We start from the raw sequence: 230,686 nt of genomic DNA, 5'->3' as shown, positions 1-230,686 counted from the left end.
CTCATTCAAAGCAAACCAGGTTATTGTGAGCAAAATCCTGAAGACTGGGTAGAGCAGACGATGGCCGCGATGACAGAACTTATGGAGAGAAAGCCTGTTCAGTCAAGGCAAGTAGAAGGCATCAGTTTTTCTGGACAAATGCACGGACTTGTTTTATTGGATGAATCCCTTCAAGTGCTCAGGCCTGCCATCTTGTGGAATGACACAAGAACAACACCGCAATGCGTGCGCATGACAGAAAAGCTAGGAGGCAGGCTGCAAGCGATCACAAAAAACCAGGCGTTAGAAGGATTTACACTGCCAAAGTTGTTATGGGTAAAGGAACACGAACCAGAAATTGATCAACGAATCCATTTGTTTTTACTTCCAAAAGATTATGTCAGATATCGATTAACCGGCGCTATTCATATGGACTATTCTGATGCGGCTGGTACGTTACTGTTGGATATTGGAGAACAAACATGGAGTGAGGAGATTTGCAAAACCTTTGATATTCCGCTTCGTATTTGCCCGCCGCTCGTTTCGTCGGAGGCGGAGGTTGGAACACTCTTGCCACAGATCGCAAAGGCAACCGGGATGACAGAAGATGTGAAGGTTTTTGCGGGTGGAGCGGATAATGCTTGCGGTGCCATTGGTGCCGGCATTTTATCATCAGGTCACACACTATGCAGCATTGGCACATCAGGTGTCATTCTTTCCTATGAAGAAAATCATAACAGAGAGCTGAATGGAAACTTGCATTTGTTCCATCATGCAAAAAAAGACGCTTTTTATACAATGGGAGTCACTTTGTCAGCAGGTTATAGCCTCGATTGGATTAAATCTTTACTTGCTCCAAATGATTCGTTTAAAGACCTTTTAGCCGGAGCAAAGGATATAGCGCCTGGCGCAAATGGATTGCTATTTACGCCATATTTAGTTGGGGAAAGAACGCCTCATGCAGATTCAGTCATTCGTGGAAGCTTCATTGGATTAGACAGCCGGCATGAAAAAGCGCATATGGTTAGAGCTGTGCTTGAAGGAATCACTTTTTCATTAAATGAATCGATCGCTTTATTCAGGCACGCGGGAAAAAGCATTGATTCCATCGTGTCTATTGGTGGAGGTGCGAGAAGTCATACATGGCTTCAAATGCAGGCAGACATTTTTCAAGCTGAGGTGATACAGCTTGAAAATGAGCAAGGGCCCGCGTTAGGTGCAGCGATGCTTGCAGCAGTTGGATGCGGCTGGTACGAGTCACTTGAGGCGTGCGCGGATCAGTTTATCCATCAAGCAGCCGTATTTACACCAAATCAACAGCATGTCGATGTATATGATCATCTCTTTCGTTTGTATCAAAGCATTTATACAAACACAAGAGACATTCATGCGGGTCTAGAACAGTATCGATAATCTAGTAGTGAGTAGGGGCATGAAAGGAGGTGATGAATTCATTTCATCTTAGAGATGACAGAATTAAAAGGATGAAAAAGGAGAGGAATGGACGATGAATTTGAGAAAATTAAGACTGTTGTTTGTGATGTGTATTGGACTGACGCTTATACTGACGGCTGTACCAGCCCATGCGAGAACCATTACGAATAATGAAATGGGTAACCATAGCGGGTACGATTATGAATTATGGAAGGATTATGGAAACACCTCGATGACACTCAATAACGGCGGGGCATTTAGTGCAGGCTGGAACAATATCGGAAATGCTTTATTTAGAAAAGGGAAAAAGTTTGATTCCACTAGAACTCACCATCAGCTTGGCAACATCTCCATCAATTACAACGCAAGTTTTAACCCAGGCGGGAATTCCTATCTATGTGTCTATGGCTGGACACAATCTCCATTAGCAGAATACTACATTGTTGATTCATGGGGCACATATCGTCCAACAGGAGCGTATAAAGGATCATTTTATGCTGATGGAGGCACATATGACATTTATGAAACAACCCGTGTCAATCAGCCTTCCATTATCGGGATCGCAACCTTCAAGCAATATTGGAGTGTACGTCAAACGAAACGTACAAGCGGAACGGTCTCCGTCAGTGCGCATTTTAGAAAATGGGAAAGCTTAGGGATGCCAATGGGGAAAATGTATGAAACGGCATTTACTGTAGAAGGCTACCAAAGCAGCGGAAGTGCAAATGTGATGACCAATCAGCTGTTTATTGGCAACTAAAAAAGTCAAAGAAAAGAGCCGGGAGCAAAACTCCTGGCTTTTTCTATCATAATTTTTCAACTTCGACTCTGCCGGAAAAGAACGTCGCACCGCCGCCCATATCTGCCAAGCGATCAGGTGTGAGGCCATTCACCAAATGTTTTTTGCCTTTTTGGTCTGCCCATAATCCCTGGCTGACAACAACACCAGATAACACATTTTGTCCGACTGACACGATCAGCTCGCATTCTCCTCGATGATTCAGCACACGAACCATGTCCCCATCTTCAATCTGTCTTTCTTTTGCATCTTGTTCATTCATATGAAGCTTCGGAAATTTCTCTAGCTTTTGATGCTTCTCATGAAGAGAGAAGGTGGAATTAAGAAAATTATGGTTTGGTCCCGGTATAAACGTTAGTGGATAATCACTTTCCTTGAATAAAGGTACATAGGTTGGAAGGGCTGGATATCCATCTTTTTTCATTTGTTCAGAGTAAAGCTCAATTTTCCCGCTTGGGGTAGGGAGCTTTAAATCTTTGAAAGGCCCTCGTTTTGCTTTGATCCACTTTTTCTCTTTTAACGCTTGATATGAGATGTTTTCATAGTGCGGATTTTCAGGATGATGAAGAGCTTGTTCCATTAGTTCCGCATCTGTGTCTTTAAAGGCTTCATCTTCAAAGCCCATCGCATGAGCCAAAAGACGAAACACTTCTGTGTTTGATTTGCTTTCTCCATAACGTTCAATAACAGGTTCTTGAATTTGAATGTAATGATGCCAGTAAGAAGTATAAAAATCCTCGTTTTCAAAGGCAGATGTCGCTGGCAGAACAATATCTGCATAAGTGGCTGTCTCTGTCATGAACAAGTCATGGACAACCGTAAATAAGTCTTGCCGCATTAAACCGTCTCTTACTTTATTTGCTTCAGGTGTCACAACAGCCGGGTTGCAAGAGTAGACAAAAAGAGAATCAATAGAAGGTTCTGCGTTCGTTAGCACGCTGCCCAGCTGATTCATATTAAATGTTCTAGGTTCGCGTTCCTTTAATAATTCCGGTCGCTGAAGAGCGGTTTCATTATAACTAAGAAAAGAAGAGTTCGATTTCATCGCACCGCCGCCTTTGTGCAGCCATTGACCGGTGAGGGCAGGGAGACAGGAGATGGTTCGAATACTCATGCCGCCATTATCGTGATGCTGTAGCCCGTTGCCAATACGAATGAGAGACGGCGTTGTCTCTGCGTACATTCTCGCAAGTGTGATGATGTCTTCTTTCGGGACACCCGTGATTTGTTCAACTGTTTCTGGATCATACTGCTTCACATGCTCGCGAAGTTCATTGTGACCGACCGTGTAAGTCTCTAAAAATGACGCATCTGTGCGGTCTTCTTTAAAAAGGACATGCATGATCCCAAGAGCTAGCGCACTGTCAGTGCCAGGGCGAAGCGGAATGAACCAATCTGCCATCCGGCCCGTTTGGTTTTTGTGCACATCAATGACGACAATTTTAGCCCCTTGCTTTCGAGCTTTTTGTGCCAACGTGATTTGATGCATATTGGTTGAAACCGCATTGATGCCCCAAAAGATAAATAGTTTCGTGTGAATGGTCTCTTCTGGGTCTGTCCCGATGCTTGCGCCCATTGTATATTTATAGCCTGTTGTTCCGGCTGACTGACAAATGGTTCGGTCTAGCTGACTTGAGCCAAGTCGATAGAAAAAGCGGCGGTCCATTCCTTCTGCATTGAGATTCCCCATATTCCCATAGAAGCTGTAAGGCAAAATGCTTTCTGGTCCTTTTTCTTCGATCAGCTTTGTCCATTTTTGACGAATGGTTTCAATCGCTTCTTCCCACGTAATTGGAGCAAACTGCCGGTCACCTTTTTGACCTACACGTTTTAATGGTGTTGTCAGACGTTTTTCATCATATAAACGAGCTGTGACATTCCGCACTTTATTGCAAATGTTTCCTTGAGTGACTGGATGATCTGGATCTCCTTGAACTTTAACGATCTTTCCGTTCTCTTTATGGATTAAAAGACCGCACTGATCAGGGCAATCTAACGAACAAACTGATTTGAATATTCCGTCTTTCATTGTTGTGTAATCGGTCATACGTTTAGCTTCCTTTCCGAATTCCGTGATCACTGTACATATGGATTTTATTTTAGCATGTTCAGACGAGGAAGGTAAGGATAAGCATATGAAAAAAAGCCCCTAATGAAAGGGACTTTTAAAAACGGGTGACCTGCACAGGGAATTCTTTGACCCCAAACACAAACGTGCTTTGAATCGGTTTCAGCTGATCTGCCGCACAGGTGATTTCCCGAAACGTACGGAGTAAAATCTCAAGTGCTAGATGAGCCTCAAGCCGGGCGAGAGGGGCACCAAGACAAAAATGGATGCCGAAGCCAAAGCTCAAATGTGGATTTGATTTTCTGTCAAGACGAAACGTATCTGGATCGTCAAACTTCCGTTCATCACGATTTGCAGATGCCACCCAGCTGATAAGATAGTCTCCTTTTTCAATGTGAGAACCGGCAATCTGAACATCCTCTGCTGCAACTCGCCCAATCGCTTGAACAGGCGGATAATAGCGTAGCGTTTCTTCTGTCAATTGAGGAATGAGAGACAGGTCTTGCCGCACTGATTCGGCGATATGCTGCTGCTCTGTTAAAAGACGTACGGCATTTGTGATTAAATTCGTTGTTGTTTCATTACCAGCAACGAGTAAGAGTATACAAAAGCCAAGTAGTTCATTTTCTGATAAACGCTCACCGTCAATTTCCGCTTGGATGAGTAGGGAGATTAAATCATCGGCTGGCGTTTCTTTTCGTTTTTGGATCAAATGAGCAAAGTACGCTGACAGCTCTTTTTCTGCTTGTTTTTGCATGTCGACAACGGCTTGAATAGCTTCTTTTGAATCATCTTTGGCTCCTGCAACTAGAGCATCTGAATGCTTTTTGATCAGCTCTCTGTCTTTCACTTCTGCACCGAGAAGCTCGGCGATGATCATGACAGGTAGGGGAGCGGCCAGATCTTGCACAATATCGAAGGTCCGTTGATCCTTTACTTGATTTAATAGATCATGGGTCAAGTCTTTGATCTTTTCTTCTATTTGTTTGATCGCTTTTGGCGTGAAGGCTTTATTGACGAGTGCTCTCATTTTGGTATGTTTTGGAGGGTCCATTGTTAAAATACTCGTTTTAGATGTACTTCTTCCTCGCTGTGATGAAAACACTTTTGGCTGCTTCAGAACGGACTGAATATCAGCATATCGAAAGAGATCCCAGCACTTTCTCGTTTCATCGTATCGAATATCACCCTGCGATCGTAATTCATTGTAGATAGGGAATGGGAAAAGAAGGTCATCAGTAGATCGGATTTCTTTCATTGGGATGACATTGACGTAATTTTCTTTTACTTTCATTATGAACGCTCCTTTTTCTCTTGTTTCCCTTTCACGGTATCACCACGAAAAACGCATTTCAACGGACATGTTTTCTAAAATATGTCAATAGTCTAATCGAAAGATTCAAACACATTCATCCTATAGGAAAATAGAAAGTCATCAAAAATGATAGCGCTTTCTAAAAACTAGAATTGAAGTCACCGAAACCAAAAATAAAATGGTGAATTCAGTCGAACGAAAGGGTACTATGATTCAAATCTATATAGTTCTTTTGATCTAAATTGATGATTTAAAAAAACACGGCTAACATACATACCGCAAGCTGTTCAGCGTGTATTCGGGACTTTTGAAAAGCGCTGGCTCTTTCTTGACACGATTTCTCATCATGTTACGATAACTAACGTGCGAAAAACACGAACAAAAAGCGAACAAGGGAGAGGATCAATATCATTGATCAAAAGAAAGTTGCTTTCATTGGAGCAGGTTCTATGGCGGAAGGAATGATTGCAGGTATTGTGCGATCAGGTCAGATGCCGCTAAACCAAATTTACGCAACAAACAAGCAAAATAAGCAGCGATTAAACGAACTAACGAAACGCTACGGAATCCAAACAGCCACAATGGATTCATTTCCTTTTGAAGAAATGGATATGTTGATCCTGGCGATGAAGCCAAAGGATGCTGAAACAGCACTTGAATCATTAAAACCTCATATTCAGAAAGATCAGCTCATCCTGTCTGTACTTGCAGGTGTGAAATCATCGTATATTGAAGACATGCTGCATGAAGGGCAGCCTGTTATGCGAGTAATGCCAAATACGTCAAGTACGATTGGGGCGTCGGCGACCGCTTTATCTGCTGGACGTTATGTGAAAAATGAACATGTAAGCACGAGTCGGGCTCTTTTATCTGAAATGGGAGAAGTGTATACCATTCAGGAAGAGCAAATGGATATTTTCACAGGAATTGCCGGAAGCGGTCCAGCTTATTTTTATTTCTTAATGGAAAGAATCGAAGAAGCTGGAGAAGAAGCTGGCTTATCAAAAGAAATGTCCCGTCAAATCGGTACACAGACACTTCTCGGTGCAGCGAAGATGCTGCAAGAAACAGCTGAAAACCCTTCTGTCCTCAGAGAAAAAATTACGTCACCTAATGGAACAACTGCTGCAGGACTAGATGCATTAGATGATTTTGGCGGAGGAGAAGCCATCAAGCAGGCCGTCAAACATGCCGCCAATCGATCAAAAGAAATAAGTGAACAGCAAAAACAAAAAGTAACGATATAAATAGAGCCTCAATACAGGAGTGATAAGGTGTACGCAGATAAAGAGAGAAAACGAATTGTTGTGAAAATCGGAAGCAGCTCTCTTACTAGCTTTCAAGGTGAGATTAGTTTAAAAAAACTAGAAAACCTCGTCAATCAAATTGTAAAACTCAAAGATGAAGGACACGAAGTCATTTTGGTCTCATCTGGTGCGGTTGCAGCTGGTTACCGAAAATTAGGATTTATTGATAGACCGAAAACACTGCCAGAAAAACAGGCGTCTGCCTCAATAGGGCAAGGGCTTTTAATGGAGTCATATTCTACTTTATTTTTATCGCACGGTTATATTGCTTCACAGCTATTAATTACAAGAAGCGATTTTTCAGATGAAACGCGCTATCAAAATGTGCGAAATACAATGAATGTGTTATTAGATCGAGGGATCATCCCGATTATTAATGAAAATGATACAGTGACGATCAATCGGTTGAAGTTTGGAGATAATGATACATTGTCTGCAAAAGTAGCTGGACTGATTGATGCGGATTTCCTCGCTATTTTATCTGATATTGATGGCTTGTATGAAGATAACCCTCATACAAACCCGAATGCGAAGAGAATTCTAGAAGTCACAGAAATCACAGAAGACATCGAAGCAGCCGCTGGAGATGCGGGAAGCAGCGTTGGCACAGGCGGAATGAAATCAAAACTCGATGCCTTTAAAATTTCAATGGCCGCAGGCATCAATGGCTTTTTGGGAAAAGCCGATACGCCTCACATTTTAGACAAAGCCATTAATGGGACAGAGGACGGCACTTATTTTACAGCTGACGAAAATTTAGCGCCGCTGAATTATAAAAAACAGTGGATTGCTTTTCATTCTGGCCCAAAAGGCGAAATCGTTGTTCAAGAAAAAACACAGGAGCTTCTCATGCATCGTGAGAAAAGTCTGGATTCTGACGGCATAGTCGATGTAAATGGTTCGTTTAAAAAAGGCGATGTAGTCCGTATTTTAGATCAAGATGAAAGAGAAATAGGGCTTGGCATTGTCAATTATGCGTCCGACGAACTCGCACTCAACGGTGACTTGCTACAGGATGAAGTGGTGCATGTCGTAGATCTTGAAGCATTTGTTTGTCATTTAGATTTATCAATACCAGTTTGCTAATCATAAGGGAGGAATTTCATGACACTGACAGCTGAAGTTGTCACATCGGTCAAAGAAAAAGCGAAAAAAGCAAAGCACGTATCAAAAAAACTAGGTTTACTTCAAACAGAGGAAAAAAATGAGGCGCTACTGAAAATAGCAGAAACGCTCGAACAGCAAAGTGATTTTATTTTACAGGAAAATCAAAAGGATTTAGAGGCAGGAAAAGAAAAGGGCTTCTCTGAAGCATTAATGGATCGATTAATGTTAAATGAAGAGAGAATTCATGAGTTTGCGGAAAGTTTGCGGCTTGTGACGAGATTAACAGATCCTGTTGGAGAAATATTGGATGAATGGACTCTTGAGAACGGCTTACATGTGAAAAGCCGAAGAGTACCGCTCGGCGTGATCGGGATGATCTATGAAGCGAGACCGAATGTCACTGTCGATGCAGCAGGGCTTGCCCTCAAGGCAGGCAACTCAGTGATTTTAAAAGGCGGTTCCTCCGCTATTTCTTCCAACAAAGCCATCGTCCGCGTCATTCATGAGGCATTGGATCAAACAAAGATCCCTCGTGATGCGGTACAGTTTATTGAACAAACAGACCGTTCATCGGTTCAAGCGATGTTTCATCTAAAAGAATGGATCGATGTTTTAATTCCGAGAGGCGGGGCTTCTTTAATCAAAACCGTTGTAGAAGAATCGACCATTCCAGTTCTTGAAACAGGGACAGGGAACTGCCATATCTTTATTGATCAAACAGCGAATGTAGAAAAAGCCATTCAGATTGTCATCAATGCGAAAACAAATCGTCCGGCCGTTTGTAATGCGCTTGAGACTCTGATCGTTCATCGCGATTGGCTGAAAGAAAATGGTGCAGCATTGAATGAAGCACTGCTTCAGCACCAAGTCACTGTGCACGGGGATCAAGACGCTCAATCCTTCTTTTCCGAAGCGGTTCCTGCGGAGGAAGTGGATTGGACAGATGAGTATTTAAGTCTTGATCTTGCGGTGAAAGTCGTTGACTCAATTGAGGGCGCCATTCACCACATTGATCAGTACGGAACCAAACATTCAGAAGCCATCGTAACAGAGGATGAAAAAAACGCACAAATCTTTCTAAACGAAGTCGATGCGGCTGCTGTTTATCATAACGCATCTACACGTTTTACAGATGGCGGTGCACTAGGATATGGCGCTGAAATTGGCATTTCTACTCAAAAGCTGCACGCAAGAGGGCCAATGGGACTTCCTGCACTGACAACAACAAAGCTGCTTCTATCTGGTGATGGTCAGATTAGAAGCTAGAATGAATGTAACGAACACTACCTTTCTAACTTGGGGTAGTGTTTTTTTAGTGTATGAGAAAAGAAGAGAGAAAAAAGGGGAACGACATGGAAACGATGCTGAAGCACTGACAACTCTTGAAAAAGAAGACAAAGGGCTAAAATGAAGTCCATTTTAGCCCTTTGTCAACAATCTAGTTTTTTTATGAACTTGAACGGTCTTTTTTCATGACTTTCTCAAATTTGAAAAATTCAAATGTCTCAGGCGCTAAAGGGTCATTTTCTTGATTCTTCTCATGAGGGAAGCTCGGATCTGGATGGTGTAAGTGATAAAACTCAACAATCTGAAACCCGCATTTGTTCACATAAAAATGAATGTTGCGCTTTTCAAAATAAGGAGTGACAACTTCCCACACCTTCGTTTCTGGATATTGCGCCTCAATGGCTTTCCATGCTGCCTGACCAATGCCGCGGCTATGAGATGATGAAGAGATATATAATAGGTCCACCGAATTGCGGTGTGTATGCGGGTTGATTTTTAAGACAACCCCTCCTGCCTTTTGACCATTTAGTAAAATATGATAGACAAGGTTCTCTGTCGAATAAAAAGATTCATCAATCGACTCATCAGGAGGAATTGGTCCACCTTCTGCATCGCCAAATGCATCAATGATGCCAGCTGTGAAAGCATCTTGCAGTTCCTTTTTCATCAAAGGGAAGTCTTCTTGATTTGCAAGTGATAATGTGACTTGATCTTGTGCGATTTTGTTCATGTGTAAATCCTTTCTCCACATACGTGGTGTTTATGCATGTTATCATAAAGGATGGAGTAACTCCATAGTCAAGAAAGGAGCCCTAAAAATGATGAGCGATGGTCAAAAAACATTTTTAACTGGAGAATTTGCGTCATTATTTGAAGTGAAAAAAGATACACTGCTCTATTATGATAAAATCGATTTGTTTAAGCCGGCAGGTGTTCAGGAAAATGGGTACCGTTATTATACATTTGAACAGTTTGATCATTTCATGGCCATTCAATCCCTTCGTGCTGTTCAATTTCCGATCAAACAATTAAAACAATACTTTACTGAGCCTTCTCAGGAGAAATTGCAAAGCCTTGCGGTTGAGCAAGCAGAAAAGGTCGGGGAGGAGATCCAAAAACTACAGGATATTCAATCTTTTCTTTTTCGTGTGATCGAGACAACGAATGAATTATCATCAGTGAAAACAGGGGAGGTCTTGTTTCAAGAACTGCCAGAAGAACCGATCGTCCTCAGTACATCAAACCCAATTGATTCAAACACACCTATAGAAGAAATTTCTCGAATTGTAGGAGAATTTCTGAAAGGGATTGGTATTAAAGGTGCGGCGGCAAATGGTTCTATTTTAAACAAGGAGCAGTTTTTGCAGCGTCATTATCATCAATCTGATCGGCTGTTCTGCCGAATGGAAGGACCGGATGCAGTCAAAAAGCCAGCGGGTCTATATGCAGTCATGTATCAACAAGGAACATATGAAGAAATGGAGACTGCCTATTCACGTTTATTAGATCACATCGAAGCAGAGGATATGATACTGGATGGGGATGTCTTTGAGGAGTATTTACTTCATTCTCTGATGTCTAAAAATGAAGCGGATTACATGACGAAACTTAGTGTGAAAGTCAGAAAACGGGAAGCTTAAGGCATCACAAAAAGGATAGACAGGCATTTTTACATGCTGTCTATCCTTTTTGGTGCTGTTTAACCGACTTGGTTTTCGGCAAATTGACTCATATAGAGGTCTGCATAAAAGCCTTTTTCTTTCAAAAGCTCACGATGAGTTCCTTTTTCAATGATCGTGCCATCTTTCATAACTAAAATGAGATCGGCATCTTTAATCGTTGAAAGTCGATGTGCAATGACGAAGCTTGTTCTGCCGTTCATTAATTCATTCATCGCTTTTTGAATATGCATCTCTGTCCGTGTATCGACACTGCTTGTTGCTTCATCTAAGATTAATATCTTCGGATCAGATAAGATGGCACGGGCGATGGTTAACAGTTGACGTTGACCTTGTGAGAGGTTGCCGGCATCTTCTGTTAAGAGTGTGTCATATCCATCTGGAAGGGTGCGGATGAAATCGTCTGCATAGGCATGTTTAGCGGCCTTCAACACATCCTCTTTTGAAACATGCGGTCTACCATATGCGATGTTGTCATAAATTGTGCCTTCAAAGAGCCATGTATCCTGAAGAACCATCGCAAATAAGTCACGTACTTGCTCTCGGCTGAGGTCGGTTGTTTTTACGCCGCCAATGCGAATGGAGCCTTGATCTAGCTCGTAAAAGCGCATTAACAGATTAATAATCGTTGTTTTTCCAGCGCCTGTTGGCCCAACAATGGCAACCGTTTGTCCTTCTCGGACTTGTAAATTCAAATCTTTAATAATGGGTTGATCTTTCTCATAACCGAAGTGAACGTGCTCAAAGGCCACATCTCCAGAAAGGGATTTAAGATCAATCGCTGCATCTTCTTCCGCATGTTCTTCTTCCTCATCCAGAATTTCAAACACCCGTTCAGCTGAAGCGATAGCAGATTGAACTAAGTTTGCAACACTGGATGCTTGCACAAGCGGCTGCGACATTTGCTGTGTGTATTGGATAAATGCTTGCACATCCCCAACACGAATATTCCCGTTAATGACAAGAATTCCGCCAGCAACACTTACCGCCACATAGCCAAGATTCCCAATAAAGGTCATCATCGGCATCATTAAGCCGGAGATAAATTGTGCTTTTCTTGAAGATTCATATAGTTGTTCGTTTAATTGATCAAATGTATCAATGGCTTTCTTTTCATAGCCATACGCACGAACCGTCTGATGTCCTGTGAACATTTCATTAATATGTCCATTGATCATCCCTAGTTCTTTTTGCTGTGCTTTAAAATGCTTTTGCGAAAATGATGTAATGCCTCGAATCGCAAACAAACTGAGAGGCAGCGTCAAACAAACAAGCAGTGTCAGCAGCGGACTGATGAAAAGCATCATGACGACAATACCAATGACTGTAATAACAGATGTGATCACTTGCGTGAGTGCCTGCTGTAAAGAAGTATTAATATTATCAATGTCGTTCATCACCCGGCTCAGCGTGTCTCCGTGTGTTGTTTTATCAAAATAACGAAGAGGGAGACGTGTAAGTTTGTCACTCGCTTCTTGTCTTAGTTCAGCAATGGTCTGCTGCGAGACACCCGCCATTACATATTGCTGCACGAATGAGAAGAGAGATGCCACGACATATAATAGAACAAGCAACAATAAAATGCGTGAAATGACATCGAATTGAACACCAGTTCCTTGTGTAAAACTTTCAAATAGGGAAGAGGTGGCATCCCCAAGTAATTTTGGACTGACAACATTAAAAACGGTTGAACCGATCGCTGCAATCAGGACAATGATCAGCTGAAATTTTCTCGGTTTTAAATAGCCCGTTAAACGAAGAAGTGTTTTTTTAAATTCCTTCGGTTTTTGTACTGGGCCCCTTGGGTGACCGCCTTTATGTCCCATTCCAGAAGACATTTTTTTACTCATCCTTGCTCCACCTCCTGACCTTCCTGTGATGCGACTATTTCTTGATAGACAAGGTTATCTTTCAGTAACTGTTCATGTGTACCGATACCTGCTATTTTTCCATCATCTAACACAATGATTTTATCGCTATGCTTCACTGTGCTGATTCTTTGAGCCACAATAATCAAAGCAGCATGCTCTTTTTCAGCTTCTAGCGCTGACCGAAGTTTTGCATCCGTTTTGTAATCAAGGGCAGAGAAGCTATCGTCAAACAGGTAGAATGCAGGTTTTCTTACGAGTGCTCTTGCAATCGAAAGACGTTGTTTTTGACCGCCAGAGAGATTCGAACCCCCTTGGTCTATCTCTGCGTGAATTCCGCCATCTTTTTGCAAAACAAATTCTTCGGCCTGTGCTGTCCGCAGTGCCTGCCAAATCTCGTCATCTGTTGCATCGCGTTTGCCAAAGCGCACATTATCAGCAATGGTTCCGCTAAATAAAATGGCTTTTTGAGAAACATAACCCATCTGACTTCTCAGTTTCTCTTGAGGCAATTCTCTAATATCGACACCATCTAATGTAATTTTTCCTTCTGTGGCTTCATAAAAACGTGTCATCAGCTGAAGAAGGGTCGTTTTCCCGGAACCTGTACTGCCGATGATCGCCGTCGTTTCACCCTTTTTGGCTTCAAACGTCATGTCTTGAACGGCTGGTTTTTCAGCATTTGAATAATAAAATGACACATTCTCAAAGCGAATGGACTGGGCTGGCTGATCAAATTTAGTGACAGTCTCTTTTTTGTCTTTAATTTTTGGTTCTAGATTTAACACTTCATTCATCCGTTTAGCTGATGCCTGAGCTCTAGGCACCATAATAAAACTCATAGACAGCATAATGAGTGCCATTAAAATCATCATCGCATATTGAATGAAGGCGATCAGATTCCCGACTTCCATCTGTCCGGCATCAATCCGATTAGCGCCAATCCAGACAATGCCGATATTCGTGAAGTTCATGATAATGAGCATAAAAGGGAACAAGTACGCCATTAATCGATTGACCTTAAGACCAGTATCCTTATACGATGTATTGGCTTCTTGAAAACGTTCCTTTTCGTCATCTACTCGGTTAAACGCACGAATGACCCGAATGCCTGAAAGCGACTCTCTCATAATCAAGTTCAGCCGGTCCGTTTTTTTCTGAAGCTGGCCAAAGAGGGGGATCGCTTTTCTTGATACCAAATAAATGAACCCACCAAGAAGGGGAAGAGCTGCTAAAAAGATGAGAGATAACACAGCATCTCTAGATACAGCCAAAATAATTCCACCAACGAGCATTAGAGGCGCCCGTGTCATCATTTGTAAGATCATGATCGTGACATCTTGAACTTGTTTCACATCATTTGTTGATCTTGTAATAAAGGAAGATGTCCCGATTTTTTGAAATTCTTCTAATGAGAATTGTTCGACATGCACAAACAGCTGTCTTCTCATATCACGCCCGAAGCCTAGAGCTGTCTTAGATGACAAGTAGGACTTCCAAATCGTGAGCAAGATGGCAAGTAAAGAACAAGCCACCATCCAGCCCCCAACCTTCCATATATAAGCGACATCTCCTTGGACGATCCCGACATCAACGATATCTGCTGTAAGCGTCGGTAAATACAGCTGGAGCATACTGCTTAAAAAGGTGAGAACCACAATGGACACAACGGATAGCCGATAGGGCTTTAAAAACGATAAAATTGATTTCATACGATTACCTTTCTTCCATATAGTCTGTTGTTCTGTAACTCATCATATACAAAGAGGGATTATTTCTACAAATGAAATGTCTTGTTTTAGTGAATTATTTATATTGTTCAATTTTTGAAAAGAAGTCTTTTACAAACATATAAAAATCATGGGCAGAAGGAGACATCTCTCTTGATTTAGACGCAATAATTCCGACCGTTCTTCTCACTTGAGGGAAATCAATGGGAATTTTCACTGTAAATCGCGGTGTTGTTTCATAAAAAGCACTTTCGGGTAATAAGGTAACGCCCATACCCGCTGACACAAGACCTTTAATGGCATCCAAATCTTCTCCTTCAGATGAGATAGTAGGCTCATAGCCAGCCTGCTTACAGGCATCAACCGCAATTTGTCTCAGCACATACCCTTCAGGAAATAAAACGAAATGGTCTTTTCTCAAATCACTTAAATGAATACTTCTTTGCCCGCTAAAGGGGTGACTAATAGGCAAAAGGGCATAAATGCTTTCGGAAAACAAGATATTTCCTTCTATTTGAGGATCGTTTGTCGGGACGGGTCCTAAAAAGGCAAGATCAATGTCTCGATTTTTGACAGCTTCAATCAGAAACTTATAGGAACCTTGACGAAGTAAAAAATCGACCTCTGGATATTCCAGCTTAAATGCGGAAATGACAGAAGGGAGCACTTGGCTTGCTAGACTTGTAGGAAATCCAATGTTCACTGTCCCTTTGTGGGGGTCTAAGTATTCATCAATTTGTTCTTTGGCGTAATCTATCGCTTTTAGGGCAGTTCTCACATGGTCCAAAAATTGTCTGCCGATTTTCGTTAATTTGATATTTCGTCCTTCTCGTTCGAATAAAGCCACTCCAAGTTCTTCTTCTAAATTGGCAATCTGCCGGCTGATGGCAGATTGGGCAACGTGTAAGTTTTCAGCCGCTTCTGACACGTGTTCACGGTCAGCAACTTCTACAAAATAACGTAATTGACGAAGCTCCATTTTTGCACTTCACACCCATCTATCTCAAAAAGAGATTGTTTTGATCTAAATTATATATTGTTTATATTAATTTGAAAACTTAAAATAAGTTACAGAGTTTGTGAGATTTTATTACTGTGAAAAAACGGATCTTTTAAACGGGGGAGAGAAACGATGACTTATAATCAACTACCACAACCACAAGGTCTCTACCGTCCTGAATTTGAACATGATGCATGTGGAATCGGACTGTACGCCCATTTAAAAGGGGAGGCGACACATAGCATCGTCAAAAAGGGATTGCAAATGCTGTGCCAGCTTGATCACCGCGGCGGGCAAGGCAGTGATCCGTATACAGGTGATGGTGCCGGATTAATGGTACAACTGCCAGACGCTTTTTTTAGAAAGAACTGCCAAGACTTTGCACTTCCTGAAAAGGGCCGTTACGGGGTAGGAATGGTGTTCTTTTCAAAAGATGATGATGCCAAAACGCGTCAAGCGATCGAACAAAAGATCAACGGCTTCATTAAACAAGAAGGGCAAACATTAATTGGCTGGAGAACGGTCCCTGTTGATGCTGGGAAAATTGGAACGGTTGCAGCGAAGAGCTGTCCGGTTGTCCGGCAAGTGTTCATCGGAGCAAACGACAACGTAACAGACCGTTTGTCATTTGAACGAAAATTATACGTCATCCGCAAGCAGGCTGAAAACTGGGGAACAGCAGAGGAAAAACAATTTTACTTTGTCAGTCTGTCTAGTCAAACCATTGTATATAAGGGGCTTTTAACATCAGATCAAGTTGATGCTTTTTATCTTGATCTACAGGATGAAACATTTGTTTCTGCATTTTCACTCGTTCATTCAAGATTTAGTACAAATACATTCCCGACATGGGAACGAGCGCATCCAAACCGTTACTTAATTCATAACGGAGAAATCAACACATTAAGAGGAAACATCAATTGGATGAGAGCAAGAGAACAACAATTCGTATCTGAAGCCTTCGGAGACGATTTAGACAAGATTTTGCCAGTGCTGAATGCAGACGGAAGTGATTCATCCATTTTAGACAATGCCTTTGAATTTTTCGTGCTTGCAGGGCGTACTCCTGCTCATACAGCGATGATGCTGATTCCTGAGCCGTGGACGGAGAATACGCACATGTCAAAAGAGAAACGGGCATTTTATGAATACCATAGTTCGTTAATGGAGCCATGGGATGGCCCAACAGCGATTTCGTTTACGGATGGTAAACAAATCGGCGCCATCTTAGATCGTAACGGATTAAGACCCGCGAGATACTACGTGACAAATGACGATCATATCATTTTCTCATCTGAAGTTGGCGTCATCGACACGAATGAAGAAGATGTGAAGTATAAAGACCGTCTTGAACCAGGTAAAATGCTGTTAATCGATTTAGAAGAAGGACGCATTATTTCTGATGAAGAAGTGAAATCTTCGATTGCGAATGAACTTCCTTATCAAAAATGGCTCGATGAAGAAATGGTTCACGTCAATCGCTCGGAAGAAAATTCAGAAAATTCTAGTATAATGAGTGATTTGTTAACGCGTCAGCGTGCTTTCCATTATACGTACGAAGACATTCAAAAGTATTTAATTCCTTTACTAGAAGAAGGCAAGGACCCAATAGGCTCGATGGGAAGTGATACACCGCTTGCTGTGTTATCAGATCGTGCGCAGTCGCTGTTTTCTTATTTCAAACAGCTGTTTGCTCAAGTGACGAATCCGCCGATTGATGCCATTCGTGAACAGCTTGTCACATCGACCATGACTTGGTTAGGTGCTGAGGGAGATATTTTACATCCAAATGAATATTCATGCCGAAGAATTAAACTTTATACACCCGTTTTAACAAGCGGGCAGTTTAACGGCTTGAAAACGATTGTTCATAATGCCTTTAAAAGCAAAACGATTCATACACTTTTCACTGATGACCTAAAACGTGGTCTTGATGCGATGTTTGAAGAGGCAGAAAAAGCCATTCGTGAAGGGGTATCTTTATTAATTCTTTCCGATCGTGATATGACGGAAGAAAAAGTGCCGATTCCACCACTTCTTGCATTGAGTGCACTTCATCAGCATCTTGTGCGTCAAGGCTTACGAACAAAGGTGAGCTTAATCGTCGAATCTGGAGAAGTAAGAGAGGTTCATCATTTTGCCGCACTGATTGGCTACGGCGCAGATGCGATCCATCCGTACCTCGTTTACGAAACATACAAACAGCTTATTGCTGAAGAAGCGATTGCGATTAGCTTTGATGAAGCTGTCACAAAGTTTGGGAAAAGTGTGACTGAGGGCGTAGTTAAAGTAATGTCTAAAGTGGGAATTTCCACTGTCCAAAGCTATCGAGGCGCACAAATTTTTGAAGCAGTCGGTATTAGTGAAGATGTCATCCAGGCGTATTTCACAGGAACAGCTTCGCAGTTAGGCGGTATTGATCTTGACACCATTGCAAGTGAAGCAAAGCTTCGTCATGAGGCTGGGTATCAGGCATCAACTGATCAAACGCTAGAATCAGGCAGTGAATTCCAGTGGAGAAAAAATGGAGAGCATCATGCCTTTAACCCAAAAACCATTCATACCCTTCAGTGGGCATGCCGCAACGAAGATTATGATTTATTTAAGCAATATACGAAGGCAGCGGATGAAGAACGAATTGGTTTCCTTAGAAATCTATTTGCTTTTCGTTCAAAACAAAAGCCAGTTCGTCTGGAAGAAGTTGAATCTGCTGAATCCATTGTACGCCGCTTTAAGACAGGTGCGATGTCATTTGGTTCATTAAGTAAAGAAGCGCATGAAGCACTAGCGATTGCGATGAACCGAATTGGCGGCAAAAGCAACAGCGGAGAAGGCGGGGAAGACCCTGCACGCTTCACAGTAGATGAGCACGGGGATGATCGCAGAAGTGCAATTAAACAGATTGCTTCTGGCCGCTTTGGTGTGAAAAGTCATTATTTAGTCAATGCAGATGAACTGCAAATTAAAATGGCGCAAGGTGCAAAGCCTGGAGAAGGCGGACAACTGCCAGGGAATAAAGTATATCCTTGGGTCGCAGACGTACGTGGTTCTACGCCAGGTGTTGGCCTAATCTCACCACCGCCTCACCATGATATTTATTCAATCGAGGATTTGGCTCAATTGATCCATGATTTGAAAAACGCAAACCGTGACGCACGCATCAGTGTCAAGCTAGTTTCTAAAGCTGGCGTTGGAACGATTGCAGCAGGTGTTGCAAAAGGGACAGCTGATGTCATCGTAATTAGTGGATATGATGGCGGTACTGGAGCTTCTCCGAAAACTAGTATTAAACATACAGGACTTCCTTGGGAGCTTGGATTGGCAGAAGCGCATCAAACCCTTGTCTTAAACGGCCTTCGAGAGCGAGTCGTTCTTGAAACGGATGGCAAATTAATGACAGGACGCGACGTTGTCATGGCTGCGATTTTAGGAGCAGAAGAATACGGCTTTGCGACAGCTCCACTTGTCGTATTAGGATGCGTCATGATGAGAGCATGTCATTTAGATACTTGCCCAGTCGGAGTCGCTACTCAAAACCCAGAACTTCGCAAAAAATTCATGGGTGACCCTGATCACATTGTCAACTTCATGATGTTTATTGCAGAGGAAGTAAGAGAAATTTTAGCTGAACTTGGCTTTACATCAATGGATGAATTGATTGGGCGTACGGATGTCTTATCAGTAAGTGAAAGAGCAAAAGCACACTGGAAAGCAGGACAGCTGAACCTTGAAACCCTGCTATATCAGCCAGAGGGACCACGCACATTCAGAACGCCGCAAAATCATAAAATTGATGAATCACTGGATATGAATGAGATTCTCCCTTATGTACAGGAAGCGCTCGATCATCAAACACCGGTTGATCTGTCACTAAACATTCGCAACATTCACCGTGTAGCTGGAACGATTACGGGCAGTGAAGTGTCTAAGCGCTACGGAGAAGAAGGTCTGCCAGAGGATACGATCACACTTCGGTTCACTGGTTCAGCTGGACAAAGCTTCGGCGCATTTGTTCCAAAGGGGATGTCTTTATATTTAACAGGTGACTCAAATGACTATATCGGCAAAGGACTCTCTGGAGGCAAAATTGCTGTCAAAACATCTGATCACTTTGTACAAAATGGACATGAGAACGTGATTGTCGGTAACGTTGCATTTTACGGCGCGACAAGCGGAAAAGCGTATATTAACGGTCGTGCAGGTGAACGATTTGCCGTTCGTAATTCAGGTGTCAATGTGGTCGTTGAAGGAATCGGTGATCACGGCTGTGAATACATGACTGGCGGACGTGTTGTCATTTTAGGTGACGTTGGGAAGAACTTTGGCGCAGGGATGTCTGGCGGTATCGCTTATGTGCATACATCCGATGCAAAACAGTTCAAAAGAATGTGTAACATGGAAATGATCATGTTTGAAAAACTCACAGATCACGAAGAAGAACAAGAAGTGAAGCAAATGATTCAGGAACACCTTGATTATACAAACAGCTCAAAAGCAGCAGCGCTTCTAGAGAACTGGGCACAAGAAAAGAATCAATTCATTAAGATCATTCCGAGAAATTACAAAATGATGCTTCAAAGCATTGAGGAACAAAAACAAGCAGGCCTCAGCCACGAGGAAGCTGTTATGTTCGCATTTGAAGCAAACACAAAACCGAAAAATAAAGAAACGGCAAACGGGCAAAAAGCAGCCGTCGCTCATTAAGAAAGGGGAGAGGACAATGGGCAAAGCAACAGGTTTTATGGATTATAAAAGAGAAAAGCCAAATGAACGTGACCCTCTCACTCGTCAAAATGACTGGAAAGAATATTCAGCTCCTTATACAGATGAGGTATTGAAACAGCAGGGTGCTAGATGTATGGATTGCGGAACACCGTTTTGTCAAATTGGGATGGAGATCAGGGGCGGCGTTTCTGGCTGCCCGATCTACAATTTAATTCCAGAATGGAATGACCTTGTCTACCGGGGCAGATGGAAAGAAGCGCTTGAAAGACTACAAAAAACGAACAATTTCCCTGAATTTACTGGAAGAGTATGTCCAGCACCTTGTGAAGGCTCATGTACCGTCGCGATCAATGATCCAGCAGTATCGATTAAAAATATCGAACGGACGATCATTGATAAAGGTTTTGAAAATGGCTGGATTACACCAAGAATTCCTTCAAGCCGTACAGGGAAAAAGGTTGCCATTGTCGGATCAGGACCAGCAGGACTGGCAAGTGCAGACCAACTAAACCAAGCAGGGCACGCTGTAACCGTGTTTGAACGATCTGATCGTCTTGGTGGACTGCTCACTTATGGTATTCCGAATATGAAGCTCGACAAAGAAGTCGTTGAGCGCAGAGTTAAACTGCTAAGACAAGAAGGCATTGACTTTGTGACCAATACAGAAATTGGTGTGGATATCACGGCTGATGAACTGAAAGAGCAATTTGATGCGGTCATCCTTTGTACAGGTGCACAAAAGCAGCGTGACCTGTTAATTGAAGGCAGGGAAGCAAAAGGGATTCACCTGGCAATGGATTATTTAACACTCGCAACAAAAAGCATGCTTGATTCAGGATTCAAAGATAAAAACTTTATTGACGCAAAAGGGAAAGACGTCATTGTGATTGGCGGAGGAGATACAGGCGCTGACTGCGTCGCAACTGCACTTCGCCAAAAAGCAAAAAGTGTTGTTCAATTCGGAAAGCATCCAAAGCTTCCAGATACACGTGTAGGGGATAACATGTGGCCAGAACAGCCTTATGTCTTCTCTCTAGATTATGCTTACGAAGAAGCACAAGCAAAATTTGGAGAAGATCCGCGGCAATATTCGATTCAAACCACAAAGATTGTGGCTGATAAAAATGGGAAGTTAAAAGAGCTTCATACCATTCAAATGGAAAAGGTGAAAAACGAGCAAGGGAAGTTTGAATTTCATGAGATTCCAGGAACAGAGAAGGTATGGCCAGCTCAGCTAGTCTTTATTGCGATTGGTTTTGAGGGAACTGAACAGCCGCTAGTGAAACACTTTGGCGTGGACAGCAAAAACAATCGGATTGACGCAAAATATGGGGAATATACGACGAATGTAGAAGGCGTATTTGCAGCGGGAGATGCAAGACGCGGTCAAAGCTTGATTGTCTGGGCAATTAACGAAGGCAGACAAGTGGCGCATGAGGTAGACCGTTATTTAATGGGGAGTTCGGTTCTGCCAAAATAGGTCAAACAAAGGGTGTTTACCATATATAGAGAAAAGCCATGACCAAAGAGTGGTCATGGCTTTTTATGATTCAGATATGGTTGGCTGGATAATGACTTTTTTACGTTTGAACTGGGAGACAACCAAACAGAGGAAGACAGCAAGAACAAAAAGAGAAATGGTCAAAAAGCCAAACGTATAGGAGCCCGTCATTTCTTTTAAACTGCCAAGAACGTTTGGTAAAAAGAATCCCCCAATGCCTCCTGCAGCCCCTACAATTCCAGTCACAATCCCAATTTCCTTATGAAACACTTGCGGCACAAGCTGGAACACCGCCCCATTCCCCATACCAAGACACATCATTCCGACAAATAAAAGCGCAATGACCACTGGTAAAGCAGGTAGACTACTCACTGCCCCTAAACAGATACCAATCAAAGCAAATAAACCGAGCAGTACTTTCATCCCGCCAATTTTATCGGCAATCAAACCGCCAACTGGCCGAAAGAAGCTGCCTGCCGCCACACAAAGCGTCACAAAATCACCGGCATGAATTTTTGAAATAGCATATTGGTCCACAAAGAAAATACTCAAGAAACTTGAAAGTCCGACAAAACCACCGAATGTAATTGCATAAAGAAGACAGAAAAACCACGTTGTCTTTACTTTAAAGACTGAAAAATAGGACCGAAGCGGCTGAGGGGCCGGCTGGTTTGGTGCATCTTTTGCTGTGAAAATAAAAAACAAAAAGACGAAACTTAAAGGAATAAGAGCGAGCCCCATCACTGTATGCCAGCCATACATCTCCGCAAGCCTTGGTCCAAAGAGTGTCGAGATCAGTGTTCCGCTGTTTCCGGCGCCGGCAATTCCCATCGCTACCCCTTGTAAATGAGGAGGGTACCAGCGGCTTGCCATCGGTAAAGCGACCGCAAAACTCGCACCTGCAACCCCTAATAAAATCCCGATCAGTACTAGCTCTGAAAGGGTTGTACCACCGAAAAATCCCCATATAAGCGGAATGGTGGTCAAAATCATGCCCATCATCGCTGTTTTTTTAGGTCCCATTCGGTCTGTTAATAGGCCTAGCACAATTCGAAAAAAAGATCCGGATAAAATCGGAATGGCTACAATCATGCCTTTTTCTATTGTCGATAAGGCAAAATCTTGTGCAATAAAAGCACCGAGTGCCCCCAGCAAAACCCAAATCATGAAACTCACGTCAAAATATAAAAATGAACCAAACAATGTCTTAGGATGACCACTAGAAGTCAATTCTGAGAGTTTCACAAAACCCCTCCTTTATTTTGAATTTTCTGACTTAAAGATAGCGAGTTGATAGAAGGAATGGAAGTGTTGTGTTAGAAAAAATGACATGGATAAACACTTTTTTACAAATGTGTGCCATAATCTATGGCAAACATTGCTTTGGCGCAAAAAGCTAGAAAGGTTGATCTCACATGGCAAAACGTAAACTCGTGTTTATCGGAAACGGCATGGCGAGTATGAAATGTATCGAACATATCGTAAAGAAACAGCCAGAACGCTATTCCATCACGATCATTGGAAAAGAGAAGCACCCGGCCTACAACCGAATAAAACTTTCGTCAGTTTTACAAAAAAGTGAATCGTTGTCTCAAATTGAACTAAAGCCAAAAGAATGGTACACCAAACATGACATCACCATCCAAACAGGCGAAGCAGTTGTCCACATCGATACAAAGCGTCAATTGCTCATGACAGAAGCACGCCGGAATATCCCGTATGACAAACTGGTTATCGCCACAGGCTCATCGCCTCATTTTCTGCCTATACAAGGCGTATCCAAAAAAGGGGTCTATGCTTTTCGTACGATTGACGATTATGAGGCCATTTACGCTGATTCTTTACGCTATGAGCGTGCAGCAGTCATTGGAGGTGGTGTACTTGGTGTGGAAGTGGCCGCTGGTTTACAGATCGCTGGACTGAAGACAACCTTGATTCATCACACGGATTGGCTTATGCAACGCCAATTAGATGAAACAGCTGCAGGGCTTTTGTCTCAACAATTAAGTCGCAAGGGGATTCAGGTAAAAACAAATGCTCATACGATTGCATGTTTAGGAAACGAGAGAGTAGAAGGCGTTCTGTTAAAAAGTGGAGACATCGTGGATGCTGATCTCGTGGTTTTCACAACAGGGGTCCGTCCGAATATAGAGCTTGCAAAACAGCACGGCATTCATACAAGAAAAGCCATTGTTGTAAATGATGTCATGCAGACAAACGTTGAGAATATTTATGCTATTGGAGAATGTGCAGAGCATAAGGGGATGGTGCACGGTCTTGTGCAGCCTATTTATGAACAAGCAAACGTGCTTGCGAATCATTTATTAGATGAACTGGTCACGAATTTACCTCCTGCCATTTATTCAACAAAATTGAAAGCAAATGACATATCTATTTATTCTGCTGGCAGTATTGTAAACCGATCCCCCTCCGCTTCAGTGGTGACTTACTTAGATGAAGAACAAGAAGTATATAAAAAACTAGTGTTTGAACATGATGTGCTCACAGGCGTTGTATTAGTTGGTCAACTTGAGAGAGCTGAGCAGCTTTTGCAGGATGTAAAAGTGGGGCGTGATAAAAGCGTAGTCATGAAATCGCTGAATGAAGAGCAGATATCCCCTTTAGATTCATTAAAAGCAGAGGATCTCATCTGCCAATGCCACACGGTGACGAAGGGAGCGATATTCAAAAGCATATCGGTCCATCACCTGACAAATTTAGAAGAGATAAAAAAACAGACAGGGGCCGCAACGGGCTGCGGAGGCTGTCAAGAGCTTGTTCGTGCCTGCTGCTATGTCTCATCAAATCAGCTAACGGAAGCACTGGACACGTTTTGCTCGTGCACAAATGTAGAGAAACAGACCATTTTTTCGTATATAAAAAATCAGCATCCGCTGAATGAAGAGCAAGTAAGAAGACAATTTAATTGGATGACAGATAACGGCTGTGACAAGTGCCGAGCAGGCATTCCATACTATCTTGAGCAGTTTCAAGATCTTTTCGTAAAAGACAGCCCATCAGATCATGAGCACATACTAATGCCTCAGTTATATGGTGGCCGTCTTGATCTGACATTTTTACAGATGATAACCGGATTATTAGAGCAAAAGCAAATTCAGCACGTAGAACTAACGGAGAATAAACGAATTCGGCTGATCGGTATTTCACAAGAGGCCGACCATATTGTAAAAGAACATGGACACATCATGCCACAAGAAAGCAAGAGACTTTCTCATGTTCTATCATGTGATTGTCGTCACGATCCATCTGTCACAACACTTGTCATGGAGATCGAAAGACAACTAGAAAACACGCTTTTACCTGCAGTCACATCGATTCATATCGCTGGTCCTTCCTGCGTATGTCATTTCAGCCCCATCTATGACATCTGCATCAAGAAGCAGCTGGATGAATGGGACATTTATATAGGAGGCAGCATACGTCAACCTAAGGCAGGTCAGCTTTTTTATTCTGTGAGCCGAACGGATGAGCTGATTCCTTTTTTAAAAGCACTGCTTGAAGACTATAGAAAACGTGCATATTTTCAAGAATCTATTGGAGACTGGATCCAAAAAAACGGCAGCATTTCCATCCGAGAAAAATTGCTCGATGAGGAAATGAGAGAAGAGCTCTGCGAGCAATTTGAGCAAAGTAGACAAAAGGGTGTGAATGTATGAATCAATCTTTTTTACAATATGTGCAGCAAACATCAGAGCAGCAAGAGCGAAAAAGGGTGTTCCCATCTCAATGTCCGTTTTGCAGTATGCAGTGCAAAATGCAATTAGTCGAGCAGCACGCAGAAGGGCGAACACGCTACCAGACGATAGGTATTCATAATCCAACCACGTTCGGCAGGATCTGTATGAAAGGGCAGCATGCCCACCAGCACGCACTGCACAAGGAACGATTGAATCACCCCCTCATCAAAAGAAACGGTCAATTTGTCAAAGTGACTTGGCAAGAGGCACTTGACGAAATCAAAGCACGCACTCAAACCCTTCAGACGGAACATGGGAACGATGCTATCAGTGTGTATGGTAGTGCATCGATTACAAATGAAGAAGCTTATTTACTCGGAAAATTTGCAAGGGTCGCCCTTAAAACGAAATACATTGATTACAATGGAAGACTGTGTATGTCTTCAGCAGCAACAGCAGCTAACCAAACATTTGGACTTGATCGGGGTCTAACCTTTCCGCTTCGTGACATCAAGCATGCCCGGGTTTTACTATTGGTTGGAACCAATATAGCGGAATGTCAGCCGACCCTCATACCGTATTTGGAAGAAGCTAAAAAGAACGGGGCATTTCTCATCGTGATCGATCCGCGAAAAACAGCAACAGCCAAACTAGCTGACTTACATGTCAGCTTAAGGCCTGGGTCAGATGCTGCACTCGCAAATGGAATCTTACACGTCATGCTTCATGAACAGTTACTAGACGAAGAATTTATTAAAAAACGAACATCAGGTTTTCAAGAAATGAAACAGCATATTTCACACATGTCCCTGCAAGACATTACGCAGCAAACCGGTGTATCGATGAAAGTCATTCAAAAAATAGCGAGAAAATTCGCCCGCGAAAAAACAGGCATGATTCTGACTGCAAGAGGCATTGAGCAGCAAATAGACGGGACAGCATCCGTTCGTAATTTCCTGAATATTCTGCTTGTTACTGGGAAGATTGGCCGGATTGGGTGTGGCTATGGTGCCATTACTGGGCAAGGAAATGGACAGGGTGCAAGAGAGCATGGACAAAAAGCAGATCAGCTTCCTGGTTACCGTGATATCACAAACCCAGTACATAGAAAAGAAATGGCCGAAATATGGAAGATCGATGAAAAAGAACTGCCTGGAAAAGGTGTATCTGCTTTTGAAATGTTTGAAAAAATGCAGAAAGGAGAGATAAAAGCGCTCTTTTTAATGTGTTCTAATCCTGTTCAATCAGGTCCGCATGCAAGCTTTATCAAAAAAGCCATCGAGCAGCTGTCCTTTTTTGTCGCAATTGATTTATTTATCTCTGAGACGGCTGCACTCGCAGATGTTATTTTACCAGCTTCGTCATATTTAGAGGACGAAGGGACCATGACGAACATAGAAGGACGCGTTACGCTGAGAGAAGCAACCTATCCACTCAAACACCAAAGAAAGCACGATTGGCAAATCATTTGTGATATAGCAGCAGTATTAGGCAAAGGCGGCTCTTTTTCTTTTTCATCTGCAGAAGACATCTTTGAGGAATTGAGAACAGCAACGAAAGGAGCCAAAGCCGATTATTCCGGTATGACCTATGACAGGTTAAGGAAGACGCAAGGCATATTATGGCCCTGCTCTCATTTGGAAGACCGAGGAACAGAAAGACTATTTGAGCATCAATTCTCACATCCTGATAAATTAGCAAAATTTGCAGTCGTTGCACATGGACAACAGGGTGCAAAAGAACCAGTCAGTCCAGAATATCCACTCTATTTAACGACCGGCAGGGTGATGGCTCATTACCAAACGGGCGTTCAAACAAGAAAAAGCACCTCTCTTGTTGCCCGGCAGTTTGAAGCTTATGTAGAGCTTCATCCTGATACAGCCGAAGCTTACGGGATTCAGCACGGGGAACTCGTCACCATCCAGTCAAAACGAGGTAGTGTCATCATGAGGTGCCACATAACAGATACCACCCGAAAAGATACTGTGTTTGTTCCATTTCACTGGAATAAACATCAATCAATTAACCTATTAATTGGTAAACAGTTAGATCCACACAGTAAAATGCCAGGTTTTAAATATTGTCCTGTACAGCTGTCAGCCTACAAGAATTGAAAACTATGTGAGAAATTTTAACATGTATTTTCCATCTTTGTTTAGATTATGGTACTTTCTAAAAAACGATCACATGAGGGGTGTTTTTCATGAAAGAAAAACTCGTATTAGTAGGGAATGGTATGGCTGGTATCCGAACGCTCGAAAACATTTTAAAAACAGACAATGAACGATTCGACATGACTGTATTTGGAACTGAGCCGTATCCTAACTATAATCGGATTCTTTTATCGAAAGTTCTCCAAGGGGATACAAAGACAGAGGATATTACGTTAAACGATTGGAATTGGTACAAAGAACATCATATTCAGCTGTTTACAAATGAGACCATTGTGAAGATCGATCCAGACAATCAAACCGTTATGAGTGATCAAGGACGGACCGTGCATTATGACCGTTTAATTTTAGCGACAGGGTCCCTCCCGTTCATCCCGCCCATTCCAGGGAGCGATAAAAAAGGGGTAACAGCTTTTCGTACATTACAAGACACAGAGGAAATGGTCAAAGCATCTATGATGTACAAAAAAGCAGCCGTCATTGGAGGCGGGCTCCTTGGACTTGAAGCCGCGCGTGGTCTACTAAACTTAGGAATGGAAGTGACCGTCATTCATCTTGGCTCTCATCTAATGGACCGGCAGCTCGATCCGGTGGCAGGTCAGCTTCTGCAAGCAGCTTTAGAAAAACAAGGCATGAGCTTTCTATTAGGAAAACAGACAAATGAGATTTTAGGAGATACAAGGGTAGAAGGGCTAACATTTTCAGATGGTTCTACATTAGAGACAGATATGGTGGTCATGGCAGCAGGAATTAAACCGAATCACAAGCTTGCCGAAACGAGCGGCATTGAAGTGAACCGGGGGATTATCGTCAATGATTTCATGGAAACAAGTGTCCCGCGGATTTACGCAGTCGGAGAATGTGTTGAACATAGAGGACAAACGTACGGTCTTGTTGCGCCATTATACGATCAAGCAAACGTGCTTGCGAAGCATGTTTGTGATATGGCCCCGACGCCTTATGAAGGATCTGTACTATCGACACAGCTAAAAGTATCAGGGGTTGATGTATTTTCAGCTGGAGATTTTATCGAAAACGATGAGAAAAAAGCGATTAAAATTTTTGATGAACAGCAAGGTATTTATCAAAAACTAGTCTTCCAGCAAAACCGATTAGTCGGCGCCGTCATGTTTGGAGAAACAAGCGATGGACCACGTTTATTCTCGTACATTAGAGAAGGTGTTGATATGTCAGATATGGAAAAAGTATCTGTCTTAACATCAAATGAGCTGGCGCAAGAAAACACGATTGAACAAATGGCAAACGACCATATCGTTTGTGGCTGTAATGGTGTCTCAAAAGGTCAAATAGTGGCAGCTATTCAAAAAGAAGGCCTAACGACTATACAAGAGGTCAAGCAATGTACAAGTGCTTCTCGGTCATGCGGAGGCTGCCAACCTGTTGTGGAAGAGATTTTATGGCACACTTTAGGCGATGATGCAAACCGCACTGCGCAAAAAGAAACCATCTGCGCCTGCACCACCTTATCAAGAGATGAAGTGATTCATGAAATAAAAGAGAAAGGTTTGCAGCATGTCAAAGAAGTGATGAATGTACTTGACTGGGAAACAGAAGAAGGCTGTTCAAAGTGCCGGCCTGCACTGAATTACTATTTAGGGATGATGTATCCGCTTGACTACAAAGATGAAAAAAGCTCGCGATTTGTGAATGAACGAATGCATGCCAACATCCAAAACGATGGTACCTATTCGGTCGTTCCACGTATGTACGGAGGCGTGACAAATGCTAATGACCTGAGAAAAATAGCGGATGTCGTTGACAAATATGAGATACCGCTTGTGAAAATGACTGGAGGGCAGCGAATCGACCTTTTAGGTGTCAAAAAAGAAGATTTACCAAAAGTATGGGCTGATTTAGATATGCCGTCTGGTTATGCTTACGGAAAATCATTAAGAACCGTCAAAACTTGTGTTGGAGAACAATTTTGCAGATTCGGAACGCAGGATTCCATTTCTCTTGGGATCGCACTTGAAAAGAAATTTGAAGGACTTGCCACACCGCACAAAGTCAAAATGGCCGTATCAGCCTGTCCAAGAAACTGTGCTGAATCTGGGATTAAAGATCTTGGCATCGTAGGTATCGATGGGGGATTTGAATTGTATGCTGGCGGGAATGGAGGGACACATTTACGAGCTGGAGACTTATTAATGAAAGTAAGTACAGCAGAAGAAGTAGAACAAATGGCCGCAGCCTACCTTCAATATTACAGAGAAACCGCAAATTATTTAGAGAGAACATCCGCTTGGGTTGAACGGCTTGGATTGAATCATATCCAAACGGTCCTGCTAGATGACAAGAAACGTGCAGCACTCATCGAAAGAATGGACATCGCACTTTCAACTTATGAAGAACCGTGGCAAGAGATTCGAGAGAACGAAACAGAAACAAGACAATTATTTCAAAAGGCAACTGCTTCCGTCTAAATCAATTGAAGGGATGAGATCAGATGACAGTTTCAATTGTAAAAGTTCATATTGGTACAATATCAGATTTTCCATTGCAGCTAGGGAAAACAGTCGCAGCCGGTCCACTTGAATTAGCTGTTTTTCAAACCTCTAACAAGCAGTTCAAAGCCATTGAAAATCGCTGTCCTCATAAAGGCGGTGTACTAGCTGAAGGAATGGTGAGCGGAGATCATGTCTTCTGTCCAATGCATGATTGGAAAATCAACCTTTCATCAGGAAATGTTCAAGAACCAGATCATGGATGCGTGAAAACATATGAAGCATTGGTTGAGGGAGACGACGTCTTTATTTTACTGCCTTCATAAATGGTTTAGAACCTTCCTTTCCTGTACATGCTGTAAGTACATGCAGTGAGAAAGGAAGGTATATGTGTGCCATTTTTTAATATTTTGATTGAACTCTTTATCGGATTTTTCGCTTTATTTTCCATTACAAAGCTATTAGGGAAAACACAATTTGCACAAATCACGCCGTTTGATTTTATTTCTGCACTGATTTTAGGGGAGATGGTTGGTAACGCCATTTTTGATCCAGAAGTCAGCGTGCTACATATCCTTTTTGCAGTTGCAGTCTGGGGCGTTTTAATCTACACAGTTGAATGGCTTTCACAAAAATTCAAATCCATTCGCGCTTTTTTAGAGGGAAGACCGACTCTTGTGATTGATAAAGGAAAGATTCACTACAATCGATTAAAGAAAAATATGCTTGATTTAAATCAGCTGCAGACGCTGATTCGAGCGAAAGGGCATTTTGCTCTTAATGAAATTGAATTTGCCATTTTGGAAACGGATGGGTCTGTGAGTGTGCTTCCGAAAATGAAATATGCACCAGCTACAGCCGAAGATGTGAACGTGAAAGGAAAAGAAGTCACATTGCCTAGAACGTTTATTATCGACGGAGAGATTTTAAAAAAAGATTTAAAGGAAGCTGGATTTGATGAAGCGTGGCTGAGAGAGCAATTGAAAAAACAGCACATATCCTCCTATAAAGACGTCCTATTTTGTGAATGGATTGAAAATGAAGGAATTTATGCGATGAAATATGAAAAAACATCCACAACCTAACACAGTGGATGTTTTTTTGTGTTTTTTTGTTTTATAACTGAATAGGATCAAAAAGAATACGTCAATGAAAACGTTCACAATATAAGGGGGAGATGTGTGATGAAGTATGGAAAACGACTGCTGATGATGGTATTGGCCTTACTGCTTTTTGACTCAGCTTATGCGCAAGCAGCTGGACACAACCATCAAACAAACCGCGTGCTTATTGTCGACCAAAAAGGAAATGGGACATTTCGAACGGTTCAATCTGCCATTGATGCGATACCAGTGAACAATCAACAGCAAACGACGATATATATTAAAAATGGTGTGTATAAAGAAAAGATTCTCCTTCCGCAAAATAAGCCGTATGTGTCCTTTATTGGAGAAAATCAGTATCAGACGATTCTGACGTATGATGATACAAATGCAAGCAGCGGGAGCACAACCAATAGCTCTAGTACAATGATTCGGGCAAATCATTTTTACGCAGAAAATATCACGTTTCAAAATACAGCTGGCCGAAACGCAGGGCAGGCGGTTGCCCTTTATGTATCCGGGGACCGGGCTGTGTTTAAACACGTACGTGTTCTCGGTTATCAAGATACACTTTATGCCACAGGCACAGGGAGACAATATTATGAAGATTGCTATATCGAGGGCACGGTTGACTTCATCTTTGGTTCAGCAACGGCTGTATTTAAAAGAGCTGAAATAAAAAGTCTTGGAAATGGATATATTACAGCGGCATCCACAACAGAAGCGCAAAAGTATGGCTACGTTTTTATTGATTCCACGTTAAATAAAGGAACGTCTGCGTCTCAATCTGTGTACTTAGGCCGTCCGTGGAGACCTCATTCGGCTGTCACGTTCCTCCAAACAAAAATGGATGAACATATTAAAGCTGAGGGATGGCATAACTGGGAGAACAAAGACAACGAAAGAACGGCTAGATATCAAGAATATGGATCAACGGGCGCAGGGAGTCATGTGGCAAACCGGGTGAAGTGGTCAACGATATTAACAAAAAACGAAGCAAGTCAAATCACCGTTCAAGCCGTGCTTAGCGGAAGCGATGGCTGGAATCCTGAAAAAAGGTAAAAGAGGCTTGTCAGTTTTCGTCAAAGAAAGCTGACTTTTCTGTTTAAAAAACCTTTGAGAACAAACGTTCTTTTGTGTATAATGAACATAATCTGCTAAATTTGGCTGCTTTTCTAAAAAGGAGGGATTGCGTGAAACGTTTCTCACAGGTCATGTTTTTACAACTATGTATTTTGTCGATGTTATTTCTCCCTTTTTCAGTGAAAGATGAACAACTAACAGCTCATGATGATCAATCAAAATGGATCACTTCTTTAGACGAATTCATTCGAACAGCACCTGATTTAGAGGGCGCAATTGCTGGCATCAGCGTACGCGATACTTCTGACACTTCTCTTCTTTATGAACATCAAGCGGACATCCGTCTGACTCCTGCTTCTAATATGAAATTACTCACATCTGCTATCGCACTCGATCTACTGGGTGAAACACACACTTTTCCAACAGACGTTTGGATAGATGGTTCAATTCACAAAAAAACATTGCACGGCAATCTTTATCTCCGAGGCTCTGGAGACCCGACATTGTTAGAAAGCGATTTTGCCGCATTAGCCAAACAAGTCAAAAAGGCCGGAATACATACGATTCGTGGACAGCTTGCAGCTGATGATACTTGGTTTGATGACACAAGGTATTCCATCGATCTGCCGTGGAGTGATGAAGATCAATATTACGGCGCTCAAATATCTGCTCTTACTGCTTCACCGAATGAGGATTATGATGCAGGGACGATCATTCTCGAAGTTAAGCCGGGAAAGAAAGCAGGGCAGAAGGCCAGCTATGAGATGATCCCGAAGACTGACGTCGCTCAAGTTGTCAATCAAGTGAAAACTGTGCCAGAAGGCGGAAAGAAGAAAATATCTTTTAAACGCTCTCACGGTACAAACAAAATTACACTGACTGGAACGATTCCGCTAAAAGCATCCTCGTCTAAACAATGGGTCGCATTATGGGAACCGACAACGTATGCTTTAGACTTAATGAAACGAGCATTAAAGGCTGAGGGGATTCAGCTGAAAGGACCACTCAAAACAAAACAAGTTCCTAAAAAAGCGAAAAAAATCGCTTCCCATACATCAATGCCTTTATCCGATCTTCTTGTTCCGATGATGAAATTAAGCAACAATACACATGCAGAAATTCTGTTAAAAGAACTTGGGAAGCGGGTAAAGAACAAAGGGAGTTTTGACAAAGGGCTTGACGTGCTGAATGAACGTCTTCCTGCCTATGGCATAGATGCATCTATGACTGTGTTGAGAGACGGATCAGGCATATCACCGATTAACCTTGTTTCTGCAAATCAATTCACGTTATTTTTGACAAACATTCAAAAGGAAAAATGGTTTAACACCTATGTCCATGCACTTCCGTTAGCTGGGGCAAGTGAGCGTATGGTGGGAGGTACATTAAGAAATAGATTGAAAGAACCAGCTACACTAGAAAAAGTGCGTGCAAAAACAGGTACACTATCAACGGTCAGCACACTATCTGGATATATTGAAACGCAGAGTGGAAAAACGCTTGCTTTTTCCATCTTATTGAATCATCTCGTTGATGACGAAAAAGGAAAAGAGATAGAAGACCGAATTGTCAGCATGTTAGCTGAGGATCTTTAGACAGAGAAGGAGAACCATCATGACGTTAGATAATAATCAATCTTTAGTAAAAACCATGTCGATCTTTCTAATTCCACTTTTATTAAGCAATATTTTGCAATCAATTGGACAGCTTGTTTCCATTGTGCTTGTCGGTAGATGGATTGGAGAGGATGCAGTAGCTGCGATTTCGGCATTCTTTCCACTTTTCTTTTTACTTGTTTCTTTTTCCATTGGGATTGGATCAGGGAGCTCGATCCTGATTGGACAAGCATACGGAGCAAAAAATGAGCAGAGGTTAAAGGAAATTATCGGTACAACGCTTTCGTTCACCTTTTTAATCGGACTTTCTTTAGCTGTCATTGGAGGTTTTTTTGCCACAGATATTTTACATTTGATGGGGACACCTGCAAATATTGTGGAGGAAAGTGCGGCATATGCCAGAATCCTATTCATCTCCATGCCCATCTTATTTCTTTATTTTGTCTATACAACTTTTTTACGAGGAACAGGAGATTCGAAAACTCCATTTTATTTCTTAATGATTAGTACAGGAACAAATATTTTACTGCTACCGATCTTATTATTCGGCTGGCTTGGTTTACCGGCATTTGGTTTATATGGTGCTGCGTATTCTTCTGTGATTTCTACAATCGTTACGTTTATCATTCTTCATATCTACCTTTATAAAACAAAGCACCCGCTGCGCATTGATGCGTCGGTTAGAAAGCATCTATTGATGAAAGGGGATTTATTAAAAACGCTATTAAAGTTAAGTATCCCTTCTAGTATTAATATGATTCTCATTTCTTTATCAGAAATTGCTGTCATTTCTTTTGTCAACGATTATGGATCACAGGCGACCGCAGCTTATGGCGTTGTTAACCAAGTCGTAAGTTATGTACAGATGCCCGCAGTGAGCCTTGGTATTGCTGTTTCTATCTTCGCCGCACAATTCATTGGCGCAGGAAACATGAATCGTTTGAAAGATGTCATTAAAATTGGGCTGGGGCTAAACTTTGCGATAGGCGGATTGATTATTATTTTCGTCTATATTTTCGCACCACAAATTTTATCTATCTTTTTAACAGATCCTGCAACAATTGATGTTGCATATAGTTTGGTCGTGATCACCCTATGGAGCTATCTCATTTTTGGAACAGCACAAATCGTTGCAGCCACAATGAGAGCAAGTGGCACAGTTCTATGGCCGACCATCTTTAGTATTTGTTCCATTTGGCTTGTTGAAGTACCAGTGGCTTATGTGCTATCACACCATACATCGCTTGGGATCAAAGGAATATGGATAGGATATCCTGCAGCCTTTTTTGTAAACTTATTGCTCCAATACGGCTATTATCGACTGGTATGGAAGAAAAAGCAGATCGTTGCACTTGTCCAATCATAATGTGAGCCTATCATCTGGCATATACATACGAAGATCGATTACTTTGTAGGGGGTCTGATCTTCTATGTTTTTAAATCAAAGAAGTGAGCTCAGTTCGTATGATATCGGTGACTTCACTTATGCCGGACCAGATTTTCAAGTCTTGACGTGGGGAGAAGGAACAACGCTGAATGTAGGGAAGTTTTGTTCCATCGCAAACGAAGTAAAAGTTTTTCTTGGTGGTGAACACCGAACAGATTGGGTCACCACATATCCCTTCAATCAAATTTTCACAGATGCTGCCCATATTAAAGGACATCCACGATCAAAAGGGGATGTGTGTATAGGGCACGATGTTTGGATTGGATATGGAGCAACAATCATGTCAGGAGTACAGATAGGAAACGGGGCAGTCATTGGAGCAAATAGTCTGATTACAAAAGATGTGCCTCCATATGCGATTGTCGCAGGGAACCCGCAGCGGCTCATGAAATATCGGTTTTCTTCGGATATCATTGAAAAACTTCAGTTATTAGAATGGTGGAATTTAGAGTTTTCTTTCATACAGTCTATTTTTCACCTTTTGCAATCTCCTGATATTGACCATTGTATAAGCGTAATTGAAGATAGAAAAAAGAAAGGCTGACAGAGCCTTTCTTTTTTTATCTTCGTCTCACTTAGCTGAGTCTAATGATGGTAAGCGATGCACCGGTTGCACCACCACCTATTAGAATGGCTGTTACAACCGCTCCGAAAAATTGTAATGAAATTGTATTTCCTGCTGTTAAATTGACAATAACTGTATTGCTCATAAAAGTTGTGGATACGGCAGAGGACTGAATTGAACCTGGAATAGCAGTTGATCCATTCAACCATAGCCTTGTGCTCACTAAAAGTGCAGTAGTGGTATTTACTTGATATGTGATATAGTATTTACCTGTTTGCTGGACTGTGAATGTATCATTTGAACCATTCGGCGTAAATCCATTAATATTTTGATTACTTGGTAAAGCAATGTTCGTACCACCAGCAATAGTAATGATTGTAGGACCTGTTGTATTTCCAGCATAAAGTGCCGTATCAGTTGGACCGCTAGCTCCAGTGGCACCAGTGATTCCGGTGCCTCCAGTGGCACCAGTGATTCCGGTAGCTCCAGTTGGACCGGTGCCTCCAGTGGCACCAGTGATTCCGGTAGCTCCAGTTGGACCGGTGCCTCCAGTGGCACCAGTGATTCCGGTAGCTCCAGTTGGACCGGTGCCTCCAGTGGCACCAGTGATTCCGGTAGCTCCAGTTGGACCGGTGCCTCCAGTGGCACCAGTGATTCCGGTAGCTCCAGTTGGACCGGTGCCTCCAGTGGCACCAGTGATTCCGGTAGCTCCAGTTGGACCGGTGCCTCCAGTGGCACCAGTGATTCCGGTAGCTCCAGTTGGACCGGTGCCTCCAGTGGCACCAGTGATTCCAGTAGCTCCAGTTGGACCGGTGCCTCCAGTGGCACCTGTTGGACCAGTAGGCCCGGTAGGCCCGGTATCACCAGTAGGTCCGGTATCACCAGTTACACCAGTCGCACCGGTAGGCCCAGTATCTCCAGTTACACCAGTGGCACCTGTAGGTCCGGTATCACCAGTTACACCAGTCGCACCGGTAGGCCCAGTATCTCCAGTTACACCAGTCGCACCAGTAGGACCGGTATCTCCAGTAGCTCCAGTAACTCCGGTGGCACCAGTAGGCCCGGTAGGTCCGGTATCACCAGTTACACCAGTAGGCCCGGTAGGCCCGGTATCACCAGTTACACCAGTGGCACCAGTAGGCCCGGTATCTCCAGTAGCTCCAGTAACTCCGGTGGCACCAGTAGGCCCGGTATCACCAGGCTCCAGTATCACCAGTAGGCCCACCAGTAGCACCAGTGGCTCCGGTCACCGGTTGGACCAGTAGGTCCGGTATTTCCAGTGGATCACCAGTTACACCAGTGGCACCAGTAGGCCCGGTATCTCCAGTTACACCAGTCGCACCGGTAGGCGGTATTCCAGTTGCACCCGTATCACTGTTGGACCAGTAGGTGGCACCAGTAGGCCCGGTATCACCAGTAGCTCCAGTAACAGTTACACCAGTGGCTCCGGTGGCCCACCAGTAGTGGCCCGGTATCTCCAGTAGCACCAGTGGCTCCAGTAGGCCCGGTATCTCCAGTTACACCAGTGGCACCAGTATCCAGTATCACCCGGTTGGACCAGTAGGTCCGGTATTTCCAGTGGAGTAGGCTCCAGTAGTTACACCAGTGGCACCAGTAGGCGGTATCTCCAGTTACACCAGTGGCACCAGTAGGCCCGGTATCTCCAGTATCACCGGTTGGACCAGGTCCGGTATTTCCAGTGGATCCAGTAACTCCGGTGGCACCGGTTGGCCCAGTATCACCAGTAACTCCAGTCGCACCAGTAGGCCCGGTATCACCAGTTACACCAGTGGCACCTGTAGGTCCGGTATTACCAGTTGCACCAGTCGCACCGGTTGGACCAGTAGGTCCGGTATCACCAGTTACACCAGTTGCACCAGTCGCACCCGTATCTCCGGTAGGCCCGGTATCACCAGTGGCTCCAGTAGGTCCGGTATCACCAGTTACACCAGTGGCACCAGTTGCACCCGTATCTCCGGTAGGCCCGGTATCACCAGTTACACCAGTAGCACCGGTAGGTCCGGTATCTCCAGTTACACCAGTGGCTCCGGTAGGCCCAGTATCTCCAGTTACTCCAGTGGCTCCGGTAGGTCCAGTATCACCAGTTACACCAGTCGCACCGGTAGGTCCGGTATCTCCAGTTACTCCAGTATCTCCAGTTGATCCTGCTGCAGCCAGTAATGTGTAGTCTGGGGAAGTATCTGGTGTACCTGTCGGTGGTGCAGTATTTACTACATACGTACTGCCATTAAAGGTCACTACTTGCCCTACCGGGTAAGTAGGACTTACTACCGGATCAAACGCTTCAATTCCTGTTAATCCTACACCGGTAGGCCCGGTATCTCCAGTTACTCCAGTGGCTCCCGTAGGGCCAGTAACTCCAGTAGCACCAGTAGGTCCGGTATCACCAGTTACACCAGTGGCTCCGGTAGGCCCAGTAGCTCCAGTAACTCCAGTAGCACCTGTTGGACCAGTAGGTCCGGTATCACCAGTTACACCAGTGGCACCCGTAGGGCCAGTATCACCAGTTACACCAGTGGCTCCGGTAGGCCCAGTAGCTCCAGTAACTCCAGTAGCACCTGTTGGACCAGTAGGTCCGGTATCACCAGTTACACCAGTGGCACCAGTTGCACCCGTATCTCCGGTAGGCCCGGTATCACCAGTTACACCAGTAGCACCGGTAGGTCCGGTATCTCCAGTTACACCAGTGGCTCCGGTAGGCCCAGTATCTCCAGTTACTCCAGTGGCTCCGGTAGGTCCAGTATCACCAGTTACACCAGTCGCACCGGTAGGTCCGGTATCTCCAGTTACTCCAGTATCTCCAGTTGATCCTGCTGCAGCCAGTAATGTGTAGTCTGGGGAAGTATCTGGTGTACCTGTCGGTGGTGCAGTATTTACTACATACGTACTGCCATTAAAGGTCACTACTTGCCCTACCGGGTAAGTAGGACTTACTACCGGATCAAACGCTTCAATTCCTGTTAATCCTACACCGGTAGGCCCGGTATCTCCAGTTACTCCAGTGGCTCCCGTAGGGCCAGTAACTCCAGTAGCACCAGTAGGTCCGGTATCACCAGTTACACCAGTGGCTCCGGTAGGCCCAGTAGCTCCAGTAACTCCAGTAGCACCTGTTGGACCAGTAGGTCCGGTATCACCAGTTACACCAGGCACCCGTAGGGCCAGTATCACCAGTTACACCAGTGGCTCCGGTAGGCCCAGTAGCTCCAGTAACTCCAGTGGCACCCGTAGGGCCAGTATCACCAGTTACACCAGTGGCTCCGGTAGGGCCAGTAGCTCCAGTAACTCCGGTGGCACCGGTTGGACCAGTATCACCAGTTACACCAGTTACACCAGTGGCACCAGTAGGCCCGGTATCACCAGTAGGTCCGGTATCTCCAGTGGATCCAGTAACTCCGGTGGCACCGGTTGGACCAGTATCACCAGTTACACCAGTCGCACCAGTAGGCCCGGTATCTCCAGTTACTCCAGTGGCTCCCGTAGGGCCAGTAACTCCAGTGGCTCCCGTAGGGCCAGTAACTCCAGTAGCACCTGTTGGACCAGTAGGTCCGGTATCACCAGTTACACCAGTCGCACCGGTAGGCCCAGTATCTCCAGTGGATCCATTGGCACCCGTAGGTCCAGTATCACCAGTAACTCCAGTCGCACCAGTAGGCCCGGTATCACCAGTTACACCAGTCGCACCGGTAGGTCCGGTATCTCCAGTAGCTCCAGTAACTCCGGTGGCACCAGTGGCACCCGTAGGTCCAGTATCACCAGTTACACCAGTGGCTCCGGTAGGCCCAGTATCTCCAGTAACTCCAGTGGCACCCGTAGGTCCAGTATCACCAGTTACACCAGTGGCTCCGGTAGGCCCAGTATCACCAGTTACACCAGTGGCTCCGGTAGGGCCAGTATCACCAGTAACTCCAGTAGCACCTGTTGGACCAGTAGGTCCGGTATCACCAGTTACACCAGTGGCACCAGTAGGCCCGGTATCTCCAGTAGCTCCAGTAGGCCCGGTATCTCCAGTAGCTCCAGTAACTCCGGTGGCACCCGTAGGTCCAGTATCACCAGTTACACCAGTCGCACCGGTAGGCCCGGTATCACCAGTTACACCAGTAGCACCAGTCGCACCGGTTGGACCAGTATCACCAGTCGCACCAGTGGCACCCGTAGGGCCAGTAGCTCCAGTTACACCAGTAGCACCGGTTGGACCAGTATCACCAGTAACTCCAGTCACACCAGTAGGCCCGGTATCACCAGTCGCACCGGTTGGACCAGTATCTCCAGTGGCTCCAGTATCACCGATTGGACCAGTAGCTCCAGTAACTCCGGTAGGCCCAGTAACACCAGTAGAACCTCTTTTTACAATCTTATTATTTGTTTTTTTTCGTCCTTTTGCTTTAGCACAAGTGCTGTGATGTTTAACAATTTTTTTCTTTTTACATTCTCGTTTAAGAAGAGGGCAATCATCAAATGTAGGTCTATCGTGACGAGATTTTCTGTAATGAGGTTGCCAATCATGATTTTTTCCGCAAAAGGGACATTTGTTATCGTACTGGTTATACAAATTCCCCATCTCCTAAAAGTTAATATTTTATTCTATGTGGAAATTTAAAAAGCGGAATTGAGCTTAATGATATTTTTTAGTTCGAAGTTCATCGAATCAAATCATTTAAAAGTTAAATCGTTTTATGTTATGGTGTTGAAAGAATGAAACTAGTATGATTTTTGAAAGAAATGGGGCATCATGTATGAGTCAATCAGTTTTACAACGTGCAGCATATTCCGTGTTAAATTTATCCTCTGTAACAGAAGGTGGCACAATCAAAGAGTCATTTGAACATAGTATGGATTTAGCAAAAAAAGCTGAGAAGTGGGGCTACCATAGATATTGGCTTGCGGAGCATCATAATATGGAAGGGGTTGCGAGTTCAGCAACATCCGTCTTAATTGGATATATTGCCGGAGGGACTGAAAAGATCCGGGTTGGTTCTGGGGGGATTATGCTTCCAAACCATTCTTCACTCGTTATTGCAGAACAATTTGGAACACTGGAGACTTTGTATCCAGGGAGAATTGATTTAGGTCTTGGCAGGGCACCAGGAACAGATCAGTTAACGGCAAGGGCACTTAGACGTAATCTTCATAATGGGGAGGATTTCCCTGAGCAGCTTGAAGAACTTCGGCAATATTTCAAACCGACTGGTCAGGTCAAAAAACATGTAAGAGCCGTTCCGGGAGAAGGATTGGATATACCAATTTGGCTTCTTGGTTCAAGTGGTTTTAGTGCAAGGCTTGCAGGAGAACTGGGACTGCCATTTGCCTTTGCGGCACATTTCTCCCCTAAAAATACCATTCCTGCTTTAGAATTATACAGACAGTCATTTCAACCTTCAGATGTGTTAAAAGAACCTTATGCGATGGTTGGTGTGACGGTTTTTGCTGCTGATCAAACAGAGCGGGCTGAATATTTGGCGACGTCTCATTATCAGCGCTTCTTGAGCCTCATTCGCAATACACCAGGAAAACTCAAAGCCCCTGTTGAAAGTATGGATGGGCTATGGAGTCCATATGAGAAGGCGATGGTGGACGAACAATTAAGTTCGACGATGATCGGGGATAAACAAAAGGTGAAAAAAGAGTTAGAAGCCTTTATTGAGGCGACTCAAGCAGATGAAGTCATGATTAATTCTGATATGTTTGACCATCAAGAAAGAATGCGTTCTTATGAAATCATTGCAGAGATATTTCAAGAGGAACAAGAAAAATAAGAATAAAAAAAGAACTGCCAAGAGCAGTTCTTTTTTATTTATGCTTTAGTAAACACGCGAAATGGTTGTCCAACTGGCAGTACTGTACGACCAAAATGTGTATTCAGCACAACAGCTGCAGAACCATAAAATGAAAGAAGAGAAATAATCAATTCTGCAATACCAGCCATCGTATGAGTCACATCGTACATCACACCAAACGAGCTTAGGGACAGGCCAATGAATAAGAAATCAATAAAGACGAAAATCAAAAACAATACTTTATGTGTTTCCATTGCACCGATCGTCATAAATAAGCTGAAAATCAAATAACCAATAAAAGCAAAACCTAGTTGTTTTGGGTCCGCAGCTCCCGCAAGCGTTTTCCCAAAAACGCCCGCTTGAATGAGCCAAGTGGTTCCAACGCCCATCCAAAAAAGACCGAATGCGCCGAAGGCAGTGGCTCCAAAAATATTATGATGCTTTGAATCTTGTATGGACGCAATCAGCTGCGCGATTCCTCCAAGGAAGATAGCCCAAGGTAAAATAAGGGATGTGCCATCTGTGATTCCTAGTTTTTGTGAAGACGCAACAAGCGTCACCATTGCTAAACCAAACAAACCAAGTGGTGTTGGGTCTGCGATTGATAATCGAATTGCTTGAACATTCTGTTTTTCCATAATGACCTCCTACAATTTGCACTTACAAAAGATACTCGAATTCGATAGAAACGTCAAGCTCTTTTTTAGTAGACACTTGCAACGTCTTCCAAATAAATCTATATTTAATACAATACATCATACATGTGATAGAAAAAGAGGGATGAGAATGAGTAAAGGCTTAGCTGGAAAGACCATTGCCATATGCGGAACAAGAAAAACAGAAGAAATGCGTACACTTGTTGAAAAGCAAGGAGGACAAGCTGTTATTCGTTCTCTTCAGGGCACTGTATTTTTAGCCAAAGAGGAATTGAAGCCAGGCATAGAAACCTTTGTAAAGAAGGGAGCTGACTGGGTCATTTTAACAACGGGTATCGGCACAGACACATTAATTGAAAGTGCAGAAGAGCTGCAGCTTGGAGAAGCTTTTATGAACATTTTATCAAGTGCCCATATCGCTTCAAGAGGATACAAAACGTTTGCGGCTCTAAAAAAACACGGCATTCAGCCAGATGTTTCTGATGAAGATGGAACCGTTCGTGACCTCATTTCAAAGTTAGAAGACAAAGAACTTCAAGGTAAACGGGTCATGGTGCAGCTTCACGGCGAAAATGCACCAGCTCTCATTGATTTTTTACATCACAAGGGAGCAGACGTTTTGCAGCTCATGCCATATCAGCACACGCCCCCTGAACCAGAGGCGGCGGACACTTTGCTTCAAGAAATGAAAGAAGGGAAGGTCCATGCCGTTTGTTTTACAACCGCTGTTCAGGTTCATGCCTTTTTCAAACTAGCAGAAGAATGGGACAAAAAAGAAGAACTGCAACATCTATTCGAGCAGAATGTATTAGCTGTAGCTGTTGGAAAAGTCACAGCTGAAGCTTTAAAAGAAGAGGGGATAAGCCGCATTCTAGCCCCTTCACTTGAAAGAATGGGTGCAATGATTATGGAATTATCTCAATATATGAAAAAACAATCGACGCACGCATAGAAAAAACGCCTTTCACATGACGAGTGAAAGGCGTTTTCGTTAGATTGTCCGTTTTCGATTTGTGCGAATTTTTTTCAAAACGAAATACAGTACGATGAGAACGATGGCAATGACCATAATTGGTGTTGTATACGTGTGAGCGACACTTTGAATGTGGTCCCATTTTGTCCCAAGCTGCATTCCAAGATAAATAAATAGGATGGACCAAGGGATGGCGGCTAATCCGGTCAAAAGAACAAATTTGAGAAATGGCATCTTTGCAATACCAGCTGGAATTGAGATCGCGTGGCGCACGACTGGGATAAAACGAGCTGTAAATACGACACCAGTTCCATATCGGTCAAACCAGCGTTCTGCCGTGGCAATATGATGCTCATGGATGAATAAATACTTCCCATACTTTGTTAAAAAAGGTCTTCCGCCGTAAAGGCCGATCCAGTAAATAAAGCACTGGGCAAGTGTTCCTCCAATAACCCCAGCGATGACGGCTCCAACAAATCCTATGCTTCCTGTTGACACCATATATCCGCCGTAGGCAAGTACAATTTCACTCGGGATAATTTCAATCATCAGTCCAAGTGCAACACCTGCGTAACCAAGGCTTGTCAGCCAGGTTAAAATTTCATTAAACAAGGTTCCCATTCATTTCACTCTGCCTTTAAATACGAATTTTCTTCAAGCATCCTTATAAGAGCCTATGCTTGTTTTGCTTCTCTCATGAGTATGCTTTGCATATATGCTAGCATGGCTGTCCGCATATCATGACGCATCAATCCAATTTCAGCCGCTGCCTTAAATGAGCCCAGCTTATCACCAACGTCAAATCTCATCCCATCTAATTGTTTTGCATAAATGGGTGATTCATGTGCAATGATTTTCAGCGCATCTGTCAGTTGGATTTCGTTCCCGGCACCTCTCTCAATTCCTTGTAGAATAGGAAAAATCGATGGTGTTAACAGATACCTGCCCATCACGGCTAAATCGGAAGGAGCTTCATGAATAGCTGGCTTTTCCACTAAGTCTGTGACTTCAAACACTTGACCGTCTACTCTAGCTGGTCTTATCATACCATACTTACTGACATCTAGACGATCCACTTGCTGGACGCCAATGACCTCTCTTTGTTTGTCTTCAAAGACTTCCATGAGCTGAGAGAGTGCAGGTCTTTCTGACACCATGACATCATCACCTAAAAGGACCGCAAAAGGATCATTGCCAGTAAAATGACGTGCACATAATACCGCATGTCCAAGACCTAAGGGCTCCTTTTGACGAATATAATGAATATTGGCCATATCCGCAATATGTTTGATTTCAGCTAACTGTTCATTTTTCCCTTTTTCAAGCAACGTGTGTTCTAGCTCAATCGAACGGTCAAAGTGATCTTCAATCGATTTTTTATTTCTTCCTGTGATAATTAGTATATCTTCAATGCCTGATTGAACAGCCTCCTCAACTATGTATTGAATGGCGGGTTTGTCGATAATCGGCAGCATTTCCTTTGGCTGTGCTTTCGTTGCGGGTAAAAAACGTGTGCCTAATCCGGCTGCTGGTATAACGGCTTTTTTGATATTCATTGAATCATCGCTCCATTTCTGATGGTTTATTTTCTGATGGAAACACCCATAGGCGGCTTCCGGTAAAAGTGATCATCATGCCAAGAAGGGTACCAATCGCTTTACTAATGAATAATGAGAAACCTGCTTGCTGCATGACATATAAGACAACATAGGTGAGGAGGCACGCTGCGCCGTTGACTGTGGCCCACTTGATCCATTCCCACTTGTCAGCTTTCTTTTTCACTTGGAACGTCCATTTTCGATTCCAAACATAACTGTTCAGCATTCCTGCGGTATAGGACAGGCACTGTGCAAGAAAAGAGGGAACAAAGCAAGCAGTTAAAAAAAAGAAGAACAGAAAGTCAATCATTGTATTGCTAGCGCCTACAGTTAGAAATGCGGCATAGGTCCGAATATTTTTCTTTGTCATGCGAAGGATCATCACCTCCTAGTGTTTGAGTGGGTGTATGAATACTGTACAAAAGCGAGTTGACGAATCAGTGAAGAAAAGATGAAAAAAACATGAACAAGCGATATCTGTTTTTTCACCAGCTCGTGATATAATTTGTAAGATGAAACGAACGGTGGTGCACATGCATGTATTTAACAATTGGAGAAACAGCTGAATACTTAGAAGTATCTGAAGCATATGTTGAAAAATTAATTCAGCAAAAAAAGATTCGTTACGTATTTGACGGGGAATCGTATCTCATTTATCAAGGGCAGTTTCAAACCCATATGAAACAGCTAGAACAATATAAAGAGCTCATTCAAGACATCTTAAATGAACCAATCCCTGAGGACCCGGACGTAAAAGATGAAGATTAAAAAAGACTGTACGAGAAGGGAGAACCTTTTCATACAGTCTTTTTTATTGGCTGACACCCGTTTGGACAATGTTCATATGACAATTCACTTGGACATCTGTATCAGGGTAGATTTTTTGCCATTTCTCCGGTGTCATGGCTTTATCTTTAGAACGATATCTCAAACCAAGTCCAAGCGGATCAATTTTTTGCTTTTTAAAGGATTGAACAAGGTCTTTTCCTTGCTGGGCCACACGCTTCTCCACTTCTTTTTCAACATGCTGCAAGATAGAAGGCGTATCGATTTTTTTTGATTTCATAAATTCTTTCAACTCACCTTTCAGCTTGATATCAATGGTGATATGAGGCTTTTTTGAAAGGTTTTCAGTTGGTTTAATGTGATAAGACACATGTGATTTGATATTTTCAATGACAACATGGGTTTTCTTTGTGTCATTAAATCGAAACTCATAAATCCCATTTTTATGATTTTCAATCATCGCTTTAAACGTAAATGTATCTTCCCCTGGAATATGCCCAACCATTTTTTCTTGATCAAAAAGAGCGACACCCGACACTTTAATAGAGTTGCTTGTATTTTTAATGTAAGGGAGGTAGGCATCCACGCCTTTTGCCATCATCTGATTCATAAAAATATGCTGATTGGTCACAGGTTGATTGCCATTTCGCATGTTTTGGGCCAGCAAATCTGAAAGATATACACCGATATTTAAGTTGGTTTGATTCATCTTTGTATACAACAAATCTTCAACTTCTCCGCCTACTATGGCAAATACTTGACGGGACCCAATGATCGGATCACGATAAATGTAATTCATCAAATCAATCATACCCACTTCTTTCGCCAGCTTTTCACTTATTAAAATCACGAGTACTTGTCCCATGACAACGGGGAAAGGCGATTTTTCCGACACAAGAAACTGAATATTACTAATGGTATTTGACTTAGCACTTACAATTTGGTAACTGCCTTGTTCTTCGCTTTTAAAAACAGGGAAAACAAAGAAGCCCTTCATTTCTCCATCATCCAATAAGTCAAATCCCGCTGCCTGCGAGATACTTAATTCATCTAAGAGACGAGGCTGTGCACAGCTCGTTAAGAAAAGGCTCAATAACATGAGACACACGAGAATATAATGTTTCATGCGCGTTTTTTCACCCACCTTTTTTTCAGCAGCAGCCCAATGATCATACATCCAGTCAATCCATATATGAGGATATATCCGCTATATTCCACCCATTTATTAAACGTCTCAAAAGAGGTGGCCTCGATCAAAAATGAAAACATGACGAGAATGAGAAGGCTGAGAACAATTAACGTCATGCGTTGGCTCGTGTGAAACACTTGTTTTGCCATTCTACTGGCTGCCCATAATGGAATGGCGATATTTGGAACGATAAGCAAAAGCCATAGGGACACTTCAATAAATTCAAAGCGCTGGATAAACGGAAGTTTGACAATGCTGGTTAATGTCAATGTTGGCCATTTCGTTAGTTCGAGCTGAGCACTTGAGTAGTACGCTATAGAGACGAGAAATACAAGCAAATTCAGGCATGTAGTCAGCAACACTCCCATATGTGCAAATTTTTGCGACGTTTGTGCTTTTTTAATAAAGGGATAATAGACAAGCAATGTTCCAAAACCAAACATGGATAAAGAGGCATCTTTGACCCCCATCATGAGTTGTGAAAATGAATGATCAAACATGGGGAACATAAAGCGGATGTGACTATATTTCATGACATAAAAGCAGATAAAGGTCATCCAGTACGTTAGGACAATGCTAAAGAATGCCCAGCCAGCGATTGTTCTAAATCCGCCTGTGTGAATGTAATAGACGAGGATGAGCAGCACTGATGCAAATAGAAGACCGGGAATTTCTTTAAACAGCCAAACATGGATTACATCCATATAATGAACAAGCACAATCAAAGATAATGAAGAAAAATACAAAATGTAGAGAATGTTGATGAATTGTCCAAGCCATTTACCAAACACAGATTGCGTAATGTCACTAAATTCGTCAGTAGGTGCTTTTTTAAACAAAAAGTAAATGAGGAAGATCATCAAATTGACGCTTGCACCAGCAATTAAAATGGCGATCCACCCATCATTATTAATCGTCCGGACCAGATTCGTCTGGAAATTTAAAATACCAACACCAACTTGATTGGCATTGATCAGAAAAAACACAAAAAAAGGGGATACTTGAAATTTTTCTTTCACAGAAGAAGAGCTCATGCCTTCACTTCCTTATTCATAAAAATCATTTTTCCCCTTACGGCCTTGCTTTGGCTTTTGGCGGTGTATCGTTTCATTTTGCGGGCGTAAATTTTCTGGACGTTTTTTCAAAAAGCGGAGTTGGGGCCGAATCAAACTACCTTTTAAATCGGCCAATCGAAGTGGAAAGATTGGCTCTAAGTAAGGCTGGCCTATAGACGTTAATTTCATTAAATGTGTAAGAAGAAAAGCCCCCATTAGCGAAATCCCTAGCGCTCCCCACACTTGTGCAGCAAAAAGGAATGGGAAACGTAAGAGACGAATGGTTGTCCCCATTTTATATATAGGGGTGACAAAAGAGGCAAGAGCTGATAATGCGACAATAATGAGCAGGATATTACTTGTTAATCCCGCTGCAACCGCAGCCTGTCCGATCACAATACCTCCAACTATCCCGAGCGTCTGTCCGACTTTTGCAGGAAGGCGAGACCCGGCTTCCCTAAGTAGCTCAATCGATATCTCTAAAAATAATGCTTCAATAATAGGCGGAAAGGGCACGAGATAACGTGATGCTACGATCGTTTCTAATAAATCCTTGGGAATCAGTTCATAGTGAAACGTTAAAACAGCTACATACAAAGGGGTTGCAAAAATAGAAAATATCACTGCAAAAATGCGTAACAGCCGAAAGGAGGATGCTGCGATCCAAGACATGTTATAGTCTTCCATTGTAGAAAAATACTCGAGTAAAATTGTAGGTGCAAGCAGGGTATGAGGCGAACCGTCAACCATAATGGCTATTTTTCCTTCCGTTAAACCTGAGGAAACCCTGTCTGGCCGTTCTGTATTTAAAAACAATGGAAAGATTGTATTGGACACATCATAAAGCATTTGCGCAAGATAATTAGAATCTAGAATTTGGTCATAGTCAACATCTTGAATCCGCTGAAGAACGGTTTCAATGTTCTGCGGGTTGGCGATATTCTCTATGTATACAACGGCTACTTTCGTTTGAGAAAGGGTACCAACTGTGTGTTCAACTACTTTAAGGTCAGGAGTGGGCAGCCTGCGCCTAATCAAGTTTAAGTTTGTGTCCAGCCCTTCCACAAATGCTTCCTGCGCACTAATGATTCCGAATTCAATCTCAGGCGGGCCCACTTGTCTGCCTTTCTTTTCTTCAATCGGCAAGAGAAGCGTATTGCCCCAATCTGTCTCAATCCGAACAGCAATACTGCCTCGATGAAGAGCTTCTTCCACTTTTTGAAGGTCCTTCGTAATCACAGCTTGTTCAATTGGGATGTGTTCTTTCAACTCTTCAAGGGTGGGTGTTAGATGCAATTGTTGAATAAAAGGCAAGATTTGTTCATGAAGGAGATTGCCATTAATTAAAGATCGAAAAAAAGAAATTCTGTAAAGAAAACCTCCGGAACTTGATAATTCATTGATAAAATCAGAAGAGCGCGATAATGCTTCAAATACTGAATTCGGGTCTTTCTGTTTTGATTTGTTTTTCTTCAGCACTTGAACCATCTCCTTCCGCGATTTGCCTCTATTATCCAACCGATCTTCTGAAGATATGCATAAAAAAAGCGTTCAGCTTCATGAACTGGACGCTTTTTTTCCATATTGAACGGCTTCTAATAAAAAGTCAGCCAGATGAATCGCTCTCATGCTAGGCATATGTCCTGCCTTTTTGACGCCTGCTGCCATTTGTAGTTGACAGCCTGGATTCGACGTCACAATGGCAGCTGCAGCTGTGTTGTTCGCTTCCGTCATTTTATGATCTAAAATTTGCATCGACATGTCTGGCTGCAAGATATTGTAGATTCCTGCAGATCCGCAGCAGCGGCCAGCATCTTTCATTTCTTTAAACGTTACCCCTTGAATGGCTTTCATGAGCACCCTCGGCGCCTGTTGTACATTCATCCCATTTCGTAAATGACAGGAGTCTTGATAGGTGATCACTTGCGCTGGCAAAGCCAGTGGCAAGTGGCGGTGAAATTCCAGCTCTACAAGGATGCTTGAAATATCGGTTATTTTCTGTGAGAAGGCTTTACTTCGTTTTTGAAAATCTGGGTCATCCTGAAGCAAATGACCGTAATCACTTAAAAAGGCGCCGCAGCCGCCCGCGTTCATGACAATCGCATCGGCATCTGTTTCCTCGAATGCTTCAATATTCCGCTTGGCTAACTGTTTTGCTTGGTCTTTTTCTCCGCTATGACCATGTAGCGCGCCGCAGCACGTTTGTATAGGAGGAACGATCACATCGCAGCCTGCCAGCTGTAAGAGATGAATGGTCGCTTTGTTTGTGTTTGAGAAAACTGTATCCATTAAACAGCCAGTAAAAAACGCCACCCGTTTTTTTGCCTGACCAATGGCTTTATATTCATTCAAACGTTTTTTCTTTTTCTTTTGAGGCGGCACCTTTGGAAGTGCCTGTTCCATCAACTGTAAATGGGAGGGAAGCACCTTCAGTATGCGCGTCTTTCTGGCGGCTGTTTGCAGACCAGATGTTTGATAAAATCGAAGAAAACTAGCAGCTTGTCGCATACGACTTTGTGACGGAAAGAGACCTTTAAACACAACACGTCTCATCAATTTGACGGGAAACGATTGTTTTTTATGTTGTTGAATAATGTCTCTTGCATCTTCTAGCAGCTGTCCATACTTGACGCCAGAAGGGCAGACTGGTTCACATGCACGGCAGCCAAGACAAAGATTAAGGGAATGTTCAACATCTTCATCTGGTTCAATGACGCCATCTCTTACAGCTTTCATTAACGCAATTCGGCCCCGAGGGGAGTGCGTTTCTTGTTGTCCAGATTCAATATAAGTAGGGCAGGAAGGGAGGCAGAATCCGCAGCGCATGCAATTAAGCAGCTCCTTTTCATCCATTTGCTCCTGAAACTGCTGCTGGATCTCTTTTTGCTTAGAAGAAGAACTCATGAGACCACCACTCGCTTTCTTGAGGCTTTTCCAAACACTTTATCTGGGTTCATGATATGTGCAGGGTCAAGTGCCTGTTTAATCGCCTTCATGGCAGCGATTCCTTCTTTTTTGACCTTCAGCTCCAAATAGGGCGCTTTCATAAGACCCACGCCATGTTCGCCTGTAATCGTGCCGCCAAGTGCAACGGCTTTTTCAAAAATGGCCTGAAAGGCAGCTTCTACCCGTTTCATTTCTTCTTCATTTCTTGCATCTGTCGCACAAGTGGGGTGTAAGTTGCCATCACCTGCATGACCAAACGTACAAATGTTCACCTTATACTTTCGTGCAATGTCTTCAATTGCACGAACCATATTGGCAATTTCAGACCGGGGAACGGTAGCATCTTCTAAAATCGTTGTAGGACTTAATCGAGCGAGGGCAGATAAAGCAGAGCGTCTCGCTGTTAAGAGAGCACTTGCCTCTTCTTCTGAATGTGCAATCTTGACGCTTGTAGCCCCGTGTTGCTCACAGACTTCTGCGATTTTTTGGATATCACGAGAAACAGCTTCAGGGTTGCCGTCCTGTTCAATTAATAACACAGCTTGAACGTCAGTAGGCAGGCCGATGTTCGCAAAATCTTCAACGACTTCAAGGGTCGGCTGATCCATAAATTCTAATGTAGCAGGAATGATACGCTCAGCAATGATGGCCGATACAGAAGTCGCAGCTTCTTCAAGGCTTTCGTATAAACAAAGCATTGTTTGTTTCGTTTCTGGGAGCGGTAGGAGCTTTAGCACCGCTTCTGTGACAATCCCGAGTGTTCCTTCTGAACCAACGAACAATCGAGTCATATCATATCCAGCGACATCTTTTGCAAGCTTTCCGCCTGTTTTGATGATGTCACCGTTTGGCAAAACCACTTCAAGCCCAAGGACATAATCCCTTGTCACTCCATACTTTAATCCCCGCAGTCCCCCTGAATTTTCGTTAATATTGCCGCCTAATGTGGAAATTTTCATAGAGCTTGGGTCTGGCGGGTAGAAAAGACCTTTTTCCTCTACTTGATGAATCAATTCCTGCGTAATTAAACCAGGCTGCACCGTTGCGGTTAAATTTTCTTCGTCTATTTCTAATAATTGATTCATTCTAGTAAAGAGAATTACCAATCCGCCCTGAGTAGGGCATGTTCCTGCGCAAAGATTCGTCCCTGAGCCTCTTGGGACGATCGGCACCTTGTATGAGGCGCACAGTTTCACAATTTGCTGCACTTCTTCAGCCGTGTGAGGCCGCACGATCGCATCTGGCATCTGTTGAAAATTTGGTGTCGCATCATAAGAGTAGGCAAGACGATCCGCCTTGCTGTCTTGGACATTGGGCGCACCGACAATCTCTTTTAATTGATTTGAAAATTCTGAATCTAGCATATGCAATCACTCCCGCTCATTTAACGTCTCGTTTCTACCAGTATAAAAAAAGAACCGTCACATGACTATAGACGATTCTACAAAATATCAGGCTGTTTTATCGTATTTTTTGTATCATGATCTAAAAGCAGCAAGGCCAAATAAAAAAGCATCGCATCTTGCATGCGCTTTGGATCAAGTGTCGTTAAATCCTGAATCCGTTTTAATCTGTAATGAAGTGTATTAATATGGACATGCATAGCTTCTGCTGTATGTTTCAATGAGTAATCCGAAGCGATGAGTACCCGCAATGTTTTCACTAGTTCAGGATAGGGGAAAAGGGACGCAATCGTTCGATCAAGAAACGCATCTTTTGTTTCCTGACTGATTTCCTCCATAAAAAGTTCAAGCGTCAAATCTTCATCAAACACAATGGGTGTATCAGCATGTGCCAATTTTAAAGCGCGAAAAGCTTGATGAAAGGACTGCTTCATGACATGAGAAGCTGCTGGTTTTCCTGCCCCCATTAAAATCCTCGATGGTGACAGCGCTGTGAGCGCAGCATGAATATGGAACAAGCGCTTGTGCCATGTTTCTCGACCATCTGGTGTGGCTTGTAGCATGAGCAAAAAACGTGCATGCCCCCAGCGCACAATGATCTCCTGATTGGTGAGTTGCAATTTGTCCTTCATCAGTTTGTATTGATCCTGCTTCATAAACGTTTCGTCTTGACAATCAATGAGAATAGCGACACGCTGCTTGTTGACATCAAAGCCAAGCCGCTGCGCCTTCTCGGTCATTCCAACCGCTGTCTCTGGCAGATGAAGCCAGTCGAATACAAAGGCTTCAAGCTGCCGTTCATCTGTTTCCGTTTCTTGAAAGCATTCATGCTCTTGAATGAGCAGCTCCGTCATTTTACGTAAAATGTCGCCAAAAGGGGAGACATGCCTTGGGTCACCTGTCATTCCAATGACCCCAATGACTTCTTGTTTAAAATAAATAGGCAGATTGATACCGGCTTTGACGCCTTTCATCTGCAGCACATCATCCTTTGTGAGAATTCGTTTCTGCCCTTCTAAGGATGTGACATATGCTCCTTCATGAAATTGACCAATGCGTGCTGGATCTGTTGCAGCAATAATGGTACCGTTTGTTTGTGTGATGATGATTTCTTCCGTCAGTACCTTTTTGACCTCATCTACGATTTTTTCTGCCAGTGTCATTGTGAGCAAAACGGTCCCCTCCGAGATGTTTCTTTTTACACTATCATACCATCATATGCTCAGGCATATCTTTCTTTTCATGTGTTATGCTAAAATAAAAAACGCATATGAAGTAGATGAAAGGAGATACAGTCATGTCACTGCAAAATCGCTTACAAGATTTATTGAAAGAAGGGCAGGCGCTCACCGACTTTGAATATAACAAAGCCGCAAGTCAAAATTGGCCGCTAGAAGGGGCAAAAATGACAGAAGAAGCACGCTTTGCAGATGTTTATATAGAACGTGTAGACAAGGAATCGGAGGAAATAATTCAAACAGAAAATGCTTCCTTTTTAAATACACCTCTTACATACGTAAAAAAACAACAAAAAGAATTCATTTATATCGAGTCGAAGTGGTTTGATGTGGTGAGAGCCGACGGACTTGCCATAGAATGGGATGAAGTATTTCAGACGTATACCGTGTTATTCGGATTGAAGCGTCCTAAAAAAGATACTGGATTACTAAAAGAGATGCTCTCAACATTAAATGGTGCTCAGCTTCAATTTAATGGGCAAGACGGGTTATTTGATGTCAACATTCCGCTTCTTGAACTAGAGGACATCAAAGAAGATACACCTTTGATTGGTGTGATCTCAGCAGTGTACCGCTATTTATTCAACTTGCTCATGCAGCTTGAAAATGAATGAATCAAAAAACGGCTCACATTCCTGAGCCGTTTTTTAGAGCCATCCTCTTATGAATTGAGCCTCACCCATCCCGAAGCTCCAATCGGCGTCTCCATTTTCCACGATGGAGATCATCACATCCGTCTTGGCAACCCCGCATTCTTTTTCTACACGTTCTGCGATTTGTGCATAAAGCTGTTCCTTTTGCTCTTTCGTCCGCTGTTTACTGACAACACTAATGACAACAAGATCTTTTGTTCTCGGATAACCAAGCCCAGTGTCTTCAATCATCATCTCTTCAGGGCGGTGCTGATGAACAATTTGATAGCGATCTCGTTCAGGTACCCCAAAGGCATCAACCATTGCTTCATGGCAAGTGTCCAGCAGTTTTTTTAATTCCTCTTTTGAACGGCCTTCTATCACGTCAAATCGTAACAACGGCATCAGGTCAACCTCCAAATATGTGTTAAATGTACAATCATAATGTAACCAACACTTCGCCGTTTCACTCTTTTGCGCATAAGAAAAAAGCCAACACATTGGCGCTTGGCTTTTTCGCTCTGGACTAAGGCGTGACAAACTTCACATCATGCTCTTTTCCATATTGAAGGTAATCTTCATTTGGTTGTTCATTCGTCACGACGATGTCTATGTCTTTTAAGTCACAAAACGTGGTTAAGGCATAATGGTCAAACTTACTATCATCGACTAATAAAAAGGTTTTGGCGTTTTTTTCAACGAGCGTTTTTTTAATATCTGTCTCAAGCGGGGAGGAATTCGTGACGCCATGATCAATGGATAAACCAGTTGATGCAATAAATGCTTTATTGACATTGTATGCTTTTAGACGCTCAACACTTTGATAACCAACGAAAGAATTTGTCTTTCGCTCTAGCATACCCCCGGTTGAAAAGATGGTGAGGTGTTCATAAGGCATAGCCTGTGTAATGAAATCCACGTTATTTGTCACAACGGTAATCTGTTTCTCCTTCAAATAGGGAAGCATCTCCAGTGTCGTTGTACCAGAATCAACAAAAATCATATCACCATGTTCAACAAAAGCGGCGGCAGCCTGTCCGATCATTTGTTTTTTACTCAGCTGACGAGTCTTTCGCTCCTGATACACCACCAACGTTGAGTGGTTCACAGCGACGCCGCCGTACACTTTCTTTAGCACGCCGGATTCTACCAATGCTTGTACATCTCGGCGTATGGTGTTTTTTGAGACGCCAAAATGCGTCACAAGCTCATCAAGAGAGGCAGATTCCCGGTCAAATACATACTCTTTTATTTGCTGAATACGTTTTGTTTTTATCATGCTACAATCTCCAATCAATACGAATATGCTGATTCTATTATAACAATAATTCCACGTAAAAGATGTCACTGATCAACATGGGAGAATTGAATGATCTTTTTCTCTTATCTTTTCTCATTTTTCATAAAAGCGTATGATAGAGAAAAGAGGATAGAAAGGATTTTCACTTCTATGAATGAGCACAACATACAATTTTCAAAGCTAGCAAATTTTAGAGAGGTAGGGGGACTCCAAACAACGGATCAGATGGTCATCAAACAAGGAATGATTTATCGATCTGCCGATTTATCACGTCTCACGAAGCAAGACATATTGACGTTCTCAACACTTGGAATTCAAACGATTTGTGACCTGCGTACAAGCTCAGAACGAAAATCACACCCGCCAAAGATCATGGAACATGACAAAATTGTTCATATCCCTATGCAGCCTGACAGCATGATGCCTAGCAAATGGACCATGTTTCGTATGCTGATAGCAGAAGGAAAATCTCTATCCTTTACACCGATCATGAAAGATGTATATCAAAGCATGCTCTATGAGCGAAAAAAAGAGATTCAGCAATTGTTTACATTACTGTCCGATGAAAAAAATTATCCGCTTATGCTTCACTGTACAAGCGGAAAAGACCGTACAGGCTTTTTATCTGCTCTTATTCAATTAGCAGCGGGTGTGCCGGTGCATACCGTTTTAAGTGAATACATGCGTTCCAATGAAGGCGTGAAAATGCTAGTGAAAAGACAAGAACGATTTGTTCGCATGATGAGTTTATATCGGGTGTCAAAAGAACAAATTCAGCCCCTGCTCGGTGTGCAGCAAGATTATCTTGAAGATGTACTGAATGAGATGATGGATACATACGGAAATGCAGAGCGGTATTTAGTAGAAGCCTGCGACGTCCCTAAAGCTCAGCTGCTTAAAGTAAAAAACATCTTGCTTACACCATCTGCTGGCATTCCATCACAAAACGCAGAATAAACTTAATATGAGGTGATGCAAACCATGCTGAAAAAGATCAGTATGACGGTTCTGACACTAGTTTTCATGGGTGTCTTCTTATTGATTCCGTCTAGCAGTCTAGCTCGTTCGATGCCAAAAGGGAAGCTTGAGAGCACAAGAGAGATGCGTGCAGTGTGGGTCGCATCAGTTTATAACTTAGATTGGCCTTCAAAGAAAGGACTGCCCGCAGATGAGCAGAAACAAGAGTTCATTCAACTGTTAGACGATATCAAAGCGATGAATATGAACGCCGTCATCATGCAAATTAAACCAACAGCAGATGCCTTTTATCCATCGAAATTCGGGCCATGGTCTGAATATTTGACTGGTACACAAGGGAAAGACCCTGGATATGACCCGCTTGAATTTATGATAGAAGAAGCACATAAACGCGGTCTTGAATTTCATGCTTGGTTTAACCCTTATCGAATCACTATGAATCATACCGATCTCAACCGGTTATCAGCCGATCATCCTGCAAAAGCACACCCTGAGTGGACCATCGCCTACGGAAATCAGCTTTACTTTAATCCAGGCATTCCTGATGCTCAGGACTTCATTGTTGACGGGATAGAGGAAGTAGTGAAAAACTACAATATTGATGCGGTGCATATGGATGATTATTTTTACCCGAATAAAATCGCTGGTGTGCCATTTCCAGATCAAGAAACGTATGAAACTTACGGGAAGAAGTTCACTCATATAGAAGATTGGCGAAGGGATAATGTGAACGAGCTAGTGAAGCAGATCAATGACACCATTAAGAAAGAAAAACCGTATGTGAAATTTGGCATTAGCCCATTTGGTGTATGGCGCAACATAAAAGATGACCCAACCGGTTCAAACACAACTGCAGGGATGACCAATTATGATGATTTGTATGCTGATACAAGAGAGTGGATACAGCAGCACCATATTGATTATATCACCCCGCAAATTTATTGGAGTATCGGCTTTCAGCCCGCTGCCTATGATGTGCTGACGAAATGGTGGTCAAATGAAGTGAAGGGGCAGCCTGTTCACTTGTACATTGGTCAAGCGACGTATAAAATCAATCAAAACAGTGATCCTGCTTGGTCTGATCCTGAGGAGTATTTTCGCCAGATCGAGCTGAACAGGCAGTCACAGCTCGTACAAGGAAGCATGCATTTTAGTCTGAAAGATATCAATCGGAATCCCTTGAATGTAAAGAAACGATTAATAGAAGAAACCTATAGCAAACCAGCTCTCATACCAGAGATGCCATGGCTTCATCAAAAAGCGCCAAAAAAACCAATCATCCAATCTGTGAAAAAGACAGAGGATGGCGCAGTTTTACAGATACAAAATGATCCGCGCTCTAGTGCATCCTATTATGCAGTCTATCGATTGTCGAATAAAGGGACATACGAATTTGTGCAAACGGTCAGAAAAGAAACAGGTTCCTTCACACAAACGAAAGACATTTTAGCCAATCAAAAGAAGAGCTATACCTATAAAGTGACGGCACTCAATCGCCTTCATCATGAAAGCAAACCTTCTACAAAAACAGTAAAATAACAAAGACAGCATAAATGAGGGTTTTCCTCCATTTATGCTTTTTTGCTTTCTCTATTTTTCTACTATTTTTATTTTAATTTTCTGAATTCAATCAAGCTTGGCATGAAGCAGCTATTTCAATAATAAATATGATAGAAAAGCGCCAAAGGGGGAAGCAAAATGGATTTTGAATTAACGAAAGAGCAGCAAATGATCCGTCAGATGGTCAAAGAATTTGCAAAAACAGAAATTGCACCGCACGCTCAAACTGTTGATGAACAGGCAGCATTTCCCGTAAAAACATTTCAAAAAATGGGGGAGCTCGGTTTTATGGGTATACCCTTTCCAGAGAAATATGGAGGATCTGGAGGAGATACGATCTCGTATGCACTGGCAGTCGAGGAAATTGGAAAACAGTGTGCGAGTACAGGTTTAAGTTATGCCGCAGCGGTTTCCTTAGGCGCAAGTCCACTTTATTACTTCGGGACGGAGGAGCAAAAGATGGACCATCTTGTTCCATTAGCCTCTGGAACAGCGCTTGGCTCCTTCGGATTAACAGAACCAAACGCCGGATCAGATGCAAAAGGAACAAAAACAAAAGCCATTCAAGACGGACAAGAATATGTCATCAGTGGGGAAAAGTGCTGGATCACAAATGCCAATTATGCCAGAACGATTATTGTCACCGCTGTAACAGATCATGATGAAAACGGACGTCCAATCATCTCTGCCTTTATTGTGGAGAAAGGGCAAAAGGGACTGTCGATTACAAATCCATATGACAAAATGGGGGTTCGCGGTTCAGATACGGCTGAAATCATTTTAGATGAAGTGCGTGTACCAGCGCATCATATATTAGGAGACAAATCGAAAGGATTCAAGCAATTTTTATATACATTAGACGGCGGACGAATTTCCATTGCAGCCTTATCTGTCGGAATTGCGCAAGCGGCACTTGATGCTTCACTTTCCTATGCAAAAGAAAGAAAGCAATTTGGAAAGACGCTCTCATCCTTCCAGGCCATTCAGTTTAAGCTGGCGGATATGGCGATGCAAATAGAGCTTGCAAGACAAATGGTCTGGAAAGCCGCTTGGCTGAAAGATCAAGGCAAACCATTTACAAAAGAAGCGGCCTATGCCAAACTGTTTGCTTCAGAAATGGCCACAAAAGCAAGTCTTGATGCGGTCCAAATTCATGGCGGAACAGGCTATATGAAAGAATGCGGTGTTGAACGGCTTGTGAGAGATGCCAAGCTGATGGAAATCGGAGAAGGAACCTCTGAAATTCAGCGGCTCGTGATCGCAAGACAGCTGTTAGCGTAATACCTTAATGAAAACGCTTACTAAACATAAGGGAGGAAAGCAATGATGTCGATTCACCCGCAAACGATTGGCTCCCTATTAAGAGAAAAAAAAGAACAGCACCCAGCACATAAAGCCATTGTTTACCCAGAACGTTCTTTACGTTATTCGTACGAAGCGTTTTATCAAGAGGTCAAGGCAACAGGTAAAGGTCTCATGGCATTAGGGGTTCAAAAGGGAGATCACATCGCCATTATGGCACCAAATATACCTGAATGGCTCATTCTTCAATTTGCCTGCGCCTCCATTGGTGCTGTTCTTGTCACTGTGAATACCAATTTTCAATCACAGGAACTCGCCTATTTACTCAAGCATTCTGACAGCAAAATGTTGTTTATTGTAGACGGCTTTAAAGAAACGTCCTATGTCAACATGCTTGAAGAGCTGATTCCAGAACTTCAAACCGCTCATCAAGAGGAAATCACTTCCACACAATTTCCTTATTTAAAAAGATGTATCTATATCGGTCAGCATGTACCAAACGGCATGCTCAGCTGGGATCGTCTTCAAGTGGCAGCCAAAAGAACCGAAGATCATGAATGGGAGAAGCGAATGAATGAGCTCACGCCTGATGACGTTATTAATATGCAGTACACTTCAGGCACAACTGGCTATCCAAAAGGCGTCATGCTCAGCCACACAAACATCGTCTGTAATGCGAGTCAGATCGCAGATTGTATGAAATTAACAGAGCAGGACCGTATGTGTATCCCAGTACCGTTTTTTCATTGCTTCGGCTCTGTTCTTGGTGTACTTGCTTGTCTCACAAAAGGGGGAACGATCATTCCACTTGAATCATTCCATCCAGAACGAGTCCTTCAAACAGTAGAAAAAGAAAAATGCACGGTTCTTCACGGTGTACCAACCATGTTCATCGCAGAGCTCGATCATCCAAATTTCCACTCTTATGACCTGTCCACATTACGAACGGGGATTATGGCCGGTTCACTCTGCCCATCCCACGTCATGAAAGCAGTCATTGAAAAAATGGGACTGAGAGAGCTCACGATTGCCTATGGTCAAACCGAAAGTTCACCCGTCATTACCCAAACAAGAACGGATGATTCGTTTGAAAGACGCGTTCAAACGGTCGGGCGTGCGCTTCCTCAAGTTGAAGTCAAAATTGCTTTACCAGGGACATCAGAAGAAGTGCCAAGAGGACAGCAAGGAGAGCTTTGTACAAGAGGTTACCATGTCATGAAGGGCTATTATAAAAACGAAGAAGCAACAAATGAAGTCATTGATGAGGACGGATGGCTCCACACAGGGGATTTAGCTGAGATGGATCATGACGGATATGTGAAAATCACAGGCCGGCTCAAAGATATGATCATCAGAGGCGGAGAGAATGTGTACCCAAAAGAGATTGAGGATGTCCTATACACTCATCCTGCCATTCTTGACGCACAAGTCGTTGGTATTCCTGACGAGACATACGGCGAGGAAGCAGCCGCATTCATTCGGCTGAAACAAGGGAAGTCGGTCTCAATTGAGACATTAACGAGCTATTGTCAGTCACAAATGGCACGCTACAAAATCCCGAAATACTTTTTCATTACAGATGAGTACCCAATGACCGCTTCAGGCAAAATTCAGAAATTCCGCTTGAAAAAGCAGGCGCTTGATCTAATAAAGGAGTGAAGGCAGCGATGTTTGAACAAGTATTGATCGCCAATCGAGGCGAAATTGCCCGTAGAGTGATTCGGACATGTAAACGGCTCGGAATCAAAACCGTTGCCGTTTATTCAGAGGCTGATCAGCATGCACTCCATGTGCAAGAAGCAGACAGCGCCTATTATATCGGTGGTGCTAAAGTTTCTGAAAGCTATTTAAACATGGAAGCAATCATTAAAGTTGCCAAACAAACAAATGCTGATGCTATCCACCCAGGGTATGGTCTTTTATCAGAAAATGCGGCATTTGCTGAACGCTGCCGGAGCGAAGGCATTGCCTTTATTGGCCCATCTGCACAAGTCATTCAGCAGATGGGAAATAAAATTGAAGCGAGAAAAACGATGGAACAAGCGGGCATTCCAATCGTTCCTGGTGTTTCAGCCCCGCTCCATGATGCAGACGAAGGTGTTCATAAAGCACAGACACTCGGCTATCCCATTATGCTAAAAGCATCGAGTGGTGGCGGTGGGATTGGTATGCAGCTCGTCCGCAATGACGAAGAACTGCATCGAGCGTTTGAAGGAAATCAAAAAAGAGCACAAAGTTTCTTTCAAGACGGTACGTTGTACATGGAAAAGGTGATTGAACACGCACGGCACATCGAAATTCAAGTTCTTTTTGATTCGTTCGGTCACGGCGTTCACTTATTTGAAAGAGATTGTTCACTCCAAAGAAGACATCAGAAAATTGTTGAAGAGGCACCAGCCGTCTGTCTTGAAGAAACTGTGAGACAGCAAATGGGACAGATGGCCGTCAAAGCTGCCAAAGCGATTGGGTATGAAAATGCGGGCACGATTGAATGTTTAGTCGATCAAAACCAGCAATTTTATTTCTTAGAAATGAATACGAGATTGCAAGTAGAACACCCTGTCACTGAAGAAATTACCGGGATTGACCTTGTCGAGGAGCAGCTAAAAATTGCAGCATTAGAGCCCCTGTCCTTCAGCCAAGAGGATATTCATCAAATTGGGCACGCGATTGAAGTTAGAATATACGCTGAAGACCCTGTGACATTTTACCCTTCGCCAGGCACGATCACTCGGCTTTCTACACCTGATGCCCCATATATCCGTCATGAGTCAAGCGTAACGAGCGGAAGTGTCATTACCCCATTTTACGATCCAATGATTGCGAAAATGATTGTGTACGGTGATACTCGAAAACTCGCCATAGAACGATTAAAAGCAGCATTACAAGCATATGAAATAGAAGGGATCAAAACCAATGTACCGCTTTTAAAGGAAATGGCCGAATCAACTGCCTTTTTACATGGCAGCATCACAACCGATTATCTGATGAAAAAAAGGGAGGAAAACCGTTCATGAAAACTGTCACGATACAAATGGCCGGAAACTTATGGAAGCTTCTTGTGAAACAGGGTGATGATGTGCAAAAAGGACAGGAAGTCGCCATCTTAGAATCGATGAAAATGGAGATTCCCATTGTTGCAGAAGAAGCAGGTGTGATCAGTAAAGTGTATAAGGCGGAGGGGGACTTTGTTGACGAGGGAGAGGTACTTTTAGAGCTGACAGAATAGGGGGAAAGCCGCATGGCATTACCAAAAAACGTGCTCATTAGAGAGGTCGGCCCGCGCGATGGCCTGCAAAATGAATCCGTTTGGCTGGACACAATGGAGAAGCGAACATGGATCCATTTACTCGAAGAAGCCCATCTTCCTTATATTGAAGTCACCTCATTTGTTCATCCGAAATGGGTTCCAGCCTTAAAAGACGCCAAAGAATTAGCCCAATCATTAAACAAAAAAGAGGATATTACCTATGCCGCACTCATCCCAAATGAAAAGGGGTTAGCTCATTTTTTTGAAGCAAACCTTGAGCTAGGGGCTATGTTTATCTCAGCGAGTGAGACACATAACAAAAAGAATATGAATCGATCTATACAGGAAACATTGCCTGTGATCAAACAAATGACAGCCGATTTAAAAGCAGAAGGACGGCAAACGCGGGCCTATATTTCAACCGTGTTTGGATGTCCTTATGAAAGACAAGTACCGATGGACCAAGTGCTGCGATTAACGGAACAGTTGCTGTCCTTCGGCATTGATGAAATATCACTTGGGGATACCATTGGGGAAGCCCATCCGCTGCAAGTAGAAAGACGGTTAGACCTTTTACTTGAACGCTTTCCTGCTGATAAAATCGCGCTTCATTTTCATGATACGAAAGGAATGGGGCTTGCCAATATTTATACAGCATTAAAAGCCGGCATCACCATGTTTGATGCCTCTAGCGGGGGGCTTGGCGGCTGTCCTTATGCACCTGGCTCCAGCGGAAACGTGGCGACAGAAGACGTGGTACACATGCTTCACAAACTCGGGATCGAAACAAATGTCGACCTCCCTCGCTTGATCAAAGCGGCTGAATGGATTGAAGCAAAAGTGGATCGAACCCTGCCAAGTCACTGTTTACGCGCTTTTCAGTCTCACACTACTTGATAAAGGGTGAATCACATGACATCATTGGTCCATTTTTCAATACAAGATGATCATATTGGCATCATGACATTAAATAGACCAGCACAAGCCAATGCTCTATCAGCTGCTATGCTAGAGGAAATTAACCAAACGATTCAAGAAATCAAACATGATGAAAACATCCGCTGTTTGCTCATGACAGGAGCTGGCGCTAAAGTTTTTTGCGCAGGAGCAGACTTAAAAGAACGGCGATTGATGACAGAACAAGAAGCCAAAGAAGCTGTTCTGACCATTCAGCAAACCTTTACAGACATTGAATCTTTGCCCGTTCCTGTCATTGCCGTGATAAACGGACACGCACTTGGCGGAGGTCTTGAGCTCGCGCTCGCCTGTGATCTCCGCATCGCAAGAGCGGGTGCAGCGCTCGGCCTGCCGGAAACAGGACTAGCTATCCTGCCGGGAGCAGGGGGCACACAAAGACTTCCGCGCCTGATCGGACCCGGGAAAGCGAAAGAAATGATCTTCACAGGCACTTCTTTACGAGCAGAAGAAGCCGTTCAAATCGGACTGATTGAACGTATCTCTACAGTCGATTCACTGATGAATGATGCTATCACATTCGCAAAACAAATCACCAAGAATGGACCGATTGCTTTAAAAGAAGCAAAACAAGCCATTCAATCCAGCCTTGATCACGATTTGCAAACAGGGCTGACGAAAGAATACGAAGCTTATCTGCGGCTAATTCATACAGAAGATCGACTAGAAGGTCTCAAGGCTTTTCAAGAAAAACGAACGCCTCATTACATTGGCAAATAGTAAGAAAGGGGAATGTTTATGATCGAAGAATATGAATTAAATAAACAACGAATTGAAAAGGGCGGGGCAGAACGCTACCATCAAAAAAACAAAGAAAAAGGAAAATTATTTGTCCGTGATCGGCTTCATTTGTTATTAGATGAGGATTCTTTCATTGAAGATGCCATGTTTGCAGAGTGCAAAGATGAACATTTACCAGCAGATGGTGTCGTCACAGGAACCGGGCGTATGAATGGGCAGACTGTTTGTGTCATGGCAAACGACTCTACGGTTAAAGCAGGATCGTGGGGCGTCAAAACAGTAGAAAAAATCATTCGAATTCAAGAAACGGCCGAGAAGCTCAATTGTCCTATGCTGTATTTAGTCGATTCTGCGGGTGCAAGGATCACCGATCAAATCGCCATGTTCCCAGGCAGAAGAGGAGCAGGGCGCATTTTTTATAACCAAGTCAAGCTGTCTGGGCGCATTCCTCAAATTTGTTTACTATTCGGTCCTTCTGCAGCCGGTGGTGCCTATATCCCTGCTTTTTGTGACATTGTCGTGATGGTCGAAGGAAATGCCTCTATGTATTTAGGCTCGCCGCGAATGGCTGAAATGGTGATCGGTGAAAAAGTATCACTTGAGGAAATGGGCGGTGCGAAAATGCATTGCAGCATTTCTGGATGCGGAGATATATTAGCCAAAACAGAGGAAGAGGCCATTCAAATTGCACGTGATTATTTAACCTATATGCCTGCCAACTATACAGAAAAACCAAAAACGACAGCAGCAAAAGCACCTAAACCATCTAACATCACCATCCAAGACTTAATTCCTAAAGGCCAGAATACCCCATTTGATATGTATCAACTCATCGATTTACTGATTGATGAAGGGTCATTTTTTGAAATCAAAAAGCTGTTTGCCGCAGAGTTAATTACCGGCTTTGGCAGAATGAACGGTCAGCCTATCGGTCTCATTGCCAATCAGCCAAGAGTAAAAGGCGGCGTATTATTCCACGACTCAGCTGATAAAGCCGCCAAGTTTATTCAGCTCTGTGATGCCTTTCATATCCCGCTGCTCTTTCTTGCGGACATACCAGGATTTATGATTGGAACAAAAGTGGAACAAGCCGGCATTATTCGTCATGGGGCAAAAATGATCTCCGCTATGTCAGAGGCGACCGTTCCGAAAATATCCGTCATCGTCCGTAAAGCATACGGAGCAGGACTATATGCAATGGCAGGCCCTGCTTTTGAGCCAGACTGCTGTCTCGCTCTTCCATCGGCGCAAATCGCTGTGATGGGTCCAGAAGCCGCTGTAAATGCCGTCTATGCAAATAAAATTGCAGAACTACCGCCCGAAGAGAGGGCTTCATTTATACAAGAGAAACGGAAGGAATACCAGGAAGATATGAATATCTATGAGCTTGCCTCTGAAATGATTGTCGATGGCGTCATCCCATTTGACCGTCTAAGAACGGAACTTTGTCATAGATTACTAGCCTATTCATCGAAAGACATGACATTTACGAAACGAAAACATCCGGTCTATCCGGTCTAAAGGGGGCAGTCCTCATGATCAACCTGAAACCAGAATGGATACCGGAAGAAAAGCAGAGCCAAAAAACACGTTTGCATCAGTGGATGAAATCTCTTGGTTTTTCTACGTATGACTCATTCTATCAAGCCAGTATTGCACGCACAGACTGGTTTTGGAGAGAAGCGGAAAAGGCGGTCGGCATTCAGTGGAAAAAACCATATGAAGCGGCATTAGGTCACCACTCATTGATGTGGCCGAAATGGTATCAGGGCGGCACACTTAACATCACCGAAACGGCTGTGGACAAATGGGCAGAAAAAGAAGAGACGAAGCATCAGCCCGCCATCATTTGGAGCAATGAAGCCGGTGAAGAAAAGAAATGGTCATTTCTCGAACTTCAAGAGAAAGTGAGCCGTCTTGCAGCTGGCTTTTTGAAAGAAGGACTTCAAAAAGGGGATGTAGCCATCATCTATATGCCAATGCTTCCAGAAACGGTCGCCGTCATGCTTGCCTTTACAAAGATTGGTGTTATTTTCAGCCCAGTCTTCTCAGGCTATGGAAGCGAGCCACTCGCTGTACGCATTCGTGCGTCAGGCGCATCCATTGTCGTCACAGCGAATGAAATGATGCGGCGAGGGAAAACGATCAACATGCGGGAATGTGTGGCGGATGCCATCAACAAAACAGCAACTGTGCAAAAAGTGATTGTGCACACTTCCTCTCATACCGGATATCAGGGCGATGTCCTGCTAAATGATTTGTTACAAGAACAGCCGATCACCGGCGCGACCTATGTCACAAATGAAGATCCGCTGATGATCTTGTATACGTCAGGCACAACCGGCACACCAAAGGGAGCCGTTCATACACACGCAGGCTTTCCGATAAAGGCAGCTTTTGATGCCGGGCTATGTATGGATGTGGCAAAAGGAGACCGGTTGTTTTGGCTGACTGATATGGGCTGGATGATGGGGCCATTCCTCGTCTTTGGCGGCTTGATCAATGGAGCTGCCATCGTTTTATATGACGGCGCTCCCGATTATCCAGATGAGCAGCAGCTCTGGTCATTCATCCATCAGAAGAAAGTCACTCATTTTGGGCTTTCCCCTACATTTGTTCGTTCTGCGATGCAGCAAACGATTGATGGGGTCGAGCTATCGCATGTCAAAGCCATTATTTCTACAGGGGAACCATGGAATGAAGCTCCGTGGCAATGGTTATTTCACACCATTGGTCAAAAGAACATCCCCATCTTAAATTATTCAGGAGGAACCGAGGTTTCTGGTGGCATTGTAGGCAGTACGCTGCTTCGTCCCATCAAACCGATTCTCTTTAATGCGGCGATCTTAGGAATGGCGGCAGATGTATACAATGAAGCTGGGCAAAGCGTGATGAATGAAGTAGGGGAGCTTGTGGTGAAAAAGCCATGGGTCGGCATGACATGTGGTTTTTGGAACGAACCGGAGCGTTATGAAGATACGTATTTCAAACGATTTGATGGTGTATGGACACACGGAGATTGGGTCATGCAAACAGAGGACGGAGAATTCCACATCACCGGCAGATCGGATGATGTCATTAATACAGCAGGGAAACGTATCGGGCCAGCTGAAATTGAATCCATCCTTACATGGCATCCTGCCGTGCATGAAGCCGCTGTGATTGGGGTAAAGGATGAGGTGAAAGGGGAGGCGCTCGTCTGTTTCATCGTGACCAGTCCTCATGCTTTTGAAGAAGCAACCCTTATCCAAGAGCTTTCAGCCCATGTTGGTTCACATGCTGGTAAAGCGCTCACACCAAAAGAAGTTCATCTCATTTCAGCTTTACCGAAAACAAGGAATGGAAAAATTGTACGACGTTTACTGAAAGGGGCGTATGAAGAGCAGCCTTCACCCGATCTATCTTCATTAGACAATCCAGATGTATATAAGAGTCTGACCGAATACTTGAATAAGAGACAGAAAAAATAAAAAAGACAGGATGGTTCCTGTCTCAGCGTGTAGACAAACCCTCGCATTCGGTGTCAGTCCTGCGCTTCGGTGCTCACGAATGTCAAATTCGTTCCGCGCCGATGCTCGTCCTTCCTAGACTGCAAAGGTTTTCTATCACGCTGAAAAGAAGACAAAGGGCTAAAATCAAGTTCATTTTAGCCCTTTGTCAACAATCTGAGACAGGATGGTTCCTGTCTCTTTTTATTGCACATGAAAATTTGTTCCATCTGTTGTCTCTTTCACAATCCCTGCACGAATGACATAATCGCCGAAATGTTCATTTTCTTCTCGTTCTTTTGCGTAGCGGGGGAGAATAGAGCCAAGTTCTTTTAGAATGTCTTCCTCACCCACATTTTCACGGTATAATTTACTTAATCTGCTGCCATCAAATGCGGCACCAAGATACATATTATACTTACCAGGTGATTTTCCGATAAATCCAATTTCTCCAAGCGCATGACGAGCACAACCATTTGGACAACCAGTCATTCGAATGGTGATTTCTTTATCACTTAATCCGTTTTCTTCAACGATGTCTTCGATTTTATCAATCAATCGTGGAAGGTAGCGCTCTGCTTCAGCCATCGCTAAACCGCAAGTTGGCAAAGAGACACAAGCCATTGAGCTGCGGCGCAGGGCAGAATGCTGCTGGCCGTCTGATAAACCAAACTTCTGAATGAGCTGTTCGATTTGTTTCTTTTTATGAGTTGTCACATTCCCAATGATTAAATTCTGATTGGCGGTTAGACGGAAGTCACCCGTATGCACCTTGGCAATTTCACGGATGCCTGTCATCAGCGGATAATCATCATAATCTGTGATGCGTCCGCCTTCTACAAACATCGTATAATGCCATCTGCCATTAATGCCTTTTACCCAGCCATAACGGTCACCGTTATGATCAAAGTGATAATCTTTTGCCTCTAAAAGAGTAAACCCAAGACGGCGCTCAAGTTCTTCTTTTACATTCTCAAGACCAAGGCGGTCCACCGTATATTTAAAGCGGGCATTTTTTCGCACGGAACGGTTTCCGTAGTCACGTTGAATGGTGATGACTTGTTTGGCAATTTCTACGACTTGTTCAGGTGTACAAAAGCCGATGACCTTTGCAAGCTGCGGATAAGTCGCTGTATCACCATGCGTCATACCCATTCCGCCGCCAATTGCGACATTAAAGCCGACCAGTTGATCGTTTTCGATAATGGCAATAAAGCCTAGATCCTGCGAAAAGACATCAATGTCATTAGCAGGAGGGACGGCCACGCCAATTTTGAATTTCCTTGGCAAATAAAGCGGACCATACATCGGTTCAACTTCCTTATCTGGCGTTGCCGCAACCTTTTCCTCATCAAGCCAAATTTCGTGATAAGCTCTTGTTTGCGGGAGCAGGTCATCACTTAATTTTTTCGCCAGCTCGTATACATCATGGTGCACTTCTGATTGATAGGGGTTTGAAGTACACATGACATTCCGGTTTACGTCGCCGCAAGCTGCGATCGTATCAAGCATAGTAGAATGAATGTCTTGAATGGTCTTTTTCATGTTCCATTTTAAAATACCGTGAAGCTGAAAGGTTTCACGAGTAGTCAGCTTTAACGTACCGTTTCCGTATTTGTGAGCAAGCTCATCCATCACAAGCCACTGCTTAGATGTGGCGATTCCGCCAGGCAGACGGACACGCAGCATAAATTGATAGGCAGGCTCAAGCTTTTGTTTTTGTCGTTCATTTCTCAGATCACGATCATCTTGTAAGTAGCTGCCGTGATGCTTCATCAGACGGTTGTCATCATCCGGAATTCCCGCTGAAATCGGATCAAGCATCACTTCTTTTAACGTACCCCGTAAATAATCACTTTTTTCTTTGATTTCCTCTACGTCGCTCGGAGGTCCATCCGGCGCTGTTAATGCTGTCTTCACCATGTAAGTAAAAGCTCCTTTCTTTCAAGCATCAAATCAATAAACGTCACGCTGATAGCGTTTTTGTTGCTGTAAGTTGGCAAGATAGCTTTCTGCTTTTTCTTTGCTCATCGCACCTTCTTCTTGAATGATGGATAGAAGGGTATTGTGGACATCATGCGCCATATGCTTTTCATCTCCGCAAATATACACGTAAGCACCTTGCTCAAGCCATTCAAATAATTCTTTGCTTTGTTTCTTCATTTGGTGCTGGACATATACTTTTTCCTCAGTATCTCTTGAAAAAGCCACGTCCATTTTCGTTAAGACGCCATCCTTTAACCACTTTTGCCATTCCGTTTGGTATAAGAAATCCGTCACAAAATGCTGATCACCGAAGAATAACCATGACTTTCCGTTTGCACCCATTTCCTCACGTTCCTGCATAAATGAACGGAAAGGAGCGATGCCTGTGCCTGGTCCTACCATAATGATCGGTGCATCTGGATCTTGAGGAAGCTTAAAGTTTTGGTTGTGCTGAATATAAACAGGTAACGTATCACCTGGCTGCAGGCGCTCTGCACATAAAATCGAACAAACACCTTGGCGTTCTCTGCCGTGCGCATCATATCTGACAGCCCCTATCGTCAAATGAACCTCTTCATCATTTGCTTTGAGACTGCTTGCAATGGAATAAAGGCGTGCAGGGATTTTTCTTAAAATGGACGTGAAATCTGCGGCGGTTCCTTCAAAAGGACCGAAATCACGAGCCGCATCTACTAGGTCCCGGCCTGCGATATATTCTTTCAGTTTTTCTTCGTTTCCTTCTTCTAAAAGGGCATGCAAGGATTCACTTTTTGTCAGTTCAGCGATCTTTTGAAGAAGTGGTTTTGTTAAAACCGTGATCTCAAAATGAGAGGTGAGTGCTTCTTTTAAAGGAAGAGTGTCTCCGTTTTTATGAACGGTGACGGCTTCTTCTGCATTCCATCCGCATGTTTGAATCAGTTCATCGACAAGTGCAGGATCATTTGTCGGGTAAATGCCAAGGCTGTCACCTGGCTCATACACGAGGCCTGAACCTTCAAGCGAAAGCTCTAAGTGACGTGTTTCTTTATTAGATCCACGCCCATTTAGGTTGATATTTTCAAGAACTTCAGCATAAAAAGGATTCGTTCTTGAATATTCAGAAACGGCTTGATTGTTGACTCCCGCTGATTCTTGCGGAATTGATACAGCTTCACCTTCACTCAAAGAAGAGGCAACACCTTGAAGCCATTCTGAAAATGGCTCATCATAATCAAGGTCACAGTCCACCCGGTCAAACAGGCGTGTACCGCCAAGCTCTTGGAAGCGTTCATCAAATTCTTTTCCTGTCTGACAGAAGAATTCGTACGAGCTGTCACCTAATGAAAGAACAGAAAAGCTTAAGTGATCGAGCTTTGGCGCTCGTCTGCCGTGAACATATTCATGGAACGAAAGGGCATTATCCGGCGGATCTCCTTCGCCATGTGTGCTGACAATGACCAGTAAATTGTTTATTTTTTTCAGATTATTCGGTTTAAAATCGGACATAGAAGAGAGCGTCACTTGAAAGCCTTTCTCTTCAAGATGCTGGGCTGTCTTTTTTGCTAACCCTTCGGAATTGCCTGTTTGCGACCCATAAAGCACGGTCACATCTTTGCTCACAGGCTGGACAGGTGCTGCGGCAGAAGGCGCCGAAGTGACAGCTTCTGAGCCGGCAAGCGCTGCCTGCGCTGATAAATAACCAGTAAGCCAAATTTTTTGCTGTTCTGTTAAAGTCGGAAGCAGCTGATTGAGTAACTCTGCCTGCTCCTGGCTAAACGGACTGTTCAATACATGAAGTTGCAACAATATCCACCTCACAAGGAATATAAACATAGATTAATTCGATAGGAATTATATATATAGGTTCAATTTGAACTTTACCGAAAGTTTGCCATTAAGTAAAATATATAATATTGATTGTCATGATTAAGATTTCTAATAGCTGTGCAAGGTGAAATGAACATGTTTAGTCAAGGAGGTAATATGAGTATTATTAGAGATTTAGAAGATCCAAAAGTTAAGTTTAAGTTAGCAAAGAATGTGTCAATCCATAGAAAGGAATTAGAAAAATTAAATCTGAGTCAAATTTCTGATTTACGAATTTATGCGAAAGATAAATACGAAAGAGCTGCCAATTTTTCTACAAAAGCTTCAATTATTACAATAACAATTGTGCCAATATTTTTATTTTTGAATTCTTACTTTAATTCATATTTTAACTTTGGATTAAATTTTATTTCTAGAAAATACAATTCTAACGATCCGAAATTACTTGATAGCTCACATGAGCAGCAGAATGATTTTGATAAACTTTCATTCAGTATATTTGATACTTATTTATATTTTGCTTCAAGTATTTTAATAATTGTTTTTATTGTTCTTCTCATTAGAAGATTTGATGTTTCCAAAACAAATAAACTTTTCAATTTAATTGATGAAATATATTTAATGAAATTAAAACGAGAGGAAAAATTCCAAGAGGATTATAAACAATTGCAAAAGATAAGAGCTGTGAATTGGAGAACAATCTCTTTTGGTTATTATTCTGATCGTTTAGAGATTTTGATGAAATCTCCAAATCTAAAAGAAGCTGAATTTTTTATGTTCTATGAATTAGATCATATTAAAGAAGTTGAAGTAATTTTGGGAATTAGTTAAAAATTAAATTCTCGATTATTCATCAAATAATACTCTTCTTTTTGATAAGTATTATCATTATAGATAAGAATAAATAGGAGAGTATGAGATGTTCTTAAAATTCGAACTGGGTTCTTATTGTTAAATAAAGAAAGGAGAAAAACCTTAAGGTTTTTCTCCTTTCTTTATTTACGCCGTTGGAAGTCCCATCACAGCTTTCACTTCTAAATATTCTTCGATACCGAAGTCTCCCCATTCTCTTCCGATACCAGACTGCTTAAAACCGCCAAATGGGGCAAAGTAATCTGTTTCAGCATTGTTAATGGTGATTTGACCGGCACGAATATGTTCAGCGACAAATTTTAATGTTTTTTCATCTTGACCAACAACATACCCGGCAAGACCATACACTGTATCGTTGGCGATCTCAAGGGCATGATCGAGGTCTTGATACGTGATCACACTCATGACTGGCCCAAAGATTTCTTCTTGCGCAATGGTCATATCATTTTTCACATTGGTGAAAATGGTATGCTTGGCGAAATATCCTTTATCGATTCCGTCTGGCTTTCCAGTTCCCCCAGCAAGAAGGGTAGCACCTTCTTCGATTCCTTTTTCAATATAAGATTGCACCGTATCCCACTGCTTTTTAGAAACAAGCGGGCCAGTAGCGTGATCTTCTCTCGGATCACCAACTGTAAACTTCGGCAGGGCGTTCAGCAGCGCTTTTTCAAACTTGTCTTTCATTGATTCTGGAATCAGCACACGTGTAGCTGCAGAACACACTTGACCTGTATTCATTGCAATATGATGAATGGCTGTTTCTGCTGCTTCGTCCACATCTGCATCGTCTAAGACGATAAGAGGGGATTTTCCGCCAAGCTCAAGTGCTACTTTCTTCACATTGTCCGCTGCGTTTTCCATAATTTTAGAGCCGACGGCACCTGATCCTGTAAATGAAACGAAGTCAATATCAGGGTGTGAGCTAATGCCGTCGCCAATCACGTCACCCGTTCCGTTTACTAAGTTGAAGACTCCTTTCGGTACACCTGCTTCATCAATAATTTCTGCAAGAATCATCGCAGCAAAAGGGGTAATTTCCGCTGGCTTTAAGACAACTGGTGAACCTGCCGCAATGGCACCCGCAATTTTAAGAGATGTCTGATTCGTCGGGAAGTTCCACGGTGTAATTAATCCACTGACACCAATCGCCTCTTTTATAATCGTATGTCCACCACGATCTTCGGTAAATGTATAAGATTTCAGTGCTTCCGCTGCTTTAGAAAAATGTTCATAACCCATTTTGTAATGAACTTCTTCGGACACTTTCAGCGGTGCACCAAGCTCTTTTGTCATCACTTCTACAAGTTCATCCTTGCGTTTTTCGTACCCGCGCACAATGTTTTCCAGCATTTCTACTCGTTCATTTCGAGATGTTTTTGAGAAAGAAGGGAAGGCGGCTCGGGCTGCTTTGACTGCCTTATCTAAATCTTCTTTCGTTCCTAAACTAATGGTGCCAATGACTTCCTCTGTCGCAGGGTTAATGACCTCCGTCGTTTCGTTTCCTGTTGATGCGACCCATTCTCCATTAATAAAGTGTTTCTCTTGATTTCTCATTCTGACATGTCTCCTTTTTATATGTGATTCAATCCAATATTCTGTTTTCAGCTCATATAAAACTGTACCCACTGTGAAAAATCTAAAACGGAGAAACTGCATGAGAAAAAGTTTCTGATATAATACGCAAAGTGGGACATATGTCCTTTTCAACATGAGGGCATCTATCATTTAATGGAACTAGACTGAAAAAAGAAGGAGCTTTTGAACGAATGAAAGGTGTTATTTTCGCATTATTAGGAGGCGCTTGTATTACACTGCAAGGCGTAGCCAACGCCAGAATTAGTCAAGATATCGGGACGTGGCAGGCGGCAACGATCACGCAGCTGACAGGGTTTATCATCTCTCTCGTCATTTTACTCATCGTACGGGATGGCCACTTTAAGGAATACAAAAAAGTGCAGCCTCTTTATTTAATTGGAGGTGCATTTGCAGCCATTATTATCTTTAATGAGGTCACTGCCATTCAAATCATTGGTGTGACACTCACCATCGCTGCTTTACTTATCGCACAGCTTGCGTTTACCTTTGCCATCGATGCAAAAGGATGGTTTGGTGTTCAGAAGAAAAAAATGAAATGGCCCCATTATGCAGGCATCTTTTTAATGATTGCAGGCGTCATCATCTTAAAACTATAAAGGAGGGCATCAGATGGAGGAGCTGCATGATGAATCTCTTTTTTCCTCTTATATGAAGACGCATCAGTTACAGAATGTCTTTCATCAAAAACTCATCTCACATGTGAGCTTGTGGCGCTATCAGCAAGGTGAGCTGGTTTGTTCAAAAGGGGATAAAAGGGAGTATATGTACTTGCTGGTGAAAGGAAAATTAAAGATTTTCACCACCACAAAGGAAGGAAAAACATTTATTCTTTGCTTTAAAAACCCACTTGAGGCGATTGGAGATATTGAATACGTTCAGCAGACAGATATGGTCAATACAGTTGAAGCCGTTACAGAAGTACATATGCTCAGGATTTCTCATCAAGCCCTCATGCGGCATGCAAAGGACGATCCACGAGTTTTAGCCTTTTTGCTCAAGGGCATCACAAACAAATTTTATACAAAATCAAATGATTTAAGCTTCCACCTTTTATACCCTGTAGAGGTCAGGCTTGCAAGCTATTTATTGTCTGTTTTAACAGGTGATGATGACGCGCGTGCACGGCCGCTTCGCCTCACGGATGCAGCGAGCTTAATTGGAACAAGCTACCGCCATATTAATCGGGTCATTCAGCAGTTCCAAGAAAAAGGGCTGATTGAAAGGCGAAGAGGAAAGATTACGATTTGTGATCAAAAAGGGCTTTTAGAAATAGCAGAACACAATATTTATGAATAGAAGAAACGAAGGGACTTATATATGATCATAGGAATAATATTAGCTGTCACTGCTGGGGCACTTGTCAGCTTACAAACCATTTTTAATAGTAAAGTTAATGAGCATACAGGCTCTTGGTCAACAACGACGCTAGTTCTAGGAATGGGCTCTATTGCTTCACTTTTGATGGGTCTTTTGTTAGAAGGAACCGGCATGTTTCAATTAAGGCATATGGAGGCCTGGTACTGGATAAGCGGAGCCATCGGGGTAGGCGTTGTCATCTGTCTTGTTCAGAGCATCAAACGTCTCGGTCCCACTTATGGAATCTCGATTGTTCTCACCTCCCAGCTAGGTTGTGCGCTTCTATTTGATTCGCTTGGCTGGCTTGGGTTAGAAAAAGTAACATTTTCTTTTACAAAATTATTAGGTGTACTTGTCATTGTGGCAGGAATCCTCGTATTTAAGTTAACCAAGCTTGAACCAGTAGAAGAGGAGCAGTCAAAAGAAAAAGGGCTGCCACAAAAGTAGCTGCCCTTTTATTTAAATCAACCGCCGCCATAAAACCGTTATGGTAGATAAACCAGTTAAAAGGAGCCTTTTCATGAAAGGCTTTTTTTTCTGTCCATAGTCGCTTGCTTTATATTCTGTTCGATCTTTCGCTACGAGAACACTATAAGCGATTTTTCGTTCGATTGCTTCCGTAAGAGATAACGCAAATGGTGCACTATCAATCACCAAAATCGATTCAGTATTTAAAAAGCTGGATCTTGCATCTAGATTATATGTTCCAATAATACTTAAGTTATCATCAATGACCATTGATTTCGCGTGAATTGAATACGGCCCTTGATATTCATACAAATGAACACCCGTTTTCATGAGTTCCTTTTTCGTGCTTAAATATCCTGCAAATGCTAAAGGGTTTGGTGTCGCTGTAAGAGAATTTGTCACGACCGTCGTTTGAATATCACTTGGTAATGGCGTGAGTCCGTCTTTCATTGGCCGTGTCGGTATGACATAAGGCGTCTGGATCAGAACCGAACGCTTTGACCGCTGTGCGAGATCGTTTAACTTTTTCAAGACGAGCGGACGTTTATTTAAGCGTTCCACTGGATTTGTGAAAAATGCAATCTGCTTTGCACGAATGGCGTCTTTTGCCCAATCATATGTGGACGTGACAAAGGGTTCTTTTGTACGAATGGCTTCCTGATAAGATCGAAGTAGCTGTTTTCTTAGCTTTTTTCCTTTTTTCGCTTTTGCCTTGGAAAATACATCTTTTGTTCTTTTCGTAAAATCATGATTCCACAAATAAACGAAATACTGCTCCATTTCATCTAATACTTTTCCTTTTTTGGCGTTGTACAGCAGCACATCTCGGTCATACGCAAAGTCTTTCGGCGGCTGATCTGCAAAGTATTTATCACCAATATTTCTGCCGCCCATGACAGCGACCCTGCCATCTGCCAAAAGAAGCTTATCGTGAAGGCGGTTATGCCACGTCCATGGCTTGAACAAACGAAAAGGCTCATAAAAACGAATGGCCATATTCGGATGATTCGCCACAGCATAACGCAAATGCTTCAGCGGTCCACGCAGGCTATGGCAAATGCCATCTAACAACAGCTGAACTTTTACTCCTCGATCAGCCGCTTCAATTAAAGCACCAAGCACCCATTCGGCGGTTTTTCCTTTTTGAATGGAATAATAACTCAAACGAATGTTCTTTTTAGCCTCGCGAATCATTTGAACTCTCACTTGACCCGATTCAAACCCGTCATCAAGCAGCATGACTTGATTTATGCCTTGGTCGTCTCCTGAGATGGAAGAAGCTTTATAGATGCAATGTTCTTTACATGTTTTTTGAAACGGTAAATAAAACAAGACAAATGCGGTCAAAAATACATACACCACATATAAAAGGATCAGAAAAAACAAGAATTGAAGCACAGTGATCAACTCCTTTCACACAAACCGTTCTTTTTCTTAGCTTATGTTAAAAACAAAATTTCACTCATTCAGCTTTCTAATGAAAAATACAGGATAAAAGAATCACCTTGTTTTCATAGGGCATTTAATTATAGTATGAAATGAGTAAGGGGGAATCGCATTGAATGAACCATTATTTAACATACCAAGTGATGTGTATCAAACGTTAAGTGAAACAGAACGTTATTTACTGCATTATATTCACCAGCATTTAGAGGATATCTCCACCTTATCCATCGTCACATTAAGTGAAAGAGCCAACGTGTCGACAGCGACCATTGTCAGACTGATGAAGAAAATCGGATACAATGGCTATACATCCTTTAAATATCGATTGAAACAAGAAAAGAAAATGACAGATGATAGTGATCAACTAAAAAATATTGACGAAGACATCAAACTAGCCATTCGAAAAAATGAAGAAGAGGTCTTAAAGACGATTCAACTGCAAAGTATTGGGCAAATTGAGGATGCAGTTCAAAAAATCCACGATGCGGACAAAATTTATATTTTTGGCAGAGGCTTCTCAGAGATGATCGCCAAAGAGATGACCATCAAATTGCAGCTCATCGGAAAAACATGTGAAGTTCATGACGACCCGAATATCATTCGGCTCAAATCGCGTGACATTGATAAAAACGAACTTGCCATCTTTGTTTCATTAAATGGAGAAACGTCGGAACTAGTAGAAGCCTGCCAAAACCTCAGTATGAAGCAAGTCACGACCATTACGGTCACAACTAGAATTGATTCTACATTAAGTAAAATATCAGATATGACACTCGTCGGATATAAAGGGGAACAATCATTCTTCCCAGATTACGAAGTCAGGTCCCGCCTGTCGCTTCATGTCATTGCCCGCATTTTACTAGACGCCTATGTGATTCGGATGAAATAAACACTCAAAAAGCCTTCCACACTTTATGATGGGAGGCTTTTTACCGTGAAAACCTTTACACAATCTGAAAACATTTTCACTGAATCGTATGAGATACTTTCTTTAGAGAAAAGAAAGAAGGTGAAACCAATTGATTTATACCTGCACCTTAAATCCTGCTATTGACCTATATATTGCATTAAAAGAAATGCGGGCAGATACAGTCAACCGCACGGAAGATGAGGATTATCAGCCGAATGGAAAAGGTGTTAATGTGTCCATTATGCTAAAGAAATATGGCTTCACCAGCACTGCATTAGGATTTATTGCTGGGTTTTCAGGTTCATATATTGAACAATCGTTAAACGATCTCTCCATTCAAACTGATTTTATCCCAGTGGATGGGATTACACGCATTAATGTATTTATTAACACAACGGAAGAATACAAGCTTGTGAATCAAGGACCTGCTATTGAGGCAAAAGCGCTTGATGCCTTTCGCGAAAAAATCTCGACCATTCCAAAAGGCAGCATCTTCATTATGTCAGGCAGTCTGCCTAAAGGCGTTCCTGCTAGCATTTTCTCAGAGATAGCCGCTATTTGTCATCAAAACAACGTGAAATTTATTTTAGACACAAGCTCTAAAGCGGTTTTAGAAACACTTCAATACAAACCATATTTACTAAAACCAAATGAAGAAGAGATGGCCGCATTTTTTGGAAAAACCTACCGTTTATCAGAAACAGAACTCGTTGAATCAGGGCGAAAGCTGATCGAGATGGGTGCAGAGCAAGTACTCATTTCCCGAGGAGGGGAAGGAGCACTATTCCTTACAAATGAAGCCGTATTAAAAGGAAATGCACCAATAGGAACGGTCGTAAATACGGCTTGTTCTGGTGATGCCATGCTCGCTGCATTCCTAAGTAAACAGCTGGAAGGACAACCTTCGGAAGAATGCTTACGCTACGGCATTGCAACAGGGGCATCTACCGCCTTTTCAAAAGGGTTAAGTGATTTACATGACATTGATTCATTAATTGAGCAAATACACATTCAGAACATATAAGGGGGAGTTCACATGAGCCGTAAGAAAATTGTCGCTGCCACTGGCTGTCCAACAGGCATTGCGCACACATTTATGGCAGCTGAGGCATTAAAAATCGCAGCTGAGCAATTAGGGGTCGACATCAAAGTTGAAACGCATGGTCAAGTAGGAATTGAAAACGCTTTAACTGATCAAGACATTTTGGAAGCAGATGGCGTTATTGTTGCAGCGGACAAAGATGTGAATACAGATCGTTTTCACGGCAAACCACTGATTGAAGTGCCTGTAGCGAAGGGTATCCGCACGCCAAATGAACTGATTCAAGGCATTATCAATGGAGAAGCACCCGTTCATCAAGTGAAAGGAAGAGCTTCTGGAACAGAAAAACCATCTACGTCTTCATCCGCTCAACAAAAGTCAGCGAATAAGTGGATACACACCATCTATAAGCATTTAATGAACGGTGTATCACACATGCTTCCATTTGTTGTTGGGGGCGGTGTCTTAATCGCTTTATCTTTTCTATTCGGTATTTACTCAGCTGATCCTCAGCATGAAACGTATCATCCGTTCGCTGCCTACTTGAAAAACATTGGCGGGCTCGGCTTTAGCTTAATGGTGCCTATTTTAGCAGCGTTTATCGCTGATTCAATCGCCAAACGCCCAGGGATGGTTGTCGGATTTATCGGTGGCCTGCTTGCAAACGATGGAGGCGCTGGATTCTTAGGTGGTATTATCGCAGGTTTTGCAGCAGGGTATATCATCGTACTTCTTCAATTCCTGCTTCAAAAATTACCAGCATCACTTGACGGATTAAAATCAATTTTCATCTATCCTGTTATCGGTATTTTCTTAATTGGGGCTGTCATGACCCCGCTATTAGTTCCAATTACAGCGCTAAATCATTCATTAATGGATTTTCTCTCATCAGTTCAATCCACAAATCCATTGCTTTTAGGCTTAATTGTTGGAGCCATGTGTGGATTTGATATGGGAGGACCTTTTAACAAAGCAGCCTATGTCACAGGAACGGCTTTACTCGCAGAAGGTAACCTTTACTTCATGGCAGGGGTGTCAGCAGCATGTATTACACCACCGCTTATCATTGCGATTGCCACAACGATTTTCCGAAAACATTTCACACCACAAGAACGAAATGCTGGGATGATCAACTATATTCTCGGAGCGACTCATATTACCGAAGGAGCCATTCCATTTGCAGCCAAAAACCCAGTCGTTGTCCTGCCAATTATCATGTTTGGCTCGGCCATCTCTGCCATTTTGACCTATCTGTTTGGCGTACAGGTTCCTGCTCCGCATGGTGGATTCCTTGTCTTACCAGTCGTCACAGGGGCATTTCAGTGGGTGCTTTCCATACTCATCGGCTCACTTGTAGGTGCGATTCTATACGGACTTTACCGCAAGAAAATAGACAAACCCGCAGTTTAATAGGGAGGAAGAGAAATGATGGAACATATTTATATGAATCTACATGAAACGGCTTCTTCACAGGCTGGCGTTTTCGCAGCCATAGCTGACATTGCCTCTGAAGCAGGGATTTGTACATCTCCTGAGGCAGTCAAAAAAGGACTAGCTGAAAGAGAAGCTCTTAGTACAACCGGCTTTCAAGATGGATTTGCCATTCCGCATACACAGTCAGACGCCATTCAAGTACCGGCACTCGTCATCGTCCGTACAGAAACCGGAATCGAATGGGACGCTTTTGATGGGAAGCCTTGCTTTTTCTTCTTATCCTTACTCATCCCAAAAAGTGAAGCAGGAACCACTCATTTACAAGCACTTTCTGCTCTTTCACGCGGCTTAATGGATGAAACGAAACGGCAAAAACTGCTCGAAACAAGAACAAATGAAGAAATGCTCACTTTATTAAAAACAGAGATTCTGACGAGAGAGGATGTTTGACTATGCCTTTACTTTCCACAACACCTATGCTTGAAGCAGCAAAAAAAGAAAAATACGGAATTGTCGCATTCAATGTACATTCCTTTGATAGTATTTACTGGGTACTCGAAACGGCAGCTGAATTAAAATCACCTGTCATTTTGCAAACAACGGTTGGCACGGTCCAATCGCTTGGTGCAAAAGCCATTGCAGATACAGTAAAGGCGGCAGCTGATCAATACCAAATCCCAATCGGCCTTCATCTCGATCATTGCACTGATTTTGATGTAATTCTTACTTGTATACGAGCAGGATATACATCCGTGATGATCGATGCTTCCATGCATTCATATGAAGAAAATGTACGTCGCACAAAAGAAGTGGTGGACCTTGCCTTAAAAGTAGGTGTAAATGTAGAAGCCGAGTTAGGCAAGGTAGGCGGGGTAGAAGATGATATTGTCGTGGATGAAAAGGATGCTCAAAAAGCCATTCCATCTGAATGCCGTCAATTTGTAGAAGAAACTAGTGTACCTACTTTAGCACCTGCGATCGGCACGGCCCACGGCATCTATAAAGGGGTGCCGGATATCGACTTTGACCGCATTGAACAAATTGCAGCGCTTGTCGATGTACCACTTGTCCTTCATGGTGGTTCAGCTGTACCAGATGAGGATGTCAAAAGATGTGTCGCACTCGGTATGGCAAAGGTCAATGTGTCCACTGAACTGAAAAATGCATACTCTGAAGCGATTCGTGATCATTTCTCAAACGAACCTGAAAGTTTAGATCCGCGTATGTATTTACAAAAAGCAAAACAAGCAGCCAAAGACATGGTCACATCTAAAATAAAGATCGTTGGCAGTGAAGGAAAAGCCCAACTTTTATATCAATAAAATGAAAAAAGCAGAGCGATGCGGCTCTGCTTTTTTTCATTATTCGCTTTCTTTCATTTCATTTGATGTACGTACTCGTGCATTTCCCATAAATACGACCGTAATCGCCGCAAGTGCAATCGGGAATAAAGCAATCATAAATACATATGTAATACTTTGTGACATCGCATCAATCACTTTATTTAAAATATCAGGCGGAATTTGTGAGCGTGCCCCCTCTTGGAAAATGGCTTGTGGGTCACCAACTTGAGAAGAAGCTCCTTTCATTCCGCTAAAAGCATCTGCTAAACGATTTGTCAGGACATTGGTTTGTATCGTTCCAAAAATCGTCACGCCTAAAGTCATCCCAAGTGATCTCATGAACGAATTGGTAGAATTAGCACTGCCGCGGTAGCGCGGAGAGAGATCATTCATTGAAGCAGATGGCAGAAGGGAGAAGCTAAATCCAACACCAAAACCTGAAATCATCATAAAGAGCGTAAGCCACAATCTTGCTGTATCTGGCGACATATTGGCAAGCAGTAGCATCCCAGCAAAAAATGAAATCACAGAGATAGTCATTAATCGTCTAAAAGGTACTTTCGTCTGCATCGTTCCACCAATCATACTGCCAATCACAGACCCAATCATCATCGGTGTTAAAATGAACCCGGCACTTGTTGCAGATTCACCGTACACCGCCTGGACGAAAATAGGAATAAAGACAGCTAGAATAATAAACGTCCCGCCATATAAAAACGCCAAAATTTGAGATGTCGCAAACAAACGATTTTTAAACATCCAAAATGAAATAATCGGTTCTTCGGCCTTTCGTTCAACAATGAAGAAGATGGTGCCGAAGACTACAAACACAGCAAATAGTGTCAAGATTTGAACAGAATCCCATGCATACGATTTACCGCCAAGCTCAAGGGCGAACATTAAACTGACAACCGCAACGACAAGTGTAATGGCACCTGACCAGTCAATTTTCTGCTTACGATGCTCGAGCGATTCTTGATAAAATTTGGCGATTAAGAACACACTGACGATACCAATTGGTACGTTAATATAAAACACCCAATGCCAGCCGATCGAATCCGTAATAATTGCTCCTAACAGCGGTCCTAATACACTGGATAGACCAAAAACTGCACCAAACATACCGGACATTTTCCCGCGTTTTTCTGGCGGGAAGATATCAAAGATAATCGTGAAAGCGATCGGAAGAAGAGCACCGCCTCCAAGTCCTTGAATCGCACGGTAAATAATGAGCTGATCCATTGTTTGTGCGATGCCGCACAGCGCAGATCCAATTAAAAAGAAAATAAGTCCAAACAGAAAAAAACGCTTTCGACCATACATATCTGAAAGCTTTCCATAAATCGGCATACCGGCCATCACTGCCACCATATAAGAAGCAGTCACCCAAGCAAATTTATCAAAACTGCCCAAATCGGCGACGATGCTTCCCATTGCTGTTGCGACAATGGTGTTGTCCATCGCTGCCATAAAAATCCCTAACAGCAACCCGACGACAACAAAGCGAGTGGATGCCTTGCCTTTATCCACGTGATTCATTTCATTTACCTCCTGCTTACGTTCTCTCATTATTTTTGCTATGATCAACTTAACCATAAAGTAAGAGAACATTTATCTTGATGATCAAGATAAATTGATTTTAAAGGGAGGAGAACAAGTTGTCAATAAAGAACGAGGCTGAAGACAGAGCGGACCAGATCATACATACGATGAGACGCCTTGCTACACGAACAGTCCTATTTCACCAAGCAGCCGCTCAATCGCTCGGCCTTTTCCCAACAGATCTCAAATCAGCAGATTTGTTAAACGAACTTGGACCACTCACAGCGGGGGAATTAAGTGAAAAAACAGGCCTTAGCTCCGGTGCAGTCACAGCACTCATTGACCGGTTAGAAAAAGCAGGCTACGTCAAAAGGGAGAAGGACCCAAAAGACAAGCGAAGAGTCATCATTGTTCCATTAACGGCTGGGAAATCACAGGTGAAACAACTCTTTCTATCTTTATCGGCATCCACCAAAAAACTCACAAATGAATACAAGCCAGAAGAATTGGATTTAATCATTCAATTTATTTCAGAAGCAGCTGAAATCATGGATCAAGAGCTGCAATTGCTTAAGTCTAAATCGTAAGAAAGCACACTGATGCGTTAACTACACCGAAATAAGTAAAGCGAGAAATGAACGAAAACAACAAAGATGCTCTCATTGCATCTCTAAAAAGAAAAAACAAAAAGTTGGAAGAGGAAAATAGGCAATTAAGAGAGCAACTGAAAGTAGCATATGCAGATGTCTATAAAAATTTATAAGAGAGAATAACGTTCACCCTCCTTCAACTAACGGAGCAGTATAGCGCAAGAAGAAGTTGCTGAAATAATGATAAGTATATTAGGATGCTTATCCTAAAAAGGGGAGGTATAACAGAAAGTGGAGATTATAAAGTTTAAGGAAACTGATACAAAAGAGATTATTTCATTGTTTTATGAAACAGTTCATTCCGTAAATTCAAAAGATTATTCCCAAGTACAATTGGATGCTTGGGCACCAAGAGATGAAAAAGAATCTAAAATGAATTCTTGGAAGGAATCATTGGAACAAAATATAACATTTGTTGCTAAAGTGAATGATAAAGTTGTTGGTTTTAGCGATTTAACGCATAACGGGTACTTAGATAGACTATTCGTTCATAAAGATTATCAAGGACAAGGTATAGCCACAGCTTTAGTTGATATGCTCGAATCTGAGGCAAAGAAACTAAAGCTTTTAGAAATTGATACCGAAGCAAGTATCACAGCTAAGCCATTTTTTGAACATCTAGGTTACAAAATTGTTTGTTCACAAACTGTGGAAAAAAAGGGGGTTAAGTTGGCTAATTTTAAAATGCTAAAAAAAATAAAATAATCATTTTTTTGTTATGCTAACAGGTGCGTTAGTTTAAGAAGAAAGGGTATAACATATTCGTTATATAAAATATGTTATACCCTTTTATTTATTTAACTTTTTTCAATAGTAGAAAAGATATAATACATTGCAGAGGTGATTCAATGAATGAGAGCTCTAGTTATTTAAAGAAGTTAGAAGATTTTTTAGGTGGGACATTTCATCAGGATATTGATTCACCAGAGGAAGTGTTAGATGAGTATATCCATCTAAGTTACAAAAAACCTCCAATGAACCACCAATCTTATTCCCATGCTTCTTTTAATAAACAAATACCTCTTTCGATTTGTTCAAGAGAAAGGTTTGCGAAACCGAGCAGTATGTGCGGTTGTACAGGTGGATTTCCGATAAATAAATGACTTGTAGGATACACTTTAACATGCTGTTGAAGAGCTTTTTCAATTAATTCTTTTTCGGAATAGGGAGTGTATATACGTAACATGATATATAACCCTGCATTGTCACCAATGATCTCAATCTGCTCTCCAAATAGATGGTGAACTTGTTGAACCAATAAATTCATTTTCCTTTTATAAGTATTGCGCATACGCTTAATATGCTTTGTCCATTCCCCACTTTTCATAAATTCAGTCATGGTCAGTTGGTGCAATAAAGAAGCATTATGTTCGAAATGTTCAAATTTACTCATATAGATATTGATTAATGAATCAGGTAACACCATATATGCTAATCGTATAGCTGGTAGAAATGCTTTCGAAAACGTACCAAAATAAATGACATGTGCAGCATCTAAAGAGGCTAAAGCAGGAAATGGTTTTTGTCCATATCGAAATTCTCCATCGTAATCGTCCTCTAATAAGAAACCGTTTTTTGATCGTACCCATTGAATCAATTCAATTCTTTGTTGAATCGATAGTGCAGTACCAGTAGGATATTGATGTGAAGGTGTGATATACAATAATTTCCCCTTTTTATGTACAAGTGGGTCCAATAATACACCCTGTTTTAATGCAGGAATACTCTCCATTTCAAATCCATGTAAATGAAAGACCTCCCGTACACCGCTATAACCAGGGTTTTCAACAATCATACTAGAAAAACGTTCTTTTAATAGAAATCCCAAATACAACAGTAGTTGCTGTGTATTACTTCCAACGATAATATTTTTGGGGTTAATGATCATACCTCTCGCTTGAAATAAATAATCAGCCAGTTCTTGTTTAAACCCCGGTTCTCCAAAAGGTTCTCCATATTGAAAGCTAATGGATTGCTGCAGCACTTTGTTGGAAATTTGCCGCCAAACTTTTAAAGGGAATTGTTCCTCATCAACAGTACTTGCTTTGAAATCAATGAAATCGATCAATTGTATTGGTTCATTTCTAGGTACTTCTGAAATAGAGGTTTGAAGAAATATCGGTTCAAATTCATTGACACTATAGCTTTTACGCTCATTGGCTTGAATATATCCTTCAGCTAATAATTGATCATATGCTTGTAGTGTAGTGTGGCGACTAACACCTAGGTCATTGGCTAGTGAACGAATGGAAGGAAGATTTTCTCCTGTTTTTAACTTTCCCTCCTCGATTAATTTTTTAAATTGCTCATAAATTTGTTTATATTTTGGTTGATTGGCACTGAAAGGGAAAATATAATGTTTCATTTCTTCATTCCTCCCTTCTGACATTTAATAAAGTATAAATCTGTACATTTTTACATGTCAGAATATCGATTATTATACTACTAATTGATATGAAAAGGGGATAGAAGAGTGGATATAGTAAGAGCTAATGAAAATGATTTAAAACAAGTTTCGGTTCTATTTGATCAATATCGCCAATTTTATAAACAGACTTCTAATATAGAAGGTGCTTATCATTTTCTAGTGGAACGATACCGTAAACAAGAGTCTATTTTGTTTGTTGCAAAGCAAGGTGAACAATATGTAGGATTTGTACAACTGTATCCCACATTTTCATCTGTTGCGATGAAAGATGCGTTCATTTTAAATGATTTGTTTGTTATAAACGATTTTCGTCAAAAGGGAGTAGGTAAGGAATTGATGAAAAAAGCATTTTCATTTGCAAACGATAAAGGAACCCGATTTATCTGTTTAGAAACAGCGACTTCTAATATAAAAGCACAACAATTGTATGAAAAAATGGGGATGACAAGCGATTCTTCAACTCAGCACTATATTTATTATTGGGATTGAACACAGAAGAATGAAGTTTTGGTATGGCAGAAAATTCAATATAACTCGGTCAAAAAAAGATGAATATGCTTTGTCAGAGACGGATCAGCAAGCTACAATGGCATTGTACACTGAATTGTTTGCAACAAAATGACGAAACAGCGATTCCTATGGATTTTGTCAAGAAAGACTTTAAAAAACACAAAGGGGGGTAATTTTATTGAATTCTTATGATGAAGATCTAATAAAGGATTTGGAATTAAAAGACCTTCTTAAATATGTCAAAGTACATAAAAATCCAAAAATTTATTTAGACTTAATAGAACAAAAATTTGATTTTGCTGGTTCAAAAATAGATTGGTTACAAACCAATAAACATTATAGTAAGAGCTCAAATCATGAATCGTTACTTTCTGATGCTCTTCTCTTTATAACTGAATTAAAAGAAAAATATTTAGATAATAACTTACAAGTAATTTACATAGGGGATAACCTTACAGAGTTTGGGTACCAGTTTGAATTAAAACATCTAGAAGAGTTACTAGTCTATTTTTTAGATATCCCACAGCACCACTACTTTATATCATTAGAAGGTGATTGGAGTATTTGTATTTCATTTGAAAACGATTTGGATTTCGGATTTAGTTTAAACAAAAAATAATTTTAAGCGTCACATATAGGAAAAATAAAAGATGAATAAGAAGTGAAAAAACCTTGACTGGCTTTATACCATTCTAGGTTTTTTGCGTTTATTCGTCCTCAAACACGTAAAAGAAGACAAAGAGCTCTTTGTATACAAGTCTCAAAGCACACTCAAACGAGTGTGCTTTTTCTTATAACAAAAGAACACCCAAAAACCTGCACAACATTTACTGAAAACATTTGGACTTCTTTGACTCATGCGAGTTGATTAGACTTATAACCAAAGGGAAGAGGGGAGGGATTCCAACTGCACTTAACCAAAAGGGGCACGACTTTATTATCGATGCTGCTTCACACGACCACTTATCTATCAATTGAAGATTTACAGAATCGACTGAATGTCTCTACTCGAACGGTCTACGCTGAAATCAAACGAATGAATAGTTGGCTGGAAACCCATCAGCTTAGTGGCGTCCAGCGAAAAGATCAACGAGGCTACTATTTACATCCACACGAGAAAGAAGTCATTATCGAAAAAGCTGACACTGTTCTTGTCGGTCATGACTATGAACCATGTGTAAAAGAAAGACGTGCCATCTTGCTCCTATCCATTGCATGCAGTGAAAAGCATCTAAAAATTGATGATTTTATGGAGATGACGAAGGTAAGCCGCAATACACTGCTTGAAGATATGAAACAACTAAAAGAAGCACTTTCAAAACAGCAGCTTACACTTCATTATCAGGCGGCCAGTGGCTATTTAATTTCAGGAGAAGAAAGAACAATTCGGTTGGCGCTGAAACCTTATATTCATTTCATTCGCACCATGATAAAAAATGAAAAAACGTTTCCATCGGTTTGGTTAAAGGGTCCTATCTCATATAAGAGAATACATGATCTCCTTCAACAATCCGAACAAGATCTGAAGCTTGAATTTGCAGATGACATGCTGGATCAGCTGTCTATGGATCTCTTTTTCTACTTTAAACGGATGAAGCTAGGACGTGCTGTACACATTTCAACAGAAGAAAAACGGACACTGCAGGAAACAGATGAATGCTTGGCTGCTATTCGTTTCATGGCGCAAATTCAAAAAGAAACCAGTCTTTTGGTTCATGATGATGAAATCTATTTTCTTAGCACCTTATGGCTCAGTGCCAAAAAACAAAAACTTCCAACAAGTCAAAAACCAGAAGAACATCTCATTCGAACCATTGCGAGACAAATGATCATGGACTTTCAGCGTTATGCGTGTATTTCCTTCCAGGAAGTAGAAGTCTTGGAACAAAACTTAACCATGCATTTAATTCCGGCCTATTATAGGCTCATCTATCACATTGAGATCATCAATGAATTAACAGATTCCATGAAACATGCACAGCCAGAGGTGTTTGACATCACGCAAAAGGTTGCTTGCCATTTAGAGAAGGCAGCCTGTTCAAAGATGAGCGATCATGAAATTGCCTATGTGGCGATGCATTTTGGCGGCTGGATGAGAAGAGAAGGGATTTCATCGATTGCGAAACGTTCTGTTTACATTGTCTGCGGAGAAGGAATTGGCACCAGTCACATGCTGAAAACGCAGCTTCTTGAATTAATCGGCTACATCGACATACGCGGACTGTTATCAAAACGTTCATATGAAGAATTAACATCCATTGATGCCGACTTTGTTGTGTCAACGACACCTATATCGTTTAAAGGAAAACCTGTTCATCTCGTGCACCCGATTCTCACTGCTTATGAGAAAAAAACATTGCTTCAATATGGAGAAGGCTCAGAACCTAAGCTTGATGAGCACCATGTGAATGCTTTATTCAATATCATTCAGCAGCATACCATCGTTCAAAATGAAAAAGCATTGCTTCATGACTTGAAGGAGCTGCTTCATTCCACATATGTATCACACCAGAAAGGGTGGAAACCAGTGTTAAACGATTTATTAACAGAAGAAACCATTCAGCTCCAGCAAACAGCAGACACATGGCAGGAGGCCATTACAAAAGCAGCGCAGCCTTTGCTTGATCAACAAGCGATTCAGGAAAGTTATGTGAAAGCGATGATCCAGTCTGTTCATCAAAATGGCCCTTATATTGTGATTGCGCCACAAGTGGCAATTCCGCATGCCAGACCAGAGGATGGCGTGAACAAATTAAGCATGTCACTTATGTCATGTCATCAACCCGTTTCCTTTTCAAAGGATGGAAAAAAGCAAGTTCGTCTCATCATTGTATTAGCTGCCATTGACAGTATGACCCACCTGAAAGCACTCAAACAGCTGACGATGCTGTTAAGTGAAGAAAAACGGGTGAGACAATTGATTGAAGCAGAGGAATTAGCAGCCATTCAACAACTAATCAATCGATTTTCACAAGTATAAAGGAGGAAAAAGAAAATGAAAAAAATTCTTGTTGTATGCGGAAACGGTTTAGGAAGCAGCTTTATTGTTGAAATGAATGTCAAAAAGGCATTAGAAGAATTAGGACTTTTAGCGGAAGTGGATCACACCGATCTCAGTACAAGCAAAAATGAACAAGCAGACCTCTATATTGGCGCAACAGACATTATCGATCAGCTGGATGACGGCACAAGAAAGGTCGCTGGATTAAATAACTTGTTAGACCAGGAAGCCATTAAAGACGTCCTTCGTAAACACATATAATCGACGGAAAAAGGGGGATTCACATCATGATAGAACTGATCATGAACGATATATTGGGCACACCCGCAATTCTCATCGGTTTGTTTGCACTCGCTGGTTTACTTTTGCAGAAAAAGTCAGCTGCCGATACTGTATCAGGCACCTTAAAAACAACAATGGGTTTTTTAATATTAGGAGCGGGCGCCACAGTCGTATCTGATTCACTTGGGGTTTTCAGGAAGATGTTTGAAGCAGCCTTTCACATTCAAGGGGTTGTCCCAAATACAGATGCCATGGCGGCCATTGCCCAAAAGGAATTCGGTACACAGACAGCGCTCATTATGATTTTTGGCATGTTGGTCAATTTGCTTTTGGCAAAATTCACACCCTTTAAATACGTCTTTTTAACTGGGCATCATACGCTATATATGGCGGCTATGCTTGCAGTCGTTCTGTCAACAGCCGGCATGCAAGGAACACTGCTGATCACCACTGGTTCAATCGTATTAGGTGCGGCAATGGTCATTGCTCCCGCAATCCTTCAGCCGTTTACAAGGAAAGTCACTGGAAGCGATGATCTGGCACTCGGTCATTTCAGTACGTTCGGCTATTTTACAGCGGGAATGATCGGCAAATGGGTCGGGCGCCCAGAGAAATCAACGGAAACCATTCAAGTGCCTAAATCACTCGGTTTTCTCAGAGATACATCGGTGGCTATCTCCATTACGATGGCTTTGCTTTTCTTTGCGATTGCACCGTTTGCGGGAATTTCATATATAGAAAACATTAGTGGTGGTACGAACTTTGCTGTCTTCATTCTCATTCAGGCCATTACCTTTGCTGCTGGGGTGTACATTATTTTAGCAGGTGTACGGATGGCCATCGGGGAAATTGTGCCTGCTTTCAAAGGGATTGCCGATCGTTTCGTTAAAGGGGCAAAGCCGGCACTTGATGCGCCAACTGTTTTCCCATTTGCTCCAAATGCAGTGATCATCGGTTTTTTATGCAGTTTTGCAGGAGGCATCGTGTCTATTTTCCTTCTTCCTTTGTTTGGTTTAACTGTCATTGTTCCTGGACTTGTGCCGCACTTTTTCTGCGGTGCGACAGCGGGCGTATATGGCAATGCAACGGGGGGAGTGAGAGGTGCAGTCGCCGGTTCCTTTGTGAATGGAATACTCCTTTCATTTTTGCCAGCTTGTTTACTTCCTGTGTTAGGCACTCTTGGCTTTGAAGGGACAACATTTGGAGATACAGACTTCGGTATCATCGGAATCTTGATTGGATTGATCAAATTTTTATTTCATCTTTAAAAAGGAGGCATTTCAGGATGACAGCTATTTTCTCACCTTCATTGATGTGCATGGATTTAACACACTTCCGTGAACAAATTCAGCTTCTGAACACAAGGGCAGACCGTTATCATGTCGACGTCATGGATGGTCATTATGTAAAAAATATGACCTTATCACCCTTTTTCATTGAACAACTTCGGAAACTGACAGACGTTCCGATTGATGTTCATCTAATGGCCGAACAGCCTCAGGAATTTTTAATTGATGCATGTATTGATGCAGGCGCAACGATGATTTGTTTACATCCAGAAGTGGTGCAAAAAGACGTTTTTCGAATCATTCGGCATATCCAAGAAAGAAAGTGTGAGGTCGGCTTTGTTCTCAATCCCGCCACACCAGTTGCAGCATTAGATGCTTTTATTCATTTAATAGACCGGGTGACGATCATGACAATTGACCCAGGGTTTGCGGGTCAGCCTTTTATCAAAGAAATGCTTCCGAAAATGAAAGAGGTGAAAGAAATCAAAGAGAAGCGGGGATACTCATTTTCAATTGAGGTAGACGGCTCTTGTAATGAAAGCACGTTCCGGTTGCTTGCTGAGGCAGGAAATGAAATTTACATCATCGGCACCTCAGGTTTATTTGGACTTCACGAAGAATTAGATAAAGCATGGGAAATAATGAAGCAATTGTTCGCAAAAGAAACAGCCACAATGAAATCACTTTAGTAAAAAAGAGGATGAAACCCATCCTCTTTTTTACGCAATTTTACTAAATGAGCTATCCCCTTATCAAAACATACTCAAAAACTTCAAAAAAGCACAAATTTATAATTGAAAGCGCTTTATTTATGTGTTATTCTTCAAATATCTTTAGTAAACATTTAGTCAAAAATGATGAGGAGTTTGCCTATGACTACACTCAAAGATATTGCTCATGATGCAAAAGTATCCGTCTCTACTGTATCCCGTGTGTTAAATGGCGACCAAACGCTTGCCGTTTCACACGCAACAAGACAAAACATCCTCGACATAGCCAAGAAATTAAACTATACCCCAGTCAGAGCAAGAAAAGCCGATCAAGCAGAAGTAAAAAGCCCACCCGCATCCCCAGTCATCGGTGTCGTTGTCGCCCAATCCATTGACGAAGAATTAAATGATCCTTTTTTTTCATCGATTCGAAAAGGAATTGAAAAAGAATATGCCAAACAAGGTCTGTCCACTCTCCATACCTTTCGCCTAAGAAACATGGATAAAGGGGCGATACTAAAGGATATTGACGGTTTGATCGTCATTGGACGAATCAGCCCTGATACGGTTGAAAAGATGACAAACCGAATGGAACATATCGTTTTCATCAATCATTATGCGGATGAAGATTTGTATGATTGTGTACATGTGGATTTTGTCAGAGCGGCAGATCGTGCCATTCGTCATCTGCAATCTCTCGGCTATACACATCTAGGATATATTGGCGGGAAAGAGAGGGAGCATTATTTTGAAGGAAATGCTGTGATTGAGGATGAAAGACAAACAACGTTTATCAAAAGAATGCAAGAAGCGGGAACTCTTCATATGAATGACATCCACATAGGCGAATATTCGATGCAAGAAGGCTACTCACTTATGCAAAAAGCCATTCAGAAAGGAAATCTTCCAGAAGCCTTTTTTATCGGAAGTGATTCTATGGCAATAGGCGCTATGCGTGCGCTACATGAAGCCGGTCTTCGTGTACCTCAAGATGTCTCAATCGTGGGGTTTAATGATATCGAAGCCGCTTCCTTTTCAAGCCCGCCGCTCACAACGGTTAAAGTATATACAGAACAAATGGGGGAAGTAGGTCTAAAGCTTTTGCTTGAGCGGATAGAGGGAAGAAAGCTTCCCCTAAAAGTCGTCGTGCCAACAAAGCTCATGCAAAGAGGCAGCACATGCCCAATTCATGAAAGGGGGTGAACGAGCATTTCAGCAAACAAAAAAGAGACAAAAAAGCAGGAAGGGAGCTGCTGAGCATGATGGCCAGATCATGCTGAAAACAACGCAGTTCACCCAATTGCTCTCTTATCTCTTTGAAAAGAATAGAATTCCAGTATAATGGACTTCTTTTGTTTCCGCAACCGCATGAATTCTACCGATAATCGTCTGAATTTTCAGTAATCAAAAGGAGGAAACGATGAGTAAAAAAATTCTGATGTTGTGTGTAGCTCTAGTTTTGTCGATGATCTTGTCTGCTTGCGGCAATAACGGTGCGTCTGAAGCAAACGGGAAAGTGACCTTGACTCTATTCTCCACAATGAGTAACAGCGGGGAGAGAAAGGCATTTGAAGAAGTGATCCGTGATTTTGAAAAAGAACATCAAAACATCCGAATTGATGCCAACTTCCCTGGCAACAGCTATGAAGATATGATACGCGTCAAAATGGGCGCAAACGATATGCCAGACCTATTTGATACACACGGCTGGGCCAAGCTGCGATATAGCGAATACGTGGCTGATCTAAAGGAGATGGACTGGGTAAAACAACTCGATCCTTCACTCGATCAAATTTTAAAAGACAAAGACGGCAAAGTCTATGCCTATCCGCTGAATCAAGCAAAAGACGGACTTAGTTTTAATGCCAATCTATTAAAAGAATATGGCATAAAAGTTCCTAAAACACTGAATGAACTGAAAAGTGCTTTACAAACTGTCAAAGAAAAAAGTAAAGGAGACGTTGTGCCGCTCTGGATCCCAGGAGGCGATAATTCAAATATTGCCCAAGTCTTTGATGAGCTGGCAACGCCTTTACTCATTACCGATCAAAAACATCAATACGGAAAAGACCTTGAAAATGGATCATTTGATTGGTCTCACTATACACCGCTTGCACAGTTTATGAAGGAGCTGAAAGATCAAGACCTTTTAAACAAAGATGTACTCACGGCGAAACTATCCCAAGCACCTGAGCTGATGGCACAAAACAAAATTGCTTTCACCTTTGTGGGAGGATCTTTAGGACCTGAGGCGACTGAACTCAATCAATCGATCAAAGTAGGCACCATGCCCGTACCAGCTATTCATGAAGGAGATGAGCAAAGCTGGATTGGCGGGGAACGCTTTACTGTTGCGGCATGGAAAGACTCAAAGCATCTAAAAGAAGCAAAACAATTCATTGACTTTTTAGCAAAGCCTGAAAACGCAAAAAAAATCGCAGAGGGCACTTCCTCTGAAACGGCCTTAAAAGAAGTCAAAGCCAAAAACTATTACTCTACATTTTACGAGCAATATGAAGATATTAAGATTGAACCCTATTTTGATCGAAAATACTTACCGAGCGGCATGTGGGCTGTCATGGCAACGACCGGTCAAGAATTATTAGCAGGCTCCATCACACCGGAACAACTATCGAAGAAAATGGAAGAGGAATATAAACGTCTGAAAAAACAATAGCAGGCTCATGCTGAAACAGGAGTGAAGCCAATGAGTGACATCACAAAAGAAAACCAGGCGGCGACATTTACCTCTTTTCCAAAACAGAAGATGAAAAATAGCCAAAATTCTTCACTTTGGTGGATGTATCTGCCTGCTGTTCTAGTTGTCAGTGCCTTTATCATTTATCCCTTTTTTAACGGGATTCAGCTCTCTTTTACAAATTGGAACGGTTTCTCACAACAGTATGAGTGGATCGGACTGGATCAATACAAACGATTGCTGCAAGATCCAACTACATGGCTTGTTGTGAAAAATACCCTTCTTTACGGCATCGGGAGCACCATCTTACAAAATATGATTGGTCTTGGATATGCACTCTTATTAAATCAAAGTTTAAAAATGAGAGCCATCACAAGAACCGTGATCTATCTACCCGTCATGATCAGCCCGATTGCTATGGGCTATATTTGGTATTTTGTCTTTGCGTACCAAGGTGGTGCTTTAAACGACGTTGTTACCTTTTTTGGATTTGATCCAATGAACGCACTTGGTAATCCGCAGCTAAACACTTGGATCATTGTGTTTGTGAATACGTATCAATTCGTCGGGATTGCCATGATCATTTATTTAGCAGGACTCCAAAGCATACCTAAAGATTATTATGAAGCAGCACAACTCGACGGAGCTTCAGGTCTTCAGCAATTTTGGCGAATCACATTACCGCTTTTAATGCCATCTATCACCATCAATGTTGTGCTCAATGTGATCGGTGGACTTAAATTATTTGATGTCATTGTCGCCCTCACTGGCGGAGGACCCGGAGATTCCTCGCAATCGATGTCGACTTTTATGTACGATCTGTATTTCAAACGGCAGGATGCAGGCTATGCAGCGACGCAAGGTGTCTTCATGGCTGTCATCATCCTTGTCGTTAGTGTCGCAGCGCTCATTTATTTCAAACGAAAGGAGACCGAGGTGTGATGGATAACGCCTATAAACGAAAGAAAAGATGGTACTCCTTACTCGCCCTTTTGATCACATTGCTGCACCTGATTCCATTTTATATTTTAGTCACGACCTCTCTAAAGGGGATAGGAGATTTTAGCTCAAAATGGTTGTTCCCATCAACGCTTCATTTTGAAAACTTTCTGATGGCATGGACAGATGCTCAGCTTGGCCAGTCCTTTTTGAATACAGTGATCATTACGTTCAGCTCGGCTGCCCTACTCATCATCTTTGGATCACTTGCCGCCTATCCGCTTGCAAGAAGAGGAACAAAGCTGAATCAAGCGGTGTATCTCTTATTCATTTCCATTATGGTCATACCGCCGCTCACAGCCCTTGTCCCTTTATACAAAATGGTTGTACAAATTGGCATGATGAATACTTATCAAATCGCTATTTTAAACAATGTTGCTGCTTTTTTGCCACTGACGATTTTTCTATATGCCGGTTTTATCCGGTCGACGATTCCAAAGGAGCTTGAAGAAGCCGCTCGTATTGATGGCGCGGGAACACTCAGAGTCTTTTTCACCGTCGTTTTTCCGCTGCTGAAGCCGATTACCGCTTCTGTTTTAATCATTGCCTGTGTGTATATTTGGAACGACTATCAATTTGCCATCTTCTTTCTGCAAGATAAAGAGATGCATACACTTACAGTCGCCTTATCCAATTTCTTTGGTCAAAATCAACACCAGCTCCAGCTCGTTGGCGCCGCTGCTCTTATTGCGATGCTGCCAATGGTCACGATGTTTTTACTTTTGCAAAAATACTTTATCGCAGGGCTGTCTCAAGGCTCTGTTAAAGGGTAATCCAACCTTGATGTAAAAAGGAGTGTCGTCTATGTCTAAAATTACATTTATCGGTGCAGGAAGTACCGTGTTTGCTAAAAATATATTAGGAGATTGTCTGTTCGTTCCCGCACTTGCCGGCTTTGAATTTGCGCTATATGATATCGACCATAACCGGCTGAAAGAATCAGAAACGATGCTACGTCACTTAAAAGAGAACTACGGTGCACATGTGACCATTCAGTCGTATCACAACCGGAAAGAAGCCTTAAAGAATGCGAAATATGTCATCAATGCCATCCAGGTAGGAGGCTATCAGCCAAGCACTGTTATTGATTTTGAGATTCCAAAAAAATATGGATTAAGACAAACGATTGCGGATACGGTTGGCATCGGCGGTATTTTCCGCTCACTTCGAACCATTCCCGTGATGCTCGACTTCGCAAAGGATATGGAAGAAGTATGTCCACACGCCTTATTATTAAATTACACGAATCCAATGGCCACATTGACTGGCGCTATGCTGCGTTATACTCGGGTTCAAACGGTTGGTCTTTGCCATAGCGTACAGGTGTGTACGAAAGATTTATTTCAATCACTTGAAATGGACCATGAAGGCATTGAAGAAAAAATTGCCGGCATTAATCACATGGCATGGTTATTAGAAGTGAAACGGGACGGTCAAGACTTGTATCCAGAAATCAAAGCAAGAGCAAAAGAAAAACAAAAAACGCGGCATCCTGATATGGTTCGTTTTGAACTAATGGATAAATTCGGCTACTATGTCACCGAATCCTCAGAGCACAATGCAGAATATCATCCGTATTTTATCAAATCTCGTTATCCAGAACTGATTGGACAGTTTAACATTCCGCTCGATGAATACCCAAGACGCTGCGAGGAACAAATCAACAATTGGAATACGATGAAACATGACCTTGTGGGAAACACACAAATCACGCATACGCGCTCTAAAGAATATGGTTCCCGTATCATTGAAGCGATTGAAACGAACGTTCCCTTTAAATTTGGTGGAAATGTACTGAACACAGGAGGACTCATTCACAACCTTCCTGAAAAAGCCTGTGTGGAAGTGCCATGTGTTGCAGACCGGAGCGGTATCATGCCATGTTATATCGGAGAGATACCTGAACAATTGGCTGGACTCAACCGGACCAATATCAGCTCACAGCTCATGACGATTGAAGCTGCAATCAGCGGCAAAAAAGAACACATTTACCAAGCGGCATTATTAGACCCGCATACAAGTGCTGAATTATCAATTGGTGACACCATCAAACTATGTAATGAATTAATTGAAGCACACGGGGAGATGCTCCCGGCTTATACAGAGCCAAGTCAATACGCAATTTCTTCTAAATAACTAACATAAACAGTCTTAACCTGATGCACCTGGCATCAGGTTTTTTTAGATCAACAAACTGATCATTGACTGGAAGCGTTTTTAATATTATGATTTTTCTAAAGTTAACCAACAGTTAACCAAAAATATATCATCAATTGATTAACATGATCATGACACACAGACAAAACGACCTAAAAGGGGGGACAGATCTTCGGAACCAAAAGAGCTAGAAGGTATAGACTTCACATGTTTTATCAGAACGTAAAGCAAAACTGTGGTTTCATTTGACAAAGAGTGTATACAGATGAAGGCCCCTTAGATGAGACAATGACGATAAATCAACACACGATTGCATCACAATCCAAACAAAGAGGAGAGCGGGAACATGACCAAAACAGATGTACAAACGTTGAAAAATTATATTGGCGGACAATGGGTGGACGCCGAAACGAACCAAACGGAAGCTGTTTATAATCCAGCTACTGGCGAAATCATCGCAGAAGTACCACTTTCAACAAAAACGGATGTAGAACATGCAGTCCAAGCAGCACAAGAAGCGTTCACCACTTGGTCTAAAACAGCTGTTCCCCGGCGCGCACGTATCTTATTTAAATACCAACAGTTACTCGTAGAGAAATGGGATGAGTTAGCTGAACTCGTCACGCTGGAAAACGGAAAAAGTGTAACAGAAGCAAAAGGAGAGGTGCAGCGAGGAATTGAATGTGTGGAATTTGCCGCTGGTGCACCAACCTTAATGATGGGGAAACAACTGCCTGATATTGCGACTGGTCTAGAGTCTGGCATGTACCGCTACCCAATTGGCGTCATCGGTGGCATTACCCCTTTTAACTTTCCGATGATGGTCCCATGCTGGATGTTCCCGCTTGCCATTGCCTGCGGAAATACATTTGTCTTAAAACCTTCAGAACGGACGCCAATCCTTGCTGCACGGTTAGCAGAACTATTTGAAGAAGCAGGACTTCCAAAAGGTGTGCTCAACATTGTCAACGGCGCTCACGATGTAGTAAACGGTCTGCTTGAACATGAAAAGGTAAAAGTCATTTCGTTTGTCGGCTCTCAGCCAGTCGCAGAATACGTCTATAAAAAAGGGACATCACATGGTAAACGTGTCCAAGCACTTGCCGGTGCAAAAAATCACTCCATCGTCTTGAAAGATGCTGATTTAGAATCAGCCACAAAACAGATCATTGGTGCTGCTTTTGGATCAGCAGGTGAACGCTGCATGGCAGCAGCCGTTGTCGCAGTGGAAGAAGACGTGGCAGACGACTTGATTCAACAATTGGTCGATGAATCCAACCAGCTTGTCATCGGAAACGGAATAAATAAAGATGTCTTTCTCGGACCAGTCATTCGGAAGGAGCATAAAGAACGAACTCTTCAATATATCCAATCAGGAATTGAAGAAGGCGCAAGCCTGATTCGTGATGGCAGACAAGATAACGAAACAAATGGAGAAGGGTATTTTGTCGGACCAACGATCTTTGATCATGTCACAAATCAAATGAAAATCTGGCAGGACGAGATTTTTGCCCCAGTCTTATCCATTGTCCGTGTCTCATCACTCGCAGAAGCAATCGACCTGTCCAATCAATCAAAATTCGCAAACGGCGCTTGCCTTTACACAGACAGCGCTTCAAGCATAAGAGAATTTCGTGAAAACATCGAAGCCGGCATGTTAGGCATTAACATTGGTGTCCCTGCTCCAATGGCTTTCTTCCCATTTTCCGGCTGGAAAGACTCCTTCTACGGAGACTTGCACGCCAATGGAACAGATGGAGTAGAGTTTTACACGAGAAAGAAAATGGTGACCGCTCGTTATATATAGCCTACATTTATTAAACATTGAGGAAGAATGCAGCTCCAACATGGAGACTGCATTTTTTTGTTGTCTTCTAGTTAAAAAGTAAGGGTTTTCATCGCACTCTTTACAGGGATTCACAGGGAGAAATCATTCTTTGTATTCATTCTTCATCACGAAACATCAACATAATTTGAAATTGGGCCTAAACCCCAATATCAGGAAGATGAAAACAGGAGGAAATGACACGATGAGGACGAGGATGAAGTGTAGCGTTTGTTTATTGATCTTCACTTTGGTACTGAGTTGTTTGCCGGTATATGAAGCAAATGCGGCAAGCACTCCTATTGCCAAGCAAGTAGGAAATGCAAACCCGCTCATTGATCATCACTTAGGAGCAGACCCGTTTGCGCTTACCTATAACGGAAGAGTGTACCTTTATATGTCGAGTGATGACTATGAATATCAAAGCAACGGAACGATTAAGGACAATTCATTTGCAAATCTGAATAGAGTATTCGTCATCTCTTCGGCGGATATGGTCAACTGGACCGATCACGGAGCGATTCCAGTAGCGGGGGCAAATGGGGCAAACGGCGGCAGAGGCATTGCCAAATGGGCAGGCGCATCATGGGCCCCATCAGCAGCGGTAAAGAAGATCAACGGAAAGGATAAATTTTTCCTTTATTTCGCTAACAGCGGCGGAGGGATTGGAGTCCTTACAGCAGACAGCCCGATCGGCCCATGGACTGATCCGATTGGAAAACCACTCGTTACGCCAAGTACACCTGGCATGTCCGGAGTTGTATGGCTTTTTGATCCGGCCGTATTTGTAGATGATGACGGTACGGGTTATCTATATGCCGGCGGAGGCGTTCCAGGCGGTTCCAATCCAACGCAGGGACAATGGGCAAATCCTAAAACAGCAAGAGTCCTGAAGCTAGGTGCTGATATGACAAGTGTGGCCAGTAGCGCATCCACCATTGATGCTCCTTTTATGTTTGAAGACTCAGGGATGCATAAGTATAACGGAACCTATTACTATTCCTATTGCATCAATTTTGGCGGCTCACATCCTGCTGATAAACCACCTGGTGAAATCGGCTATATGACGAGCTCAAGTCCGATGGGACCCTTCACGTATAAAGGACACTTTCTAAAAAATCCGGGTGCTTTTTTTGGTGGCGGCGGTAACAACCATCATGCGGTGTTCAATTTTAAAAACGAGTGGTATGTGGTGTATCATACGCAAACCGTTAGCTCTGCATTATACGGAAGCGGCAAAGGCTATCGCTCTCCACATATTAATAAGCTTGTGCATAATGCAGATGGCTCCCTTCGAGAAGTAGCAGCCAATTATGAAGGAGTGAAACAGCTATCTAATCTGAATCCATATCAACGTGTTGAAGCTGAAACATTCGCTTGGAATGGACGCATTTTGACAGAAGCCTCGTCAGCACCAGGAGGACCAGTGAATAACCAGCATGTCACCAATATTCAAAATGGCGATTGGGTCGCTTTAGGGAATGTAGACTTTGGTTCCAATGGCGCTAGAACATTTAAAGCCAATGTCGCATCGACAGTAGGCGGGAAAATAGAAGTACGCCTTGACAGCGCAAACGGCAGACTGGTCGGTACACTGAATGTCCCTTCCACCGGTGGAACACAAAACTGGCGGGAAATAGAAACAGCGATTAACGGCGCATCCGGAGTGCACAACGTATTTTTTGTCTTTACCGGAACAGGCGGGGGAAATCTATTCCAATTTGATTCTTGGCAGTTTACTCAAAGGTAGCGAATAAAGGTGCTTAAATGTTTGATAGAGGAGTGGGAAATTTGATGTCATGTATAAAAAAACCAATGCTTGCTTTATTGGTGTGTTTCACCATGCTATCTGTCATGTTCATAGGCCCCGGAGTAGCTGAAGTATCAGCAGCTGACGCAAACATTAACCTTAATGCAGAAAGACAAGTGATTCGTGGTTTTGGCGGAATGAACCATCCAGCTTGGATTGGTGATTTGACAGCACCACAAAGGGAAACCGCCTTTGGCAATGGACAAAATCAGTTAGGGTTTTCCATTCTTAGAATTTATGTAGACGAAAACAGAAACAATTGGAGCAGAGAAGTCGCGACGGCCAAACGAGCGATCGAGCATGGTGCTCTAGTCATTGCTTCCCCTTGGAATCCTCCAAGCAGTATGGTTGAAACATTTAACCGGAATGGATCACCTGCCAAGCGGCTTAAATACAATCAATACGCAGCATATGCTCAGCATCTGAATGATTTTGTCACTTACATGAAAAACAACGGAGTCAATCTTTATGCCATTTCTGTTCAAAACGAGCCCGATTATGCACACGAATGGACATGGTGGACACCTCAGGAAATCCTGCGATTCATGAGAGAAAATGCCGGTTCTATTAATGCACGTGTGATTGCACCAGAATCCTTTCAATACCTTAAGAATATCTCAGATCCTATCTTAAACGATCCGCAGGCGCTAAGGAATATGGACATTCTCGGCGCTCATCTATACGGGACCCAAATTAGCCAGCTTCCTTATCCTCTTTTCAAACAAAAAGGGGCAGGAAAAGAGCTATGGATGACAGAAGTCTACTACCCGAATAGCGATAACAATTCAGCGGACCGCTGGCCTGAGGCATTAGGGGTATCAGAGCATATTCACCATTCAATGGTGGAAGGGGACTTTCAGGCGTATGTGTGGTGGTACATTAGGAGATCATACGGTCCTATGAAGGAAGATGGAATGATTAGCAAGCGTGGATACAACATGGCGCATTTCTCCAAGTTTGTGCGACCAGGTTTCGTCAGAATTGATGCAACGAAAAGCCCTGAACCGAATGTTTTCGTCTCAGCCTACAAAGGAAACAATCAGGTCGTCATTGTGGCGATTAATAAAAACAATGCAGGGGTCAATCAACACTTAGTCGTGCAAAATGGCTCTGTTTCTCAGGCGTCTAGATGGGTGACGAGCGGCAGCAGCAACCTTCAACCTGGAACTGACTTAAACATATCAGGAAATCAATTTTGGGCTCATCTCCCTGCTCAAAGTGTGACAACATTTGTGGTCAAACGCTAGAGAAACACGAAAAGCCAATTTTCTCATTAAAAAAGAAAATTGGCTTTTTTCTGTGTAAATAGAAAGTTGATTTTTCACGACGTCAACACTTTGGGTATAATAATAACAATGACTTCAGGAGAGTGATCATCATGCCAAAGGTTCAAAGCAAAGTATTGATTATAGATGACGAAAAAGAAATTTTAGAGTTAATCCATACCGTATTAACAAGAGAAGGCATTGACCAGGTGTTAACAGCTTCAACTGCCCGTGATGGGCTCACGCAATTTCATCAAGAACAACCAGATCTCGTCATACTGGATATTATGTTGCCAGACGGAGAAGGCTACGATATTTGCAAACAAATCAGAGATGTCTCGCATGTTCCGATTATCTTTTTATCAGCAAAGGGAGAGGAATCAGACAAAATTGTAGGCCTTGCCATTGGCGGCGATGATTACATTACAAAACCGTTCAGTCCAAAAGAAGTCGCCTACCGGGTAAAAGCCCAGCTAAGACGGTCATCATACGTACAGCTTTCTCAAGCGGAGCCCGTGATCAAAAAAGGCCCATTTGAGTTAAACGAGCAGCAAGCCGAACTGACGAAAAACGGAGCGGCGATTGAGCTCACTCCGAAAGAACTTATGTTGATGACTTATTTCTTGCAGCATCCGAATCGCGTCATCAGTAAAGAAACGCTTTATCAAACGGTTTGGGGAGAGGATTTCTTCGGTTCTGATAATACGGTAATGGTTCATATACGAAGACTGCGGGAAAAAATAGAACATTCCCCATCTACACCAGAATTTCTCGTGACGGTCAAAGGGCTTGGCTATAAATTTGTCGTAAAGGATGCGTAAAGATGAAATGGCGATTAACAGGCAGATACATGGTCTCTGTCATTATCGTGACCATTATCACGGTCTTTATTAACTTATTTGGATTCATGATATGGCTTGTACTACAAGCCAGCAGTCAGCAAAACGAAGAAAATACGCCGGAAACCTTCACAAGAACATTTGAACAATACATCACCTTGTCTGATCAAAATATCACTGTGAGTAAAGAAGGACAGCAAGCCTTAAAACAACAAAATGCGTGGATTCAAATATTAGACGAAAATGGACAAGACGTCTATCATGCACTAGCACCTAAAGGCATAAAGAGCAAATACACACCTATAGAAATTGTAAACTTACATAAATATAAAGATAAGCAATTGATGTCGACGATCTATGCTGGAGGGAAAAATGGAAAGGGTAAGGAATACAGCTACTTCATCGGATTTAAGGACCCTTCCATCGGAAAATATTTATTTTCTTTTGATACGAAAGAATTAATAGCGCAATTCAATATCGGGACGATGATTTTATTATCGATTGATGCCATCATTGCCTTATTCATTGGATACTTATTCAGCCGGCAACTCATCAAACCGCTCGGCCGTGCCATTTATGGCATCCAGAGGCTCGCAAACGGAGATTATACGACGAAGCTGCCAACGAAGGGGATATATAAAGATGTGTTCTATAATGTCAATCACTTATCAGAGCAGCTCGCTTCAAGCCAAAAAGAAAAAGACAAATTAGAGCAAATGCGGGAAGAGTGGATCAGTCATATTTCTCATGATATTAAAACACCATTATCCTCTATTCAAGGCTATGCAGAAATCATGAAAGATCCAAATTATCCTATTTCAAATCAAGACATTAGACATTATGCCAGCATCATAGAGAATAAATCATTGTACATCAAAGATGTGATGGAGGATCTCAATTTAACAACAAGGCTGAAAAATAACGACGTGATGCTGCATAAAGAACTGGTGAACATTGTGCCATTGCTGCGTGAAACGTTAATTGATATCCTCAACGATTCGAGATATGCAGATCAGACCATTGAGCTACAAACGAATGTAGACAAGCTCATGCTGAATATTGATACGATCCTCATACGAAGAGCGGTCACCAATCTCATTTTAAATGCCCTTGTTCACAATGATGCTGATGTGAAAATCATTGTACAGCTTGAACAAAAAGAACATACCCACATCACCATTCAAGACAACGGCAAAGGAATTGAAGAGGCAGAGCTAGAAAAAGTGTTTGATCGCTACTATAGAGGGACGAATACTGGAGGGGCACATGCAGGCTCAGGTCTTGGAATGGCGATTGCAAAAGATATCATCCAAAAACACGGGGGAGATATTACAATACAAAGTATGATAGGAGAAGGAACAACGATTGATATCCAATTACCCGCTTAAACGGACATACAAAAAAACGGTTCTGCTCAATCACAGAACCGTTTTTTCTAACTCTTATTCTGAAAACACTTTAATGCCTTTCACAATGTTCCAAATGAAGAAGTAGATCGCCACAAGGAATGTCACAGCATACGTTGCAATTAAGAACGGACCAGCATGACTGATATCGTTCATGCCAAGTAAACCTGAACCGGCAATACCAAGACCGAAAATCAAATAAGGAATAATATGTGTCCATAGTGATTTTTTTGCATGGTATTTCACTTCGTCTTTTCCTAAGAAATAAACGATAATCGGAAATAGAAACGGTGCAAAAAAGATACTGAAGTAACATAATGAAGACAAAATTTTATTTTCTCTCAAAGCTTTTCACCTCTATGATTGATTTAGAAGAGGGGACCATTTGACTCACCCCTCAATTCCTTACAAACCCATTGTACAACCTCAACCTTAACTCGTATTAATCCGAACCTTACAGCAACCTTAAATATGTTAAACTGTAAAAAGACAAGGAAAGATAAAATGATTCTGGGTATTTCAATCTATTTTTTCGAAAAAACAGTTGACTTTGGTCATCCCTCTATTTAAAATAAAGTCGTAACCGATGCAGGAGTGTTACTGATATGATCAGGCACCACCAAGTCAGGTAAACAAATTGTACATTTGTACGTTGTTTGCTGAGATTTTGGTGTTTTTTTATGCTTTTTTAGCATTTTAGGTAAGGTGGGATGAGGATGTTCACCGTCGTTAAAGTTTTAAATAATAATATCGTATTAGCTCTAACAGAGGCTCAAAATGAAGTCGTTGTGTTTGGAACAGGAATAGGTTTTAAAAAGAAGAAAGGTGATACACTTGATGAGAGCGCTGTCAGTAAGACATTTTATTCTGATCAGACGTCTCCATTAGAATCTCAACTTGCCGCTATCCCAACTGATATCCTTTTATTAACTGAAAAAATCATTCGCGTAGGCGAAGAGATGTTGAATAAGAAGTTAGGTTCCAGCGCGCTCTTTTCGCTATCCGATCATCTCACCTTCGCTATTCAAAGGCACGAAGAAAAAATGGCGTATGAAAACCCCATTGTGTGGGAAATTCCACATCTCTATTTTCAAGAATATCAAGTCGGGAAAAAAGCACTGACAATTATTCAAAAAATGATGGGCATTTCTTTTGAAGATACTGAAGCTTCACTCATTGCCCTGCATTTTGTAAACGCTCAAATAGATGGTCAGTCTATGGGAGACACCATTAAGATGACTCACCTGACGAAAGAAATCGTCAAAATCATTCAAAATATTTTCGAGATGATATTGGATAAATCATCCATTAATTATTCTAGGTTTATTACCCACTTGAGATATTTTATTGTCAGGCAGGAAACCAATCAACCACCGCAGCAGATGGATGACTCGTTAAAAGAATTAATACAGGATCGTTATATGAAGAGTTATGCCTGCGGATTGATCATCAAAGAAATGTTAAAACGAGAATTCAATTGGAATGTGACAGAAGACGAACTTGTTTTTTTAGTCATCCATATTGAGAGAATCACAAAGGAACACCAAAAAAATAAATGATTTCTTTTAGGCGTGTTATGAAAAAGCATTAACCTAAACAAATCTCCATGAGAAAGAATGATCTTTTCTATGGTGGATTTTGTTTAGGTTTTTTTTGTGAAAATGAAGGGGTGAAAGCATGGAAAACAAAGAATTGGCTGGAAAAATTGTGAAATTAATTGGTGGAACCGAAAATATATCTCAAAGTTGGCATTGTATCACACGGCTAAGATTTAATCTCAACGATGAAAATCAGGTAAAAGTAGATGAGCTGAAAACATTAGATGGTGTTTTAGGTGCTCAATTCCAAAGTGGACAGTTCCAAGTCATTATTGGAGCAAAGGTAGCAGAGGTTTATGAGGAAATCGATCATCTGGCCGGTCATAGTAGCAATGATTCTGCTCCTGTTAAAAACACGTCAAAGATGAACCCAATTGAAGTCGTATTCGATGTGATCAGCGGGATTTTCACACCTATTTTGCCAGCGATTGTTGGTAGTGGATTGATCAAAGGAATCATGGCACTGTTCGTTAGCTTAGGCTGGCTGACGGAGACAAGTTCTACCTATCAAGTACTTCAAATTTTTTCAAATGCTGTCTTTTACTTTTTACCTTTCCTCATTGCTTATTCGGCAGCGAAGAAATTTAAAACGCGAGAATCTCTTGCGCTCGCATTAGCAGGGATTTTACTATATCCAACGATGATAGAAGGTGCAGCAAAAGGAGCAGATCCGTTAAATTTTTTAGGGTTAAGTATTCCACTAAATAATTACACATCTTCTGTATTACCAATTATTTTAGGTGTGCTATTACTAAGTTTTGTCGATAAGTGGATAACAAAAGCGATCCCAAAATCCTTAAGTATCGTATTTACACCGGTACTGAGCCTGATGATCACGGCTCCTCTTACACTGGCTTTTATCGCTCCTATTGGGAACGTTTCTGGGCAATATTTAGAAATCTTTTTCACTTCTTTGTTCAATTTCGCTGGTCCGATTGCCGGTTTATTAATGGGGGGCCTTATGCCACTCATTGTGTTAACTGGAATGCATTACGCATTCTTCCCAAGCACGTTAGCCAGCTTTGAAAAAGTGGGTTACGATATCATGCTGCTTCCAATGAATTTCATTGCGAATATGGCACAAGCAGGCGCTGTGTTAGGTGTCATCATCCGCACCAAGCGGGTAGAAACAAGGTCTTTAGCGCTTTCGACATTGCTTCCTAGTTTCTTCGGGATCACAGAACCAGCCATTTATGGAGTCACACTTAGACTAAAAAAACCTTTTTATGCTTCATTAATTGGCGGCGCAGTCGGTGGATGTTTTTACGGTTTATTTTCAGTTAAAACGACAGCCTTTTCGATCCCAGGCATTACTTCACTGCCAACTTACATTATGAAAGGGACAAATAATTTTCAGCTGGCTCTGATTGGAATCGCCTTTAGCTTCATCGTGTCACTTCTCATCACCATTCTCCTTGGATTTCAGGAGTCTGTCACGGCTTTTAACGAGCAAGCTGCAGAAAAGCCAAATCACACTGAGAGTACAGAGAATCAACAAATGTCTAAGCAAACAAACCCTTATGAAGTTCAAGCACCTATGAGTGGAAAGGTCATTCCTTTATCTGAAGTGAATGATTCCGTGTTCTCAAGTGAAATGATGGGGAAGGGAGTCGCAATTTTGCCTGATAAGGAGGTGGTACAAGCACCGTTCTCAGGAAAAGTAGTGACTGTTACACCTACTAAACATGCCATCGGACTCGTTTCAGATGATGGGATTGAATTATTGATCCACGTGGGGATTGATACCGTCAGCCTAAATGGCCAATTCTTTGATGTACTGGTAAAAGAGGGCGATAAGATAAAGACGGGGGATCATTTATTATCGTTTGATATAGAAGGCATTCAATCAAACCATTTAGATGTAGTGACACCTATTATCGTCACAAATTCAACGCAATACCTTGATGTGATTCATACAGGTGACACTCATGTCACCGCAGGTCAAAATAAGCTCTTAATGCTTATTCACTAATATAAAGAGATAAAGAGAAGGGATGATTGAAATGAAAGAATTAAAAAAAGGATTTTCAGATAATTTTCTATGGGGTGGCGCAACTGCTGCCAATCAAATAGAGGGCGCATACTTAGAAGGTGGCAAGGGCCTGTCGACATCAGACTTTGCTGCATATAAAGATCCTTATGAAAAAGGAAAAGTGAACAACTTTACTTTCGATGTGAGTTCAGCTGAATTAACAAGATACAAGGAACAACCCGATGAATTTGATTTCCCGAAAAGACGCGGAATCGATTTTTACCATCGATATGAAGAGGATATTGCACTATTTGCAGAGATGGGCTTTAAAGTGTTTCGCTTGTCTATTTCATGGGCAAGAATCTTTCCAACTGGTTTAGAAGACAAGCCGAACGAAGAAGGATTGGCTTTTTACGATAACGTATTTGATGAGTGTGCGAAATATGGAATTGAACCGCTAGTCACGATGTCTCACTATGAAATGCCGATTACTTTAACAGAGAAATATAATGGCTGGATGAGTAGAGAGCTTGTCCCGTTGTTTGAAAAATATGCTCGCGCCATTTTAGAAAGATATAAAAATAAAGTGAAGTATTGGATTACATTCAATGAAATGAATATGAACCTCAACAGCCTTTACACCGGTGCTGGAATTTTAGAGGACCTAGTAGACCATAAATTACAGGCTGCGTATCAAGCATCACATCATCAATTTATCGCCAGCGCTCTCACTGTGAAGGCTGCAAAAGAAATCATTCCAAATGTCCAAATTGGCTGTATGATAAACCAAATTGAAGCCTATGCAAAAACAACGAAACCAGAGGACCAGCTGCAAGCGGTAAAATCGAACCAATTGAATATGTTCTATCCGGATGTTCAAGCTAGAGGTGAATATCCAACATACATGGTGAAATATTTTGCTGACAACGACATCAAACTTGATATCGAAGAGCAGGATGAGCAAATTTTGAAAGAGGGCATCGTTGATTTTGTGGCGATCAGCTACTATATGTCCCACGTAGCAGAAGCCCGAGAAGATGCAGCCGAGCTAGCGGGTACATTTGATAGTCCGATCAAAAATGAGCATTTGGAGTTATCACAATGGGATTGGCCAATTGATCCAATGGGTCTGCGCATTTCATTAATTAAACTGTATGACAGATACCAAAAACCTTTATTTGTTTGTGAAAACGGACTTGGCGCAAGAGATACATTGACACCAGACAGAGAAATTCACGACGATTATCGAATTGATTATTTAAAACAACATATTGAACAGATGAAAGAAGCAGTCAAAGAAGGTGTCGACTTAATGGGGTATACACCATGGGGTTGTATTGACTTAATTAGCTGCGGAACATCTCAAATGAGTAAACGCTATGGTTTGATCTATGTAGATCAAGACGACAGAGGGAATGGGACATTAAATCGTTACAAAAAAGATTCCTTCTACTGGTACAAAAAAGTGATTGCAACAAATGGGGAAGATTTATCATAATCCAGATAGAATGATGATGACACCATTGCATCCGCCTTAATTGGCCGGGTACGATGGTGTTTTTTTGTTTACCGAAAAGTAACCTCAATTATGTCATAGCAAGCGCTAGAGATCTCTTTGCTACAATCATTTGATAACAAAAGTTGGCCGAAAAATGTTTCACCTTGACCTTGAAGTATAGTTCAACCTTTATAATGTACATATAGTAAAACAAAATAATAAAAAAGGAGTAACGATGGAGTTGATGACTAGAGGAGAACTTGCCAAAAAAACAGGAGTAAGTCCTGCCGCAATTCGTTACTATGAAGAGCACAACATATTACCTGCTCCAAGACGACGTTCAAACGGTTACAGATTCTATACAGACGACTATGTTGTGAAAATTCAATTGATCAAAGATGCGAAAACGCTCGGTTATTCATTAAAGGAAATAGCTGAAATTATGGACATGCTAAGTCAAGACATAGACCTTGATACCCTAAGACAAATTGTCCATCTTAAACATGAAGAAATTGAAAAGAAAATTAAAAGCCTTCGTCTCATTCAAGACCTTTTATCTAACTTATTAAAAACCCCTGAAAAAAAAGTACAAGTCTACTTGGAATCATTTCGTGTTCCGAAGCAGGATGATCAATAAACCTATTGGGTGAAGGAGAGAAAAAAATGAGTGTAGAAATGTATCATGGTGAACGTTCTAAAGAAAGTATTCAATTTGAAACATTATTCGCTTCGCAAAGTAATAAAGAGAGTTTCTCTAGTATCGAACAGACAAAAAAATTTCTTGAGCAAAAAGGAATTGAAAATACGCAGCCTTATGCCATTGGAGATGATGTGAAGTTAATCAGTGAGGTACAAGAGCAGACATTCGAAGGCATGCAAGTTTTCACATTGAATGAACAAGCATCACAAAATCAAAAAGTCATTCTCTATCTACATGGTGGTGCGTGGACAAATCAGCCTTTGAATGTCCATTGGTGGTTCATGGATAAAATGGCGCAATCACTAGGTGCGAAAGTAGTCGCTCCTATTTACCCAAAAGTACCTCATTATAGCAACCAGGATACGTATCCGAAAATGCTTAACCTATATAAAGACCTTCTGAAAACTGCTGGAAGTGCCAATCAATTGACGATCATGGGAGATTCAGCTGGCGGAAACATCTCACTTGGTCTTGCGCACCTTTTAAAGAAAGAGGATCTGCCGCAGCCGAAGGATATCGTGTTACTATCTGCGTGTGTGGATATGAGTATGAGCAACCCTCTCATATTTGAATATGCAAAAAAAGATCCGATTCTAGGTCATGAAGGAATGGGAGTCATCACAAAATTGTGGGCAGCTGATCAAAGTCTCACAGACCCATTGATTAGTCCGATTTACGGTGACTTTAAAGGGCTCGGGAAGATCACTCATTTTATCGGAACACATGATATGTTATATCCAGATGCCATAAAGCTCGATGAAAAACTATCAGCACAAGGAATGGACATCAAAACCTTTGTTTATCCTGAAATGCTGCATGTGTTTGTTGTCATGCCAATTCCAGAAGCGGCAGATGCTCTGAAGAAAATCATTCAAGTGATCAATCGATAGGGATTCAGTTCACACCTAGAAAGGGTAAATGTTCTGATGTAAATAAGGGAAAAGGTTGCTTACTTGAAAGCAGCCTTTTTCAATTGAATATGAAATAAATTCAAAATGGCCATTCACTACAGATTAAACGGTCTTTTGGCTGGTTAGTAAAGGAGAGTGAAGTTCAGTTCATCACCTCATGTTTGATATAATACATACGAGCAGTGAGGCGAAAGGGGAAACGCGATGAAAACGTTTGATCTATCACAAGAAGATATCGAATTAATAGACGAAGCAAAAAAGAAGATAATCAGTCTTTATGAAGATGACAAGCATCATGTAGGAGCAGCTATCCGGATGAAAACAGGAGAAATCATATCAGCTGTCCATATAGAAGCCTATATCGGACGGGTAACTGTTTGTGCAGAAGCCATTGCGATTGGCAGCGCTTTATCGAATGGATACAAAGATTTTGATACAATTGTTGCAGTGAGACACCCTTATTCAGATGAAAAAGATAGAAGAATTAGAGTAGTCAGCCCTTGTGGCATCTGCCGAGAGCTCATTTCAGACTTTGGACCAACATGTTTTGTCATCCTTGATATGGATGGGGAGCTGGTCAAGGTGAAAATCGAAGAACTCATTCCGCTCAAATATACTAGAAGCTGATGTACGACATAAAGATAAAGTAGGAAAAGGGATGTAGCAAACGTTACATGTGATCCTTGCTACATCCAAGATGACTGAAAAAGCGTTCAACAAAAGCGGCCCCATGTATGTTCTCCATATATTTCGTGTTAAAAATATACTGTTCCATTTGTTCAAGCTTCCGCAGACTCCGCACTAGTATTTTCCGATCATGATCAGACAGAGTAGGATCATCATCTATCTTCTCTAAGGCCTTTTTCACACGTGCAGATACATGTTCAACATATAAATGGTTTTTGGATGCTGGCGGAATACATACCGCTAGGTCACAGCCTAAAAAACGAACACCATCAAGGGTGCAGTTTTCAAAATTGGCGATCAGCTTTTGTTTGCCATTTCCCTCAAACGTTATATCTATTAGCTTACCAGCAAAGGTACAATTGACGATGTTCGCTGCCTGTAAAACACGGTCATTGAATCTACAATTAGAGAAAGTACAATCGATAAACGTAGCATTCTCCAATGTCATTCCCCTCATATCGCAGGAAGAAAATTCGCAATTGGTGAAGACAGCTTCGTTTTTGCCAATGCCCACAGAGCGCAAGTCTGAATGACTAAAAGTACAATGATCAATCGTACTACCGGCAAAAAATCTCGCATTCGTCAGATCACACGTATCAAATACAAGATGATCCAAGTGACAGCTCCAAAAAATAGGAAAACGAACATTTGAGTTGATGATTGTCGTTCTGCTGATTGTTTCGTTTTCATACCTGGTCACATCAGAAAATGCTTCGTTGTCTACTGATATACCAGACTCAAGTCTTCTCATCGCTATCACCCTATCATTTCTTCAGAAATTTTTCACCATCATGATGTTCATTCAGCAAGTTCATTTTCCATCAGCTCTTGTCTTTGACTCAAGATTATATCACAATACGATACTCAGCCAGCAAAGAACCGATATTCATTTTCATGATGAAAGGAGCATAAAAGAACGAAAAGGTTTGACACATTTCCAGAACCAATCGGTAGCTACATAGGAATCCAGATGGATTTTGAGTAAACGACAGGCAGAAGATGTAAGGTACGTAGCCGATCATCTTCACAAACTAAACTCTGGAGAGGGGAAACTGCTGATCCTAACCTTTTAATGAATCGGTTTAAAGTTGAATATCTTACTTCATTCATAAGAAAAAAGAGCAGTCAACAACCGCTCTTTTTTCGTGTGTTAATCTTAATGCGTTTTTAATGGACCTTTTGTGATATGAGTCAGCTCAGCGTTTATATTAAAGATTTTCGCATTGATGTCTGTTATGCCAAAGCTAGTGATTCTTTTAGAATGCATATCGAGATATGTTTGAGCTTCTTCTTTTGTTTCAAATAAATAAATTCCGCCAGCCTCATTTTTCTCAGGACTCTCCGTCCATATCTTCCATATGAACCCATCCTCTTCATTAATACTTCTCGCTAAATCAGAAAACTCTTTTGCCAATTCATCTCCGAAAGGGCCATTCATCTTAAAATCTACTTGTAATACGTAAGCCATCGTTATTCTCCTTATATTGAAGTTGTGAAATACTGTTCTCCTAGAACTTCTTTCATTTGGAACGATTCTTGTGAAAGTTCTTTCTCCATAAAAGATCGCACATCCGATTGATCAACATCGTACATCACTTCAATCTCTTTAGAGAATAGACATTTTTCTTTTTCGAGTAAGGCAGAAACCACGGGTAGCTTTTTCGGTTGAAGCTCTTCTGTGTTTAAAGCTTGCTTTAAACCATCAATATAGACGTCTAATGGTCGACCACCCGTGATTTTAACTCCTTTATTTTCTTCATTGACGAAGATGATGGTCGGAAAACCTCTTGCACCGAGGTCTCGAACAAGAGCAAAATCTTGATTTAATAAGTCTTGTCCGCTAGGGAGCTCCGTTTCATGTAAAATCTCATCTCCGTTCAATCCAAGGTTGTTGACGATATCAATCAAAACTGCAATATCCGATATATTTTGATTGAATGCAAATAGCGCTTCTCTTGCACGGCGTAAAAACGTATAAGCTTGTTCATCACCGTGATGTTTTTGAATCACTTTGAACACACGAGAGGACGGATAGGAGGATTGAACAGGATTGTCAATCATTAAGGACCCATCAATTGGCATGCGAGAATGTTCTCCGACTTCTCTCCAGTGACCTGCAACATCAGCAGGCTTATAAATTCCGTTCGCAGGATCAATTGGACCGTCATGCCATTTCTCTAGCAGTCCACCTAACACAGTCTGGAAATGAAAGTAATGTCCGTATTGCTCTTTAAATCGGCGCAGGACAGGTTCAATTGCCCAGCAATGAGAACAAATTGGATCTGTTACATAGTAGAGCGTAATGTTTTTTTTAGGTTGGTGAAAGTCAATGACCTGGATATCTTCTTCACCTACACCGCATACACCAGTTTCTAAATCACAAAACATGTCATTATTTTTCAAGTTGTTTCCTCCTTAATTTTTCAGGAAAAAATGTGTCCTGATCAGTTGTTTGAATCAAGTCATCATTTGCTTTACAATTGAATCTTAAGACAGAATGAGTGAGATCAACACCAATAATTTCTTCAATTTGTTGTTTATCCGACAGATTCAAGCATGTGTTTAAAAAGAAGGGGGGAAGAAGATGACGCAGCCAAAGACAGATCCGCGTGTATTAAGAACGCGCAAATTAATCATGGAGTCTTTCATGAAGCTTTCATCGAAAAAGGAATTTAAGGATATTACGGTGAAAGATGTGACAGCAGAAGCCCTGATTAACCGAGCCACGTTTTATTATCATTTTGAGGATAAATACGATTTATTAGATAAAACACTCTCAGAAGTATTGTCAATTAATTTAGAAAGTATCAATTTTAACAATAGTAAACTAGATGAAGATACAATGATGAATATTTTTAAAGCGCTAGCCAGTTTCCAACAATCTCTTCATAACCGCTGCCAAGTAGAATATGAAACTGAACTTGCTCCAATTGTTCGAGAACAGCTTGAAATTATTTTTTATCAGTTGTTAGTGAATAAATATACAAATGTCGAAAAGCAAGTGTTGAAGGTCACGGCTGTTTTTTTAAGCTGGGGAATTCACGGAGCTTCTGTTGAGTGGAGAAAAAATAGTTCGCACATATCTTCAGAAGAATTCATTAAATCAGCATTGCCGTATATCATGTCAGGAATTGATTTTAAGCATAACATGTAGACAATTTGACAATGTTTAACCGCTCCACTAATATAAATGCTATAGCATATAAAATGATTAGAGGGTGTTTGCATGAAGTTACATGATTTAATAGGTTATCTCGTTCATCGCACTGATGTGAAAATGACGAATTATTTTACGAATAGGTTAAAGCCATACGGTGTTACACCAGAGCAGTGGAGTATTATCAGTATTCTTAGCCGTGAAAAAGGTGCGACTCAAAAAGAATTGGCAGAAGGCATTGATAAAAATCAAACCACTGTCGTAAGAATGATCCAGTCAATGGAACGAAAAGGGCTTGTCAAAAAAATCTATAATGAACAAGACCGGCGCTCGCATCACCTATTTTTAACAGAAAAAGGGGACGAGATCAAAAAGGCGATTCTTCCTGTCGTCATGGATGCACATCGAACTGTGACAAATCAATTAAGTGATGAAGAGATTGAACAATTAAAATTACTTTTAAACAAATTATTCTATTCAGACTATCCATCTTGATAAATCTATAAGGTAGAAACAACCTCTATTTTTGTATGATATATGCTATGACATATAAATTCCATCCATTCAATGTGGAAGTGGGAAGTGAGATTTTATCAAGATGGCCCCAGAAACCGGTGTCCATTAAGCGACCCTTTCTGGTCAAATAACTTAGAAAGATGTGATCACTATTTTCATTCTTATTCTACAAATTGTATTGGCCGTTTTCTTTTTCCTCACAGGAACGAAAATCATATCTGGAAAAATGGCAGAAGAGTTCAAACGATTTGGTTTACCCGCATTTTTCAATATTTTAACGGGGGCTCTTGAGTTAATAGGCGCTGCTGGAATGCTAGCCGGCATATGGATCCCAACATTAGCATTATTATCAGGCTTATTGTTAGGAGGTACGATGCTGGCAGCTGCATTTACTTTGATCGTATTGGCCAAAGATCCCTTTAAAAAAGCAATCCCTGCACTTGTTTTATTCGCTCTCAGTATCGGTGTCAGCTTATACCACATTCTTTAAATTCATATTAAAAAGCCACAAAAACCTAAACAAATCTCCACTGTTCATGACGGTAGATTTTGTTTAGGTTTTTTAGCGATTGAATTGCTTTCGAAGCACTAGGCATGAGACAGCAAATACTGCGAAAGCGCCCGCTGATCCAGCAGCAAACACCAGCTCAGTTTGCTCTGGTTTGACTTTGAATAACAAAGGGATAGAAAGAATAAGTGCGGCACCACTAAAGCCTAATCCTAATATCAACATGGCAAACAATTTATTCATAGAAACACCCCTTACACTTAGAGTGAGAACACTGGAGACCTACTGATCTAAGTATCATTGTTATGATTCGACAACCTTTAACCTTCCTAGATGGAGTGTATCATATGAGGGTGGGCGATGGGTTTCTTTTCATGAAAACAAAATCGTACAACAAACGATTTTAAACGAACACTGTTCTTTACGAACGATGTTCGTTATAATATAAATGAAATGGAATTTAAAACGATTTCCACAAAGGGATGAGGAGATGCAGAAGATGACGTCATTATCTAAGAATCAAAAGCAAATCGCTATCATCGGAGGAGGACCTGGGGGACTAACACTTGCCTTAATTTTGCAAAATTACGGTATACAAACAACCATTTATGAACGAGAGATGCATGACAAGAGCCTTGAACGAGGCGGCTCACTGGATATTCACGAAGAAACAGGTCAAAAAGCCTTAAAAGAAGCAGGAGTTTATGAGAAATTTCAAAGGAACGCCCGCTATGAAGGGGAAGATTTCCGATTACTTGATAAATCAGGAAGAATTTATTTAGATGAAGAAACGGAATCAGATCAAACAGGTACTCGCCCGGAAATTGATCGTGGTGTGTTATGTGAACTACTGTTAGAACAAATTGATGCTGAAACCATCAAATATGGGTATAAACTAGAAAGATGCGTTTCATTAGAAAGTGGTATGACAGAGCTTCATTTTGAAAACGGGGTTGTCGAGACAGTTGATCTTTTAATTGGGGCTGATGGTGCTTTTTCTCGTGTGCGTCCTCTGTTAACAGATATTGAGATTGAATACTCTGGGCTCACGATGCTAGAACTGAATGTCTTAAGCGTAGAGGAGAACCACCCTGATTTAGCTGAATTTAATAAACGAGGTAAGATGTTTGCTTTGGCAGACCACAAAGGACTGATTGGGCAGTTAAACGGAGATGGACGAATCAAAGTGTATGCAAGCCTTATGGTAGAACGCAACTGGATCGAGACTTGTGGTATTCCGTTTCATCAAGCGAAAGAAGCAAAAGAACAATTATTGGCGTTATTTAGTGATTGGGACGATCAGCTGAAAAATTATATTCGTTATGCAGAAGATGCCATCATTCCAAGACGGATTTATACGCTTCCTGTCGGTTTCAAATGGAATCGTCATAAAGGAGTAACGCTTATCGGTGATGCAGCTCATGTCATGTCACCATTCGCAGGCGAGGGTGTGAACATGGCGATGTTTGATGCAAGGGAGCTAGCACTTGCTATTGTCCGGCATCCTCATCATTTTGAAAAGGCGATTGAAGAATACGAAGACATGATGTACGAATATTCATCGAAAAAAGCGCATGAATCGGAGAATAGTTTAAAACTGTGTTTTTCAAAAGACGCTGCGGTCAAGTTTGCAGATATGATGAATTCTTTTCAAAAGGATGATGATTGATGCTCAATTTACTATTTTACTTTGACATGTTATAAAGAGAGTATGAACAATTCAAATCGTCGTATGATCAGTCGCCGGTCTCGGCCGGCTAAAGAACCCTTAAGCCGTGAGCTTATTGTGAAAACGGCCTATGAGCTTCTTAAGGAGCATGGGATAGAGGGCATGAGTATGCGTAAGGTGGCTAAAGCACTCGATACGGGACCTGCATCCTTGTATGTCTACGTGGACAATGTTCAAGAACTCAGTGCTTACGTATTGGATTATGGTCTCGGACAAATGGTTTATCCAGAGTCAGAGGATGGCACATGGAAAGAACAGTTATTCGACCTATTGCATACTTATTTCCTCCTGCTATTCGAAAAACCTGGTCTCGCTGAAATTTCTCTTTCCACCATTCCACAAGGAACGAACTTTCTTCAGTTGACCGAACGTATTCTCGCTGCATTGCATGAAGGCGGGATCAAATCTACATCCGCAGCATGGGGAGTAGACCTATTGCTGTTATACGTATCTTCTGTAGCATACGAAAAGGTCTCTTGGAAGAAACAAGGCTCTTCACAGATTTCAGACACAAAAAAAGCATTTCTTCAAGCAGACAAAACGCAGTTTCCTTTCATTCATCGTGTAAAAGAAGAAATGTTTGCAGGTGATACCGTATCAATGGAACGGTTCCGATGGGGAATTGACGTCATTTTGTATGGCATCCAGCAGGAAGACAATTAGAAAGGAGCACAAGCAAAAAGCAGTCAATGGCTGCTTTTTGCTTGTGGTGATTTTCATATTTGTGATCTTGTGAGCATTACAATATATAAATAAATCTATATATTGTTTTTATATATAAAAAATTATATAATCTAGTGGAATAAAAAAATGAGGTGCTTAGGCATGGAACATATTAAAAAGTTATTAGAGAGTTATATTCCTTTAGCAAAATCTACTGCAAAAATGTTTGGACCAAATTGTGAAGTGGTGATTCATGATTTAACGAATCCTCAAGCATCTGTCATGTTTACAGTAAATAACCATGTGACAGGAAGAGAAATCGGCCAATCATTTGATCATCTAGTCAAGACTGTATTACAATCAGAAGATTTTAAAGAAGATTATCTGGCTGGTTATACATTTGTAACAGAAGATAAGCGTACGATTCGTTCTTCGACTTCATTAATACGTGATTCAAAGCAAAAAGTGATCGGTGCTTTCTGTATCAATTTTGATGTTGAAGCACTGAATCAAATGCAGCAATTTATGGATACTTTTCTTTCTACACAAGTGGAAGCTCAAGAAAAAGAAACAACATCAAATGATGATCTTGAAAATGTGGAAGAAATAGTAGATCAATTGATTCAACAAATCATTCAAAACAGTGTTCATCCAGTTATGAAACGTCATGAAAAAATTGAACTAATCAAATTCATGGATGAAAAGGGCATTTTTTTAATGAAAGGATCTGTTGAGAAGGTCGCATCTATGTTAGGCATTTCCAAAGTAACCGTCTATAGCTATTTGGATGAAATCAAAAATAAATCGAGGTAAGGAGTGTCAAAATGGAAAGCATACTCGAGGTAGGAAATCTAAAATCAAACGGACACTATGCATTCGCAACCATTCATCAAAACACGGTCTATGTGTCGGGACAATTTGCCATCAATCCTGAAACGACAGAAAAAGAGTTCGGCCCCATTGAAAAAGAGACATTACAAGCGCTTAAGAATGTAGAGATGATTGTAGAGGCTGCTGGAAGTCAAAAAGAAAAGATTTTGCGCATGACATTATACATTTCAGATATTGAATTATGGGACAAAGTAGATGCGGTTTATACCGAATTTTTCGGTGAACATAAACCAGCTCGTACGATTGTACCAACGAATGAATTACATTTTGGTTTCAAAATTGAAATGGATGCCATTGCATATATTTAGAATATTTTTTTGACCACCCTATATAAAAAATTATATTTTATATAAAAAAATATTCAAAGGGGCAGATGAAGAATGAATCAATTAATTTGTAACCATTGCGGAGAAAAATATGAGATGACACCAACTCTATGGAAATGTGATTGTGGTGGAGTATTCAATCTAGTGAAAGATACCCCGAAAATAGACGTCACAGCTTGGGATCACTATCCAAATTCATTATGGCGTTATGTTGAAACCATGCCATTTCCAAAAGGTTCTAAGACGTGGGAAACTGTGACAATGGGCGAGGGCCAATCTCCTTTAATCGTTCTAGATCCTAATGAGCCAAACACATATGTAAAAGTTGATTATATGATGCCGACACTATCATTTAAAGACCGTGGAGCAGCTGTGTTAATGACAAAAGCTAAGGAATTAGGGGTAACAAAAGTCATTGCTGATAGCAGCGGGAATGCAGGAACGGCAATTGCTGCGTATGCGGCGCGTTGTGGTATTGCCTGTGACATCTATCTAAGTGATCAAACGTCACCTAAAAAAGTTGCTCAAATAAAAGCCCACGGAGCAACGATTAAAGAAATTCATGGTACACGAGAGGACATTGCAGCTGCGGCCCAAAAGGCAGTAGACGAGGAAAACGTTTTTTATGCAAGCCATGTCTATAACCCTTATTTTTTCGAAGGTACAAAAACATACGCCTATGAAATCTATGAGCAACTAAAAGGAGCACCGGATGCTTTAATCATTCCGGTTGGAAACGGCACTCTGCTGCTCGGTGCGTATTATGGCTTTAAAGAGTTATTTGAAAATGGTCTCATTCATAAAATACCGAAAATTGTTGCTGTCCAAGCGAAAAACTGCGCACCCCTTGTGAAAGCCTATCAAAATGAAGAAGAATCAGCATCACCTGTCACAAATAAAGGGACTGTAGCAGAAGGGATCGCTATTGCTGCCCCAGCGCGTTCTAAACAAATTTTAGAAGCTGTATACAAGACGAATGGTACGTTTATTGATATTGAAGAAGAAGAAATTATACATGCACGCTCTAAACTGAGTGAGAAAGGATTTTATGTCGAAGTGACATCTGCCATCAATTTTGCGGGTTACATGAAATATCAAAAGGAATCAGAAGAAACCATTATCATACCTCTTTGTGGGGCAGGGATTAAATCAAAATAACCTTAGGACTCTGGTAGAATAGAGCGTTGCGTGCCTCGTTGTCCTATTATAGGTTCAATCAGGAGTAATATTTGCGAAATGAATTTAAATGAAATGGAGGGATTTGGCGGGGACATACCCCTTTGAAAACTTTACAGATGACATCATTCCTTTGCTGGATCTTTCGGATTCTGATAGTTACTTAATGCCAGATGTTTGTAAGACTGTTGCAGTTAGATTACGTCAACTGATCCACAATTGGCCTGATATGATATAGATAAGAAGAACGCTCTCTATCTGGCAGAAGAAATGGAGTTAGCGCATCAACAAAATGAGCCAATCGGATTGATATAAGATGAGAAGAAAGCTACTTTAGAAAGCATGTTTAAACTGTAGTAGCTTTCTTTCCACTCTACCTAATTATTTTTCATTTGTTCCTCTCCCCAATAGCATATCTCATCTAATACAGGCATCAGTGATAAACCCTTTTCAGATAAACTATATTCTACTTTTGGAGGCACTTGGGGATATTCTTTACGATGAATTAAGTGATCCGCCTCAAGCTCTTTTAGTGTATTGGTTAATGTTTTAAAAGAAATCGTTCCGAGCTTACGTTTCAGCTGATTATAGCGAACAGGACCATCGTTTGAATATAAAGCATACAGAACTGGCATTTTATATTTCCCACCAATTAATGACAAAGTATACCCAAAACCAGTATCTTTTAGCTCAGCTTTCGTCTGGAAGGACTCCTCATTCATTTTATACTCTCCTTTGGGTTAGTATCGCACTTTGATTACCGTACTTGTAGTATGTTATAGCATACAATAAAATCAATGTACATCAAAAAATGATGCAAAACTCAGAAAAAGGGTGAATGAATAATGAAAACGATTGTCTATGCACATCCTTGGGATGGAAGCTATAATCATGCCATTTTGACTTCCATAACAGAAAAATTAGAAACAAAGAGAGAACCGTTTCAAGTAATCGATTTATATAAAGATGGATTTAATCCTGTGTTTACAGCTGAAGAATTAAAGCATTTTCATAAAGGAGAAACGCCTTATTCATTAGTGAAGGATTATCAAGAAAAATTAAAACAGTCAACAGAATTGGTATTTATTTTCCCAGTCTGGTGGTGGGATCTACCTGCTATGTTAAAAGGATTTATTGATAAAGTGATGTTAAGCGGTTTCGCATTCATTGAAGATCAAAACACTGGTACTTTGAAAGGTTTATTGACAAATATAAAAAAAACAACCGTGATCTCAACATCTACAACAGATAAGGATTATATTGAATCTGAAGCTGGAAATGCTATTCAAAGCGTTTTTATTAACAGAACGCTAGCTGATTTGGGATTGAAAAATGAATCCACGAAATGGATTCATTTTTCTAGAGTGAACTTAACAACAGATGAAAAGAGAAAGCAATTTTTAAAAGAAATATCCCAGATTATTTGATTTACAGTACAACAAATAAGGGCCATCTTCTACGACCGATTTAATTTATTGAGAAGGTCGTAGAAGTTTTGTCATTTAAGCAACAACAAATCGTGCCTGCCCCTAATTGACCTCTTGCACTCCTCCAAATACACCATTATTTAAACCCATACCATTTCTGTGTTTTTTTAATATTTTTTATAGCACTGCCGGCTCAAGCAGATTGTTAACATCATTTTCATTAAAGATAATACTGACTCATGCCATTTTTAAAGATAGGCAGGGTCTTAGTCACTAGCTCTTCTGATGAAATAAGTCTTCCATCCTTATTCCATGTGTATGCAGCTCCGTATATCCCCCAACTTAGCATAGTAGATAGGGTTGTTACCATTTGTTTATCCTCTAATTCGATGATGTTTTTAGTTCCTTTTAGCATAAGATCAGCTATTAGTTTCTGTAACTCCTCTTTAATTTTACTTTCGATAATAGTTCCTAAAGAATGATAACCTTTGGGACATAGGTCGCTTATCTCTTTATGGTGATCACACATGGCTAGAAAAATATTTGCAATGACTTTTTCATTGAATCCATCGTGATCATTGAGTCTTTTTTTCAATTTGTCTGTAAATGTATTGGTGATTGTAGAATGTAACAAATCAAATTTATCGTCAAAGTGCGCATAAAATGTAGCCCGGTTAATAGTAGCCTTTTCTGTGATATCACGTACCGTGATATGGTTGAAATCTTTTTCACTAGCTAACGAAAGAAAAGAGTCTACAATCAATTGTCTTGTACGAAGTATTCTCGGATCTTTTTTAGGCATAATCATTTTTTCCTCTCCTTTTAGGGTTCATCATCTTGTCTAAAAACGACAATACATTAGAAGTGTTGCGTAAACTACATATTGGCTATTTTGGTTATTGTTTATTATTCTTTTTCATCTTATCATCAATTATACAACGCGCGTTGCTTAAATAACACATGTTATTACGAAAGATTTTTGATCAAGGAAATCATTGTGATCATTCTGAATAACAAAAGGAGATAGACGACCATGAACATCACTATTTTTGGTGCAACTGGTGCAATCGGTCAACTTTTAACACAGTTTGCATTAGAAAACGGAGATTTCGTTACGGTATATGTTAGAAACCCTGAGAAAATCAAGCAAAAGCATTCGAATTTACGCATTGTAAAGGGTGAACTAACGAACACTTCAGCTATTGAAACGGCAGTTTCAGAAGCTGATGTCGTGATAAGCACCTTAGGTCCCGGCATTGATTTGTCTCGAAAACAAAAGGGTACACCGATCGCCGACGGACATAACCGAATTGTCAAAGCGATGAAGAAATTCACAAAAAAAAGGTTGATTACACTCGCGACGCCAGCCTTGCAGTCTGAAGACGATAAGAAAAGCTTATCGACGATATTGCCAAGAATATTGCCTAAACTTCTCATGCCAAATGGTTATGCCGAAATGAAGAAGATGGGAGAACTGATTAAACAATCGAACCTGGATTGGACAGTCGTTCGAATTATTAATCCTAATATCAAATACAACGGGCAATCTTACGGTTATTCATTCGGCGATCAGCCAGCTAAAATGTCCGTATCTAGGGAAAATGTCGCTAAACTCATGTATGACGCTGCTAGGCAACACCAATTAATCGGAAAAATGCCCATTGTTTATAATGATTAAATCAGCTTTTTGTATGAGGTTGTTGATTCAGCAGAAATTATAGGAATCATTTAGAGTCATACCAAAACATTGCGTGTGAATTCTTTTTATAAGTATTCAAAATCAAAATCATAAAGGGGAAATGATCATGTCAAAAGTATTATTTGTTAAAGGAACACCTCAAAGTGAGGAACAATCAAGAAGTACGCAAGTTGCTAGAGCATTTATCAATGAATATAAGGAAGTAAATCCAACAGATGAAATAATAGAAGTAGATGTCTATTATGCAAATGTGCCATTAATCGATGCTGATTTTTTAACTGGACAAAAGAAGTTAAGAAGTGGGGAAGTGCTAACAGATGTTGAAGCACAAAAAATAGAAGCAGTGAATGCATTCACAAAGCAATTTATGGAAGCAGATAAATACATCATTCAGTCTTCAATGTGGAATTTAGGAATCCAACCTTTATTAAAAGCCTATTTTGATACAATCATGAGTGCTGGAAAAACGTTTAAATATACATCAGAAGGTCCAGAAGGATTGATGAAAGGGAAAAAAGCAATCCATATTCATGGAATGGGAGGATTTTATTCGCAGGCAATTGGAATGGAACATTCTGATTCTTACGTAAGAGGTGCGCTAAAGTTTGTAGGAATTGAAGTGGAACCAACGATTTTTGTTGAAGGTATTGACTATGATCCAACTAAAGAAGAAGAAATTGTTACTTCAACAATTGAAAAAGCAAAAGAGGTAGCACGAACGTTTTAAAAAAAGCTTTGGTGGGATTAGTTAAAAAGATTTTAATTAACATCATCCCACCTCGCACGTTCAAAAGCGTAATAAAGAAGAATAGACAAAATACATTCATCAAAATCATAAAGGGGGAACATATGATGAAAGTAGAAATTTGGTCTGATTTTGTTTGTCCGTTTTGTTATATTGGCAAACGTCAATTTGAAATAGGGTTAGAACAGTTTGAACATAAAGAAGAGGTCGAAGTCTTATTTCGTCATTTTCAATTAGATCCATATGCGAAAAAAAATACAGGAATGGATATCCATCAAGTAGCATCTTCCAAGCATGGTATTCCATATGAAAAAGCAAAAGCAAGAAACAATCAATTGAAACAGAAAGCAAAAGAGATTGGGTTAGATTATCAATTTGATACAATGATTCCTACGAATTCATATGATGCACTTCGTCTTTCTTATTATGCAAAAGAGAAAGGGAAGATACGGGAGTTTATGGAGCGTATTTTGAAAGCTCATTTCACGGATTCACTAGATATCGGTGATCACGCAACACTTGCTCAACTTACAAGTGAAATAGGTCTTGATGGCAACGAAGCCTTGGATGTTTTAGCAAATGATCAATATAGCGAGAATATTGCAGCTGATAGAGCCGAGGGATCAAAAATTGGGATTCAGGGCGTGCCCTTTTACGTTGTGAATGATAAATATGTCATCTCAGGAGCACAACCTAGCGAAGTGTTTTTAGAAACATTACAACAGGTATGGAAAGAAGAGTACGCGAATCGTAAGGTTGAAGAGCATAAATTAGAGTCGTCGCTCGATGATGATTGTTCAGATGGAACATGTAAATTTTAATGGATATTCAAAAAAGATTCAGAAATCACAAAAGAATATTATAGTATTTCAAGGCTCAGGTATTGTTGTTCTAAATCTTGCAGTAGTGCCAACATCACTTGACTTGTATTGAACCTAATTGGTGCTCGTGTGATATAGCTGCTTTAAATACCACTTTATTATGAATCATTTACTTCCAAAAAATCAAAGGGGTTTAGCGATATGAAAAATACAATTTTCCAAGGCACAATCGAGCATTCAGGATTTGTAGTACCCGATATCGAAGTAGCAGTTGAATTCTTCACTCATATTTTGGGTTTTGAAGTCTTGTTCCGGCCAGGACGGATGCAGTTTGAAGACGATAGTTTAAAAAGATACTTTGGGGTTCACGAACATTCAGTTGTAGAAGGGGCGGCATTTTTGCAATATGGCGGTAGAAAGATTGAACTGGTTCAATGGTCGACGCCAGATCAACAGAATGTTCACCTAAAACCCAGTGATATCGGTGTAGCCCATCTAGCTATTACAGTCACCAATATAGAAGAGGCTTTAAAATATTTTGCAGAACAGTCTGATGTTAAAGTTAGAGAGCTGAGCCCTCTTGGATTTTTCTATATCACAACTTCATGGGGAATGGAGATTCAAATAATGGAATTACCCCAAAAACCTTTATGACCTATCTAATTTGTACCAAGACAAGAACAAGGGTCCTTTAATTAGTTGAAACAATAACTGTATCTTTATTAATGGACCCTCTTTCTCCTTCTGATCAAAGGACACCAAGAAGGGTCCTTTCCATCTAGTTGACCTCTTGCAGGCAATTGATCATTGTTTTCTCCTCTTAATACCTCACTAATATCCTGCTTTCTTAAAATCCATATCATTTCTGTGCTTTTTGATGTCTCTCTTTAGCTTTGGCAGCTCGAGCAAAGTGTTAACAGCAGAATGCCCAATGCCAACTACTGCAATTCTGATACCGAGTCAGATCGCGATTTAAAATATCAGGAATACCATTCGATTGTTCATTTTCTGTCATAATCCCTTCAGCATTTATTGGGTTAGGGTTTTTCCACGTACCAGTGGCATGTATAACCGCCTTTGCTCGTAAGTTTTTTCTTCTTGATTATTTAATTTCACTCGAATGATAAAAGGCACAAGACCTCTGTCTTTTGTTTTTATCAACACCTTTTTGCCAATTAGGAGGACTGGGCTATTTAAATAACTATGTGGTTTCATTTAAAGAAGAGAAGTGGGTATTTAAATCAATCATTTTCACACGAATGAATCTTTGTTTGAATTCATATAATCAATTGATTATATAAGTTTTCAGTTATATACTATTGAAGGAGTTGAAAAGAGGGGGAATCATTGTGACTACAGATGTTTCAATTGGTGTGACACATATGTCGAATTGTTTAAAAACACTCAGTGATCAAACAAGACTGATCATGATGAAATTGTTTTTGGAGAAAGAATATTGTGTGTGTGAACTGGTAGATATGTTCGAAATGAGTCAACCAGCTATTAGTCAGCATCTACGAAAATTAAAAAAAGCTGGATTTGTCAATGAGAACAGAAAAGGGCAGTGGCGTTATTATTCAATTAATACACTGTGTCCAGAATTTGAGACGATTCGTATGATCTTAAATCAAATTAATAAAGAAGATGACCTTTTAAAAAGAATACAACAGAACGCAACAAACATTTCTTGTTCGTAAGGAGGGATGGGTTTGAGTTTTGCCGTTTTATCATTACTCATATTTTTGTTCACTTTGGTATTGGTTATTTGGCAGCCAAGAAATCTATCCATAGGGTGGTCCGCATGTGGAGGGGCCATTTTAGCATTAATCGTAGGTGTTGTGAATGTTGACGATGTGATCACCGTGACAGGCATCGTTTGGAATGCGACTTTAGCTTTTGTCGCCATTATCGTCATTTCACTCATCCTTGATCGAATCGGCTTTTTTGAATGGGCAGCATTGCATATGGCAAAAGCTGCAAAAGGCAGTGGGTTGCGTATGTTTATGTATGTGACCATCCTTGGTGCAATCGTCGCTGCTTTATTTGCAAACGATGGTGCAGCACTTATTTTGACACCCATTGTTTTAGCCATGGTCAGAGCATTACACTTCAATGAAAAAATTGTATTCCCTTTTATTATCGCGAGTGGGTTTATTGCAGATACAACGTCGCTCCCTCTTGTCGTAAGTAATTTGGTGAACATTGTAACAGCCGACTATTTTAACATTACGTTTATTGAATATGCATCAAGAATGGTGGTTCCAAACCTTTTTTCGTTGCTTGCGAGTATCACTGTACTGTACCTTTTCTTTAGAAAGAGTATACCTAAACGCTATGATATGAATGAGTTAAAACACCCAAGTGAAGCAATAAAAGATCCAAAGATGTTTAGATTATCTTGGTATATATTAGCTTTTTTATTGATTGGTTATTTTGCAAGCGAATTTTTATCTATACCTGTATCGGTCATAGCTGGTGTGATTGCCATTTTATTCTTGGTCATTGCACAAAAAAGCCCTGCTGTTCAAACAAAAAGCGTTCTAAAAGAAGCTCCCTGGGCGATCGTTTTCTTTTCCATAGGTATGTACGTTGTTGTCTATAGCATGCGAAATGCAGGGCTTACTGATGCTCTTTCAAGCGTGATTCAAGCTGTAGCAGATCAAGGTTTATTAGCAGGGATTCTTGGTATGGGATTTATCGCAGCGATTCTTTCATCTGTCATGAATAATATGCCGACGGTCATGATCGATGCATTGGCCATATCCGGCACCGATACACAAGGAATGATGAGAGAAGCGTTAATATACGCAAATGTCATTGGTTCTGATTTAGGCCCAAAAATTACGCCCATTGGCTCCTTAGCAACACTTCTATGGCTCCATGTCCTTTCTCAAAAAGGTGTGAAGATTTCCTGGGGGACATATTTCAAAATAGGGGTCATTTTAACTGTACCAACACTATTCATTACACTTTTAGCTTTGTATTTCTGGCTATTGATTATACATTAAAGGAGACGATCAACATGCCAAAGAAAACAATTTACTTTTTATGTACTGGTAATTCTTGCCGCAGTCAAATGGCTGAAGGTTGGGCTAAAAAGCATCTTGGAGATGAGTGGAAGGTTTATAGCGCTGGTATTGAAGCTCATGGATTAAATCCGAATGTTGTAAAAGCAATGAAAGAAATAGGGATTGATATTTCTCATCAAACGTCTCACCTGATTGATCAGAAGATATTACATCACGCTGACTTAGTCGTAACATTATGCGGTGACGCAGCTGATAAATGTCCGATGACTCCTCCTCATGTCGAACGTGTCCATTGGGGCTTTGATGATCCAGCAAAAGCAGAAGGAACAGAAGAAGAGAAGTGGGCATTTTTCCAAAGGGTAAGAGATGAAATTGGAGATCGATTGAAACAGTTTGCTGAGACTGGAAAATAGTGCTGCGTTTGAGTCGATTGAATATAAAATCTAATAATAAAGAGGATCAAGTCAAAGGTTCTCTTTTTTTACATTAATTAATAGATAAGACATAACCATTCATAAGATTTATGCTAGCGCTTAGAAAACGTTCTCTGTAATGCCGAATCGAATCATTACAAAGAACGTTCTCTTTGCGCCGACCTGGAGAAGAGCTACTAAACACGAGTTGGAAGAGAGGTGTTATTTATAATATAATATCAAAACTTAAACTTGAACTCTTCTAGTTTACATAATATATATTCTAGGAAGTTAAACAACAATTGAATTTTCTTTGTCTCATTATTAAGTATACTTATCTTATTGAGATAAAACAAAAAATGAAAATCCAACAGTTGATTCGTCAGATTTTCATTCCTCTAAATGTTTTAAGATTTTTGCAGGATTCCCGCCAACAATCACATTTGCCGGAATATCTTTTGTCACAACAGATCCTGATGCAATGACAGCATGATCTCCGATTGTCACACCTGGATTGATAATGGCGCCGCCGCCAATCCACACATGATGTCCAATTGTGACTGGTTTGCCGAATTCAATACCTGTTTGACGTTCTTCTGGATTTAACGGATGTCCAGCTGTATATATATGTACATTTGTCGCGCTTTTGCTCGATCTGCCATCAATGTGTGGTCATTTGGCTGATAGTATTCTCCCTTGATCATCTTTTCTTTTTCTGTTTTCATGTTCATCTCCCTTTTATTGAAACTTCATTCATCGTTTGAATGAATGCCTCGGTGAATTGTGTCGTCTCATTTCCTCCTAAATCCTTCGTTTTCAAGTTCTTTTTTAAGGCCTCATCAAGAGTATGTTCGATCAGACTGGCTGTCTGTTTTAATCTTTCATCTTGATATTTCACATGTAGCCAGTTACAAAGCATCACTGTAGAAAAAATCATGCCCATTGGATTGGCGATATTTTGACCAGCTATATCAGGTGCTGAACCATGTGCCGCCTGTGCCATCGCTTGATTTTCGTTACAATTTAATGAGGGTGCCATTCCTAAACTGCCGACTAGTTCCCCTGCAAGATCAGATAATATGTCTCCAAACATATTTTCTGTCACAATCACATCAAAATCACCTGCACGTCTCACTAAATGGGCAGCCATCGCATCAATATGAATATCCTCAACCTCTACTTGCGGATATGCTTTCGCTACCTCTTGACATGTTCGTAAAAACAAGCCAGATCCTAATTTGATCACGTTCGCTTTATGAACAATGGTGACTTTCCCCCTCCTCTCCACTGCACGTTGAAAGGCCGCTTGGGCAATACGGGTAATTGCTTTTTTTGTAAACACACCTGTAGATATGGCGACATCTGGTGTAATCATCCACTCTCCTGTCCCCTGATACATATTCCGGTCTGGATAAAAGCCTTCTGTATTTTCTCGAAAAATGACAAGGTCGACGCCACTGGCAACGCTTTTCACACCTGGTAGCGATTGCGATGGACGAATATTTGCAAATAAATCAAATGTATGACGCAGTTCTCCACTTGGATTTCTTCTTTCTTTCAATTGATCAGGATATGAAGCTGAATCATGAGGTCCTAATATCCAGCCATGGCATTTTTTCAAGGCGGCTATCGTAGAAGCTGGCACTGGATCTTGATGAGAATGAATGGCTTCAGCACCGATAGGACACTCTACAAATTCCACAAATGGTTCATTGAACTGTGACAGCGCTGTCTTAAAAATACGCATACTAGAATTAACAATTTCCGGTCCAATCCCGTCTCCCTTTAAAACACCTATTCGATATGACATATGTATCGCCCCTTTTGTCTTTATTCTATCAAAGAATGATGAAGTTGGAATATTTTCTTCATGATGATCCTCCCTCATGTTATTTACGAATCAAGAAGTCTCCTTTATAATCGAGTAGATTTGTTCTGTATGACTACATAGATATGAGGGATTAGATGAAATTAAAGTGGTATAAAGCGATCATTGTTATTTTTACGATGTCTGGGATCTCCATCTCCACTTGGTTTTCAAGAACACCAGAAGTGAGAGATTTGTTGCAAGCAGATACAGGCACAATGGGACTCATTTTACTCGGCCTATCTGTAGGTTCCATCGTCGGGCTGATTCTGTCCAATGTATTCGTTCGCAAAAAAGGCGGCCGAGTGGCGATTGTGGTCAGCGCTTTTTTGATGTTTATTGGATTCTCAACCCTTGCAATCGGCGCCGCCCTCTCTTCTACGCTAATTGTCACTGCTGGCCTTTTTCTTTTTGGTTCAGGCTCAGGCATGTGCAATGTAGCCATGAACTTAGAAGGAACGGAGATTGAGTATCAGATCAAGAGAACGATCCTTCCGATTTTGCATGCTTCTTTCAGTATTGGAACGTTAATTGGTGCAGGTGCCGGAATTCTCTTTATTTATTTAGGTGTGTCTGTCCTCATTCACCTTCTCACCATTGCACTCCTTTTCTTTCTCAGTATCCTGATTTGTACACGGTTTATTCCGCACGGGACAGGAAAAGATCAGGATGAGACGCAGACAGAATCAGTTGAGGCTTCTCAAACATCATGGCTGAACAAACGAACGATCTCATTAGCGATGATTGCCTTATGTCTCGCATTTGTAGAAGGTTCTGCAAATGATTGGATTCCACTAGCAATGGTTGATGGCTATCAGGTTTCTCATTCAATGAGTACGGTCATCTATGCATTATTTTTGTGCGGGATGATTAGTGGCAGATTACTGAGCGGACGTTTCATTGATCGCTTTGGCAGGGTGTTATTGCTAAGAATCGCGATCTTATTTGCTGCCGCCGGACTATTCTTGGTGATTTTAAAGATTTCACTCGTCGTGTGTATGATATCTATCTTTTTATGGGGACTTGGCGCGTCCTTAGGCTTCCCGCTGACCATTTCAGCAGCTGGTGATGATAGCCGCTATGCTGTCAAACGTGTCAGTATCGTCACTTTATCTGGGTATACAGCCTCTCTATCAGGGCCCCCTGTTTTAGGACTGCTCGCCAATCAAGTCGGACTGCTTCATGCGTTTATTTTTGTTCTGTTTGCCATTTGTATTGCAGGAATCTTCACAAAAGCTGTTGCAAAACCGACATCAATACATTCTTTTTGAAAAGTGCCAGATCTTTGATCTCGGTACTTTTTTTAAATTTAAAAAATAAAATTGAAACCTTTCATGAAGTGAAACAGTCCTATAGATGTCTTGATGTTTAGCGCTTTTTTAAAGAGGGAAAGTGAAAAAATAAGACTTTTCAAATAACTGAAAACGTGGTAAGATCATGAAAATAAACAGGAAGGGGTGAGAAAAATGAAAAAAAATATGCTGTTAAAATTAGCAGTCTTATTCATAGCACTTGCAAGTTTTCATTTGTTCTCAATGCCTCATTCCGTTCAGGTATACCATCATGCAAAGGTGGTTGCTGATCAAGAATCACATGAAATGAAAATCGTTCAGACAGCAGGCGATGAAAAGAAACAAAAACATGTGAACGCAGTATTTGCGGCATTTACAGCACTGCTAGTCATTGGCAGTATGGCAGCTGGATTTGCACGCATCACTTATACTGATCGATTTGACCGGAAAAAGAAGCATTTACTTGCAGTGTTCTACCAGTCTTCGAATTTCCGAGTAGATCGTGTTAACCCAACCATTTAAATCAAACAAAAATTGGGAGGTTTTACACGATGTTATTTTTCTTAAGAGTATTCATTCTAGGTCTGTTCTCTGTCACTTCACTTTCTCTTTTCGTTTACCAAGGAATTGAAGTAGTGCATGCCATCACAAGCATGTTTGGCAATCACGAGAGTTAAATTGACCTCATCATAAAAAACCCCCTGCCTTACGCAGGGGGTTTTCGTTTTGCTTATTTATTGTCATCTTGGTCAGATGCAGCAGGTGATAAAAGAACTTGAGTTACTTCTCCCTGCTCTTCCTCATCTAAAATAAACGATCCATTGCTATAACGATCATTTGCCCTTAGTGTGGAAATATCGAGCGGGATCGTGGCACCCTTTTCCGTATCAATCTCAAGTGTATCGTGCAGTGAAGCAGCAATCACAGCAACAATTCTGTGAGGGTTTTTCTTTAATTCTCTTAGCATGATCACTCCACGTTTTGCTCTTGATGTCTTATCAAATTCAGAGAGGTTCATCCGCTTCACAGCACCTCTTTGTGTCGTGAGAACAAGCACATTGTTCTTCGGATCAATCATTTGTCCAGAGACCACCTCGTCTCCGTCCTTCAAATTGATGCCTTTCACACCAGCCGCTCTCGGACCGACCACACTCACTTCTTCTTCATCAAACCATAATCCATAGCCATTTTTCGTTGCAATAAACAATTCTTGCTGACCTGTTGTAACATGAACATCTACAAGTTCATCATCACCTTTTAAATTCAAGGCGACAAGCGGTTTTGAATAACGCTGCGCTTTATATTGGAGAAGCTCTGTTTTCTTCACCATACCGCCTTTTGTGAAGAACAGGAGATACGATGATTCATCGAATTCTTTAATTGGGATCGCTTTTTGAATGGATTCATCGCGATCAATCGAAATAATATTCGTAATATGCTGCCCCATGTCTTTCCAGCGTATATCTGGCAACTGATGAACTGGACAGTAAATGTAGCTCCCTTTATTCGTAAAGAGCAGAAGAACATCTGTTGTATTCATTTCAAACTGGTGAATCAGTCGGTCTGTATCCTTCATACCGAAGTCCTTACCGTTTGATGCAGCATATGAACGCTGGCTTGTCCGTTTGATGTATCCATCTTTTGTGACTGTGACGTACACGTCCTCTGATGCGATCATCACTTCAAGGTTAATCTTAATTTCTTCAATTTTTTCCTCAATGACAGATCGTCTTTCATCAGCATACGTCTTTTTCAACTTCTTCAAGTTGTTCGTAATGACTTTAAACAGCTTTTTCTCATTCGCTAAAATGTCTTCAAGCTCTGCAATTCGCACGTCAAGCTCTCTTGCTTCGTCTCTTAGTTGAGTGATATCTGTATTTGTTAAACGATATAACTGGAGAGAAACAATCGCTTCTGATTGAGCTTCTGTAAAATCATATTTCTCCATCAAATTGTTTTTCGCATCACGCTTATCATTAGACGAACGGATCGTCGCAATGACTTCATCTAAAATGGAAAGAGCTTTAATTAACCCATCTACAATATGATGACGTTCTTTTGCTTTTCGAAGCTCGTATGCTGAGCGGTTCGTCACCACTTCTTTTTGATGAGCAATGTAAGCGTCTAGTACAGTTGTAAGCGTCATTAAAGTCGGTCTTCTGTTATGTATCGCGACCATATTAAAGTTATATGGGATTTGCAGATCAGAATTTTTATATAAGAAATTCAAGACACCATTCGCATCTGCTTCTTTTTTCAGCTCTACAACAATCCGAAGGCCGGTACGATCCGTCTCATCCCGAACTTCTGAAATTCCTTCTACTTTTCTTTCAATGCGGAACTCGTCCATCTTTTTGACAAGATTGGCTTTATTCACTTCATAAGGAATTTCTGTGATCACGATTTGCTGACGTCCACCACGAATGGTTTCAATCTCCGCTTTTCCGCGAATCATAATCTTTCCTTTTCCTGTTTCATATGCCTTCTTAATACCATCCACACCTTGAATGATCCCGCCTGTTGGGAAATCTGGCCCTTTGATGACTGTCATTAAATCCTCAACCGTACAATGCGGCTGTTCGATTCGCTTAATCACGCCATCAATCACTTCTCCTAGATGGTGCGGTGGAATATCAGTCGCATAACCGGCTGAAATCCCTGTTGAACCGTTCACAAGAAGGTTGGGAAACATCGCTGGTAAAACAACAGGCTCTTTGCTTGTATCATCAAAGTTCGCGACAAATTCGACTGTCTCCTTGTCGAGGTCCTTTAAAAGCTCTGAAGCAATGGCAGAAAGCCTTGCTTCCGTATAACGCATGGCAGCAGGAGGATCTCCGTCGATACTCCCGTTATTTCCATGCATCTCAATCAGCACATTTCGCACTTTCCATTCCTGGCTCATTCTCACCATTGCTTCATAAACAGAAGAATCACCATGAGGATGATAGTTACCAATGACGTTACCGACTGTTTTGGCAGCTTTACGGAAGTTTTTATCTTGTGTATTTCCTTCTGCATACATCGCATATAAAATTCTTCGTTGTACAGGCTTTAATCCATCACGTGCATCTGGAAGTGCACGATCTTGGATAATATATTTACTATAGCGACCAAAACGGTCCCCAATCACTTCTTCTAACGGTAAATCATGAAATCGTTCTTGTTGTGCCATGTTTAAACCTCCTCAGCTAGCGACAAGTTTTCATTTTCAAGAATGTTGCTTTCCTCATCAAGTCCAAAGGCGACATTCTTTTCAATCCATTTACGGCGTGGTTCTACTTTGTCACCCATCAGTGTCGTGACGCGGCGTTCCACCCGTGCAGCATCATCGATCTTCACCCTGACAAGCGTTCTCGACTCTGGATTCATTGTCGTTTCCCATAGCTGGTCGGCATTCATTTCACCTAAACCTTTATAGCGCTGAATCGTATATCCTTTTCCAACTTTCTTTAGTACGTCATCCATTTCTTCATCAGACCAAGCATATTCAATGACTTCTTTCTTCCCTGAGCCTTTGCTAACTTTATATAAAGGCGGAAGGGCAATGAATACTTTGCCATGCTCAATCAGCGGCTTCATATAGCGGTAGAAGAATGTAAGCAATAGAACCTGAATATGCGCCCCATCTGTATCAGCATCTGTCATAATGACAATTTTATCATAATTGATGTCTTCTACATTAAAATCGACACCAACCCCGCCGCCAATGGCATGGATAATGGTATTGATTTCTTCGTTTTTGAAAATATCCGCAAGCTTTGCTTTCTCTGTATTAATGACCTTCCCTCGAAGCGGCAGCACCGCTTGGAATTTTCGATCACGTCCTTGCTTGGCTGATCCACCCGCTGAGTCGCCCTCTACTAGATACAGTTCATTTCTTGCCGGGTTTCTAGATTGAGCAGGTGTTAATTTTCCGCTTAGTGTCGCTTCAGACTTTTTCCGTTTCTTGCCGCTCCTTGCTTCTTCTCTTGCTTTTCTAGCCGCTTCTCTTGCCTGCTGCGCTTTAATTGCCTTTTTCACAAGCAGCGTTGCCGTTTCGCGGTTTTCTTCAAGGAAATAAGCCAATTTTTCAGAAATCACGGCATCAACAGCTGACCTTGCCTCACTCGTTCCAAGCTTTCCTTTTGTTTGTCCTTCAAATTGAAGAAGTTCTTCAGGAATTCTGACAGAAATAACAGCTGACAGGCCTTCACGAATATCTGTGCCTTCTAAATTTTTGTCTTTTTCTTTTAAAAGGGTCACTTTGCGTGCATATTCATTAAAGGCTCTCGTCATGGCCGTTTTTGCACCAGACTCATGCGTACCGCCATCTTTGGTTCTTACGTTATTGACGAACGACAAAATATTTTCTGAATATCCGTCGTTAAATTGAAAGGCAAAATCGACTTCAATGGACTGATGTTCGCCTTCAAACGAAACGACTTCACTAAGTACATCCTTTTCCTCGTTTAAATAAGCAACGAACGCTTCAATACCTGTCTCATAATAAAAGGTTTCCTGCACATCATGGCGCTCATCAATCAACTCTATTTTTAGCCCTTTTAATAAAAAGGCTGATTCTCTTAAACGCTCTGATAATGTATCAAAATTATAGGTGGTGACACTGAACATCGTTGGATCTGGCTTAAAATGAATCAGTGTACCGGTCTTTTTCGTTTTCCCGATTTTTTCAAGTGATGTGACTGGCTTTCCGCCATGTTCAAAGCGCTGGTGATAAATAAATCCATCGCGTTCTATCGTCACGGTGAGCCACTCTGAAAGTGCGTTCACAACGGACGCCCCAACCCCGTGAAGTCCACCACTTGTTTTATAACCGCCTTGACCAAATTTTCCGCCTGCGTGCAGGACCGTTAAAATGATCTCTGGTGTCGGTTTTCCAAGCTTATGCATACCAGTAGGCATTCCGCGCCCTTTATCTTGGACGGAAATGCTGTTATCTTTATGTATTTTGACAATGATATGATCTCCATGGCCAGCGAGCACTTCATCGACAGAGTTGTCTACAATCTCATAGACAAGGTGATGAAGACCGCGTGAATCCGTCGATCCAATATACATCCCTGGACGTTTACGGACCGCTTCAAGCCCCTCTAGCACCTGAATAGAATCATCGTTATAATCTACTTGCTGCTTTTTAACCAAATGCTTAATCCCCTTTCACTAACAAACATAACCGGCTAATCATCAATGATCTCTCTAGATTTTAATGATGATCATGCTGCTCATTACTGTCCACTTTAATAAGCTGCATCATCACCATGCATGTGTGATTCAGCGATACATGCTCTTTTGCACGGTTATGAGAATATTCTACATTCTGCAATCAGAACTAGAAGTCCATTATAAACAAGACTGTTTCATAAGCCAAATGCAATCATATGATGGTTTTAGCAAAACAGAACAAATGTTCTATATTTATCTTATCGCTCTTTTTCTCGATATGCAAGGTCACCGATATGTCCCTGTCGCCTTATTTTATCGCTTTCTTCTAGAATCGCAAATATATTTCTGCAACAAAAAAGCAAAAATCCTTGGTTTTTCAAGGATTTTTGACGATTTAATGAGTTTTTGTCATCGCATGAGCCACTTTGATACATAAATCCATGATGGCGACCTTGCCATTTTCCTCAATCAGCCTTTTCGCATCTTCATGATATACGCCTTGCTGTGCCCAAAAAACAGGTGCATTTATTTCAAGAAATTCTTTCGCCACCTCAGGCAAAAACTCGGAACGTCTAAAGACATTGACGATATCAACAGGACCTTCTATGTCTTTTAAAGAGTCGACCGCTTTTACCCCAAGTGCTTCATCAATCGTTGGATTGACAGGAATGATGTCATAACCGGCATCCTGCATGGCTTTTGAAACCATATAAGACGTTCGGTGCGGCTGATCTGACAAACCAACAACCGCAATTCGCTTACTGCTTTTTAATATACGACCAATTTCTTGTTTTGAAGGATGATTCATCCAGACACTCCTTTTCTTCTATTTTAGCGAATTTCTTGTTAAAAACAAAGCTGAATTCATCGGCCATCGTTTTTTTCAAAAAAAGATCGCCATGTTTTTCATAAGATCATGTTAAAATGTAAGACAAGAGGGAGAATATAAAGGAGTTATGCAGATGTTAATTGCTTTGATGTTTATTTTGGCTTATCTTCTCGGCAGTATTCCATCAGGTCTCATTGTCGGGAAAGCTGCAAAGGGAATCGATATCCGTGAACATGGCAGCGGGAACCTAGGTGCGACGAATGCATTCCGTACACTGGGTATGAAAGCAGGGTCCATCGTTATCACTGCTGATATTTTAAAAGGGACTCTTGCTTCGGCTTTACCGTTTTTCATGCAACTGGACATTCATCCCTTATTAGCAGGAGTTGCTGCTGTTATCGGTCACAGCTTTCCTGTCTTTGCAAAATTTAAAGGGGGAAAAGCGGTCGCTACATCAGGCGGCGTGCTGTTATTTTATGCCCCGTTCTTATTTATCACGATGATCGCTGCTTTTTTCTTATTTTTATACATTAGTAAATATGTTTCATTATCATCTATGCTGACTGGGATCTACACATTCATTTACAGCATATTCACCCAAGATCTATTTTTAATTATTGTTGTTGCCGTTCTTGCTGGCTTTGTGATCTTCAGACACATCGCCAACCTCAAACGAATTCTCAACAAAACTGAACCGAAAATCAAATGGCTTTAGCCGTTTCATCAATTTAAATATGTGGTAAAAGTAAAGAAAAGCTGTTTTTGCATCCTGCATTTAAAAACAGCATGACTTCAAAAAGGGGCGATCACATTGAAATTAACGATAAAAGATGATGCACTCAATTGGTACAAGAATGAACTGGATTTAGAAAAAGGTGATCATGTTCGCTTTTTTGTCAGATATGGCGGGTGCAGTAATGTACAAAAAGGCTTTTCTCTCGGCGTCGCAAAAGATGAACCTCAAAATGCCGGCGCAACCGCTGAAGTAGAAGGCATTACTTTCTTTGTGGAAGAAAGTGATATTTGGTATTTTGACAACCATGATCTGCATATTGATTATAACGAGTCCGTGAAAGAACCAGAATTTCATTATGAATAAACAAAAAAGATACCTCATCCCTCGGGTATCTTTTTTGTTTATCACTCAATATAAAGTCCATACTCCTGAATGTTTCCTAATGACCGCTCTTTTTGCAAAATCCGTTTTTGCGAATCACCGATGAGATCAAAATGAGGAAAACCTTCGCGAACATGGATCCATTCTTTCTTTAATCCATGCTTTTGTCCCCAAGCGATTAATTGCTCCATATCCTGACAGGCTGCCTTTGTGACTGTATTCGCATGCGGAAAACGGTCATCAAGCCAATAGTGTGTCAAAAAAGCCACATTCCCTTGCCGAACAGCTGATTTCCAAGCATGTAGATCCTTTCTTTTAATTCCAAATGCCATGGATCAAACCTGCTTCTTGGACTGTTCGTAAACGCTGTGCCATGCAGGGAAAGCTTTTCTAAATTGAATCGGTCTAAAGGTTTCTTTGTCCACACAAATATGTGAGGTGGTCCCTGTAATAGCCGTTTGTCCATCAGGTTTTTGTATTTCATAGCCATACACTGTTTTCACGCCGTTATATTCTTCTATCCATGTGTGAACTGTAGCCGTTTCACCGTACAGTAGTGGTTTCTTATATCGAACCTGAAGATCGACAACAGGTGCAAGGACACCGTCTGCCTCTAACTGGGCATAGGAAAAGCCTAATTCTTTAATTAACGCTGTTCTGCCGACTTCCATCCAGATTAAATAGTTGGCATGATACACAATACCCATTTGATCTGTTTCTGCATAACGGACTTCTATTTCTTTTTTAGATACATACACGTTTTCATCGCTCTCCTATCAAAACCTAACGTCTCTGACATTTTACCACATTCCAAATGGTTCTTCTAAAAAGAGGCAATAAAATAAACCAGGAATCCCTGGTTTATTCAGTGTAACCGCTCTTTCTTGCTGCTTCCTCGTCCTTTATTTCAGAACGCATTGCGTCAATACTTGTTCTACGGTTTTCATTTTTTTGCTTGATCATCTGCTTTTCTTCCTCTGTTGAAAGACCCATTGCTGCTTCAGATTCATCAATATTTTCAAGTGTGTTTTCGATCATATCCTGCAGCTTCTCAACATTGTCAGAACGATCATCTGGATTGGATTGATATGACTTGTCATTCATCATGCTTCCCTCCTATTATTCGCCCTTCGTCTGTATCACATCAGGCTGTTCATTCGATTTATTATGCATCTTTTTGCCTTTATTTCGTTTGTATGCTACAGGTTTTGTCCCTAAATGGTCTGGTGTAAACTGCGCTTGTTTATCATGCTCTCTACCCATCATTCATCCCTCCCTCTTCTTTAGGATGAACGAAAAAGGATAAATCATAACTTATTTCTGCCTAAATCGCTCTTCCAACTTTTCTTCAAGCTGGTTTAAAAATTCCTCATTGCTTAATAATTCTTTTTTATTTTCAAGCACAAGTTCTTCAAATGTACGGCGCTTTCTTCTTCTCATGTCTATCACCACCTCCACTCTGTTCATACCATTTTCGCCAAAACATTTAGAAAATAAGCAAAAAAGAGCTGAATCATTATAGATCCAGCTCTTTTTCAATTTCTTTTTTTGTGAGCATTTGATGCTTTACAGACAGGATACGCCCTTTTTCATCTAGTATGTATGTCGTCGGATAGGAAAGTACCTGATATCTCGCTTGAATACCTTTTTGATCTAATAAAACAGGAAAACTGACCTTAAGTTCATCAATAAATGAGGCGACGTGATCCACACTCTTTTCAGTGTTCGTCAAATTCACCGCTAGTACCTCAACTTGGTCATTTTTACTTCTAATTGCATCTAGATCTGGCATTTCTGTTCGGCAAGGCTTACACCATGTCGCCCAAAAATTGAGAAGTACTTTTTTACCTCGATAATCAGATAACGATGCCGTTTTGCCATCAAGGGTTTTGAGCTCAAAATCAGGGGCTATGTCCCCTGTTTCAAGACCGATGGCGGGTTCTTTTGGTCCGAATACATTCCATGCAAGTAAACCAATCAACACAAGTAAAACAGCGCTTGCCATTCCTTTTTTCCACATGATTGATCCTCCACTATGTTAAAAAAGAAGAGAAAGCTGTCTAATCGCCTTCTCTTCTTTGCTTTATTAGTTGCTTGCCAATTTTTCACGCAATACCATTTGAAGGATACCACCATGACGGTAGTAGTCAATTTCGACTTCACTGTCAAAGCGAACAATTACTTCAAATGTTTTCTCGTTGCCATCTGTATCAATTGCTTTTACAGTGACAAGATCACGCGGACGAACTGTTTCATCAACATCTACTTCGAATGTTTCTGTTCCTGTTAGTCCATAAGTTTCTGCACTTTCTCCATCTTTAAACTGTAAAGGAAGTACACCCATGAAGACAAGGTTACTTCTGTGGATACGCTCAAAGCTTTCCGCTAGAACGAATTTAATTCCAAGAAGATTTGTTCCTTTTGCAGCCCAGTCACGAGAAGAACCCATTCCGTAATCTTTACCTGCTAAGATCGCAAGACCAGTTCCATCTTCTTTATAACGCATGCATGCATCATAAATGGATGTCACTTCACCAGTTGGCCAGTACGTTGTATACCCGCCTTCTGTTCCTGGTGCGATTTGGTTCTTAATACGGATGTTTGCAAAAGTACCTCTCATCATAACATGGTGGTTACCACGGCGAGATCCGTATGAGTTAAAGTCTCTAGGCGATACGCCTCTTTCTTGCAAGTATTTACCTGCAGGTGTGTCTTTACCAATCGCTCCAGCAGGAGAAATATGGTCTGTTGTGACAGAATCACCGAACTTCGCCACTACGCGCAATCCTTTAAGTGGTTCAACTTTACCAGGTTCAACTGATAAGTTTTCGAAGAATGGCGGGTTATCAATGTATGTGGAATTTTCATCCCATTTATACAATGCATCGTCCGTCGTTTTAATTTCATTCCAGCGGTCATTGTTGTCAAAAACAGTTTCATACTCTGAACGGAATAGCTCAGGTGTGACAGTGCTTTTCACGACGCTGTTGATTTCATCCATTGATGGCCAAATGTCATTGAAATAAACGTTCTCGCCATTTTTATCGACACCGATCGGATCTTTTGTTAAATCAATATTCACCGTACCAGCAAGTGCATAAGCCACAACTAATGGTGGAGATGCAAGGTAGTTTCCTTTTACAAGCGGATGGATACGACCTTCGAAGTTACGGTTACCTGATAAAACAGAAGTGATCAGCAGATCATTTTCAGAGACAGCATCTTCAATTTCTTTTTCAAGCGGTCCTGAGTTTCCGATACATGTTGTACAGCCATACCCAACAATGTTAAATCCGAGGTCTCTTAAATATGGAAGAAGTCCCGAATTCACAAGGTACCCTGTTACAACTTTAGAACCCGGTGCTAGTGACGTTTTCACGTAGTTTGGCACCTTCATACCGAGCTCACTTGCTTTTTTCGCAACAAGACCTGCTCCGATTAAGACGTATGGGTTCGATGTATTCGTACAGCTCGTAATCGCTGCAATCGCAATCGCACCTGTCTTCATCACAGCCTTTTCACCATTTGCTAGATCAAATTCGATTTGTTTGTCTAGCTCTGATTTTTCTAAGCCAAAACCTTGGTTACCAGCTGGGCTTTCGATGTGTTTATGGAACGTCTCTTTCATTTGAGAAAGTGGAATCAAATCTTGTGGACGTTTAGGACCAGATAAGTTTGATTCAATTTGAGAAAGATCAATTTCCACAACATCAGTAAAGATTGGCTCTTCTGCATCTGGCGTATAGAATAAGCCATTTGCGCGAGAATATTCTTCAACGATATTAATTTGCTCTTCATCACGTCCAGTAAGGCGAAGGTAAGCTAGCGCTTCTTCATCTACTGGGAAGAATCCGCAAGTTGCACCGTATTCTGGCGCCATGTTCGCAATTGTTGCACGATCTGCTAACGGCAATTGTGCAACACCAGGTCCGAAGAACTCGACGAACTTGTTAACTACGCCTTTTTCACGAAGAACTTGTGTCACTTTTAAGGCAAGGTCAGTTGCAGTCGTTCCGTTTGGAAGCTCTCCAACTAATTTAGCACCAATGACTTCTGGTACTGGGAAGTATGAAGGCTGACCGAGCATTCCAGCTTCTGCTTCGATACCGCCAACGCCCCATCCAAGTACACCGATACCGTTAATCATTGTTGTATGTGAGTCAGTACCAACTAATGTATCTGGGTAAGTGATGATCTCGCCATCTTCTTCGATTGCATGAACAACACTTGCAAGATACTCTAAGTTCACTTGGTGAACGATCCCTGTTGCAGGCGGAACAGCTTGATAATTGTTAAACGCTTTCTTTGCCCAGCTAAGGAAGTTATAACGCTCTGCGTTACGTTCGAATTCTAAATCCATGTTAATGTTTAATGCATCTTCAGTTCCAGCTTTATCGACTTGTACAGAGTGGTCAATGACCAGGTCAACTGGAATTTCAGGGTTGATTTTATCTGGGTCTCCGCCCACATCTGCCATTGCTTTTCTTAAAGAAGCAAGGTCAACGACAGCTGGCACACCCGTGAAGTCTTGTAAAATAACACGAGAAGGTTTAAATGGAACATCAATTTCTTTTACCTCGGCAGTTCCCCATTTTGCCAAGTTCTCAACGTGTTCCTTTTTGATCACTCTACCGTCTACTTGGCGAAGCACTGATTCTAACAGTACCTTAATGGAATAAGGCAATTTAGAAACATTTCCGATTCCTTGTTTCTCGAGTGCTTCTAACGAATAATAGTGATACGTTTTCCCATTTGTCGAAAACGTTTTTCTAGATTGAAAAGCGTCTTGTTTAGCGACTTGCTGCTGTTTCGACATGTCCAAAATCCCCCTTTTGATGATCAAGATCAATTTCAATTCTCAGAAAAATCGTCGTATTTCACCACAATTTTCTCACAATTTCATCTTAAAACAAATTCATACATAAGTAAATAACAATGCTTTTATTAAATTCAATAAGTTTAGCTTATCACAAGGAAATGATTACTCCTCATAAACTGAGCAGCACGGGTTCATACTAATGCTGAGGTGATAGAACATGACAAAAAGAAAAGCAAATCATGTCATTGACGACATGAACGCAGCCAAAAGCCAAGGAAATGGTGCAGGCTATATAGAAAATGATCAGCTCGTTTTAACAGAAGAACAAAAGCAAAACAATAAAAAGCGTAAAAAAAACCAATAAGAAAGGAGTGAGAAATGATGACGAACAAAAACACTGGGAAAGACATACGTCAAAACTCTCCTAAAGAGGATCAAGGCGGGCAGCCTGAGCCACTATCAGGCAGTAAAAAAGTGAAAAACCGCAACCATACAAGACAAAAGCACAATTCCCATCATGATATGTAAACATTTTCTCTTAAGCCCGTGACCAAACGGGATGTTTTAGGTCTTTCACACATTTCAGCTTTCATCATATGATTTATTATGAGATGTGATGGAGGAGTGTTTATGGAGAATGAAAAGCAAGTGAATTCCTCTGATTTTCTTGAAATAGATGATTGGCTGAATGTATTAATGGACGATCCTTTTGCATGGTATGACGAACAGCTTCCAATCGATCTTTACGAAACAAGCCGTGATTATATTATTGAGATCGACCTCTCCACCCTATCGATCACTGATTTAAAACTGACCTTTTCCGGATGTGAGCTCATCCTCGCTTATTTGATTGATGAAAGAGAACAGCCGATTGAAAAAAGTGTCATGCTCCCTTTTTATTTGAATGACAAAGACATTGATACAGATTACGAAAACAGAATCATATCAATAAAAATCAAAAAGGAAGCCCATCGTCAAGACGGAGCATTTTCCTTTCAAATGCCGCACTTCAAACATTAAGAGCCCACCTGTATACAGGTGGGCTCTCTTCCGTTCGTTTCAAGTCAATACCTTGTGCGAACCACCATGGCCAAATAGTAGAGTCGCTATACAATAATGTATTCCTTTTCTACTAAATGGTTTGGGTCATTCTAGTAAATGGGCGTCTCTTTATCAAAAAAGGCATTTATAGAGAAAAAAACACATACATTTTTGTTATTTTCTTCTACCTTCTCTTCATGTAAAATAGAATAGAGAGAAGGGATATAGGGAGTGAGAACATGTTAAGCGGCTGGTTTTTGTGGTTCATTTTATTTTGGGGTACAGTGATGATTGGATTACTAGCAATCGGTGGCTTTTTTATGTTTCGCAAGTTTTTAAAACGATTGCCGAAAGAAGACGGGAAATCAGAGCTTGATTGGCAGGATGAATATATTCAAAAGAGCCTGCACCTATGGCGCGATGAAGACAAACAGCTATTAAATGAGCTAGTATTACCGGTTCCAGAGTTGTTTAGAGATGTCGCCAAAGAAAAAATCGCCGGTAAAATTGGCGAACTGGCACTAAAAGAACAAGCGGCCAGCATTAATTTAGACTTAATCATTCGCGGCTATATTATCGCTACACCGAAGCGGGATCATAAATTTCTACTAAAGCGCCTTCAAGAAAAAAAGATCGACCATTCACCATATGAATCTTTATTAAAATAACCTCCTTTTTAAAAAGGAGGTTTAATTTATTTGGGCCTGCTGCAGATCTAATTGTTTAGACATCTTTCTAAACGACAAATACATCGCAACCCGCCATGGGACAATCATGCCAAAGGCTAGAATCCAAAACATCCCGCTGAGCGCACCATAATCAATGGAAGAGCTTAAAATCGTCTTCATTCCGATACGAAGGACAAGAAGGCCAATGAGAATAAACACAAATGCTTTTGAACGTTTCAAATAGATTTCATTGCCTCTAATTTCAAATTTCGATGTTTTAATTAAAAAGATAGAGAAAAACATCCCTACAGTAATCGCCTCTAAAAATTCAGCTCCAGTTACTTGAAACATTGGCACAAAAAACATCAGTGCACCAGTGCTCATAAAGATAGGAGGTAATATAATTTTTTTCGCGGTTGCAGGTTTTGCAGATGATTTAATGCGAATAAACATGACGGCTACCGCCATACATACCGCCACTATAGAAGAAATTATGATCATCATATCAAATCATTCCTTTATTCTTTAAGGTCAGTCTATGTATAATATACTCCAATTGACGAAAAAAAACCATTCGCCGCGACTGTAGAAAACGATTTCAAAAACCCGTAAATCCTCCAAATAATGATGAGAACATAATAATGATCCATGTCAGAAGATCAAAGAACAGCAAGATCCCTACTACGATCATAATAATCCCGCCAGTTTTCATGATGAGCTGCTGACGCTTTCTGATCCAAGCCATTTTTGTGATGAAAAAGGAAAGAACAAAAAACGGGATAGCAAAACCTAATACATACGCAATCATATAGGTCACAGCGGACTCTGGCTTGTTGCTGGCAAGTGTGATGACGGCTGATAAAATCGGGCCGGTACATGGTGTCCAACCAGCAGCAAAACCCATTCCGATGAGAATCGATCCAAAAAAACCGGCTGGACGATTTTTAAACTGCAACCTCTTTTCTCCCATTAAAAAAGAAGGCTGAAATACACCAAGAATCATAAAGCCAAAGAAAATAATGAGAATGGCACCAATTTGACGAATCGCATCTTGATATTCAATGAAAAACTTCCCAACAAACGATGTCCCAAATCCAATGGCAATAAAAATGAGAGAGAACCCAATTAAAAAGAATAATGTATGAAGAAGACTTCTTCTTCTCAGCATCACCTTTTCAGATTTCACTTCATCTATACTAACGCCCGTAATATAGGATAAAAAGGCTGGATAAAGTGGCAGACAGCACGGTGAGATAAAAGATAGAACCCCTGCTCCAAACGCTAAAAAGTAATTCAAATCTGACAAAAGAACACCCCCTTCTTACAATATACAATAAGAGATGACAAATTCATTTCATTTTTTTTACATCATCTCAATAAAGATGGTCTAATCTCTTAAAACCTTATATAATTTAATTTGACATCAAGATACCAAACCCTTTAAATTTGAAAATAAACCTTAAAATGGATATAATAGAATCGATTCTTTTTATCAAGATTTGCATGAAAGGAACATGACTTTGGTAAAAACATCATTATTAACTCAAATTGAAGAAAAAAGAGAAGAGCTGATGAAAGTTGTCTTGCATAATGGGATGACATCAACAGTGACCATCGAACATAGCCAGCAGCTAGATCATCTCCTCTTACAATATCAACGACACTTACACTCAAACTCAGCCAACTAATGATATCTCAAGATAGAAACAAATGCCGCACGATTTTAGAAAAGTTGATATGTGTGACAATAAAAGAAACGAAAACCTCTGCTCACAGGGGTTTTTTGTTTTGTCTTTAACGGACGGTTCACGGCAAAATAAAAACCACTTTCCCTGCTTTATTCATGCAAGTACAGTGGTTTTATGCGTCTGATGAAGGTGACTTCAATAAAGAAAGGACATCGCTTGTCCAATCTTTAGGGACCATGTTCCATCTATGATCATAATAACGTACGTATTATTTCGCTTGGTTGTTCATGGCTTTCATCATTTGATTGATTTTCTTTTGGGACGGTTTCATGCCCATTTGCATCATCATCATTCGAAGCATTTGTTCATTAATTGGTGGATTCTTTTTCAAGTAGCTCATCATATACTTACGAGCAATAAAGAATCCGAGTGCAACTCCTGCAAGCAGTGCAACAACGCCTACAAGGATGACAACCCATAAATCCATAATTCTTCCTCCTTCATGTTGTCTCGTATAAAGTGTACTAAACAAAAGGCTATTATACAACATTTCACGTTCAATTTTATTTTTTTAAACAAAATTCCTCACTTTTACCGGATTGAGCCACCCATGCTTCTTTGATCCAAAGTCCATAGCCAGGAAACAAGGACTAATTTTTCTGAGTACTTCAAAAAACACCGCTTCTGCCTCATAACTGCCTGTGGCAGACATTTGAATGTATCGGTCTTTTATAATGAATGCGGCTGTGCCTTTTCCATCTGGTAGCGATGCACTGTATATTGAGCCTATTTGTGTATAGTGAATGTTGGTTAAATTGTTCATTAAACGCTGGTGCATATGAAAAGCAGGGATTCGTTTCGTTACATAATCCACTTGCTTAACAAGCATGACTAATTCGTCATCACTGCGGTTCGTCCAGTGTAACGCTTCAAACAAATGAAACAAGATAGATTCTCTACCAAAATAATGATGAGCAAACTCATCCTCAATCCAATAAATATAATAATGGCGTTCCATGTCTATCCCTTCCTTTCACATTTCGTCAATCTCGCTTATTGCTTGTATTATACAAAAATGTGAAAGAAAGAATTGTCTATATATGAAGCAAGAAGAAACTAGTTTTGTCAAAAAAACAAGAAAAAAGAAAAAAGTTTGCAGAGCATAGTGAAAAGCTCTGCAAACCGACTGCAAAAAAGCATGATGCTTGGAGACTGATTATTTATTCAGCTTTGCTTTTACGCGGCTCACCACGTTGCTGACAGTGAAACCGTATTTTTCAATAATGGTTTCGCCCGGTGCAGAAGCGCCAAATTTATCAATCGCAATCACATCGCCATCAAGGCCAGTGTAACGTTCCCAGCCAAGTGAAGCACCCATTTCGATTGCAACACGTGCTCTCACTGCTTTAGGAAGAACGGACTCTTTGTATTCGTCTGACTGCTCATCAAAGCGATCCCATGCAGGTAAGCTCACGACAGAAACGCGAATGCCTTCTTTTTCAAGTGCCTTTTGCGCTTCAATGGCTAAACCTACTTCAGATCCTGAGGCAAGTAGAAGAGCTTCTGGCTGTGCATCAGCTGCTTCAACGACGACATATCCACCTTTTTCTACGCCTTCATACGCCTTCTCTGGTGCTTGATCAATCGTTGGAAGGTTTTGACGAGTAAGAACAAGCGCTGTCGGTTTATTCGTTGAAGATACAGCAATTTTCCATGCTGCAGCTGTTTCGTTTCCATCAGCTGGACGAATAACAGAAAGATTAGGCATCGCACGTAATGAAGCGAGCTGTTCAACTGGCTCATGCGTTGGTCCATCTTCCCCAACCGCAATGCTGTCATGCGTAAATACATAAGTGACAGGAAGTCCCATCAATGCAGCAAGACGAATGGCAGGTCTTAAGTAGTCTGAGAAAACAAAGAATGTTCCGCCGAATACACGAAGTCCGCCGTGAAGTGCCATACCGTTTAATGCTGCACCCATTGCGAATTCTCTCACACCAAACCAAATGTTTCTGCCAGCATAATTCTCTCTGCCAAAGTCAGTTGTATCTTTAATGGTTGTTTTATTTGATCCAGCAAGGTCAGCAGACCCGCCAATAAAGAATGGTACTTGCTTTGCAATGCCATTTAATACTTCTCCAGAAGAGGCACGAGAGGCAAGGCTTGAACCTGCTTCATAAACAGGAACCTCTTGATCCCAATTCTCAGGAAGTTTCCCTTCAATCGCGAGCTTCAGCTGAGCTGCCAGTTCTGGATATTCTTTTTCATATTGCTCAAACAGTTCATTCCACGCTGATTCTTTTTTCTGTCCAGCATCTTTAACAGCTGTTTTGAAATGATCGTACACTTCAGAAGGTACATGGAAATCTTCTTCAAACGTCCAAGAATAAGCTTCCTTCGTTAGCTTCGCTTCCTCACTTCCAAGCGGTGCACCGTGCACCCCAGACGTTCCCGCACGGTTTGGAGATCCGAAACCGATTGTCGTTTTCACTTCAATAAGTGTAGGTTTGTCTGTACTTTGTTTGGCTTTTTCAATGGCAGCCGTCACTTCGTCAATGTTATTGCCGTCTTTTACATAAAGAACTTCCCAATTCATCGCTTCAAAACGATTCTTCACATTTTCAGAGAAAGAACGATCGAGGTCGCCATCTAAAGAAATGTCGTTTGAATCATAAAGAACAATTAAACGGCCTAAGCCTAAATGACCAGCAAGTGAAGCAGCTTCAGAGGAAATGCCCTCCATTAAGTCTCCATCTCCGCAAATGCTGTATGTATAGTGATCCACAACATTAAAGTTATCTTTGTTATACGTTTCTGCAAGATGTCTTTCTGCAAGTGCCATTCCTACAGCCATCGCAATCCCTTGTCCTAAAGGACCTGTTGTCGCATCTACGCCCTCTGTATGTCCAAACTCAGGATGTCCAGGTGTTTTGCTTCCCCATTGGCGGAATTGTTTTAAATCTTCGATGCTCAGATTGTATCCGCTTAAATGAAGCATGCTATATAAAAGCATAGAGCCATGTCCCGCAGATAACACAAAACGGTCTCTGTTAAACCAATTTGGATTTTGCGGACTTACGTTTAAGTGATTCGTCCATAAAGCGTACGCCATTGGTGCAGCGCCCATCGGCATTCCAGGGTGACCGGAATTCGCTTTTTCAATTGCGTCTATGGAGAGAGTACGTATTGTTGCAATAGATTTCAATTCAATCGTTTCCATATAAATCCCCTTCCGTATCTTGTGTACACCATTATCATAAATCTACTGTCCTTTTTTCACAACTATTTCACGCCGAAAAAGAAGGATTTTGTCACATTTAGTTTATCGATCACCTAAAAACTTATACAAATATGAAAAAAGATGAGAATATTCCTCCCATCTTTTCAAAAATCAAGAAATGATGACCTTTAATGAAGATTCTGGTCTCTTTCTCTTTTTAATTTTTCTGGTGTGACATCGTTTCCTTCTGGATCGACGATTTTCACGGTTTTGAGTGTATTTTTCATAGAAGAACGAAAAGCCTTTAAATATTCCTCTCTTAATTGCTTCTGTTCTGTTTTCTCAGCGTCCGACAAACCGGCCTCTTTCGACTTTTTTGAAAGCTCATTGATTCTTGCAAGCTGTTCTTTAGAAATCATGACAAACTCCTTTAAAACATTTTCTCTACATACTACTAAATATCAGTCATTTTTACAACAAATCACGCTTTAAGTCGCAAGCCCTTTTTCATATTCTTGGTACCTTCTATGGACGGTTGCTTTTGAAATGTCAAAACCAAGTGCCTGCAATGTCACTGCAATTTCAGCGAATGTCATGTTGTTTTTTCTTAATCGAACAATTTCAGAAATCGGTACTTCAATACGTTCGCGGCCAGGCGCCTGCTCTTGGTGTTTTAAATTTAGTTCGGGTTGATACCCTCGCTCAACAGCTTTTTTCATCCCACGCTTAATTTTCAAATTATGAATTTTCCGCTGATACTCTTCTACAACGCCTACAATTTCAATGACCATTTCGTCTGCTTCTGAAAGCTCAAGCTCTCCTCTATGAAATACGCTGTACACCTTGACTTTCTCTTTAAACAGACAGTGAAGAAGAGCGATTTTCGCCTGCCCTCTTCCAAGGCGTGTCTCATCTTGAATGAGAACAGCATCGATTTCTTCCTCTTTCAGCGTAGCCAGCATGTCAAAAACACCGTCACGATCAAGATCGTATCCACTCGCTTTTTCTTTAATCACTTTGACTACATTCATCTTGTGCGCTGCAGCTAAAGCAAGCAGTTCTTCTTCTTGTCTTGTAAGCGAGGTTTCTTGCTCTTCTTTGGCAGTACTTACTCTCGCATAAATGATTGCATTCATGTCTTCAATCGACCTTTCTACTGTACTGTTGCAAGTTGATATACGACTGGATGCTCTTTTTTAACTGGAATGACAAGGATATCTCCAGGCTGGATGTCAGTTGAAGCGAGATCATTGTGTTCAGTTACCCAGTCAATAAAAGCATTTTTATCGATTGATTTACTGTCGTTTACTTGATCAGCTAATCCCCAAAGAGTATCACCTGATTGAACCTCTATTTTAACATATTGATTTGGATCATTATGGCTAGTGACTGCAATAAGTGAGAGAAATATGCCAACGATGAATGAGAATAGCCCAATAAAAATAATAGATTCCTTTAACCTCATAATGTCATCTCTCCTAATAGAATGTGTGTTCGTTCTTTCTGACACTCATTATAAATACGAACAAACGTTTCTGTCAAACGTTTTTTTCGAACCTATGTTTGTACTGTTAGGAAAAACATGCTATAATTTCTTTAAAATTGACGTTTTGAGGTGCAAAAGATGACGAAGCTATCAAAAAGACAACTCGATATCCTGAAATTCATAAAAGAAGAAGTAAAAAGCAAGGGTTATCCCCCATCCGTTCGTGAAATTGGCGAAGCTGTCGGTCTAGCATCAAGTTCAACTGTCCATGGACATTTAGCTAGACTAGAAACGAAAGGTTTAATTAGAAGAGACCCAACGAAACCTAGAGCGATCGAAGTACTAGATGAAGAGGAAATGAATATTCCAAAGAGCGCTGTAATGAATGTTCCAGTCATCGGAAAAGTCACAGCAGGCTTGCCTATCACGGCTGTTGAGAATGTAGAAGAATATTTCCCACTTCCAGAAACTTTTGCAGCGCCAGATGAACAAGTATTTATGCTTGAAATTATGGGAGAAAGTATGATCGATGCAGGTATTTTGGACAAAGACTACGTCATTGTGCGTCAACAAAGCACTGCCAACAATGGAGATATTGTGGTGGCTATGACAGAAGAAGATGAAGCAACAGTGAAACGTTTTTATAAGGAAGATACACACTTTAGATTACAGCCCGAGAATCCATCAATGGAACCGATTATTTTACAGAATGTGAGTATACTAGGTAAAGTGATTGGCGTATTTAGAAATATTCATTAAAAAAAGCCGGTATTTCATCAACGTTTGATGAGAGCCGGCTTTTTCTTTTATGAACAAGAATATGCAAGAATACTAGAGCTTGGGAACGAGCCAAATGTAAAGTTCGGCCATATGAAACCCGTTGTACGGCCAAAAGGCTGCGAGGAAAGAACATACATGAGAAATACTTGACCGTTTCTAAGGAACACAATGGTCCACCTTCTATTACATCCAGCTGCAAATTGAACCGTTTGCTGGCTTCCGCCTACACTCTGCCCTGCAATGAGCGGCTGTATACTTTGAGGCTGAGAGACTGCTTGTTGATATTGCGAGATGATATGCTGCGGCGGGGCTGGCGGGACCGATTGTCCTCCTGCACCTTGCCCTTGCCCAGTCCCTCCGAATGGCAATCCGGGAAATCCTCCAACTTGAGAAATAGGAAACGCCGGCATGCTTTGTACCTGCCGATCGTACAAGTGCCCATTCCACGTACCTTCATATGGATTATACATACTAAACACCACTTTCTTAGACATTCATCACGACAGTATATGTCATACATAAAAAAAGAGTGTTGAGGAGACAAATAGAAATCTTTCCAAAAGACGTTTTATTCTTCTTTAGAACGGTTAAATACTAATGAGGAAGAAAAAAATAAAAAAATGAAAACTTTTTGTCTCCCTCAAACGTTATATAGATAGAAAGAAAAGAAATAAAAAACATTTAGATTTAATACTTGTAATATCTCTGTAACTATTGTAACATTTGTAACATAAGAAGTTTTCATTGAGAAAAGGAGGCAATTGCCTTGAAAAAATTATTTGTTTTATTAACCGCTATTATGCTTATGATCTCATTACAAACAACAACACTGGCCGCTTCCAAAAAATCAGCCGCTTTGACAAATAAAGAAGCGTTACATATTGCCCTTGATGCAAGAGAACACTTTTGGAGTGCGATGTCAGGCTACAACATTAAAGAGCATTCAGATTACAAATTAAAATCATTTACTTATAAAGATATGACTTACAACTACCTGTCTAAAACATTTGATACAAAGAAAAAACTAAACAGCTATCTATCTCAAGTTTTCACAAAAGATGCCATTACTCACGGTTTAAAAGACTATCAGTTCATCGTTCATAAAGGAAAAATGGCTGTGCCAGTTGGTGACGGAGATAATATGCTTAATTGGGATAAGGCAACACCTAAACTCGTCTCTAAGAAAAGTACAATCCGCACATACGAATTCACAGTACCAACACTTGATGGACGTAAAGTAAAACGTACTGTCACTTTCGAGAAAGTACAAAACGATTGGAAAGTAACAAAAATTGATGCTGTAATTTAAATAAAAACCAGGCCTAGCAAACGGCCTGGTTTTTATATGGATGAAAATTCAGTCATACGATCTAAAGCGTGAGCAAGTGATGAAGCCGTTTGAAATTCATTAAAAGGAAGTCCAAGCTGTACAGCCGTTTGAGCAATTTCTGGTCTAATACCTGAAATGGTCGTATCAACCCCGATTAACCGAAGTGACGTGACAAGATCAAAGATTTGATGTGCTACCATCGTATCAATGATGACGACACCCGATAAATCAATACATAAATGTTGAACACCTTTTTGCGAACACTGTTTTAATGTATTTTCTAAGATAATCTTTGCTCGCGCAGTGTCAATATCTCCAACTAAAGGCAATAAGGCAACATGACTTTTTAACACAATGACTGGGGAACTCAACTCATAAATCATGTCTCTTTGTGCAACGAGTTTTTTGGTGGTATTTTTCACATATTGCTGAATAAAGACATGAATTGAAATGTTAAATGCCTCAGATATCAAATCATACCAATAAAATATTCGGTCAATGTCAATATCACCTTGATGCTGTTTTATAAACTCTTTTAAGTAATGAAGAACTACTCTTTGATTGGACATATATTCTCTCACGACGTAATCTAATGGCGTGTTCAAGTGCTTCGGATCACTTGCTAAGTCTTCAGACCATTTTTTAAATTTCGTATGTAAATACGTCTTGTCTTCAATAAGTGCGCGTATAAAATGCTGATAATAATCTTGATTTTGCCGTTTTAGCTCTGCTATGATGCTGGAATCTGTTGAACGATAAATGGATTCTGGATCATCATCCTCAATTGATTCATACCATGTTTCAGTCAGTTTCTCTGCATGTTGCATGAAAAAATCGTATAATGCACGGTTCTTTTCCATAAGCATATGTCCCTTCACATTTTCTACTTGTCAGTCTTTGTACCTGATGGATTGATTGTACCACTGAATCTTTTGTACCTGCTAGCTCGAATACGCTCCTGTTGAACAAAAAGAGCCCCTCTCAAGGAGCCTCTTGTCTATGTTTATTTGACAATAAATAAAATTCGTTTCCCGTCAGGATACCCGCTGATTTGATGCCCTACCCATGAACCAGCGCCTCTATTATCTGATGGACTGACATATTGAACGCTCGCCCCCTTTCCTCCTTCAAGACACACTGCCATCGGCCATTCATCCCGGTCAAAACCAGGTTTTGTGGGAATTCCTTTTAATGATTCTTGCCTGCGGGCATCTGCCCCATTTCGGTCAATGGTACACACATCTGAGTGCCCTTTTCGAATAGCTTCTTGAATATGACTGCCTGTTTCAGGATACCGTTCCTTAGGAAATTGAATCACATGATCATAACGATCTGCCCCTTTTGCGGAACGATCCTCTCCAAAACCACCTAATAACGCACCCATCCAAATGACAAAACAAAGAACGACAGCAGCGATCCAGCCTTTTCTCATCTTCAAAAGCTTGTGACCTCCTCATACTTCTGATGAAATGATGTTGACTTGAAGGGAATGAGTCATTTTTAATGTATGAGTGGCTGAGTGATGACATGTGAAAAACATGAGCTGAATCTTCCTGGATACTGATCCATAAAAAAAACGAATGATCTCTTCATCATTCGCCTTGTTCTACTTAAGATATGTCATCTACTCTATATAATGTTTCGTTTTGTGAAGACATCTCGGACGGCATCCCAACTTCAGCTGATGTGGACCGTTTATATTCTTCAGATGAGATGACTGTACCATGTGATTTAATCCAGCTCACCAATTTGCTGTTAGCTGATGACTGATTGTCTGGTAATAAAAAGTATTTCACCTTTCCTTGTTGAATAAGTGCTTTTAATTTATTGACAGTCAAAATAGGATCTGTCCCATTAAAACCGCCTAAGGCCATGACATTCTCATCTTCATCAATAATATATGGCGCTGCGGTAACAGTCGTAAGCGTTGCAAATAAATACGTTTCTCCTGTTTGATGCGCCTTTAAATAAGTGAGTAAGCCTTGATCGACACTAGATATAAACATGTTCCCTCCTCGTGAACTAGCCAGCTGTACACCTGCTTCTGGAAGAACAGCATTTCCACCATATATGATTGGGGTGGCGGACCAAAAACCTGGAAACAGTAACAGCGTTGTCAAAGCAGTGATGAGCAGTCGTTTCATGATCAATCGTTTTTCTCTGTACATCAGCAATAGGATAGCGATACTTGTTCCCGCAATCGCAATGGCATACATCCAAATACTACTGATTTGAGTCGTATAGTTACTCAAAATATACCCTTGGAAGATGGCTGTAACAGCGATTGCTGCTGGAAGCAAATACGCAGATACTCCTTTGTTTGCCTTAAATAACTCTCCCATCTTCTTAGCTCCTATGCCGCATAGTGCTGCAATAGGCGGGGCAAGCATAATGAGATAGTAATGGTGAAAGAAACCCGCAATACTAAAGAATCCGGCAGCAGGAATCAGCCATGCTGTCCAAAACATCGTTTGTTTCCATTCATTTAATTGAGCTTTTCTCTCCTTCCACCAACTGATGATCATCCCTAAAAGCCCAAACAAAGCAAACGGCAGCATCCAGCTGATTTGACCTGACAATGCAGATTGAAATAAACGAAATATACCGGGATTCCCCGTGCCATACATATTCATACTTTGTTGACCTACAGCACTTCCAGGCGGAGAACCACCATCTGGACCATGTTGAGGTGGCATCATTTGATTTTGGGATGGAGGCGGCTGATTTCTGTTTGACTGATCCTCTGACGAATCGCCTAATCCAGAATGATCTGGCATCACCATACCTGCTTGCTGGTTCATGTCTCCAAAGGATTTCCCTGTCGTCTGACCAAGCAGCCGTTCCGTGCCATTATAACCAAAGGCAAGTTCTAACACTGAATTTGTTTGGCTGCTTCCCACATAAGGGCGCTCACTTTCAGCTGTCATATCTACAGCAACTGCCCACGATAGAGATAAGCAGACTAATACGACCATAGAGCATAAGAGAGAGAAAATTTTCTTTTTTAACGGTACGCGAGCAGCAATGAAATAGTAGAAAATAAATGCTGGAACGACCATAAACGCTTGCAGCATCTTCATATTAAATCCTACCGCTACCAAAGCGAAGGCAATAAGAAGCCAGCGCAACTTCCCTCTTTTTACAGCACGCATCAAGAAATACGTACCCGCAAGTAATGTGAAGACGAGCATACTGTCGATATTGTTCGTTCTGCTCACAGCTGCGGCAATTGGTGTGAAAGCCATAACGGCCGCTGACACCCTTGCAGCACCTTGACCGAAAGCCGGTTTTATCATGAGATAAAGAAGAAGAACAGACCCCACTCCAGCAAGTGCCTGCGGCAATATCACACTCCATGTATGAAAGCCAAAAATAAGTGCACTGATGGTTTGAATCCATAAAACGACGGGTGGTTTATCAATTGATACGAATCCAGTTGCATCAAACGAGGCATAAAAAAAGTGATGGAAGCTTTTGGACATACTTTTGACTGCAGCTAAATAATATTGATTGGCACTGTCATTCTGCCAAATTTGATAAGTGTAGAGAAAAGCTGCGATCAGTAAAATCAACAACAATATCATATCTATTTTTTTATTTTTCACTCATATCTCTTCTTTCTTTTTCATTTATTTCATTCAGCATAGCTTTTAAATATGAAATAGTGATGAACAAAAAAAGAAACTTTTCTGCATTTGACGATAAAAAAAGCCTGTCCCCTGTAAAGGAAACAAGCTGAATGCCCTATTTTTTATTGCGCCTTCGCATAGTTGATAAATTCAACAAAAGCAGCAGTCGCTTTTGGTCCGCCGTTGATCGTTCCGTTTGAATAACCCGCATTATGGACCCCGACGATTTGTTGGTTCTGATCTAGCATCGCAGAGCCAGAGTTTCCGCTAAATGTATCGATCGTATAGTATGCGAGATTCGTATCTTCTCTCGTGACTGGACCTGACATTTCCCATTGTGACACTTTGCCAGTCGATCTCATTTTATCACCTGGATATCCAGAAATTTTAATCGTTGTACCTGTTAGATTTGTCACTTGACGAATAGAGCGATAGCCGACCGTATTTCCAATGTTCGTATCTGTTTTAATGACGGCAAAATCATATTGACTCGCCCCCGTGTTGATATATCCACTTGGTACATAGAATTCGGTCATGTTTGCTGAGCCGTTCACGGCCGTGCTGTCATTCATGCCTGGGTAGACAGACCCTTTTGCACTATAGCTTCTTGTGGCTGTATTGTAGACGCAGTGTCCGTTTGTCAATATTTTGTTTGGAGCAATGAGTGTTCCTGTGCAGCTAGATCCACCAAATGTAATATAAGCAATAGAATTATAGGGTGCTACTCTTGTATTCGTCACTTTTGTTCTACCATCGTCTCCAATGACTACTTTTGTTTGAAAGTCTTTTAAATATTTTGTGAGTGGTTTTACTTTTTCGCCAATAGTAGAAGAGAGATCATCCACTTTGTCAAAGGATGAGGGGGTTTTCAAATCGTTGTGGAAGTCAGCTGAAGAAATCACCTTTCCGTCAGAAGTCACCATGTCATAATCAGACGTAAGTACTGAATCAGATGCTGCATGGGCAAAACTAGGCACACTTAAAGCACCAAAAACGAGTAGAGAAGGGATTAATTTTTTCACCTTTTTCATCATATTCCTCCTTTATGTCCTATATCAAAAATGATACGATTGTTTCATATTGGAGTAAATGAGAGAATATTCTTATTTTTTACAAAATATTTCATTTGTAAATTAGGTGTTTCGTATCTTCCAAATATTTATTCTAGCGATCTCTCTATAAAAAAAGAAAAACCGCCAAAGTGGCGGTTTTAAGATTGTTGACAAAGGGCTAAAATGTGATTTATTTTAGCCCTTTGTCTTCTTTTCAGCGTGATCAGCTCCATACATCTTTTACATATCTGTTGTCATTGGCTAGAGATGTCAGCCATTGTTCAGCTGTTTCTTTCGCACACTGTTTCTCAGTCTGATACAGTTCAATAAGTGTTGCCTCGACATCTGGTGCCATGACCTTTCCATCCCCGCAAATATACAGGTAGGCGCCTTTGTCGAGCAATTCAATGAGCTTGGCTCCATCATTTTTAATGAAGTGCTGGACATACACTTTTTGCTCCTCGTAGCGAGAGTAAGCACGGTGGATGGTGACGACTCCTTTTTGTTCTGCAAGCTGCATTTCGTCATAATACAGATCATCTTCATGCGGGTGGCGGCAGCCAAAATAAAGATGGGCTTCACCTAACGTCTTCCCTTCATTTTGCCATGTTTCCCTTGCCTGAATGAACCCTCTAAACGGGGCGATACCTGTTCCTGGTCCAATCATGATCATTGGTATTTCAGGAGAAGGCGGCAATCCGAATCCTGCTTGAGCTTCATGAAGGAAGCAGGCCACTTCATCTCCTTCTTGCAGTCCGCATAAATAGTTTGAAGCGACACCTGCGTATTCACCGCGTCCGCTCCATGATTTTCCTTTCACAACAGCTACTGTGATACTAAGCCTCTTTTCATCCACCTTTGGCGAACTGGAGATCGAGTAATAACGAGGCTTCAATCCTGGTAAAAGGGCTAAAAAATGAGCAAATGGCAGTTCACATGCTTCGTATTGTTCTAGTAAATCAAGCATGGTCACACGCTTCTTTAATATAGCTTCTTGATAAATTTCTCCCGCCATTTGTTCAAGTTCAATACGATGAGGTGGGCATACCGTATATTTTGCAAGATCTCTTAGCTGAGTACGTGTCACAGGCTCTTGCAACTCTACATGTGACGCCAGCAATTCTCCGACTTGAATTGGCTGATTTAATGGTAAATGACTTGCTTCTTTTTCCGAAGAGAGTATCATGTGCTGCTTGGGATCCAGCTTAAAACGATCGGTCACTCGCTGAACGAGTGTTGCACTATTTTTTGGCACGATTCCGATATGATCTCCTTCTTTATAGTGCTTGCCTTCAGGTAATTGAAGTTCGATATGCCTTGTTTGGCGGGTACTTTTTTCAGATTGTAATTCTTGATTTTTCAATACAACAGCTGAAAAGGCACCGTATGTTTTAGCTACAGGACGTTCCACTAGTTCATTCGTATATGCAATGGATAGGTTTGGCTTTTCTTGGCGTTTCTCCTGCAAGGTTAAATTGAATTCTTTTGCAAGCTCATCGAAGACTGTCTTCTGGAATGTTTCTTTATCTTCATCCATATCACCGCCCGCATCGCCTTCACCAATATCCGTTACACGCTTCGCCCCTTTTCTTTCAAGTGCTTCATCAATCAGACGAGGAATACGCTGATATGTGCTCGCCCAATTTCGATCTCCGCACCCAAAGACTGCAAATGTCACGTTTGATAGATCCTGCTCCTCATCTTGCGTCACCCAATCCACAAACTGTTTCGCATGGTCAGGCGGATGACCGTTGTATGAAGCCGTTACAATTAAAACTGCGCCTGACTCTGGTAACTTTCGAGTATAATCATCAAGCGGTGCCGTTGTCACGTCAAACCCTTTTGCTTTCCCGTCTTCAGCAAATTCGTTTGCCATCTGCTTTGCTGTGCCCAGATTTGATCCGTACAAGACCAATAGCGGTGTTCCATGACTCGCTATTTTTGCTTCAGCAGATGCCGTGCTTTTTGTTGGTTCTTCTTTCGGAGGCGCCATAAAGAATTGCTGCTTTCTTGGCCGCACTTTGATTTTAAAATCATTCGGCTTAATGGTCAGAGATTCTTTTAAATCCAGTTCATACGACGTATGGTCAATCAGTTCAAGGTTGTGCAGAACCATCGCCAGAACCATCGTGGCTTCATGAAGGGCAAATTGCATCCCAATACATGCACGCTGGCCATTTCCGAACGGTTTATAGGCATGCTGTGGAATCTTTTCAGGATGCATAAAACGTTCAGGCTTGAATTCTTCTGCATCCTCCCCCCAAACCGCTTGATCCCGATGTAATTTAGGAAGCAGCACATTGACACTTTGGTTTTTTTGGATCGGATATTTTCCTCCAATGACTGTATCCTCTTTCGCATAAAGAGAGAACGTAGGCGCCGTCGGCCAGAGGCGAAGTGCTTCATTTAAGACCATACGCGTATAACTTAGTTTTTGAACCTGCTTAAATGTCGGCAGTCCGCCTTGTAGCACGTTGTCTGCTTCTTGTACGGCTTTTTTTAATTTGTCTGGATTCTTTAGTAAAAAATAAATCGCAAATGACAACAATCCACTTGTTGTTTCATGACCTGCTATTAAGAAGGTAATGATTTGATAACGGATATTTTCATCCGACAGGCGTTCACCTGTTTCAGGATCCTTTGCATGTAGCATGAGAGATAGTAAATCATTGCCCGTTTTATCTTGTTTTTTCCGTTCTTGAATAATGTCATCTACTAATTGCTTCATAAAATCAACATCTTGTTCAAATTCTTTTCTTCTTTTGATCATTAATTTATCTGCGACCGGCAATCTGCTTGCTTGATCCATCGCTTCATTTAAACCATTCAGCATGCTTTCAATAAATGGATGTTGATTTTCTTTATAAAAGCTGTTAAATCGAAAATCAAAACCGCATAGCCCGATCGTATCTAAAGTGAGCTTTGTCATATCTTCTGCTACTTCAATTTCTTCATCACGGCCCGTTCTTTGCCATTTTTGTACAAGCTGTGTGGCAATATCGAGCATCATCTCATGATAGCCCTTCATGGCCTGCTGGCTAAACGCCGGCATCAAGATGTGATGAGCCTTTCTCCAATTCGGCTCTTCTGTCCAACTTGTGAATAACCCATCCCCTGAAAATGTTCTCACTTTATTGAGACTGCTTCCAATGAATTTATCAAAACGCCTCTCATCAAATACTTCTTTAGCAAGTTCATGGCTGGAAACAAAAATACTTGTTGCTTTTGAAAATTCAAACTGAAAGATCGGCCCTAATTCATCTGCCAGCCGCCAAAAGGTTTGAGAAAGCTCTCCTTTTTTGATATGAGGAATATTTTTTAAAGGTCCGTATGTTTTTGGTTTTGGAATGATTGATGTTTGTTGCATGTGCCCACTCCCTTTATTTCTTTATGATGCAACGCTAATGGCACGCCATAAGCATTGCTCAATATCTTCTAAAAATTCAATCGTTGGTTCAATTTCCTCTGCTAGAATCTGTTTATGAAGCTGAACGAACGCTCCAAATACAATGGATAAAATCGTTCTCCCTGAAAGATTTGGATGAATTCCATCCTTTTTGCCTTCTTCAAAAATATGAAATAGCTCATTTAATAGCTGCTGCATCTTCTCTTTACTTTTCTCATCTAAATAGTGTGAGCGTTTGTCAATTTCTAAGAAGTACAGACCACTTGGGTTCTCTTTTGTAAAGAGCACTAAGCAATAAAAGACATGTTTGAAATAAGCCCTAATGCTTGCTTTAGGGTCTGGACTGTTTGTATTCACCTTGTCGATAAATGCAGTCAGGCTTCGCTGGTATAAAATGTTCACAAGAGCCTCTTTACTATCAAAATAACGATAAATGGTTCCTGCTCCAACATTGGCTCTTTTCGAAATCATCGGCATCGTTGTACCGTCAAAACCCCGTTCAATAAATAAGTCCAGAGAAGCCTTCATAATCTGCTCCTGTTTATCAGTAGTTGCTGCGGGCATTTCATCCTCTCCTTTCGTTTTATCAGGAATGAATATTCATTCCGCTTGGTGTATATTATATTAATATTTTAAATTCTTCTATTTATACTTAAACATACTTATTTTTCTCCGTCACTACATTTTTTGAAAATAATAATAATTGAGAAATGATACCTAGATAGATGACATCCAAACGACTTATAAATATTGGCAGTTCTGTGACGCGCGGGTGTCGACTGAACTATATGTTCATTCTTGGTCAATTGGAGAATGGATGTGATCGTCATATGTATCAATATATAAACTGCCATTACTTGAACGAACCGCATAAACAATGTCTTTTAAAGACAGCTGCCTTTTTTGAATTTCTTCATATATCCACTGCTCCGTTAATTGGTTTTCATGAAGGTTTTTCAAAATGAGCTTTCCGTCCATAATGACTTCAATGGGCATGTAACGCTCTGCCTGCATCCATAGGTTAAGATCTTTTCGCGTGACATAATCAAATGAAGGGTATTTTTTCACCGACATATGCCCATCTGTTTCAATCATTGCAAATTCAACTTCACTAATGTCAAACACATTCTTTTCTCTGAGCTGTTGATTTAAATAATCAAGTGTATACCTCATTCCTTTCATATTCTCTTCAAGGATTTTGCCATTTTGAATCACAAGCGTTGGTTTACCGGCCATAAAACCTCTCACCTTCCGGCTTCTTAAAGCAAGTAAAGAAATCACATAAATAATGATCACAAGTGTCACAAAAGAAATGGTTGTGTGATGAAGCGGAAGCGTAGTATTAAACGCCAAGTTCGCCGCAATTGAACCTAGACTGATCGCCGCAATGAAATCAAAAATATTCATTTGTGCAATGGTTTGCTTTCCAAGAAGACGGGCACCGCCGAATAAAATAGCAAAAGCAAATATGGTTCGAAGTATGACTTCAATATGATCTGGCATTTCAGCTTCCACCTTTCGATTTCATGAAAAAAAGCCTTTTCTCTAGAAAAGACTCTTTGTTAGACTATGCATTTATTCCGTCATTATTCAAATGGCCCGCTTCCGTTTGCTCAAATTGTGAACGCAGCTCAATGATTGAGCTGTTTCTCACGTTTACTGGATCTTGCTCGAGTAGCCATGTATAAAATCTTGCTTGCTCTGCTGTTTGCAAAGCCTGCATATATTTTTGGGTGGAGCGCTTATCTGCAACACGCTGTTTAATGGATCGCATTTGCTTCCAAAATTGATAATAAGGAAGCTTTAACTTGGTCATAAAGCCGCTATTATCCTCAATGACATAGCCTTCTTCTTTGATTGTGTCATCATGTGATACAGATTGATACCATTTATAGAAAGAGGTCCAATCATGAAACACTGCCACTTGCTGTTTGCACCGCATGCCAAGCTGTTCACTGAGCCTTTTCACTTCAGCAAATGGTTCTTTTTCATAGCTCAGCTGACGCTTCACGATATCAAGTAAAATGAGTTGATCATGATCATATGTGATAATATGCGGATCTTTCCCTGGCAAAATGACTTCAAATACAAGGGATACATGGTTGTCGCGTACGTATGATTTGATGTAATCGACCTGCACATCGTCAAAGGTCGCATAAAATAGCTCTTCGACCCAAGCAGCATGCTGATTTTGCTTCACATGTGACGTATACGATTTGGACGTAAACACCAGCTCATCTTTTATGTCGTTAAACCCAACCGTGCCTAAGTATCCATTTGCTTTATCAAAGACCGTCACAGGAAATTGAAGATGATTCACTAAATGCTGCATTCTGGTTTCAGGACGTTCATCAATATTAAAGAACTTATTATAACTTCTAGACACAATCTGCTTTGAAGTCATATTGATAAACAACCCTCTTGCTTTGACATTTATTTCATCCCATTGTCTTTCACTAAATGCTTTTTTGGTGAAATTAAAAGATGAAATATCGTGTGGCAGCTTTAATTCCTGTACATATTCATGCTGATCTAAATGGGCTAAAAAATCATCCAGCGTCAAATTGGGCTGAACAAAGACCGGTTGCTTGTTTTCAGAAGCTCTGTAGACAGGGTTGTCAATTTCATGTGTCTCAATCCCGCCTGCTGTGATTTTTAACACACGCAGCTGTCCGCCAAATTCAACCTGACCTTCGAGATTATAAGATCTTTCCGCCGCTTGGATAGGCAGTCTATATAAATTGCGATGACCATGAATTTGAATGATATCTAATCCAGAAGTATTTTGCACAAATAAGTGGTCAATGTCATCTGAATATTCACCTACTCCGTGAATAAGCTGCTGCGCTGAGACATGCAGAAGCTCTTCTGGCAAATGAGCAAGCCCACCATGGGTGACAAGAAATGTCTGACCATGATACGTAAAATAGGTGAGCTGATGAAATGTTCTGACAAACTTCCTTAATTCTTTTAGGTCAAAACCTGCTTCCGCAATTTCAGGCGCAGTATGACGGTTAAACATATTACTTCTCACTTTTTCTTCATGTGCATATTTGTAAAGATGCTGATCATGATTTCCTTCAATGACGATCACATTGCGGCATTCTCTATGTGCCAGCATCCATTCTAACACTTCCTTGTTTTCTATTCCTCTATCAAGCAAATCACCTGCAAAGATATAAAGCTCGTTTTCTTTCAAGTCTCCTTGCAAATAAGTATTTAGAGCTGTGTAACAGCCGTGAATATCACCGAAGACGTGAATGGCCTCATACTGATCAAAAGACCTGGGCTGATACGTCATAATGGCTGGATATTCCTCAGGCGTCAAAACGGTTACCCATGAAGGCACCTTCTCTGTCTTTAACCGTTCATTCATTTGATATAAAACAGATTCCTTCACTACTTTGTGCGGCTCTCGACAGCGATTTTGCAGCAAGGCTGTTTCAAGAGGCACTTGCGTAAAATCGACGACATACACTCTATAGCGGTATGAAGTAGCTAATGATTTATACTGCGAAATGGACTTACTTGTGACATGTGTTGCATCAATGACAGTAAAGTCTCCTCGTTCCATTCGGGCTGTGAGGAGTTCAAATAATAAAGACCAGACTTTATGATCATGTTTGCTTGAAATTTCCGGCTTCCCATTGACTGATAACTGCGGAGGCTGGGTTAACAGACGGATCTGATCCGCTGATAATGTATATGGTTCTAAGCCTTGTTCTTTGATCCAAGTTGATTTACCTGCACCTGGGAGACCTCGTAAAAGGACTAAAGTTCTCATAATGGTTCTCCTTTAATGAGTGATATTTTACCTATTATAGATAAATTATGGATAAATCTCAATCTTTTATTTTTTATGGCAATATATAGATATAAGGAGGGTTACACATGCCTAATGAAGCGAATACTGCATTCAACATTGGGGATATCGTATTCAAGTATTTTCTCTTCTATTTATTGCATTGATCGTGACCATCGTTGTCATCGCGATTCGAATGATACGAAGAAAACAAGTGGAATTGAAGAAAGTCGAGGCTAGATTAAACAAAGTAATTGAAAAAAATCATTTAAAAGAGTAAAAAAATCCGGGAGTTAACCGGATTTTTTTGTTTTCATCACGATTCCTTGTCGCTGCTGCATCAAAAAGAAAAAGACACCTAAAAGGACAAGAAGACCACCGAACATTTGCATCAGCGTGACTTTCTCTCCAAGCAGTAAAACAGCGAGTATCGTTGCCCCAACAGGTTCGCCTAGAATACTCATTGAAATAGTTGTCGCATTCACATAGGTTAACAGCCAGTTGTTAATGACATGGGACATGGTAGGGATAATGGCGAGCAGTAAAAAAATCCCCCATTCTTTACCCGAATAGCCTACAAAAGGCGTTTGCTGTATAAGGTTAAATAAAATTAAAAAAAGGCCGGCAAAACCAAATACACAAAAACTATAAATCCAATGAGATATCTTTCTCACAGCTTGTTGACCGATTAATAAATAACAAACAACAGCGATTACACTGAAAAAGGATAAAATGTCTCCTATAATGGCGTCTTGGCTATGTCCGATATCCCCCCATCCGATCATGAGCGCACCAACAATCGCCGCACACATTGTGAAAATGGCTGACTTCGTTGTTCGTTCACGAAAAATGAGAAATCCGCCTAATAATGACACCATCGGCTGAAGTGCAATGATGATTGTAGAGCTCGCCACTGTGGTGAGCTTCAATGAGCCGAACCACAAAACAAAATGGAGCCCTAAAAAGAAACCTGACATACATAAGAAAAACCAGTCTCTCCGCTTTAACGAGACAAACTCTTTTTGACGCGGCAGAATAAACGGAAGCATCAAAACCGCCGCAAATATCATTCGATACATACTTAAAATAGCAGCAGGCGCACTTGACCACTTCACAATAATGGCCGAAAACGAAATCGCAATGATGGAGATCACAAGCGGCACCGCAATCGACTTCTTTGGAGCATTTGTCTTCATTTCCATTAGCAGCTTCCTTTACATCAGCAGTAGATGAGCTTCTCATCTTGTATGACGTCATCTTACTATGACTATTCGCCTAGAGGCAAGATGAATTTTTAGAATGTTTACATAAAAAAAGCTTTCTCCACGAAAGCCCCAGATTGTTGACAAAGGGCTAAAATGAACTTTATTTTAGCCCTTTGTTTTCTTTTCAGCGTGATAGAAAACCTTTGCAGCCCTAGGAAGGACGAGCATCGGCGCGGAGCGAATTTAACATTCGTGAGCACCGAAGCACAGGACTGACACCGAATGCGAGGGTTTGCCTATACGCTGAAGCTTTCTTCACGAAAGCCCTTATTCATCATCTATTAATACATAAACAGCCCGCACCGGCCCATGAACACCAACCACTAAATTCATTTCAATATCGGCAGAATTACTTGGACCTGATATAAAATGAATGGCGCCTTTCGTCTGCTCTCCTTCTTCTACTAGGCGATGAAGAGCTGAAACAGCATGAATCATCCGCGGGACAATTGTGCTTTTTTCAATACATACGATATACATCATCGGTAAAAAATGAAGTGCTCTCCCTTGACCTTGATGGGAGGAAAGAACAACGGTTCCGGATTCTGCAAGTGTGTAATCGCTGAATACCACTGCATATTTCGCTTGTTCTGCCTGCCTTATATTTTCTTCTCTTGATGTATCTGCATTCCAGCTAGTAACTGAGATTCCTTCTTTCCGCAAGGCTTGAAACATAGGATGACATTCATATTGTGCAAAACGTCTATCGCTCGAAGTCATCACAGGACCTTCTCCATACTCTTTCATCAATAATCGTAACGTTGAGGGTGCTTCTTTTGGCGTTGTTTCTACCACTCTCGTATGAATTTGCTGACATTGCACCTTCAATTGCTCTACCAATTCTTCTTTCGACAGACCTTCATTTGTTTCCCAATTGACTCGATGCTTCCAAACCGGACGCCGAATAGATGCAGGCTTGGAGGGGCTTTTGCCTAATTGTTGCTGGATATGTGCTAAAAATGGATCTCGATGAGAAATGGTTCCTTTCATTGCCGCTCCTCCTTTTGTTTCTTTTTAAACCAATCCCGAAACCTTTCTTTGCTTGGCGCTGGGAGGTCACGAATTTCTGTCCAATTCTTTAAAGGACCCGCACCTTTTGAAATCTGTCCGTTTGAAGCCATACGTTTCAAGAGCACAGGGGCTGCTTTTGTTCCAAATCGATACATTCTAGGAGTGGATGCGCCCATTCCGAACATTTTCATTGCCATCATTTCCGCTTTAGGCGCTCTCCCCTCTTTTTCAACGATGACTTGTCGATGTTTGATTAATAATTCGTGAAGTGGAATTTTCACTGGACAAGCATCTGTACAGGCTGCGCACAAACTTGAGGCGAAAGGAAGCTCTTGGTAGTCGTCATATCCTCCAAGTAGCGGCGAAAGAACAGCACCAATCGGACCCGGGTAAATTGATCCGTACGAATGACCGCCAACATGCCGATAAACGGGGCACACATTGATACAGGCTGCACACCGAATACATTGCAAAACTGGCTGAAATTCCGTCCCTAATATGTTTGACCGTCCGTTATCCACAATGACCAAATGGAACTCTTCTGGCCCATCAACTTCTTCTTCTCCTTTTGGCCCCACGACAGAGATATAGCTTGTTAACTTTTGACCTACTGCGCTTCTGCACAATAGACCGACAAGGACATCGAGCTCCTCCATCGTTGGTACAAGCCGCTCCATCCCCATGACTGCGATATGTGTCTTTGGAATAGACGTGACAAGATCCGCATTCCCTTCATTCGTCACAAGACAAATCGATCCTGTGTCAGCCACAGCAAAGTTACAGCCCGTCACACCAATATCTGCTTCAAGAAATTTTTCTCGTAACAAAGCTCTTACAAATTTGGTCATTTCTTCAGGAGTCTCTGACATATCATATCCAAGCTTTTCGTGAAAAACTTCCCGTATTTGTTCTTTCGTCATATGAAGGGCTGGTGCCACGATATGTGAAGGTGGTTCATGGTCATCAACTTGAAGAATATATTCTCCAAGATCGCTTTCAACTACCTCGCAGCCAATCTCTTCTAGCGCTTGATTCATTTCAATTTCTTCTGTGACCATTGATTTTGATTTCACGATCTTTTTTGCTGCTTTTTTTTGTGCTACATCTTGAATGTACGCTGATGCCTCTTCCTTTGTTTTTGCAAAAAACACATGACCTCCACGTCTACTCACGCTCTCACTTAATTGATATAAATAGTCATCAAGATGGGCCAGTGTATGCTGCCTGATGTCCTCTCCAAGTTCACGCCACTTTTCCCAGTTTCCAAGCTCTTCACTTGCAGTCATCCGTCTTTTATACAGACGCTCCTGTGCAGAGGAAACAGCTCCTCTCATCACATCGTCTTCTAATCCTTCGCCGATCCGCTCTTTAAAAGCCTTCTTTCCAATTTTCATACTCATGTGCCGTTCCCCCTCTTAGCTTCAGCGGCTATTCAACACTTCTGCGATATGCATCACTTTAACTGGCTTATGAAGACGATTCAGCCTTCCCCCGATATTCAGCAGACATCCACAGTCAGCACCGATGATATATTCAGCGCCTGTCTCCTCTATGCTTTGTACTTTTTCATCGACCATCTGCTCAGAAATGGGTGTCATTTTGATTGAAAAAGTTCCTCCAAATCCGCAGCAATTTTCAGCGCGAGGCAATGGTTCCATCACCAAATCTTTGACATTTGATAACAGTGTGAAAGGCGCTTCCTTAATTCTAAGCAGTCTCGTCATATGGCAGGAGGTATGATAGGTGGCTTTTCCTTTCAAACTCGCTCCTACATCTGTTACATGTAATATATCAACAATAAATTCCGTTAATTCATATGTTTTCGCAGCAAGTGCCTGAGCACGGGCGAACCACGCTCGGTCTTCTTTAAAAAGGTGCGGATATTCTAAAAACATGGCCTTACAAGAACCTGATGGTGTGACGACATATTCAGCTGATTCAAAGGCTTTCATCATATTTTTGGCCGCTTTGATTGTTTCTTTTGTATAGCCGCTGTTAAAGGCGGGCTGCCCGCAACACACTTGTTCTTCAGGGAATTCCACTTCAACACCAAGCCGCTCTAATACCTCAACAGTCGCCTTTCCTACATGTGGCTGCATCGTGTCAATGATACAGGTGACAAATAAACTGACTCTCATCGGCGAACTTCCTTTCTTTTACTGCACCTTGATTTATATCTGGTCATCTGACGACTAAATAATAGACTTTCATTTCATTTTAATCCCAAATTTCTGAAATTTCAACGAACGGATTTGTCTAAAATTTGGACATCATGCTTGTGTGATACATGAAAAAACACCCTTTTTACAGGGCGTTTGAGAACATTCATGTTTTTATTTCTTCATACTACCGAAGGAAGTGTCGTCTTTCACACAAACCGCCTTCACTTCATGATTTTCTTTATGTGATGAATTCGTTTTTCAAAAGAAGGATGACTTTCACGCCATTCAGATTTTCTTCCGTCATCTCCATCTTCTTCAATCAAATGACTTAATTTTATCAAAGTATTGAGATATAGAGTTTGATTCTCAAGATGGTGAACAGCAAAGCGATCCGCCTGAATCTCAAATAACCGACTCATTTTCTTTGGCAACCACTCCGTCATAAATATTATGATCAATACCCCTGCTGGGAACAACAGAATATATTGCCACCAACCATTGGCAAGCATCACCTGTCTGGCATAATACATACTGATTCCCATAAGTAAGGTGACAATCACAGTGAGGTAAATGGTGAAATGCGCATGTTTTAATTTTACATGTCCCATTTCATGGAATAAGATCGCACGAATTTCCTCTGTATCAAACTTATTTAATAACCCTTCCGTCACATATAGATTGACTTTTCTTCTAAATGGAAGTTGAAATGAATATATCCAGGCATTCACATCATGTTGTGAGTCTTTTTTTACCCATATATTTACCTTTTGGTTCGTTTTATGCTCAATATCTTTGCAAATATTTATGAATTCGTCCGTCCGTAAGACTTCATACTTATTTATCATTTTTTGAATGAATGAGTAACCCATAATAAATAAGATGACTAGGGCGAAATACCAAGCACAAAATAGAAAAAGGTGATCCATAACCTTCGCTTGAAACGCCAAAGGCATGACTAAATAAGAGCCGAAATATATCAAGGATAATGTGATAGCACCAAATAAAACGGCTTGCTCCCTAACGTTCAGGAAGAATGAATTTCCTAAAGTGTCTTCATTTTCTCCTAATACATCAGAAGAATCTTTTGTCACATACTCAAATGAATAAGCTGTCAATAAGACTGACAGGAAACTAGGCACAAGTATAGAGAGAATCATACTCAACACATAAGATCCTGTGACTGATAGCACGTATCCCATTAAAAAATAATAATTTAATCCCAAGGGAAGAAAAATGGCTAGAACAAAGGGAATGAATAATGTGAATAGGTTTTTCATCGATTCATGAAGGTTAAATAGGAAAAATAACAAAGCGGGCAAAAGAATTCCCATTAAAGTCATGAATGTAACAAATGTGGTGCTATACTTAAAGTTTGTGCTGATCTTAGTTGTTTCTGTTAGATTCGTTAGATTGTATGTAGAAAAGAAGGGATTTTGCGTTACCTGTTCCATCATGATCGTATCATCATGGATAGGTACAAAACCTTTTCTTAGAAAAACCAATGCCTTATCATTCATTATTTTGTCTGTTTCAATCATACTGATTCCATTCGCAGATGGGATCTGTGTGAGATTTATGTTCTTTCCACTTAATTGAAGGGATGCTTCTGATGGGCCATTGAAAGAACCGTCTTGATAGGTTAATAAAACGTCACCCTGATATAGCGAATGAGCGACGAATACTTTTGGGTTGCTTTCTTTGTTCGAATCAAGTAAAACAAATGGTGAAACAACGGCTGAACGAAAACCGAGTTCAATCATAATGACGATGATTGTGATTATACTGGCAGTGAGATAAGAGAGGAAGGCTTTGCGTAACATGTCATCACATCCTGCTGTTTAATAGGATTAAAACAAAATGAATATCTTGAATAATGTATTTCATAATAAAGTAAGCGTCATTCATTTGCTGGAATCATCTCATAAAATTCTAACATCTACATACAAGAATATGTACGACAAAATGGACATTACACCTATATTTCAAAAGAATGGCTCAATGAGGATAGAAAAAACGCCCTTTTTACAGGGCGTTTTTACATGTTTAGTTCGATATCATTTCTCGTATTCTATCTTCAATAGGTGTTAAAGAGCGGCCTAATAGTTTTTCGAAATCATGGCTTTCGACTGCTAATGCCCCATCGCGGATTCCGCTTTGCATCGCTTTGACAAATGGAACAGCTTCTTTCGGTACACCATTTGACGCTAAAAATTCTCCAAATGTATCTACATCCATGTGCTCTACTTTGATTTCTTTCCCGCTCACTTTGCTGACCATTTGTGCAAGTTCAGTGTGTGTGCGAAGCGGTCCTGACAATTCATAGATTTCCTGATCATGTGCCGGCAGTGTTAACGCATTTGCTGCTGCTTCTGCATAGTCATTTCTTGTGGCCCAGCCGACTTTACCTTCACCAATTGGGCTGATAAACGGCGCTCCGTTCACTGATGCCAGAATCGTATCTTTTTCATTTTCCACATACCAATTGTTTCTTAGAAAAACATGAGGTATGCCAGAGGCCAAAATTGCTTCTTCTGTTTTTGCATGGTCATGTGCTAGGTTAAGCTGACTTTCTCTTGCATTGACAACACTTGTATAAGCAATAAATGACACATTCGCTGCTTTCGCTGCTTGGATGGCATTGATATGCTGCTTCACGCGGTCTCCATCCCCAGACGAAATGATCAAAAGGCGATCAATCCCTTGAAACGCTGATTGAAGTGTATCCGGCTGTGTGAAGTCTCCCTTGCGCACATCCACCCCAGCTTCCTTTAGATGAACTGCTTTTTGCGGATCTCGAACACTGACCGCCAATTGTTCAGCTGGTACTTTTGCGAGCAAATGTTTGACGACGAGCGATCCAAGTTGTCCTGTTGCACCTGTCACTAATAATGTCATTGATTTGACCTCCTCATTTTTCGTTCAACGGTGATGTTTCATGTATGAAGCAGCTGGTTTCTTGCATCAGATCATTCGTTATAATCGAAATGGTTACAACGAAGGGGTAAAAAAAGCTCTATGTATGAGCTTTTTCTACTCCGCCTCGATTAATAATTGCTTAATTGTCACTTGTTTAAGGTGATGCTCAAGTGCGGACTGTGCTTCTTTAAGTTCTTGCCGCAGTCTCGTATCCATGGCTTGACCAATTGGACATGCAATGACTGGTTGATGAAAGTTAAATAACTCTTCATCTTCGCTTACATCCACAGCCCGGTACACATCTAGTAGAGTAATGTCCTCTGCCGGCCTTTTTAAAGAAGCACCGCCAACTCCTCGGCGAATCTCAATGAGATCCGCCTTTTTGAGCATAGCCATCATTTTTCTGATAATGACTGGATTTGAATTGACACTTTCTGCAATAAAATCCCCTGTGCACTCTTTTGAAACACCCGCAATAAAAGACAAGATATGAACAGCAATGGTATATCTGCTGCTAATTTGTTTCACATTCCTTCACCACCGTTGTAATCAATATAGTTACAATAAGCGGTTTTGTCAATCAATAAACGGATGTTTCTTTCTTTCCCAATCTTCAAATGTCATCATCTCATGATGTTCTCCTGCATCGATTTCAAGCGGTGCAATGCATTCAAGCAAATTGCCATCTGGGTCAAGAAAGTAAATCGCGGCATGAAATTGTGGCGGATTATCAAGTACTAAAGGCTGTTGCTCTTCCGAAAAGCCAAACATCGGATGTATGCTGATCCCTTTTTCTATCAGCCATTCTTTGATCTGCTCAATGCTGGATGTTTCTATTTGGAACGCAACATGTCGAGTGGCTGGATGATATGGAATAGTGGATATATCAGCCTTCCATAAGCCAAGCCAGCTCTTTCCTTTCTCAATCCATAGAAAAGCCACTCGTTCATTTTCATGAGCAAGTGTTAATTCCAATTTTTCATAAAAAGAAATGGATGCCTTCAAATCACTCACAGGTAAATGTGCTTCATACAAGCCTTTCATCATCATTTCAATCACTCCTTTACTATCTTCTATTGTGCAGGAATTGAAAACATTCTTCCTCAGCAAAACGATGTATTTCAACCAAGCCATTGGATTGAGATGGTTAAATGTTTGATCCATTGCATATGGGGGAAGGTGTTCAAATAAAAGAAAGGAGCGTTCAATATGCCTTGGACAATGGAAGATTATCCAGCTTCATTCCAATCACTAGACAAAGTCATTCGAAAAAAAGCACTTGAGATTTCCAACAAAATGGTGCAGGAAGGCTATGAAGAAGGTAGAGCGATTCCAATTGCGATCAATCAAGCGAAAGAGTGGAAAAAGAATGCGACGGAAAAAGAAATGGAGGACTTTCACTCTCATGGTTCTGTGACTCCTTCTAAGAAAAGCAGCTCTGCACGACCTGAGCTCATGGATCATGCGCAGCATGTCGTGAAACATGATGAAGGCTGGGCGGTTCAAACTGAAAAAGCGAAGCGTGCAAGTGAGGTAAAAGAAACGAAACAGGAAGCCATCGACCGCGCGAAAGAGATTTCATCTAAAAAAGGAACAGCAGTTGTCATCCACCGAACAGACGGGACGATTCAGGATGTGGTGAAGCCAAAATAAGACCGCCCTTTGGGGAGCGGTCTTTTCTTTATGCATTCTTTTCTTTTTTAGCGGGTGCTTTTCTTTTCTTAGGTGCTGCTTTTTTCGTTATTTCTGGTTTTGATCGATCGATAGAAGCCTGCAAAGCGGCCATCAAATCGGTGACATTGGATGAAGCCTCTTTTTTACCTGTCGTTTCTGGCTGAACGGTATGTTCTCCAGAGATTTTGTCTCCAATTACATTCATCAGCTGCTCTCTGTATTCATCCCGATAAGCGGCTGGATCGAATGTGGTGGTCAGCTGCTCAATTAAAAGGAGTGCTGTATCTAACTCTTTCTTCACGATGTTTTCCTCTTGCGGGATATTGGGGACGTCTGATACTTGCCTAATTTCGTCAGGGAAATGAATGGTTTCCATTAGTAAAATATGTTCGTAGCACCTAACAATCGCTAATTGCTCCTTTGAGCGAATCATGATCTTGGCTACACCGATTTTCCCTGATTCTTGTAACGCTTTTCTTAATAATGAATAAGCCTTTGCTCCGCCGGTATCTGGAGATAGAAAATAACTTCTTTCATAATAGATGGGGTCGATTTCTTCTATCTTCACAAAATCAATAATTTCGACGGCTTTTTCTTCATTTTCTTTTCTCAGCCTTTCGAGTTCTTCCTCATCCAATTCAATGAATTTATTTTTGGCATACTCGTACGCTTTTACAATTTGCTCTGGCGCTACCTCCTCGCCGCAGTTAGCACAAACCTTTTTGTAGTTAATTGGCGTATGGCATTCTTTATGAAGCTGTCTTAATTTAATATCTTTGTTTTCTGTAGCGGTAAACAGCTTGACTGGAATATTCACCAGTCCGAAGCTAATGCCGCCCTTCCATACTGTATGCATCGTAACGCCTCCGTTCTTTTCTCCTTACTATGTAATGTTTTCATCAGAGTTATGTATGTTTATGAAAATTTCATCCCACCATAAGAACACATGATGTAAGGAAGTGAAAAACACAATGAAACCGATGCGTTTAACGTCTGCACATGGTATTCCTGTTGGAGCAGACTGGCTGTATGAATTAAAATATGACGGCTTCAGGGCCATTCTTATTTGGGAAAAAGACGCCATCCATTTAGAGAGCAGAGCGGGAAAACGATTAAACAAACAATTTCCTGAAGTCATTGAGCAGTGCCAGCAACTAACAAAGCAGCTTGCACCTTTTTTACCGCTGACCCTAGATGGAGAATTGGTCTTTTTACTGAGTGAACAAGAAAGCGACTTTACTAAAGTTCAGCAAAGAGGCCGCCTGAAAAACACAGAAACCATTCAACGCCAGGCTAAGCGGTTTCCATGTCATTTGATTGCATTTGATCTATTGAGATGCAAAGGGAAATCCCTCGTTGATTTACCGCTGATTGAAAGAAAAGCTGAGCTGCATGAGGTGTTCCAAGCTGCAAATCTTCCTCCCTCCGTTCAGCTGAATCACCCCTCTCTTCTTCAAATCATCCAAACCGATAGCAGCCCTGATGACATGAAAAAAATCATGCTGACCTATTTAGCGGAAGGATTAGTTGCTAAAAAGAAGATGAGTAAATGGCAGGAGCATACCCGCTCGAAAGAATGGCTCAAAATCAAAAATTGGCGGTATGTATCTGTCATCGTGACTCGTTTTGATAAAGACAATGGCTATTTTCAAGGATGTCTTTATCAAGAAACGAATCTCGTAGAGGTTGTCCAATTTAAGCATGGTTTTTCTAAAGAAGAAGAACAAACCCTGCGCACCTTATTTCTAACCAAAGGTCAAATGACTGGAGCATCACATTATGAAATCCCACCATCCATTGTCGCAAAGATTGCCTGTATCTCTTTTGATGGATCAGCCTTACGAGAGCCCCGGTTTTCTTCGTTTTTATTCGATGCAGATCCAGCAACGTGTACCTTTCAACACATGCTCAAACAGCTTTATCCGCTTCCAGCTATGATTGACGTCACCCACCCAGAGAAACCGGTTGTACCTGCCCTTCATATCACAAAGGCAGATTACTTACTTTATTTGAGGCAAGCCGCTCCCTATTTATTACCCTTTTTACGTGAAAGACGTCTTACGTTAATACGCTTTCCTCATGGCACTGGTGGAGAATCTTTTTATCAAAAGGCAACGCCCGATTATGCGCCTGATTTTGTTGAGACAGATCAAGCGAACGATATTTCTTACACAATCTGTAATGATCCTGACACGTTGCTTTGGCTTGGTAACCAGCTGGCGATGGAATTTCATATTCCTTTTGAAACGAGAGATACAGATCGGCCTGTAGAAATTGTATTTGATTTAGATCCGCCTTCTGTTAAAGAGTTTCACCTAGCAATAGAAGCAGCCAAACGAATCAAGGCCATTTTAGATGGACTCTTTCTCACCGCATTTATTAAAACAAGTGGTGGGAAAGGGCTGCAAGTTTATATCCCATTGAAGAAAAATGCCTTCACATATGAACAAACTAGACAATTCACTGCGTTCATCTGCCAATTTTTATGCGAACAAGCACCCGAGCTGTTTACGCTAGAGCGTCTAAAGAAAAACCGCGGCAACCGTTTATATTTAGACTACCTTCAACATGATGCTGGAAAAACAATCATCGCCCCGTATTCCCCGAGAGGAAACGAGCTTGGACTTGTTGCAACACCGATTGAATGGGAAGAATTAAATAGCGAAGAATGTCATCCTTCTTTATTTACGATGCCGGCTGTTATGAAACGTCTAAAGGAAAAAGGCGATCCATTCCGTCAAATGAGGCACCATGTGAATGATGATTCTTTTCGACAAGTTTTATATCAGCTGCAGGACATATTACCAGCTCATAAAATGGACACACGCGGTCATTAAGCGTTACACTTATTCATTAGAGAGGAAGAAAGGGATGACTATTTTGACCGCACACTCAATACGAAACATTGCACTGATGTTCTTATGTCTTACCGCAGGAATAGTGGATGTTATTGGCTATTTAAGCCTTGGGCATGTGTTTACAGCAAATATGACGGGAAATATTGTACTGCTTGGCATTGCAGCAGGCAGTTCATTGCAGTTAACCGCTCTTCATTCCATCACGGCACTTAGCGGATTTGTTCTAGGTGTTTTACTAGCTGTTGTCATAGGTGGAAAACAAGAAAAAACATTTTGGCCAAAAGCCGTTACACGCATCTTTATCATAGAAGTCATCATCTTGCTTCTATTTGCTCTTATGACCATTTTTCCTTATACGCAAGGTGCTTATTTTATGCTGATTATTCTTTTAAGTATGGCGATGGGCATGCAAACGGCGGCCGCACGTAAATTAAATGTCGCTGGCATTTCTACAACAGTTTTAACGAGTACACTTGCTAACTTATTTGAAGATTTGGCGCAACGCTTATCAAATCGGGACAAAAGAAAAGCCCCTATTCAACATGTGAGCTTGCTGCGAATCGGTTCTATTGTCTTTTACTGCCTAGGAGCTGCTTTAGCTGCGTATACAGATGCTTACGATCCGTTTATCATCATTTGGCTGCCTATTTGCATCCTAGGGGCTATTGTGATCACAGCTACATTTAAGCATTTTCACCAATTGAAATAGCCAATCTTAGATGGCTATTTCAATCACTGTGATGAAACATTAATAACTTCTCACATAAAAACCAGGAGGACGCCCCATAATGAATGTGGAGCCATATGGAGAATATCCAGAAAACGTCCCGAACCCCCCATATCCAGGGTAACCTCCTAAGCCCGAGAACACGCCAGGGCTCACATAATACCCGCCAAAGCCAATATGAGGTCCCACTGCTCCGCCGCTAAAACCGCCGCCATGAAAGCCTCCATACACCCGTGGATCCATACAATCACCTGCCTTCAACTTACACTTCATCTCATCATATGCGTGACAAATGGAGCGGTGTTCCCTCTTTTGTAACAATTTCTATGTACAATAGACCAATTTCATAAAATTTGAATGAAAAGTCCTGCAAAAAATTAAATTAAGCAAAGAAAGGTGACCTTTTTAACTTGTTGCTCTGCCCTATGTTTATTTAGAATAATGGAGCAGGTAACAAATTTGCACACCCCCTTTGTTGCGAATTCTTCTTATTAAACGTTCTTGCAGCGTTTAATAAGAAGAGCCTATTTTCACCCATATAAAAAACCCTTGCTGATGATCATCAACAAGGGCGAGATATGATTGGGTGATTAACCACCAATGATTTTTTCTGCTACTTCGAAAGAACCCGCTACATTTTCAGTTAAAACAGCCGCAGCGACCGCTAAACCCACAACGAATAATACTTTTAATCCTGTTTTCATCTTATATCAACCCCATTCTTTTCATATGTAAATCCGCTTCTAAACTTTTATTCAAGTAAAAAACAGACTGCTCATAAAGTGCTTGCTTTTCACAATACTTTGCAGCAAAGTGAGAAAGCTCTTTCACTTCATGATATTCATTCTTTTCTTCTAACTTTCTTAATTTCTCATTAATTTGCTGAAATCTTTGTGGCACATTCGTTAAGTAAAGATCATGTACGATGCCTATTTTGAGCTGAAACACTTCATGAGAAGCATCTTTTATTCGTGCATATGCAGCCTCTATATACTGGCTTGCGCGCTGCTTTTCACCAATCACACAGAGTTCCCGGCTGATCAGATACGTAGAATGGAAAAAGAAATCTGAATCATAATACTCTTGATGAGACAATGCTTTTTCAAGATGGCTGATGGATTCTTTCGGTTTATTCCAAAATGAATATAAAATGGCCACATTATGATGGTGCTGAGCCAGCATAAAATCATCCTGTTCGCTCGTCAACACCTCTTCCGCTAAACGATAATTCTCAAGCGCTTCTTCGTACCTGCCAATCTCTGTAAGGTTGGCTGCAATAAGAGAATATGAAAGTGCAGTTCTTCTTTCATAGTGCTTGTGACGTTTATAGACGTGTAGAGCCCTGCGAATATAACTTAATGAAAGCATGATATGACTCAGGCGATAGTAAAGCCACGCGACCTTAAAATCGAAATCAGCGCGTTCGATTTCACTTGGAATTTTATCTAAGAGCTTTTCCGCGCTTTGATACATCTGTAATGCAACCTCATAATTCCCCTGATGCTGTTCATACACACCCTCATAAAAATCAAAATAGTAAGCAAGGCGATTAGACAAATCATCATCTTTTTTCCCATAATGGCCTTCTATACTTTTCGTTGAAACATTGCCTTTTTGCCCTCTTAAATTGTACATCAGAATATGATGCCTTTTCTCTAGAAGAGAATAATACATGAGGATGTCAGCATCATCAATTTCCTCTACTGCCTGTTTCGCTTTAGCAAATAGCCGTTCTGCCTCATCTGCATGATCTTTTTTGATTTCCATGTTCCAGTCATTTAATAGTGATGCCAATTCCGCCACAGGAACTTTGCTCATTCTACACCCCCAATCACCTTCAGCTACACCACATGATTTCACTAAATATGGAACTTCTATTAGCAATTGCTAATTAGTCCATTTGACATCATTTTAATATGAATCACTTGAATCTTCAATAACCGATTCCTTCGTTATTGCGTTTCTTTCTCCTAGTCAATGATGCATACACTAAAAATTCCGTCTTTTTTCTATTAAAGGACACGGTTGAATTGAAAAAAAGCCCTTATTGGGCTTTTTGGATTTATTCCAATCTGATAATGGTTAATGCCGCTCCAACAGATCCCCCGCCAAGTAATACTACGGTTGCGACTAAACCGAATATTTGAAGAGAAATTTGATTCCCTGCTGCAAGTGTTGTAATGAGAGATACATTGTAGGTAGATGTAGATAAAGCAGGTGTTAAAATAGACCCTGCTATGGGTGTTCCGTTGTTAATCACCCTTGTTCCTGCCAGAAGTGCAGCGCTTGTATTTACTTGATACGTGATAAAATACCGCCCTGAAACAGGTACAGTAAACACCGTATTACCACCACTTACGGTAAATCCATCTAAACTTTGGTTATTAGGCAGCGTCACTGCCGTTCCGCCTAAAACAACCAGCACCGTACTTCCCGACGTATTGGATGCGTACATCGAGTTAGTTGTAAAACTAGTACCGGTTGGACCTGTGTCACCGGTTACTCCTGTTGGACCCGTCGATCCCGTTGGGCCAGTTACTCCCGTTGAACCCGTGGCTCCAGTCGGGCCGGTTACTCCTGTTGAACCCGTGGCTCCGGTTGGGCCGGTTACTCCTGTTGAACCCGTGGCTCCCGTTGGACCAGTTACTCCTGTTGAACCCGTGGCTCCCGTTGGACCAGTTACTCCCGTTGAGCCCGTGGCTCCGGTTGAGCCGGTTATTCCTGTTGGACCCGTGGCTCCCGTTGGACCAGTTACTCCTGTTGAGCCCGTTGCACCAGTTGGGCCAGTTACTCCTGTTGAACCCGTGACTCCTGTTGGGCCAGTTACTCCCGTTGAACCCGTGGCTCCGGTTGGGCCAGTTACTCCCGTTGAACCCGTGGCTCCGGTTGGGCCAGTTACTCCCGTTGAACCCGTGGCTCCAGTCGGGCCGGTTGGACCGGTTACTCCCGTTGAGCCGGTTATTCCTGTTGGACCAGTTATTCCTGTTGAACCCGTGGCTCCCGTTGGACCAGTTATTCCCGTTGAACCCGTGGCTCCAGTCGGGCCGGTTGGACCGGTTACTCCCGTTGAGCCGGTTATTCCTGTTGGACCAGTTATTCCTGTTGAACCCGTGGCTCCCGTTGGACCAGTTATTCCCGTTGAACCCGTGGCTCCAGTCGGGCCGGTTGGACCGGTTACTCCCGTTGAGCCGGTTATTCCTGTTGGACCAGTTATTCCTGTTGAACCCGTGGCTCCCGTTGGACCAGTTATTCCTCCACACATATTAAGTTGGGCGCACATGTCTCACACTACTTTCAAACTGTGGAATCTTCAAGACATACACACTAATACTGATAATTGAGAGAAAACGAAACGACAATACTTCCAGTCGAGGTTCCACCAGTAGCTAAAATCCCAATCGAGTTCAGATCACTGAGCGTAATGGATCGACTCTCTCCTGGCGGTACCGTGAAATCAGGAACAGCTGTACCGTTTACCTCTAAAGCCACGGTAGGTGCTACAGCCACAATCCCATTGTTTTCCACCATGATGGTTCCGTTTATGACATAAGGTGTTCCATCTGTCCAGACGACAACTGCATCAGCTGCTGCTGCTAAATCAAGTGTGAAGCATACTGCATCATTTACAAAGCCCGCTTGTTCATTACTACATCCGCCTAAAATAGCCATTTTAACCCTCCTTCAACCTAGTCTTGATAGACTATGATCCATTGACCTTTGAAGATTGTGCGATTATCACAGCTTCAAAGCTTTATTTTTCTTCTTTGCACCATGTTGATTTGCATGTCTAATCGTGCTTGCACACTTTCAGTTGATGGAGATTTCAAGATAAATTTCACATCTTTCACAGTAATCGCACGACTTTCTCCTTTTTGGACAAGAAGATCATAACAAAATGTACCAGTTTGAATCCTAATTGCGACTGGTACATCCTGATGATCTTGATGATGCAACACAACAGTTGCCGTATTGAGAAATTTTGTTCCATTCCGCCATACTTCCACCGAACTGGGCGTTGTGGAAAAACAAAGAAAGATGTGGTGAGATTCTATATTCTTTAAAATAAGCGCATCATATACAGGAAGCTCTACTTCAATCATTCCACATAAAAAAGAAAGATCTACAAGAATTTTCGAACTGGATCGATACAAAACTTTTTGACAGCATGTTGATCTATTGCAGCACGGTACAAGAAGTTCCAACAGCACACAATTCTGCTTTTCATTGATAGAGCTCAAAGAAAAATAGCAAGTCTTAAACACACTTCTTTCAAAAAACACCCATGAATAAAAAGGTTCCCCATCTTCCATGGTGAGCAAAAAGGGAGAACTCATCGAACGTTTGTGAGTAAAGCCTTCTAATTTTGTTTGATTGTTTATCTCTTTTAGTTTACTCATCAACAGGTTTGTCACTTTCAATCAGCCCAATTCCATGCTGTATACATAACTATATGGTCTTTTATCATATGTGCCTTTGACTATTTTGTGCGATTGGATTAGATGATGAGCATAGCTTTTCATTTTTCAAGTTTCTCTATATAATATGAACAAGAACTTCCGTGCCTCAGTAGCTCTAGAAGGGAAGAGCGCCGTAAAACAATTGTAGCTAGCGGGTCGCAAGGCAAGGGTTTCAGAAGCACCGAAAAGCAAATGAGCTGAGACAGGTGAAACTCCTGTCGGTGAAATTCCGTAGGGAAGCGTGTTGCCCCCTAGCCTATGCTTACGAAAGGAGTGCGGGTTCGAATCCCGTCTGAGGCTTGATGAATATGGAGGATGAAAACAATGCAGGTTTTTGAAGAATATGTAAGCAATATCGGTCATCCAGAGCTGAAACAGCGCACACAAGACATCTTACAATGGATTTCAGACACATTCCCTCAATTAGAGCCAAGAATTGCTTGGAATCAGCCCATGTTCACAGATCATGGCACATTTATTATCGGATTTAGCGTCGCAAAACACCACATTTCTGTTGCGCCAGAAGGAAAAGGGATTGATCACTTTTCAACAGATATTGTACAAGCTGGTTATGACCATGGAAAAAAGATGTTTCGGATGAAGGAAAGCTTACCGATTGACTACCCTCTCCTAAAAAAAATCATCGAATTTAACATTGAAGACAAAGCAGATTGTTCCACATTTTGGCGAAAATAATAAACACCCCGATCTGTTTTCATAACAGATTGGGGTGTTTTTTCGTGGACTTACATTTTATTTGGTTCTCTCTCCTGTCCATTTCTGCTCCACCCATTCATAGCCTTGACAGAAGCAGGCTAACGCCCTTTTGTGATAGCGGCCAATAAACCGTCTAAGAATTAACCGATTTGTTTCTATTTTATCCACAAGGCTCTCCTGACTGTTTGTTCTTTATCTTTGACTCTTTTAGATGGCATGCACTGTTTTTGACACTCTGACCTACTTATTTTTAAAAGTCCAAGTGCATTTTGCAATGAAATAACGTCATCAAAACTGCTATAATAGAACATAAGTTTCTATTTTATCAAAAAGGGATGACTTAAAATGATTAAAACGGTAGAAGGCAACATCTTAGAGGCAAAAGAAGACATCATCTGTCATCAGGTGAACTGTAAGGGTGTCATGGGAGCAGGGTTAGCAAAGCAGATCAAAAGCAAATATCCAAATGTGTATAAAGACTATAAACGGTTATGTGCAGAACAAGGAGATGATTTATTAAGCTCTGTCCAGTTCATCACAACGAGCGACGGAAAAACCATTGCCAACTTATTCGCCCAAGTTGGATACGGAAGAAAAACAAAACAAACAGATGACGACGCATTACGCAGCTGCTTTGAACATCTAAAACAGACAGTGACAAATCTAAATGAAGAGAATCCCCTTCATTCTATCGCCATTCCTTATGGGATCGGCTGCGGCTTGGCAGGCGGCGATTGGACGATTGTTCGAGAGATGATGGAAGAGGTTCTTGGTGAGTGTGAAGTGACGGTTTATCAGTTTAAATAAGTAGAGCGATAAATTCTTATGAAACAAGTATTACAAAAACCCTCCTTCATTTATTTGGAGGGTCATTTACTATTTGTTATTTTCTTCTTTATTTTTCAAATAATTTAGCACAGCTTCTTTATCTTCCTCATCTTCAGGTAGAAATCCGAACGTTTCGTATTCCCAAACAGCTATTCTTTGATCACCATCAATACCTAATGAGAAAATATCTTCATACCCATATTCAATCGAGAATTTACCTGAATGCTCCATCTCAAGCGTGAGATTAGTCCATGAACCATAATTATTTTTTTCATAAAATGTTTTTAACTGTCTAAATAATCGTGTTAATTCAACTAAAAAATCCATATATATTGATCTACTGATATTAAATAATTTAGGTATATTGTGCCCGTAAATAAACTCCTTATCACCCTTTTTTCTAAAGTAAAAAATTATTTCTGCTTCGTGTTTGACCACTTCCGTATACATTCGTATTTTTTCCCATTCAACTGGAATGTTATCATGAATAAGTTCAGCTATTTTTTGATAGATAGAATCTATTGTTATGTTTTCCATATTATTCACCCTCCGATTTTATTTTCAATAATTAGATACTTTTCTTTTCCTTCTATGCTATAAAACACACCAAACTCAGAGGGTCTAATTGAATCATTTAAATATTTCGGCTCAATTATAACTTCTACACGCTTTGGGGGATCAGATGCTAATGCTTTTCTCCATTTCTGTTCCATCTCATACCATTTCCCGCCACTACGATTAATCTGCGAATTCATCGGCACCAAATTATCAATATCACCAGAACCTTTGAAAATAGTCGCAATTAAATGACCACCATCATCATCCAGCAATCGATCCGGCTTACCTGAATTGGATTGAGCATATTGGTTTCTTTTGACCTCTCCATATTTTAAATCACTTGCTTCGACTTTGACAATGCGGCCATAGTGATCTGTTGTGTAGGTGTAACCTTGCTTTGTTGAATAAACGACATTCGGTTTTAATACCTTTTTGCGTTTCCATCGCACATAGTGCTCTCCGTAACTGACAAGGGTCGGTGGTGATTTGGGTGCTGGTAATCTTCTGCCTGTCTGAGAGATACCGTATCCTGAGTTGTTGTCTAGACGCTTTGCCATGGAGAGGAGTTTATTTTTGAGATTTTCTCCGTCAAACACGTTATAAGGGAGTTTCCCTCCACCTGCTAGTTGAAACTTTGGTGAATATGGCAATAGATTCGGAATAGAGACTCTATTTAATGATTTTGCTCCTTGTTCAAGGCCTTTCTTCACTGTTGTTTTGGCCGCTGTTGTCCCTGTTTTTGTGATGGCTCCTGCCCCTTTAGAACCAAAGACAATTTCTGCAAGAGAACCAGTCGCATAGGCGAACCAGTGTGACCGTGAATACGCGTCACCATTTATGACTTCTTTTTGGAATGAGTCTGAAATCGACTTTCCAATCGCTTTCGACGTTTCAATTGGATGAGAAACAGCCGTTACGACTGATTCCACAGCCCCACCAGGATCAGTGACAAGATCATAGATTCCGGTCACTGTATCTTTTGCCACATCATATAGACCCACTGCAGCACCTTTTACACTATCAATGAACACCTCCGATGCTTCTTCCTGTGCTTTGATTTGGAGAAGCTGACTGTAATACATTTTTTGATCATATGTGAGATTCTCATAACCGATCTCATCTACAATCTCAAAGTATTTCGCTTCTGATAGACACGAAGGATCATTGAGCTTTTCTTTCAATTCTCTGATTCTTCGTTTTTCTTGTTCTTCTTTTTTCACCTTTAAATAGGCTTTCACTTGAGCATCAATCTGATCATGGTTCTTGTACACATCTGTCTCATGAAATGCTTTTGCATCATAATACATTGGCTGAGCATTCTTTCCTTTTCCAGTAGCAGCCATCATCTTTGCATAAAAAGTGTTGAGGTGGTTCTCAACCGCTTCTGACTTTGCGTATTCCGTTTTTAAATCATTGTCTATTTGATGTAAAACTTCAATGGTCACTTTTCTTTTTTTGTTCGCATCGTCTAAATGTTCATTGACCTCTTTACTTGAAAAAGTATGTAATTCAATTAAATCACTAATATCATCAAAAATAGTGGAAAGTGCCTCTTTTTGTTCTTTGACCATATCTTTATTGTTCTGAATCCCTTGTTTCAATTGAGTGTCTAAAAAGTGCTCATCAATAAAAGTACTCCCGCCTAATGATTCATCATCAAGCTTTCCTTTCACCCCATCTAAAAAAGCTTTCTGCATATCGATAAAATCAAGATATGTGTCTGTGTACAGCGCAAGATCCTCATAAAAAGATTTGATATTGTCTGCACCTTTTCCAGTAAATTCATCACCTAAGCCCGACACACTTTTTAATGCTTTTTTCACAAGTTTCATTTCTTCTTGAAGCTCATGATAGGCCTTTGATCTCTGTTCTACAGCTGATAGTAAAGATGGAGCATCTAATATTTTCATATAAAAAAGACTCCTTTTATGGCATATTCTTTTACTAGAATACCATAAGGAGCTTGACACTTTAATCCACTTTATCGTTTTTTAACCAATTTTGAAGGATTTGAACATACTTATTTATGAGATCCTGTTATTAATAGGAATTAATAAGCAATCCTAATAAAGAGAAGGGCTTCACTCTTCTCTTATCTATCTCCATATACAAAGCTATATTCTGTAACTAAATCATCTCCCCAACTATCGCTAAAACTTATTGAAGCTGGGCCAACACTAATGGAAATACCATTTATTGTTGCATAAGTGTGATGATATTTTATGATAATATTTGCAGGATCTCCTTTTTTAGACGTTGGAACGAGTACATCTCTATCCATCGTTATAAATTGAGTATCTCCATAGCCAGGTGAAAGAATAACTCCATGACCATAATTTTTGTATGAGTCTGTATCAGCTGATAGTTGTTTATCTTCTGTTACATGTGTGAGGCCACCTTTACCGTCAGCAACGGCCTTTTGTTGCTGCCAATACCCCTCAAAAGTACCTGATAATGGGACTGCAGATGTATCCCAAGCTACTGCAAACGCATCTTTCTTATGGTTAACAGGCTTTTTAAACCATTCGGCATAAGAATGATATTGATATTTATAATATTTATAATTAGTTCCAGATGTACCTTTATAAAAAACTTGTTGAGAAACAAGCAGTTTGCTATTTGTTGCCGGATCGGTTGGCGGTAAAGATGATAAGGTATGTATTTTATCAGATTCTCCTAAATCACCATTATCTTTCAACCCTACATCTTCGTATGAAATACTTTTTCCTGTGAGCTTTTTATAATTCTTTATGTCCTCTAATTTTGTTTTTGCAATCCGCTTTTCATTCTCAGAATTATATTCAATTCTTTCTCCATCTAGTGAATTATAATATGTAGTAGACTTGACAACTTCAAGTTTGACTGAATGTTCTTGGCTTGTATTATCTTTAGTTTCCTTACTTTTTGCACTTGAAATACCCCCAAACATTGTCAATGAGAATACGAAAGCTAGTAAAATGAGTATGAACCTGATTTTCATACCAAACACCTCCGCCCACACACTACCATATAAAGAAAAAACCGTAAATATCTCAAGTATGGTTTTTATTATAAGAAAATACAAAGATTAGAATTAACCAAAAAGACAATACTTCAAACAGTCCACTGTTGTATATTTTTGAAAAAGGTAAAATCAAAGTAAAATATGTTAAAATGATGGCTCCTAACAACATGTATAATGTGCTTTTCATATAAATCCCCCAACAATTTTTTCTCAACGATATCATATTTTTTAAGACCTTTCAAAAATGATTTAGCAAAGTTGCTCTTATAGTCTACACTTGGTAGGCAGTACTCACATAGATTACTTTCACGTTCAAACTTCATCAAATTATGATAGCAATCATTAAGACACTTATTAATATTTTGCATCTCAAATCACTTGGGCTTGTAATGCTACCCTGTAATATTTTGTTTACCATTCATTCATTTATTTATTTTACACCTATATGTGAAGAAAGAACTTTCTCCACCCCTTACTCCAAGTAGACACAAAGCTAAAAAAGGTGAAACTATACTCCACTAAATAATAAAAGAAAAACCCTATTATAAGGGTTTTTCTTTTTTGGAATCGTACTCTTTAATAATATTAATTGGATCAATCGCATCATCATCTTGTGTATATTCCTCTACATAAGGAGTAATTAATTTCTCAAACTGCTTTTCATCATCCACTAGAGCAATACAAGTTTCATACCCTTCAAAATCAGATGGGTATAAATTTGCAACAGCACTACCGTTTTTTAAAGCCTGATCTATCGCATTTTTTAATTCCAATAGACCCTTCCTGTTTCCTAAAATCAATGCTTCTCTGTGATGAGTTTCTTGAGCATATATATTACACATCTCTAAAACATCATCATCATCTACTTGAATAGACATATAAAAGCACCTCCGAAGTTAAATTTAGTTCATTATAAAATTCTTAATGTCAACATGCCAAAGAGCCATGACCTCATACGTCTGATCCAAAAAGTGATTGCGACCAACGGAAACAAAAATAGCTCAAACTACTTAACTGTACTTTGCTCCTTTTTATATTTCATTACTTTTATAATTCTATAAACTATTACAGCAACATAGCACACAACTAAGGTAATCAGATATTCAAAAGGAAAATCTCTTTGTACACCTTGATAAAGAAAAATTGCCAAAAGGACTGTAAACAAAACTATTTGAAAAACTTCTTTTTTTATCATCCAAATCCTCCGATATACTTTCATTTACGTTTTATACTTTTAATTACGTTATGTTACCGTGAAATTATAAAACAATCAGTCTTAACATTCTACAGTCAGTTCCATATTTAGGAGTTAAGTAATAAAATTGAAAGTATGTACTATATTTGTTTTTACCTCAAAATTCTTTTCTTCTCTTTCTTCATAAAAACATCCTGAAATTCTTCATACATTTTTTCGGATTTTCAGAATCCCATGCTTTATACAGCTCTCGCATAAATATATACAGTGAAATTGGGTAATACCCGGAGTCCCTCCATCAGACACTGAAAGTTCCCTCATCAAAAAGCTTAATTAATTCATTTATTTTTTTAGTATCTCTATACGCTGCCATCAAAGCAAATGGAGCATCTAATATAAAAAAGACTCCTTTATGGCATATTCTTTTACTAGAATACCATACGGAGCCTTACACTTTAATCCACTTTATCGTTTTTTAACCAATTATCCTCCAGAGCTACCTCTTGATGCAACTGTTTGGACATCTTCATGTAGAGGTTGAGTCAAACCGTTTGTAAAGAAAAGTGTACCTAGAGCTAACACAGCTAGTGACAATGTAATAAAAACCGACTTCTTCAATTAATTCACTCCTTTTCCTACATACTGGCTTGCGAGTAAGGCTCTTTTATAGTAATTTAATGATTGTTTCAGCAAGCCTCTCCCCTCTAAATATTTCGCCACATCAACCAGAATTTCCTCTAAATCAACCCATATTCTTTTCTCTTCAAGCTCTAAACACAGATTGTTTATATTGTTCAATTGAGATTGATTTTTTTCATACAATAGTTCTTTTAACAATTTAAATTTTATTTGAAAAACGTTATGGTTGACTTGTTCTGATAAAGAAATGCCTAGATCTATCCATTCAATCGCGTCATTACTTTTACTGGAGATTTCTATTCTAGAAAGTTCATATAAACATCTCATCTTCAATAAATCTTGATTTTCGATCTCTTTATAACTCAACGTGCGCCTAAATAGTGCTGATGCTTCTTCTAAATTTTCTTTTTTGCTTTCTAGAAAACCCATATTGTAATATAGATGAATGATTAAATGATTGTCATTAATACTTTCGATCATATTCTCAGCTTCACTAAAAAGAGCTCTTGCTTTATCATATTCAAATTGATCAATTAAGTTTAACGCATGTAGCATCCTACAGTTAATCTGTCTTTTGATATATGTTTCATGCGCATTAAATGTGTCACACGCAATTTGTGCATGATATTTTGATAAAAAGGTCATTTTCAAATCATAAAATAGAACTGCAATTTTATAATGAAATTCAGCTTTTTCTATTTCATCATCAACATAAGCCAACTTTTTTTCAGCTATTCTGAAGTAACTTAATGCCTTATCATAATCTTGTAAGTAGTCATGATAGATCCCATTATAAAAGTAGAAGTAATATGACATGAGTTTATTTGTTTTTTCTTCTTTTTCGTCTGGAGCATTCCGCTGAAAGAATGGCTTATCTAAATTTCTGCTAATATTCTGAAGTTTCAGCTTAAGCCTAAAGCTCAAAAGTTGATAATACAAAAGAATATCTTGATTTTCTTCCATTAAATCAATTGCCCTGTCTATGTCATCTTGCATTTCTATAGCTGCGGATAAATCCCCTTTTTGTATCGCAAGATTCCAAGTGTTTAACATGTTCCCTACCTCCTGAGAGGCAATTAATCCTGACATTCCTTTACCCCCTTCTAAACAAATCCCTAGTATAATTCTAACACGCATTTTACAACATATGTAAAGTGAATCTGCTCATAATAGAAATTTTCGGTATCCCGCAAATATGATAATAATTGAATGGTATGCAATTATAAGAGTTGGTTAAAAGAGAGAGTAGCCAGAAAGGACTTGATACTTATTTCTTTTAGATTGACCACCTTCATTTTTTAAAAAGAAATTCACAAAATATTGTTTTGAAATTGATATAAAAAGACCTGACTGAGTTTCAGCCAGGTTCATGAAGGGGTCAATCTAAATTATATTATAATGAAATCAAAACAAAACAGATAATTAAACATCCGCTCTCATTCACTCTTTGAAAATTCATCCTATACAGTATACTCTACATGCTCTAATTTTGACTTAATCTAAAAAATCAATATTAACAGCGAAATTTCCAGCTGTTACAGTTATCTGAGGAATTTCAGTTTTTTCAAAAATGACTACAATTTCAAATAATGTCTTTTTTATAATATCGTTACTTGGCATTGTATCTACTCTTAATATAAGGATTGTGTCAATGCTTGCAGCTACTTCATAAAGAACGTCTTCATCTTTAACAGATTCAATATAGCTTTTTATTCTTTTAAAGAACCACTCTACTTCTTCTAAATCTTGTAACGGATATTTAGTAATTTGATGAATATCGACTGGATCAGGTGCTTCTTTCTCTAAGATCGCTTCAAGTTCTGCTTTAGTTATATATTCCTCTTCTTCTTCTTCGTATTCACCCTCTGCTACTTCCTCGTCAACACTGTACTCAACTGTATAAAGCCCCTCAATGAATTCATCAAAGGAATCTGCTAACTTAAAGTCTTCTTCCATCTCAACATCAAAATAATGAATTGCAGGATTCTCTTTCGTTTTTCGATAATCCATCGTTACCCAAGTGTGACCATCCCCGTTAATTAAGACAAGCCCTTCTGGCAGCTCCCACTCTTTTATCAAATAGGCACTATCCATAATTCCTTCATCTTCAGCAATTCCCAGCAGGTGATTAAATTGAATATGATCCTCAGCCCATGAATTAGAGTGAGTGGTTGGAAAAGCATTATGAATGGTATTACCACCATTCTGCTCTAATATGAGCTTTTTATATGTATCTGGCAAAGTAACACCAAGTTTCTTTTCAGCTTTAGCTATCTCTGCTTCGTTGATCTTTTTTAACGTATAGTAACCTTCTTCGTCTATTTCCCAAAATGATTTCAAGATGAATGCCTCCTAGTAAAATATGCACATAAGTATACCACCTTGCTGAGTATATTTAACAATTTAGGCAAAATAAAAGAAGAATATTAGTTACTTAGTCATTCACGCTGTCTATTTTTGTCGAAACGATAGTAAAAAGAAGGTACTTCATGTAAAATTTCCTTTGCACCTAAAAATCAGGAGGATCCAATATGAAGAAATTATCTATATTCATTTTTATTTGTTTAATGATGCTAACAGCTTGCAGTAGCGCAGCATCAAATGAAAAACAGCTCACGACAGCCAATATTATTGAAGCTTTTAAAAGTGCTGGGCTTGAAGCAGAAAAACCATCTGATCTTAAACAAAAAGAGTTTGGAAATATAAGAGAAGAAGGAAAAAGAATTCTCGTTCCTTCCTTAGGTGAAAATGCTGGCGGAAGGATTTTTAAATTTGGAAATGAAACTGATTTACAGCAGGCGAAATCTTATTATGATGAGTTAGGAAATGCTGGATCTATGTTCTTCTCTCACACCTATTCAAAAGGAAACTTTTTATTACAAATGAACGGTGAAATGAAAGATGCTGAATTTGAAAAGTATAAGAAAGTAATGGATGAGGAAATAAAATAATTTCATCTATTTTTAGAAGAAGGAAGGTCAATAAATGTCATCATTTTGGCTGCTAACAGTTATCCTTACGATCGTTATACTTGTTGTTTCTGTTATCTTTAAAAGAAAGAATGCACCTTTACAGTATGGAATACCATCAATTCTCATCTTCATCAGTATGATCTTATTATTAATCAGTTTTTTCGTAGGAAAGTGGGAAGGTTTAGGACTGGGTGCAATCAGTATATCTTTACTGATTGCATCTGTGATCACTTTAATTATTCATAGTACCTTGAGTTATTTTAGTCATAAATAACATAGAGCCACTTCTGCATAAGAAGTGGCTCTTTCGATTAATTAAAAGTGAAATAGAGAAAGTGGAATCTCTATGTGTGTCATAGACTTCACGTATCACAAGTGCTGTTCTCTAATCATTCAGTAACTTTAAGATGAGTTTCAGAGCAATGTGATAGCTTTTAGATGACCCATAACCACCCACTAGAAACTGAAACTTCTGATCCCAGTCAAAAAGAAAGTCCTCAAAATATGGATTGACCTCTTTTTCCATCAGTTGCATCAGCCATCACCTTTTTTCTTTGCTCTCTTTATAGTAATTTGAACCGAATCATCGACAGATCGAGCGGTGATCCGCTCAAGCTCTGCTTCTCTCGTTCGGTTTGCAAGATCGAGACCACGCAGCCTCAATTCATGCTCTGACATAGTTTTCATTATGTCGACTTTCTGCCTAATGGCTTTATCACGTTGTGCGGTCACACGTGTCAGAGCATCTTCTATGCTCAATATCTTCTCCAGTAGCGGCGAGTCTGTCTCCTCAATCTGGACCACTGCTAGACGTTCATTAGTTATAGGAACAGCTTTAATCAGACCATTTTTATCTGGAGCCTGTACAACGTCTTTCATCTTCCGCATTTGCTGCAAGACTGTCCGCTGCTTATCAGTCAATCCATTCTCATATTTAGTGATCAAGCGCATCATTCTTGTTTCACGAACGCTCAATAATCGTATTGATAGATCAATTTGGTACAGAGGATCAGTCTCAACTTCAGTAAAAAGCTTCTGTTCCTTTTCATCCATGTACTCAAACATGATCGTTTCATATTCACCAGTCTTGAATGAATTCTTGTTTCCTTTAGGAGCTGCGCCACCCCTATTTCCTTTTGCATTTTGGTTACCAGGTGGCGCTTTACCGCCTTTGTTCCCCCTGGCATTTTATGGCTCTACGAAACCAAAGTCCATGCCCGCTCTAAGCAAAGGCCGATTAATATGTGAGATGGCCAACATGACATCATCATGTGACTGTACCTCAAATTGTGGCAGCACACGTATTTACTCCCTTTTGGAGCCCCGGGGCGTTTAGTAACGTTACCATTGGTTTTCTCTTTCGGTTTAGTAACGTTACCATTCAATTTCTCATCCCAAGAGTCTTGGTTCTTCCATTTGCGGATAAGCGTTTGGGAACACTCTAATTCTTCAGCAATGTCTTTCAGTAAGCGGGTTCCATTGCTTTCCTTCCACAATTGGAATGCCTGATCTCTTTTAGGATTTCTCGGTCTAGCCATTCCTCCGAGCTACTGAATTAAGTTTGAGTTTGTTTTTAGAACAATAAAAAAAGGACCCTCACAAGGAATCCTCATCTTATTCTTGGTGTATCGGTTATTTTAATGTGAGGGAATTCAAAAATATTATATAAGATTAAATCTAATGTTTCTAAATACAGTAATAAATCTCTCCGTTTTGGTCGAAATATTTCATGTACTGTCTGATTCCCTACATCTTTAATTTCCAAAAGTATTCTTTTTTGTTCCTCATCTATTATATTTTTTTCTTTAAGCATTGTTACCTTTGTTTCTAAATTTAGATTGACCATTACTGGGTTTTTATCCTCATCGAGGACTGTTTCCCCCTTTTTTATTTTTGGTCTTTTATCAATCCCCTTAACTTTACAGATTGATTCAATAAGCATTCTAATTCCTGTATTGCATAATAAATTCATACGTTGGCAATACGCATTGATAGTTTCATTTCTAATTTCCTCTATTAATTCGGGCAAATGAACAAATTCATACTTTTTTTTGAATTCTAGTAATTGCATTACAGGCTCCTTCTGCTTCGGCTCCTCTGGAAAAACAGTATATTCTACAAAATATTCTCTATCAAAATGATAATCTGGACCAACTATATGAAACATATCTTCATCACCGTATATTTTTAGAAAAGCAATAGTGTCACACCCTCTACATTGAACTATTGCATACTCCTCATTAAAACCAAAATCAATTTCTTCATCTAAGTTGCTTATTGAATATTTCATTTCATTGTCATCTTTTTTAATTATGTGATGATTTGTTTTTCCCTTGCAAGATCTACAATACAATTTTTTCGGCACAACGGTCATATGCTTCATCCTCTTCAGAAAGATAAACCCCAAAAAATTCATTTAACATTCATTTTTATAATGTAACTAATGCTTATTTAAAACTTCTATTTGGAATTTCATCCAAGCATTCTTGTAATAATCGTTTATAACAGCTTAATTCATTTAGTTCAACTTTATCCTTATATGTAAAGTAGCCCCATAGCCCAACAGCCAAAACAGCAACAAAAATAACAATAGTAATTTGAATACGTATATCTTCTATTACTACTAGAAGATAATCATTACTGTATTTTAGTTGATTACCTAAAACGAATGCGAGGAGTACATAAAAAGCTGCAGTAGTATAGCTTAAAGCATTTTTATTATCTATCATATCTTCAATCCTACCCAAAAGCATTTGAATTTCTTTTCTATCATGGCGCTTCTTAATCTCTTCTTTAAATTTAATATGCATTGATATGTTTCTTTTAAATAATTCTCCAACTTTTTCTTCTTTCTCTGTTTCTTCTCTGTTCTTCTTTTGCTCAATTAACGCTTTTTCAACTACAAGCCTCCCAAATTTTCGCAAATACGATTGAACACATATAATTTCTCCAAATGATTCGATATCATAAGTTTCATCAGTTTCGTTCAAAAGAATCACCTCCTAAACTTATATCGGAGGTGATTTGAAAATTTTCAGGTGTTCATTGAAATGGTTTTATTTAACGTAAAATTCGTTTGTATAGAATGTACCAACTGTTTCGACATGGTTGCCATGTTTGTCGTACCGCTCTACATCAACCCTGAATCGATACGTTCCTTTCTTGTTATCAAGTGATCCCTTGATGTCGAATTCATCGTACTGTTTCTCCGCTGGGTTCAGCAGGTTAGGTGAATTCGTTTTTATTGTGACCCATTTCCCTGCAACTTTTCGTTGAGGAATAAGGTTTGGTCCACAAATGTAATCATTGAAATTCTGAATCGCAACAATCACAACCTTGTTCTTTCCTAAAGTATGATTCGCTTTATTTGGATTAGCAGATACACCAAATTTTGATGCCATGTTCATCATCTCCTTTTTTGTTTTTGCGCTCCTATCCCTCACCAAAGCACCTTCAGCCATACACCCAAAAGACGACTGTTCCCATTAAGTTATCGTTTTCTCCGAATACGGCCGCCTGGTCGTTGGTATGTTTCGCATCTCGTTTCCATGATTTCATCCCAATCCCTATTCGTAATGGGAACAGCACCGTTCTCCTTCTTTCTAATAGAATCAGGAGCATGCTTTTAAATTGCTTTAATGTCTCTTTAGAAACAGAATCCCTGATCTTCATTTCACTCACTTCTTGCCGAATAAGCAGCACCTTACGCAACTCCGAGAGGATGCCAAGTACAGTCAATCATCAAGTAAAATGAAAAACTGTCCTAAATACGGCTGCCGCAGACCAGCTACTATCTAGGCTCAGAATGTCCCTCTCGTATGGCCACATTCCTCATCACCTTTGTTCCGTATCCAGATACGCCATTGATAAGGGAAAGGCGCGTCTCCCAATAAAAAAAGGACACCAATCACGGCACTTAAAGTGCTCAATGATCAGCGTCCGCAGGTTCTTCTTTTTGAACAAAATAAAATATTCATGTTGCTTTTTCTCGGCATTGCAAATAAAAATGTGCCCATAAACATGGACACTTTGGTTCTATTATTCCCAAAACGCATCGCCTTCAGAATCAATATACTTCTAGAAAAGTTTTAAAGTCTACATAACAGTCTTTAAACAGATAAAGATATCTTCTTCTATATCATTTTATTTATTGTAACGTATCACACAAAAACGCTATGCTTTTATTAAACCATTTTCTTTTAGAAATTGTTCGAACAATGCATCACCTTTATCCTCAATATCTTCATCATCAATATTATACTCTCCAACCAACAAAACAAAATCATCATATTTTTCATATTTTTGTTCAAGTTTTATACCATAGCTTTCTTGATAAAAAAACAATAACCATTTCCCTGAATCTAAACTTTTTAAAAACACTCCTTCATAATCCAAATCATTTTCATAATAGCCTACATGCAAATGCATTGTATCGTCTAAGTTAAGCAACGTTGATCTCCCCTTTAGAAAATAACATGATGATCTTTTAGATTTGGTGGAACATGATAATGCAGAACAGCAGGTCTTCCATGTTTTATAGGTGCATAATCTAGTCTGAATAGTGGTTTTTTTGCTACGTACCTGTATAATGCGCCCTCCTGATCCAGGGCCATCAATAATACGATTTTGAGGCGCCTTTAATGCTTTCTGCACATATGGTCTAGCTACTTTCCATCCTTTTTGCATTCCCTTTTTTCCAACTTGAGAAATTAATAATCTTAAAGCAGCAGCCACCACCGGTATCCACTGACCAGTTACACTGTCTTCTTTCAATTCAGCATTCTGACTCTGTAACGCTAAAGTTTCTTCTATTTCAATAAATACTGGATCATTCAAAAGAAAGTCAAATTCTTTATTAAAGTTTGAAACATCTATACTGGTATCCTCGTATCTTGTTCAATCAATTGATCACTAACCACAAGTTCACTATTCAGTGAAGTTACGCTCTAAGAATATGCTGGAGTCACCGCGGAAAACATAGAATAAAAGACAGTACTACTAAAATAAGCTTATTCTTCATATAAACCCTAGTTTCTCAAAAAAATTTAACTGTATCCATAACTGAATACCCATTTATTTTATCTGAATTTTTGATTTTTTCCCATGATTTTTTAGAGATTGTGGATTTATTATAAGAAGAATATTCTTCAAAAAAGAGAGCAGCAAGACCTGCCATGTAGGCAGCCGCCATTGAAGTACCACTACTATATAAAAAAGAACCATCTTTTGAATAACTTTTTATATAATGCCCCGGAAGTAACACATTTAATCCATTACCTACAGTTGTCCCTTTCCATATATCACCGTTCATATTTAAAGCTCCTACAGCAATAACACCTTTAAATTTAACAGGGTAGAGTATATCGCTCTTTTCTTGTAACCCATAGTTCCCAACCGATGATATTACAACAATATTATTTCTTAAAGCTCTATTTATTACAGATTCCAGTTTTTTAGAATATTTTAAAGTGCCAAATGACATTAGAATAATGTCAACCTTTTCTTCAATACTATAATTCACTGCTTCTATTACATTATTAATATCACCGTTTAAATTGTTATCCAAGGCTTTAATTACATATAAATCGATGTTTGGCGCAACACCAATGTCTTTATTAGTTAAAATTCCAGCTAAATGAGTTCCATGACCATGATTATCTTGATATGATTTTTTGTGATCTAAAACGTTTATCCCCTTCTTAATATTGATCTCCTGCTTAAATGAAACACCTGAATCAATTAATGCTACTTTAACACCTTTTCCAGTTAGTTTTTTCTGGTTATGCAGTTTGTTAATTTTTAAATATTCATAGGCCCAATTTTCATTCTTAAATTTCTCAGTTTTATTTTTATTTATTATTACTGTTATAGATGTCACAGTTAGAATTAATACTACTAGAAGGAGTATAAGTTTCTTCAAAATCATCGCACCTCTTCTAAACATATTATGAGAAACATGATGTATTTTACCATTATTTTTTTAAAATACAAAACAGCACTCAGATGATTCCAAGTGCTGTCGAAAGTTTAAACGTTGCTTGCTTTTTTAATTTGTAATATCGAACTTTCATGAGTCCAAGTTCTTCGCATACCTCAAGATCTTTGACCATTCGTGAAGTAAGGTACTTCATGCGAATAATGTCTTGTTCAATTTCATCCAAGCTGTCTCTAGTGCTCTTTCTATTTGCCGCACCTTAAGCTCCGAACAAACATTTTGATCTTTTAATCTTGGAAACAAAGTTAAGATGCCATTTGCTTTTTGCTCATTCAAGTTCTCTTGTTTAACTTTTAATGCTTTATAAAGCTTCAATTCATTTATTAATGTCTTACGTACCTGCTTTTCATTGACCTCAGGAATAAAACATAATTGGTTGGTTAAAAAATTTATACCCTCTCTCTAAAGAATCTTATAAGCAAACTGTTTAATTATATAATTGAATTATTGTTTGTAGTACTATCGTTCGTAGATGCCTCGTTTGTAGAATCTTGATCGACCTCTTCGATCGACATTTTTATATTGCACAAGTCTTCTAACTTGATAATTTTTGTTTCTGTACATAACTTTGGCTTAGGATTATTTCCTAATAAAATTAATTCTTTGTTTATAGCGTGTAGTACATACCAAGATTTTTTATTCAAATCACTTTCAAGAATATTTTGTTCATTAGCTAAATCAATGTCAGAAACGAGTATATACTTTTCTTTTGTCCAATATAAAAACTTTGAAATTTGCTTCATTAATGCTGGTATAGGGAGACATAGAACGGTCATACATCCTATTATAATTGCTAATTTTCCAATTGGATTTTCTACGAATACATTTGTTACAACTGTTCCATTCAACGGAAAATAATAGCACAATAAGCAAACCATGAACAGTATTGCTAATAATACTCTTACCCCAAACCGATTAAGTTTTGAAGAGGAATGACTGTTTATAACATAAATTATAGTGAAAATTGGAGCACCAATTGCGAAAAAAATTGATCCTATCATGGGAGATAAATTTGGATCTCCAGTCCAGGACGGTACACCAAAAGTATAAAGTATAGACAGATTAATCAATACCCACCATAAAGTCTGTCCAAGATATTTAATACTTAATAATAGTATAACCATATCTTTAGTTAACAACTTTTGTTCAAAGATACTTGATGATAATAAATTAATAGGTCTTATTAATTTGAAAATGATTAATAAAACTATTATTGCAGCAGCCAAATTACCTGGAATCCCCATTTTTTCAAGAAATCCAAAATACTCCATAAATACACACCTTTTCAATATTCTTCTTTATTGAATCGGCATTTTTTAGATTTTTTCAAGTAATTAGGAAACTCTATCTGCTAAATATTTTTTCTGTAAGAAATTGTAAAATTCAAATTTGTGAACTGGCCATCACGTGTAGTGATCTCGGTTTTACTGTACATTGGCCAACACCACATTGTTGGAATGACCATCTAGGATAATGACTTTCACTTCTCCTTTGGTCATAAAGTTATCAATGGAGATATTTGAGTCCGTAAGTTTGTAAGGATTATTCATACACAAGGCCTCCCATGTTATAATGAATTGGCGAGATTCATTAGAGTCGGAGCCTTGTGCTTCGGTTCTTTTTATTTGCCCTGAAGAGCTTGCAAATCACGTAAACACATTTTAAAGAAGTGTTCGTCCCTTAAATTTAAAGACAAATCAATCAAAGCCTTCAGATCATCTTCAGTAAGTGCCTCATCCAAATTTTCAGCCCAAGACTTTGGAACAACGAAGGTATTACCACTAAGGAAACCTTACTAAAATGTCATCCTCAGCTACTTTAAGTACATAACCTGCTTTATTAAGTTGTTCTCTTTTTCCTTTCCTAGATGCTTTGATCCAGTCTCCTTCTAAGAATTTGTTTTTCATCTGATAATCCTCCACCCTTTCCTGATCCGACTAAGCAGTTCATAGAGATGAACACGATGTCCATCCTCTAAGCGATAAAGTAGGAACCACCGTTTTGATCGTTTGCGTGCCATCTTAGGCAGCCCCGTCTTCCTCTTCTTTTTAATCATTCTCGTCAGAATCGTCTTGCACACTTTGAGGGCAATCTAATCATTAGCAGCTGCTTCTCATCTTTCTGCATCGGTACAGCTTCGTTGGCTTGGGCCTCATACTAGAAAAAATAGACACAGATTCAATGAATAAATATGAATAGTATATCACCAAGATAATGGAGTGGTTTTTTATCACTTTTTTATGGGTGAATGGCGGGTGGTGCCTGCTTCATTTTAAAATATAAGAAACACCCACAAAAACAAAAATCCCCCTGAAGCCAATGGCTCCAAGGGGTTTCTTGATTAATACTGAGACATATACTGATCGCGTTCCCATGGGTGTACTTGGGTGCGGAACATATCCCATTCGATTTCTTTTGATTCGATGAAGTGCTCGAATAAGTGATCGCCTAGTGCGTTGATCATGACTTCGTTTGACTTGAGCAGCTCAAGTGCTTCTGCAAGTGTTGCAGGTAAGTCAGCGATGCCGTTTTCAAGGCGCTCTTCTTTATCCATGACATAGATGTTTCTGTCGATTGGCGCTGGTGCGTCTAGTTTGTTTTTGATTCCGTCTAGACCTGCTGCAAGTAATACACTTAGTGCAAGGTATGGGTTTGCAGATGGGTCTACACTGCGTACTTCTACACGTGTGCTAATGCCGCGTGATGCTGGAATACGAATCAATGGGCTGCGGTTTTGTGCACTCCATGCCACATAGCAAGGTGCTTCATAACCAGGTACAAGACGCTTGTAAGAGTTCACCGTTGGGTTTGTGACCGCTGTGAAGCTTGTTGCGTGCTTCACGATACCTGCGATAAAGTGTCTAGCTGTCTCGCTTAATTGTAAATCTGCTTTTTCATCAAAGAATGCGTTTTTGCCATTTTTGAATAATGATAGGTTACAGTGCATACCAGATCCGTTTACACCGAACAATGGTTTTGGCATGAATGTCGCATGAAGACCGTGCTTTCTAGCGATTGTTTTCACAACAAGCTTGAACGTTTGAATGTCATCACAAGAACGGATCGCGCCTGCATATTTGAAATCAATTTCATGCTGACCAGGTGCTACTTCGTGGTGAGAAGCTTCAATTTCAAAGCCCATTTCTTCAAGCTCAAGCACGATGTCACGGCGGCAGTTTTCACCTAAATCTGTTGGTGCAAGGTCAAAGTATCCACCTTTATCGTTTAGTTCGAGCGTTGGCTCGCCTTTTTCGTCTAATTTAAATAAGAAGAATTCTGGCTCAGGTCCAAGGTTGAAATCACTAAATCCTAGTTCTTCCATTTCCTTTAAGATACGCTTTAAGTTGTTACGAGGGTCTCCATCAAATGGTGTTCCGTCTGGCTTATAAATGTCACAAATAAAGCGTGCAACTTTACCTTTTTCTGCTGTCCAAGGGAAAATAACAAACGTGTTTAGATCTGGATATAGGTACATATCTGATTCTTCGATACGTACAAACCCTTCAATAGATGAACCATCAAACATACATTTGTTATCGAGAGCTTTTTCTAACTGGCTCACAGGAATCTCAACATTTTTAATTGTTCCGAGAATGTCTGTAAATTGCAGACGGATGTACTTTACGTTTTCCTCATTTACTAATTTTACGATATCTTCTCTTGTGTACTTTGCCATTTCGTAAAACTCCTCCCCTACAAAAGGTAAAATGTGTATAGCAATGCTTTTGCTAATTGGTTAACGGAAGAACCTTGACATATCCCCCTGCCTAAAGGTCGTTCCTTGTTGGAAACGTCCAGCCTGAATGAGTTCCTTCTTCAGTAGCTTCCTGAGTTCATCATCTGTCAAGTTGTGCTTCGCTGTGGTTTTCTCCTCTGTCTTTGTTTCAGACGATGGATTTTCTGCCTCAGCTTTGGCAAAAAGTTTTTTGATTCCTGCCATGTTTACACCTTGTTCGATGAGGTTTTTGATTTCTAGTAATTTATCAACATCATGGAAAGAAAATAATCGGCGATTCCCATCACTTCTAGCTGGAAATACCAAACCATTTTCCTCATAATAGCGAATTTGTCTTGCAGATAATTCTGTTAGCTGCATGACAATCCCAATTGGGAATAAAGGCATTGAGCGGCGAATGTTATCACTCATCTCAACTGTCTCCTCCTCTTTGCTTAAATTTATTATATGTCATGTTATATTATGTGTCAACGAAATGTTAGGAATATTAACATGGTTTTTTTTATCGAGCAGGCACTTCAATAAAACCTTGCTCTAATAAGGCATCTACAGCACTGCAAATGGCATTTTTCACATGGGCGTACGTGAGACCGCCCTGAACATAGGCTGTGTAAGGCGGTCTAATCGGACCATCAGCTGATAATTCAATGCTGGCTCCTTGGACAAATGTGCCCGCTGCCATAATCACATCGTCCTCGTATCCCGGCATATAGCTCGCATGCGGTGTGACATGACTGTTAATCGGTGATGCATATTGAATGGCCTGACAAAATGCAATCATTTTTTTAGGGTCTCCAAATTCTACAGATTGAATCAAGTCGGTTCTTTTCGCATTCCACGACGGGTTTGTTTGGAACCCGAGTTTTTCAAGAAAACGCGCTGTAAACACGGCACCTTTTAAACTTTGTGCAACAACATGCGGTGCTAAGAAAAATCCTTGATACATTTCCTGAAGCGCATACAGCGATGCACCCGCTTCACTGCCGATGCCTGGAGATGTCATTCGATAAGAGCAAGCTTCTACCCATTTTTCTTTACCGACAATGTAGCCGCCAGTTTTAGCAAGGCCGCCGCCTGGGTTTTTAATGAGCGAACCTGCCATAAGGTCTGCGCCCACATGACACGGCTCTTGTAATTCAGTAAATTCACCATAGCAGTTGTCAACAAACACAATGATGTCATCATTGATGTCTTTCACAAATGAAATCATTTGTTCAATTTCTTCTATTGTAAAGGATGGTCTTGACGCATAGCCTTTAGAACGCTGAATCCCGATGACTTTTGTTTTTTGGGAAATAGATTCTTTGACTTTGTCGAAATCGACAGATCCATCTTGACGCAAATCAATGGCTTTGTAATCGATCTGAAAATCTTTTAATGAGCCTGTCCCTTCTTTGCCGCGAATCCCGACAATCTCTTCTAGGGTATCGTAAGGTTTCCCCGTCATGTAGATCAATTCATCACCAGGTCTTAGCACACCGAATAAGGCGATGGAAATGGCATGTGTTCCAGAAATGATCTGCGGGCGTACAAGACCGCTTTCCCCTCCAAATACATCCGCATAGATCTTTTCTAACGTGTCTCTTCCCATATCATCGTAGCCATAACCAGTTGTCGGGTTAAAATGAGAGTCGCTGACTTTATGTTTTCGGTAGCTTTCAAGAACCCGCCACTCATTTTGTTCGCTCTTTCGATCAATTTGCTGATGTATTTGTGAAATGTCTTGTTCTGCTTCTGCTGCTATTTTTTCTAAAATGGTGCCATGTTTTAAAGTGTGAAACATCGTGATTTAATTCCTTTCCTACAACATATACTTCTTGATTTGTCCTAATATGGTTTGCTCTTCACCACTAAATCCAGTGATGTCATAAAGCTCTGCTTCCTTTTGAAATTCCAGTGATTCCACCAAGGTTTCTGACTTTAAGGCAGATATGAGTTTCCCTTCATATGCCGGAATCCTTACATGATATAGCTTTAAAAAATCTTTTTTCAGTTCAGCCATGATATCCGCTTTTAACCGCTTCACATCTTCCTCGCGCCTAGCACTGATTAAAATGTGGCGCTGCTTTGAGGAAGGGATAAAATCCGGCCGGATTTGGTCTTTTTTGTTATAGACAGTCAGCATCGGAATACGGTCAGCTTCTAATTCCTCTAAAAGCTTATGAACCGTTCGTTCATGCCCTTCATAATCCTCATTCGAAGAATCGATCACATGAAGCAAATAGTCTGCTTCTTTTACTTCTTCAAGAGTGGAACGAAATGCTGCAATCAGTGTGGTTGGAAGGTCTTGAATAAAACCAACTGTATCGGAAATCAGTACACTGTAGCCAGATTCAAGTGTCATTTTACGCGTCATTGGGTCAAGTGTAGCAAACAGCAAATCTTCTTCATGGCTATCCGCTTCTGTTAACTGGTTAAACAATGTTGATTTCCCGGCATTTGTGTACCCGACAATAGCGATTTGGAATACGCCATTTTTCTTCCGTCGTTCCCGGTATCTCGTGCGATGTTCTTTGACTGCAGATAGTTGTCCGTGAATTTCGTGTATGCGGTTTCGAATATGACGTCTGTCTGTTTCAAGTTTTGTTTCACCTGGACCTCTTGCGCCAATTCCGCCGCCTTGTCTCGAAAGGCTGATCCCTTGTCCACTTAGCCTCGGCAAGGCATACTGAAGCTGGGCAAGCTCTATTTGCAGCTTCCCCTCTCTTGTACGAGCTCTTTTGGCAAAGATGTCTAGAATCAATTGCGTACGGTCAATGATTTTCACATCTAAGGCAGTCGCCAAAGCTTTTAACTGGCTAGGCGAAAGCTCGTCGTTAAAAATTATAACGTCACAGTCTAACTCTTCGCAAAGCACTTCAAGCTCTTCCACTTTCCCTTTCCCGATGTAAGTCGCGCTGTCTTGTCTATTTCTTTTTTGCGTCATGATGCTGACAGCTTCACCGCCAGCTGTTTTGGTTAAGGAAGCTAATTCTTCCATAGAATATTGAAAGCGTTCATCCGTTATATGCGGCAGTTGACAGCCGACAAGGATCGCTTTTTCGATCATTTCATGTTCATTCAACGTCAGTTGTTTCCTTTCTGTACTTAAGTTTCAGTAGTACCATCATACCAAACACACCACACGTATACCACCATTCGGAAGGTTTAATTTCTTGCCTCTTTACAAAAAGGATACGCCATTTCAAGAAGGCGTATCCTCTTTCATTTGCAGATCATGGCTTTTAATCGTAAGTAAGTCTTTTTTATCATAATGATCCACAAGAAGCAGCCTCATCGCCTGAGTTCGGATCGCTTTTTCAATGGTGTTTCGCACAAAACGGCCATTGCTGAATTTGGCAGGACTCGTTGTGCTCTTGATGTGCATTAAATAGTCTCGCAGTTTCCATTCTGCCTCTTGGGTAAAGACATATTCCCGATCGGCCATCATTCGTTTTGCAATATCCATCAGCTGATCGACCGTATAATCAGGGAAGTTGATATTAATCGGAAATCTCGATTGCAGACCAGGGTTTAGAGAAAGAAAATGATCCATTTCCTTGGAGTATCCAGCTAAGATGAGGATGAATTCATGCTGCTTATCCTCCATATGTTTTACAAGGGTATCAATGGCTTCTTTCCCGAAATCTTTCTCTCCTCCGCGGGCAAGAGAATAGGCTTCATCGATGAACAAAATGCCGCCTAGTGATTTTTTAATCAAATCTCTTGTTTTTTGAGCTGTATGTCCAATGTACTCTCCAACCAGATCTCCTCGTTCTGCTTCAATTAAGTGCCCCTTTGAAAGAACATTCATTTCAAAGAAAAGCTTCCCGACAAGCCGTGCAACTGTTGTTTTCCCTGTGCCGGGATTTCCTTTAAACATCATATGAAGCGCTTGTTTTCCTACCTTTAATCCTTGTTCTTGTCTTTTTTGATTCACAAAAATCCAAGCATAAATTTCTTTTATGTTTCGTTTCATTTCATCCATCCCGACAAGGCTGTTCATTTCTCGTTCTATTTCTCGTAAGATGCTGTGTTTGGCCTCATTTTTTTGCAAGGCCTCTAGGTATTCTGCCTCTGAATCTGCATCAACCAATACTTGCTTCTGTCCATTAAGTATAATGTTGATTTGGCCGTTATTTTTATATGTGACAGCTCGCTCCAACGTATTCACCTCTCGCTCTTCTCTCTTTAATCTATTCGGGTGGAGCTGTAATCGTGACAATCGCCCGCACTAGCATCGGTTTACTGTCAAAATGACCCGAGATACCGGTTATTGTAGGGGATTGTGCGGTTTCCCAGGAAATGATGTGCTATTTCCATTGTATTCATCCATTTCGGGCGGACAAACCAACAATTTGTTTTTTCTTAGAAAAATAGCGCCTTTTCTTCCCAAATTGTGCAGAAAAGAGTCTCGATGATTTCCGCATTTTGTACAGGCAATTTTTCTATTTCCTCATAAAATAAAGACGAGGTGATGAATAGATGGTGAAAATTTTTATTGATCCTGGCCACGGAGGAACAGATTCTGGAGCTGCTGCTAATGGACTTTTGGAGAAAAATATCACACTGCAAATTGCGCTTTTTCTGAGAGATATGTTGATTAGTGAATATGATGGGGTTTCCGTCCGCTTAAGTCGTTCAATTGACCAATCCGTCACGTTATCCCAGCGTACGAATGCGGCAAACAGCTGGGGAGCTGACTATTTCGTGTCTATTCATATTAATGCTGGCGGAGGCACAGGTTTTGAAAGTTATGTGTACCCTGGCGTTTCAGCACCAACCACCACGTATCGCAATGCCCTTCATGATGAGATTGTCCGCTCCGTTGATTTTGCCGACCGCGGCAAGAAAACGGCGAACTTCCACGTTCTGCGGGAAACTTCTATGTCTGCCATTTTAACTGAAAACGGTTTCATTGATACGGTAGCTGATGCAAATAAGCTCCGTAACGCTACTTTCCTTCAAGGGATCGCTCGTGCTCATGCCACTGGATTAGAAAAAGCCCTTCAATTGAAAAAAAAAGCAAGTAACCTATATAAAGTGCAAGCAGGGGCTTTCAAGGTCAAAGCCAATGCGGATGAACTAGCAGCTACACTCAGATCCAAAGGATTTGAAGCGCTGGTCGTACTGGATAGCGGCATGTACCGAGTCCAAGCTGGCGCTTTCCGTTCAAAGCAAAATGCAGATGACCTCGTCGCTCGATTAAAGCAGGCCGGTCACGACGCATTCGTTTTTCAATAATCTAAAAAACAAACCGGCTCAAGTCATCTTTAGAGCCGGTTTGTTGTCTATCCAATTATGCTAAAATGTTCACGACAAATTGAGACCATGTTTCAAGACGATCGAAGTACTCAGGCTTTTTCAAATCTGTTACTTTCATCCATTTGCCTGAGATTTGATCTGTTTCTTTTACTTCTACATGAGCACCTGGCGATAATTCAAGGGCTGATAACAGTCCGATGTGCACACGGCCGACACTGTTGTCATCATCATTAATAAGTCCAAGGGTTTTCATCTCAAGTTTGTCTTCTTCTTGAATCGAAAGTTCCTCGTCCAGTTCACGATCGGTATTTTCTTTTAGAATCTCAGCAAATTTTTTTCCTTCAATGAAATTCATATGACCGCCAAAGCCAAGAGATAACTTATGATGTAAGCGAGTCTCTCCCCCGCCTTGAAGTCTTTCATATACATATACTTCGTCCTCACGCTTAATGACAACATATGGAATTGGCTGCTTAAAGTCAGGATTTTCTTCTGCATCGCCTCTTCGCATTTGCTCGAAGTGCTCTTCAATTTCTTTCATAATGGTGCTGATTGTTTTCTCTTCACTATTCACACCATTAAACGCAAGTGTTTCGTTTTGGAACACGCGTGCGCGCGGTGCAACTAAAATCATTTCGTCCATTTTTCCCATGTTCGGTAACCTCCAGTATGTAACACATTGTTAGAAATGGCAAAAAGCCAAAACGAGTGGTGCGTTTTGACTTTTGCGTTTTAATTATGATTCATCTCCAAAGAAGAAGTCGTCATCTTTTAACGGCTCAACTGTTGCCTTTTTGTAGCCGTTCCCTTTCATTGAGAAGAAGTCATGTGACTTTGTTTTTGTATTGAGTCCGTTCAATACAATTGGGTTGATCTCTTCTTCTTCAAAGTAAGGGGCAAATCCAAGGTTCATTAACGCTTTATTGGCATTGTAACGAATGAACTTTTTCACATCATGCGATAAATTGACTTGGTCATAAATATCCTCAGTGTAATGAAGTTCATTTTCATAAAGCTCATTAAGCAGATCGATAGAGAAATCATAAAGCTCTTTTTGCACGTCAGGTGTTTGTTTGTTGTAAATTTCTTGTGCTAACAATCCAACATACACACCGTGAATCGCTTCATCGCGCAAAATCAAGTTAATGATTTCACCACTTTGCATGAGCTTTCCTTGACCGTAGAAATATAGCGGGTAGTAAAAGCCGCTATAGAATAGAAAGCTTTCTAAATACACTGAAGCAACCATTGCTTTAAATAAGGAAATCGGGTCATCCTTTTGAATGGAACGGTACAGACCTACAATCATATCTGCTTTCTTTTGCAAGAATTTATTTTTCTTGACCCATTCAAATACTTCACTAATCGTTTCAGTCGGTGCAAGCGTCATGAAGATATTTGAGTATGATTTTGCATGCACGGCATTTTCCATCATGGCCATAAAGTTTAACACGGCTTTACGCTGATGACCGTCCACATGTTCAGCCACTATCGGCATTCCTGTATTTCCTTGTTCTGTATCAAGTAACGTCAGTCCAGCCAGTACCTTCATGTACGTATCCCGCTCTTCTTCACCTAAATATTTCCATGTTAAGAGATCCCCGTTTAAGGAAATCTCTTCTGGAAGCCAGAATTGCTTGACGTTTTGGTTGTAAAACATTTGTGTAAAATCATCTTCGTGTTTTGACCAGTTGGCTGCATCATAAATTTTTGTCACGTTAAACTCTCCTTTAATCAAACAACACAAGAAAGACAGCCTTCCTGCCCTGTATCCTTCGTTCTTGCATAATAAAGTGTCTTAATGCCTTTATGGTGTGCATAAAGATCGATGCGGTTTAAGTCACGCGTTGTCATCGTATCTTTTAGGAATAATGTAAAGCTAATTCCTTGATCGACGTGCTGCTGAATGGTTGCGATCATATCGACTACTTTAAACATGTCCATATCGTATGCTTCTTTATAGAAGAACCAGTTTTGTGCTGAAAGTCCTGGCATTGGATAATACGTTTTGCTGTTTCCGTATGTTCTTTCTTCGATACGTTCCATAATTGGCATTACAGAAGCTGTTGCCGATTGAACATACGAAATAGAACCTGTTGGCGCAATACATAATCGATAGCTATGGTACATGCCATTTTCCGCTACAAAGTCTTTGAGTGCTGCCCAATCTTCTTTTGTTGGAATGTGCATGCCTTCAAATAGCGCAGCCGCTTTTTCTGTTTTTGGAGTGAAATCATTTTCTACGTATTTATTGAAGTACTCACCTGTTGCATAACCAGAGCCCTCATAACGATGGAATGTTTCCCCTTTTTCTTTTGCAAGCTCACTTGAACGCTTAATGGAGTAATAGTTCACCATCATAAAGAACGTATTAGCGAAATCTCTTGCTTCTTCACTTTCATAAGCGATTTGGTTTTGAGCTAAATACCCGTGAAGGTTCATCGCACCAAGTCCAATTGACTTCATCGCTTTGTTCGCTTTTCTAACAGCTGGTGCATTGCGGATATCTGTTGTTTCAGACACAAGTGTAAGTGAGTCCGTTGCAAGCTTGACTGTTTTTTCAATGGATTTGTTTTTCATCACGTTCATGATATTTAAAGAACCAAGGTTACAAGAAATATCAAGTCCGATCTCATCATCTTGATCATAGTCCGTGTAAGAAGAGACTTCTGAAGCTTGAAGTACTTCTGAGCAAAGGTTTGAGAATTTCACACGTGAAATATGGTTCAGAGCGTGCTCTCTATTCACATTATCTTGGAACATGATATAAGGATAGCCTGATTCTGAGCGCAGAACAGCTAATTTTTCAAGAAGTTTTCTTGGATTGACTTTTTCTTTTTTGACTTTCGGGTTTTCTACAAGCTCGTCATACATTTCTTCCATATCCATCTCATCAAGATGCTGTCCATAAGTTTTATAAACTGTATGAGGATAGAATGTATAAGCTGTTTTATCTTCTCTAGCAAGCTCGATAAATTTATCTGGGATGACGACACCGATCGAAAGTGTTTTCACACGAACATCTTCATCCGCAGAGATTTTTTTCGTATCTAAGAAATCATTAATATCTCTGTGGAAAATATTCAGGTAGGCACTGCCTGAACCTTGTCTTTGTCCCATTTGATCTGCATATCGGAATGCATTATCAAGAAGTTTCATGACGCCTACGACACCTTTGGTCGCATTTTCTACATCTTTGATCGCTTCACCTTTCGCACGAAGCTTTGAAAGGTTCAAGCTGACGCCGCCGCCTAATTTAGACAGCTGCATGGAAATATCAATGGCTCTTGAGATATCGTTTAATGAGTCATTCACTTCAAGCAAGAAGCAGCTCACCAGCTCACCACGTCTTTTACGGCCTGCGTTTAAGAATGTTGGTGTACTTGGCTGATACTCTTGGTTGATCATCAGTTCCACAAACTCAAGTGCTTTCTTTTTGTCTCCGCCCGCAAAGAAAAGAGCCACAACTGAAATGCGGTCTTCATAGCGTTCAAGGATTTTCTTTTTGTCATTTGTTTTCAGTGCATAGTCATTGTAAAACTTAAACGCACTCATAAATGATGGGAATCTAAATTTCTTGGCATATGCAGCTTCAAATACTTCTTTAATATCTGACATGCTGTATTGTCTTAAAAATTCTTCCTCATAGTAGTCGTTTTCTATTAAGTAATCAATCTTCTCTTCTAGATTATGAAAGAAGACCGTGTTTTGATTAATATAATCTACGAAATAACTATGTACAGCTTCTTTGTCCTTGTCGAACTGAAACTTTCCTTCTTTTTGAATCATAATCTCGTTATTTAATTGTATCCACTTTGGAACCTGATTTTGTGACAATTCTTTCTACCTCCTGTGTAAACAATTCAACATCCCTTTTTGTTCCGCTTAGTTCAAAGGTGTGCAAAATAGGAACTTGATATTGTTTAGAAATCGTATCGGCGCTTTTGGCAAAGTTATCTCCCCACACTTTGTTCCCACTCACCGCTACACCTAGTAAAAGGTGCGCATTTTTCTCTAAAAATGACTGAGTGGTACCAGGGACTTGTCCAAATCCTGTCGTAAAGGTGACGAGAATAAACGGCGTATCCAAAAACTCTTCTCCAGTCAATTTTCGTTTGTCTGTAAAAGGGGTCTTGTCCAAAAAGCGTTGAACATTTCCTGTTTTTGAATCAAATACGATTTGAATCAATTCCATCACGACCTAGTTTTTAGTATTGTTGATCATTTCGTTATTCACTATATATAGTATACTATGTTTTTTCAAAACACAACATATAGATGTTCGAAACGAAAAAAATCAACCAACCCGGCCGAACATTCATAGCCGAACTCGTACGTTCAAATAAATAGAGCAGAGCAGGTTCTAAAAATAGACTGCCCTACTCCCTATTCAACTGAAACCGAAATCTATCATAACACGAAAAAAAATCGCTTAGTAGACTAGACTTTTTGTTTTATTTTTTGTAGGCATCGCACTGTAAATCTTCTGACACTTCTGTTATTTCCACTTCAACACCTAATTCTTTCAGCACCGCTTCAAGCGCAGAGACGATCGAGGCTTCTCTTACTAACTCTTTCCCGTTTACAGAAACGCTTGTTCCATATTCGAAACAGGAGTCATCTTCACAAGTTTGTTCCCAATGATTAATTTTAATTTTGTGTGTCATGAACTCATCCTTTTCTGTCTAGATGTCTGATGCATGTTTATAGTGTAGCGACTTCACATTCATTTGTAAATTTACGTGCTTACTCTTCATCAAAGTCTTCACTATCACCATCATCTTCATCCCATTCATCTATGTACTTTGTCGTAATGAGCGTCAGCTCTCCTTCTTTTTCATCAAACCGGTATACATGTACTTCATCATCTTTCACAACAGCAATGTGATTATTTTTTAGCGCAACAGATGATGGTAAAAGACCATCAACATGGCTCCCATCATGCTCACCAGAATGGTTATGCCAACTTTCTTGTCTCGTTTCGATGTTCGAGATGGCACATGATCCAAATAAGACAACGATTCCAATCAAAAGAAGGATCACTCGAATCCTTCTCAATTCAAGCTCTGCATTTTCCATATAAATCCCCTCACCTTTTAAATGTCCAATAAGGATTTATACGCAACTTGGACAGAAAAGTTTCATGGCATGCAAAATAGCCCCTCTGCACTGACAAAAAACGTAGCGGGTTTCGGCCGGTTTATTCGCAGCTGCATGGGGCTATTGGTGAAAACGGGTGTTTATTCTAATTCAAGATTTACATTTTTTTGAGGTGCAAATGTTGAAATCGCATGTTTATAAATAAGCTGCTGCTTCCCTTCTGTCTCAAGCAGCACCGTGAAATTGTCAAATCCCTTTACTTGACCGCGAAGCTGAAAGCCATTCAGTAAAAATACTGTGACAAATGTATTGTCTTTGCGGATCTGATTCAAAAATTGGTCCTGAATATTAATCGGTTTCATGTTTCGTCCTCCTTGATTCTGATAACTACAGTTTCGCTTTAAGTCCAAGCTTTCCTGCTATATATGCGAAAATTTCCTCTTTTTTGTCCGAAAAGTGGCAAGGTGGTGTCATATCAAACCAGGTGACATCCATTTTATTACGGAACCACGTAAACTGACGCTTCGCATATCTGCGGGAATTTTGTTTTAATTGCTGGATGGCTTCATCAAGTGAGCAGTCGCCTTGAAAATAGGCATACAACTCTTTATAACCGATCGCTTGAACAGACTGACAATCTTTCAAACCAGATTGATAAAGTGCGCTCACTTCTTCAATTAAGCCTTCATCTAACATCATATCAATTCTTTGATGAATGCGCTCGTACAAAAGCTCTCGGTCCATTTTCAGCCCAATGAAGGCAGTGTCATAAAGAGGAACTTCTTGATGCCCGTTTTGCATATCAGACATTTTCTGACCTGTTGTATGGATGATTTCAAGCGCTCTGATCACGCGGCGGACGTTATTCGGATGAATCGCTTTTGCAGCGTCAGGATCGGCTTCTTTTAGCTTTTCATACAGCTTGATCGGTCCATGCTGCTGCTTAAACAGCGTCATCTCTTCTCTAAAAGCAGGATCGCTTTTCTCATCAGTAAACGTGTAATCATATAAAACAGACTGAATATATAGCCCAGTTCCACCAACAATCATGGGCGTTTTCCCTCTCGCAGCAATCTCTTTGATTTTTAAGCGGACAAGCTGCTGAAATTCAGCTGTAGAAAACGATTCATCCGGTTGTTTAATATCGATTAAATGGTGCGGAACGCCATTCATTTCTTCAGGGGTGATTTTCGCTGTGCCAATATCCATCCCTTTATAGATCTGCATGGAATCCCCGCTGATAATTTCTCCATTAAATGCTTTCGCTATCTCAATGCTCAGCTTTGTTTTTCCGACAGCCGTCGGACCTACTAATACAATCACTGGTTGTTTTTTCATAACATCACTCTCTTTTACAAACTGCCTACAGTATAGCATAACTTCTCTTTCTCTCCTATATCCTCTCGTCACCAGCCAAGTGGTTCATTCCCGACCACTTCATATGTCTTTCCTTTTAAACGGTGCTTATGCGTTGGCCTTTCTTCATCTGGACTGTAAACGACTCCCCCGTATGGAATCGGGACAGAATCGGTATAGGCAGAAAACGTGACTTCCTCAATTTCATGATAGTGCGTCCCGTCCACTCTTGGGATAGCAGGTCCAGTGACGCCATAATATCTATGAAAATGCCCTCTTTCAAATGACGTGATCCCCCGGTAATAATGAGTATGTCTGTCGGTACTGCTTCCATTCACAGGCTGAGAAATACCTTCTATTAAATGATAATGTTCTTCTGTTACATCCGTTCGCGCTTTATAAGCATGAGCATGAGGTGGACATTTAGCCCAATCAGACGGATACAGGCCCATTTTTTACATTCCTCCTTATTTTAGGCATTCACCCAAACACAAGTGGGCCACTCGAATACACTGATGTCAGTTACAGTGATTTTATGTGAAAGGAGTCTTTTTTTATGAATTATTTTGACGCACCGTTTGTTCAAGATGAGATGAGAAGACCTTTTGGATTTGGACGCCCTGGATTTGGTTTTGGAAGACCTGGGTTTGGTTTTGGGCGCCCTGGTTTTGGCTATGGGAGACCTGGATTTTTTGGACCGCCATTTTTAGGTGGTTTTGCTGGAGGGCTTCTAGCTGGGTCGCTTCTTGCCCCAGGATATGGCTATCCTTATCCACCGCCATACCCGCCATATGGACCATACCCTTATTATTAATTATGACGATTTAGTGAAAACATCCTCTTATAAAATGAATCGATTGACACATTTGTTTTTCATAGGTTAACATTTACTTTACCGACCGTTCAGTAAAGTAGGTGTTTTTTTTATGTCTAAAACGAAAAAAGAACAAATTTTTGAGGCAGCAGCTCACACCATTCTAAAAGAAGGATTGAGTCAGCTCACCCTTCAGCAGGTGGCAGAACATGCAAATATGACCAAAGCCGGGCTACTGTATCATTTTTCGAGCAAGGAAGACCTGATCCAGCAAATGAATGAGCATGCGGTTGCCTCTTTTCGTCAGCAGCTTGACACGTATCAGGAAACATACAAAAACGAAAAGGCGCCTTATGTACGTGCCTATATATTGGCCACATTAAATGATCTTGATAGGCAAAACACCACACAGCTATGTACAAGTATGCTGGCAACCATGTCATTTGATGAAGCGTTATTAAATCCTTGGCGTCATTTTTATGCGGAATTTAAAGAAAAAGCAGCCGAGGAAATCAATGACCCTGCACTTAGCCAATTGATCCGTCTTGCCTGTGATGGCATATGGTTTTCAGAAATGTTTCAGCTTGAACCATTGAATCGAGAGGAAAAAACCCTTTTACTTCATCGGATTTTACACATTTTAGAGGAGGGATGATGATGATCCTCGGATATCTTTTTTTGGCTATCGCCATTTTTTCAGAAGCGATTGGGGCAGCGATGCTGAAACTATCAAATGGTTTCACACGCTTTAAACCTAGCGCTGTCGTTGTCGCTGGCTATACACTTGCTTTTTACATGCTGTCATTGACCCTTAATATCATTCCACTTAGCATGTCTTACGCCACATGGTCTGGGGTAGGTACCGTCCTCACGGCTTTTTTTGGCGTGCTCTTTTTCAAAGAAACCTTGAACCGTCAAGCACTTATTGGAATGGCAATGCTTGTTTCAGGGGTCGTACTATTAAATATGTCTTAAAGGATGTGAAGTGATATGAAAGGAATGCTTTATTTAACAGGAGCCATTTTGACAGAGGTTTTTGGCAGTACGATGCTGAAGCTTTCGCAAGGTTTTACACAGGTGCTGCCGAGTATGGGGGTCCTGATCGGATTTGGGTGCGCCTTTACCTTTCTCAGTTTGGCACTCAAAACAATTGAGCTGTCATCTGCATATGCCACTTGGTCTGGGGTCGGTACAGCACTTACTGCTCTTGTGGGCCTCGTGCTATTTAACGAAACCATTCATATGAAAGGATTCATTGGTCTTGCACTTGTCATATGCGGCGTCATTGTCTTAAATCAATCCAAAAAACAAAAGGAAGAAAAGAAAGAACCATTCGATCAAACCGAATGGACGTCATAAAAAAAGTCATTTTCTCCATTAATCAAGAGAAAATGACTTTTTTGTCTTAATGACCCGCTTTGATGGTTTCTTCTAAAGAAATATGGACATTCCCTTGCACAGCTCTAGAGATCATACATGAGCTTTCAGCTTTATGTGCAAGCTTACGAGCTCGTTCTATGTCCTGTGCAGTAGCAGACTCTTTGAGAATGATGACAGGACGGTGAATGATTTTCTCATATGTAAACACACTGTTTGTCACATCGACAACTGCCTCAGAGCTCATCGATAGATCCTCTTTCTCTAATTGACTCCGCTCCATCATGGCTGCAAGTGTAATGATATAACATGTGGCCGCTGCACCTAGGAGCATCTCATCTGGATTTGTTCCAATACCCGGTCCATCCATTTCTTTTGGAATGGAAATCTCCGTCTTTAACTGTGCACATTCGATTGTCCCCACATCGTTACGCAGACCAGGCCAGCTTGCCTGAAGATGAAAATGATGACGCGCCATATCTGTCTCTCCTTTTGTTATCACTTTTTATAGTGTAACAAGAATTCACCTTGCTGTCTTAAGATGTGCACCATCCTTACGTATATTCTTCATCCAGCACCGTTCGAATCGCCCTGACATACCGGTAGAACGTCTCGTTTTTTGTACTCGATCGCTGCCGAAAATCGAAACTGTCAAATAACGCTTCCCGTTGACTTCTACTAATCTCAAGCTGTACACTTTGCCCTGTTTTTGTAAGATTATTAATATTATGATTGCTCGTTCCGCTTAGGGTTGCGTGTGCAACTGCAAGTTCAGCAGAAAAACCGTTGCGCTCTAATGAGTTCACAATTTTTTCAGCACGGTCATAGTCTGTTCCGCCAACAAGGGTGTGGTCAATTCCCGGCTCCCCTTTATATCCATGAACAGCTAATACATAATCATGTGCTTTTGCCTGTGCGACTCCGATTGGTTCATCGAAGTTTGTACTTGTAATATGAAGTTCTGATGCATTTTCTCTAAAACCTTCAAATAAGTACGTAGAAAAATCGTTATCAAAAAAATGGACAATCTCACTAACGCCGCCTTCGATTCTCCCGCCATGAGGCGACATCACTAGAAGACGGCTGCCGGGCACTGGATTGGATGTGATTTGATAATGACCTGTTGATTCATTCTCTTCCAGTTCTTTAAAATTTCGATACATATCATTTGAACCGCTTTCGTCTTCTCCACCTGATGACACTGGCTCATCATGTTCCTGTGCTTGCATGGTATAATAGACGCCCCATCCGATGACAAGCAGGAGAAGCAAAGCAAAAAACTTCTTCATTCCCGTTCTCCTTTAACAGATTTCTAAGCCGTTTCTATGATTAATATTGAATCATCATTTCTTTTCATTTTTTCCACATTTTCTCTTCAAATTTGATCATAACACTCTAGATCATGAGATTCCTCAAAAATAAGATAATTGCATTTATATACACAGAAACGCCTTTCCTGATTGAAAACAGAGTTAGAATAGTATGACAAACAAATGAAGTTATGTTTAAAATGACCTAGTCCTACCCAGTCTGTTTTCTTTAATTCGTCTTTTTTTTTATGCGAATTTGATTTTTTTCATCTGGAATGAATCACATTTGTATGAGCATTGACCCTGTCTAGAACCCCCCTTTTTTCTGCAGAATCCTCTGTTTTACTGGTTCTCTAAGAAGAACTCTCCCACCTATCATCGGCAGTTTTAATATGATTTCCACCTTTTTCTATTATTTTACAAAATGTAAGCGCTTTTCTTTTTAAAGGGAATGAGTCAGCCGCCAATATGAACAAAAGAAGGGACAAGAATCCGAACAAAGATGCTGTCATGTTCATAACGTAAGAGTGTACGAGAATGGATAGCTAGAATGGAGGGCATCACATGTTTGGATTTTCCATGGTACAAATGGTCAGAACACATGCTAGTAAATTGGATCAGCCTTTAAGAGAGACCGTCCTTCACCTCTATAAGCCTTTTAAGTGGACGCCTTGTTTTCTTCATCGTTTTTTTGAAGGAAGGTTAAAGAAGAGCAAGAAGCTTCGGGTCATCATTGAATTTAAAGAAGATGCAGTCGAAGCAGGTATTCAAAGCACAAAGCAGCTAATGAAAAAAAGCAGAAAAACAAACATCAAAAAACATTTTTCACATATTAACTGCTGCGCAGCTGATCTTACCCCTGCTGCTTTAGAGGAACTCTTAGCAAATGGGGAGCATATTCGCAAAATATATTTAGACAGACAGGTACATGCACTGCTGGATGTGGCGACACAATCAAGTCATGCGGATGAAGTCGTCCGAAATGGCACGACCTTAACTGGTGAAGGCATTACGGTTGCGGTCGTTGACACAGGCGTATACCCACATGAGGACTTAGATGGAAGAATTCGCGACTTTGTAGATTTAGTCAAACAAAAAACGAAACCTTATGATGATAACGGCCATGGAACGCATTGCGCTGGGGATGTGGCTGGAGACGGAGCTGCCTCAGACGGCTTATACAAAGGACCCGCTCCAAAAGCCAATATCATTGGGGTAAAAGTGTTAAATAAACAAGGCGCTGGATCACTTTCTACTATAATAGAAGGTGTTGAATGGTGCATACAGTTCAACGAAGATCATCCTGATGACCCAATTCACATTATCAGTATGTCGCTAGGCGGCGATGCGCAGCGTTATGATGACGAACAAGACGATCCGATGGTGCGCGCTGTCAATGCAGCTTGGGATCAAGGAATTGTTGTATGCGTTGCTGCTGGGAACTCCGGTCCTAACAGTCAAACAATCGCAAGCCCTGCCGTGAGTCAAAAAGTCATTACGGTCGGAGCCTATGATGATCGAAATACGCCAGAATCAAGTGACGATGTCGTGGCACCATTTTCGAGCAGAGGTCCAACGGTCTACGGTGAAACAAAGCCCGACCTCCTCGCACCAGGAGTCAATATCGTCTCTCTTAGATCACCAAGATCATTCCTAGATAAACTAGATAAATCAAGTAGAGTCGATGATGATTATACGACGTTATCTGGCACTTCGATGGCGACACCCATTTGTGCCGGTATCTGCGCACTATTATTAGAGCATTCACCAGATTTAACACCTGATGAAGTCAAAGCCTTATTAAAAGAAAATACAAGCAAGTGGTCTGGAGAGGACCCAATGATTTACGGAGCAGGTGCCATCGACGCAGAAAAAGCCATCCAAGAATAAATAAAAAAGCCCTTTACGTTTTTCGTAAAGGGTGTTGTTTTGTCTGTTTTATGTGTGAAGTCTTTCTTCTACTTGAGCAGCTGACATGTTATGCTTCGTTCTCATACATCTCATCTCCTTTTTGAATGTGCGTACGCGCTTCGATCACAATTTCAAAAAAAGTGGAAGATTCCTTGTACATGTCGCGTTCCTTATAATAATTAGCCGCATCAAGTGCCAATTCCTCTAAATCAGCAAACATTTTTTTGTTTCGTAGTCCCAAAAGGGCTGATCTCAATTGTTCAGAGCTGTCTGTTTCTATATAGAGTGCCTGTAAAAATTGGAATTTCAATTGATAAATTTCATCTCCCAATATAGATGCCTGATTCATGCCTTCCTTTATAGCCTCACTCGCTCGCTCCATATCTTCGAGTTTAAAACAAGTAAGAGCCAGTGAAAACAATGATTTGATCATCGTTGCAGCTTGATCTTTTTGATAAAGTGAAATGGCTTGTTCAAAGAAGACCGTCGCTGTATGATAGGTTCCCATACTATAATGACAAGTTCCTAAGTTATTGAGGGCCATCGCCTTAAAATAAGATGTGCATTCTTTTCTTTCCATTGCTTCACACACTTTTAAAGCTTTTTCTAAATACGGGAGCGCTTTTTGATGCTGACTTACATCAATCCAATTACCTGCCATCACAAAATCGCATTGAATGCTTCTTTTTCCATAAAGCTGATGTTTCTTATAGATGTCTCTCGCTTTTTTCGCATAATGCATAGAAAAATAGGTTTGTTTCATATGATAGTATACTTCAGCAATTTTATAATAAAATTCCGCTTTTTCGATCTCATCTGTTACTAAGATCAGCTGATGTTCCGCATGCTTATAATAGGAAATGGCTTCGATATACCGGTGCTGGGTAAATGCATACATTCCATGAAAAAAATGAAAGTAATAACCCAATAAACCCGTCATCTCATCTTCTGCCTCTTCAATATCTTTTGGAAATGCAACCGCTTGAAGCGATTCATTCCCTGCATGGACTGGCGTTAAGTGCTGAAGCATCATTTGATGGCGAAAATCCATGAGAGAATAATAGAGTAATAAATCTTGATCTTCTTCCATCTCATGAATGTCTTCTTCAACAAGGCGCTTCATATCGTTTGCCTGATCAACTTCAAATTTGCAAATATGTGTGTACCATTGATTGATTTTTACACCTACTTCGGAAGATGGTATTTTGTGTGCCATCCACTTCAGCCCCATTCTATCATATCAAACTGATAACTATTATTTTACATAATTTATGATTTTAAGGCAAATTGTCATTTATTTCATATTTTATGTTGATTTTGCACATTTCTATCTTTTTTACCAAGTTTAAAGAGAGTACTTTTGCCCATCAAAACCTTTTTTCTACGAAGAAGGGTCGAATTCTCTAAGCACTTCTTTTAAACCACTGACATAGCGACTAAATGCTTTTTTCTTTCCTTTTCTCGTATCAAAGTTGTCAAAAAAGGCTTTTCTCTGCGCCGTACTAATTTCTAATTGGACACTTTCGCCACTTGCATTTTGATTATTAATGTTGTTTGGATCCGTTCCAGAGAGGCGCTGGCCTTTTTGCACGAGCTCTGCGGAGAAGCCCCGGTCTTTTAGTTCTCGCACAACCGCATCTTGCATTTTTTCGTTTGTCCCGCCCACAAGTGTATGTCTTCTATCACTTTTATAGCCGTGGATAGATATAGAAAAGGGATATGTTTTAATCATTTGAACCAAAATCGGTTCATCGAATTTTGTACTAGTGATATGCAAGTCACGATTGTTGTCTTGTTTTGTCCCTTCAAATAAATACGTAGAGTACTTCTTTTCAAATGCTTCTACAATTTCACTTGTTCCTGGTTCAATTTCGCCGCCGTGAGGAGAAAAGACAAGTAAGTCACTTCCCCCTTTTTCATGAAACTCTATCTCATAGCCGTCTCTTTCATGCCGTATAAGCTGCTTAAAACTTTCATATTGATCCCCTTTTTTTCGCTCTTTCTTATACTTTTCTACTTCTTCATGATGTTGTTTTTGCTCTTTATTTTCTTGGATAGAATGGCTGCATTTCACCATTAAAAGAGCACACAGGATGAGAAAGATGAATCCACTTATGAGTAGTCTTTTCATTTCACCGCTCCTTTTCATTCTCTTCGATGTCATCTTATCGCATTATTTTACTATCAATCGCTAAAAGAATTCAAAGAATGTCCGGCTCCTTTTCATGAATCAGGAGAACTTACCTGTTTTTTTATGTTGCCCTAGGTATTTTCGGCTTCTTTAAAACGGTTCTTGTGCAAGTAAAAACTAAATCCTATGACCTCATTTTAGTTTTAGTCAAAAACACCTACAAAATTGGGAATTTTCATCTTTTTTCAAATAAAAAAGCTGTAAACAAAAGGAATATCTCCTTCTGTTTACAGCCAGTCTCTGTATATTCAGCATTAAACTCTTAATTCATTCTCTAATGCTGTCAGCACTTCATCTTGCGACATGCCTTGTGCAAGTGAAATTTCGCTCACTAACATGCCCCGTGCATCTTCAAGCATCTTCTTTTCACTAGAATTTAAGGCTTTTTTCTGATTACGTCTCATCAGATCTTTGACAACGTCTGCGCCATCTTCAATCGAACCTGTTTTTAGCTTTTTCAGATTTTCATCATATCTTTGCTTCCAAGTAAGCGTGTCGTCGTTTGTTTCTTCTGCAAAATTGTTCATCACAACTTTCAGTGTAGCTTGATCAGCTACCGGACGTATACCTAGTTGATTGATTCTGCCTTTTGGGACCATCATCTGCATATTCGGCATTTGAATCAGAAAATATTCCTGCGTCTTACCTAAAATCTCTTTTTCTTCCATTCCTTCAATCACACCGGCTCCATGCATTGGATAAACAATTTTATCACCTATTTGAAACAAATCCGCCACCTCCGAAAGTATTCACAATATCATTATAACACATTTCAGCAGAGGATAAAAATTTATATTTTATCATGTTAATTTAGCACTAGTCAATTCTTTTTATTTGAGTTTTTAAAGAATTAGCCTTTTTTTACAAAAGGAGCGCCACCATCCAGTCCTCGTACACCTTTCTTGCATATACTAGCATTGAGTCACATTTAGGAGGGATGACAATGTGCAAATGCAAGAGCAAACATTCCCACTCAAAATGCTATAAAAAGCATGACGATCATCACCATATGGATCCGTGTGAAAAAAAGAAGTTTTATCATAAAAAAGATGATTGGTTTGAGAGCGATTTTTGGGATACGTCAAGAAGCTACGATCCCCATTATTTTCCTAAAAGTGTCTGCAGCAGATGTAAGAAGCGTCGTAGAAAAAGACATAGCTTCTCATTTTAGTGTTTGACGCTGCACCTGCTTTTTGTTTTCCCGGCTGAAAAGCCGGTTTTTTTGTTACATGTCGTTCTTTTCTTTCATATGGATAGGCTCATGAAACAGGTGCAGCTCATAAGATATGGCAACCTGAAAAAAAGGATGAGATACAAAATGAATAATATGAATAACCAAACCAACCATTACCATCAAGGAAATCCCTATCACACGTTTGAAAATGTGTATACAGCCAATCATGAGCATATGATCGCACCAAACATGCATGACCATATGAACATGCCAAATCATTATCATACCGGTAAAAAAGATGCTTATAGCGGACACCACCCGCATCATCATTCAGCCTATTCCCCTTTTACGAAGCAGTATGATCCCTATTCAAATGTACAGATGAACGATCACCATCACTTCGGTCACTACGGCGGTTATGGTATGGCTCCCCACCAGCCATACGGCTATCATGATATGCAAATGATGATGCCGGCAAATCATCATATGACAGGAAATGCTTACGGAATGAACCAACCAAATGCATTTCTACCCCGTTATTACTAAAAAACAAGCAAAATAAGGGTATAAAATACCATTTAATGACATATAGGAATATGGTAACCTTATAGGTAAATAATGGATGTAATCATCTATTATTTACCTATAATCAACCAAGGGGGAAGGAAGAAATGAAGAAAACATGGACAATCATTATGATGGGGATGCTTACATTGGTCATGGCACTCTCAGTACCGCTAGCCGCATCAGCTGAAGGGGCTAAAACAGAGGAAAGCAAAGCTTCAACGAATGCAAGGCCAGCTGCACTTTATGCAAAAATCACAGGAGCAAGTAAACAAGAATGGTCTTTTTCTGACATTGACCTGACTTACCGTCCAAATTCTGTTCTTAGTATTGGTGCAGTTGAATTTACTTTACCAGCAGGTTTTCAAGCCACAACAAAAGATATTATCAACGGAAAAGCTTTAAAAGACAGTTACATTTTGAACAATGGAAAAACTGTTCGCATTCCAGCTCGTTTCGATTTATTCGGAAGTTCCCAATATACATTACAACTTTCTCATAAAGTACTTCCTGCTGCAGGTACATATACGTTCCGCGCAGAAAATCGTGCGATCAGCATCGGTTCCACATTTTATGCAGAGGATACGATTGATATTAATAAACGGCCAGTTGTCGTCACACCGCCAAATCCTTGCGGATGCTAAACAAAAAAGCGCTCTTAGAGCGCTTTTTCTCATTTATTACATCTCTTGCCACTGTGCTTACTGCATTTTATATAATTGTTACACCATATCTCATGATGGTCTGTCATCATTAGTTGGCAAACCCATATATGGCGTTTTTTATTGTTATTTTTGCTCTTTTAGTTTTTTAAAAATCACAAATTGATATACGCCAAATAGTAAGGTTAGAATCATCATTGCGGTAAATAGTTGATCGACTGGAAGCAAAAAATATACGACAAAAAAAGATAAAAGCAAAACAAAGTAACCTATATTGAACGCTTTTTTGAATGTCATTATATTCCCTCCTTTTTACAATCATATCACGCTTCACCTAATCGTATAACCAAATAACAAAAACCCCTATCCATTTGAGGAAAGGGGTTATCCTTACAACATGACAGCGGATGTTTATCTTCACATCACAAAAACACGAACCAAACTATCGGATTGAAAAATTAATTGGTGGGCAAACCGATTCACCCACCATCTCAAACCTTGCTACATCACCCGCTTAAACATCTTCTCCATTTCATATGTGGAATGATGAATCATAATCGGCCGGCCATGCGGACATGTAAATGGGTCTTGTGTTTGCCGGAGTTCATCTAATAAGGCTTTGATTTCATCGTGACGCAAATGACGATTTGCTTTAATCGAGCCTTTACAGCTCATCATGATCGCCGCTTCTTCTCTCAGTTTCTTGATATCCACACGCTTTTCATCAAGTACTTGCTGAATGATTTCTTCGATGAGTTCAGCCTCTTCTCCTTTAGGAAACCACTGCGGATGCGATCGAACGATATAGCTGCCTGATCCGAATGGCTCTAAGAAGACCCCTACTTTTGCTAATATATCGATATGCTCTTCAATAATCAACATATCGTTTTTTGAGTAGTGAAAGGTTAATGGAACAAGCATTTCTTGCACTTCCTGTTCAATGTCTCCTACCTTTTCACGAAAGTACTCATACTTGATTCGCTCTTGGGCAGCGTGCTGATCGATGATATAAAGACCGCGTTCATTTTGAGCCAAAATATACGTTCCGTGCATTTGTCCAATCGGATACATCACAGGGACACGTTCACTTTCAGCCTGATGCTGGGCTGCACTGTCTTCCAGTATCACTTCGTCATGTTGTTCATGCGAAGCTGCAGATTCCTCTACATATACATGGTCAAACGTTTCTTCAGACGATGCTGGTAAAGTCGCTTCCGTACTTTCCGGTTCACGCACCCCGTATGTGTCGTTCTGACTGGTCTCGTATACAGCCGATTCGAGCGAGTCCGGCTCATAGGAAACAGGTGTTTCCATTCGGCTTTTCATTGTTTGTTTAGAATCAAAAGATAAAGACTGCTGCTCATTTTTCACTGCTGGCATTGGTGCTTTTTTTGGCACTGAAGCACTTGGAATAAGCTGCTGCTTTTGAAAGACGTCTTTAATCCCTTGTTTGATCAACTCATGAAGTTCCTGCTCTTTACTTAGTCTGACTTCAAGTTTAGAAGGATGTACGTTCACATCGACTAAAATGGGGTCCATCTTCATCTCAATAAATGTAATCGGATGGCGTCCGATCGGGAGCAGTGTATGGTATCCTTCATGAATGGCTTTCACCAGCGGGAAATGCTTGACGTATCTGCCGTTGACAACAGAAGACATATAATTACGTGATGCCCTTGTCACTTCTGGTAAGGAAATATAGCCTTTCACTTCAAAATCAAGTGATTGTACATGTAGTGGCAGCATTTTTTTGGCCACTGCCGTTCCATAAATGGCCGCAAGCACATGCCGCACATCCCCGTTTCCATTAGTTTGAAGCAGCACTTTTCCTTGATGTCGCAAACGAATCGACACTTCTGGATGAGCAAGTGCAATTCGGTTGACAACATCAGAAATGTTGCCAAGCTCCGTATGAACCGTTTTCATGTATTTTAGACGGGCTGGCGTATTATAAAATAAATTGGTGACCACAATTTCGGTGCCGCGACGGCCAGAGGTTTTTTTCTCCGAAATGATCTTCCCGCCTTGGAGAGCTAAGTGTGTTCCAGCACCTTCACCGGTACTTGTCTTCATTTCTAAGTGAGAGACGGAGGCAATACTTGGCAACGCCTCCCCCCTGAAACCGAGCGTCCTGACACGAAACAGATCATTTTCATCTTTGATTTTACTCGTTGCATGACGCTGAAAGGCGAGCTTACAATCTTCAGCATCGATTCCCACCCCATTATCAATAATTCTAATAGAAGAAAGTCCCGCTTCTTCTACATCGATTTCAATGACAGTACTACTAGCATCGATCGCATTTTCCACCAGCTCCTTTACAACAGAAGCCGGACGTTCGACCACTTCACCAGCTGCAATTTTATTTGATAGGTCATCGGATAACTGAATAATCTTTGCCATTTCTTGCTCACCTCACCTTACATTATAATTTCTTTTGCAATTCATATAGCTTTGTCATCGCTTCAAGCGGTGTCATATCCATTAAATTAAATGACTTCAATTCTTCGATCACTGCTTGATCTTTGTTTTTCAGCACAGGTTTTGTTTGCGGTTTTTCTTCCACTTCAAAGAAAGAAAGCTGCTGTTTTTCCTCAGCCATTTCTTTTTTCGGGGCTTTAGAGACGCACGGAATCACTTCATGTGATCCGCTCTCAAGCTCCGTTAAGATGGTCTGGGCTCGATCAATGATCGCATCAGGCAGTTCAGCAAGCTGCGCTACATGGATGCCGTAGCTTTTATCCGCTGCTCCTTCTTTGATTTGATGTAAGAAAACAACTGTCCCTTCATGTTCTTCTGCTCGTACGTGGACATTTTTCAGTTCGCTTAATTGGGATTCCAGTACCGTCAGTTCATGATAATGAGTGGAGAAAAGGGTTTTGGCACCAATATGATCATGTACAAATTCAATGATTGCCTGTGCAAGAGCCATTCCATCATAAGTGCTTGTCCCGCGTCCAATTTCATCAAATAAAATCAAGCTGTTCTTTGTCGCATGCACCATCGCATTTTTTGCTTCGAGCATCTCTACCATAAAAGTACTTTGACCAGAAATCAAATCATCTGCCGCCCCAATACGTGTAAAGATTTGATCAAAAATCGGAAGGGTTGCCTTTGATGCTGGCACAAAACAGCCAATTTGCGCAAGAATCGAGATCAATGCCATTTGTCTCATATATGTGCTTTTCCCTGACATATTCGGACCAGTAATGAGCAAGGTTTGTCTCCCTTTGCCCATTTGGCAGTCATTCGGCACATACTCTTGATGATCCATCACTTTTTCAACAACAGGATGACGACCATCAATGACTTCCACTTCATCTGATGAAAATTCAGGGCGGACATAACGCCGCTTTTCACTCACAGTCGCAAAGCATTGCAGCGCATCAAGCTCACTCATTTGTTTTGCGAGCAACTGTAATCTAGGAATATAGGCTTTTACTTGTTCCCGAAGCGCAGAAAATAGTTCATATTCCAATTCACTAATATTTGATTCCGCCTCAAGAATAAGGGCTTCTTTTTCTTTCAATTCAGGTGTAATATACCGCTCTGCATTGGCAAGGGTTTGTTTTCTTTCATAACGGCCTTCTTCTAATAAATGCGTATTTGCACGGGTCACTTCGATATAGTAGCCAAACACTTTATTAAAGCCGACTTTCAACGATCGAATGCCTGTATATTCTCTTTCTTGCTGTTCAAGACGAGCGATCCAGTCTTTCCCGTTTCGGCTCGCATCACGATATTCATCTAATTTTGCATTGTAGCCGTCTTTAATCAAATTGCCTTCTTTTAACGTCATCGGCGGATTCTCATAAAGAGCATCTTCTAATAAATTAAGTAAATCACCGCATGGGTCAATGTCATTTGCTCTAGATTTCGCCATTTCCTCCGGGAGAGAATGGACAAGCTCTTTAATAGCCGGCACTTGCTTGAGAGATTCTTTCAATTGAATAAGATCACGAGCATTCACATTTCCAAATGCCACACGGCCTGCTAGACGTTCAAGATCATACACTTGCTTTAAACGTTCTCGCAGATCCTCTCGCTCAAAGAAATGTTCCATCAGAATTTGCACCATTTCCTGGCGTTCTTTGATTTGTGAAAGGCGGATGAGCGGACGATCGATCCATTGCTTGAGCAGTCTTCCGCCCATTGCCGTTTTTGTTTCATCTAATAGCCATAATAAAGAACCCTTCTTGCTTTTTGAACGGATGGTTTCTGTTAATTCAAGGTTTCGTTTTGAGTAAAGATCAATTTTCATCGTTTGTTCAAGCTGAAACACTTGAACTTGCTGAAGATGATCAAGACTCCTTTTTTGCGTTCTTCTTAAGTATGCATAGAGTGTTAAAAATGCTCTTTTCAGATGTTCGTCAAGATGAGCAACGAGTCGTTCAGCTTCATCTATTAATTCAGCGCTATCTTCGTATGAGATGGTCGCTTGGCAGCGTTCCTTCAGGGTTTTCACCGTTTCTTCATTAAGCTGCTTTGATACCACAATCTCTTTTGCACCGACAGAATAAATTTCAGACACAACTTCATCTAACCGTTCAATGAAAGCCGCCATGTTTTCACCTGTTGATAAATCGGAAAGCGCAAGACCGTAGCCATTTTGAAAGCTGGAAACAGACGCGATAAAGTTATTTTCGTTTTCATTCAGTCCTTTGCCATCCATGACCGTACCTGGTGTAATTAGTTGAACGACCTCTCTTTTGACCACACCTTTTGCCGTTTTAGGGTCTTCCACCTGCTCACAAATGGCGACTTTATAGCCTTTTTCAATCAGTTGTTCTATGTATGCAGACGCAGAATGATATGGAACACCACACATTGGAATCGTGCCGCCATCCCTGCTCGTTAACGTAATTTCTAATTCTTGTGCTGCTTCTTTTGCATCATCAAAAAACATTTCATAAAAATCGCCTAAGCGAAAAAATAAAAAGGCATCTTGGTAATCTGCCTTGATCTTTAAATATTGCTGTATCATGGGCGTATAACTTGCCATATTTCTAATCCCTCACTATATTACTTTCGAATTCATACCATCTTTCATTATAGCATAAAAATTCACCTTTTTTCCTTAGATCAAGGCACAAAAAAACTAGGGGGATATGCGCCCTAGTCATCAATTACT

The 230,686-nt window shown here is 40.6% G+C and carries 226 protein-coding genes and 10 pseudogenes (2 of these 236 only partly in view); 111 read left to right on the top strand and 125 right to left on the bottom strand.

The window, feature by feature from the left end; translation table 11 throughout:
* On the top strand, positions 1 to 1,392 hold the 3' portion of the coding sequence (gene xylB, locus NST09_RS09620) for a xylulokinase (RefSeq protein WP_046343755.1). The gene continues 102 nt to the left of window position 1, outside the view; the window shows 1,392 of its 1,494 coding nt (coding positions 103-1,494); the start codon falls outside the window, past its left edge; the stop codon is at positions 1,390 to 1,392.
* Positions 1,393 to 1,486: 94 nt separating this feature from the next.
* Complete coding sequence (locus tag NST09_RS09615; protein WP_007500674.1) at positions 1,487 to 2,173, top strand: glycoside hydrolase family 11 protein; 687 nt, start codon at positions 1,487 to 1,489, stop codon at positions 2,171 to 2,173.
* 46 nt (positions 2,174 to 2,219) lie between these two features.
* On the opposite strand, the gene NST09_RS09610 is transcribed toward NST09_RS09615, so the two are convergent.
* Both NST09_RS09610 and NST09_RS09605 read right to left on the bottom strand, forming a co-directional pair.
* Entirely contained in the window at positions 2,220 to 4,259 is a 2,040-nt protein-coding gene (locus NST09_RS09610; protein WP_342492970.1) for a molybdopterin oxidoreductase family protein, read from the bottom strand.
* Between the two features lie 118 nt (positions 4,260 to 4,377).
* Positions 4,378 to 5,574, bottom strand: a complete 1,197-nt coding sequence (locus NST09_RS09605; protein ID WP_342492969.1) for a cytochrome P450 — start codon at positions 5,572 to 5,574, stop codon at positions 4,378 to 4,380.
* A 422-nt stretch (positions 5,575 to 5,996) separates the two neighbouring features.
* Here NST09_RS09605 and proC point away from each other — a divergent pair, with 422 nt between their 5' ends.
* Genes proC through NST09_RS09590 form a run of 3 tightly spaced genes read left to right on the top strand, consistent with a single transcriptional unit; the run spans position 5,997 to position 9,275 of the window.
* Positions 5,997 to 6,842: a pyrroline-5-carboxylate reductase gene (proC, locus tag NST09_RS09600; protein WP_182489415.1), complete on the top strand. Its 846-nt coding sequence runs from the start codon at positions 5,997 to 5,999 to the stop codon at positions 6,840 to 6,842.
* A 27-nt stretch (positions 6,843 to 6,869) separates the two neighbouring features.
* Positions 6,870 to 7,988 (top strand): glutamate 5-kinase, encoded by a 1,119-nt coding sequence (gene proB / locus NST09_RS09595; RefSeq protein WP_046343748.1) that lies wholly within the window; start codon positions 6,870 to 6,872, stop codon positions 7,986 to 7,988.
* Between the two features lie 18 nt (positions 7,989 to 8,006).
* Positions 8,007 to 9,275 carry a glutamate-5-semialdehyde dehydrogenase gene (locus NST09_RS09590; protein WP_041092839.1) on the top strand — a complete coding sequence of 423 codons (1,269 nt, stop codon included), beginning with the start codon at positions 8,007 to 8,009 and terminating at the stop codon, positions 9,273 to 9,275.
* 181 nt (positions 9,276 to 9,456) lie between these two features.
* Here the strand turns inward: NST09_RS09590 and NST09_RS09585 are convergent, their stop codons facing one another.
* A complete protein-coding gene (locus tag NST09_RS09585; protein WP_008346575.1) occupies positions 9,457 to 10,026 on the bottom strand; it encodes a GNAT family N-acetyltransferase in 570 nt (189 codons plus the stop codon).
* Between the two features lie 88 nt (positions 10,027 to 10,114).
* Here NST09_RS09585 and NST09_RS09580 point away from each other — a divergent pair, with 88 nt between their 5' ends.
* Positions 10,115 to 10,936 carry a MerR family transcriptional regulator gene (locus NST09_RS09580; RefSeq protein WP_008346576.1) on the top strand — a complete coding sequence of 274 codons (822 nt, stop codon included), beginning with the start codon at positions 10,115 to 10,117 and terminating at the stop codon, positions 10,934 to 10,936.
* 59 nt (positions 10,937 to 10,995) lie between these two features.
* Here the strand turns inward: NST09_RS09580 and NST09_RS09575 are convergent, their stop codons facing one another.
* From NST09_RS09575 to NST09_RS09565, 3 genes are all read right to left on the bottom strand, one after another.
* Positions 10,996 to 12,825 (bottom strand): ABC transporter ATP-binding protein, encoded by a 1,830-nt coding sequence (locus NST09_RS09575; RefSeq protein ID WP_017359463.1) that lies wholly within the window; start codon positions 12,823 to 12,825, stop codon positions 10,996 to 10,998.
* Positions 12,822 to 14,555, bottom strand: coding sequence for an ABC transporter ATP-binding protein (locus tag NST09_RS09570; RefSeq protein ID WP_156060909.1), 1,734 nt, complete (start codon positions 14,553 to 14,555; stop codon positions 12,822 to 12,824). Before NST09_RS09570 ends, NST09_RS09575 begins: the two co-directional genes overlap by 4 nt.
* A gap of 94 nt (positions 14,556 to 14,649) precedes the next feature.
* A complete protein-coding gene (locus NST09_RS09565; protein ID WP_024718330.1) occupies positions 14,650 to 15,552 on the bottom strand; it encodes a LysR family transcriptional regulator in 903 nt (300 codons plus the stop codon).
* A gap of 153 nt (positions 15,553 to 15,705) precedes the next feature.
* Between NST09_RS09565 and gltB the strand changes: the two genes are divergently transcribed.
* Both gltB and gltD read left to right on the top strand, forming a co-directional pair.
* Positions 15,706 to 20,277 carry a glutamate synthase large subunit gene (gene gltB / locus NST09_RS09560; RefSeq protein WP_342492968.1) on the top strand — a complete coding sequence of 1,524 codons (4,572 nt, stop codon included), beginning with the start codon at positions 15,706 to 15,708 and terminating at the stop codon, positions 20,275 to 20,277.
* A 16-nt stretch (positions 20,278 to 20,293) separates the two neighbouring features.
* Positions 20,294 to 21,778, top strand: a complete 1,485-nt coding sequence (gene gltD / locus NST09_RS09555) for a glutamate synthase small subunit (RefSeq protein ID WP_008346585.1) — start codon at positions 20,294 to 20,296, stop codon at positions 21,776 to 21,778.
* A 63-nt stretch (positions 21,779 to 21,841) separates the two neighbouring features.
* Here the strand turns inward: gltD and NST09_RS09550 are convergent, their stop codons facing one another.
* Positions 21,842 to 23,044 (bottom strand): nitrate/nitrite transporter, encoded by a 1,203-nt coding sequence (locus NST09_RS09550; protein ID WP_048002875.1) that lies wholly within the window; start codon positions 23,042 to 23,044, stop codon positions 21,842 to 21,844.
* 170 nt (positions 23,045 to 23,214) lie between these two features.
* Between NST09_RS09550 and nirB (NST09_RS09545) the strand changes: the two genes are divergently transcribed.
* The 9 genes from nirB (NST09_RS09545) (at position 23,215) to NST09_RS09505 (ending at position 35,926) form a co-directional block, all read left to right on the top strand.
* On the top strand, positions 23,215 to 25,476 hold the full coding sequence (gene nirB / locus NST09_RS09545; RefSeq protein WP_342492967.1) for a nitrite reductase large subunit NirB: 2,262 nt from the start codon (positions 23,215 to 23,217) through the stop codon (positions 25,474 to 25,476).
* On the top strand, positions 25,473 to 27,611 hold the full coding sequence (locus NST09_RS09540; protein ID WP_046343735.1) for a nitrate reductase: 2,139 nt from the start codon (positions 25,473 to 25,475) through the stop codon (positions 27,609 to 27,611). Before nirB (NST09_RS09545) ends, NST09_RS09540 begins: the two co-directional genes overlap by 4 nt.
* Positions 27,612 to 27,700: 89 nt before the next feature.
* Entirely contained in the window at positions 27,701 to 30,112 is a 2,412-nt protein-coding gene (gene nirB / locus NST09_RS09535; RefSeq protein WP_017358862.1) for a nitrite reductase large subunit NirB, read from the top strand.
* A gap of 23 nt (positions 30,113 to 30,135) precedes the next feature.
* Positions 30,136 to 30,459 carry a nitrite reductase small subunit NirD gene (gene nirD, locus NST09_RS09530; protein ID WP_008346593.1) on the top strand — a complete coding sequence of 108 codons (324 nt, stop codon included), beginning with the start codon at positions 30,136 to 30,138 and terminating at the stop codon, positions 30,457 to 30,459.
* Positions 30,460 to 30,525: 66 nt separating this feature from the next.
* Positions 30,526 to 31,218 (top strand): DUF421 domain-containing protein, encoded by a 693-nt coding sequence (locus NST09_RS09525; protein WP_008346595.1) that lies wholly within the window; start codon positions 30,526 to 30,528, stop codon positions 31,216 to 31,218.
* A gap of 99 nt (positions 31,219 to 31,317) precedes the next feature.
* On the top strand, positions 31,318 to 32,298 hold the full coding sequence (locus NST09_RS09520; RefSeq protein WP_008346597.1) for a pectinesterase family protein: 981 nt from the start codon (positions 31,318 to 31,320) through the stop codon (positions 32,296 to 32,298).
* Between the two features lie 131 nt (positions 32,299 to 32,429).
* Positions 32,430 to 33,914, top strand: a complete 1,485-nt coding sequence (dacB, locus tag NST09_RS09515) for a D-alanyl-D-alanine carboxypeptidase/D-alanyl-D-alanine-endopeptidase (protein WP_008346599.1) — start codon at positions 32,430 to 32,432, stop codon at positions 33,912 to 33,914.
* A gap of 19 nt (positions 33,915 to 33,933) precedes the next feature.
* Positions 33,934 to 35,301, top strand: a complete 1,368-nt coding sequence (locus NST09_RS09510; protein WP_017358860.1) for an MATE family efflux transporter — start codon at positions 33,934 to 33,936, stop codon at positions 35,299 to 35,301.
* Positions 35,302 to 35,365: 64 nt separating this feature from the next.
* Positions 35,366 to 35,926: a CatB-related O-acetyltransferase gene (locus tag NST09_RS09505; RefSeq protein ID WP_008346603.1), complete on the top strand. Its 561-nt coding sequence runs from the start codon at positions 35,366 to 35,368 to the stop codon at positions 35,924 to 35,926.
* A gap of 31 nt (positions 35,927 to 35,957) precedes the next feature.
* On the opposite strand, the gene NST09_RS09500 is transcribed toward NST09_RS09505, so the two are convergent.
* The 3 genes and pseudogenes from NST09_RS09500 to NST09_RS09490 form a co-directional block, all read right to left on the bottom strand.
* On the bottom strand, positions 35,958 to 37,160 hold the full coding sequence (locus NST09_RS09500; protein ID WP_342492966.1) for a collagen-like protein: 1,203 nt from the start codon (positions 37,158 to 37,160) through the stop codon (positions 35,958 to 35,960).
* The gene (locus NST09_RS09495; RefSeq protein WP_342493544.1) at positions 37,141 to 37,434 is read right to left on the bottom strand and encodes a hypothetical protein; all 294 of its coding nucleotides are present in this window, start codon (positions 37,432 to 37,434) and stop codon (positions 37,141 to 37,143) included. Before NST09_RS09495 ends, NST09_RS09500 begins: the two co-directional genes overlap by 20 nt.
* 133 nt (positions 37,435 to 37,567) lie before the next feature.
* Positions 37,568 to 37,864 (bottom strand): annotated as a pseudogene (locus tag NST09_RS09490) (collagen-like protein); the annotation flags it as partial.
* Between NST09_RS09490 and NST09_RS09485 the strand changes: the two are divergent.
* Positions 37,767 to 38,135: pseudogene (locus NST09_RS09485) on the top strand (hypothetical protein); the annotation flags it as partial. The pseudogenes NST09_RS09490 and NST09_RS09485 sit on opposite strands and share 98 nt — an antisense overlap.
* A 461-nt stretch (positions 38,136 to 38,596) precedes the next feature.
* Here the strand turns inward: NST09_RS09485 and NST09_RS09480 are convergent.
* A pseudogene (locus NST09_RS09480) lies at positions 38,597 to 40,187 on the bottom strand (hypothetical protein); the annotation flags it as partial.
* A 514-nt stretch (positions 40,188 to 40,701) separates the two neighbouring features.
* Here NST09_RS09480 and NST09_RS09475 point away from each other — a divergent pair.
* Complete coding sequence (locus NST09_RS09475) at positions 40,702 to 41,721, top strand: LLM class flavin-dependent oxidoreductase (RefSeq protein WP_008346608.1); 1,020 nt, start codon at positions 40,702 to 40,704, stop codon at positions 41,719 to 41,721.
* Between the two features lie 38 nt (positions 41,722 to 41,759).
* Here NST09_RS09475 and NST09_RS09470 read toward each other — a convergent pair whose 3' ends face one another.
* Positions 41,760 to 42,380, bottom strand: a complete 621-nt coding sequence (locus NST09_RS09470) for a GPR1/FUN34/YaaH family transporter (RefSeq protein ID WP_007499188.1) — start codon at positions 42,378 to 42,380, stop codon at positions 41,760 to 41,762.
* Between the two features lie 148 nt (positions 42,381 to 42,528).
* Between NST09_RS09470 and NST09_RS09465 the strand changes: the two genes are divergently transcribed.
* Positions 42,529 to 43,350, top strand: coding sequence for a uroporphyrinogen-III synthase (locus NST09_RS09465; RefSeq protein WP_035391809.1), 822 nt, complete (start codon positions 42,529 to 42,531; stop codon positions 43,348 to 43,350).
* 39 nt (positions 43,351 to 43,389) lie between these two features.
* Here the strand turns inward: NST09_RS09465 and NST09_RS09460 are convergent, their stop codons facing one another.
* Genes NST09_RS09460 through NST09_RS09450 form a run of 3 tightly spaced genes read right to left on the bottom strand, consistent with a single transcriptional unit; the run spans position 43,390 to position 45,351 of the window.
* Positions 43,390 to 43,992: a DedA family protein gene (locus tag NST09_RS09460; RefSeq protein ID WP_007499192.1), complete on the bottom strand. Its 603-nt coding sequence runs from the start codon at positions 43,990 to 43,992 to the stop codon at positions 43,390 to 43,392.
* A gap of 53 nt (positions 43,993 to 44,045) precedes the next feature.
* Positions 44,046 to 44,927, bottom strand: coding sequence for a UTP--glucose-1-phosphate uridylyltransferase GalU (galU, locus tag NST09_RS09455; RefSeq protein WP_017359504.1), 882 nt, complete (start codon positions 44,925 to 44,927; stop codon positions 44,046 to 44,048).
* Between the two features lie 4 nt (positions 44,928 to 44,931).
* Positions 44,932 to 45,351 (bottom strand): GtrA family protein, encoded by a 420-nt coding sequence (locus NST09_RS09450; protein ID WP_017359505.1) that lies wholly within the window; start codon positions 45,349 to 45,351, stop codon positions 44,932 to 44,934.
* Between the two features lie 155 nt (positions 45,352 to 45,506).
* On the opposite strand from NST09_RS09450, the gene NST09_RS09445 reads away from it, so the two are divergent.
* Positions 45,507 to 45,737, top strand: coding sequence for an excisionase family DNA-binding protein (locus NST09_RS09445; protein ID WP_008346618.1), 231 nt, complete (start codon positions 45,507 to 45,509; stop codon positions 45,735 to 45,737).
* A gap of 43 nt (positions 45,738 to 45,780) precedes the next feature.
* On the opposite strand, the gene NST09_RS09440 is transcribed toward NST09_RS09445, so the two are convergent.
* The 6 genes from NST09_RS09440 to NST09_RS09415 form a co-directional block, all read right to left on the bottom strand.
* Positions 45,781 to 46,881, bottom strand: a complete 1,101-nt coding sequence (locus NST09_RS09440) for a Ger(x)C family spore germination protein (protein WP_224563578.1) — start codon at positions 46,879 to 46,881, stop codon at positions 45,781 to 45,783.
* Positions 46,878 to 47,978 carry a GerAB/ArcD/ProY family transporter gene (locus tag NST09_RS09435; protein WP_007499199.1) on the bottom strand — a complete coding sequence of 367 codons (1,101 nt, stop codon included), beginning with the start codon at positions 47,976 to 47,978 and terminating at the stop codon, positions 46,878 to 46,880. Before NST09_RS09435 ends, NST09_RS09440 begins: the two co-directional genes overlap by 4 nt.
* A 12-nt stretch (positions 47,979 to 47,990) precedes the next feature.
* On the bottom strand, positions 47,991 to 49,487 hold the full coding sequence (locus tag NST09_RS09430; RefSeq protein WP_206761462.1) for a spore germination protein: 1,497 nt from the start codon (positions 49,485 to 49,487) through the stop codon (positions 47,991 to 47,993).
* A gap of 69 nt (positions 49,488 to 49,556) precedes the next feature.
* Positions 49,557 to 50,903, bottom strand: coding sequence for a (Fe-S)-binding protein (locus NST09_RS09425; protein WP_019743947.1), 1,347 nt, complete (start codon positions 50,901 to 50,903; stop codon positions 49,557 to 49,559).
* The gene (gene glcD, locus NST09_RS09420) at positions 50,900 to 52,309 is read right to left on the bottom strand and encodes a glycolate oxidase subunit GlcD (protein ID WP_019743948.1); all 1,410 of its coding nucleotides are present in this window, start codon (positions 52,307 to 52,309) and stop codon (positions 50,900 to 50,902) included. The genes NST09_RS09425 and glcD overlap by 4 nt, the downstream gene beginning before the upstream one ends.
* Positions 52,310 to 52,386: 77 nt before the next feature.
* On the bottom strand, positions 52,387 to 53,520 hold the full coding sequence (locus NST09_RS09415) for a sugar diacid recognition domain-containing protein (protein WP_342493543.1): 1,134 nt from the start codon (positions 53,518 to 53,520) through the stop codon (positions 52,387 to 52,389).
* Between the two features lie 125 nt (positions 53,521 to 53,645).
* Between NST09_RS09415 and NST09_RS09410 the strand changes: the two genes are divergently transcribed.
* Positions 53,646 to 54,200, top strand: coding sequence for a branched-chain amino acid aminotransferase (locus tag NST09_RS09410; RefSeq protein ID WP_342493542.1), 555 nt, complete (start codon positions 53,646 to 53,648; stop codon positions 54,198 to 54,200).
* Between the two features lie 33 nt (positions 54,201 to 54,233).
* On the opposite strand, the gene NST09_RS09405 is transcribed toward NST09_RS09410, so the two are convergent.
* Together NST09_RS09405 and NST09_RS09400 are read right to left on the bottom strand one after the other, a co-directional pair.
* Positions 54,234 to 54,623, bottom strand: a complete 390-nt coding sequence (locus NST09_RS09405) for a tautomerase family protein (protein WP_076821573.1) — start codon at positions 54,621 to 54,623, stop codon at positions 54,234 to 54,236.
* Between the two features lie 121 nt (positions 54,624 to 54,744).
* On the bottom strand, positions 54,745 to 55,497 hold the full coding sequence (locus NST09_RS09400; protein WP_060832382.1) for a DeoR/GlpR family DNA-binding transcription regulator: 753 nt from the start codon (positions 55,495 to 55,497) through the stop codon (positions 54,745 to 54,747).
* A gap of 90 nt (positions 55,498 to 55,587) precedes the next feature.
* Here NST09_RS09400 and NST09_RS09395 point away from each other — a divergent pair, with 90 nt between their 5' ends.
* The 10 genes from NST09_RS09395 (at position 55,588) to NST09_RS09350 (ending at position 67,794) form a co-directional block, all read left to right on the top strand.
* The gene (locus NST09_RS09395; protein WP_342493541.1) at positions 55,588 to 56,475 is read left to right on the top strand and encodes a tyrosine-protein phosphatase; all 888 of its coding nucleotides are present in this window, start codon (positions 55,588 to 55,590) and stop codon (positions 56,473 to 56,475) included.
* A 24-nt stretch (positions 56,476 to 56,499) separates the two neighbouring features.
* On the top strand, positions 56,500 to 58,035 hold the full coding sequence (locus NST09_RS09390; protein WP_342493540.1) for a family 10 glycosylhydrolase: 1,536 nt from the start codon (positions 56,500 to 56,502) through the stop codon (positions 58,033 to 58,035).
* Between the two features lie 159 nt (positions 58,036 to 58,194).
* Positions 58,195 to 59,337, top strand: coding sequence for an acyl-CoA dehydrogenase family protein (locus NST09_RS09385; RefSeq protein ID WP_008346640.1), 1,143 nt, complete (start codon positions 58,195 to 58,197; stop codon positions 59,335 to 59,337).
* Positions 59,338 to 59,379: 42 nt separating this feature from the next.
* Positions 59,380 to 61,017, top strand: coding sequence for an AMP-binding protein (locus NST09_RS09380; protein ID WP_342493539.1), 1,638 nt, complete (start codon positions 59,380 to 59,382; stop codon positions 61,015 to 61,017).
* Positions 61,018 to 61,025: 8 nt separating this feature from the next.
* Positions 61,026 to 62,375, top strand: coding sequence for an acetyl-CoA carboxylase biotin carboxylase subunit (locus NST09_RS09375; protein ID WP_046527657.1), 1,350 nt, complete (start codon positions 61,026 to 61,028; stop codon positions 62,373 to 62,375).
* Positions 62,372 to 62,587, top strand: coding sequence for an acetyl-CoA carboxylase biotin carboxyl carrier protein subunit (locus NST09_RS09370; protein WP_008346646.1), 216 nt, complete (start codon positions 62,372 to 62,374; stop codon positions 62,585 to 62,587). The genes NST09_RS09375 and NST09_RS09370 overlap by 4 nt, the downstream gene beginning before the upstream one ends.
* 12 nt (positions 62,588 to 62,599) lie before the next feature.
* A complete protein-coding gene (locus tag NST09_RS09365) occupies positions 62,600 to 63,505 on the top strand; it encodes a hydroxymethylglutaryl-CoA lyase (RefSeq protein ID WP_057079455.1) in 906 nt (301 codons plus the stop codon).
* Positions 63,506 to 63,520: 15 nt separating this feature from the next.
* Entirely contained in the window at positions 63,521 to 64,303 is a 783-nt protein-coding gene (locus tag NST09_RS09360; protein ID WP_007499216.1) for an enoyl-CoA hydratase, read from the top strand.
* Positions 64,304 to 64,321: 18 nt separating this feature from the next.
* The gene (locus NST09_RS09355; RefSeq protein ID WP_342493538.1) at positions 64,322 to 65,845 is read left to right on the top strand and encodes an acyl-CoA carboxylase subunit beta; all 1,524 of its coding nucleotides are present in this window, start codon (positions 64,322 to 64,324) and stop codon (positions 65,843 to 65,845) included.
* Between the two features lie 14 nt (positions 65,846 to 65,859).
* A complete protein-coding gene (locus NST09_RS09350) occupies positions 65,860 to 67,794 on the top strand; it encodes an AMP-binding protein (RefSeq protein WP_144741021.1) in 1,935 nt (644 codons plus the stop codon).
* A gap of 222 nt (positions 67,795 to 68,016) precedes the next feature.
* Here NST09_RS09350 and cysI read toward each other — a convergent pair whose 3' ends face one another.
* Both cysI and NST09_RS09340 read right to left on the bottom strand, forming a co-directional pair.
* Positions 68,017 to 69,735 (bottom strand): assimilatory sulfite reductase (NADPH) hemoprotein subunit, encoded by a 1,719-nt coding sequence (gene cysI, locus NST09_RS09345; RefSeq protein WP_041092788.1) that lies wholly within the window; start codon positions 69,733 to 69,735, stop codon positions 68,017 to 68,019.
* Between the two features lie 33 nt (positions 69,736 to 69,768).
* A complete protein-coding gene (locus NST09_RS09340) occupies positions 69,769 to 71,580 on the bottom strand; it encodes an assimilatory sulfite reductase (NADPH) flavoprotein subunit (RefSeq protein WP_065460482.1) in 1,812 nt (603 codons plus the stop codon).
* 159 nt (positions 71,581 to 71,739) lie between these two features.
* Between NST09_RS09340 and NST09_RS09335 the strand changes: the two genes are divergently transcribed.
* Complete coding sequence (locus tag NST09_RS09335) at positions 71,740 to 72,435, top strand: hypothetical protein (RefSeq protein WP_282900610.1); 696 nt, start codon at positions 71,740 to 71,742, stop codon at positions 72,433 to 72,435.
* Between the two features lie 168 nt (positions 72,436 to 72,603).
* Here the strand turns inward: NST09_RS09335 and NST09_RS09330 are convergent, their stop codons facing one another.
* Complete coding sequence (locus NST09_RS09330; RefSeq protein WP_079919843.1) at positions 72,604 to 74,031, bottom strand: aldehyde dehydrogenase family protein; 1,428 nt, start codon at positions 74,029 to 74,031, stop codon at positions 72,604 to 72,606.
* Positions 74,032 to 74,243: 212 nt separating this feature from the next.
* Here NST09_RS09330 and NST09_RS09325 point away from each other — a divergent pair, with 212 nt between their 5' ends.
* Genes NST09_RS09325 through NST09_RS09315 form a run of 3 tightly spaced genes read left to right on the top strand, consistent with a single transcriptional unit; the run spans position 74,244 to position 75,876 of the window.
* On the top strand, positions 74,244 to 74,669 hold the full coding sequence (locus NST09_RS09325; RefSeq protein WP_008343684.1) for a DMT family transporter: 426 nt from the start codon (positions 74,244 to 74,246) through the stop codon (positions 74,667 to 74,669).
* A gap of 13 nt (positions 74,670 to 74,682) precedes the next feature.
* The gene (locus NST09_RS09320; RefSeq protein ID WP_060781099.1) at positions 74,683 to 75,369 is read left to right on the top strand and encodes a Crp/Fnr family transcriptional regulator; all 687 of its coding nucleotides are present in this window, start codon (positions 74,683 to 74,685) and stop codon (positions 75,367 to 75,369) included.
* A 21-nt stretch (positions 75,370 to 75,390) separates the two neighbouring features.
* Entirely contained in the window at positions 75,391 to 75,876 is a 486-nt protein-coding gene (locus tag NST09_RS09315; RefSeq protein ID WP_338335630.1) for a DMT family transporter, read from the top strand.
* A gap of 12 nt (positions 75,877 to 75,888) precedes the next feature.
* Here NST09_RS09315 and NST09_RS09310 read toward each other — a convergent pair whose 3' ends face one another.
* On the bottom strand, positions 75,889 to 77,295 hold the full coding sequence (locus tag NST09_RS09310; RefSeq protein WP_048001459.1) for a phospholipase D family protein: 1,407 nt from the start codon (positions 77,293 to 77,295) through the stop codon (positions 75,889 to 75,891).
* A gap of 160 nt (positions 77,296 to 77,455) precedes the next feature.
* On the opposite strand from NST09_RS09310, the gene NST09_RS09305 reads away from it, so the two are divergent.
* The 5 genes from NST09_RS09305 to NST09_RS09285 all read left to right on the top strand — a co-directional run bounded on the left by NST09_RS09305 (position 77,456) and on the right by NST09_RS09285 (position 82,051).
* Positions 77,456 to 78,232, top strand: a complete 777-nt coding sequence (locus NST09_RS09305; protein ID WP_007499235.1) for a MurR/RpiR family transcriptional regulator — start codon at positions 77,456 to 77,458, stop codon at positions 78,230 to 78,232.
* Between the two features lie 130 nt (positions 78,233 to 78,362).
* A complete protein-coding gene (gene pfkB, locus NST09_RS09300; protein ID WP_342493537.1) occupies positions 78,363 to 79,277 on the top strand; it encodes a 1-phosphofructokinase in 915 nt (304 codons plus the stop codon).
* 12 nt (positions 79,278 to 79,289) lie between these two features.
* On the top strand, positions 79,290 to 80,705 hold the full coding sequence (locus NST09_RS09295) for a PTS fructose transporter subunit IIBC (RefSeq protein ID WP_342493536.1): 1,416 nt from the start codon (positions 79,290 to 79,292) through the stop codon (positions 80,703 to 80,705).
* Positions 80,706 to 80,720: 15 nt separating this feature from the next.
* Complete coding sequence (locus NST09_RS09290) at positions 80,721 to 81,179, top strand: fructose PTS transporter subunit IIA (RefSeq protein WP_255816709.1); 459 nt, start codon at positions 80,721 to 80,723, stop codon at positions 81,177 to 81,179.
* Positions 81,180 to 81,181: 2 nt separating this feature from the next.
* On the top strand, positions 81,182 to 82,051 hold the full coding sequence (locus NST09_RS09285; protein ID WP_025207447.1) for a class II fructose-bisphosphate aldolase: 870 nt from the start codon (positions 81,182 to 81,184) through the stop codon (positions 82,049 to 82,051).
* Positions 82,052 to 82,090: 39 nt separating this feature from the next.
* Here the strand turns inward: NST09_RS09285 and NST09_RS09280 are convergent, their stop codons facing one another.
* On the bottom strand, positions 82,091 to 83,611 hold the full coding sequence (locus tag NST09_RS09280) for an MDR family MFS transporter (protein ID WP_025207446.1): 1,521 nt from the start codon (positions 83,609 to 83,611) through the stop codon (positions 82,091 to 82,093).
* Between the two features lie 170 nt (positions 83,612 to 83,781).
* On the opposite strand from NST09_RS09280, the gene NST09_RS09275 reads away from it, so the two are divergent.
* The 3 genes and pseudogenes from NST09_RS09275 to NST09_RS09265 all read left to right on the top strand — a co-directional run bounded on the left by NST09_RS09275 (position 83,782) and on the right by NST09_RS09265 (position 84,969).
* A complete protein-coding gene (locus NST09_RS09275; protein ID WP_046344981.1) occupies positions 83,782 to 84,201 on the top strand; it encodes a MarR family transcriptional regulator in 420 nt (139 codons plus the stop codon).
* 23 nt (positions 84,202 to 84,224) lie between these two features.
* A pseudogene (locus NST09_RS09270) lies at positions 84,225 to 84,377 on the top strand (DUF6262 family protein); the annotation flags it as partial.
* A gap of 118 nt (positions 84,378 to 84,495) precedes the next feature.
* Complete coding sequence (locus NST09_RS09265) at positions 84,496 to 84,969, top strand: GNAT family N-acetyltransferase (protein ID WP_008343714.1); 474 nt, start codon at positions 84,496 to 84,498, stop codon at positions 84,967 to 84,969.
* Positions 84,970 to 85,252: 283 nt separating this feature from the next.
* Here the strand turns inward: NST09_RS09265 and NST09_RS09260 are convergent, their stop codons facing one another.
* On the bottom strand, positions 85,253 to 86,629 hold the full coding sequence (locus NST09_RS09260) for a PLP-dependent aminotransferase family protein (RefSeq protein ID WP_017359540.1): 1,377 nt from the start codon (positions 86,627 to 86,629) through the stop codon (positions 85,253 to 85,255).
* 108 nt (positions 86,630 to 86,737) lie between these two features.
* Here NST09_RS09260 and NST09_RS09255 point away from each other — a divergent pair, with 108 nt between their 5' ends.
* The 16 genes from NST09_RS09255 to NST09_RS09180 all read left to right on the top strand — a co-directional run bounded on the left by NST09_RS09255 (position 86,738) and on the right by NST09_RS09180 (position 105,465).
* Positions 86,738 to 87,181 (top strand): GNAT family N-acetyltransferase, encoded by a 444-nt coding sequence (locus NST09_RS09255; protein WP_017359541.1) that lies wholly within the window; start codon positions 86,738 to 86,740, stop codon positions 87,179 to 87,181.
* A gap of 199 nt (positions 87,182 to 87,380) precedes the next feature.
* A complete protein-coding gene (locus tag NST09_RS09250) occupies positions 87,381 to 87,821 on the top strand; it encodes a hypothetical protein (RefSeq protein ID WP_008343720.1) in 441 nt (146 codons plus the stop codon).
* A gap of 288 nt (positions 87,822 to 88,109) precedes the next feature.
* On the top strand, positions 88,110 to 90,182 hold the full coding sequence (locus tag NST09_RS09245) for a BglG family transcription antiterminator (RefSeq protein ID WP_268389103.1): 2,073 nt from the start codon (positions 88,110 to 88,112) through the stop codon (positions 90,180 to 90,182).
* A 15-nt stretch (positions 90,183 to 90,197) separates the two neighbouring features.
* Positions 90,198 to 90,464, top strand: a complete 267-nt coding sequence (locus NST09_RS09240; RefSeq protein ID WP_017359544.1) for a PTS sugar transporter subunit IIB — start codon at positions 90,198 to 90,200, stop codon at positions 90,462 to 90,464.
* Between the two features lie 26 nt (positions 90,465 to 90,490).
* Complete coding sequence (locus tag NST09_RS09235; protein ID WP_052320582.1) at positions 90,491 to 91,753, top strand: PTS ascorbate transporter subunit IIC; 1,263 nt, start codon at positions 90,491 to 90,493, stop codon at positions 91,751 to 91,753.
* Positions 91,754 to 91,770: 17 nt separating this feature from the next.
* Complete coding sequence (alsE, locus tag NST09_RS09230; RefSeq protein WP_052320583.1) at positions 91,771 to 92,463, top strand: D-allulose 6-phosphate 3-epimerase; 693 nt, start codon at positions 91,771 to 91,773, stop codon at positions 92,461 to 92,463.
* Between the two features lie 183 nt (positions 92,464 to 92,646).
* Positions 92,647 to 93,687: a LacI family DNA-binding transcriptional regulator gene (locus NST09_RS09225; RefSeq protein WP_041507192.1), complete on the top strand. Its 1,041-nt coding sequence runs from the start codon at positions 92,647 to 92,649 to the stop codon at positions 93,685 to 93,687.
* A gap of 217 nt (positions 93,688 to 93,904) precedes the next feature.
* Positions 93,905 to 95,161, top strand: a complete 1,257-nt coding sequence (locus tag NST09_RS09220) for an ABC transporter substrate-binding protein (RefSeq protein ID WP_025207433.1) — start codon at positions 93,905 to 93,907, stop codon at positions 95,159 to 95,161.
* Between the two features lie 90 nt (positions 95,162 to 95,251).
* On the top strand, positions 95,252 to 96,124 hold the full coding sequence (locus NST09_RS09215; protein ID WP_223255632.1) for a sugar ABC transporter permease: 873 nt from the start codon (positions 95,252 to 95,254) through the stop codon (positions 96,122 to 96,124).
* Positions 96,124 to 96,954, top strand: coding sequence for a carbohydrate ABC transporter permease (locus NST09_RS09210; protein WP_144625748.1), 831 nt, complete (start codon positions 96,124 to 96,126; stop codon positions 96,952 to 96,954). The genes NST09_RS09215 and NST09_RS09210 overlap by 1 nt, the downstream gene beginning before the upstream one ends.
* A 31-nt stretch (positions 96,955 to 96,985) precedes the next feature.
* Positions 96,986 to 98,317, top strand: coding sequence for an alpha-glucosidase/alpha-galactosidase (locus tag NST09_RS09205; protein WP_148780348.1), 1,332 nt, complete (start codon positions 96,986 to 96,988; stop codon positions 98,315 to 98,317).
* 367 nt (positions 98,318 to 98,684) lie between these two features.
* Positions 98,685 to 100,145, top strand: a complete 1,461-nt coding sequence (locus NST09_RS09200) for a CoA-acylating methylmalonate-semialdehyde dehydrogenase (RefSeq protein ID WP_342493535.1) — start codon at positions 98,685 to 98,687, stop codon at positions 100,143 to 100,145.
* Between the two features lie 223 nt (positions 100,146 to 100,368).
* Positions 100,369 to 101,913 carry a glycoside hydrolase family 43 protein gene (locus NST09_RS09195; RefSeq protein ID WP_342493534.1) on the top strand — a complete coding sequence of 515 codons (1,545 nt, stop codon included), beginning with the start codon at positions 100,369 to 100,371 and terminating at the stop codon, positions 101,911 to 101,913.
* Between the two features lie 41 nt (positions 101,914 to 101,954).
* Entirely contained in the window at positions 101,955 to 103,220 is a 1,266-nt protein-coding gene (locus NST09_RS09190) for a glucuronoxylanase (protein WP_342493533.1), read from the top strand.
* Between the two features lie 131 nt (positions 103,221 to 103,351).
* Positions 103,352 to 104,059 carry a response regulator transcription factor gene (locus tag NST09_RS09185; protein WP_148780351.1) on the top strand — a complete coding sequence of 236 codons (708 nt, stop codon included), beginning with the start codon at positions 103,352 to 103,354 and terminating at the stop codon, positions 104,057 to 104,059.
* Between the two features lie 2 nt (positions 104,060 to 104,061).
* The gene (locus tag NST09_RS09180) at positions 104,062 to 105,465 is read left to right on the top strand and encodes a HAMP domain-containing sensor histidine kinase (protein ID WP_342493532.1); all 1,404 of its coding nucleotides are present in this window, start codon (positions 104,062 to 104,064) and stop codon (positions 105,463 to 105,465) included.
* Between the two features lie 54 nt (positions 105,466 to 105,519).
* Here the strand turns inward: NST09_RS09180 and NST09_RS09175 are convergent, their stop codons facing one another.
* Positions 105,520 to 105,828, bottom strand: coding sequence for a DUF4870 domain-containing protein (locus tag NST09_RS09175; RefSeq protein ID WP_007499277.1), 309 nt, complete (start codon positions 105,826 to 105,828; stop codon positions 105,520 to 105,522).
* Positions 105,829 to 106,199: 371 nt separating this feature from the next.
* On the opposite strand from NST09_RS09175, the gene NST09_RS09170 reads away from it, so the two are divergent.
* The 6 genes from NST09_RS09170 to NST09_RS09145 all read left to right on the top strand — a co-directional run bounded on the left by NST09_RS09170 (position 106,200) and on the right by NST09_RS09145 (position 112,789).
* A complete protein-coding gene (locus NST09_RS09170) occupies positions 106,200 to 107,042 on the top strand; it encodes a PRD domain-containing protein (RefSeq protein WP_008343748.1) in 843 nt (280 codons plus the stop codon).
* Positions 107,043 to 107,160: 118 nt separating this feature from the next.
* Positions 107,161 to 109,053: a beta-glucoside-specific PTS transporter subunit IIABC gene (locus tag NST09_RS09165; protein ID WP_342493531.1), complete on the top strand. Its 1,893-nt coding sequence runs from the start codon at positions 107,161 to 107,163 to the stop codon at positions 109,051 to 109,053.
* A gap of 22 nt (positions 109,054 to 109,075) precedes the next feature.
* Entirely contained in the window at positions 109,076 to 110,551 is a 1,476-nt protein-coding gene (locus tag NST09_RS09160) for a glycoside hydrolase family 1 protein (RefSeq protein ID WP_328892003.1), read from the top strand.
* 235 nt (positions 110,552 to 110,786) lie between these two features.
* Positions 110,787 to 111,188, top strand: coding sequence for a MerR family transcriptional regulator (locus NST09_RS09155; protein WP_017367349.1), 402 nt, complete (start codon positions 110,787 to 110,789; stop codon positions 111,186 to 111,188).
* Between the two features lie 26 nt (positions 111,189 to 111,214).
* On the top strand, positions 111,215 to 112,141 hold the full coding sequence (locus NST09_RS09150; RefSeq protein ID WP_048001471.1) for an alpha/beta hydrolase: 927 nt from the start codon (positions 111,215 to 111,217) through the stop codon (positions 112,139 to 112,141).
* Positions 112,142 to 112,366: 225 nt separating this feature from the next.
* Positions 112,367 to 112,789: a cytidine deaminase gene (locus tag NST09_RS09145; RefSeq protein WP_017367347.1), complete on the top strand. Its 423-nt coding sequence runs from the start codon at positions 112,367 to 112,369 to the stop codon at positions 112,787 to 112,789.
* Positions 112,790 to 112,832: 43 nt separating this feature from the next.
* Here the strand turns inward: NST09_RS09145 and NST09_RS09140 are convergent, their stop codons facing one another.
* The 3 genes from NST09_RS09140 to NST09_RS09130 form a co-directional block, all read right to left on the bottom strand.
* A complete protein-coding gene (locus tag NST09_RS09140; protein ID WP_076821615.1) occupies positions 112,833 to 113,600 on the bottom strand; it encodes a pentapeptide repeat-containing protein in 768 nt (255 codons plus the stop codon).
* Between the two features lie 405 nt (positions 113,601 to 114,005).
* On the bottom strand, positions 114,006 to 114,317 hold the full coding sequence (locus tag NST09_RS09135; protein ID WP_076821617.1) for a monooxygenase: 312 nt from the start codon (positions 114,315 to 114,317) through the stop codon (positions 114,006 to 114,008).
* 11 nt (positions 114,318 to 114,328) lie between these two features.
* The gene (locus tag NST09_RS09130; protein ID WP_116306925.1) at positions 114,329 to 115,252 is read right to left on the bottom strand and encodes a DsbA family protein; all 924 of its coding nucleotides are present in this window, start codon (positions 115,250 to 115,252) and stop codon (positions 114,329 to 114,331) included.
* A gap of 181 nt (positions 115,253 to 115,433) precedes the next feature.
* Here NST09_RS09130 and NST09_RS09125 point away from each other — a divergent pair, with 181 nt between their 5' ends.
* From NST09_RS09125 to NST09_RS09115, 3 genes are all read left to right on the top strand, one after another.
* Positions 115,434 to 116,003 (top strand): TetR/AcrR family transcriptional regulator, encoded by a 570-nt coding sequence (locus tag NST09_RS09125; RefSeq protein WP_076821622.1) that lies wholly within the window; start codon positions 115,434 to 115,436, stop codon positions 116,001 to 116,003.
* 72 nt (positions 116,004 to 116,075) lie between these two features.
* Positions 116,076 to 116,501, top strand: a complete 426-nt coding sequence (locus NST09_RS09120) for a MarR family transcriptional regulator (protein WP_061407997.1) — start codon at positions 116,076 to 116,078, stop codon at positions 116,499 to 116,501.
* A 163-nt stretch (positions 116,502 to 116,664) separates the two neighbouring features.
* Complete coding sequence (locus NST09_RS09115) at positions 116,665 to 117,012, top strand: DoxX family protein (RefSeq protein ID WP_076821624.1); 348 nt, start codon at positions 116,665 to 116,667, stop codon at positions 117,010 to 117,012.
* A gap of 72 nt (positions 117,013 to 117,084) precedes the next feature.
* On the opposite strand, the gene NST09_RS09110 is transcribed toward NST09_RS09115, so the two are convergent.
* Positions 117,085 to 117,273 carry a hypothetical protein gene (locus NST09_RS09110; RefSeq protein ID WP_017367345.1) on the bottom strand — a complete coding sequence of 63 codons (189 nt, stop codon included), beginning with the start codon at positions 117,271 to 117,273 and terminating at the stop codon, positions 117,085 to 117,087.
* A 256-nt stretch (positions 117,274 to 117,529) separates the two neighbouring features.
* Here NST09_RS09110 and NST09_RS09105 point away from each other — a divergent pair, with 256 nt between their 5' ends.
* The 5 genes from NST09_RS09105 to NST09_RS09085 all read left to right on the top strand — a co-directional run bounded on the left by NST09_RS09105 (position 117,530) and on the right by NST09_RS09085 (position 121,797).
* A complete protein-coding gene (locus NST09_RS09105; protein WP_342493530.1) occupies positions 117,530 to 118,699 on the top strand; it encodes an NAD(P)/FAD-dependent oxidoreductase in 1,170 nt (389 codons plus the stop codon).
* Positions 118,700 to 118,762: 63 nt separating this feature from the next.
* The gene (locus NST09_RS09100; RefSeq protein ID WP_342493549.1) at positions 118,763 to 119,422 is read left to right on the top strand and encodes a TetR/AcrR family transcriptional regulator; all 660 of its coding nucleotides are present in this window, start codon (positions 118,763 to 118,765) and stop codon (positions 119,420 to 119,422) included.
* A 162-nt stretch (positions 119,423 to 119,584) separates the two neighbouring features.
* Positions 119,585 to 120,235, top strand: coding sequence for a PAS domain-containing protein (locus NST09_RS09095; RefSeq protein WP_017359563.1), 651 nt, complete (start codon positions 119,585 to 119,587; stop codon positions 120,233 to 120,235).
* Between the two features lie 11 nt (positions 120,236 to 120,246).
* Positions 120,247 to 120,621 (top strand): RidA family protein, encoded by a 375-nt coding sequence (locus NST09_RS09090; RefSeq protein WP_017367342.1) that lies wholly within the window; start codon positions 120,247 to 120,249, stop codon positions 120,619 to 120,621.
* A 72-nt stretch (positions 120,622 to 120,693) separates the two neighbouring features.
* The gene (locus NST09_RS09085) at positions 120,694 to 121,797 is read left to right on the top strand and encodes a threonine synthase (protein ID WP_342493529.1); all 1,104 of its coding nucleotides are present in this window, start codon (positions 120,694 to 120,696) and stop codon (positions 121,795 to 121,797) included.
* A gap of 395 nt (positions 121,798 to 122,192) precedes the next feature.
* On the opposite strand, the gene NST09_RS09080 is transcribed toward NST09_RS09085, so the two are convergent.
* Positions 122,193 to 122,537 carry a helix-turn-helix domain-containing protein gene (locus NST09_RS09080; RefSeq protein WP_017359567.1) on the bottom strand — a complete coding sequence of 115 codons (345 nt, stop codon included), beginning with the start codon at positions 122,535 to 122,537 and terminating at the stop codon, positions 122,193 to 122,195.
* A 123-nt stretch (positions 122,538 to 122,660) separates the two neighbouring features.
* Between NST09_RS09080 and NST09_RS09075 the strand changes: the two genes are divergently transcribed.
* Positions 122,661 to 123,242 (top strand): NAD(P)H-dependent oxidoreductase, encoded by a 582-nt coding sequence (locus tag NST09_RS09075; protein ID WP_017359568.1) that lies wholly within the window; start codon positions 122,661 to 122,663, stop codon positions 123,240 to 123,242.
* A gap of 220 nt (positions 123,243 to 123,462) precedes the next feature.
* On the opposite strand, the gene NST09_RS09070 is transcribed toward NST09_RS09075, so the two are convergent.
* Complete coding sequence (locus NST09_RS09070; RefSeq protein ID WP_035700966.1) at positions 123,463 to 124,050, bottom strand: TetR/AcrR family transcriptional regulator; 588 nt, start codon at positions 124,048 to 124,050, stop codon at positions 123,463 to 123,465.
* 225 nt (positions 124,051 to 124,275) lie between these two features.
* Between NST09_RS09070 and NST09_RS09065 the strand changes: the two genes are divergently transcribed.
* The 7 genes from NST09_RS09065 to arsC all read left to right on the top strand — a co-directional run bounded on the left by NST09_RS09065 (position 124,276) and on the right by arsC (position 129,949).
* On the top strand, positions 124,276 to 124,920 hold the full coding sequence (locus NST09_RS09065) for an NAD(P)H-binding protein (RefSeq protein ID WP_046343647.1): 645 nt from the start codon (positions 124,276 to 124,278) through the stop codon (positions 124,918 to 124,920).
* 127 nt (positions 124,921 to 125,047) lie between these two features.
* Positions 125,048 to 125,668: an NAD(P)H-dependent oxidoreductase gene (locus NST09_RS09060; protein ID WP_058337567.1), complete on the top strand. Its 621-nt coding sequence runs from the start codon at positions 125,048 to 125,050 to the stop codon at positions 125,666 to 125,668.
* Positions 125,669 to 125,793: 125 nt separating this feature from the next.
* Entirely contained in the window at positions 125,794 to 126,507 is a 714-nt protein-coding gene (locus NST09_RS09055; RefSeq protein ID WP_060832367.1) for a DsbA family oxidoreductase, read from the top strand.
* 201 nt (positions 126,508 to 126,708) lie between these two features.
* The gene (locus NST09_RS09050) at positions 126,709 to 127,161 is read left to right on the top strand and encodes a VOC family protein (RefSeq protein ID WP_017359572.1); all 453 of its coding nucleotides are present in this window, start codon (positions 126,709 to 126,711) and stop codon (positions 127,159 to 127,161) included.
* A gap of 728 nt (positions 127,162 to 127,889) precedes the next feature.
* Entirely contained in the window at positions 127,890 to 128,204 is a 315-nt protein-coding gene (locus NST09_RS09045; protein ID WP_182489231.1) for a metalloregulator ArsR/SmtB family transcription factor, read from the top strand.
* A gap of 12 nt (positions 128,205 to 128,216) precedes the next feature.
* A complete protein-coding gene (locus tag NST09_RS09040) occupies positions 128,217 to 129,515 on the top strand; it encodes an arsenic transporter (protein ID WP_342493528.1) in 1,299 nt (432 codons plus the stop codon).
* 14 nt (positions 129,516 to 129,529) lie between these two features.
* Entirely contained in the window at positions 129,530 to 129,949 is a 420-nt protein-coding gene (arsC, locus tag NST09_RS09035; protein ID WP_342493527.1) for an arsenate reductase (thioredoxin), read from the top strand.
* A 390-nt stretch (positions 129,950 to 130,339) separates the two neighbouring features.
* Here arsC and NST09_RS09030 read toward each other — a convergent pair.
* Both NST09_RS09030 and NST09_RS09025 read right to left on the bottom strand, forming a co-directional pair.
* Positions 130,340 to 130,674, bottom strand: a pseudogene (locus tag NST09_RS09030) (DapH/DapD/GlmU-related protein).
* A 2-nt stretch (positions 130,675 to 130,676) separates the two neighbouring features.
* Complete coding sequence (locus NST09_RS09025; RefSeq protein ID WP_342493526.1) at positions 130,677 to 131,837, bottom strand: isocitrate/isopropylmalate dehydrogenase family protein; 1,161 nt, start codon at positions 131,835 to 131,837, stop codon at positions 130,677 to 130,679.
* 77 nt (positions 131,838 to 131,914) lie between these two features.
* Here NST09_RS09025 and NST09_RS09020 point away from each other — a divergent pair, with 77 nt between their 5' ends.
* From NST09_RS09020 to NST09_RS09010, 3 genes are all read left to right on the top strand, one after another.
* Positions 131,915 to 133,087, top strand: a complete 1,173-nt coding sequence (locus NST09_RS09020; protein ID WP_342493525.1) for an MFS transporter — start codon at positions 131,915 to 131,917, stop codon at positions 133,085 to 133,087.
* Between the two features lie 195 nt (positions 133,088 to 133,282).
* Entirely contained in the window at positions 133,283 to 133,630 is a 348-nt protein-coding gene (locus tag NST09_RS09015; RefSeq protein WP_116306915.1) for a hypothetical protein, read from the top strand.
* Between the two features lie 29 nt (positions 133,631 to 133,659).
* Positions 133,660 to 133,785 (top strand): hypothetical protein, encoded by a 126-nt coding sequence (locus NST09_RS09010; RefSeq protein ID WP_008343787.1) that lies wholly within the window; start codon positions 133,660 to 133,662, stop codon positions 133,783 to 133,785.
* A 53-nt stretch (positions 133,786 to 133,838) separates the two neighbouring features.
* Here the strand turns inward: NST09_RS09010 and parC are convergent, their stop codons facing one another.
* The 3 genes from parC to NST09_RS08995 all read right to left on the bottom strand — a co-directional run bounded on the left by parC (position 133,839) and on the right by NST09_RS08995 (position 139,079).
* Positions 133,839 to 136,280 (bottom strand): DNA topoisomerase IV subunit A, encoded by a 2,442-nt coding sequence (gene parC / locus NST09_RS09005; RefSeq protein ID WP_282833666.1) that lies wholly within the window; start codon positions 136,278 to 136,280, stop codon positions 133,839 to 133,841.
* 2 nt (positions 136,281 to 136,282) lie between these two features.
* Positions 136,283 to 138,250: a DNA topoisomerase IV subunit B gene (parE, locus tag NST09_RS09000; protein ID WP_007499323.1), complete on the bottom strand. Its 1,968-nt coding sequence runs from the start codon at positions 138,248 to 138,250 to the stop codon at positions 136,283 to 136,285.
* A 415-nt stretch (positions 138,251 to 138,665) separates the two neighbouring features.
* A complete protein-coding gene (locus tag NST09_RS08995; protein ID WP_058213731.1) occupies positions 138,666 to 139,079 on the bottom strand; it encodes a CoA-binding protein in 414 nt (137 codons plus the stop codon).
* Between the two features lie 154 nt (positions 139,080 to 139,233).
* Between NST09_RS08995 and plsY the strand changes: the two genes are divergently transcribed.
* On the top strand, positions 139,234 to 139,815 hold the full coding sequence (gene plsY / locus NST09_RS08990; protein WP_072367212.1) for a glycerol-3-phosphate 1-O-acyltransferase PlsY: 582 nt from the start codon (positions 139,234 to 139,236) through the stop codon (positions 139,813 to 139,815).
* A 96-nt stretch (positions 139,816 to 139,911) separates the two neighbouring features.
* A complete protein-coding gene (locus NST09_RS08985) occupies positions 139,912 to 140,199 on the top strand; it encodes a HesB/YadR/YfhF family protein (RefSeq protein WP_008343795.1) in 288 nt (95 codons plus the stop codon).
* 41 nt (positions 140,200 to 140,240) lie between these two features.
* Here NST09_RS08985 and NST09_RS08980 read toward each other — a convergent pair whose 3' ends face one another.
* The 7 genes from NST09_RS08980 to acnA all read right to left on the bottom strand — a co-directional run bounded on the left by NST09_RS08980 (position 140,241) and on the right by acnA (position 145,033).
* Positions 140,241 to 140,549, bottom strand: coding sequence for a hypothetical protein (locus NST09_RS08980; RefSeq protein ID WP_008343798.1), 309 nt, complete (start codon positions 140,547 to 140,549; stop codon positions 140,241 to 140,243).
* A 3-nt stretch (positions 140,550 to 140,552) separates the two neighbouring features.
* Positions 140,553 to 140,975, bottom strand: a complete 423-nt coding sequence (locus NST09_RS08975; RefSeq protein WP_025207401.1) for a thioesterase family protein — start codon at positions 140,973 to 140,975, stop codon at positions 140,553 to 140,555.
* Positions 140,976 to 141,078: 103 nt separating this feature from the next.
* Positions 141,079 to 141,321: a small acid-soluble spore protein Tlp gene (gene tlp / locus NST09_RS08970; protein WP_017359579.1), complete on the bottom strand. Its 243-nt coding sequence runs from the start codon at positions 141,319 to 141,321 to the stop codon at positions 141,079 to 141,081.
* A 15-nt stretch (positions 141,322 to 141,336) separates the two neighbouring features.
* Positions 141,337 to 141,480, bottom strand: coding sequence for an acid-soluble spore protein N (locus NST09_RS08965; protein ID WP_008357830.1), 144 nt, complete (start codon positions 141,478 to 141,480; stop codon positions 141,337 to 141,339).
* A 51-nt stretch (positions 141,481 to 141,531) separates the two neighbouring features.
* On the bottom strand, positions 141,532 to 141,657 hold the full coding sequence (locus tag NST09_RS08960) for an FbpB family small basic protein (protein WP_003211002.1): 126 nt from the start codon (positions 141,655 to 141,657) through the stop codon (positions 141,532 to 141,534).
* 76 nt (positions 141,658 to 141,733) lie between these two features.
* On the bottom strand, positions 141,734 to 142,237 hold the full coding sequence (locus NST09_RS08955) for a redoxin domain-containing protein (RefSeq protein ID WP_342493524.1): 504 nt from the start codon (positions 142,235 to 142,237) through the stop codon (positions 141,734 to 141,736).
* Between the two features lie 66 nt (positions 142,238 to 142,303).
* Positions 142,304 to 145,033, bottom strand: a complete 2,730-nt coding sequence (acnA, locus tag NST09_RS08950; protein WP_008343808.1) for an aconitate hydratase AcnA — start codon at positions 145,031 to 145,033, stop codon at positions 142,304 to 142,306.
* Between the two features lie 220 nt (positions 145,034 to 145,253).
* Here acnA and sspO point away from each other — a divergent pair, with 220 nt between their 5' ends.
* The 4 genes from sspO to NST09_RS08930 all read left to right on the top strand — a co-directional run bounded on the left by sspO (position 145,254) and on the right by NST09_RS08930 (position 146,745).
* A complete protein-coding gene (gene sspO, locus NST09_RS08945) occupies positions 145,254 to 145,400 on the top strand; it encodes a small acid-soluble spore protein O (protein ID WP_035700940.1) in 147 nt (48 codons plus the stop codon).
* A gap of 17 nt (positions 145,401 to 145,417) precedes the next feature.
* Positions 145,418 to 145,564 carry a small acid-soluble spore protein P gene (locus NST09_RS08940; protein ID WP_342493523.1) on the top strand — a complete coding sequence of 49 codons (147 nt, stop codon included), beginning with the start codon at positions 145,418 to 145,420 and terminating at the stop codon, positions 145,562 to 145,564.
* Between the two features lie 102 nt (positions 145,565 to 145,666).
* Positions 145,667 to 146,056, top strand: coding sequence for an Hsp20/alpha crystallin family protein (locus NST09_RS08935; protein WP_342493522.1), 390 nt, complete (start codon positions 145,667 to 145,669; stop codon positions 146,054 to 146,056).
* A gap of 260 nt (positions 146,057 to 146,316) precedes the next feature.
* On the top strand, positions 146,317 to 146,745 hold the full coding sequence (locus NST09_RS08930) for a DUF2621 domain-containing protein (RefSeq protein WP_007499335.1): 429 nt from the start codon (positions 146,317 to 146,319) through the stop codon (positions 146,743 to 146,745).
* 21 nt (positions 146,746 to 146,766) lie between these two features.
* On the opposite strand, the gene NST09_RS08925 is transcribed toward NST09_RS08930, so the two are convergent.
* Both NST09_RS08925 and NST09_RS08920 read right to left on the bottom strand, forming a co-directional pair.
* Positions 146,767 to 147,249, bottom strand: a complete 483-nt coding sequence (locus tag NST09_RS08925) for a CcdC protein domain-containing protein (protein ID WP_007499337.1) — start codon at positions 147,247 to 147,249, stop codon at positions 146,767 to 146,769.
* A 94-nt stretch (positions 147,250 to 147,343) separates the two neighbouring features.
* Positions 147,344 to 148,051, bottom strand: coding sequence for a cytochrome c biogenesis protein CcdA (locus NST09_RS08920; RefSeq protein WP_342493521.1), 708 nt, complete (start codon positions 148,049 to 148,051; stop codon positions 147,344 to 147,346).
* Positions 148,052 to 148,265: 214 nt separating this feature from the next.
* On the opposite strand from NST09_RS08920, the gene NST09_RS08915 reads away from it, so the two are divergent.
* Entirely contained in the window at positions 148,266 to 148,433 is a 168-nt protein-coding gene (locus NST09_RS08915) for an aspartyl-phosphate phosphatase Spo0E family protein (protein ID WP_008343814.1), read from the top strand.
* A gap of 268 nt (positions 148,434 to 148,701) precedes the next feature.
* Here the strand turns inward: NST09_RS08915 and NST09_RS08910 are convergent, their stop codons facing one another.
* The 6 genes from NST09_RS08910 to yneA form a co-directional block, all read right to left on the bottom strand.
* Positions 148,702 to 148,920 (bottom strand): YneF family protein, encoded by a 219-nt coding sequence (locus tag NST09_RS08910; protein WP_003212379.1) that lies wholly within the window; start codon positions 148,918 to 148,920, stop codon positions 148,702 to 148,704.
* Between the two features lie 84 nt (positions 148,921 to 149,004).
* Positions 149,005 to 149,451: a sporulation inhibitor of replication protein SirA gene (gene sirA, locus NST09_RS08905; RefSeq protein ID WP_213406637.1), complete on the bottom strand. Its 447-nt coding sequence runs from the start codon at positions 149,449 to 149,451 to the stop codon at positions 149,005 to 149,007.
* 198 nt (positions 149,452 to 149,649) lie between these two features.
* Complete coding sequence (tkt, locus tag NST09_RS08900) at positions 149,650 to 151,653, bottom strand: transketolase (protein ID WP_135227047.1); 2,004 nt, start codon at positions 151,651 to 151,653, stop codon at positions 149,650 to 149,652.
* Between the two features lie 188 nt (positions 151,654 to 151,841).
* Entirely contained in the window at positions 151,842 to 152,072 is a 231-nt protein-coding gene (locus tag NST09_RS08895) for a DUF896 domain-containing protein (RefSeq protein WP_008343816.1), read from the bottom strand.
* Between the two features lie 69 nt (positions 152,073 to 152,141).
* Entirely contained in the window at positions 152,142 to 152,789 is a 648-nt protein-coding gene (locus tag NST09_RS08890) for a recombinase family protein (protein ID WP_144740949.1), read from the bottom strand.
* A gap of 17 nt (positions 152,790 to 152,806) precedes the next feature.
* A complete protein-coding gene (yneA, locus tag NST09_RS08885) occupies positions 152,807 to 153,118 on the bottom strand; it encodes a cell division suppressor protein YneA (protein ID WP_007499348.1) in 312 nt (103 codons plus the stop codon).
* Positions 153,119 to 153,277: 159 nt separating this feature from the next.
* Here yneA and lexA point away from each other — a divergent pair, with 159 nt between their 5' ends.
* The gene (gene lexA, locus NST09_RS08880; protein WP_007499350.1) at positions 153,278 to 153,898 is read left to right on the top strand and encodes a transcriptional repressor LexA; all 621 of its coding nucleotides are present in this window, start codon (positions 153,278 to 153,280) and stop codon (positions 153,896 to 153,898) included.
* A 47-nt stretch (positions 153,899 to 153,945) separates the two neighbouring features.
* On the opposite strand, the gene NST09_RS08875 is transcribed toward lexA, so the two are convergent.
* Positions 153,946 to 154,389 carry a hypothetical protein gene (locus NST09_RS08875; RefSeq protein ID WP_079920359.1) on the bottom strand — a complete coding sequence of 148 codons (444 nt, stop codon included), beginning with the start codon at positions 154,387 to 154,389 and terminating at the stop codon, positions 153,946 to 153,948.
* 296 nt (positions 154,390 to 154,685) lie between these two features.
* On the opposite strand from NST09_RS08875, the gene NST09_RS08870 reads away from it, so the two are divergent.
* Positions 154,686 to 155,228 carry an IseA DL-endopeptidase inhibitor family protein gene (locus tag NST09_RS08870; RefSeq protein ID WP_007499353.1) on the top strand — a complete coding sequence of 181 codons (543 nt, stop codon included), beginning with the start codon at positions 154,686 to 154,688 and terminating at the stop codon, positions 155,226 to 155,228.
* 32 nt (positions 155,229 to 155,260) lie between these two features.
* Here the strand turns inward: NST09_RS08870 and NST09_RS08865 are convergent, their stop codons facing one another.
* From NST09_RS08865 to NST09_RS08830, 8 genes are all read right to left on the bottom strand, one after another.
* A complete protein-coding gene (locus NST09_RS08865; protein WP_017359585.1) occupies positions 155,261 to 156,109 on the bottom strand; it encodes an STAS domain-containing protein in 849 nt (282 codons plus the stop codon).
* Positions 156,110 to 156,252: 143 nt separating this feature from the next.
* Entirely contained in the window at positions 156,253 to 156,633 is a 381-nt protein-coding gene (locus NST09_RS08860; RefSeq protein WP_224559893.1) for a NucA/NucB deoxyribonuclease domain-containing protein, read from the bottom strand.
* Positions 156,634 to 156,859: 226 nt separating this feature from the next.
* Positions 156,860 to 158,854 carry a glycosyltransferase family 39 protein gene (locus tag NST09_RS08855; RefSeq protein ID WP_342493520.1) on the bottom strand — a complete coding sequence of 665 codons (1,995 nt, stop codon included), beginning with the start codon at positions 158,852 to 158,854 and terminating at the stop codon, positions 156,860 to 156,862.
* 146 nt (positions 158,855 to 159,000) lie between these two features.
* A complete protein-coding gene (locus NST09_RS08850; protein WP_025207394.1) occupies positions 159,001 to 159,909 on the bottom strand; it encodes a trypsin-like serine protease in 909 nt (302 codons plus the stop codon).
* A 244-nt stretch (positions 159,910 to 160,153) separates the two neighbouring features.
* A complete protein-coding gene (locus NST09_RS08845) occupies positions 160,154 to 163,297 on the bottom strand; it encodes a bifunctional cytochrome P450/NADPH--P450 reductase (RefSeq protein WP_342493519.1) in 3,144 nt (1,047 codons plus the stop codon).
* Positions 163,298 to 163,318: 21 nt separating this feature from the next.
* Positions 163,319 to 163,900, bottom strand: a complete 582-nt coding sequence (locus NST09_RS08840; RefSeq protein WP_017359589.1) for a TetR/AcrR family transcriptional regulator — start codon at positions 163,898 to 163,900, stop codon at positions 163,319 to 163,321.
* A gap of 228 nt (positions 163,901 to 164,128) precedes the next feature.
* Positions 164,129 to 164,839, bottom strand: a complete 711-nt coding sequence (locus NST09_RS08835) for a DUF421 domain-containing protein (protein ID WP_017359590.1) — start codon at positions 164,837 to 164,839, stop codon at positions 164,129 to 164,131.
* Between the two features lie 64 nt (positions 164,840 to 164,903).
* Positions 164,904 to 167,120, bottom strand: a complete 2,217-nt coding sequence (locus tag NST09_RS08830) for an RNA ligase (RefSeq protein ID WP_242730471.1) — start codon at positions 167,118 to 167,120, stop codon at positions 164,904 to 164,906.
* A 114-nt stretch (positions 167,121 to 167,234) separates the two neighbouring features.
* Here NST09_RS08830 and NST09_RS08825 point away from each other — a divergent pair, with 114 nt between their 5' ends.
* The gene (locus NST09_RS08825) at positions 167,235 to 167,378 is read left to right on the top strand and encodes a hypothetical protein (protein WP_169476029.1); all 144 of its coding nucleotides are present in this window, start codon (positions 167,235 to 167,237) and stop codon (positions 167,376 to 167,378) included.
* 53 nt (positions 167,379 to 167,431) lie between these two features.
* Here NST09_RS08825 and NST09_RS08820 read toward each other — a convergent pair whose 3' ends face one another.
* The 8 genes from NST09_RS08820 to NST09_RS08785 all read right to left on the bottom strand — a co-directional run bounded on the left by NST09_RS08820 (position 167,432) and on the right by NST09_RS08785 (position 175,542).
* On the bottom strand, positions 167,432 to 168,340 hold the full coding sequence (locus NST09_RS08820; RefSeq protein ID WP_060781073.1) for a DMT family transporter: 909 nt from the start codon (positions 168,338 to 168,340) through the stop codon (positions 167,432 to 167,434).
* A gap of 330 nt (positions 168,341 to 168,670) precedes the next feature.
* Entirely contained in the window at positions 168,671 to 169,393 is a 723-nt protein-coding gene (locus NST09_RS08815) for a lactate utilization protein C (protein ID WP_046343613.1), read from the bottom strand.
* The gene (locus NST09_RS08810; RefSeq protein ID WP_342493518.1) at positions 169,390 to 170,814 is read right to left on the bottom strand and encodes a LutB/LldF family L-lactate oxidation iron-sulfur protein; all 1,425 of its coding nucleotides are present in this window, start codon (positions 170,812 to 170,814) and stop codon (positions 169,390 to 169,392) included. The genes NST09_RS08815 and NST09_RS08810 overlap by 4 nt, the downstream gene beginning before the upstream one ends.
* A 21-nt stretch (positions 170,815 to 170,835) precedes the next feature.
* Positions 170,836 to 171,552: a (Fe-S)-binding protein gene (locus NST09_RS08805; RefSeq protein WP_035700904.1), complete on the bottom strand. Its 717-nt coding sequence runs from the start codon at positions 171,550 to 171,552 to the stop codon at positions 170,836 to 170,838.
* Positions 171,553 to 171,797: 245 nt separating this feature from the next.
* Positions 171,798 to 173,396, bottom strand: a complete 1,599-nt coding sequence (locus NST09_RS08800; protein WP_342493517.1) for a M48 family metalloprotease — start codon at positions 173,394 to 173,396, stop codon at positions 171,798 to 171,800.
* 223 nt (positions 173,397 to 173,619) lie between these two features.
* Entirely contained in the window at positions 173,620 to 174,471 is an 852-nt protein-coding gene (locus NST09_RS08795) for an SDR family oxidoreductase (protein WP_342493516.1), read from the bottom strand.
* Positions 174,472 to 174,606: 135 nt separating this feature from the next.
* A complete protein-coding gene (locus NST09_RS08790; RefSeq protein ID WP_035700902.1) occupies positions 174,607 to 175,020 on the bottom strand; it encodes an Rrf2 family transcriptional regulator in 414 nt (137 codons plus the stop codon).
* 48 nt (positions 175,021 to 175,068) lie between these two features.
* The gene (locus tag NST09_RS08785; protein ID WP_051626170.1) at positions 175,069 to 175,542 is read right to left on the bottom strand and encodes a VOC family protein; all 474 of its coding nucleotides are present in this window, start codon (positions 175,540 to 175,542) and stop codon (positions 175,069 to 175,071) included.
* 159 nt (positions 175,543 to 175,701) lie between these two features.
* On the opposite strand from NST09_RS08785, the gene NST09_RS08780 reads away from it, so the two are divergent.
* Complete coding sequence (locus NST09_RS08780; RefSeq protein WP_060832353.1) at positions 175,702 to 176,145, top strand: DUF2188 domain-containing protein; 444 nt, start codon at positions 175,702 to 175,704, stop codon at positions 176,143 to 176,145.
* Between the two features lie 28 nt (positions 176,146 to 176,173).
* Here the strand turns inward: NST09_RS08780 and NST09_RS08775 are convergent, their stop codons facing one another.
* The gene (locus tag NST09_RS08775) at positions 176,174 to 177,022 is read right to left on the bottom strand and encodes a Ku protein (RefSeq protein ID WP_342493515.1); all 849 of its coding nucleotides are present in this window, start codon (positions 177,020 to 177,022) and stop codon (positions 176,174 to 176,176) included.
* 115 nt (positions 177,023 to 177,137) lie between these two features.
* Between NST09_RS08775 and NST09_RS08770 the strand changes: the two genes are divergently transcribed.
* Positions 177,138 to 179,003: a DNA ligase D gene (locus NST09_RS08770; protein WP_342493514.1), complete on the top strand. Its 1,866-nt coding sequence runs from the start codon at positions 177,138 to 177,140 to the stop codon at positions 179,001 to 179,003.
* Positions 179,004 to 179,037: 34 nt separating this feature from the next.
* Positions 179,038 to 179,733, top strand: a complete 696-nt coding sequence (locus NST09_RS08765) for a YoaK family protein (protein ID WP_017367310.1) — start codon at positions 179,038 to 179,040, stop codon at positions 179,731 to 179,733.
* A gap of 39 nt (positions 179,734 to 179,772) precedes the next feature.
* On the opposite strand, the gene NST09_RS08760 is transcribed toward NST09_RS08765, so the two are convergent.
* The 3 genes from NST09_RS08760 to NST09_RS08750 form a co-directional block, all read right to left on the bottom strand.
* Entirely contained in the window at positions 179,773 to 179,994 is a 222-nt protein-coding gene (locus tag NST09_RS08760; RefSeq protein WP_008343948.1) for a hypothetical protein, read from the bottom strand.
* A 462-nt stretch (positions 179,995 to 180,456) separates the two neighbouring features.
* A complete protein-coding gene (locus tag NST09_RS08755; protein WP_156061585.1) occupies positions 180,457 to 181,569 on the bottom strand; it encodes a tetratricopeptide repeat protein in 1,113 nt (370 codons plus the stop codon).
* Between the two features lie 244 nt (positions 181,570 to 181,813).
* Positions 181,814 to 182,206: a hypothetical protein gene (locus tag NST09_RS08750; protein WP_046343605.1), complete on the bottom strand. Its 393-nt coding sequence runs from the start codon at positions 182,204 to 182,206 to the stop codon at positions 181,814 to 181,816.
* 34 nt (positions 182,207 to 182,240) lie between these two features.
* On the opposite strand from NST09_RS08750, the gene NST09_RS08745 reads away from it, so the two are divergent.
* Positions 182,241 to 183,092 carry a DUF4573 domain-containing protein gene (locus NST09_RS08745; RefSeq protein WP_342493548.1) on the top strand — a complete coding sequence of 284 codons (852 nt, stop codon included), beginning with the start codon at positions 182,241 to 182,243 and terminating at the stop codon, positions 183,090 to 183,092.
* Here NST09_RS08745 and NST09_RS08740 read toward each other — a convergent pair.
* Together NST09_RS08740 and NST09_RS08735 are read right to left on the bottom strand one after the other, a co-directional pair.
* Positions 183,076 to 183,420: an S-Ena type endospore appendage gene (locus NST09_RS08740; protein ID WP_008343952.1), complete on the bottom strand. Its 345-nt coding sequence runs from the start codon at positions 183,418 to 183,420 to the stop codon at positions 183,076 to 183,078. The genes NST09_RS08745 and NST09_RS08740 overlap by 17 nt on opposite strands.
* Positions 183,421 to 183,494: 74 nt before the next feature.
* Entirely contained in the window at positions 183,495 to 184,148 is a 654-nt protein-coding gene (locus tag NST09_RS08735; protein ID WP_035392640.1) for a CotZ-related putative spore coat protein, read from the bottom strand.
* A gap of 384 nt (positions 184,149 to 184,532) precedes the next feature.
* On the opposite strand from NST09_RS08735, the gene NST09_RS08730 reads away from it, so the two are divergent.
* Positions 184,533 to 184,904, top strand: a complete 372-nt coding sequence (locus tag NST09_RS08730) for an iron chaperone (protein ID WP_035700892.1) — start codon at positions 184,533 to 184,535, stop codon at positions 184,902 to 184,904.
* 57 nt (positions 184,905 to 184,961) lie between these two features.
* Here the strand turns inward: NST09_RS08730 and NST09_RS08725 are convergent, their stop codons facing one another.
* Positions 184,962 to 185,093, bottom strand: coding sequence for a hypothetical protein (locus tag NST09_RS08725; RefSeq protein ID WP_262982663.1), 132 nt, complete (start codon positions 185,091 to 185,093; stop codon positions 184,962 to 184,964).
* 177 nt (positions 185,094 to 185,270) lie between these two features.
* Here NST09_RS08725 and NST09_RS08720 point away from each other — a divergent pair, with 177 nt between their 5' ends.
* A complete protein-coding gene (locus tag NST09_RS08720) occupies positions 185,271 to 185,732 on the top strand; it encodes a macro domain-containing protein (RefSeq protein ID WP_048003262.1) in 462 nt (153 codons plus the stop codon).
* A 69-nt stretch (positions 185,733 to 185,801) separates the two neighbouring features.
* Here NST09_RS08720 and NST09_RS08715 read toward each other — a convergent pair whose 3' ends face one another.
* The 8 genes from NST09_RS08715 to NST09_RS08680 all read right to left on the bottom strand — a co-directional run bounded on the left by NST09_RS08715 (position 185,802) and on the right by NST09_RS08680 (position 193,489).
* Complete coding sequence (locus tag NST09_RS08715; protein WP_048003263.1) at positions 185,802 to 186,290, bottom strand: immunity protein YezG family protein; 489 nt, start codon at positions 186,288 to 186,290, stop codon at positions 185,802 to 185,804.
* Between the two features lie 5 nt (positions 186,291 to 186,295).
* Positions 186,296 to 188,221, bottom strand: coding sequence for a T7SS effector LXG polymorphic toxin (locus tag NST09_RS08710; protein ID WP_025207377.1), 1,926 nt, complete (start codon positions 188,219 to 188,221; stop codon positions 186,296 to 186,298).
* A gap of 182 nt (positions 188,222 to 188,403) precedes the next feature.
* Positions 188,404 to 189,291 (bottom strand): hypothetical protein, encoded by an 888-nt coding sequence (locus NST09_RS08705; protein WP_025207376.1) that lies wholly within the window; start codon positions 189,289 to 189,291, stop codon positions 188,404 to 188,406.
* Positions 189,292 to 189,857: 566 nt separating this feature from the next.
* The gene (locus NST09_RS08700; RefSeq protein WP_025207374.1) at positions 189,858 to 190,193 is read right to left on the bottom strand and encodes a hypothetical protein; all 336 of its coding nucleotides are present in this window, start codon (positions 190,191 to 190,193) and stop codon (positions 189,858 to 189,860) included.
* A 128-nt stretch (positions 190,194 to 190,321) separates the two neighbouring features.
* The gene (locus NST09_RS08695) at positions 190,322 to 190,510 is read right to left on the bottom strand and encodes a hypothetical protein (protein WP_025207373.1); all 189 of its coding nucleotides are present in this window, start codon (positions 190,508 to 190,510) and stop codon (positions 190,322 to 190,324) included.
* Positions 190,511 to 190,993: 483 nt separating this feature from the next.
* Positions 190,994 to 191,128: a hypothetical protein gene (locus NST09_RS08690; RefSeq protein ID WP_017367297.1), complete on the bottom strand. Its 135-nt coding sequence runs from the start codon at positions 191,126 to 191,128 to the stop codon at positions 190,994 to 190,996.
* Complete coding sequence (locus NST09_RS08685; RefSeq protein WP_017367296.1) at positions 191,129 to 192,238, bottom strand: RapH N-terminal domain-containing protein; 1,110 nt, start codon at positions 192,236 to 192,238, stop codon at positions 191,129 to 191,131.
* A gap of 405 nt (positions 192,239 to 192,643) precedes the next feature.
* Positions 192,644 to 193,489, bottom strand: coding sequence for an SMI1/KNR4 family protein (locus NST09_RS08680; RefSeq protein WP_342493513.1), 846 nt, complete (start codon positions 193,487 to 193,489; stop codon positions 192,644 to 192,646).
* Positions 193,490 to 193,680: 191 nt separating this feature from the next.
* Between NST09_RS08680 and NST09_RS08675 the strand changes: the two genes are divergently transcribed.
* Both NST09_RS08675 and NST09_RS08670 read left to right on the top strand, forming a co-directional pair.
* Positions 193,681 to 194,100, top strand: coding sequence for a hypothetical protein (locus NST09_RS08675; RefSeq protein ID WP_024720408.1), 420 nt, complete (start codon positions 193,681 to 193,683; stop codon positions 194,098 to 194,100).
* A 34-nt stretch (positions 194,101 to 194,134) separates the two neighbouring features.
* The gene (locus NST09_RS08670; protein ID WP_125588815.1) at positions 194,135 to 194,395 is read left to right on the top strand and encodes a YesK family protein; all 261 of its coding nucleotides are present in this window, start codon (positions 194,135 to 194,137) and stop codon (positions 194,393 to 194,395) included.
* 51 nt (positions 194,396 to 194,446) lie between these two features.
* On the opposite strand, the pseudogene NST09_RS08665 reads toward NST09_RS08670, so the two are convergent.
* The 19 genes and pseudogenes from NST09_RS08665 to spoVK form a co-directional block, all read right to left on the bottom strand.
* Positions 194,447 to 194,647, bottom strand: a pseudogene (locus tag NST09_RS08665) (phage terminase large subunit); the annotation flags it as partial.
* Positions 194,648 to 194,655: 8 nt separating this feature from the next.
* Positions 194,656 to 195,309 (bottom strand): annotated as a pseudogene (gene terS / locus NST09_RS08660) (phage terminase small subunit); the annotation flags it as partial.
* Between the two features lie 6 nt (positions 195,310 to 195,315).
* Positions 195,316 to 195,426, bottom strand: a pseudogene (locus NST09_RS08655) (PBSX family phage terminase large subunit); the annotation flags it as partial.
* A pseudogene (locus tag NST09_RS08650) lies at positions 195,426 to 195,659 on the bottom strand (phage terminase small subunit-related protein); the annotation flags it as partial. The pseudogenes NST09_RS08650 and NST09_RS08655, both read right to left, overlap by 1 nt.
* Positions 195,660 to 195,730: 71 nt before the next feature.
* Positions 195,731 to 196,495, bottom strand: a complete 765-nt coding sequence (locus NST09_RS08645; RefSeq protein WP_125588817.1) for a DUF4145 domain-containing protein — start codon at positions 196,493 to 196,495, stop codon at positions 195,731 to 195,733.
* Positions 196,496 to 196,568: 73 nt separating this feature from the next.
* The gene (locus NST09_RS08640) at positions 196,569 to 197,111 is read right to left on the bottom strand and encodes a hypothetical protein (RefSeq protein ID WP_100325028.1); all 543 of its coding nucleotides are present in this window, start codon (positions 197,109 to 197,111) and stop codon (positions 196,569 to 196,571) included.
* A 66-nt stretch (positions 197,112 to 197,177) separates the two neighbouring features.
* Entirely contained in the window at positions 197,178 to 197,522 is a 345-nt protein-coding gene (locus tag NST09_RS08635) for a structural protein (RefSeq protein ID WP_342493512.1), read from the bottom strand.
* A 52-nt stretch (positions 197,523 to 197,574) separates the two neighbouring features.
* Positions 197,575 to 197,823 carry a hypothetical protein gene (locus tag NST09_RS08630; protein ID WP_342493511.1) on the bottom strand — a complete coding sequence of 83 codons (249 nt, stop codon included), beginning with the start codon at positions 197,821 to 197,823 and terminating at the stop codon, positions 197,575 to 197,577.
* 471 nt (positions 197,824 to 198,294) lie between these two features.
* On the bottom strand, positions 198,295 to 198,957 hold the full coding sequence (locus tag NST09_RS08625; protein ID WP_235690794.1) for a DUF3986 family protein: 663 nt from the start codon (positions 198,955 to 198,957) through the stop codon (positions 198,295 to 198,297).
* Positions 198,958 to 199,156: 199 nt separating this feature from the next.
* Positions 199,157 to 200,041 (bottom strand): S8 family serine peptidase, encoded by an 885-nt coding sequence (locus tag NST09_RS08620; protein ID WP_196297683.1) that lies wholly within the window; start codon positions 200,039 to 200,041, stop codon positions 199,157 to 199,159.
* A gap of 79 nt (positions 200,042 to 200,120) precedes the next feature.
* Positions 200,121 to 200,509, bottom strand: a pseudogene (locus NST09_RS08615) (ArpU family phage packaging/lysis transcriptional regulator).
* Between the two features lie 38 nt (positions 200,510 to 200,547).
* On the bottom strand, positions 200,548 to 201,387 hold the full coding sequence (locus tag NST09_RS08610) for a hypothetical protein (RefSeq protein ID WP_342493510.1): 840 nt from the start codon (positions 201,385 to 201,387) through the stop codon (positions 200,548 to 200,550).
* A 153-nt stretch (positions 201,388 to 201,540) separates the two neighbouring features.
* Positions 201,541 to 201,666: a hypothetical protein gene (locus NST09_RS08605; RefSeq protein ID WP_268989645.1), complete on the bottom strand. Its 126-nt coding sequence runs from the start codon at positions 201,664 to 201,666 to the stop codon at positions 201,541 to 201,543.
* A 231-nt stretch (positions 201,667 to 201,897) separates the two neighbouring features.
* Positions 201,898 to 202,023, bottom strand: coding sequence for a hypothetical protein (locus tag NST09_RS08600; protein ID WP_268989646.1), 126 nt, complete (start codon positions 202,021 to 202,023; stop codon positions 201,898 to 201,900).
* 434 nt (positions 202,024 to 202,457) lie between these two features.
* Positions 202,458 to 203,792, bottom strand: a complete 1,335-nt coding sequence (gene glnA / locus NST09_RS08595) for a type I glutamate--ammonia ligase (RefSeq protein ID WP_007499421.1) — start codon at positions 203,790 to 203,792, stop codon at positions 202,458 to 202,460.
* A 60-nt stretch (positions 203,793 to 203,852) separates the two neighbouring features.
* Positions 203,853 to 204,263, bottom strand: coding sequence for a MerR family transcriptional regulator (locus tag NST09_RS08590; protein ID WP_007499423.1), 411 nt, complete (start codon positions 204,261 to 204,263; stop codon positions 203,853 to 203,855).
* 91 nt (positions 204,264 to 204,354) lie between these two features.
* Positions 204,355 to 205,635 carry an aminotransferase class I/II-fold pyridoxal phosphate-dependent enzyme gene (locus NST09_RS08585; protein WP_125588825.1) on the bottom strand — a complete coding sequence of 427 codons (1,281 nt, stop codon included), beginning with the start codon at positions 205,633 to 205,635 and terminating at the stop codon, positions 204,355 to 204,357.
* Positions 205,636 to 205,653: 18 nt separating this feature from the next.
* A complete protein-coding gene (hflX, locus tag NST09_RS08580) occupies positions 205,654 to 206,916 on the bottom strand; it encodes a GTPase HflX (protein ID WP_206428008.1) in 1,263 nt (420 codons plus the stop codon).
* 120 nt (positions 206,917 to 207,036) lie between these two features.
* The gene (spoVK, locus tag NST09_RS08575) at positions 207,037 to 207,996 is read right to left on the bottom strand and encodes a stage V sporulation protein K (RefSeq protein ID WP_008344008.1); all 960 of its coding nucleotides are present in this window, start codon (positions 207,994 to 207,996) and stop codon (positions 207,037 to 207,039) included.
* 320 nt (positions 207,997 to 208,316) lie between these two features.
* On the opposite strand from spoVK, the gene NST09_RS08570 reads away from it, so the two are divergent.
* The gene (locus NST09_RS08570) at positions 208,317 to 209,075 is read left to right on the top strand and encodes an N-acetylmuramoyl-L-alanine amidase (RefSeq protein WP_008344009.1); all 759 of its coding nucleotides are present in this window, start codon (positions 208,317 to 208,319) and stop codon (positions 209,073 to 209,075) included.
* A gap of 55 nt (positions 209,076 to 209,130) precedes the next feature.
* Here the strand turns inward: NST09_RS08570 and NST09_RS08565 are convergent, their stop codons facing one another.
* The 9 genes from NST09_RS08565 to NST09_RS08525 form a co-directional block, all read right to left on the bottom strand.
* Complete coding sequence (locus tag NST09_RS08565) at positions 209,131 to 209,748, bottom strand: hypothetical protein (protein WP_007499431.1); 618 nt, start codon at positions 209,746 to 209,748, stop codon at positions 209,131 to 209,133.
* 84 nt (positions 209,749 to 209,832) lie between these two features.
* Positions 209,833 to 210,813, bottom strand: coding sequence for a class 1b ribonucleoside-diphosphate reductase subunit beta (gene nrdF, locus NST09_RS08560; RefSeq protein ID WP_008344010.1), 981 nt, complete (start codon positions 210,811 to 210,813; stop codon positions 209,833 to 209,835).
* A 17-nt stretch (positions 210,814 to 210,830) separates the two neighbouring features.
* Entirely contained in the window at positions 210,831 to 212,933 is a 2,103-nt protein-coding gene (gene nrdE / locus NST09_RS08555; protein ID WP_019743850.1) for a class 1b ribonucleoside-diphosphate reductase subunit alpha, read from the bottom strand.
* Positions 212,893 to 213,285 carry a class Ib ribonucleoside-diphosphate reductase assembly flavoprotein NrdI gene (gene nrdI, locus NST09_RS08550; protein ID WP_017359034.1) on the bottom strand — a complete coding sequence of 131 codons (393 nt, stop codon included), beginning with the start codon at positions 213,283 to 213,285 and terminating at the stop codon, positions 212,893 to 212,895. Before nrdI ends, nrdE begins: the two co-directional genes overlap by 41 nt.
* Positions 213,286 to 213,550: 265 nt before the next feature.
* Complete coding sequence (locus NST09_RS08545) at positions 213,551 to 213,763, bottom strand: hypothetical protein (protein ID WP_003212415.1); 213 nt, start codon at positions 213,761 to 213,763, stop codon at positions 213,551 to 213,553.
* Positions 213,764 to 213,842: 79 nt separating this feature from the next.
* Complete coding sequence (locus NST09_RS08540; protein ID WP_025207367.1) at positions 213,843 to 214,175, bottom strand: YmzC family protein; 333 nt, start codon at positions 214,173 to 214,175, stop codon at positions 213,843 to 213,845.
* A 161-nt stretch (positions 214,176 to 214,336) separates the two neighbouring features.
* Complete coding sequence (gene hfq, locus NST09_RS08535) at positions 214,337 to 214,558, bottom strand: RNA chaperone Hfq (RefSeq protein ID WP_003211269.1); 222 nt, start codon at positions 214,556 to 214,558, stop codon at positions 214,337 to 214,339.
* A gap of 25 nt (positions 214,559 to 214,583) precedes the next feature.
* A complete protein-coding gene (gene miaA / locus NST09_RS08530) occupies positions 214,584 to 215,534 on the bottom strand; it encodes a tRNA (adenosine(37)-N6)-dimethylallyltransferase MiaA (RefSeq protein WP_342493509.1) in 951 nt (316 codons plus the stop codon).
* Positions 215,535 to 215,602: 68 nt separating this feature from the next.
* On the bottom strand, positions 215,603 to 216,004 hold the full coding sequence (locus NST09_RS08525; protein ID WP_007499437.1) for a YmaF family protein: 402 nt from the start codon (positions 216,002 to 216,004) through the stop codon (positions 215,603 to 215,605).
* A gap of 104 nt (positions 216,005 to 216,108) precedes the next feature.
* Between NST09_RS08525 and NST09_RS08520 the strand changes: the two genes are divergently transcribed.
* From NST09_RS08520 to NST09_RS08505, 4 genes are all read left to right on the top strand, one after another.
* Complete coding sequence (locus NST09_RS08520) at positions 216,109 to 216,366, top strand: spore coat protein (protein WP_342493508.1); 258 nt, start codon at positions 216,109 to 216,111, stop codon at positions 216,364 to 216,366.
* Positions 216,367 to 216,478: 112 nt separating this feature from the next.
* Entirely contained in the window at positions 216,479 to 217,021 is a 543-nt protein-coding gene (locus tag NST09_RS08515; protein WP_008344015.1) for a TetR/AcrR family transcriptional regulator, read from the top strand.
* A 2-nt stretch (positions 217,022 to 217,023) separates the two neighbouring features.
* Complete coding sequence (locus tag NST09_RS08510; protein WP_017367286.1) at positions 217,024 to 217,341, top strand: multidrug efflux SMR transporter; 318 nt, start codon at positions 217,024 to 217,026, stop codon at positions 217,339 to 217,341.
* Positions 217,342 to 217,356: 15 nt separating this feature from the next.
* Complete coding sequence (locus tag NST09_RS08505; RefSeq protein WP_007499443.1) at positions 217,357 to 217,725, top strand: multidrug efflux SMR transporter; 369 nt, start codon at positions 217,357 to 217,359, stop codon at positions 217,723 to 217,725.
* A gap of 46 nt (positions 217,726 to 217,771) precedes the next feature.
* On the opposite strand, the gene NST09_RS08500 is transcribed toward NST09_RS08505, so the two are convergent.
* Together NST09_RS08500 and NST09_RS08495 are read right to left on the bottom strand one after the other, a co-directional pair.
* A complete protein-coding gene (locus NST09_RS08500) occupies positions 217,772 to 218,221 on the bottom strand; it encodes an OsmC family protein (RefSeq protein ID WP_342493507.1) in 450 nt (149 codons plus the stop codon).
* A 76-nt stretch (positions 218,222 to 218,297) separates the two neighbouring features.
* Entirely contained in the window at positions 218,298 to 219,032 is a 735-nt protein-coding gene (locus NST09_RS08495; protein WP_342493506.1) for a poly-gamma-glutamate hydrolase family protein, read from the bottom strand.
* A 585-nt stretch (positions 219,033 to 219,617) separates the two neighbouring features.
* Here NST09_RS08495 and NST09_RS08490 point away from each other — a divergent pair.
* Positions 219,618 to 220,943: a S8 family peptidase gene (locus NST09_RS08490; RefSeq protein ID WP_056704767.1), complete on the top strand. Its 1,326-nt coding sequence runs from the start codon at positions 219,618 to 219,620 to the stop codon at positions 220,941 to 220,943.
* A gap of 88 nt (positions 220,944 to 221,031) precedes the next feature.
* Here the strand turns inward: NST09_RS08490 and NST09_RS08485 are convergent, their stop codons facing one another.
* The 3 genes from NST09_RS08485 to NST09_RS08475 form a co-directional block, all read right to left on the bottom strand.
* Positions 221,032 to 222,180, bottom strand: a complete 1,149-nt coding sequence (locus NST09_RS08485) for a Rap family tetratricopeptide repeat protein (RefSeq protein ID WP_025207365.1) — start codon at positions 222,178 to 222,180, stop codon at positions 221,032 to 221,034.
* Between the two features lie 165 nt (positions 222,181 to 222,345).
* Positions 222,346 to 223,095, bottom strand: coding sequence for a poly-gamma-glutamate hydrolase family protein (locus NST09_RS08480; protein ID WP_035391999.1), 750 nt, complete (start codon positions 223,093 to 223,095; stop codon positions 222,346 to 222,348).
* A gap of 314 nt (positions 223,096 to 223,409) precedes the next feature.
* Positions 223,410 to 223,883 carry a CarD family transcriptional regulator gene (locus NST09_RS08475; protein WP_007499456.1) on the bottom strand — a complete coding sequence of 158 codons (474 nt, stop codon included), beginning with the start codon at positions 223,881 to 223,883 and terminating at the stop codon, positions 223,410 to 223,412.
* A gap of 590 nt (positions 223,884 to 224,473) precedes the next feature.
* On the opposite strand from NST09_RS08475, the gene NST09_RS08470 reads away from it, so the two are divergent.
* Positions 224,474 to 224,875, top strand: coding sequence for a hypothetical protein (locus NST09_RS08470; RefSeq protein ID WP_008344023.1), 402 nt, complete (start codon positions 224,474 to 224,476; stop codon positions 224,873 to 224,875).
* A 125-nt stretch (positions 224,876 to 225,000) separates the two neighbouring features.
* Positions 225,001 to 225,537: a biofilm surface layer hydrophobin BslA gene (gene bslA / locus NST09_RS08465; protein WP_017367279.1), complete on the top strand. Its 537-nt coding sequence runs from the start codon at positions 225,001 to 225,003 to the stop codon at positions 225,535 to 225,537.
* Positions 225,538 to 225,681: 144 nt separating this feature from the next.
* Here the strand turns inward: bslA and NST09_RS08460 are convergent, their stop codons facing one another.
* From NST09_RS08460 to cotE, 4 genes are all read right to left on the bottom strand, one after another.
* The gene (locus NST09_RS08460; protein ID WP_017359046.1) at positions 225,682 to 225,852 is read right to left on the bottom strand and encodes a hypothetical protein; all 171 of its coding nucleotides are present in this window, start codon (positions 225,850 to 225,852) and stop codon (positions 225,682 to 225,684) included.
* 204 nt (positions 225,853 to 226,056) lie between these two features.
* A complete protein-coding gene (gene mutL, locus NST09_RS08455) occupies positions 226,057 to 227,958 on the bottom strand; it encodes a DNA mismatch repair endonuclease MutL (protein ID WP_327872165.1) in 1,902 nt (633 codons plus the stop codon).
* A gap of 22 nt (positions 227,959 to 227,980) precedes the next feature.
* Positions 227,981 to 230,557, bottom strand: coding sequence for a DNA mismatch repair protein MutS (gene mutS, locus NST09_RS08450; protein ID WP_342493505.1), 2,577 nt, complete (start codon positions 230,555 to 230,557; stop codon positions 227,981 to 227,983).
* A gap of 124 nt (positions 230,558 to 230,681) precedes the next feature.
* Positions 230,682 to 230,686 carry the end of an outer spore coat protein CotE gene (cotE, locus tag NST09_RS08445; RefSeq protein WP_007499466.1) on the bottom strand. The gene runs 541 nt beyond the window's last position, so only the last 5 of its 546 coding nucleotides appear in the window; the start codon falls outside the window, past its right edge — the gene reads right to left on this strand; it ends in the stop codon at positions 230,682 to 230,684.

The organism is Bacillus sp. FSL W7-1346, assembly GCF_038593335.1.
GTDB lineage: Bacteria > Bacillota > Bacilli > Bacillales > Bacillaceae > Bacillus > Bacillus altitudinis.
The sequence above is the reverse complement of the archived record's forward strand: the minus strand, read 5'-3'. Positions and strand labels throughout refer to the sequence as shown.

What these genes read in the sequence shown, in the direction of transcription:
- NST09_RS08590 (WP_007499423.1), bottom strand. Translation starts at nt 204,263, where the DNA reads ATGAGTGATAACATTCGCCGCTCAATGCCTTTATTCCCAATTGGGATT.
- NST09_RS09090 (WP_017367342.1), top strand. Translation starts at nt 120,247, where the DNA reads ATGGAAAGCATACTCGAGGTAGGAAATCTAAAATCAAACGGACACTAT.
- NST09_RS08565 (WP_007499431.1), bottom strand. Translation starts at nt 209,748, where the DNA reads ATGGGAAAAATGGACGAAATGATTTTAGTTGCACCGCGCGCACGCGTG.
- NST09_RS08845 (WP_342493519.1), bottom strand. Translation starts at nt 163,297, where the DNA reads ATGCAACAAACATCAATCATTCCAAAACCAAAAACATACGGACCTTTA.
- NST09_RS08675 (WP_024720408.1), top strand. Translation starts at nt 193,681, where the DNA reads ATGAAGAAATTATCTATATTCATTTTTATTTGTTTAATGATGCTAACA.
- NST09_RS09020 (WP_342493525.1), top strand. Translation starts at nt 131,915, where the DNA reads ATGAAATTAAAGTGGTATAAAGCGATCATTGTTATTTTTACGATGTCT.
- NST09_RS09150 (WP_048001471.1), top strand. Translation starts at nt 111,215, where the DNA reads ATGAGTGTAGAAATGTATCATGGTGAACGTTCTAAAGAAAGTATTCAA.
- NST09_RS09165 (WP_342493531.1), top strand. Translation starts at nt 107,161, where the DNA reads ATGGAAAACAAAGAATTGGCTGGAAAAATTGTGAAATTAATTGGTGGA.
- NST09_RS09075 (WP_017359568.1), top strand. Translation starts at nt 122,661, where the DNA reads ATGAAAACGATTGTCTATGCACATCCTTGGGATGGAAGCTATAATCAT.
- NST09_RS09080 (WP_017359567.1), bottom strand. Translation starts at nt 122,537, where the DNA reads ATGAATGAGGAGTCCTTCCAGACGAAAGCTGAGCTAAAAGATACTGGT.
- NST09_RS09585 (WP_008346575.1), bottom strand. Translation starts at nt 10,026, where the DNA reads ATGAACAAAATCGCACAAGATCAAGTCACATTATCACTTGCAAATCAA.
- NST09_RS09565 (WP_024718330.1), bottom strand. Translation starts at nt 15,552, where the DNA reads ATGGAGCTTCGTCAATTACGTTATTTTGTAGAAGTTGCTGACCGTGAA.
- NST09_RS08980 (WP_008343798.1), bottom strand. Translation starts at nt 140,549, where the DNA reads ATGGCATTTGGAATTAAAAGAAAGGATCTACATGCTTGGAAATCAGCT.
- NST09_RS08785 (WP_051626170.1), bottom strand. Translation starts at nt 175,542, where the DNA reads ATGATGATGAAAGGCTTGTATGAAGCACATTTACCTGTGAGTGATTTG.
- NST09_RS09405 (WP_076821573.1), bottom strand. Translation starts at nt 54,623, where the DNA reads ATGCCGTTGTTACGATTTGACGTGATAGAAGGCCGTTCAAAAGAGGAA.
- NST09_RS09275 (WP_046344981.1), top strand. Translation starts at nt 83,782, where the DNA reads ATGAGACGCCTTGCTACACGAACAGTCCTATTTCACCAAGCAGCCGCT.
- NST09_RS09440 (WP_224563578.1), bottom strand. Translation starts at nt 46,881, where the DNA reads ATGAAACATTATATTCTCGTGTGTCTCATGTTATTGAGCCTTTTCTTA.
- NST09_RS09570 (WP_156060909.1), bottom strand. Translation starts at nt 14,555, where the DNA reads ATGAAATCAATTTTATCGTTTTTAAAGCCCTATCGGCTATCCGTTGTG.
- NST09_RS08540 (WP_025207367.1), bottom strand. Translation starts at nt 214,175, where the DNA reads ATGGAAAATGCAGAGCTTGAATTGAGAAGGATTCGAGTGATCCTTCTT.
- NST09_RS09520 (WP_008346597.1), top strand. Translation starts at nt 31,318, where the DNA reads ATGAAGTATGGAAAACGACTGCTGATGATGGTATTGGCCTTACTGCTT.
- NST09_RS08600 (WP_268989646.1), bottom strand. Translation starts at nt 202,023, where the DNA reads ATGAAAAACAAATTCTTAGAAGGAGACTGGATCAAAGCATCTAGGAAA.
- NST09_RS08510 (WP_017367286.1), top strand. Translation starts at nt 217,024, where the DNA reads ATGATCCTCGGATATCTTTTTTTGGCTATCGCCATTTTTTCAGAAGCG.
- mutS (WP_342493505.1), bottom strand. Translation starts at nt 230,557, where the DNA reads ATGGCAAGTTATACGCCCATGATACAGCAATATTTAAAGATCAAGGCA.
- NST09_RS08500 (WP_342493507.1), bottom strand. Translation starts at nt 218,221, where the DNA reads ATGGCGCGTCATCATTTTCATCTTCAGGCAAGCTGGCCTGGTCTGCGT.
- NST09_RS09465 (WP_035391809.1), top strand. Translation starts at nt 42,529, where the DNA reads ATGAGTAAAGGCTTAGCTGGAAAGACCATTGCCATATGCGGAACAAGA.
- NST09_RS08730 (WP_035700892.1), top strand. Translation starts at nt 184,533, where the DNA reads ATGCAGGTTTTTGAAGAATATGTAAGCAATATCGGTCATCCAGAGCTG.
- NST09_RS08545 (WP_003212415.1), bottom strand. Translation starts at nt 213,763, where the DNA reads ATGACACACAAAATTAAAATTAATCATTGGGAACAAACTTGTGAAGAT.
- nirB (WP_342492967.1), top strand. Translation starts at nt 23,215, where the DNA reads ATGGCAAAACGTAAACTCGTGTTTATCGGAAACGGCATGGCGAGTATG.
- NST09_RS09160 (WP_328892003.1), top strand. Translation starts at nt 109,076, where the DNA reads ATGATTGAAATGAAAGAATTAAAAAAAGGATTTTCAGATAATTTTCTA.
- NST09_RS09185 (WP_148780351.1), top strand. Translation starts at nt 103,352, where the DNA reads ATGCCAAAGGTTCAAAGCAAAGTATTGATTATAGATGACGAAAAAGAA.
- NST09_RS09375 (WP_046527657.1), top strand. Translation starts at nt 61,026, where the DNA reads ATGTTTGAACAAGTATTGATCGCCAATCGAGGCGAAATTGCCCGTAGA.
- NST09_RS08925 (WP_007499337.1), bottom strand. Translation starts at nt 147,249, where the DNA reads ATGATGATCATAATTTCTTCTATAGTGGCGGTATGTATGGCGGTAGCC.
- NST09_RS08740 (WP_008343952.1), bottom strand. Translation starts at nt 183,420, where the DNA reads ATGGCTATTTTAGGCGGATGTAGTAATGAACAAGCGGGCTTTGTAAAT.
- NST09_RS09085 (WP_342493529.1), top strand. Translation starts at nt 120,694, where the DNA reads ATGAATCAATTAATTTGTAACCATTGCGGAGAAAAATATGAGATGACA.
- NST09_RS09385 (WP_008346640.1), top strand. Translation starts at nt 58,195, where the DNA reads ATGGATTTTGAATTAACGAAAGAGCAGCAAATGATCCGTCAGATGGTC.
- plsY (WP_072367212.1), top strand. Translation starts at nt 139,234, where the DNA reads ATGTTAATTGCTTTGATGTTTATTTTGGCTTATCTTCTCGGCAGTATT.
- NST09_RS08780 (WP_060832353.1), top strand. Translation starts at nt 175,702, where the DNA reads ATGCCTTGGACAATGGAAGATTATCCAGCTTCATTCCAATCACTAGAC.
- NST09_RS08850 (WP_025207394.1), bottom strand. Translation starts at nt 159,909, where the DNA reads ATGAAAAAGGTGAAAAAATTAATCCCTTCTCTACTCGTTTTTGGTGCT.
- parC (WP_282833666.1), bottom strand. Translation starts at nt 136,280, where the DNA reads ATGGCACAACAAGAACGATTTCATGATTTACCGTTAGAAGAAGTGATT.
- NST09_RS09400 (WP_060832382.1), bottom strand. Translation starts at nt 55,497, where the DNA reads ATGATAAAAACAAAACGTATTCAGCAAATAAAAGAGTATGTATTTGAC.
- yneA (WP_007499348.1), bottom strand. Translation starts at nt 153,118, where the DNA reads ATGAGGTTAAAGGAATCTATTATTTTTATTGGGCTATTCTCATTCATC.
- NST09_RS08815 (WP_046343613.1), bottom strand. Translation starts at nt 169,393, where the DNA reads ATGAAAGGAACCATTTCTCATCGAGATCCATTTTTAGCACATATCCAG.
- galU (WP_017359504.1), bottom strand. Translation starts at nt 44,927, where the DNA reads ATGAATATCAAAAAAGCCGTTATACCAGCAGCCGGATTAGGCACACGT.
- NST09_RS08875 (WP_079920359.1), bottom strand. Translation starts at nt 154,389, where the DNA reads ATGTATAATCCATATGAAGGTACGTGGAATGGGCACTTGTACGATCGG.
- NST09_RS08960 (WP_003211002.1), bottom strand. Translation starts at nt 141,657, where the DNA reads ATGAGAAGAAGAAAGCGCCGTACATTTGAAGAACTTGTGCTTGAAAAT.
- NST09_RS09365 (WP_057079455.1), top strand. Translation starts at nt 62,600, where the DNA reads ATGGCATTACCAAAAAACGTGCTCATTAGAGAGGTCGGCCCGCGCGAT.
- NST09_RS09205 (WP_148780348.1), top strand. Translation starts at nt 96,986, where the DNA reads ATGTCTAAAATTACATTTATCGGTGCAGGAAGTACCGTGTTTGCTAAA.
- NST09_RS09425 (WP_019743947.1), bottom strand. Translation starts at nt 50,903, where the DNA reads ATGAGTTCTTCTTCTAAGCAAAAAGAGATCCAGCAGCAGTTTCAGGAG.
- NST09_RS08715 (WP_048003263.1), bottom strand. Translation starts at nt 186,290, where the DNA reads ATGGAAAACATAACAATAGATTCTATCTATCAAAAAATAGCTGAACTT.
- NST09_RS09135 (WP_076821617.1), bottom strand. Translation starts at nt 114,317, where the DNA reads ATGGCTTACGTATTACAAGTAGATTTTAAGATGAATGGCCCTTTCGGA.
- NST09_RS09575 (WP_017359463.1), bottom strand. Translation starts at nt 12,825, where the DNA reads ATGAGTAAAAAAATGTCTTCTGGAATGGGACATAAAGGCGGTCACCCA.
- NST09_RS08635 (WP_342493512.1), bottom strand. Translation starts at nt 197,522, where the DNA reads ATGGCATCAAAATTTGGTGTATCTGCTAATCCAAATAAAGCGAATCAT.
- NST09_RS09325 (WP_008343684.1), top strand. Translation starts at nt 74,244, where the DNA reads ATGAAAGGTGTTATTTTCGCATTATTAGGAGGCGCTTGTATTACACTG.
- NST09_RS08705 (WP_025207376.1), bottom strand. Translation starts at nt 189,291, where the DNA reads ATGAAAATCAGGTTCATACTCATTTTACTAGCTTTCGTATTCTCATTG.
- NST09_RS08820 (WP_060781073.1), bottom strand. Translation starts at nt 168,340, where the DNA reads ATGGAAATGAAGACAAATGCTCCAAAGAAGTCGATTGCGGTGCCGCTT.
- NST09_RS08670 (WP_125588815.1), top strand. Translation starts at nt 194,135, where the DNA reads ATGTCATCATTTTGGCTGCTAACAGTTATCCTTACGATCGTTATACTT.
- NST09_RS09580 (WP_008346576.1), top strand. Translation starts at nt 10,115, where the DNA reads ATGATGAGCGATGGTCAAAAAACATTTTTAACTGGAGAATTTGCGTCA.
- NST09_RS09105 (WP_342493530.1), top strand. Translation starts at nt 117,530, where the DNA reads ATGACGTCATTATCTAAGAATCAAAAGCAAATCGCTATCATCGGAGGA.
- gltD (WP_008346585.1), top strand. Translation starts at nt 20,294, where the DNA reads ATGGGCAAAGCAACAGGTTTTATGGATTATAAAAGAGAAAAGCCAAAT.
- NST09_RS08830 (WP_242730471.1), bottom strand. Translation starts at nt 167,120, where the DNA reads ATGAGAACTTTAGTCCTTTTACGAGGTCTCCCAGGTGCAGGTAAATCA.
- NST09_RS08835 (WP_017359590.1), bottom strand. Translation starts at nt 164,839, where the DNA reads ATGCCAGATCATATTGAAGTCATACTTCGAACCATATTTGCTTTTGCT.
- NST09_RS09215 (WP_223255632.1), top strand. Translation starts at nt 95,252, where the DNA reads ATGAAAAATAGCCAAAATTCTTCACTTTGGTGGATGTATCTGCCTGCT.
- NST09_RS08735 (WP_035392640.1), bottom strand. Translation starts at nt 184,148, where the DNA reads ATGAGTAAACTAAAAGAGATAAACAATCAAACAAAATTAGAAGGCTTT.
- NST09_RS08940 (WP_342493523.1), top strand. Translation starts at nt 145,418, where the DNA reads ATGACGAACAAAAACACTGGGAAAGACATACGTCAAAACTCTCCTAAA.
- NST09_RS08810 (WP_342493518.1), bottom strand. Translation starts at nt 170,814, where the DNA reads ATGAGTATGAAAATTGGAAAGAAGGCTTTTAAAGAGCGGATCGGCGAA.
- NST09_RS09145 (WP_017367347.1), top strand. Translation starts at nt 112,367, where the DNA reads ATGAAAACGTTTGATCTATCACAAGAAGATATCGAATTAATAGACGAA.
- NST09_RS09285 (WP_025207447.1), top strand. Translation starts at nt 81,182, where the DNA reads ATGCCTTTACTTTCCACAACACCTATGCTTGAAGCAGCAAAAAAAGAA.
- lexA (WP_007499350.1), top strand. Translation starts at nt 153,278, where the DNA reads ATGACGAAGCTATCAAAAAGACAACTCGATATCCTGAAATTCATAAAA.
- NST09_RS09410 (WP_342493542.1), top strand. Translation starts at nt 53,646, where the DNA reads ATGTCACTGCAAAATCGCTTACAAGATTTATTGAAAGAAGGGCAGGCG.
- NST09_RS09320 (WP_060781099.1), top strand. Translation starts at nt 74,683, where the DNA reads ATGGAGGAGCTGCATGATGAATCTCTTTTTTCCTCTTATATGAAGACG.
- NST09_RS09380 (WP_342493539.1), top strand. Translation starts at nt 59,380, where the DNA reads ATGATGTCGATTCACCCGCAAACGATTGGCTCCCTATTAAGAGAAAAA.
- NST09_RS08910 (WP_003212379.1), bottom strand. Translation starts at nt 148,920, where the DNA reads ATGGATTTATGGGTTGTCATCCTTGTAGGCGTTGTTGCACTGCTTGCA.
- NST09_RS09335 (WP_282900610.1), top strand. Translation starts at nt 71,740, where the DNA reads ATGTTTAGTCAAGGAGGTAATATGAGTATTATTAGAGATTTAGAAGAT.
- NST09_RS09155 (WP_017367349.1), top strand. Translation starts at nt 110,787, where the DNA reads ATGGAGTTGATGACTAGAGGAGAACTTGCCAAAAAAACAGGAGTAAGT.
- NST09_RS08755 (WP_156061585.1), bottom strand. Translation starts at nt 181,569, where the DNA reads ATGAGCAAAGTTCCTGTGGCGGAATTGGCATCACTATTAAATGACTGG.
- NST09_RS08495 (WP_342493506.1), bottom strand. Translation starts at nt 219,032, where the DNA reads ATGAAGAAGTTTTTTGCTTTGCTTCTCCTGCTTGTCATCGGATGGGGC.
- NST09_RS08710 (WP_025207377.1), bottom strand. Translation starts at nt 188,221, where the DNA reads ATGAAAATATTAGATGCTCCATCTTTACTATCAGCTGTAGAACAGAGA.
- NST09_RS09210 (WP_144625748.1), top strand. Translation starts at nt 96,124, where the DNA reads ATGGATAACGCCTATAAACGAAAGAAAAGATGGTACTCCTTACTCGCC.
- miaA (WP_342493509.1), bottom strand. Translation starts at nt 215,534, where the DNA reads ATGAAAAAACAACCAGTGATTGTATTAGTAGGTCCGACGGCTGTCGGA.
- NST09_RS09065 (WP_046343647.1), top strand. Translation starts at nt 124,276, where the DNA reads ATGAACATCACTATTTTTGGTGCAACTGGTGCAATCGGTCAACTTTTA.
- NST09_RS09460 (WP_007499192.1), bottom strand. Translation starts at nt 43,992, where the DNA reads ATGGGAACCTTGTTTAATGAAATTTTAACCTGGCTGACAAGCCTTGGT.
- gltB (WP_342492968.1), top strand. Translation starts at nt 15,706, where the DNA reads ATGACTTATAATCAACTACCACAACCACAAGGTCTCTACCGTCCTGAA.
- NST09_RS08800 (WP_342493517.1), bottom strand. Translation starts at nt 173,396, where the DNA reads ATGTTACGCAAAGCCTTCCTCTCTTATCTCACTGCCAGTATAATCACA.
- NST09_RS08805 (WP_035700904.1), bottom strand. Translation starts at nt 171,552, where the DNA reads ATGAGAGTCAGTTTATTTGTCACCTGTATCATTGACACGATGCAGCCA.
- NST09_RS08930 (WP_007499335.1), top strand. Translation starts at nt 146,317, where the DNA reads ATGTTAAGCGGCTGGTTTTTGTGGTTCATTTTATTTTGGGGTACAGTG.
- hfq (WP_003211269.1), bottom strand. Translation starts at nt 214,558, where the DNA reads ATGAAACCGATTAATATTCAGGACCAATTTTTGAATCAGATCCGCAAA.
- NST09_RS08460 (WP_017359046.1), bottom strand. Translation starts at nt 225,852, where the DNA reads ATGACATTCAAAAAAGCGTTCAATATAGGTTACTTTGTTTTGCTTTTA.
- NST09_RS09140 (WP_076821615.1), bottom strand. Translation starts at nt 113,600, where the DNA reads ATGAGAAGACTTGAGTCTGGTATATCAGTAGACAACGAAGCATTTTCT.
- NST09_RS09235 (WP_052320582.1), top strand. Translation starts at nt 90,491, where the DNA reads ATGATAGAACTGATCATGAACGATATATTGGGCACACCCGCAATTCTC.
- NST09_RS09350 (WP_144741021.1), top strand. Translation starts at nt 65,860, where the DNA reads ATGATCAACCTGAAACCAGAATGGATACCGGAAGAAAAGCAGAGCCAA.
- NST09_RS08935 (WP_342493522.1), top strand. Translation starts at nt 145,667, where the DNA reads ATGGAGAATGAAAAGCAAGTGAATTCCTCTGATTTTCTTGAAATAGAT.
- NST09_RS09050 (WP_017359572.1), top strand. Translation starts at nt 126,709, where the DNA reads ATGAAAAATACAATTTTCCAAGGCACAATCGAGCATTCAGGATTTGTA.
- NST09_RS08825 (WP_169476029.1), top strand. Translation starts at nt 167,235, where the DNA reads ATGAAGCGAATACTGCATTCAACATTGGGGATATCGTATTCAAGTATT.
- NST09_RS09025 (WP_342493526.1), bottom strand. Translation starts at nt 131,837, where the DNA reads ATGAGGGAGGATCATCATGAAGAAAATATTCCAACTTCATCATTCTTT.
- NST09_RS09615 (WP_007500674.1), top strand. Translation starts at nt 1,487, where the DNA reads ATGAATTTGAGAAAATTAAGACTGTTGTTTGTGATGTGTATTGGACTG.
- NST09_RS09260 (WP_017359540.1), bottom strand. Translation starts at nt 86,629, where the DNA reads ATGAAACATTATATTTTCCCTTTCAGTGCCAATCAACCAAAATATAAA.
- NST09_RS09590 (WP_041092839.1), top strand. Translation starts at nt 8,007, where the DNA reads ATGACACTGACAGCTGAAGTTGTCACATCGGTCAAAGAAAAAGCGAAA.
- NST09_RS09540 (WP_046343735.1), top strand. Translation starts at nt 25,473, where the DNA reads ATGAATCAATCTTTTTTACAATATGTGCAGCAAACATCAGAGCAGCAA.
- NST09_RS09395 (WP_342493541.1), top strand. Translation starts at nt 55,588, where the DNA reads ATGATCTTTTTCTCTTATCTTTTCTCATTTTTCATAAAAGCGTATGAT.
- NST09_RS08685 (WP_017367296.1), bottom strand. Translation starts at nt 192,238, where the DNA reads ATGTCAGGATTAATTGCCTCTCAGGAGGTAGGGAACATGTTAAACACT.
- NST09_RS08485 (WP_025207365.1), bottom strand. Translation starts at nt 222,180, where the DNA reads ATGGCACACAAAATACCATCTTCCGAAGTAGGTGTAAAAATCAATCAA.
- NST09_RS09295 (WP_342493536.1), top strand. Translation starts at nt 79,290, where the DNA reads ATGAGCCGTAAGAAAATTGTCGCTGCCACTGGCTGTCCAACAGGCATT.
- NST09_RS08760 (WP_008343948.1), bottom strand. Translation starts at nt 179,994, where the DNA reads ATGGATCCACGGGTGTATGGAGGCTTTCATGGCGGCGGTTTTAGCGGC.
- NST09_RS09095 (WP_017359563.1), top strand. Translation starts at nt 119,585, where the DNA reads ATGGAACATATTAAAAAGTTATTAGAGAGTTATATTCCTTTAGCAAAA.
- NST09_RS09605 (WP_342492969.1), bottom strand. Translation starts at nt 5,574, where the DNA reads ATGAAAGTAAAAGAAAATTACGTCAATGTCATCCCAATGAAAGAAATC.
- NST09_RS08795 (WP_342493516.1), bottom strand. Translation starts at nt 174,471, where the DNA reads ATGACATTATTAGTGACAGGTGCAACAGGACAACTTGGATCGCTCGTC.
- NST09_RS09475 (WP_008346608.1), top strand. Translation starts at nt 40,702, where the DNA reads ATGAGTCAATCAGTTTTACAACGTGCAGCATATTCCGTGTTAAATTTA.
- NST09_RS09435 (WP_007499199.1), bottom strand. Translation starts at nt 47,978, where the DNA reads ATGAGCTCTTCTTCTGTGAAAGAAAAATTTCAAGTATCCCCTTTTTTT.
- NST09_RS09015 (WP_116306915.1), top strand. Translation starts at nt 133,283, where the DNA reads ATGAAAAAAAATATGCTGTTAAAATTAGCAGTCTTATTCATAGCACTT.
- NST09_RS08765 (WP_017367310.1), top strand. Translation starts at nt 179,038, where the DNA reads ATGACTATTTTGACCGCACACTCAATACGAAACATTGCACTGATGTTC.
- NST09_RS09370 (WP_008346646.1), top strand. Translation starts at nt 62,372, where the DNA reads ATGAAAACTGTCACGATACAAATGGCCGGAAACTTATGGAAGCTTCTT.
- NST09_RS09505 (WP_008346603.1), top strand. Translation starts at nt 35,366, where the DNA reads ATGTTTTTAAATCAAAGAAGTGAGCTCAGTTCGTATGATATCGGTGAC.
- NST09_RS09225 (WP_041507192.1), top strand. Translation starts at nt 92,647, where the DNA reads ATGACTACACTCAAAGATATTGCTCATGATGCAAAAGTATCCGTCTCT.
- cysI (WP_041092788.1), bottom strand. Translation starts at nt 69,735, where the DNA reads ATGGTGAAGACAGCATTAACAGCGCCGGATGGACCTCCGAGCGACGTA.
- NST09_RS08890 (WP_144740949.1), bottom strand. Translation starts at nt 152,789, where the DNA reads ATGAATGCAATCATTTATGCGAGAGTAAGTACTGCCAAAGAAGAGCAA.
- acnA (WP_008343808.1), bottom strand. Translation starts at nt 145,033, where the DNA reads ATGTCGAAACAGCAGCAAGTCGCTAAACAAGACGCTTTTCAATCTAGA.
- NST09_RS08695 (WP_025207373.1), bottom strand. Translation starts at nt 190,510, where the DNA reads ATGATAAAAAAAGAAGTTTTTCAAATAGTTTTGTTTACAGTCCTTTTG.
- NST09_RS08860 (WP_224559893.1), bottom strand. Translation starts at nt 156,633, where the DNA reads ATGGGTGCGTTATTAGGTGGTTTTGGAGAGGATCGTTCCGCAAAAGGG.
- NST09_RS08750 (WP_046343605.1), bottom strand. Translation starts at nt 182,206, where the DNA reads ATGTACGCATCCAATACGTCGGGAAGTACGGTGCTGGTTGTTTTAGGC.
- NST09_RS08585 (WP_125588825.1), bottom strand. Translation starts at nt 205,635, where the DNA reads ATGTTTCACACTTTAAAACATGGCACCATTTTAGAAAAAATAGCAGCA.
- glnA (WP_007499421.1), bottom strand. Translation starts at nt 203,792, where the DNA reads ATGGCAAAGTACACAAGAGAAGATATCGTAAAATTAGTAAATGAGGAA.
- tkt (WP_135227047.1), bottom strand. Translation starts at nt 151,653, where the DNA reads ATGGAAACGATTGAATTGAAATCTATTGCAACAATACGTACTCTCTCC.
- NST09_RS08965 (WP_008357830.1), bottom strand. Translation starts at nt 141,480, where the DNA reads ATGGGTAGAGAGCATGATAAACAAGCGCAGTTTACACCAGACCATTTA.
- bslA (WP_017367279.1), top strand. Translation starts at nt 225,001, where the DNA reads ATGAAGAAAACATGGACAATCATTATGATGGGGATGCTTACATTGGTC.
- nirB (WP_017358862.1), top strand. Translation starts at nt 27,701, where the DNA reads ATGAAAGAAAAACTCGTATTAGTAGGGAATGGTATGGCTGGTATCCGA.
- NST09_RS09200 (WP_342493535.1), top strand. Translation starts at nt 98,685, where the DNA reads ATGACCAAAACAGATGTACAAACGTTGAAAAATTATATTGGCGGACAA.
- NST09_RS09470 (WP_007499188.1), bottom strand. Translation starts at nt 42,380, where the DNA reads ATGGAAAAACAGAATGTTCAAGCAATTCGATTATCAATCGCAGACCCA.
- NST09_RS09045 (WP_182489231.1), top strand. Translation starts at nt 127,890, where the DNA reads ATGTCGAATTGTTTAAAAACACTCAGTGATCAAACAAGACTGATCATG.
- NST09_RS08480 (WP_035391999.1), bottom strand. Translation starts at nt 223,095, where the DNA reads ATGAAAAGACTACTCATAAGTGGATTCATCTTTCTCATCCTGTGTGCT.
- NST09_RS09120 (WP_061407997.1), top strand. Translation starts at nt 116,076, where the DNA reads ATGAAGTTACATGATTTAATAGGTTATCTCGTTCATCGCACTGATGTG.
- NST09_RS09430 (WP_206761462.1), bottom strand. Translation starts at nt 49,487, where the DNA reads ATGGTTCAAGTGCTGAAGAAAAACAAATCAAAACAGAAAGACCCGAAT.
- NST09_RS08515 (WP_008344015.1), top strand. Translation starts at nt 216,479, where the DNA reads ATGTCTAAAACGAAAAAAGAACAAATTTTTGAGGCAGCAGCTCACACC.
- NST09_RS08605 (WP_268989645.1), bottom strand. Translation starts at nt 201,666, where the DNA reads ATGAATAATCCTTACAAACTTACGGACTCAAATATCTCCATTGATAAC.
- NST09_RS08995 (WP_058213731.1), bottom strand. Translation starts at nt 139,079, where the DNA reads ATGAATCATCCTTCAAAACAAGAAATTGGTCGTATATTAAAAAGCAGT.
- NST09_RS09315 (WP_338335630.1), top strand. Translation starts at nt 75,391, where the DNA reads ATGATCATAGGAATAATATTAGCTGTCACTGCTGGGGCACTTGTCAGC.
- NST09_RS08720 (WP_048003262.1), top strand. Translation starts at nt 185,271, where the DNA reads ATGATTAAAACGGTAGAAGGCAACATCTTAGAGGCAAAAGAAGACATC.
- NST09_RS08610 (WP_342493510.1), bottom strand. Translation starts at nt 201,387, where the DNA reads ATGGAGTATTTTGGATTTCTTGAAAAAATGGGGATTCCAGGTAATTTG.
- NST09_RS08490 (WP_056704767.1), top strand. Translation starts at nt 219,618, where the DNA reads ATGTTTGGATTTTCCATGGTACAAATGGTCAGAACACATGCTAGTAAA.
- NST09_RS09290 (WP_255816709.1), top strand. Translation starts at nt 80,721, where the DNA reads ATGATGGAACATATTTATATGAATCTACATGAAACGGCTTCTTCACAG.
- NST09_RS09330 (WP_079919843.1), bottom strand. Translation starts at nt 74,031, where the DNA reads ATGAGAAATCAAGAGAAACACTTTATTAATGGAGAATGGGTCGCATCA.
- NST09_RS08520 (WP_342493508.1), top strand. Translation starts at nt 216,109, where the DNA reads ATGAATTATTTTGACGCACCGTTTGTTCAAGATGAGATGAGAAGACCT.
- sspO (WP_035700940.1), top strand. Translation starts at nt 145,254, where the DNA reads ATGACAAAAAGAAAAGCAAATCATGTCATTGACGACATGAACGCAGCC.
- NST09_RS08840 (WP_017359589.1), bottom strand. Translation starts at nt 163,900, where the DNA reads ATGCCCGCAGCAACTACTGATAAACAGGAGCAGATTATGAAGGCTTCT.
- NST09_RS08645 (WP_125588817.1), bottom strand. Translation starts at nt 196,495, where the DNA reads ATGACCGTTGTGCCGAAAAAATTGTATTGTAGATCTTGCAAGGGAAAA.
- NST09_RS09110 (WP_017367345.1), bottom strand. Translation starts at nt 117,273, where the DNA reads ATGAATAAATTGTTTGCCATGTTGATATTAGGATTAGGCTTTAGTGGT.
- glcD (WP_019743948.1), bottom strand. Translation starts at nt 52,309, where the DNA reads ATGCTAGATTCAGAATTTTCAAATCAATTAAAAGAGATTGTCGGTGCG.
- NST09_RS09355 (WP_342493538.1), top strand. Translation starts at nt 64,322, where the DNA reads ATGATCGAAGAATATGAATTAAATAAACAACGAATTGAAAAGGGCGGG.
- NST09_RS08470 (WP_008344023.1), top strand. Translation starts at nt 224,474, where the DNA reads ATGAATAATATGAATAACCAAACCAACCATTACCATCAAGGAAATCCC.
- tlp (WP_017359579.1), bottom strand. Translation starts at nt 141,321, where the DNA reads ATGAATGACAAGTCATATCAATCCAATCCAGATGATCGTTCTGACAAT.
- NST09_RS09125 (WP_076821622.1), top strand. Translation starts at nt 115,434, where the DNA reads ATGACGCAGCCAAAGACAGATCCGCGTGTATTAAGAACGCGCAAATTA.
- NST09_RS08700 (WP_025207374.1), bottom strand. Translation starts at nt 190,193, where the DNA reads ATGTCTATTCAAGTAGATGATGATGATGTTTTAGAGATGTGTAATATA.
- NST09_RS09280 (WP_025207446.1), bottom strand. Translation starts at nt 83,611, where the DNA reads ATGAATCACGTGGATAAAGGCAAGGCATCCACTCGCTTTGTTGTCGTC.
- NST09_RS08525 (WP_007499437.1), bottom strand. Translation starts at nt 216,004, where the DNA reads ATGGGCCTGTATCCGTCTGATTGGGCTAAATGTCCACCTCATGCTCAT.
- NST09_RS09610 (WP_342492970.1), bottom strand. Translation starts at nt 4,259, where the DNA reads ATGACCGATTACACAACAATGAAAGACGGAATATTCAAATCAGTTTGT.
- NST09_RS08865 (WP_017359585.1), bottom strand. Translation starts at nt 156,109, where the DNA reads ATGGAAAAGAACCGTGCATTATACGATTTTTTCATGCAACATGCAGAG.
- NST09_RS09510 (WP_017358860.1), top strand. Translation starts at nt 33,934, where the DNA reads ATGACGTTAGATAATAATCAATCTTTAGTAAAAACCATGTCGATCTTT.
- mutL (WP_327872165.1), bottom strand. Translation starts at nt 227,958, where the DNA reads ATGGCAAAGATTATTCAGTTATCCGATGACCTATCAAATAAAATTGCA.
- NST09_RS08895 (WP_008343816.1), bottom strand. Translation starts at nt 152,072, where the DNA reads ATGATTTCTAAAGAACAGCTTGCAAGAATCAATGAGCTTTCAAAAAAG.
- NST09_RS09360 (WP_007499216.1), top strand. Translation starts at nt 63,521, where the DNA reads ATGACATCATTGGTCCATTTTTCAATACAAGATGATCATATTGGCATC.
- NST09_RS09010 (WP_008343787.1), top strand. Translation starts at nt 133,660, where the DNA reads ATGTTATTTTTCTTAAGAGTATTCATTCTAGGTCTGTTCTCTGTCACT.
- NST09_RS08770 (WP_342493514.1), top strand. Translation starts at nt 177,138, where the DNA reads ATGAAACCGATGCGTTTAACGTCTGCACATGGTATTCCTGTTGGAGCA.
- NST09_RS09450 (WP_017359505.1), bottom strand. Translation starts at nt 45,351, where the DNA reads ATGATCCTTCGCATGACAAAGAAAAATATTCGGACCTATGCCGCATTT.
- NST09_RS09220 (WP_025207433.1), top strand. Translation starts at nt 93,905, where the DNA reads ATGAGTAAAAAAATTCTGATGTTGTGTGTAGCTCTAGTTTTGTCGATG.
- NST09_RS09060 (WP_058337567.1), top strand. Translation starts at nt 125,048, where the DNA reads ATGTCAAAAGTATTATTTGTTAAAGGAACACCTCAAAGTGAGGAACAA.
- NST09_RS08775 (WP_342493515.1), bottom strand. Translation starts at nt 177,022, where the DNA reads ATGCATACAGTATGGAAGGGCGGCATTAGCTTCGGACTGGTGAATATT.
- NST09_RS09195 (WP_342493534.1), top strand. Translation starts at nt 100,369, where the DNA reads ATGAGGACGAGGATGAAGTGTAGCGTTTGTTTATTGATCTTCACTTTG.
- NST09_RS09390 (WP_342493540.1), top strand. Translation starts at nt 56,500, where the DNA reads ATGCTGAAAAAGATCAGTATGACGGTTCTGACACTAGTTTTCATGGGT.
- NST09_RS09180 (WP_342493532.1), top strand. Translation starts at nt 104,062, where the DNA reads ATGAAATGGCGATTAACAGGCAGATACATGGTCTCTGTCATTATCGTG.
- arsC (WP_342493527.1), top strand. Translation starts at nt 129,530, where the DNA reads ATGCCAAAGAAAACAATTTACTTTTTATGTACTGGTAATTCTTGCCGC.
- nirD (WP_008346593.1), top strand. Translation starts at nt 30,136, where the DNA reads ATGACAGTTTCAATTGTAAAAGTTCATATTGGTACAATATCAGATTTT.
- alsE (WP_052320583.1), top strand. Translation starts at nt 91,771, where the DNA reads ATGACAGCTATTTTCTCACCTTCATTGATGTGCATGGATTTAACACAC.
- NST09_RS09170 (WP_008343748.1), top strand. Translation starts at nt 106,200, where the DNA reads ATGTTCACCGTCGTTAAAGTTTTAAATAATAATATCGTATTAGCTCTA.
- NST09_RS09240 (WP_017359544.1), top strand. Translation starts at nt 90,198, where the DNA reads ATGAAAAAAATTCTTGTTGTATGCGGAAACGGTTTAGGAAGCAGCTTT.
- NST09_RS09055 (WP_060832367.1), top strand. Translation starts at nt 125,794, where the DNA reads ATGAAAGTAGAAATTTGGTCTGATTTTGTTTGTCCGTTTTGTTATATT.
- NST09_RS09445 (WP_008346618.1), top strand. Translation starts at nt 45,507, where the DNA reads ATGTATTTAACAATTGGAGAAACAGCTGAATACTTAGAAGTATCTGAA.
- NST09_RS09070 (WP_035700966.1), bottom strand. Translation starts at nt 124,050, where the DNA reads ATGATTATGCCTAAAAAAGATCCGAGAATACTTCGTACAAGACAATTG.
- NST09_RS08955 (WP_342493524.1), bottom strand. Translation starts at nt 142,237, where the DNA reads ATGTGGAAAAAAGGAATGGCAAGCGCTGTTTTACTTGTGTTGATTGGT.
- sirA (WP_213406637.1), bottom strand. Translation starts at nt 149,451, where the DNA reads ATGGAACGCCATTATTATATTTATTGGATTGAGGATGAGTTTGCTCAT.
- NST09_RS08505 (WP_007499443.1), top strand. Translation starts at nt 217,357, where the DNA reads ATGAAAGGAATGCTTTATTTAACAGGAGCCATTTTGACAGAGGTTTTT.
- NST09_RS08570 (WP_008344009.1), top strand. Translation starts at nt 208,317, where the DNA reads ATGGTGAAAATTTTTATTGATCCTGGCCACGGAGGAACAGATTCTGGA.
- NST09_RS09100 (WP_342493549.1), top strand. Translation starts at nt 118,763, where the DNA reads ATGATCAGTCGCCGGTCTCGGCCGGCTAAAGAACCCTTAAGCCGTGAG.